238 protein-coding genes and 3 pseudogenes (1 of these 241 cut by a window edge) are annotated in these 224455 nt (G+C 58.6%); 121 read left to right on the top strand and 120 right to left on the bottom strand.

The window, feature by feature from the left end:
- The 3 genes from B9Q17_RS01650 to B9Q17_RS01640 form a co-directional block, all read right to left on the bottom strand.
- Positions 1–512, bottom strand: the beginning of a protein-coding gene (locus B9Q17_RS01650; protein WP_094623837.1) for a PhoX family protein. Its footprint begins 1516 nt before the window's first position; only the first 512 of its 2028 coding nucleotides appear in the window; its start codon is at positions 510–512; its stop codon lies off the left edge, out of view.
- Positions 513–718: 206 nt separating this feature from the next.
- Positions 719–1045: a hypothetical protein gene (locus B9Q17_RS01645; protein WP_058341392.1), complete on the bottom strand. Its 327-nt coding sequence runs from the start codon at positions 1043–1045 to the stop codon at positions 719–721.
- Between the two features lie 78 nt (positions 1046–1123).
- The gene (locus tag B9Q17_RS01640; protein WP_094623836.1) at positions 1124–1375 is read right to left on the bottom strand and encodes a hypothetical protein; all 252 of its coding nucleotides are present in this window, start codon (positions 1373–1375) and stop codon (positions 1124–1126) included.
- A 179-nt stretch (positions 1376–1554) separates the two neighbouring features.
- Between B9Q17_RS01640 and B9Q17_RS01635 the strand changes: the two genes are divergently transcribed.
- Positions 1555–2826 carry an alkane 1-monooxygenase gene (locus tag B9Q17_RS01635; RefSeq protein ID WP_167372997.1) on the top strand — a complete coding sequence of 424 codons (1272 nt, stop codon included), beginning with the start codon at positions 1555–1557 and terminating at the stop codon, positions 2824–2826.
- A gap of 227 nt (positions 2827–3053) precedes the next feature.
- Here the strand turns inward: B9Q17_RS01635 and B9Q17_RS01630 are convergent, their stop codons facing one another.
- Positions 3054–3833: a crotonase/enoyl-CoA hydratase family protein gene (locus B9Q17_RS01630; protein WP_094623835.1), complete on the bottom strand. Its 780-nt coding sequence runs from the start codon at positions 3831–3833 to the stop codon at positions 3054–3056.
- A 419-nt stretch (positions 3834–4252) separates the two neighbouring features.
- Positions 4253–6055, bottom strand: a complete 1803-nt coding sequence (locus B9Q17_RS01625; RefSeq protein WP_094623834.1) for an acyl-CoA dehydrogenase — start codon at positions 6053–6055, stop codon at positions 4253–4255.
- Positions 6056–6341: 286 nt separating this feature from the next.
- Here B9Q17_RS01625 and B9Q17_RS01620 point away from each other — a divergent pair, with 286 nt between their 5' ends.
- The 8 genes from B9Q17_RS01620 (at position 6342) to B9Q17_RS01585 (ending at position 15102) form a co-directional block, all read left to right on the top strand.
- Entirely contained in the window at positions 6342–7334 is a 993-nt protein-coding gene (locus B9Q17_RS01620) for a GlxA family transcriptional regulator (RefSeq protein ID WP_094623833.1), read from the top strand.
- 303 nt (positions 7335–7637) lie between these two features.
- Positions 7638–10439, top strand: coding sequence for a monovalent cation/H+ antiporter subunit A (locus B9Q17_RS01615; protein WP_094623832.1), 2802 nt, complete (start codon positions 7638–7640; stop codon positions 10437–10439).
- Positions 10439–10792 (top strand): Na+/H+ antiporter subunit C, encoded by a 354-nt coding sequence (locus B9Q17_RS01610; RefSeq protein ID WP_022987973.1) that lies wholly within the window; start codon positions 10439–10441, stop codon positions 10790–10792. The genes B9Q17_RS01615 and B9Q17_RS01610 overlap by 1 nt, the downstream gene beginning before the upstream one ends.
- The gene (locus tag B9Q17_RS01605; protein WP_094623831.1) at positions 10789–12306 is read left to right on the top strand and encodes a monovalent cation/H+ antiporter subunit D; all 1518 of its coding nucleotides are present in this window, start codon (positions 10789–10791) and stop codon (positions 12304–12306) included. Before B9Q17_RS01610 ends, B9Q17_RS01605 begins: the two co-directional genes overlap by 4 nt.
- The gene (locus B9Q17_RS01600) at positions 12306–12794 is read left to right on the top strand and encodes a Na+/H+ antiporter subunit E (protein WP_094623830.1); all 489 of its coding nucleotides are present in this window, start codon (positions 12306–12308) and stop codon (positions 12792–12794) included. The genes B9Q17_RS01605 and B9Q17_RS01600 overlap by 1 nt, the downstream gene beginning before the upstream one ends.
- Positions 12791–13060: a K+/H+ antiporter subunit F gene (locus B9Q17_RS01595; RefSeq protein WP_022987970.1), complete on the top strand. Its 270-nt coding sequence runs from the start codon at positions 12791–12793 to the stop codon at positions 13058–13060. Before B9Q17_RS01600 ends, B9Q17_RS01595 begins: the two co-directional genes overlap by 4 nt.
- Positions 13061–13074: 14 nt before the next feature.
- A complete protein-coding gene (locus tag B9Q17_RS01590) occupies positions 13075–13407 on the top strand; it encodes a Na+/H+ antiporter subunit G (RefSeq protein WP_022987969.1) in 333 nt (110 codons plus the stop codon).
- A gap of 48 nt (positions 13408–13455) precedes the next feature.
- Positions 13456–15102 (top strand): fatty acid--CoA ligase, encoded by a 1647-nt coding sequence (locus tag B9Q17_RS01585; protein WP_094623829.1) that lies wholly within the window; start codon positions 13456–13458, stop codon positions 15100–15102.
- A 62-nt stretch (positions 15103–15164) separates the two neighbouring features.
- Here the strand turns inward: B9Q17_RS01585 and B9Q17_RS01580 are convergent, their stop codons facing one another.
- From B9Q17_RS01580 to B9Q17_RS01555, 6 genes are all read right to left on the bottom strand, one after another.
- A complete protein-coding gene (locus tag B9Q17_RS01580; protein WP_094623828.1) occupies positions 15165–16418 on the bottom strand; it encodes a D-amino acid dehydrogenase in 1254 nt (417 codons plus the stop codon).
- 36 nt (positions 16419–16454) lie between these two features.
- Positions 16455–16814: a translation initiation factor Sui1 gene (locus B9Q17_RS01575; RefSeq protein ID WP_058341409.1), complete on the bottom strand. Its 360-nt coding sequence runs from the start codon at positions 16812–16814 to the stop codon at positions 16455–16457.
- A gap of 19 nt (positions 16815–16833) precedes the next feature.
- Entirely contained in the window at positions 16834–17361 is a 528-nt protein-coding gene (locus B9Q17_RS01570; RefSeq protein WP_022987965.1) for a DUF4136 domain-containing protein, read from the bottom strand.
- 75 nt (positions 17362–17436) lie between these two features.
- On the bottom strand, positions 17437–18042 hold the full coding sequence (locus B9Q17_RS01565; RefSeq protein WP_094623827.1) for a YigZ family protein: 606 nt from the start codon (positions 18040–18042) through the stop codon (positions 17437–17439).
- Positions 18039–19355 (bottom strand): sensor histidine kinase, encoded by a 1317-nt coding sequence (locus B9Q17_RS01560; protein ID WP_094623826.1) that lies wholly within the window; start codon positions 19353–19355, stop codon positions 18039–18041. The genes B9Q17_RS01565 and B9Q17_RS01560 overlap by 4 nt, the downstream gene beginning before the upstream one ends.
- Positions 19352–20041 carry a response regulator transcription factor gene (locus B9Q17_RS01555; protein WP_022987962.1) on the bottom strand — a complete coding sequence of 230 codons (690 nt, stop codon included), beginning with the start codon at positions 20039–20041 and terminating at the stop codon, positions 19352–19354. The genes B9Q17_RS01560 and B9Q17_RS01555 overlap by 4 nt, the downstream gene beginning before the upstream one ends.
- A gap of 165 nt (positions 20042–20206) precedes the next feature.
- On the opposite strand from B9Q17_RS01555, the gene B9Q17_RS01550 reads away from it, so the two are divergent.
- Complete coding sequence (locus B9Q17_RS01550; RefSeq protein ID WP_058341413.1) at positions 20207–20563, top strand: hypothetical protein; 357 nt, start codon at positions 20207–20209, stop codon at positions 20561–20563.
- Positions 20564–20621: 58 nt separating this feature from the next.
- Positions 20622–21785 (top strand): GNAT family N-acetyltransferase, encoded by a 1164-nt coding sequence (locus B9Q17_RS01545; protein WP_094623825.1) that lies wholly within the window; start codon positions 20622–20624, stop codon positions 21783–21785.
- 33 nt (positions 21786–21818) lie between these two features.
- On the opposite strand, the gene B9Q17_RS01540 is transcribed toward B9Q17_RS01545, so the two are convergent.
- From B9Q17_RS01540 to B9Q17_RS01525, 4 genes are all read right to left on the bottom strand, one after another.
- Positions 21819–22130 carry a branched-chain amino acid transport AzlD family protein gene (locus B9Q17_RS01540; protein ID WP_094623824.1) on the bottom strand — a complete coding sequence of 104 codons (312 nt, stop codon included), beginning with the start codon at positions 22128–22130 and terminating at the stop codon, positions 21819–21821.
- On the bottom strand, positions 22120–22857 hold the full coding sequence (locus B9Q17_RS01535; RefSeq protein ID WP_094623823.1) for an AzlC family ABC transporter permease: 738 nt from the start codon (positions 22855–22857) through the stop codon (positions 22120–22122). Before B9Q17_RS01535 ends, B9Q17_RS01540 begins: the two co-directional genes overlap by 11 nt.
- Positions 22857–23420 (bottom strand): DUF1415 domain-containing protein, encoded by a 564-nt coding sequence (locus B9Q17_RS01530; RefSeq protein ID WP_094623822.1) that lies wholly within the window; start codon positions 23418–23420, stop codon positions 22857–22859. Before B9Q17_RS01530 ends, B9Q17_RS01535 begins: the two co-directional genes overlap by 1 nt.
- A 179-nt stretch (positions 23421–23599) precedes the next feature.
- The gene (locus B9Q17_RS01525; protein ID WP_094623821.1) at positions 23600–25186 is read right to left on the bottom strand and encodes an ABC-F family ATPase; all 1587 of its coding nucleotides are present in this window, start codon (positions 25184–25186) and stop codon (positions 23600–23602) included.
- Between the two features lie 194 nt (positions 25187–25380).
- Between B9Q17_RS01525 and B9Q17_RS01520 the strand changes: the two genes are divergently transcribed.
- Complete coding sequence (locus B9Q17_RS01520; RefSeq protein ID WP_022987955.1) at positions 25381–25659, top strand: peptidylprolyl isomerase; 279 nt, start codon at positions 25381–25383, stop codon at positions 25657–25659.
- Positions 25660–25719: 60 nt separating this feature from the next.
- On the opposite strand, the gene B9Q17_RS01515 is transcribed toward B9Q17_RS01520, so the two are convergent.
- Positions 25720–26541 (bottom strand): DUF2059 domain-containing protein, encoded by an 822-nt coding sequence (locus B9Q17_RS01515; RefSeq protein ID WP_094623820.1) that lies wholly within the window; start codon positions 26539–26541, stop codon positions 25720–25722.
- 153 nt (positions 26542–26694) lie between these two features.
- On the opposite strand from B9Q17_RS01515, the gene B9Q17_RS01510 reads away from it, so the two are divergent.
- Positions 26695–27360: a transglycosylase SLT domain-containing protein gene (locus B9Q17_RS01510; protein ID WP_482805296.1), complete on the top strand. Its 666-nt coding sequence runs from the start codon at positions 26695–26697 to the stop codon at positions 27358–27360.
- Between the two features lie 2 nt (positions 27361–27362).
- On the opposite strand, the gene B9Q17_RS01505 is transcribed toward B9Q17_RS01510, so the two are convergent.
- Positions 27363–28262 carry a LysR family transcriptional regulator gene (locus B9Q17_RS01505; protein ID WP_094623818.1) on the bottom strand — a complete coding sequence of 300 codons (900 nt, stop codon included), beginning with the start codon at positions 28260–28262 and terminating at the stop codon, positions 27363–27365.
- A 118-nt stretch (positions 28263–28380) separates the two neighbouring features.
- Between B9Q17_RS01505 and B9Q17_RS01500 the strand changes: the two genes are divergently transcribed.
- Entirely contained in the window at positions 28381–28575 is a 195-nt protein-coding gene (locus B9Q17_RS01500) for a hypothetical protein (RefSeq protein WP_022987951.1), read from the top strand.
- A 70-nt stretch (positions 28576–28645) separates the two neighbouring features.
- Here the strand turns inward: B9Q17_RS01500 and B9Q17_RS18510 are convergent.
- From B9Q17_RS18510 to B9Q17_RS01490, 3 genes and pseudogenes are all read right to left on the bottom strand, one after another.
- Positions 28646–28943, bottom strand: a pseudogene (locus tag B9Q17_RS18510) (AMP-binding protein); the annotation flags it as partial.
- A 234-nt stretch (positions 28944–29177) separates the two neighbouring features.
- On the bottom strand, positions 29178–29309 hold the full coding sequence (locus tag B9Q17_RS18450) for a hypothetical protein (RefSeq protein ID WP_279627987.1): 132 nt from the start codon (positions 29307–29309) through the stop codon (positions 29178–29180).
- Positions 29310–29353: 44 nt separating this feature from the next.
- The gene (locus B9Q17_RS01490; RefSeq protein WP_094623817.1) at positions 29354–30130 is read right to left on the bottom strand and encodes a TSUP family transporter; all 777 of its coding nucleotides are present in this window, start codon (positions 30128–30130) and stop codon (positions 29354–29356) included.
- A gap of 74 nt (positions 30131–30204) precedes the next feature.
- On the opposite strand from B9Q17_RS01490, the gene B9Q17_RS01485 reads away from it, so the two are divergent.
- The 4 genes from B9Q17_RS01485 to B9Q17_RS01470 all read left to right on the top strand — a co-directional run bounded on the left by B9Q17_RS01485 (position 30205) and on the right by B9Q17_RS01470 (position 33251).
- Positions 30205–31887, top strand: a complete 1683-nt coding sequence (locus B9Q17_RS01485; protein ID WP_094623816.1) for a L,D-transpeptidase family protein — start codon at positions 30205–30207, stop codon at positions 31885–31887.
- Positions 31887–32339: a hypothetical protein gene (locus tag B9Q17_RS01480; RefSeq protein WP_022987946.1), complete on the top strand. Its 453-nt coding sequence runs from the start codon at positions 31887–31889 to the stop codon at positions 32337–32339. Before B9Q17_RS01485 ends, B9Q17_RS01480 begins: the two co-directional genes overlap by 1 nt.
- 13 nt (positions 32340–32352) lie before the next feature.
- Positions 32353–32973: a LysE family translocator gene (locus tag B9Q17_RS01475; protein WP_094623815.1), complete on the top strand. Its 621-nt coding sequence runs from the start codon at positions 32353–32355 to the stop codon at positions 32971–32973.
- 101 nt (positions 32974–33074) lie between these two features.
- Positions 33075–33251, top strand: coding sequence for a DUF1328 domain-containing protein (locus B9Q17_RS01470; RefSeq protein WP_022987944.1), 177 nt, complete (start codon positions 33075–33077; stop codon positions 33249–33251).
- Here the strand turns inward: B9Q17_RS01470 and B9Q17_RS01465 are convergent.
- On the bottom strand, positions 33248–34144 hold the full coding sequence (locus tag B9Q17_RS01465; RefSeq protein ID WP_094623814.1) for a DMT family transporter: 897 nt from the start codon (positions 34142–34144) through the stop codon (positions 33248–33250). The two genes, B9Q17_RS01470 and B9Q17_RS01465, sit on opposite strands and share 4 nt — an antisense overlap.
- A gap of 88 nt (positions 34145–34232) precedes the next feature.
- Positions 34233–34472 (bottom strand): TIGR02647 family protein, encoded by a 240-nt coding sequence (locus B9Q17_RS01460; RefSeq protein ID WP_022987942.1) that lies wholly within the window; start codon positions 34470–34472, stop codon positions 34233–34235.
- A gap of 196 nt (positions 34473–34668) precedes the next feature.
- Between B9Q17_RS01460 and B9Q17_RS01455 the strand changes: the two genes are divergently transcribed.
- From B9Q17_RS01455 to B9Q17_RS01445, 3 genes are read left to right on the top strand one after another with little or no spacing between them, the layout of a single operon-like run.
- The gene (locus B9Q17_RS01455; protein WP_094623813.1) at positions 34669–35382 is read left to right on the top strand and encodes a lytic transglycosylase domain-containing protein; all 714 of its coding nucleotides are present in this window, start codon (positions 34669–34671) and stop codon (positions 35380–35382) included.
- Positions 35382–36158: a spermidine synthase gene (locus B9Q17_RS01450; protein ID WP_094623812.1), complete on the top strand. Its 777-nt coding sequence runs from the start codon at positions 35382–35384 to the stop codon at positions 36156–36158. The genes B9Q17_RS01455 and B9Q17_RS01450 overlap by 1 nt, the downstream gene beginning before the upstream one ends.
- Positions 36155–36850 carry a pseudouridine synthase gene (locus tag B9Q17_RS01445; protein ID WP_094623811.1) on the top strand — a complete coding sequence of 232 codons (696 nt, stop codon included), beginning with the start codon at positions 36155–36157 and terminating at the stop codon, positions 36848–36850. Before B9Q17_RS01450 ends, B9Q17_RS01445 begins: the two co-directional genes overlap by 4 nt.
- Positions 36851–36868: 18 nt before the next feature.
- On the opposite strand, the gene efpL is transcribed toward B9Q17_RS01445, so the two are convergent.
- Positions 36869–37435, bottom strand: coding sequence for an elongation factor P-like protein EfpL (gene efpL, locus B9Q17_RS01440; protein WP_058341429.1), 567 nt, complete (start codon positions 37433–37435; stop codon positions 36869–36871).
- Positions 37436–37522: 87 nt separating this feature from the next.
- Complete coding sequence (locus tag B9Q17_RS01435) at positions 37523–38020, bottom strand: acyl-CoA thioesterase (RefSeq protein ID WP_094623810.1); 498 nt, start codon at positions 38018–38020, stop codon at positions 37523–37525.
- Between the two features lie 169 nt (positions 38021–38189).
- On the opposite strand from B9Q17_RS01435, the gene B9Q17_RS01430 reads away from it, so the two are divergent.
- Positions 38190–38411 (top strand): hypothetical protein, encoded by a 222-nt coding sequence (locus B9Q17_RS01430; protein WP_094623809.1) that lies wholly within the window; start codon positions 38190–38192, stop codon positions 38409–38411.
- Positions 38380–39087: a LemA family protein gene (locus B9Q17_RS01425; protein ID WP_094623808.1), complete on the top strand. Its 708-nt coding sequence runs from the start codon at positions 38380–38382 to the stop codon at positions 39085–39087. The genes B9Q17_RS01430 and B9Q17_RS01425 overlap by 32 nt, the downstream gene beginning before the upstream one ends.
- Positions 39088–39090: 3 nt before the next feature.
- Here B9Q17_RS01425 and B9Q17_RS01420 read toward each other — a convergent pair whose 3' ends face one another.
- The 5 genes from B9Q17_RS01420 to B9Q17_RS01405 all read right to left on the bottom strand — a co-directional run bounded on the left by B9Q17_RS01420 (position 39091) and on the right by B9Q17_RS01405 (position 44022).
- Positions 39091–39789 carry a crotonase/enoyl-CoA hydratase family protein gene (locus B9Q17_RS01420; protein WP_094623807.1) on the bottom strand — a complete coding sequence of 233 codons (699 nt, stop codon included), beginning with the start codon at positions 39787–39789 and terminating at the stop codon, positions 39091–39093.
- Between the two features lie 49 nt (positions 39790–39838).
- Entirely contained in the window at positions 39839–42397 is a 2559-nt protein-coding gene (locus tag B9Q17_RS01415; RefSeq protein ID WP_094623806.1) for a DUF2339 domain-containing protein, read from the bottom strand.
- Between the two features lie 27 nt (positions 42398–42424).
- Complete coding sequence (locus B9Q17_RS01410; RefSeq protein WP_022987933.1) at positions 42425–42796, bottom strand: hypothetical protein; 372 nt, start codon at positions 42794–42796, stop codon at positions 42425–42427.
- The gene (locus tag B9Q17_RS17980) at positions 42793–42936 is read right to left on the bottom strand and encodes a thioredoxin TrxC (protein WP_022987932.1); all 144 of its coding nucleotides are present in this window, start codon (positions 42934–42936) and stop codon (positions 42793–42795) included. Before B9Q17_RS17980 ends, B9Q17_RS01410 begins: the two co-directional genes overlap by 4 nt.
- Before the next feature lie 228 nt (positions 42937–43164).
- On the bottom strand, positions 43165–44022 hold the full coding sequence (locus B9Q17_RS01405; RefSeq protein ID WP_244177281.1) for a hypothetical protein: 858 nt from the start codon (positions 44020–44022) through the stop codon (positions 43165–43167).
- Between the two features lie 132 nt (positions 44023–44154).
- Here B9Q17_RS01405 and B9Q17_RS01400 point away from each other — a divergent pair, with 132 nt between their 5' ends.
- The 7 genes from B9Q17_RS01400 (at position 44155) to thpR (ending at position 49606) form a co-directional block, all read left to right on the top strand.
- Complete coding sequence (locus B9Q17_RS01400; RefSeq protein ID WP_094623804.1) at positions 44155–44814, top strand: DUF2238 domain-containing protein; 660 nt, start codon at positions 44155–44157, stop codon at positions 44812–44814.
- Between the two features lie 8 nt (positions 44815–44822).
- Positions 44823–45236 carry an alternative ribosome rescue aminoacyl-tRNA hydrolase ArfB gene (gene arfB, locus B9Q17_RS01395; protein ID WP_022987929.1) on the top strand — a complete coding sequence of 138 codons (414 nt, stop codon included), beginning with the start codon at positions 44823–44825 and terminating at the stop codon, positions 45234–45236.
- Positions 45237–45288: 52 nt separating this feature from the next.
- A complete protein-coding gene (locus tag B9Q17_RS01390; protein ID WP_094623963.1) occupies positions 45289–46134 on the top strand; it encodes a DUF72 domain-containing protein in 846 nt (281 codons plus the stop codon).
- Between the two features lie 209 nt (positions 46135–46343).
- A complete protein-coding gene (codB, locus tag B9Q17_RS01385) occupies positions 46344–47627 on the top strand; it encodes a cytosine permease (RefSeq protein WP_094623803.1) in 1284 nt (427 codons plus the stop codon).
- Positions 47628–47792 carry a hypothetical protein gene (locus tag B9Q17_RS17975; protein WP_154707604.1) on the top strand — a complete coding sequence of 55 codons (165 nt, stop codon included), beginning with the start codon at positions 47628–47630 and terminating at the stop codon, positions 47790–47792.
- Complete coding sequence (codA, locus tag B9Q17_RS01380) at positions 47789–49045, top strand: cytosine deaminase (protein ID WP_022987925.1); 1257 nt, start codon at positions 47789–47791, stop codon at positions 49043–49045. The genes B9Q17_RS17975 and codA overlap by 4 nt, the downstream gene beginning before the upstream one ends.
- A gap of 15 nt (positions 49046–49060) precedes the next feature.
- Positions 49061–49606: an RNA 2',3'-cyclic phosphodiesterase gene (gene thpR / locus B9Q17_RS01375; protein WP_094623802.1), complete on the top strand. Its 546-nt coding sequence runs from the start codon at positions 49061–49063 to the stop codon at positions 49604–49606.
- 4 nt (positions 49607–49610) lie between these two features.
- Here thpR and mtgA read toward each other — a convergent pair whose 3' ends face one another.
- From mtgA to B9Q17_RS01335, 9 genes are all read right to left on the bottom strand, one after another.
- Positions 49611–50306, bottom strand: a complete 696-nt coding sequence (gene mtgA / locus B9Q17_RS01370; protein WP_094623801.1) for a monofunctional biosynthetic peptidoglycan transglycosylase — start codon at positions 50304–50306, stop codon at positions 49611–49613.
- A gap of 94 nt (positions 50307–50400) precedes the next feature.
- Positions 50401–50850, bottom strand: coding sequence for an amidohydrolase family protein (locus B9Q17_RS18540; RefSeq protein ID WP_414673923.1), 450 nt, complete (start codon positions 50848–50850; stop codon positions 50401–50403).
- Entirely contained in the window at positions 50831–51529 is a 699-nt protein-coding gene (locus B9Q17_RS18535; RefSeq protein WP_228285711.1) for an amidohydrolase family protein, read from the bottom strand. The genes B9Q17_RS18540 and B9Q17_RS18535 overlap by 20 nt, the downstream gene beginning before the upstream one ends.
- Positions 51530–51546: 17 nt before the next feature.
- Positions 51547–53259, bottom strand: a complete 1713-nt coding sequence (locus B9Q17_RS01360) for a sensor domain-containing diguanylate cyclase (protein WP_094623800.1) — start codon at positions 53257–53259, stop codon at positions 51547–51549.
- 194 nt (positions 53260–53453) lie between these two features.
- A complete protein-coding gene (locus B9Q17_RS01355) occupies positions 53454–53885 on the bottom strand; it encodes a DUF3010 family protein (protein ID WP_094623799.1) in 432 nt (143 codons plus the stop codon).
- 24 nt (positions 53886–53909) lie between these two features.
- Complete coding sequence (locus B9Q17_RS01350) at positions 53910–54860, bottom strand: adenosine deaminase (protein WP_094623798.1); 951 nt, start codon at positions 54858–54860, stop codon at positions 53910–53912.
- 28 nt (positions 54861–54888) lie between these two features.
- Positions 54889–55269 carry a DUF2750 domain-containing protein gene (locus tag B9Q17_RS01345; RefSeq protein WP_094623797.1) on the bottom strand — a complete coding sequence of 127 codons (381 nt, stop codon included), beginning with the start codon at positions 55267–55269 and terminating at the stop codon, positions 54889–54891.
- Positions 55270–55364: 95 nt separating this feature from the next.
- Entirely contained in the window at positions 55365–55655 is a 291-nt protein-coding gene (locus tag B9Q17_RS01340; RefSeq protein WP_022987917.1) for a type VI secretion system PAAR protein, read from the bottom strand.
- A gap of 115 nt (positions 55656–55770) precedes the next feature.
- Positions 55771–56226, bottom strand: a complete 456-nt coding sequence (locus B9Q17_RS01335; protein ID WP_094623796.1) for a GatB/YqeY domain-containing protein — start codon at positions 56224–56226, stop codon at positions 55771–55773.
- A 337-nt stretch (positions 56227–56563) separates the two neighbouring features.
- On the opposite strand from B9Q17_RS01335, the gene B9Q17_RS01330 reads away from it, so the two are divergent.
- Both B9Q17_RS01330 and B9Q17_RS01325 read left to right on the top strand, forming a co-directional pair.
- Entirely contained in the window at positions 56564–57061 is a 498-nt protein-coding gene (locus B9Q17_RS01330; RefSeq protein ID WP_022987914.1) for a DUF2780 domain-containing protein, read from the top strand.
- A gap of 269 nt (positions 57062–57330) precedes the next feature.
- Complete coding sequence (locus B9Q17_RS01325; protein WP_022987913.1) at positions 57331–57537, top strand: cold-shock protein; 207 nt, start codon at positions 57331–57333, stop codon at positions 57535–57537.
- A gap of 107 nt (positions 57538–57644) precedes the next feature.
- Here B9Q17_RS01325 and B9Q17_RS18165 read toward each other — a convergent pair whose 3' ends face one another.
- The 3 genes from B9Q17_RS18165 to B9Q17_RS01315 form a co-directional block, all read right to left on the bottom strand.
- The gene (locus tag B9Q17_RS18165; RefSeq protein ID WP_022987912.1) at positions 57645–57806 is read right to left on the bottom strand and encodes a PFL_1563 family small protein; all 162 of its coding nucleotides are present in this window, start codon (positions 57804–57806) and stop codon (positions 57645–57647) included.
- Between the two features lie 173 nt (positions 57807–57979).
- On the bottom strand, positions 57980–58348 hold the full coding sequence (locus B9Q17_RS01320) for a barstar family protein (RefSeq protein WP_094623795.1): 369 nt from the start codon (positions 58346–58348) through the stop codon (positions 57980–57982).
- Positions 58341–58730, bottom strand: a complete 390-nt coding sequence (locus B9Q17_RS01315) for a guanyl-specific ribonuclease (protein ID WP_094623794.1) — start codon at positions 58728–58730, stop codon at positions 58341–58343. Before B9Q17_RS01315 ends, B9Q17_RS01320 begins: the two co-directional genes overlap by 8 nt.
- A 111-nt stretch (positions 58731–58841) precedes the next feature.
- Between B9Q17_RS01315 and B9Q17_RS01310 the strand changes: the two genes are divergently transcribed.
- Positions 58842–59444, top strand: a complete 603-nt coding sequence (locus B9Q17_RS01310; protein WP_094623793.1) for a DUF938 domain-containing protein — start codon at positions 58842–58844, stop codon at positions 59442–59444.
- Positions 59445–59447: 3 nt separating this feature from the next.
- On the opposite strand, the gene B9Q17_RS01305 is transcribed toward B9Q17_RS01310, so the two are convergent.
- Both B9Q17_RS01305 and radD read right to left on the bottom strand, forming a co-directional pair.
- Positions 59448–59840: a hypothetical protein gene (locus B9Q17_RS01305; protein WP_094623792.1), complete on the bottom strand. Its 393-nt coding sequence runs from the start codon at positions 59838–59840 to the stop codon at positions 59448–59450.
- 75 nt (positions 59841–59915) lie between these two features.
- Complete coding sequence (gene radD, locus B9Q17_RS01300; protein WP_094623791.1) at positions 59916–61679, bottom strand: DNA repair helicase RadD; 1764 nt, start codon at positions 61677–61679, stop codon at positions 59916–59918.
- Positions 61680–61856: 177 nt separating this feature from the next.
- Here radD and B9Q17_RS01295 point away from each other — a divergent pair, with 177 nt between their 5' ends.
- A complete protein-coding gene (locus tag B9Q17_RS01295; RefSeq protein ID WP_094623790.1) occupies positions 61857–62135 on the top strand; it encodes a YebG family protein in 279 nt (92 codons plus the stop codon).
- A 36-nt stretch (positions 62136–62171) separates the two neighbouring features.
- Here the strand turns inward: B9Q17_RS01295 and B9Q17_RS01290 are convergent, their stop codons facing one another.
- A complete protein-coding gene (locus B9Q17_RS01290; protein ID WP_094623789.1) occupies positions 62172–62654 on the bottom strand; it encodes an FKBP-type peptidyl-prolyl cis-trans isomerase in 483 nt (160 codons plus the stop codon).
- A 45-nt stretch (positions 62655–62699) separates the two neighbouring features.
- Positions 62700–63107 (bottom strand): glutaredoxin family protein, encoded by a 408-nt coding sequence (locus B9Q17_RS01285; RefSeq protein WP_094623788.1) that lies wholly within the window; start codon positions 63105–63107, stop codon positions 62700–62702.
- A gap of 434 nt (positions 63108–63541) precedes the next feature.
- Between B9Q17_RS01285 and B9Q17_RS01275 the strand changes: the two genes are divergently transcribed.
- A complete protein-coding gene (locus B9Q17_RS01275) occupies positions 63542–63802 on the top strand; it encodes a DUF938 domain-containing protein (protein ID WP_244177280.1) in 261 nt (86 codons plus the stop codon).
- A 48-nt stretch (positions 63803–63850) separates the two neighbouring features.
- Here the strand turns inward: B9Q17_RS01275 and B9Q17_RS01270 are convergent, their stop codons facing one another.
- Positions 63851–64189, bottom strand: a complete 339-nt coding sequence (locus tag B9Q17_RS01270; protein ID WP_244177279.1) for a thioredoxin family protein — start codon at positions 64187–64189, stop codon at positions 63851–63853.
- On the bottom strand, positions 64189–64821 hold the full coding sequence (locus tag B9Q17_RS01265; RefSeq protein WP_094623787.1) for a DUF1294 domain-containing protein: 633 nt from the start codon (positions 64819–64821) through the stop codon (positions 64189–64191). Before B9Q17_RS01265 ends, B9Q17_RS01270 begins: the two co-directional genes overlap by 1 nt.
- Before the next feature lie 114 nt (positions 64822–64935).
- Here B9Q17_RS01265 and B9Q17_RS01260 point away from each other — a divergent pair, with 114 nt between their 5' ends.
- The 4 genes and pseudogenes from B9Q17_RS01260 (at position 64936) to B9Q17_RS01245 (ending at position 66378) form a co-directional block, all read left to right on the top strand.
- Positions 64936–65280 (top strand): PBPRA1643 family SWIM/SEC-C metal-binding motif protein, encoded by a 345-nt coding sequence (locus tag B9Q17_RS01260; RefSeq protein WP_094623786.1) that lies wholly within the window; start codon positions 64936–64938, stop codon positions 65278–65280.
- 28 nt (positions 65281–65308) lie between these two features.
- Positions 65309–65548, top strand: a pseudogene (locus B9Q17_RS01255) (DUF3010 family protein); the annotation flags it as partial.
- 5 nt (positions 65549–65553) lie between these two features.
- Entirely contained in the window at positions 65554–65718 is a 165-nt protein-coding gene (locus B9Q17_RS01250; protein WP_244177278.1) for a hypothetical protein, read from the top strand.
- Between the two features lie 102 nt (positions 65719–65820).
- Positions 65821–66378, top strand: a complete 558-nt coding sequence (locus B9Q17_RS01245) for a nucleoside 2-deoxyribosyltransferase (protein WP_094623785.1) — start codon at positions 65821–65823, stop codon at positions 66376–66378.
- A 125-nt stretch (positions 66379–66503) separates the two neighbouring features.
- Here B9Q17_RS01245 and B9Q17_RS01240 read toward each other — a convergent pair whose 3' ends face one another.
- The gene (locus B9Q17_RS01240) at positions 66504–68879 is read right to left on the bottom strand and encodes a glycerophosphodiester phosphodiesterase family protein (protein WP_094623784.1); all 2376 of its coding nucleotides are present in this window, start codon (positions 68877–68879) and stop codon (positions 66504–66506) included.
- Between the two features lie 218 nt (positions 68880–69097).
- Between B9Q17_RS01240 and B9Q17_RS01235 the strand changes: the two genes are divergently transcribed.
- A complete protein-coding gene (locus B9Q17_RS01235; RefSeq protein WP_094623783.1) occupies positions 69098–70279 on the top strand; it encodes an AAA family ATPase in 1182 nt (393 codons plus the stop codon).
- Between the two features lie 110 nt (positions 70280–70389).
- Here the strand turns inward: B9Q17_RS01235 and B9Q17_RS01230 are convergent, their stop codons facing one another.
- The gene (locus B9Q17_RS01230; RefSeq protein WP_023011218.1) at positions 70390–70719 is read right to left on the bottom strand and encodes a YMGG-like glycine zipper-containing protein; all 330 of its coding nucleotides are present in this window, start codon (positions 70717–70719) and stop codon (positions 70390–70392) included.
- 336 nt (positions 70720–71055) lie between these two features.
- On the opposite strand from B9Q17_RS01230, the gene B9Q17_RS01225 reads away from it, so the two are divergent.
- A complete protein-coding gene (locus B9Q17_RS01225) occupies positions 71056–71616 on the top strand; it encodes an LOG family protein (protein ID WP_094623782.1) in 561 nt (186 codons plus the stop codon).
- 234 nt (positions 71617–71850) lie between these two features.
- Here the strand turns inward: B9Q17_RS01225 and B9Q17_RS01220 are convergent, their stop codons facing one another.
- Both B9Q17_RS01220 and trxC read right to left on the bottom strand, forming a co-directional pair.
- Positions 71851–72153: a hypothetical protein gene (locus B9Q17_RS01220; protein WP_094623781.1), complete on the bottom strand. Its 303-nt coding sequence runs from the start codon at positions 72151–72153 to the stop codon at positions 71851–71853.
- A gap of 27 nt (positions 72154–72180) precedes the next feature.
- On the bottom strand, positions 72181–72621 hold the full coding sequence (trxC, locus tag B9Q17_RS01215; protein ID WP_094623780.1) for a thioredoxin TrxC: 441 nt from the start codon (positions 72619–72621) through the stop codon (positions 72181–72183).
- 530 nt (positions 72622–73151) lie between these two features.
- Here trxC and B9Q17_RS01210 point away from each other — a divergent pair.
- A complete protein-coding gene (locus tag B9Q17_RS01210) occupies positions 73152–73934 on the top strand; it encodes a bestrophin family protein (RefSeq protein ID WP_208618748.1) in 783 nt (260 codons plus the stop codon).
- A gap of 11 nt (positions 73935–73945) precedes the next feature.
- On the opposite strand, the gene B9Q17_RS01205 is transcribed toward B9Q17_RS01210, so the two are convergent.
- Together B9Q17_RS01205 and B9Q17_RS17970 are read right to left on the bottom strand one after the other, a co-directional pair.
- On the bottom strand, positions 73946–74323 hold the full coding sequence (locus B9Q17_RS01205) for a thiol-disulfide oxidoreductase DCC family protein (protein ID WP_094623779.1): 378 nt from the start codon (positions 74321–74323) through the stop codon (positions 73946–73948).
- A gap of 206 nt (positions 74324–74529) precedes the next feature.
- On the bottom strand, positions 74530–74667 hold the full coding sequence (locus B9Q17_RS17970; protein WP_154707603.1) for a hypothetical protein: 138 nt from the start codon (positions 74665–74667) through the stop codon (positions 74530–74532).
- Positions 74668–75121: 454 nt separating this feature from the next.
- Here B9Q17_RS17970 and B9Q17_RS01200 point away from each other — a divergent pair, with 454 nt between their 5' ends.
- Genes B9Q17_RS01200 through B9Q17_RS01190 form a run of 3 tightly spaced genes read left to right on the top strand, consistent with a single transcriptional unit; the run spans position 75122 to position 80256 of the window.
- Positions 75122–78577 carry a hypothetical protein gene (locus B9Q17_RS01200; protein ID WP_094623778.1) on the top strand — a complete coding sequence of 1152 codons (3456 nt, stop codon included), beginning with the start codon at positions 75122–75124 and terminating at the stop codon, positions 78575–78577.
- The gene (locus B9Q17_RS01195) at positions 78558–79010 is read left to right on the top strand and encodes a response regulator (RefSeq protein ID WP_094623777.1); all 453 of its coding nucleotides are present in this window, start codon (positions 78558–78560) and stop codon (positions 79008–79010) included. Before B9Q17_RS01200 ends, B9Q17_RS01195 begins: the two co-directional genes overlap by 20 nt.
- Positions 79011–79014: 4 nt before the next feature.
- The gene (locus B9Q17_RS01190) at positions 79015–80256 is read left to right on the top strand and encodes a phosphorylase family protein (RefSeq protein ID WP_094623776.1); all 1242 of its coding nucleotides are present in this window, start codon (positions 79015–79017) and stop codon (positions 80254–80256) included.
- A 141-nt stretch (positions 80257–80397) separates the two neighbouring features.
- On the opposite strand, the gene B9Q17_RS01185 is transcribed toward B9Q17_RS01190, so the two are convergent.
- The 13 genes from B9Q17_RS01185 to urtA all read right to left on the bottom strand — a co-directional run bounded on the left by B9Q17_RS01185 (position 80398) and on the right by urtA (position 92206).
- On the bottom strand, positions 80398–80973 hold the full coding sequence (locus tag B9Q17_RS01185; RefSeq protein WP_094623775.1) for a HupE/UreJ family protein: 576 nt from the start codon (positions 80971–80973) through the stop codon (positions 80398–80400).
- Positions 80974–81146: 173 nt separating this feature from the next.
- Positions 81147–81785, bottom strand: coding sequence for an urease accessory protein UreG (gene ureG, locus B9Q17_RS01180; protein ID WP_094623774.1), 639 nt, complete (start codon positions 81783–81785; stop codon positions 81147–81149).
- 26 nt (positions 81786–81811) lie between these two features.
- Complete coding sequence (locus B9Q17_RS01175) at positions 81812–82540, bottom strand: urease accessory protein UreF (protein WP_094623773.1); 729 nt, start codon at positions 82538–82540, stop codon at positions 81812–81814.
- The gene (gene ureE / locus B9Q17_RS01170; protein ID WP_094623772.1) at positions 82512–83087 is read right to left on the bottom strand and encodes an urease accessory protein UreE; all 576 of its coding nucleotides are present in this window, start codon (positions 83085–83087) and stop codon (positions 82512–82514) included. The genes B9Q17_RS01175 and ureE overlap by 29 nt, the downstream gene beginning before the upstream one ends.
- Before the next feature lie 65 nt (positions 83088–83152).
- A complete protein-coding gene (gene ureC, locus B9Q17_RS01165) occupies positions 83153–84856 on the bottom strand; it encodes an urease subunit alpha (protein WP_094623771.1) in 1704 nt (567 codons plus the stop codon).
- Between the two features lie 148 nt (positions 84857–85004).
- Entirely contained in the window at positions 85005–85322 is a 318-nt protein-coding gene (locus B9Q17_RS01160) for an urease subunit beta (protein ID WP_094623770.1), read from the bottom strand.
- A 10-nt stretch (positions 85323–85332) separates the two neighbouring features.
- The gene (gene ureA / locus B9Q17_RS01155) at positions 85333–85635 is read right to left on the bottom strand and encodes an urease subunit gamma (protein WP_094623769.1); all 303 of its coding nucleotides are present in this window, start codon (positions 85633–85635) and stop codon (positions 85333–85335) included.
- 25 nt (positions 85636–85660) lie between these two features.
- A complete protein-coding gene (locus tag B9Q17_RS01150; RefSeq protein WP_094623768.1) occupies positions 85661–86557 on the bottom strand; it encodes an urease accessory protein UreD in 897 nt (298 codons plus the stop codon).
- A complete protein-coding gene (gene urtE / locus B9Q17_RS01145) occupies positions 86554–87252 on the bottom strand; it encodes an urea ABC transporter ATP-binding subunit UrtE (protein ID WP_094623767.1) in 699 nt (232 codons plus the stop codon). The genes B9Q17_RS01150 and urtE overlap by 4 nt, the downstream gene beginning before the upstream one ends.
- Complete coding sequence (gene urtD / locus B9Q17_RS01140) at positions 87252–88076, bottom strand: urea ABC transporter ATP-binding protein UrtD (protein WP_022989771.1); 825 nt, start codon at positions 88074–88076, stop codon at positions 87252–87254. Before urtD ends, urtE begins: the two co-directional genes overlap by 1 nt.
- A complete protein-coding gene (urtC, locus tag B9Q17_RS01135; RefSeq protein ID WP_094623766.1) occupies positions 88073–89206 on the bottom strand; it encodes an urea ABC transporter permease subunit UrtC in 1134 nt (377 codons plus the stop codon). The genes urtD and urtC overlap by 4 nt, the downstream gene beginning before the upstream one ends.
- 3 nt (positions 89207–89209) lie before the next feature.
- Positions 89210–90814: an urea ABC transporter permease subunit UrtB gene (gene urtB / locus B9Q17_RS01130; protein ID WP_094623765.1), complete on the bottom strand. Its 1605-nt coding sequence runs from the start codon at positions 90812–90814 to the stop codon at positions 89210–89212.
- Positions 90815–90892: 78 nt separating this feature from the next.
- Entirely contained in the window at positions 90893–92206 is a 1314-nt protein-coding gene (gene urtA, locus B9Q17_RS01125; protein WP_058341621.1) for an urea ABC transporter substrate-binding protein, read from the bottom strand.
- A gap of 618 nt (positions 92207–92824) precedes the next feature.
- Between urtA and B9Q17_RS01120 the strand changes: the two genes are divergently transcribed.
- Together B9Q17_RS01120 and B9Q17_RS01115 are read left to right on the top strand one after the other, a co-directional pair.
- Positions 92825–93097, top strand: a complete 273-nt coding sequence (locus B9Q17_RS01120) for a ComEA family DNA-binding protein (RefSeq protein WP_094623764.1) — start codon at positions 92825–92827, stop codon at positions 93095–93097.
- A 103-nt stretch (positions 93098–93200) separates the two neighbouring features.
- Complete coding sequence (locus tag B9Q17_RS01115) at positions 93201–94145, top strand: DMT family transporter (protein ID WP_094623763.1); 945 nt, start codon at positions 93201–93203, stop codon at positions 94143–94145.
- Positions 94146–94179: 34 nt separating this feature from the next.
- Here the strand turns inward: B9Q17_RS01115 and gloA are convergent, their stop codons facing one another.
- Positions 94180–94728, bottom strand: a complete 549-nt coding sequence (gloA, locus tag B9Q17_RS01110) for a lactoylglutathione lyase (protein ID WP_022989764.1) — start codon at positions 94726–94728, stop codon at positions 94180–94182.
- A 439-nt stretch (positions 94729–95167) separates the two neighbouring features.
- On the opposite strand from gloA, the gene B9Q17_RS01105 reads away from it, so the two are divergent.
- From B9Q17_RS01105 to B9Q17_RS01095, 3 genes are all read left to right on the top strand, one after another.
- Entirely contained in the window at positions 95168–96226 is a 1059-nt protein-coding gene (locus B9Q17_RS01105; RefSeq protein ID WP_094623762.1) for a lysylphosphatidylglycerol synthase transmembrane domain-containing protein, read from the top strand.
- Positions 96223–98442 carry a glycosyltransferase gene (locus B9Q17_RS01100; protein ID WP_094623761.1) on the top strand — a complete coding sequence of 740 codons (2220 nt, stop codon included), beginning with the start codon at positions 96223–96225 and terminating at the stop codon, positions 98440–98442. Before B9Q17_RS01105 ends, B9Q17_RS01100 begins: the two co-directional genes overlap by 4 nt.
- Before the next feature lie 97 nt (positions 98443–98539).
- Complete coding sequence (locus tag B9Q17_RS01095) at positions 98540–99487, top strand: YbgA family protein (protein WP_094623760.1); 948 nt, start codon at positions 98540–98542, stop codon at positions 99485–99487.
- A 68-nt stretch (positions 99488–99555) separates the two neighbouring features.
- Here B9Q17_RS01095 and B9Q17_RS01090 read toward each other — a convergent pair whose 3' ends face one another.
- The 8 genes from B9Q17_RS01090 to B9Q17_RS01055 form a co-directional block, all read right to left on the bottom strand.
- Positions 99556–100290, bottom strand: a complete 735-nt coding sequence (locus B9Q17_RS01090; protein ID WP_094623759.1) for a DUF481 domain-containing protein — start codon at positions 100288–100290, stop codon at positions 99556–99558.
- Between the two features lie 24 nt (positions 100291–100314).
- Positions 100315–101334 carry an oxygen-dependent tRNA uridine(34) hydroxylase TrhO gene (gene trhO / locus B9Q17_RS01085; RefSeq protein ID WP_094623758.1) on the bottom strand — a complete coding sequence of 340 codons (1020 nt, stop codon included), beginning with the start codon at positions 101332–101334 and terminating at the stop codon, positions 100315–100317.
- 290 nt (positions 101335–101624) lie between these two features.
- Positions 101625–102356: a DsbA family protein gene (locus B9Q17_RS01080; RefSeq protein WP_094623757.1), complete on the bottom strand. Its 732-nt coding sequence runs from the start codon at positions 102354–102356 to the stop codon at positions 101625–101627.
- 13 nt (positions 102357–102369) lie between these two features.
- Entirely contained in the window at positions 102370–102951 is a 582-nt protein-coding gene (locus B9Q17_RS01075; protein WP_094623756.1) for an acyl carrier protein phosphodiesterase, read from the bottom strand.
- 9 nt (positions 102952–102960) lie between these two features.
- Complete coding sequence (locus B9Q17_RS01070) at positions 102961–104394, bottom strand: DUF5666 domain-containing protein (protein ID WP_154707601.1); 1434 nt, start codon at positions 104392–104394, stop codon at positions 102961–102963.
- A 38-nt stretch (positions 104395–104432) separates the two neighbouring features.
- Complete coding sequence (locus B9Q17_RS01065) at positions 104433–104831, bottom strand: hypothetical protein (protein ID WP_094623754.1); 399 nt, start codon at positions 104829–104831, stop codon at positions 104433–104435.
- On the bottom strand, positions 104828–105685 hold the full coding sequence (locus tag B9Q17_RS01060) for a DUF6502 family protein (protein ID WP_094623753.1): 858 nt from the start codon (positions 105683–105685) through the stop codon (positions 104828–104830). Before B9Q17_RS01060 ends, B9Q17_RS01065 begins: the two co-directional genes overlap by 4 nt.
- 78 nt (positions 105686–105763) lie before the next feature.
- Positions 105764–107029 (bottom strand): DUF5666 domain-containing protein, encoded by a 1266-nt coding sequence (locus B9Q17_RS01055; RefSeq protein WP_244177276.1) that lies wholly within the window; start codon positions 107027–107029, stop codon positions 105764–105766.
- 200 nt (positions 107030–107229) lie between these two features.
- Here B9Q17_RS01055 and B9Q17_RS17960 point away from each other — a divergent pair, with 200 nt between their 5' ends.
- Positions 107230–107406 carry a DUF6435 family protein gene (locus B9Q17_RS17960; protein ID WP_022989751.1) on the top strand — a complete coding sequence of 59 codons (177 nt, stop codon included), beginning with the start codon at positions 107230–107232 and terminating at the stop codon, positions 107404–107406.
- A gap of 28 nt (positions 107407–107434) precedes the next feature.
- Here the strand turns inward: B9Q17_RS17960 and B9Q17_RS01050 are convergent, their stop codons facing one another.
- Together B9Q17_RS01050 and B9Q17_RS01045 are read right to left on the bottom strand one after the other, a co-directional pair.
- Positions 107435–107779: a chaperone modulator CbpM gene (locus B9Q17_RS01050; RefSeq protein WP_094623752.1), complete on the bottom strand. Its 345-nt coding sequence runs from the start codon at positions 107777–107779 to the stop codon at positions 107435–107437.
- An 11-nt stretch (positions 107780–107790) separates the two neighbouring features.
- Positions 107791–108765 (bottom strand): DnaJ C-terminal domain-containing protein, encoded by a 975-nt coding sequence (locus B9Q17_RS01045; RefSeq protein WP_094623961.1) that lies wholly within the window; start codon positions 108763–108765, stop codon positions 107791–107793.
- 253 nt (positions 108766–109018) lie between these two features.
- Here B9Q17_RS01045 and B9Q17_RS01040 point away from each other — a divergent pair, with 253 nt between their 5' ends.
- The 8 genes from B9Q17_RS01040 (at position 109019) to B9Q17_RS01005 (ending at position 117293) form a co-directional block, all read left to right on the top strand.
- Positions 109019–109792: an SGNH/GDSL hydrolase family protein gene (locus B9Q17_RS01040; protein WP_244177275.1), complete on the top strand. Its 774-nt coding sequence runs from the start codon at positions 109019–109021 to the stop codon at positions 109790–109792.
- Between the two features lie 68 nt (positions 109793–109860).
- Positions 109861–110883 carry a hypothetical protein gene (locus B9Q17_RS01035; protein WP_094623751.1) on the top strand — a complete coding sequence of 341 codons (1023 nt, stop codon included), beginning with the start codon at positions 109861–109863 and terminating at the stop codon, positions 110881–110883.
- Positions 110884–111027: 144 nt separating this feature from the next.
- A complete protein-coding gene (locus tag B9Q17_RS01030; protein WP_244177290.1) occupies positions 111028–112176 on the top strand; it encodes an MFS transporter in 1149 nt (382 codons plus the stop codon).
- Positions 112177–112281: 105 nt separating this feature from the next.
- Positions 112282–112968, top strand: a complete 687-nt coding sequence (locus B9Q17_RS01025; RefSeq protein WP_094623749.1) for a DUF3348 family protein — start codon at positions 112282–112284, stop codon at positions 112966–112968.
- Entirely contained in the window at positions 112965–115037 is a 2073-nt protein-coding gene (locus B9Q17_RS01020) for a DUF802 domain-containing protein (protein ID WP_094623748.1), read from the top strand. Before B9Q17_RS01025 ends, B9Q17_RS01020 begins: the two co-directional genes overlap by 4 nt.
- Entirely contained in the window at positions 115037–115693 is a 657-nt protein-coding gene (locus B9Q17_RS01015) for an OmpA family protein (RefSeq protein ID WP_094623747.1), read from the top strand. Before B9Q17_RS01020 ends, B9Q17_RS01015 begins: the two co-directional genes overlap by 1 nt.
- Complete coding sequence (locus tag B9Q17_RS01010) at positions 115690–116292, top strand: DUF2894 domain-containing protein (RefSeq protein WP_094623746.1); 603 nt, start codon at positions 115690–115692, stop codon at positions 116290–116292. The genes B9Q17_RS01015 and B9Q17_RS01010 overlap by 4 nt, the downstream gene beginning before the upstream one ends.
- 113 nt (positions 116293–116405) lie before the next feature.
- Complete coding sequence (locus tag B9Q17_RS01005; protein ID WP_094623745.1) at positions 116406–117293, top strand: alpha/beta fold hydrolase; 888 nt, start codon at positions 116406–116408, stop codon at positions 117291–117293.
- Between the two features lie 63 nt (positions 117294–117356).
- Here the strand turns inward: B9Q17_RS01005 and B9Q17_RS18325 are convergent, their stop codons facing one another.
- The 6 genes from B9Q17_RS18325 to tkt form a co-directional block, all read right to left on the bottom strand.
- Entirely contained in the window at positions 117357–117938 is a 582-nt protein-coding gene (locus tag B9Q17_RS18325) for a group II intron maturase-specific domain-containing protein (RefSeq protein WP_279627988.1), read from the bottom strand.
- Positions 117874–118623 carry a reverse transcriptase domain-containing protein gene (locus B9Q17_RS18320; protein ID WP_279627986.1) on the bottom strand — a complete coding sequence of 250 codons (750 nt, stop codon included), beginning with the start codon at positions 118621–118623 and terminating at the stop codon, positions 117874–117876. Before B9Q17_RS18320 ends, B9Q17_RS18325 begins: the two co-directional genes overlap by 65 nt.
- Before the next feature lie 785 nt (positions 118624–119408).
- A complete protein-coding gene (fba, locus tag B9Q17_RS00990; protein WP_058341641.1) occupies positions 119409–120473 on the bottom strand; it encodes a class II fructose-bisphosphate aldolase in 1065 nt (354 codons plus the stop codon).
- A 223-nt stretch (positions 120474–120696) separates the two neighbouring features.
- Positions 120697–121857 carry a phosphoglycerate kinase gene (locus B9Q17_RS00985; RefSeq protein ID WP_094623744.1) on the bottom strand — a complete coding sequence of 387 codons (1161 nt, stop codon included), beginning with the start codon at positions 121855–121857 and terminating at the stop codon, positions 120697–120699.
- A 93-nt stretch (positions 121858–121950) separates the two neighbouring features.
- Positions 121951–122979: a type I glyceraldehyde-3-phosphate dehydrogenase gene (locus B9Q17_RS00980; RefSeq protein ID WP_058341643.1), complete on the bottom strand. Its 1029-nt coding sequence runs from the start codon at positions 122977–122979 to the stop codon at positions 121951–121953.
- On the bottom strand, positions 122979–124979 hold the full coding sequence (gene tkt / locus B9Q17_RS00975; RefSeq protein ID WP_094623743.1) for a transketolase: 2001 nt from the start codon (positions 124977–124979) through the stop codon (positions 122979–122981). Before tkt ends, B9Q17_RS00980 begins: the two co-directional genes overlap by 1 nt.
- A 236-nt stretch (positions 124980–125215) precedes the next feature.
- Here tkt and B9Q17_RS00970 point away from each other — a divergent pair, with 236 nt between their 5' ends.
- From B9Q17_RS00970 to B9Q17_RS00940, 7 genes are all read left to right on the top strand, one after another.
- On the top strand, positions 125216–126217 hold the full coding sequence (locus B9Q17_RS00970) for a metalloregulator ArsR/SmtB family transcription factor (protein WP_094623742.1): 1002 nt from the start codon (positions 125216–125218) through the stop codon (positions 126215–126217).
- A gap of 96 nt (positions 126218–126313) precedes the next feature.
- The gene (gene metK / locus B9Q17_RS00965) at positions 126314–127504 is read left to right on the top strand and encodes a methionine adenosyltransferase (RefSeq protein ID WP_094623741.1); all 1191 of its coding nucleotides are present in this window, start codon (positions 126314–126316) and stop codon (positions 127502–127504) included.
- 214 nt (positions 127505–127718) lie between these two features.
- Complete coding sequence (gene ahcY / locus B9Q17_RS00960; RefSeq protein ID WP_058341646.1) at positions 127719–129101, top strand: adenosylhomocysteinase; 1383 nt, start codon at positions 127719–127721, stop codon at positions 129099–129101.
- Positions 129102–129113: 12 nt separating this feature from the next.
- Positions 129114–129983, top strand: a complete 870-nt coding sequence (gene metF / locus B9Q17_RS00955) for a methylenetetrahydrofolate reductase [NAD(P)H] (RefSeq protein WP_094623740.1) — start codon at positions 129114–129116, stop codon at positions 129981–129983.
- A 204-nt stretch (positions 129984–130187) separates the two neighbouring features.
- Positions 130188–130943, top strand: coding sequence for a transporter substrate-binding domain-containing protein (locus B9Q17_RS00950; protein ID WP_022989729.1), 756 nt, complete (start codon positions 130188–130190; stop codon positions 130941–130943).
- A gap of 71 nt (positions 130944–131014) precedes the next feature.
- Positions 131015–131686 carry an amino acid ABC transporter permease gene (locus B9Q17_RS00945; RefSeq protein ID WP_022989728.1) on the top strand — a complete coding sequence of 224 codons (672 nt, stop codon included), beginning with the start codon at positions 131015–131017 and terminating at the stop codon, positions 131684–131686.
- A gap of 13 nt (positions 131687–131699) precedes the next feature.
- Positions 131700–132446: an amino acid ABC transporter ATP-binding protein gene (locus B9Q17_RS00940; protein WP_094623739.1), complete on the top strand. Its 747-nt coding sequence runs from the start codon at positions 131700–131702 to the stop codon at positions 132444–132446.
- Positions 132447–132455: 9 nt separating this feature from the next.
- Here the strand turns inward: B9Q17_RS00940 and B9Q17_RS00935 are convergent, their stop codons facing one another.
- Entirely contained in the window at positions 132456–132944 is a 489-nt protein-coding gene (locus B9Q17_RS00935) for a DUF2505 domain-containing protein (protein ID WP_094623738.1), read from the bottom strand.
- Positions 132945–133138: 194 nt separating this feature from the next.
- On the opposite strand from B9Q17_RS00935, the gene B9Q17_RS00930 reads away from it, so the two are divergent.
- The 3 genes from B9Q17_RS00930 (at position 133139) to B9Q17_RS00920 (ending at position 136736) form a co-directional block, all read left to right on the top strand.
- Positions 133139–134488, top strand: coding sequence for an adenosylmethionine--8-amino-7-oxononanoate transaminase (locus B9Q17_RS00930; protein ID WP_094623737.1), 1350 nt, complete (start codon positions 133139–133141; stop codon positions 134486–134488).
- A 2-nt stretch (positions 134489–134490) separates the two neighbouring features.
- Positions 134491–135225, top strand: coding sequence for a 16S rRNA (uracil(1498)-N(3))-methyltransferase (locus tag B9Q17_RS00925; RefSeq protein WP_094623736.1), 735 nt, complete (start codon positions 134491–134493; stop codon positions 135223–135225).
- A gap of 281 nt (positions 135226–135506) precedes the next feature.
- Complete coding sequence (locus B9Q17_RS00920) at positions 135507–136736, top strand: DUF445 domain-containing protein (protein ID WP_058342412.1); 1230 nt, start codon at positions 135507–135509, stop codon at positions 136734–136736.
- Here B9Q17_RS00920 and B9Q17_RS00915 read toward each other — a convergent pair.
- Positions 136729–138027 carry a YihY/virulence factor BrkB family protein gene (locus tag B9Q17_RS00915; protein WP_094623735.1) on the bottom strand — a complete coding sequence of 433 codons (1299 nt, stop codon included), beginning with the start codon at positions 138025–138027 and terminating at the stop codon, positions 136729–136731. The genes B9Q17_RS00920 and B9Q17_RS00915 overlap by 8 nt on opposite strands.
- A 212-nt stretch (positions 138028–138239) precedes the next feature.
- Between B9Q17_RS00915 and B9Q17_RS00910 the strand changes: the two genes are divergently transcribed.
- Entirely contained in the window at positions 138240–139505 is a 1266-nt protein-coding gene (locus tag B9Q17_RS00910) for an OmpP1/FadL family transporter (RefSeq protein WP_094623734.1), read from the top strand.
- Here the strand turns inward: B9Q17_RS00910 and B9Q17_RS00905 are convergent.
- The gene (locus tag B9Q17_RS00905; protein WP_094623733.1) at positions 139496–140434 is read right to left on the bottom strand and encodes a D-2-hydroxyacid dehydrogenase; all 939 of its coding nucleotides are present in this window, start codon (positions 140432–140434) and stop codon (positions 139496–139498) included. The two genes, B9Q17_RS00910 and B9Q17_RS00905, sit on opposite strands and share 10 nt — an antisense overlap.
- 74 nt (positions 140435–140508) lie before the next feature.
- Here B9Q17_RS00905 and tmpT point away from each other — a divergent pair, with 74 nt between their 5' ends.
- The 4 genes from tmpT to B9Q17_RS00885 all read left to right on the top strand — a co-directional run bounded on the left by tmpT (position 140509) and on the right by B9Q17_RS00885 (position 146373).
- Positions 140509–141168: a thiopurine S-methyltransferase gene (tmpT, locus tag B9Q17_RS00900; protein WP_094623732.1), complete on the top strand. Its 660-nt coding sequence runs from the start codon at positions 140509–140511 to the stop codon at positions 141166–141168.
- Positions 141169–141572: 404 nt separating this feature from the next.
- Positions 141573–143495: a PrkA family serine protein kinase gene (locus B9Q17_RS00895; protein WP_022987887.1), complete on the top strand. Its 1923-nt coding sequence runs from the start codon at positions 141573–141575 to the stop codon at positions 143493–143495.
- Between the two features lie 20 nt (positions 143496–143515).
- A complete protein-coding gene (locus B9Q17_RS00890) occupies positions 143516–144811 on the top strand; it encodes a YeaH/YhbH family protein (RefSeq protein ID WP_094623731.1) in 1296 nt (431 codons plus the stop codon).
- On the top strand, positions 144808–146373 hold the full coding sequence (locus B9Q17_RS00885) for a SpoVR family protein (protein WP_094623730.1): 1566 nt from the start codon (positions 144808–144810) through the stop codon (positions 146371–146373). The genes B9Q17_RS00890 and B9Q17_RS00885 overlap by 4 nt, the downstream gene beginning before the upstream one ends.
- Here B9Q17_RS00885 and B9Q17_RS00880 read toward each other — a convergent pair.
- The 3 genes from B9Q17_RS00880 to B9Q17_RS00870 are packed head-to-tail and all read right to left on the bottom strand — an operon-like array spanning position 146370 to position 148758.
- Entirely contained in the window at positions 146370–147701 is a 1332-nt protein-coding gene (locus tag B9Q17_RS00880) for a sensor histidine kinase (protein WP_094623729.1), read from the bottom strand. The genes B9Q17_RS00885 and B9Q17_RS00880 overlap by 4 nt on opposite strands.
- Positions 147701–148372, bottom strand: a complete 672-nt coding sequence (locus B9Q17_RS00875) for a winged helix-turn-helix domain-containing protein (RefSeq protein ID WP_094623728.1) — start codon at positions 148370–148372, stop codon at positions 147701–147703. Before B9Q17_RS00875 ends, B9Q17_RS00880 begins: the two co-directional genes overlap by 1 nt.
- Complete coding sequence (locus B9Q17_RS00870; RefSeq protein WP_244177274.1) at positions 148369–148758, bottom strand: PepSY domain-containing protein; 390 nt, start codon at positions 148756–148758, stop codon at positions 148369–148371. Before B9Q17_RS00870 ends, B9Q17_RS00875 begins: the two co-directional genes overlap by 4 nt.
- 143 nt (positions 148759–148901) lie before the next feature.
- Between B9Q17_RS00870 and B9Q17_RS00865 the strand changes: the two genes are divergently transcribed.
- Positions 148902–149366, top strand: coding sequence for a PepSY domain-containing protein (locus B9Q17_RS00865; protein ID WP_094623727.1), 465 nt, complete (start codon positions 148902–148904; stop codon positions 149364–149366).
- A 164-nt stretch (positions 149367–149530) separates the two neighbouring features.
- Positions 149531–150976: a WS/DGAT/MGAT family O-acyltransferase gene (locus tag B9Q17_RS00860; RefSeq protein ID WP_058341660.1), complete on the top strand. Its 1446-nt coding sequence runs from the start codon at positions 149531–149533 to the stop codon at positions 150974–150976.
- Between the two features lie 18 nt (positions 150977–150994).
- Here the strand turns inward: B9Q17_RS00860 and B9Q17_RS00855 are convergent, their stop codons facing one another.
- Complete coding sequence (locus B9Q17_RS00855; protein WP_058341661.1) at positions 150995–151633, bottom strand: TetR family transcriptional regulator; 639 nt, start codon at positions 151631–151633, stop codon at positions 150995–150997.
- Positions 151634–151831: 198 nt separating this feature from the next.
- On the opposite strand from B9Q17_RS00855, the gene B9Q17_RS00850 reads away from it, so the two are divergent.
- Complete coding sequence (locus tag B9Q17_RS00850) at positions 151832–152938, top strand: ferredoxin reductase (protein WP_094623726.1); 1107 nt, start codon at positions 151832–151834, stop codon at positions 152936–152938.
- A 47-nt stretch (positions 152939–152985) separates the two neighbouring features.
- Complete coding sequence (locus B9Q17_RS00845) at positions 152986–154083, top strand: fatty acid desaturase family protein (RefSeq protein ID WP_022987877.1); 1098 nt, start codon at positions 152986–152988, stop codon at positions 154081–154083.
- On the opposite strand, the gene B9Q17_RS00840 is transcribed toward B9Q17_RS00845, so the two are convergent.
- Complete coding sequence (locus tag B9Q17_RS00840) at positions 154071–154508, bottom strand: RrF2 family transcriptional regulator (protein WP_094623725.1); 438 nt, start codon at positions 154506–154508, stop codon at positions 154071–154073. The two genes, B9Q17_RS00845 and B9Q17_RS00840, sit on opposite strands and share 13 nt — an antisense overlap.
- A 25-nt stretch (positions 154509–154533) precedes the next feature.
- On the bottom strand, positions 154534–154926 hold the full coding sequence (locus B9Q17_RS00835; RefSeq protein WP_094623724.1) for a YbaN family protein: 393 nt from the start codon (positions 154924–154926) through the stop codon (positions 154534–154536).
- Positions 154927–155122: 196 nt separating this feature from the next.
- Between B9Q17_RS00835 and moaA the strand changes: the two genes are divergently transcribed.
- The gene (gene moaA, locus B9Q17_RS00830) at positions 155123–156115 is read left to right on the top strand and encodes a GTP 3',8-cyclase MoaA (protein ID WP_058341664.1); all 993 of its coding nucleotides are present in this window, start codon (positions 155123–155125) and stop codon (positions 156113–156115) included.
- A 184-nt stretch (positions 156116–156299) separates the two neighbouring features.
- Here moaA and B9Q17_RS00825 read toward each other — a convergent pair whose 3' ends face one another.
- The 8 genes from B9Q17_RS00825 to B9Q17_RS00790 all read right to left on the bottom strand — a co-directional run bounded on the left by B9Q17_RS00825 (position 156300) and on the right by B9Q17_RS00790 (position 166395).
- Positions 156300–156932, bottom strand: a complete 633-nt coding sequence (locus B9Q17_RS00825; protein ID WP_094623723.1) for a nitrous oxide reductase accessory protein NosL — start codon at positions 156930–156932, stop codon at positions 156300–156302.
- A 23-nt stretch (positions 156933–156955) separates the two neighbouring features.
- Positions 156956–157786, bottom strand: a complete 831-nt coding sequence (locus B9Q17_RS00820; RefSeq protein ID WP_094623722.1) for an ABC transporter permease — start codon at positions 157784–157786, stop codon at positions 156956–156958.
- Complete coding sequence (locus tag B9Q17_RS00815) at positions 157783–158715, bottom strand: ABC transporter ATP-binding protein (RefSeq protein WP_094623721.1); 933 nt, start codon at positions 158713–158715, stop codon at positions 157783–157785. Before B9Q17_RS00815 ends, B9Q17_RS00820 begins: the two co-directional genes overlap by 4 nt.
- The gene (locus tag B9Q17_RS00810; protein ID WP_094623720.1) at positions 158712–159980 is read right to left on the bottom strand and encodes a nitrous oxide reductase family maturation protein NosD; all 1269 of its coding nucleotides are present in this window, start codon (positions 159978–159980) and stop codon (positions 158712–158714) included. Before B9Q17_RS00810 ends, B9Q17_RS00815 begins: the two co-directional genes overlap by 4 nt.
- Positions 159981–160046: 66 nt before the next feature.
- Complete coding sequence (gene nosZ / locus B9Q17_RS00805) at positions 160047–161942, bottom strand: TAT-dependent nitrous-oxide reductase (protein WP_094623719.1); 1896 nt, start codon at positions 161940–161942, stop codon at positions 160047–160049.
- A gap of 82 nt (positions 161943–162024) precedes the next feature.
- Positions 162025–164190, bottom strand: a complete 2166-nt coding sequence (gene nosR / locus B9Q17_RS00800; RefSeq protein ID WP_094623718.1) for a transcriptional regulator NosR — start codon at positions 164188–164190, stop codon at positions 162025–162027.
- Positions 164191–164274: 84 nt separating this feature from the next.
- Positions 164275–165024 carry a Crp/Fnr family transcriptional regulator gene (locus B9Q17_RS00795; protein ID WP_094623717.1) on the bottom strand — a complete coding sequence of 250 codons (750 nt, stop codon included), beginning with the start codon at positions 165022–165024 and terminating at the stop codon, positions 164275–164277.
- 117 nt (positions 165025–165141) lie between these two features.
- Positions 165142–166395: an MFS transporter gene (locus B9Q17_RS00790; protein WP_094623716.1), complete on the bottom strand. Its 1254-nt coding sequence runs from the start codon at positions 166393–166395 to the stop codon at positions 165142–165144.
- Between the two features lie 189 nt (positions 166396–166584).
- Here B9Q17_RS00790 and B9Q17_RS00785 point away from each other — a divergent pair, with 189 nt between their 5' ends.
- From B9Q17_RS00785 to ubiT, 3 genes are all read left to right on the top strand, one after another.
- On the top strand, positions 166585–168441 hold the full coding sequence (locus tag B9Q17_RS00785; RefSeq protein WP_094623715.1) for a histidine kinase: 1857 nt from the start codon (positions 166585–166587) through the stop codon (positions 168439–168441).
- Between the two features lie 29 nt (positions 168442–168470).
- On the top strand, positions 168471–169130 hold the full coding sequence (gene narL, locus B9Q17_RS00780) for a two-component system response regulator NarL (RefSeq protein WP_058341673.1): 660 nt from the start codon (positions 168471–168473) through the stop codon (positions 169128–169130).
- Positions 169131–169198: 68 nt separating this feature from the next.
- Positions 169199–169696 carry a ubiquinone anaerobic biosynthesis accessory factor UbiT gene (gene ubiT / locus B9Q17_RS00775; protein ID WP_094623714.1) on the top strand — a complete coding sequence of 166 codons (498 nt, stop codon included), beginning with the start codon at positions 169199–169201 and terminating at the stop codon, positions 169694–169696.
- Positions 169697–169702: 6 nt separating this feature from the next.
- Here the strand turns inward: ubiT and B9Q17_RS00770 are convergent, their stop codons facing one another.
- The 8 genes from B9Q17_RS00770 to hemN all read right to left on the bottom strand — a co-directional run bounded on the left by B9Q17_RS00770 (position 169703) and on the right by hemN (position 178460).
- Positions 169703–170881, bottom strand: a complete 1179-nt coding sequence (locus B9Q17_RS00770; protein WP_094623713.1) for an L-lactate dehydrogenase — start codon at positions 170879–170881, stop codon at positions 169703–169705.
- Positions 170882–170962: 81 nt separating this feature from the next.
- Positions 170963–171166 (bottom strand): YgaP family membrane protein, encoded by a 204-nt coding sequence (locus B9Q17_RS00765; RefSeq protein ID WP_094623712.1) that lies wholly within the window; start codon positions 171164–171166, stop codon positions 170963–170965.
- Positions 171167–171216: 50 nt separating this feature from the next.
- Positions 171217–172548: a ferredoxin reductase family protein gene (locus B9Q17_RS00760; protein ID WP_094623711.1), complete on the bottom strand. Its 1332-nt coding sequence runs from the start codon at positions 172546–172548 to the stop codon at positions 171217–171219.
- A gap of 389 nt (positions 172549–172937) precedes the next feature.
- A complete protein-coding gene (locus tag B9Q17_RS00755; RefSeq protein WP_094623710.1) occupies positions 172938–173831 on the bottom strand; it encodes a U32 family peptidase in 894 nt (297 codons plus the stop codon).
- A gap of 13 nt (positions 173832–173844) precedes the next feature.
- A complete protein-coding gene (gene ubiU / locus B9Q17_RS00750; RefSeq protein WP_058341700.1) occupies positions 173845–174840 on the bottom strand; it encodes a ubiquinone anaerobic biosynthesis protein UbiU in 996 nt (331 codons plus the stop codon).
- 76 nt (positions 174841–174916) lie between these two features.
- Complete coding sequence (locus tag B9Q17_RS18315) at positions 174917–175051, bottom strand: putative transporter small subunit (protein WP_213016947.1); 135 nt, start codon at positions 175049–175051, stop codon at positions 174917–174919.
- Complete coding sequence (locus tag B9Q17_RS00745) at positions 175048–176727, bottom strand: sodium:solute symporter family protein (RefSeq protein ID WP_094623709.1); 1680 nt, start codon at positions 176725–176727, stop codon at positions 175048–175050. Before B9Q17_RS00745 ends, B9Q17_RS18315 begins: the two co-directional genes overlap by 4 nt.
- 323 nt (positions 176728–177050) lie before the next feature.
- Positions 177051–178460, bottom strand: a complete 1410-nt coding sequence (hemN, locus tag B9Q17_RS00740; protein WP_094623708.1) for an oxygen-independent coproporphyrinogen III oxidase — start codon at positions 178458–178460, stop codon at positions 177051–177053.
- 177 nt (positions 178461–178637) lie between these two features.
- Between hemN and B9Q17_RS00735 the strand changes: the two genes are divergently transcribed.
- Together B9Q17_RS00735 and B9Q17_RS00730 are read left to right on the top strand one after the other, a co-directional pair.
- Positions 178638–180170, top strand: a complete 1533-nt coding sequence (locus B9Q17_RS00735; RefSeq protein ID WP_094623707.1) for a cryptochrome/photolyase family protein — start codon at positions 178638–178640, stop codon at positions 180168–180170.
- Between the two features lie 92 nt (positions 180171–180262).
- Positions 180263–181507 carry a substrate-binding periplasmic protein gene (locus tag B9Q17_RS00730; RefSeq protein ID WP_094623706.1) on the top strand — a complete coding sequence of 415 codons (1245 nt, stop codon included), beginning with the start codon at positions 180263–180265 and terminating at the stop codon, positions 181505–181507.
- Here the strand turns inward: B9Q17_RS00730 and B9Q17_RS00725 are convergent.
- Entirely contained in the window at positions 181504–183192 is a 1689-nt protein-coding gene (locus B9Q17_RS00725; protein WP_094623705.1) for an HAD family hydrolase, read from the bottom strand. The genes B9Q17_RS00730 and B9Q17_RS00725 overlap by 4 nt on opposite strands.
- 73 nt (positions 183193–183265) lie before the next feature.
- Here B9Q17_RS00725 and B9Q17_RS00720 point away from each other — a divergent pair, with 73 nt between their 5' ends.
- The 3 genes and pseudogenes from B9Q17_RS00720 (at position 183266) to B9Q17_RS00715 (ending at position 184324) form a co-directional block, all read left to right on the top strand.
- Positions 183266–183409, top strand: a complete 144-nt coding sequence (locus tag B9Q17_RS00720) for a DUF2256 domain-containing protein (RefSeq protein WP_081697541.1) — start codon at positions 183266–183268, stop codon at positions 183407–183409.
- Positions 183406–183477: pseudogene (locus B9Q17_RS18530) on the top strand (hypothetical protein); the annotation flags it as partial. The gene B9Q17_RS00720 and the pseudogene B9Q17_RS18530, both read left to right, overlap by 4 nt.
- 31 nt (positions 183478–183508) lie before the next feature.
- Positions 183509–184324, top strand: a complete 816-nt coding sequence (locus B9Q17_RS00715; protein WP_244177272.1) for an FAD-binding domain-containing protein — start codon at positions 183509–183511, stop codon at positions 184322–184324.
- A gap of 36 nt (positions 184325–184360) precedes the next feature.
- Here the strand turns inward: B9Q17_RS00715 and B9Q17_RS00710 are convergent, their stop codons facing one another.
- A complete protein-coding gene (locus B9Q17_RS00710) occupies positions 184361–184861 on the bottom strand; it encodes a DUF4175 domain-containing protein (RefSeq protein WP_244177271.1) in 501 nt (166 codons plus the stop codon).
- Between the two features lie 139 nt (positions 184862–185000).
- Here B9Q17_RS00710 and B9Q17_RS00705 point away from each other — a divergent pair, with 139 nt between their 5' ends.
- Positions 185001–185897, top strand: coding sequence for a cation efflux transmembrane domain-containing protein (locus B9Q17_RS00705; RefSeq protein WP_094623704.1), 897 nt, complete (start codon positions 185001–185003; stop codon positions 185895–185897).
- A 34-nt stretch (positions 185898–185931) separates the two neighbouring features.
- Positions 185932–186843 carry a cation diffusion facilitator family transporter gene (locus B9Q17_RS00700; protein WP_058341708.1) on the top strand — a complete coding sequence of 304 codons (912 nt, stop codon included), beginning with the start codon at positions 185932–185934 and terminating at the stop codon, positions 186841–186843.
- Between the two features lie 8 nt (positions 186844–186851).
- Here the strand turns inward: B9Q17_RS00700 and B9Q17_RS00695 are convergent, their stop codons facing one another.
- Positions 186852–187769, bottom strand: a complete 918-nt coding sequence (locus tag B9Q17_RS00695) for an AEC family transporter (RefSeq protein WP_094623703.1) — start codon at positions 187767–187769, stop codon at positions 186852–186854.
- 192 nt (positions 187770–187961) lie between these two features.
- Between B9Q17_RS00695 and B9Q17_RS00690 the strand changes: the two genes are divergently transcribed.
- From B9Q17_RS00690 to B9Q17_RS00665, 6 genes are all read left to right on the top strand, one after another.
- The gene (locus B9Q17_RS00690; protein WP_094623702.1) at positions 187962–188411 is read left to right on the top strand and encodes a c-type cytochrome; all 450 of its coding nucleotides are present in this window, start codon (positions 187962–187964) and stop codon (positions 188409–188411) included.
- Positions 188412–188421: 10 nt separating this feature from the next.
- Positions 188422–189837 carry a cbb3-type cytochrome c oxidase subunit I gene (locus B9Q17_RS00685; RefSeq protein WP_094623701.1) on the top strand — a complete coding sequence of 472 codons (1416 nt, stop codon included), beginning with the start codon at positions 188422–188424 and terminating at the stop codon, positions 189835–189837.
- Between the two features lie 61 nt (positions 189838–189898).
- A complete protein-coding gene (locus B9Q17_RS00680; protein ID WP_094623700.1) occupies positions 189899–190849 on the top strand; it encodes a 4Fe-4S binding protein in 951 nt (316 codons plus the stop codon).
- 14 nt (positions 190850–190863) lie between these two features.
- Positions 190864–192687 carry a nitric oxide reductase activation protein NorD gene (locus B9Q17_RS00675; protein ID WP_094623699.1) on the top strand — a complete coding sequence of 608 codons (1824 nt, stop codon included), beginning with the start codon at positions 190864–190866 and terminating at the stop codon, positions 192685–192687.
- A gap of 11 nt (positions 192688–192698) precedes the next feature.
- Entirely contained in the window at positions 192699–193274 is a 576-nt protein-coding gene (locus B9Q17_RS00670) for a cytochrome c oxidase subunit 3 (protein ID WP_058341714.1), read from the top strand.
- Between the two features lie 12 nt (positions 193275–193286).
- Positions 193287–193526, top strand: coding sequence for a cytochrome C oxidase subunit IV family protein (locus B9Q17_RS00665; protein WP_094623698.1), 240 nt, complete (start codon positions 193287–193289; stop codon positions 193524–193526).
- Between the two features lie 168 nt (positions 193527–193694).
- Here B9Q17_RS00665 and B9Q17_RS00660 read toward each other — a convergent pair whose 3' ends face one another.
- The 5 genes from B9Q17_RS00660 to B9Q17_RS00640 are packed head-to-tail and all read right to left on the bottom strand — an operon-like array spanning position 193695 to position 197149.
- Complete coding sequence (locus tag B9Q17_RS00660; protein ID WP_094623697.1) at positions 193695–194069, bottom strand: hypothetical protein; 375 nt, start codon at positions 194067–194069, stop codon at positions 193695–193697.
- Complete coding sequence (locus B9Q17_RS00655) at positions 194041–194823, bottom strand: CbbQ/NirQ/NorQ/GpvN family protein (protein ID WP_094623696.1); 783 nt, start codon at positions 194821–194823, stop codon at positions 194041–194043. Before B9Q17_RS00655 ends, B9Q17_RS00660 begins: the two co-directional genes overlap by 29 nt.
- A gap of 13 nt (positions 194824–194836) precedes the next feature.
- On the bottom strand, positions 194837–195562 hold the full coding sequence (locus B9Q17_RS00650) for a PhnD/SsuA/transferrin family substrate-binding protein (protein WP_094623695.1): 726 nt from the start codon (positions 195560–195562) through the stop codon (positions 194837–194839).
- Position 195563: 1 nt separating this feature from the next.
- Positions 195564–196766, bottom strand: coding sequence for a cytochrome D1 domain-containing protein (locus B9Q17_RS00645; protein ID WP_094623694.1), 1203 nt, complete (start codon positions 196764–196766; stop codon positions 195564–195566).
- Between the two features lie 14 nt (positions 196767–196780).
- Positions 196781–197149: a c-type cytochrome gene (locus B9Q17_RS00640; protein ID WP_094623693.1), complete on the bottom strand. Its 369-nt coding sequence runs from the start codon at positions 197147–197149 to the stop codon at positions 196781–196783.
- A gap of 224 nt (positions 197150–197373) precedes the next feature.
- Here B9Q17_RS00640 and B9Q17_RS00635 point away from each other — a divergent pair, with 224 nt between their 5' ends.
- From B9Q17_RS00635 to B9Q17_RS00595, 9 genes are all read left to right on the top strand, one after another.
- Positions 197374–199098, top strand: a complete 1725-nt coding sequence (locus B9Q17_RS00635) for a nitrite reductase (protein WP_094623692.1) — start codon at positions 197374–197376, stop codon at positions 199096–199098.
- A gap of 30 nt (positions 199099–199128) precedes the next feature.
- Complete coding sequence (locus tag B9Q17_RS00630; protein WP_094623691.1) at positions 199129–199593, top strand: Lrp/AsnC family transcriptional regulator; 465 nt, start codon at positions 199129–199131, stop codon at positions 199591–199593.
- Positions 199590–200135: a siroheme decarboxylase subunit beta gene (gene ahbB / locus B9Q17_RS00625; protein ID WP_082641071.1), complete on the top strand. Its 546-nt coding sequence runs from the start codon at positions 199590–199592 to the stop codon at positions 200133–200135. Before B9Q17_RS00630 ends, ahbB (B9Q17_RS00625) begins: the two co-directional genes overlap by 4 nt.
- Complete coding sequence (locus B9Q17_RS00620) at positions 200119–200619, top strand: Lrp/AsnC family transcriptional regulator (RefSeq protein ID WP_082641072.1); 501 nt, start codon at positions 200119–200121, stop codon at positions 200617–200619. The genes ahbB (B9Q17_RS00625) and B9Q17_RS00620 overlap by 17 nt, the downstream gene beginning before the upstream one ends.
- Positions 200594–201118 (top strand): siroheme decarboxylase subunit beta, encoded by a 525-nt coding sequence (gene ahbB, locus B9Q17_RS00615; RefSeq protein WP_094623690.1) that lies wholly within the window; start codon positions 200594–200596, stop codon positions 201116–201118. Before B9Q17_RS00620 ends, ahbB (B9Q17_RS00615) begins: the two co-directional genes overlap by 26 nt.
- A 133-nt stretch (positions 201119–201251) precedes the next feature.
- Positions 201252–202451, top strand: a complete 1200-nt coding sequence (gene nirJ, locus B9Q17_RS00610) for a heme d1 biosynthesis radical SAM protein NirJ (protein WP_094623689.1) — start codon at positions 201252–201254, stop codon at positions 202449–202451.
- 11 nt (positions 202452–202462) lie between these two features.
- On the top strand, positions 202463–203326 hold the full coding sequence (gene cobA / locus B9Q17_RS00605; protein ID WP_094623688.1) for a uroporphyrinogen-III C-methyltransferase: 864 nt from the start codon (positions 202463–202465) through the stop codon (positions 203324–203326).
- A 96-nt stretch (positions 203327–203422) separates the two neighbouring features.
- Positions 203423–204877: a cytochrome D1 domain-containing protein gene (locus B9Q17_RS00600; protein ID WP_208618744.1), complete on the top strand. Its 1455-nt coding sequence runs from the start codon at positions 203423–203425 to the stop codon at positions 204875–204877.
- Positions 204878–205170: 293 nt separating this feature from the next.
- Positions 205171–205884: a Crp/Fnr family transcriptional regulator gene (locus tag B9Q17_RS00595; protein WP_058341725.1), complete on the top strand. Its 714-nt coding sequence runs from the start codon at positions 205171–205173 to the stop codon at positions 205882–205884.
- 61 nt (positions 205885–205945) lie between these two features.
- On the opposite strand, the gene wrbA is transcribed toward B9Q17_RS00595, so the two are convergent.
- Positions 205946–206545 (bottom strand): NAD(P)H:quinone oxidoreductase, encoded by a 600-nt coding sequence (wrbA, locus tag B9Q17_RS00590; protein ID WP_058341726.1) that lies wholly within the window; start codon positions 206543–206545, stop codon positions 205946–205948.
- Positions 206546–206746: 201 nt separating this feature from the next.
- Between wrbA and trhA the strand changes: the two genes are divergently transcribed.
- From trhA to B9Q17_RS00570, 4 genes are all read left to right on the top strand, one after another.
- On the top strand, positions 206747–207412 hold the full coding sequence (trhA, locus tag B9Q17_RS00585; RefSeq protein ID WP_094623956.1) for a PAQR family membrane homeostasis protein TrhA: 666 nt from the start codon (positions 206747–206749) through the stop codon (positions 207410–207412).
- A 67-nt stretch (positions 207413–207479) separates the two neighbouring features.
- Entirely contained in the window at positions 207480–208613 is a 1134-nt protein-coding gene (locus B9Q17_RS00580; protein ID WP_244177270.1) for an NnrS family protein, read from the top strand.
- Positions 208606–209064, top strand: coding sequence for an EVE domain-containing protein (locus B9Q17_RS00575; protein ID WP_094623687.1), 459 nt, complete (start codon positions 208606–208608; stop codon positions 209062–209064). Before B9Q17_RS00580 ends, B9Q17_RS00575 begins: the two co-directional genes overlap by 8 nt.
- Before the next feature lie 76 nt (positions 209065–209140).
- Positions 209141–209962 (top strand): ion transporter, encoded by an 822-nt coding sequence (locus tag B9Q17_RS00570; protein WP_094623686.1) that lies wholly within the window; start codon positions 209141–209143, stop codon positions 209960–209962.
- 1 nt (position 209963) lies between these two features.
- Here the strand turns inward: B9Q17_RS00570 and B9Q17_RS00565 are convergent, their stop codons facing one another.
- Positions 209964–210332 (bottom strand): SirB2 family protein, encoded by a 369-nt coding sequence (locus B9Q17_RS00565; protein WP_094623685.1) that lies wholly within the window; start codon positions 210330–210332, stop codon positions 209964–209966.
- A 123-nt stretch (positions 210333–210455) separates the two neighbouring features.
- Here B9Q17_RS00565 and B9Q17_RS00560 point away from each other — a divergent pair, with 123 nt between their 5' ends.
- Entirely contained in the window at positions 210456–211640 is a 1185-nt protein-coding gene (locus B9Q17_RS00560) for an NnrS family protein (RefSeq protein WP_094623684.1), read from the top strand.
- Between the two features lie 5 nt (positions 211641–211645).
- On the opposite strand, the gene B9Q17_RS00555 is transcribed toward B9Q17_RS00560, so the two are convergent.
- Positions 211646–212161 carry an SRPBCC family protein gene (locus B9Q17_RS00555; RefSeq protein WP_094623683.1) on the bottom strand — a complete coding sequence of 172 codons (516 nt, stop codon included), beginning with the start codon at positions 212159–212161 and terminating at the stop codon, positions 211646–211648.
- 217 nt (positions 212162–212378) lie between these two features.
- On the opposite strand from B9Q17_RS00555, the gene fabA reads away from it, so the two are divergent.
- Positions 212379–212888 carry a bifunctional 3-hydroxydecanoyl-ACP dehydratase/trans-2-decenoyl-ACP isomerase gene (fabA, locus tag B9Q17_RS00550; protein ID WP_094623682.1) on the top strand — a complete coding sequence of 170 codons (510 nt, stop codon included), beginning with the start codon at positions 212379–212381 and terminating at the stop codon, positions 212886–212888.
- An 11-nt stretch (positions 212889–212899) separates the two neighbouring features.
- Positions 212900–214111, top strand: coding sequence for a beta-ketoacyl-ACP synthase I (gene fabB / locus B9Q17_RS00545; RefSeq protein ID WP_058341733.1), 1212 nt, complete (start codon positions 212900–212902; stop codon positions 214109–214111).
- Here fabB and B9Q17_RS00540 read toward each other — a convergent pair whose 3' ends face one another.
- A complete protein-coding gene (locus tag B9Q17_RS00540) occupies positions 214112–214468 on the bottom strand; it encodes a helix-turn-helix transcriptional regulator (RefSeq protein WP_022989295.1) in 357 nt (118 codons plus the stop codon).
- Positions 214469–214657: 189 nt separating this feature from the next.
- Between B9Q17_RS00540 and trhP the strand changes: the two genes are divergently transcribed.
- The 10 genes from trhP to B9Q17_RS00490 all read left to right on the top strand — a co-directional run bounded on the left by trhP (position 214658) and on the right by B9Q17_RS00490 (position 224413).
- Positions 214658–215974, top strand: coding sequence for a prephenate-dependent tRNA uridine(34) hydroxylase TrhP (gene trhP, locus B9Q17_RS00535; protein WP_094623681.1), 1317 nt, complete (start codon positions 214658–214660; stop codon positions 215972–215974).
- 197 nt (positions 215975–216171) lie between these two features.
- On the top strand, positions 216172–217620 hold the full coding sequence (gene sufB / locus B9Q17_RS00530) for a Fe-S cluster assembly protein SufB (RefSeq protein WP_058341736.1): 1449 nt from the start codon (positions 216172–216174) through the stop codon (positions 217618–217620).
- Between the two features lie 194 nt (positions 217621–217814).
- Entirely contained in the window at positions 217815–218576 is a 762-nt protein-coding gene (gene sufC, locus B9Q17_RS00525) for a Fe-S cluster assembly ATPase SufC (RefSeq protein ID WP_022989292.1), read from the top strand.
- A gap of 15 nt (positions 218577–218591) precedes the next feature.
- On the top strand, positions 218592–219875 hold the full coding sequence (gene sufD, locus B9Q17_RS00520) for a Fe-S cluster assembly protein SufD (RefSeq protein ID WP_094623680.1): 1284 nt from the start codon (positions 218592–218594) through the stop codon (positions 219873–219875).
- A 5-nt stretch (positions 219876–219880) separates the two neighbouring features.
- The gene (locus B9Q17_RS00515) at positions 219881–221134 is read left to right on the top strand and encodes an aminotransferase class V-fold PLP-dependent enzyme (protein ID WP_094623679.1); all 1254 of its coding nucleotides are present in this window, start codon (positions 219881–219883) and stop codon (positions 221132–221134) included.
- Between the two features lie 12 nt (positions 221135–221146).
- Positions 221147–221503 (top strand): HesB/IscA family protein, encoded by a 357-nt coding sequence (locus B9Q17_RS00510; RefSeq protein ID WP_094623678.1) that lies wholly within the window; start codon positions 221147–221149, stop codon positions 221501–221503.
- Positions 221504–221521: 18 nt separating this feature from the next.
- Positions 221522–222064: a putative Fe-S cluster assembly protein SufT gene (gene sufT / locus B9Q17_RS00505; RefSeq protein ID WP_022989288.1), complete on the top strand. Its 543-nt coding sequence runs from the start codon at positions 221522–221524 to the stop codon at positions 222062–222064.
- Positions 222061–222519, top strand: a complete 459-nt coding sequence (locus B9Q17_RS00500; RefSeq protein WP_094623677.1) for a SufE family protein — start codon at positions 222061–222063, stop codon at positions 222517–222519. The genes sufT and B9Q17_RS00500 overlap by 4 nt, the downstream gene beginning before the upstream one ends.
- Positions 222520–222543: 24 nt before the next feature.
- On the top strand, positions 222544–223662 hold the full coding sequence (locus B9Q17_RS00495; RefSeq protein ID WP_094623676.1) for a tRNA nucleotidyltransferase/poly(A) polymerase-related protein: 1119 nt from the start codon (positions 222544–222546) through the stop codon (positions 223660–223662).
- A 10-nt stretch (positions 223663–223672) separates the two neighbouring features.
- A complete protein-coding gene (locus B9Q17_RS00490; RefSeq protein ID WP_094623675.1) occupies positions 223673–224413 on the top strand; it encodes a pteridine reductase in 741 nt (246 codons plus the stop codon).
- Positions 224414–224455: the final 42 nt, after the last annotated feature.

Genomic DNA, 224455 nt, shown 5'->3' with positions numbered 1-224455 from the left:
ATGTACTCATGGTTCATAACCAGGAGACCTTCAGTGGAGCTGTTGCCGCCACTCTTCTGGTCAATCGGGAAGAAGTGCATGCCGTCATGGTGCATACCCACTTGCTCTTCCTGGTCTGCGCCGGAATTGGTGCCATCAGCGCGATAATCCGGGTACGACCCGGTAATCGGTGTGCCCCAGGGCAAGAATGTCTTTGATGAATAGCCTTCCGGAACAACTACCTGGTTATCCATTGACACCGGAACGGCCTGGAAACCCAGCGCTCTTTCGGTTGTACCTGGCGTTTGAGTGTTTCCTGACGCTGTCTCGTCGTCACTGTCGCTGTCACTCCCGCAGGCGACGAGTCCGAGCCCCATAACGCTGGCCAGAGCCGCTCCAACGGTCCCTTTCATCACCGCACGGCGCTGCATGCGCGCAGACAGCACCTGGTGAAAAGGCAGGTTCTCGGAATGGTTAACCACCGGCTCGTAGTTAGGGTCCAGATAATTCGGATCAATGTCGTGCTTGGCCATGTTCTGTCTCTCTCGAAATCGGAAGGAAAGGGCTTTAACGAGAGGCAAGTTTCAACCTGAAAGATGACAGAACAACAAACGTTCCGCGTCATTCTGGTTAAAGTTATTTTACAGCCAACCAAACCAGCCAAACTTTGTTGTCAGAACCAAAAAAGGGGCGCCAACCCAGCGCCCCTTTTCCGGAAGAAACAACACTCAGCCAGTGATCACTGAGTCATCTCATCATAACCTTCTTCCATGGCATCACCCGCTTCATCAGCGGCTTCGCCGACACTGTCCGCAGCGCTCTGGGCGCCATCGCTGACTTCATCCGCCGCGTTCTGGGCCCCTTCCTTGATTTCACCCCAGGCACCTTCGTCCTGACCTGTGGCTTCTTCATAGGATTCCTCGACGGAGTCAGCGGCGTCATCCATCATTTCACCGGCGTTCTCCCCGGCCTGCTCGAAATCGGCCCCTTCATCGCTTTCCGAACTGCAGGCAGCCAGGCCGAGTGTCATCAGTAGAGCCAGTGCGCTCAACGTGAGCTTGTTCATACCATATCCCTCTGTTGGTAAGTATTTACAACGCAAACAGCCTAGAGCGGTTCACCTGCACAGGCAATTACCGGGCGATTACCCTTTCGTTAGCCGCTGGCCGTCGATCATGATCACATGCTCAACACCAAGCACCTTGCCGGAGCCCAGTACCAGAAAATCATGGCCGGCCCGGCTCAGAACGTCCCGGATGTGCTCATGCACCAGGCAAACCTGCCCGTTGGTATCCTGGTAGATAATCTCGGCCAGCCGTCGCCCCTGGACATAGTCCACAAGCATTTCCCGAACCGGCAAAGACACAGTCTCTGGTGAGGGGGTTGCAGCACTCATATTCCATCATCCCTGTTGTTTTTGTTTTGCAGAAGTCTGGACCACAAATCCCGAATCCGCCAACCGGGGCCGAATTGTCATGTCGGGCCACCTTCCGATGACATTCGTCAAAATTGTTGTATTGCCCGATTGTCCGACATAAATTGAGGGCAACCAAGAACAAAACGGAGATCCCTGATATGAACGCCAAGGCCAATCAAGCAGTCGGGCAACAACCGGCAACTTCCACTCCCGCCTCCGGTGAAAAAGACTGGAAAGATCCCAAGCGTTACCTGTGGCTGCTGGGCCCCGCCCTGCCCGGTATCGGCCTGGCCGCTTTGACTGGTTACGCGCTGGCGCCCAGGAAACTGAAGGCGCTGGCTTGGACAGGACCGGCACTGGTGCACGGCATTATCCCGGCGCTGGACCGGGCAATCGGGGAAGACAAGAGCAACCCGCCGGAATCCGCCGTGCGGTCCCTGGAGCAGGACAAATACTACGACCGGATTGTAAAAGCCTTTATTCCTACCCAGTACGCCATGACGGTTATGGGAGCCTGGCTGGCCAGTCGCAAGAAAACCCCGGTCGAAGACAAGATCGGCCTGACCCTGACGGTGGGCGCAATCAACGGTGTGGGCATCAACACCGCCCACGAGCTGGGCCACAAATCCAACAAACTGAACAAGTTGATGGCCATGGCGGCACTGGCGCCGACCGGCTACACCCACTTCGTGGTTGAGCACAATTTTGGTCATCACAAGCGGGTTGCCACGCCGGAAGACCCGGCCAGCAGCCGGATGGGCGAGAGTTTCTGGAAGTTCCTGCCGCGCACGGTGTTTGGTGGCATGAAGTCCGCGGTGAAAATCGAGAAGGCGCGGCTTGAGCGCAAGGGCAAGAGCTTCTGGAGCCTGGACAATGAGTTGCTGCAGGGCTGGGCCATGAGCGCCGGGCTCTTTGGGGCGACTACTCTGGTCTGCGGCCCCAGGGCGGTGCCGTTCCTGGCGGCGCAGGCAGTGTATGGGGCAAGCTTGTTGGAGAGCGTGAATTACATTGAGCACTATGGCCTGCTGCGCCAGAAGGACAAGAACGGCAAGTATGAACGCACCCAGCCGGAGCACAGCTGGAACAGCAATCATGTGGTGACCAACCTGTTCCTGTATCAGTTACAGCGGCACTCTGACCATCACGCCCATCCAACCCGGAGTTATCAGGCCCTGAGGCATTTCGAGAAGGCGCCGCAGTTGCCGGGTGGCTATGCGTCGATGTTGTTGCCGGCTTATGTGCCGCGGTGGTGGTATGACGAGATGGATAAGCGGGTGATTGACCACTACGAGGGGGATCTGTCGAAGATCAACTGGGATCCGGATCGTAAGGACGAGCTGATGGCCAAATATGCGGATTATGCGGCGAACGTGGCGGCTGAGGCTGCGGCTCGGCGGGGTGAATCTGCTTCTGAGTCTGAGGCGGCCTGAGTACCGGGAGCTATGTTTCGGCCCTAGCCTTCGGGTTAGGTGCCGGCTGCGGGTTGGGGCCACCCTTCCGGGAGACGCCGTGAACCCATCCATGGGGGCTTGAGCGCAGCATCCCTGCTGCGCACACTCCCGGAAGGGTGGCCCCAACCCGCCGCTTACGCTTCCGTGGGATAGTCGTTGATTTGACGATTTGCTACGGAAGAGGTTTTGAGGAGCGGACAATCCCGCTACTTGCCTTTGAACACTGCTTCCCGCCTTTCCAGAAACGACTGAATACCTTCTTTTACATCTTCGCTGGCCATGACCGGACGCAGTTCCGGGAACAGGCGCTCCTTGGCCACTTCCTGGCCTTCGGACACGGCAATTTTGGACGACTTCAGGCTTCCCTGAACGCCTAACGGGGCCGCTTTGGCGATCTTTTCAGCGATTTCCATGGCTTTATTGAACTGCTCCCCGGGCTCCACCAGTTCCTGAATCAAGCCCCACTGATACGCCTGCTCGGCCGTCCATTCATCGCCAGTCAGCAGGTAGCGCTGGGCATTGCCCCAGCCGATTTCCCTTTGCAGACGGATGGTGGCGCCGCCGCAGGCGAAGATGCCGCGTTTGACTTCCAGCTGCGCGAAGCGGGTGCCTTTGGCGGCAACGCGGACGTCGGTGTTGAGCATCATTTCAACGCCACAGGTGAAGCAGATGCCCTGGGCGGCAAAGACTACCGGCTTGGTAAGTCCCTCGCCTGTGATATGGAACGGATCAAGTTCACCTTCGCCGGGTTCGATACCCTTACCGTTAGCGAATACGCCGGCCCAGTCGTCCAGTTGCAGGCCGCTGGTGAAGTGGTCACCTTCGGCGTACATGACGGCTACTCGCAGTTCGGGGTCGTTCTGGAGCTGGTAATAGGCTGCAGCGATTTCGTGGTACATGGCCCGGTTCATCGCGTTCATTTTTTCCGGACGGTTCAGGCCTATTTTCAGGATGTGGCCTTGTTTTTCTATGTTTACGAGTGACATTGGCGTTTTCCTCGACTTTGGGTACCTAGCCTGGGTGTTTTGGTGGCTGCGCGGTCAACGGGGAGGGCTTTTCAGGACACGCCCACGAGTACGTCCCTGTAGGCTCGTTTCGGGCCGTCCATGGCCCTCAACGGTCCTGAAAAGCCCTCCCCGTCGCCCGCGCGTCATACTTCTGCGATATACCAGGCCACAGATTCAGAAATAGAACTCAGGTTTTGCTGAAACTTGCATCTCTAGCCTGCGCCCCACCGTTGCTTGGGTGTGAGCGGCTGGGCGCCCTTTCAGGGACCGTCTGTGGCCATGGATGGCCACAGTCGAGCGCACAGGGAAGTGCTCGTAGCGTGTCCCTGAAAGGGCGTCCAGCCGCTCACACAACCCCCCAAAACGAGCAGGCTACGAACAGAACCAAGACTCCAGAGCTAGAACCAATCGGCCTTCATGTTCAAGCACGTATCATCCTGATTGCGAAGCAGCACCAGATCCTGGGCCACAGTAGGTAATTCCCAGTGGAAGAAGTACTGGGCGGCCTGCAGTTTGCCCTGGTAGAAGTTGCGTTCGCTGTCGCTGTTGGCAGAGGCCAGAGCGTTGGCTGCCGCATTAGCCTGCCGCAACCACATCCAGGAGACGATGATGTGGCCGAACAGGTGCAGGTAGCAGCTGGCGTTGGCCAGGGTTTTGTCTACCTCGCCACCCATCAGGGACTTGCCCAGGCTCTGGGTGACTTTCACGGCCTGCTGCAGTGTTTCACTCAGAGACAATGCCCATTGCTGGCAGCGGTCGGTGGTGGCCGCTTGCAGGTCTACCTGCATTTCCTGCATCAGCAGCTGCAGGCCGTGACTTTGGTCTTGCCAGATTTTGCGACCCAGCAGGTCCAGGGCCTGGATGCCGTTGGTGCCTTCGTGGATGGGGTTCAGGCGGTTGTCCCGCCAGCACTGTTCCACCGGGTATTCGCGGGTGTAGCCAGCGCCACCATAAACCTGGATCGCCAGGTCGTTGGCTTTTGGGCCAAACTCGGAAGGCCAGGCTTTGATCACCGGGGTGAGCAGGTCCAGCAGTTTGCCGGCTTCCATTCGCTTCTGTTCGTCCGGATGGGTGTGCTGGTCGTCCATCAGGCGGGCGCCATACAGGCACAGGGCCAGGCCGCCTTCGCTGTAGGCTTTCTGGGCCAGCAGCATGCGGCGCACATCGGCGTGGTCGATGATGGGCACTTGCGGGCTTTCGGGGTTCTTTTCGCTGGCTTTGCGGCCCTGCAGGCGGTCTTTGGCGTATTCCAGGCTGTGCATGTAGCCGCGGTAGCCGATCACCGCCGCGCCGAAACCGACGCCGATGCGGGCTTCGTTCATCATCTGGAACATGTATTTCAGGCCCTGATGGGGCTCGCCCACCAGGTAACCATGGCAAGGAGCATCGTCGCCGAAGCTGAGGGCGGTACTAGTGGTGCCGCGATAGCCGAGTTTGTGAATCAGACCGGCAAGGCTGACGCCGTTGCGTTCGCCCGGGTTGCCGTTTTCGTCCACATGGAATTTCGGGACGATAAACAGGGAGATGCCTTTCACGCCGGCCGGCGCGCCTTTGATCTTGGCCAGCACCATGTGAACGATGTTTTCGGTGATGCTCTGCTCGCCGCCGGAGATGTAGATTTTCGCGCCTTTGATCAGGTAGTGGCCGTCGTCGGTGGGCGTGGCGGAGGTGCGGATGTCCGCCAGGCTGGAGCCGGCGTGGGGCTCGGTGAGCGCCATGGTGCCGCTGTAGCGACCGCTGAGCATGTTGGGCAGGAATTTGGTTTTCTGTTCTTCGTTGCCGAACACACGGATGAGGTTGGCGGCGGCTGTGGTCAGGAACGGATAGCCTGCGGTGCCGGGGTTGGCGGCGGTGAAGAACCCGTTGCAGGCGGCCATGACAGATTCCGGCAGTTGCATGCCGCCGAGGTCGTAACCGTAGCGGCCGGCGAGGAATCCGGCTTCGGCGTAGGCGTCGAAGGCCTGCTTGACGTCCGGAAGCATTTCTACCTGGCCGTTGACGAATTTGGGTTCGTCTTTGTCTGCCGCGCTGTTGTGGTTGGCGAATTTTTCTTTCGCCATTTTGTCGGCGGTTTCGATGACGGCGTCAAAGGTGTCTTTGCTGTGTTCGCTGAAGCGCTCGCGCTGGGTGAGGGCTTCGGTGTCCATGACTTCGTAAAGCTGAAAGGCAAGGTCGCGGCGGTCGATCAGGGTGTCGGTCATTCTTGGTCTCCTGTTGATTGCCGTTAGCCTCTCACAACCACTACACTGGTTGGAATTGTCATTTTTGACTTATTCTTGGTTGAATCCGCCAACCTTTGTTCTGACAAGACGGCCACTGTCGTGGGTATTGCCTTCCGGGAGACGCCGTGAACCCGTCCGTGGGGGCTTGAGCGCAGCTTCCCTGCTGCGCACACTCCCGGAAGGCAATACCCACGCCAGCAGCCTGATTGGGCGATGGCCGTCGCGCCATTTCGGGCACTACAACAAGCCGTACAGGAGCCAGCTTTTGAAAACCGTCACTATCATTGGCTTCAACGGTGCGTTAGCCAGCGCTATCACAGGGATGATCGACCTGTTTCGCCTCGCCGGGGTGACCTGGGCACGTATTCACGGGGAGCAGCCTTCTGCACAGTTCAAAACCCGGCTGCTGACCGAGAACGGTGAGCCCTGCCAGTGCATCAATGGTGTGACAATTCTGGCTGACGGTTCCTGGCAGGATGTTGATGATCTGAGGGCGGATGACGTGCTGATTATTCCGACCATTGGCGCGCCCATTGATGAAATTCTGAAGACAAACAACCCTTTGATCCAGTGGCTTTCACAGTTTCAGGACGCAACTCCCGGCGATGTCCGCGTAGCAAGTAACTGCACCGGGGCGTTTTTACTGGCTGCCGCCGGGTTGCTGGACGGGCGGGAGGCGACGACACACTGGGGCTTCAGCAATCAGTTCCGGGAGCGGTTTCCAGCGGTGGATTTGCGGCCGGAGAAGCTGGTGACAGTTGACGGGCCGGTGGCTTGTGCCGGGGGAGGGATGGCCTGGTGGGACCTTGGGGTGTACCTAGTGGAGCGGCTTGCGGGGGCGCAGGTGGCCCGGGAGTTGGCGAAGGCGTTTGTGATTGATGCCGGGCGTACCAGCCAGGCGCCTTACAGTGTGTTGCAGGCCAGGCGGTATCATTCGGATTCGGTGGTGCTGGGGCTTCAGGATTGGCTGGAGGGGCATTTCCGGGAGGCGGTTTCTGTGGCGGATCTTGCCACGAGGGCCAGGTTGTCGGAGCGGTCGTTGCTGAGGCGGTTTCGGCAAGCGACCGGAGACACACCAACTACCTATCTTCAATTGCTGAGAATCGAGGAAGCCCGGCGGTTGCTGGAGAGTTCACAAGATGGCCTGGACGCGATTACCCGGACCGTGGGTTATGAGGATGTGAGCTCTTTCAGCCGGTTATTCCGTAAGCAAACCGGGCTTTCTCCGGGGGCCTATCGTTCGAAATTTGGCCGTTAAATCCTTTGGTTGACTTGACCTGACCGCCCCGGCACGTATTATCAACCGTCAAGTTTCACAGACGGAGCAACCATGACCGTAAGGTCCAGAGGCTGCACAAACATTCCAGGATTGCCCCTGACCGCTGACATCGTTCTGCAGCGGGGCCGCCTTCCCTATTTTCCGGATCCCCCCTTTTCTGCCTGATCAGCAAGTGAGCCTTAAACGGGCCGCTTTCGTGTGCACGCAGGCTTTCTGAACGCTACACTCAGACTGCTTCGTACTTCTTTCCCATGTAAAAAGAAAACCGATAACGAGGTTGCGATGTCGCTACCCCTGGTTGTATTTCTGCCCTTTCTGGTGGCTATTGCTGCGCCACTGTTTGCCCAGGGCGGGCGAACGGCGATTGCAATAGTCTCTTCCATACCGGCTATTATTGGCCTGGCTGCCCTGTTCCCCCACTGGGAAACGCTGGCTGGCGGCGGTGTAGTCCATAACTCATGGGAATGGCTGCCGGCGCTGGGCATTTCCTTCAGTTTCCGGCTCGACGGGCTGGCGCTTCTGTTTGCCTTGCTGATCCTGATCATCGGCCTCCTGATTATCCTGTATGCCCGCTATTACTTGAAAAAAGGCGAGAACATCGGAAAGTTCTACGCCCTGCTTCTGTGCTTCAAGGGCTCCATGCTGGGCATTGTTCTGTCCGGCAACCTGTTGCTGATGATGATTTTCTGGGAGCTGACCAGCCTGACCTCGTTCCTGCTGATCAGTTTCTGGACCCATAAACAGGATGCCCGCCGGGGCGCGCGGATGGCACTGGCGGTTACCGGCGGTGGTGGCCTGGCGCTGCTGGCCGGCATTCTGATCATCGGTAACATCGTGGGAAGTTTCGAGCTGGATGCCGTGCTGGCCGCTGGCGACCTCATCAAGAACCACGCCATGTACCCGGTGGCACTCACCCTGATTCTGCTGGGCGCGTTCACCAAGTCGGCCCAGTTCCCGTTCCACTTCTGGCTACCCCACGCGATGCAGGCACCCACGCCGGTTTCTGCGTACCTGCACTCGGCCACCATGGTGAAGGCCGGGGTGTTCCTGATGGCGCGCCTGTACCCGGCCCTGGCCGGCACCGAGCAATGGTTCTACATGGTGAGTTTCACCGGCATGGCTACGCTGCTGGTGGGCGCCTATGTGGCCATGTTCAAGCACGACCTGAAAGGCCTGCTGGCTCATTCCACTGTCAGTCACCTGGGCCTGATCACGCTGCTGTTCGGCATGGGTACCGAGCTGGCAGCAGTTGCTGCGGTGTTCCACGTGATCAACCACGCCACCTTCAAAGCCTCCCTGTTTATGGCGGCCGGCATTATTGACCACGAAACCGGCACCCGCGACATGCGGCGAATCAACGGTCTCTGGCGCTACATGCCCCATACCGCAACCCTGGCGATGGTGGCGGCGTCGTCCATGGCCGGAGTGCCACTGTTGAATGGCTTCCTGAGCAAGGAAATGTTCTTTGCGGAGTCCCTGCAGCTGAACCTGCCTGGTATCTGGGCCTGGATTCCGCCGATTGTGGCTACGCTGGCCGGTATTTTTGCGGTGGCCTACTCCGCCCGTTTCGTGCACGACGTGTTCTTTAATGGCAAACCGGTCAACCTGCCCATCTACCCGCCCCACGAACCACCCCGGTACATGAAGATTCCGGTGGAGATCCTGGTGTTTGCCTGTGTGATGGTGGGCGTATTCCCGGCTTACTCTGTGGGTCCGCTGCTTTACTCCGCTTCGGCCGCCACCCTGGGTGGCGAGGTTCCGGACTACCACCTGGCGGTCATGCACGGCTTCAACCTGCCCCTGATGATGAGCTTTGCCGCCTTTATCGGTGGCCTGATCATGTACTCCCAGCGCCAGAAGTTTTTCGATTTCCACGCCCGGTTCAAGGAAGTGGATGAAAAAGCGGTCTTTGAAGCCGTGGTCTCCCGCTTTGTGGAACTGGCTAACCGATTCACTGCACGCATCGAAAACGGCTCCTTGCAGCGCTATGCCGTGCTGCTGGTTGGCAGTGCGATTGTGGTGGCGATGGTCCCGCTCGCCACTATGGGCATCTTCGTAGGCGAGAACGGGCTGTCACCGGTGGACTGGCCCACTGCCATCGCCGCTGCGATTCTGATCTTCTGCGCCCTGGCCTCGGCATTCCTTCACCGGGGACGGTTTACCTCCCTGATGTTCCTGAGCGTGGTGGGGCTGCTGGTGGCCCTGGCCTTTGCCCGCTTCTCGGCACCGGACCTGGCCATGACCCAGCTGTCGGTCGAAGTGGTGACCATGGTGCTGCTGATGCTGGCGCTGTTCTACATGCCTTCGTGGACGCCGCTGGAAACCTCCGGCACTCACCGTGCACGGGACATTGTGCTGGCCCTGCTGGCCGGTGGTGGCATGACACTGGTGACGCTGGCCATGTTGACCCAGCCGTTTACCTCCATCAGCGAGTTCTTCCTGGAAAACAGCAAGACCGGTGGTGGTGGTACCAACGTGGTGAACGTGATCCTGGTGGACTTCCGGGGCTTCGATACCCTGGGTGAAATCACGGTATTGGCCATTGCCGCCCTTGGCATCTATGCCATGCTCAAGGACACGGCGCTCACACCGCCGCCGGGTGATGGTGAAGGCCATGCCTGGACCCGTGACGCCTACCCGCTGATGCTCAAGCAGATTGCCCGGCCGATGCTGCCACTGGCGCTGATGATTTCAGCCTACATCTTCCTGCGCGGGCATAACCTGCCGGGCGGTGGCTTTATTGCCGGCCTGATCACCTCGGTTGCCCTGATCCTCCAGTACATTGCCAGTGGCATGGTCTGGACCCAGGACCGCATCGGCATCAAGTATCACAACGTGATTGGCCTGGGCCTGATATTTGCCACCATCGCCGGTGCCGGCAGCTTTGTCTATGGCTACCCGTTCCTCACGACAACGTTTGACTACATCACCTGGCCGGTGGTGGGCAAGTTCGAGGTAGCCTCAGCCCTGGTATTTGACCTCGGCGTGTATCTGGCCGTGATTGGCGCGACCCTGCTGGCTCTGGTCAGCATCGGCCGGTTGTCCCCCCACTCTGCGATCAGAAGCCCCCGGGAGAATGTGTAATGGAGCTTGTTTTTGCACTGGTTATAGGCGCCCTGACGGCGTCTGGCGTTTACCTTTTGCTTCGGGCACGAACTTTCCCGGTGGTTGTGGGGCTTACGCTCCTGTCTTACGGGGTTAACCTGTTCCTGTTCGCCTCTGGCCGACTGGCCACGGGCCAGCAGCCGATTCTGGGCAGTTCGGCCAGTTATGCCGACCCCCTGCCCCAGGCCCTGGTGCTGACGGCCATTGTTATCGGCTTTGCCATGACCGCCTTTGTGGTGGTGTTGTCACTGAGAAACCTGGCTGACAACCAGGACGACCACGTGGATGGCAACCGCAAGCAGGATGAAGACAGCGAGGAGGCCAAGCAATGAACCATTGGCTGACCGCACCCGTCCTGATTCCGCTGCTGGGCGGCATACTGCAAACGTTTATGGGCTACGCCCCGATTGCGCTGCGCCGCACCCTGGCACTGGCCACCACCGTTCTGCTGGTGGCCACCAGCATGGTGCTCCTGACCATGGCCGACGATGGCAGCTACCGGGCCTACGCGTTCGGCAACTGGCAGCCACCCTTCGGCATTGTGCTGGTGCTGGACCGACTGGCAGCTTTCATGCTGGTGATGACTTCAGTGCTCGCCCTTCTGGCCCATATTTTCTCGCTGGGTGGTGCTGACGAAGGCAACCGGCAGTTCCACACCCTGTTCCTGTTCCAGTTGATGGGGCTGAACATTGCCTTCCTGACCGGCGACCTGTTCAACCTGTTTGTGGCCTTCGAGGTGCTGCTGATCGCCTCCTACGGACTGCTGATGCACGGTGGCGGCACGGTTCGCACGGTTCCGGGCCTGCATTACGTGGTGCTCAACCTGGTGGGCTCATCGCTGTTCCTGATCAGCGTAGGCATGATCTACAGCGTAACCGGCACACTGAACATGGCCGACCTGGCCGTGAAAGTGCCGCAGGTGACCGGTGAAAATGCCCTGCTGGTAAAAGCCGGTGGCATGATGCTGCTGGTGGTGTTTGCCCTGAAAGCGGCGGTGTTGCCCCTGTGCTTCTGGCTGCCGAAAGCCTACGCCAGCGCTACGGCTCCGGTCGCCGCGCTGTTCGCGATCATGACCAAGGTTGGCATTTACGCGATTATCCGGGTGTATTTCCTCGTTTTCGGCGACGATGCCGGCGAACTGGCCAACCTCGGCATGGACTGGCTGTTCCCGCTGGCGCTGATTACCCTCGCCATGGGTGTGATGGGTGCACTGGGTGCTGACAACCTGAAATCCCTAACCGCCTGGCAGGTTATTATTTCGGTGGGCACCTTGCTGGCACCGATTGCACTGGGCTCAGCGGAAAGCCTGTCTGCCGCCTTGTTCTATATGCTCAGCACCACCTGGATTGTTGCCGGCCTGTTCCTGGTGGCAGACCTGGTGGCCTCCCAGCGCGGCAGCGCCGGGGACCGGATTATTACCGCGCCGATGATGCGTCATCGCACCTTCCTGAGTGTTCTGTTCATGATCGGCGCCGTTGCCGCGGCTGGCCTTCCGCCATTCAGCGGCTTCTTCGGCAAGTTGCTGATCCTGATGTCGGTTGAGCCCGGCCCCCAGATGGCGTGGCTCTGGGGCACCATCCTGGTAGGCGGGTTCCTGACGCTGGTGGCTTACAGCCGTGCCGGCAGTATCGTGTTCTGGCGTACTGTTGACGGCCACGTTGAAACCGCCCGCCCGCTCAAAGGCACCACCGCCGTAGCGGCGGGCGCCATGATTGCGCTCACGGTGGTGATTGTGGCCATGGCAGGCCCGATCAACCGGTACACCGAAGACACTGCCGCCCAGATCCTGGATACATCGGCCTATATCGACATACTGCAGACCCCCATGGTCGGGGAGGATGACTGATGCTGGACAGACTTAGCTTTCCGCAGCCGTGGCTCAGCCTGATTCTGTTTCTGACCTGGCAATTCCTGAGTGATGGCATTTCCGGCGGCAGCCTGGTGCTGGGCCTGGTACTGGCCTGGGGTATCCCCCAGCTGACCCAGGGCTTCTGGCCAGAGCGGCCTGCCTTCATGAAATCCTGGCGCATGCCGGCTTACCTGCTGGTCGTGCTCTGGGACATCGTGATTGCCAGCTTCTCGGTCGCCAAGCTGATCCTGAGCCCACGCAAACCAGAACCGGTGTTCGTTTGCTACCCGCTGCAACTGGAGCATCCGCTGGCTATTTCCATTCTGGCCAGCACCATTTCACTGACCCCGGGCACCGTCAGTGCCGATATCAGCGATGATGAAAAGATGTTGCTGATCCACGCGCTGGACGCCCGAAGCGACGACGAAGTGATCGATGCCATCCACACGCGTTACGAGAAACCCCTGATGGAGATGTTCAAATGATCACCATCGCGCTGTACGCCAGCATTGCCATGGTTACCCTGGCCGCCCTGCTGAACGTCTACCGCCTGATACAGGGCCCGGATGCACCGGACCGTGTACTGGCACTGGATACCCTGTATATCAACGCCATTGCCCTGATCATTCTGCTGGGCATTACACTCGGCACCCGCATGTACCTGGAATCTGCCCTGCTGATCGCCGTAATGGGCTTTGTCAGCACAGTGGCCACCGCCAAGTACCTCAAGCGCGGCAGCGTGATTGAATAACCCGGAGGACAACCATGAGCCCGTTAGCTGAATACACCATCTCGGCGCTGCTGATCATCGGGGGGGCCTTCACCCTGATCGGCGCCATCGGCCTGGCCCGGTTACCGGATTTCTTTACCCGGTTGCACGGCCCTACCAAGGCCACCACACTGGGCGTGGGCGCCGTGATGCTCAGTTCCGTGGTTTACTTTTCGAGTACTGGCCAGGGCATCGGCATCTCTGAAATACTGATCACCGTATTCCTGTTCCTGACCGCCCCGGTCAGCGCCAACATGCTGGCCAAGGCGGCCATGCACATTGGTGTGAAAACCATGGATAACACCCGGGGTAAACCCTGGGATCAATAACAACGTAATACCCCGAACACCCATTACAACGACAAGAGGTATTCATAGATGGCACAGACACGGATTCTTAAACCTGCCGACAATGCCTACCAGTATCCGCTGCTGATCAAACGGTTGCTGATGTCCGGCCCGCGTTACAATCCGGACCAGGAAATCGTCTATGCCAACCGCAGCAAGTACACCTACAAGGATTTGGTTGACCGCATTCACCGGCTGGCCAACGCCCTGACCGATGCCGGCGTGAAGCCGGGCGACACCGTGGCGGTCATGGACTGGGATACCCCGCGCTACCTGGAATGCTTCTTTGCCATCCCGATGATCGGTGCCATCCTGCACACGGTAAACGTGCGGCTGTCGCCGGAGCAGATCGTGTATACCATGAACCACGCAGAAGACGATGTGGTGCTGGTGCATGATGACTTCATGCCGATCATCGAAAGCGTGAAAGATGAAATCAAAACCGTCAAAACCTGGATTCAGGTCACCGACGAAGCCAGCGCCAAGGCCACCTCTATCGACACGCTGGGCGAATATGAAGAGCTGCTGGCAAAGGCCGACAACCAGTTCGACTTCCCTGACTTTGACGAAAACAGCGTAGCCACTACGTTCTACACCACCGGCACCACCGGTAATCCCAAAGGCGTTTACTTCAGCCACCGCCAGCTGGTGCTCCACACCCTGGCCATGACCGGCAGCATTTCCGCCTATGATGAAATGCCCCTGCTGCGCTCGTCTTCCGTGTATATGCCGGTTACCCCCATGTTCCACGTTCACGCCTGGGGTGTGCCCTATGCTGCCACCATGCTGGGGGTCAAACAGGTTTATCCGGGCCGCTACGAGCCGGAGCTGCTGGTCGACCTGATCAAGACTCACCGGGTAAGCATGTCGCACTGCGTGCCAACCGTCATGCAGATGATGATGGCCACCGAGTCCATCAAAACTGCCGACCTCAGCAACTGGCACGTCCTCATTGGTGGCAGCGCACTGACCAAAGGCCTGTGCGACGCGGCGGCGAGGCTCGGCATTCACATGTACACCGGTTACGGCATGTCGGAAACCTGCCCGCTGCTGAGCACCACGCACCTGAAGCCGGAAGACCTGGACCTGCCGCTGGAACAGCAAACCGCCATCCGGGTGAAAACCGGTATCGCCGTGCCCATGGTCGAACTGGAAATTGTCGATCCGGATGGCAACCCGGTACCCCACGACGGCGAAGCCAAGGGCGAAGTGGTTACCCGTGCGCCCTGGCTGACCCAGAGCTACTTCAAGGAGCCTGAGAAGGGCGAAGACCTGTGGCAAGGTGGCTGGCTGCACACTGGCGACGTGGCCTCCATGGAGCCGGATAACACCCTGACCATCAAAGACCGCATCAAGGATGTGATCAAGACGGGTGGCGAGTGGCTATCCTCCCTGGACCTGGAAAACCTGATCAGCCAGCATCCGGCCGTTGCCGGTGCCGCCGTAGTGGGTGTACCGGATGAGAAATGGGGCGAACGGCCCTATGCCCTGGTTACCCTGAAACCCGGCGAGAACATCGGGCTGGAAGACATCCAGAAGCACCTGCAGCAGTTTGTGGACAGTGGCGACATCAACAAGTGGGCCATTCCCGGGCAGATCGACTTCGTGGAAGACATTCCGAAAACCAGCGTTGGCAAGATCAACAAGAAGCTGATCCGGGACCAGCTGACGGACTGATCCACCCACCCCAAAAAAGCCGGTGTCTGTTTTTCAGGCGCCGGCTTTTTTGTGGGTAAAAATCAGAGGCCGGTGAAGGTGAAGTCCAGCTCCGGAGTGCGGCCAGCCACGATATCGGCCAGGGCCGCGGCCGAGCCGCAGGAATGGGTCCAGCCCAGGGTTCCGTGGCCGGTGTTCAGGTAAAGGTTGTGGAAATGGCTTTTGCCAATATAGGGCACGTTGGAGGGCGTCGTTGGCCGCAAGCCTGTCCAGTACTCGGCCTGGTCCCAGTGTCCCGCCCCCGGCAAGATCTCGGCCGCCCTGCGCACGATCGCCCGGCAGCGGATGAAGTCCAGGTTCCGGGTGTAGCCGTTCAGCTCGGCCGTACCAGCCACCCGAATACGGTCACCCAGCCGGGAATACACCAGTTTGTACTCGTCATCGGTCAGGCTTACCTGGAATGCCGCGTCCGGATTTTTTACCGGCACGGTGATCGAATAGCCCTTGGCCGGATAAATATTCAGGAACAAACCCAGACGCCGGGCCAGCACTGCACTGAAACTCCCCAGGCAGAGTACGTAACTGTCGGCTCGCAGAACCTGGTGCCGGCCTTCAGTTAACGTCTGAACATCGAGTATCCGGTCCCCCGCCTTGTCGAACCCCAGCACCTCGGTGCCGTAGCGAAACTCCACGCCTGCTTCGGCGCAACGGCGGGCCAGGGCCTGGGTAAATTTCCGGGCATCGCCGCTTTCATCATCGGCGGTGTAGGTGGCACCGGCAATCCGCTGGCGAACATCTTTTAATGCCGGCTCCAGTTCCACCGCGCGGTCTGCGTCAATTACCTGCCGGTCACAGCCCAGCTCCCGCATAATTCGCGCCGGCTCCATGGCGGCATCAAATTCCTGCTGGCTGGTGTAAAAATGCAGAATGCCTTTCTCGAGATGGTCGTAGTCCAGATCCAACTCTTTACGCAGAGCCTGCAACTGGCTTCGGCTGTAGGTGCCCAGATTCACCATCTGGCGGATATTATGGGCCGCCCGGGCAGACGTACACTGAGTCAGAAAGGAAAGCCCCCAACGCCACTGGTAGGGATCCAGGCGGGGCCGGTAAAGCAGCGGGGCTTCGGGCTGGAACAGCCATTTCAGGATTTTCAGGGGCGCCGAGGGGTTAGCCCAGGGCTCGGCATGGCATACGGAAATCTGGCCACCATTGGCATAGCTGGTTTCAAGGCCGGCCTGCGCCTGGCGATCCACAACCGTTACCTGGTGCCCCTGCTGCTGCAGAAACCAGGCCGTTGTGATACCAACAACGCCCGCGCCCATGACCACTATGTGCATACCTGCCTCCCCTCAACTTCTGAATATGGTGAAGCGTCAGCCGCCGGCCTTTTTAACCGTCCACCCCTTTTGCTCAAGCAAGGGCACCAGAAGGTCCCGCTGGTCGCCCTGAATCTCCACCACGCCGTCTTTTACTGTACCACCTGTGCCACATTTGGCTTTTAGCACTTTGGCGTAGGCCTTGAGTTCTTTGTCGTTCAGGGGAATACCGGTAATCAGCGTTACACCCTTGCCCTTGCGACCCTTGGTTTCCCGGCTTACCCGCACCACGCCGTCACCGGCCGGTCGTTCCGGCTGACCACAGGTGCACTCGGCCACTGGCTGCCGGCACTCCGGGCACATGCGGCCCGTTTCAGTGGAAAATACCAGGCCGCCGTTTCTGTTCTTCATACCCATTGTTGATCCCGTGTACTGATCAGTTCAGGCCCGGAGGGTATTTGGAAAACATCTCGGAGACAACCTCGTCGATCAGCTTGCGCCGGGTTTCCGGAGACTGGTTTTCATTCAGGTAGCGACGACTGGCTGCGCGCCAGACCACTTCTTCGTTGCGCCGGTCGGCCAGCTCAACCACCAGCTTGCCTTCGGTGATTTCACGCACGGGAGGCGGTGCCGACAGGGCCCAGCCAAAGTTACCCCGGCCAAAGCCGAAACCCAGCCCGACGCCTACCTGCTCCAGGCGTTCTTCCGGAACAATCTGCCAGCTCACCAGCAAGTCGGCCTCGGTATCGGGCAGCTTTTTCATCGCCTTGCGGGTAAATTCACGCTCAATGGCATTACGAACCCGGCTGTCATCCAGCGAGGTAAAACCGGAATCCTGCTGGTTTGGCGCAAAGGCCCAGCTGGCGTAGTTACCGAACACGGTTGCCGAATTGTAGTCGGTCACGACATTGCTGGCACAACCGGCCAGAACCAGCGCCATTGCTGCTACGAACAGAATACGCATCGCTCTTCTCCCCTGTTTAATTGGCCGCTTGATGCAGTATACGCCGGCAAACGGTCAGCCGGATGCTGCTAACTTCTATGTGTCAAAACGGTAATCGAGTTTCTGGGCATCGCAGAAGGCGGCAAACTCCGCCTGCCGCACTTCCGGCACCGACACCCGGGCATTCACACGGGAACTGTAGGTAATGTCTTCAATGGTGCCTTCGTGGCCGTCGCACCAGTGCCGTAGCGGCTGTTCATCGGCAAAGCCAAGTTCCACATCCGCCAGCACCCGCGCCTGCTGCACGGTACGGCCAACTTCCGACAACACACTCTCGGCAGCGCCTGCGTAGGCGCGCACCAGGCCGCCGGCGCCCAGTTTGATACCACCAAAATAGCGGATCACGATCACCAGCACATCGCCCATATCCTTGTGCTGGATCACGTTCAGAATGGGCTTACCGGCGGTGCCCGAGGGTTCACCATCATCGTTCATGGCGGCTTCCGCTGCCGAGCCGGGGCGGCCTATCTGGTATCCCCAGCAAACGTGCCGGGCGTCCGGAAAGTCGGCATGGGCCCGGGCAACGTGCTCGCGCACCTCGTCCCGGCTGCTCACCGGGTACACGCGGGCAATGAAACGGCTTTTTTTCACTTCCGTTTCCCGCTCAAGGTATCCTGACGGGACCGGGTAATCTTTACTCATGATACTCTCTCAACCGGCAACCGGATGTTTACCTCAAGCCCACCCCCGGGCTGGTTCCGGGCGGTAATTGTTCCGCCATGGGCCGCTACGATGTCCCGGGCAATCGCAAGGCCAAGGCCCCAGCCTTTACCACCCCGAGACTTGTCCGCGCGAAAGAACGGCTCGAACAGGTGCTGCAGCAGTTCCTCCGGAGCGCCCGGGCCGTCATCGGCAATATCCACCTGAAGACTGCCATCGGGGGCCGACACTGACACCCGCACGGATTTACCCGAAGGCGTGTGGTCAAGGGCATTCTGCAGCACGTTATCAAACGCCCGCTGCAACAATCCGGCATCGCCCCGTACCGACACCGCACGGGAAGCGTCGGTAGCATCCAGCTGGCAGTCCACACCCCGTTGTGCGGCAAAGTCCGCGGCATCCTGCAGGACCCGGTTGATCAACTCCAGTGGCTGCACCGGTTCCCGCTCCATAGCGTCACCATTCTCCGACACCCGGTACAGCGTCAGAATCTGACCAGTCATGGTTTCCAGCCGCTCATTCTGGCGCAGGATACTGGCCATCATGGCGGGGTCTGCCCCGGTGTCACTGGCCAACTCTATGGCCACCCGTTGCCGGGCCAGGGGTGTTCTCAGGTCATGGGAAATATCACGCAGAAGATGGTTCTGGCGTTCCAGTAACTGGCACAGCCGGTCGGTCATGGCGTTGAAGGCGGTCGCCAGTTGCCCCACCTCGTCACGCCGCCGGGCAATACGCTGAGGCACCCGCAGCCGGGTATCGCCGGCGGCAATGGCCTGGGCGGTGCTCTCCATATGTTTCAGGGGCTTGGATACCAGCCGGGCAATCCACCAGCAGGCCAGGGAGATCAGGACAAACGCCAGTGCAAATTCCAGGAAACGGAACAACCTCGGGTCCAGCCAGCCGTCGCCACCCATCCGGGGCCAGGCAACCAGCTGGTAGCCTTCCTCCAGGTTAATCAGTGCCGGCTTGTTGGGGTACCAGCCCGACTGAATCCGCTCACGGATATTGCGCGGCAGCCCGCGATGCCCTTCTTCTTTCTCGATCAGCATCAGGTGCAGGTCAAGGCGCTCGCCCTCTGACCGCAGGAACCGCCACATTTCGCCGCGGTTTTCCCGATTGCGAAGGTTCAGGGCCTCCCGGGCGATCTCATGCAAGCCAACCTGCCGTTCAATGGCCTGCCGCTCCCGATCCAGCAGGTAACGGGTGGCGAGGTTACTGGCCACAACGGTAACGGCCATCGCCAGCCAGATCGAAATAAATATCCGCCAGAACAGCGGGAACATGAATGACTTCATTGTGCCGGTACCCGATAGCTGTAACCCAGCCCCCGCACAGTTTCAATGCGAGGCGGATCATCGTTCCCCAGCTTCTTGCGCAGGTTGCTGATGTGCATATCCAGGGTGCGGTCGTAAGCCTCCAGCCGGCGGCCCAGGGCCCACTGCATCAGGTCGGTTTTGCGCACCACACTGCCGGCATGGGCCAGCAACACCTGCAGCACTTCGTATTCGGTGGCAGTTAACTCCAGCGGAGCGTCATCCTGGTAAATACGCCGCTGCCCCGGTTCTACCCGCAAGTCACCATAGGTTCGGGTAGCATCCACATCGGTTTTCTGGTCCCAGGCAATACGGCGCAGCAACGCCTGCAGGCGGGCGACCAGTTCACGGGGGTTACAGGGTTTGGGGATGTAGTCGTCAGCACCCACTTCAAAGCCGACAATACGATCGGTTTCGTCTCCACGGGCGGTCAGCAGAATCACCGGCAAATGGGTTTCGGCTCTCAGTTCACGCAGCACATCCAGGCCATTGATATCCGGCAGCATGATGTCCAGAACCACAATGTCACAATCGTGGGCCAACGCCAGTGCCAGTCCGTCACGGCCGTTGGCGGCCTCGCGCACGCTGAAACCCTGGGTGGTCAGATACTGCGACAGCAGTTCCCTGAGTTCGTCATCGTCTTCAACCAGCAGTACCCGGTTCTGCATATCCGTTTCTCTCCTGTTGCCCGGCAACAGTCTAACACGGCGCCCGGGCACGGCTGACGGCCAGGCATTTGCCTTTACCGAACCTTTACACCAGCCTGACACCAACTGACGTTGCACCGGCGTACTATGATCACCACAGGAACACCAACCGATGAGGCAACAACCATGAAAGCAAAAACATCCTTACTGACCGCCGGCGTACTGATGGCCGCCATGTTCGCCGCCAGCCCCGCAGCTATGGCCCAGGATCAGGGCATGAAGAAGCAGGGTGGCAAATGGGACCAGAAAGAAATGTGCGAGAACTTCCGCGAAGGCAAAGGCAAGTTCAGCGCCGAGTACCGTGAAGAGCGCCAGGCCGAAATGCAGAAATACCGGGCTGAAATGGCCGACCGCCTGAAGCTGACTGACGAGCAGCGCGAGATCTGGGACGAGATCCACCAGGAGCGTCAGCAAAAGCAGCAGGAGCGTATGGGCAAGTGGCAGCAGAAGATGGAAAAGCGCTGCGGTAACGCCCAGAAGTGATCACAAGCCGGGTTCTGTCGTATGGTATAGGGAAAGTTAACAGAGCTTACCCAAAACCATGGCAGAACCCGCCTTACCTGACATCACCCTGACCACCTGCGCCAGCATCACGGACATTCCCCGTGACGACTGGCAACGGCTGGCCGGGCGCAGCAATCCTTTCCTGCGCTACGAATTCTTTCAGGCGCTGGAAGATTCCGGCTGTACCCGTACCGAAACCGGGTGGACACCCTGCCACCTGGTTTTTCGCGTGCAAGGCAAGATCTGCGGCCTGGCCCCGGCCTACCTGAAAAACCACTCCAGGGGCGAATACGTGTTCGACTGGAGCTGGGCCGAAGCCTACCAGCGTTACCAGCTGCCCTATTACCCGAAGCTGCTGATCGCCATTCCGTTTACCCCGTCACAGGGGCCAAGGTTATTGCTGGATGCTTCGTTACGGGCGCAACTTACGCCCGCCCTGCTCGATCAGTTACTGGGCAATCTGACCCAGCAGCTGGGCGCCCATTCCTGGCACCTGCTGTTTCCGGATGCGCCGGACCAGGCCCTGCTTGGCCACGACCGGGAACTGCACCGCACCGGCTGCCAGTTCCACTGGCACAACCGTGGTTACCAGAACTTTGAAGACTTTCTGGCGGCACTGACTTCCCGCAAGCGCAAATCCATCCGCAAGGAACGCCGGCAAGTGGCGGATCAGGAGATTACCTTTCACACCTTCCACGGCCGGGACATCTCCGACCAGGTGCTGTCGGCATTCTTTGTGTTCTACCAGGCCACATACCTGAAAAGAGGCCAGGCACCCTACCTGAACCAGGCCTTTTTCGAACTGCTGCGGGAACACCTGCCGGAGCACCTGCACATCATCATGGCCGTGCGCCATGGCGAGATGATTGCCGGCGCCTTGTTCCTGGCCGGTGAAACCACCCTCTACGGCCGCTACTGGGGCTGCCTGGAAGAGTATGATCATCTGCACTTTGAAACCTGCTACTACCAGGGCATCGAACTTGCCCTGGAGCTGGGGCTCCAGCACTTCGACGCCGGCGCCCAGGGCGAACACAAACTGGTGCGGGGCTTCGAACCGGTGATCACCCACTCCTGGCATGGCATTCTGCACCCGGGTTTCCGGGAGGCTATCGCTGATTTCTGTAGCGAGGAATCCGAACACGTGCAGGCCTATTTTGCCGAATCACAAACCCTGCTGCCCTACCGCAACGAACAACCCTGAGGTACCACGACTCTGAAACTGGGCTCGCGCGCTCTAACCCAGGTAACGCACCAGTGCCGCAGCAAGCAGGCCGACAGTAATTGACGGCAAAGGTTTTCGGGTAGCCAACATGGTTACCGCGGTGGCCACCAACGCAGCCAGGGCCCCGAGATCACCGTCTACCGCCATAGGCACAATGATGGCGATCAACACCGAGCTGGCCATGGTGTTGATAAAACTCTCGACCCGTGGATTGATGCGCACGAACGACATCAGGAACACACCGCCGAAGCGGGTGACCAGGGTAACCACTGTCATAATGGCAATCAGCGCCAGTACGCCGGCGGAGGTGGTTTCAATGGTCACTCGCCACCTCCTTGCCTGAACCTGCCTTGGGCTCCAGCCAGAACAACCCGATCAAGCCGCCAGCCAGCGCTCCGACCACCACATGCATGTTCGGCGGCAGCCATTTCCAGGCCGCCAGCGCACTGACCGCCGCCACCAGCCAGGCCACCAGAACCCGGGGTGATTTCCGGCCGCCCAATGCCATCGTCAGCAAGAAACATCCCAGCACCATATCCAGCCCGAATGCCTCCGGGTTCTGCATAAGGCCACCGAAATACACCCCCAGCGCGGTACCCAAAACCCACGCCAGCCATAGCACCAGACCGCCGCCCACAATCACCTCCAGATTGTGACGACCATTCTGGTAGTCCTGGGCGCAGGCCGCCCAGTTGGCATCCGTCAGCAGCAGCATCAGACCGTACCGTCGCCCGGGCGGCACCTGCTTCAACATCGGATACAGCGAAGCGCCCATCAACAGGTGGCGGGAGTTGATGGCAAACACCACCACCATCATCGGCAGCACAGACACCTCTGCGCCCCACAAATCCAGCGCACCAAACTGCGAAGCCCCGGCAAACACCGTGGCGCTCATCAGAATCGTTTCAAGCGGCGACAACCCCTCCTGGGTAGACGCCAGGCCGAAAGCTGCACCAAACGCCACCACAAACAACGAAATGGGCAGCAGCCGGAAAAACTCCGCCCGCACCCTGCTCGCCTGAAACTGGTAGGAATAGTGCCCGCCAGACATCAACCCTGACCCTCGCCCCTGCTATCAAAACAACCCGTCAGAATCGCCCGCATCTTCTCCGCACCGAGCTCATTCATCAGCGCAATATTGCGATCAGGAATCCCGTCCACATCCGGATAACCATCAATCGCCGCCTCCAGACTCGCTTCCCGCAGCAAGTGCAGCATAGGATACGGAGACCGGTTGGTGTAGTTCTCCGCAGCCCCCGGCTCGGTTTCAGCAAACTGGTAATCCGGGTGGAAACTGGCGATCTGGTAAACGCCCTCAAGCTCCAGATAGGCCAGCAACGCATCAGCCGCGTCCAGAAACTCGTTGTAGGCGTAGAAATCCTGCAGCACGTCCGGATGAATCAGCAACGTAGTTTCGATCTCCGGTTCGTCTTCCAGACGCTGCAATTCCGCGTGCAGGGCCTGCAGGAGGTCGTCTTCGTTTTTCGCCTCTGTCACCGTGAACCGAACCCGGTTCTTGACCAGCTCCCGCTTGGCGAAGGGGCACAGGTTGTAGCCAACGACTACATCTTCGACCCACTTGCGTGTGGCGTTAATAACCTGAGATTCATTCAAAATAGTTGCCTTTGCTTGTGTCTGAATACAGCTCCGAAGTCCGAGCGCGGGTGTGGGTTGGGCCTTCCAAAACTGTGCGGAGCCATGGATGGCGGAGCTCAAGCGTCACACGGACGTGCCGAACGAGCGTGTTTTGGAAGGCCCAACCCACACCCGTGCCGGCACCCCATGTTTAATACTTAAACGTAACCCTGGCTCCGAAGATAATCATCATAACTGCCACTGAAGTCGGTAATGCCATCAGCCTTCAACTCGATGATCCGCGTAGCCAACGAAGAAACAAACTCCCGGTCGTGGCTGACAAAAATCAGCGTCCCCGGATAATTCTCCAGCGCCAGGTTCAGCGCCTCGATGGACTCCATATCCAAGTGGTTGGTGGGCTCATCCATCAGCATCACATTCGGCTTCTGCAGAATCAGCTTACCAAACAGCATCCGCCCCTGCTCACCACCGGAAATCACCTTCACCGACTTACCGATATCATCCCCGGAAAACAGCATCCGCCCCAAAGTACCGCGCACCAGCTGCTCGCCACCGGTGGTCCACTGAGCCATCCAGTCGGTCAGGGTGTCGTCCCGGGCGAAATCGGCGGTGTGGTCCTGGGCGAAGTAGCCCACCTCTGCGCTGTCGGTCCATTTCACCTCGCCGGCATCCGGCTCGGAGGCACCGGCCAGGCACTGAAGCAAAGTGGTTTTACCGATACCGTTAGGGCCAATGATGGCCACACGCTCGCCGGCTTCGATCTGCAAATCCAGGTTCTTGAACAGCGGGCCTTCGTCGAAGCCCTTGGTCAGGCCTACCAGGGTGACCGCCTGGCGGTGCAGTTTCTTGCCCTGCTCGAAGCGGATAAACGGGCTCACCCGGCTTGACGGCTTCACCTCTTCCAGCTGGATCTTGTCGATCTGGCGGGCGCGGGAGGTGGCCTGCTTGGCCTTGGAAGCGTTGGCCGAGAAGCGGCTGACAAACTGCTGCAGTTCGGCAATCTGGGCCTTCTTCTTGGCGTTATCTGACAGCATGCGCTCGCGGGCCTGGGTGGCGGCGGTCATGTATTCGTCGTAGTTGCCCGGGAACAGGCGCAGCTCACCGTAGTCCAGGTCCGCCATGTGGGTACACACACTGTTCAGGAAGTGGCGGTCGTGGGAGATGATGATCATGGTACTGTTGCGGGCCACCAGGATATTTTCCAGCCAGCGGATGGTGTTGATATCCAGGTGGTTAGTGGGCTCGTCCAGCAGCAGTACGTCCGGGTCAGAGAACAGGGCCTGGGCCAGCAGCACGCGAAGTTTCCAGCCCGGGGCCAGGGCGCTCATGGGCCCTTCATGCTGCTCCAACGGAATATCCAGGCCCAGCAGCAGTTCGCCGGCGCGGGATTCGGCGGTGTAGCCGTCCATTTCGGCGAATTCCACTTCCAGGTCCGCCACGGCCATGCCGTCTTCTTCGCTCATTTCCGACAGGGAATAGATGCGGTCCCTTTCTTTCTTCACATTCCACAGTTCTTCGTGCCCCATGATCACGGTGTCCATCACCGTGCAATCCTCGTAGGCGAACTGATCCTGGCGCAGCTTACCCAGGCGGATGTTCGGCTCCAGCATGACCTGCCCGGCCGAGGGCTCCAGGTCGCCACCCAGAATCTTCATCAGGGTGGACTTGCCGCAGCCGTTGGCACCGATCAGACCGTAACGGTTGCCGTTGCCGAACTTGGCAGAAACATTTTCAAACAGGGGCTTGGCCCCGAACTGCATGGTGAGATTGGCGGTGGAGATCAAGAAAAGAACCTGCAAACGTAAGGGCCGGGACAACGCCGGCGAAGAGAAACCGCGCATTGTACAGGTTTGCAAGGCAGACTGTGAGACCGCAGAAACACCGACAAAAAGCGCTTGCCTCTGGCGCCCGGTGCGGGCAGCATTCGTGTCAGACGTTTCCGTCCATACACCCGTCATCCAACTACAGGATATTGATCATGGCACAAGCAACTGCACGCCACATTCTGGTAGACAGCGAAGCCAAGTGTGAAGAACTGAAAAAAGCGATCGAAGGTGGCCAGGATTTCGCGGAAGTCGCGAAGCAGCATTCATCCTGCCCGTCTGGCCGCAATGGCGGCGACCTGGGTTCTTTCGGCCCGGGCCAGATGGTGCCCGAGTTTGACAAGGCCGTGTTCAGCAGCGATCTGAACACCGTGATCGGCCCCATCAAGACCCAGTTTGGCTACCACCTGCTGGAAGTGACTTCCCGCAGCTAAGGTTTGCCGGCCGCCTGTGCATCGCGCAGGCGGCACTGTTCCGGTTAAAACGTAAACGCCCTACTCCCCGCCGAAGTTCCCAAACGCCGCCAGCCGGGCTCCGATGCTTTCAACCGGTTCGATGACGGCTTGCTGAACACTGTTTGTGACCACCCGGGTGAAACTCCTGCCCGCCTCGCTTTCAAGAAAATCCAGATACAGGTTCATTTCCTGGTTACTGATGTCGCGATAGGTGAACAGATAGCCATCGTAGACTTGCTGGCCCACCATGCCCCGCAAAGCCGGGCGCTGGCTTTCCAGCCGTTCGCGCATTTTTTCGTGGTGCACCGAATCCCGGCTCAGGGCCGCCATGGCGGTACCCAACCCGAGCTGAACGGCGATGGTGGTATCCACTGCACTCTCGGTGGCCCGTGACGCCGCATCGAAGCGATCAAACAGCTTTTCCCGGGCCGTACCCTGGTAGCGTTTGTTCAGCTCTTCCGCCCGGCTGCGAATCTCCGGCCAGGCTGCCGGTGCGGACGCGGCGATTTCCGCCTCGGCGATCTTGCCTGCCACCGGTGTCTGGTACCAGCCGTGCACCTCTTCCAGCTGCTCCGGTGTCAGGGCAGCTTCCAGGTTGGCGACAACCCTTTGCTCTATATCGGCTGCACGAAAACTGTTGCTGACCAGAAACCCGATGCTGTCTGCCACCATGGGCGGCACCTGGCCACTCTGTTTCAGGCCGTCCTGAATACCCCGGCTCATCATCTCCGGGTATTGGGCCACAATGTCATCTACCGGAGATGCTTCCAGAACCTCCCTGGCATCAGGCGCAGCCTGGGCCGTGCCCGCAAGCATAAAGCCGGTGATTAAAAGAGGTTTAACTAGGGAGTTCAGTCGCATTTCTCTATTATCCTGATGATCGAATCGCCCTGTTTATGACACGGCAACAGGCGCCCGGGCAAGCGTCCGTGGGGCTTCGGAGATGACAGTTTGGTAGGGATGAGTCGGAAAAAGACCAGAAAACCCCGAAAAAACCGCAACAAGCGTTTTAATGTGTGGCGCTCACGGGTGAGCTGGTATGGCCTGCCCCTGCTCGGCCTGGTCATCGGCATCTGGGCAACGCTGCGTTTCAGCCTGCTGGCGCCCGACCCGCCGTCCAACACGGACAACATCTGCGAGATCTTCCGCGAACATACCGTCTGGTATGACTACGCCCGGGCCTCACAGGAGAAATGGGGCACGCCTGTGGCTACCCAGCTGGCGTTTGTCTATTACGAATCATCCTTTCGCAGCCACGCCCGCCCTCCCCGCACCCGGCTCTGGGGGCTGATTCCGTGGAAACGACCCACCACCGCGCTGGGCTATGCCCAGGCCCTGGACCCGGCCTGGGGTGAATACCTGATTGCCACAGATGGCAGCTGGCGAACCGTTCGCACAGACATGGAATATGCGCTGGATTTCGTGGGCTGGTACAACCAGCTGAGCCACCGGCACCTGGGCATTGCCCTGACCGCGCCCGCGCAGCTGTATCTTGCCTACCACGAGGGCCGCGGCGGCTATGCCCGGCGATCCTTTGACCAGAAACCGGCCATCAAGTCCCTCGCGCAGAGGGTTCAGAACCGGGCCTTCCGGTACCACAACCAGCTGCAAACCTGCGAAGCCGAGTTCCAGTGCTGGCGGTGGTATCAGTTCTGGCCCTTCTGTTCCGCTGAACGTTGAGCTCAGAGAGTTGCGCTGAACTCGATGGCAGACTCCAGTGCCTGCAGGCGTTCGGCCAGAAACTCCATCGCAATCCGCACCCGGGCCATTTGCTGGGTGTCCTGGTTGACGTGCAACCAGAGGTCGACACTTTCACCGTCCAGGGGGTCTGACAGCCGGCGCAATTCCTTTGCCGGCTCACCAAGGTAGCAAGGCAGAACCGCCAACCCGGCGCCGGCCCTGGCCAGGGCAGCCATTGCCTGCAGGCTGTTGCAGCGAATGACCGAATTTACGTTCTTGAGATGCTTGCGGTACCACCGGCCCGTTGCCAGGTGGCTGAAAGACTCATCCGGAAGAATCCAGGTGCAGGCTTCCGGCTGGTTTTCGATGTCTATATCTCGATTGCGCCGGCAGTATTTCGCAGCGCCATAAACCGCCGAATCAATCGCGGCAATGCGCTCGCCCTCGAGGGTAGCCTGGGGTTTGTTTTCCGGGCGAAGCGTCAGGTCGGCTTCCCGGTGGCTCAGGTTGGCAACATCGTTGTCGGTGAGCACTTCCAGTTCGATGTCCGGATACTCCCGCACCAGTTCCGCCAGGATCGGGCTCAGCAGCTCGTTCATCATGGCGTCTTCGGCGGCAATCCGGACCTTGCCCACAGGCGCACCGTCCTGGCCCACCAGTTTGCGTTCGAGGTTTTCCATATCGGTTGCCAGCCTTTCCGCTTCCCGAAAGGCCATTTCCCCGACTGGTGTCAGCTGCAATCCGTCCCGGTTGCGCTCGAAAAACTGAACCCCCAGGGACTCTTCCATCTGGTCAAGTCGCCGTAAAACAGTGGTTTGGTGAACACCCAGCAATTCACCGGCTTTTGCGAAGGTTCCGGCTATTGCCAGAGCCCGTATATATCGAAGATAATCCCAGTCCATAGTTACTGCATATTTGCAACGTGAGTACGGAGTTTACCGTATTCAAACTGCAAATAAGAACCCCTAGAATTATTTGCAAGTTAACGATTCCAGCCACCCGATGAAGGAGGAAGGCGCCATGATTCAGAAGTACACCGCGAGCGTTCGCCCGCAGCCATCAAGCATCCTCCACAATGGAGTGGAGATGCGCCGCCAGTATACCCGCGCCGCGACAAAACAGGTGATGCAGTTTATCGGCCGCAAACTGCGCATTGCCAACCGCAAGGCAGTTGCCGCAGCTCAGGATATGCCCCAGGTACAGGGCGGCGTATAAGCCCGGCAGCCTGAATCAAAAAACCCCGGCATGGACTCCATGCCGGGGTTTTTGTTTGCCTCGAAGAACTTCAGAATTCCCGGATCACCTTGGCATTCCGGGCAAACCACTCGTCCATCTTGCGGTTGTAGAAATCTGCGATCCGCCCCCGACCCAGCTCATCACGGGCTTCTTCTGACAGCAGAACCATCAGGCAGGGTTGCGGCTGATTGGCACCGGCCACGCATTAAACCGGTTTTCAGGAAGCCGTCTTCGGTAATATCTTCCCGGGTTTTCTACTCATTCTTGAAGTAACCCACCATCTGCCCGGGACTTTTCACCTGAACCTCGCCGCCGTCGCCAATCCGGTGTTCAACGCCCGGGTTGGCCGGTACTGCCGGACGTGGTTGCCTGGTCGTTATCTGAACAATTTAGTTTGTGACATTTGTCAATCATGGTCTATAGTGAAAACGTCAGCGTATAAATAGCATTGCCAAGGGAGGTAGCTATGAACAAGCCGACACGTTCTGCCATGACCGCTCCAGCCTGGGGCCTGATCCTGCTCGGTTCCTGCGCATTTTTCTACACAGCCTACGCGGGAATGCTGGGTACCTGAAGCGCCCTCAGGGCCAGCCTTCCCTCGGTACCCTGGCCATGGCTTCCAGTACCCGGCCATCATGAATGCCCCGCCCGGCAATCTGTAACTTCACCATGGCGCGACGCAGGGCTGCAAAGTCGGGATCGGTCGCGTTCATCGCGTTACCCTCCCTGAATTAGATGCCTTCCTGACAGATTACGCCTAACGCCAGACAGAAACCATCCCGATGGTGCTGACCACCAGCAGCACTACACCCAGCACCCGGAAAAACAGCGAACCTTCGGCCTGGAGCATGCGGTCGTGCACATAGAGCCCGATCACATGCCCCACGGCCGCCGCCGGCAGCAGCCACAGATGATGGATCAGTTGCAGGTCGACACCCGCCCAGATAAATGCCGACAGCTTGATCAGTACCAGGATAAACCACAGGGCAAACAAGGTATCCCTGAGCTTCTCCTTGGGTAGGTGCTGCGCCGCCACCGCGATAATCAGCGGAGCACCAATCAGTGAGGTGCCACTGATGTAGCCCCCCAGCATCAGGAAAATGGTATCGACCGTCTTGCTGCCACTGCGGAACGGACGGTTGGCAATGTATGACAGTGAATACAGCGCAACAATCACGAAAATGATCGAGCTCATCACATAGCCCGGCAGGGTAATCAGCCCGAATACCCCGATCAGTTTGGGCACAATCATGATCGCCAGCAGGCGCCCCAGATAACGCCAGTCTACGGTGCCCGTGCCACCGGCCTGCCTGTCCTTCGCGCCTTTCCGGTTGTTGAGCCAGATGGTGAGGGAGGAGAACACCAGCAGGTGTATCGAAATCAACGGCAAAAACACCAAAGGTTCATCAAGAACCAGTAAAAGGAACGGCAGGGACAACACGGCACCACCGAAACCCAGCCCTGACCGGACAAACCCGCTCCAGACAAAGATCAATGCAATCAGGATATACTGGACTACAGTCAGGTCAGACATGGGTAAAAGCGGGCTCCGGCATGCAGGTTAGAACGGCTGGGCTAAAAGCTAATGATGACACGGAGGGGAGACAGATGCAGGATGCCAACCGTCGCAGATTCTGGCAGAGCTGTCTGTTGGGTTTGATGTTACTGGCGCTGGCCGAAAATTCCCACAGCGACGATAGTATTATCAACCGGGTCGAGGCCTTGCAGGCCGGTGAGCCGGTGGTGGTTCTTGGCGCTCACCTGCACTCCCGGGACGCGCTCGTGCAGTTCTATGAAGCCCGAAACTACGAACCGGCATGGCGCTCTTTCCCGGCACGGGAGGAACTGCTGCAAGCCATCCGCGAAGTCTCCAATGAAGGCCTGAACCCTGGCGACTACCATTACGACAGCCTGGCGGACTTTGCGTCGCAGCCGCTGGACCACAATGGTGAGGACCTGCAGGCTGATCTCGACCTGGTATTGTCTGACGCCTTCCTGCTGCTTGCCACACACCTGCATGATGGCAAGCTTGACCAGGAAACCCGCTCCGCCCGCTGGCAACCTTCCGAACAGCAAAGGAAAATGCATGAAGTACTGGCGGCCGCCATACTGGACCACAGCATCGACAAAACCCTGCAAGGCCTGAAACCGGAAGCGCCGGCCTACCGCAAACTGGTGGCGCTCCGCAAAGAAGTCTCTGACCTTTTAGGGCAGCCCTGGCCGGTGATCGACTCCGGCCCGGCCATCCGGCCCGGGGATACAGACTCCAGAATGATTGAGGTCCGTGAGCGGCTGAGGCTGCTCGGCGACCTGCCAGCCCGGGACAACGACAGCTCAGAAGCATTCGATACCGGCTTTGCCGACCAGCTGTACAGTGATGACCTGCTCGCCGTGATTCCAGCCTTCCAGGCCCGCCACGGACTGGATCCCGACGGCATCATCGGCCGTAAAACCCTGGCGGCCATCAACCAGATGCCCCTGGAACGGCTACAACAGATCGACGCCAACCTGGAGCGATGGCGCTGGCTGCCGGATTCTCTGGGCGATACCTACATCTTGGTAAACATTGCCGGTTATGAGCTGATCATGGTGGAAAACGGCCAGGAAACCATGCGCCAGCGGGTGATCGTCGGCCAGCCCTACCGGCAGACACCGGTGTTCAGCGACCGCATCCGCTACCTGGTCTTCAACCCCACCTGGACGGTTCCGCGCCGGCTGATGATCGAAGACCAGCTGCCAGTGATCCGCCGAGATCCCGGCTACCTGGACCGGCTCGGCTTCAAGGTATATCAAGGCTGGGGCGCCAACCGTGTCGAGATTGATCCCGCTACCATCGACTGGGATAGCCTGACCAAAAACAACTTCCCCTATCAACTGGTGCAGCAGCCCGGACCGCAGAACGCCGTCGGCCAGGTGAAATTCATGTTCCCGAACCAGTATGATGTGTACCTGCACGACACCCCGGGCCAATACCTGTTCAGCCGCATGGATCGTACCCTGAGTTCCGGCTGCATCCGGGTGGAGCGGCCGTTTGAGCTGGCGAATAAGTTGCTCGAGGGCAACAGCGACTGGGACCATCGGGCCATTCAGGAAGCCCTGCAATCGAGCGAGCCGATCAACGCCATCCTCCGGAACCCGGTGCCGGTTCACCTGCAGTACTGGACCGTCTGGGTTGATCGCGCCGGAACCTACCAGTTCCGGGAGGATATCTACGGGCGCGACCGCCAGTTACTGCAGGCCCTTCGTTCCGACTGGCAAGGCAACCTGCAACTGACACCAAGGAGCCATTGATGAAACGCGCAGCCGTCACACTGCTGCTAAGTGCGGCCCTGGCAGCTTGCCAGAGCCTTCCCGGGCCAAAAGGCGATATTGCCGATGACGCGGTATTGCTGAAGGCCCATCATTGCCTTGAAGAAAAAGTGGGCGACCAGAACCGCATCCACTTCGGCCCCTGCCTGAAGGTTATCAGCATCAACGACGAGCCCCCGCAAGTCAGTGATGACGGCTTTATTACCCTGCCCGTGCGGCAGGCCATGACCATCGGAACCTCCTGCGTGTACCGCCATGCCGATGGCACCCCGATACCCAGCACCGTGCAAACCCGGGATTTCCCGGTTGCCAGCAATACCTTTACCAATGGCGGCCAGCGCTGGTACCTTCACGCCCACAAACAGGCACGGCAGGTGATCGGTTGCGAGCCCACCCTGTCACGGTCTGTTTACCCCACCCGAAAAACCGACTGAACAGAGAAACCCCATGACCCTGACCACCTGGTTAGCTGTTGTAACCATCTGCGTGCTTGGCGCCATGTCGCCCGGCCCCTCCCTCGCCCTGGTGCTGAAACAGACCATGACCGGCGGGCGCCGGAATGGCGTTGTCGCGGCGCTGTCCCATGGTCTTGGCGTGGGCATCTACGCGTTTCTGAGCATTCTCGGCCTGGCGGCGGTGATTACCGCATCGCCAACAGCGTTCACCATTCTGCAATGGGCCGGGGCGCTGTACCTGGCATGGCTCGGGTTTAAAGGACTCACCGCCAAGGCTCAAAGCGACCAGGCCCTGCCCGAAGCTCCCAGCACCCGCAGCGCCGCCCGGGACGGCTTCTTGATTGCCTTCTTCAACCCCAAGATTGCGGTGTTTTTCCTGGCGCTGTTCAGCCAGGTGGTCGGGGTGGATACCAGCCTGATGGCGAAGTTTGGCTATGCAGCTACCGCACTGGTTATCGATACCGGCTGGTACCTGATTGTGGCCTGGCTGTTTTCCAACCCGAAGTGGCTGGATATGCTGAAGAAACGGGCGGTCTGGTTCGAGCGGGTGTTCGGAGCCATTCTGGTAGCGCTGGCGGGGCGACTGGTGGCCGGTATCGTAGCTGGCAAGTAGAACTCCTGCCAAACCATTACTCAACGGTAACTGCTTCTCAATTGCGCTTCCTGAAGGACTGTGCCACTTTTAAAGGGCACCCCTGAAACGGAGGATAGGAGATGCTCTACTGGGCTATAGTTTGTCTTGTTATTGCGATTATCGCGGGAGTCCTCGGGTTCGGAGGCATTGCGGGAACTGCGGCAGGATTTGCGAAGATACTGTTTTTCATCTTCCTTGTACTGTTGGTCGTGTCCCTGTTATTCAACATGCTTCGCGGTAAAGGCCCCAAGGTCTAGGTTTTCACCGGTCGTGGCCCTCCGGTCACAACGAGGGCCACCCCGGCTACTGCGACCACGCCGCCGGCTATCGCCATTGGCCCCAGCCGTTCGTCAAACAGAATGAAGGCTTCCAGCGCCGTCACCGGCGGCACCAGATAGAACAGACTCGCCACCTGGGAAGCAGCCCCTCTGCGAATCAGCCACATCAGAATCAGAATTGCACTTACCGACAACCCGAATACCAGCCAGCCCAGGGCAAGGCTGAACTGCAGTGACCACTGGATTTCGCGGGTTTCCAGAGTAAAAGCACCCAGGGCAAACAAGGCAGCGGCGGCGGTGTACTGGATCATGGTGCCGGAGATCAGGTCTACCCCGGTTCCGAAACGCTTCTGATAAACCGTTCCCAGCGAAATACCAACCAGGGACAGCCCCGCCCAAAGCAAGGTAACCGGTGAGAAACCCGCTCCGTTCGAGCCATCCCCGAGCTTCTCAGCCAGCACCAGGGCCACCCCCAACAATCCCATAACCAACCCTGACCACTGACGGCCCGCCACGGTTTCCCGAAGCAACAAGACCGCCGCCAGGGCCGTGACCAGGGGCTGCAAGCCAACGATCAACGATACCAGCCCAGAAGGCATGCCCTGGTCAATGGCATAGAACACGCCGCCCAAATAGGTTCCCTGCACCAGCAACCCGGTCACCGCCAGGTGCCCCGCTCCGCGCCAACCCGGCCAGCGTGATTTCATCACCAGCGCCAGAACGGTTAACGGTATGAGCGTCAACAGCATACGAATCAGCAGCAGGGTAAATGGCTCTGCATAAGGCAAGCCGTACTTGGCGCCAATAAAACCGGTGCTCCACAACCAGACGAACAGCGCGGGCACAAACAGGGAGTAGTAGATCGGTGGCATAGGTTTCGGCTGCCGCTACACGAATAACAAAGCACCCCACCCGACCGTTTTGGCCGGGTGCAGCGCTACTGTTTCAAACAGGTTGGTGTCAGGGCTCGGCAATCATCGCCTGGAGCTTCTGGGTAAGCTCAACCGCCTCGCACCCCATGGGGGTAAGGTAGCCTCCGTCCATCTGGCTGATCAGACCTTTGGCAAACAGCGTTTCAGCTGCCTTGACGGTCTCCGGCGCAGCGGAATGGGCATGAACCTTGATACCTTCCTGAGTGGAGGTTGAAGGGAACTGCAGCAGAAGGTTCAGTTCAGCAAGGTGCTTTGGCGAGAACGGCATGGAATACTCCCGTGTTGTCATATTCCTAGCAGTGTAGCCTACTGTCTGCACAAGAGCATCGCCGAGTTACCGAAAGTCTCTTGTGAACCCATCAACATTCCGTATCATCACGGCACTAAAATCCTACAATTACCGGTACATTCCCACAGCCAATCCCGGTAAATTCGTTGGTAGGCTGTTTATCCCCAGGCGAGCAATGCGTAACTATTTCCTGAACACACCGGCACGAGCCCTCATCACTGGCCTGTTCCTGGCGATGGCGTTGGTCAGCAGCGCCAAGGCCGACAGCATTCAGCGAATCGTCCATCCGGATGGCCGGGTGGAGTACACCAACGTGAAGAGTAAAGCGCAGCCCCGGGCCTCTACCAAAACCGAAACCGTCTATCGCTACACCGATGAACACGGCGTGGTGGCCTACAGCAGCCAGCGCCCGGGTAACGCCGAAGTGGAAGTTATCCGGTTCCATTGCTATGCCTGCGACCCCGGCTCCAAGGTGGACTGGCACAAGACCCCTCTGTTCCTGACACCCTACCGGGATGAAATCCTGACCGCCGCCCGGGAATACGATGTAGACCCGGCCCTGGTTCGGGCGGTCATCCATGCCGAATCGGCATTTAATCCCAAAGCGGTTTCTCCCGTGGGCGCACAGGGGCTGATGCAGTTGATGCCGGGCACGGCCGATGAGCTGGGCGTGAACGACCCGTTTGCCATACAGGACAACATTCGTGGCGGCGTCGATTACTTGGCCCAAATGCTCAAACGTTTCGGTGGCGATATCCGCCTGGCGACCGCCGCCTACAATGCCGGCCCGGGTGCTGTGGGCCGGTACAACGGCATTCCGCCCTATGCGGAAACCAAGGCCTATGTTGAGCGCGTTGGCATACTGCACCAGCGCTACGCCAAGAACTGATGGGCACCATTCTTAAAAGCCCGGAAATCAAGGGCGATATTGTCCATGTGGCTCGGGATAACTACGGCAACATCCTGGTGATTGACGACCGAAAACACCGAATCCTGAGCTTTGATTCGGTGTTCGAGCAAAGCAAGATTCTGCGCACGGCGCCCCAGGTTCCGGTACACGAATACAACCGCGCCATGCTTTTACCCCTCGCCTTCACCACTCCATCTAAAGTGACCGTCCTGGGGCTGGGTGGTGGCGCGCTGGCCCATGGCCTGTTCACCCTGCTGCCGGAAGCGTCCATCGAGGTTTATGAATTGCGCCGCAAGGTGGCAGACATTGCTAGGGAGTGGTTCTCCCTGCCCGAGTCTGACCGGCTTGATATCCACATTGCCGATGCCCGCGTGGCGGTGGATAACTTACCGGAAGCCAGTACCGATATGATCCTGACCGACCTGTACAGCTCAGACCGCATGAGCCCTGCCCAAAGCCAGCGCCAGTTCATCAAGGCCTGCAGTCGGGCGCTGTCGGCCCGGGGCTGGCTGGTGCTGAACTATCACCGTATGCCAGAACCGGATGGCAACCTGCTGCGGGAACTCCGGCGCCAGTTTCCCCTGTTACTGGTATTCAAAAGCAAAACCAACAACTGGGTGATCTACGGCCACAAGCAGGCCATTGACCCGCTGCCGGCAGAAAAAGCCCGGCTGAATACGCTGGAAGCGCGCCTGCCGATTGGCTGGCGCAAGCTGGTCAACAAACTCAGCCGACTTGCCCCACCCGCCGAATGAAGCTTGCCCGCATCGTCAGCAACCAGAACGGTATCAGCCGCCGCATGGCCAGTCAGTTACTGGCAGCCGGGCGCATATGGGTAGATGGTTCGGTCTGCCGGGACGGCAACGAAGACATCTCCCGATTCAGGGAAGTGAAGATCGACAAGGACATTATCCAGCAGGCCGAACCGGCCTATTACCTGATGCTGCACAAACCCGCCGGGTACCTGAGTGCCACCCGGGACGACCAGCACCCTACCGTTATGGAGTTGATTGAGCCGGAACTGCGTTCGCACCTGCACATTGGCGGGCGCCTGGACCGGGCCAGCACCGGGCTGCTGATTCTGAGCAATGACGGCACCTGGTCTCGCCGGCTGACAGAACCTGCCGTGAAGATTCCGAAAGTGTACCGGGTAACAACCGCTGAACCCATCAGCCCGGAGACCGCCCTGCGCTTTGCCGAAGGTATCTGGTTCGAGTACGAGCAACTGACAACGTCCCCTGCGCAGCTGGAACCGCTGAACGATCACGAGGCGAGGGTCACCATTTTTGAAGGGCGGTATCACCAGGTAAAGCGGATGTTCCACGCAGTAGGCAATCGGGTGACGTCACTGCACCGGGAAAGCATGGGAAGCCTGGTACTGGACCCGGAGCTTCCTGTTGGCGGGTATCGCCACCTGAGCGGCAGCGAGATCCGCTCCATCGGCTGACAGAGCGGATCAAACACATCAGGCGCGGCTGAGGAACTTGCGCTCTTCCACGTTCACCTTGATGCGGTCGCCGGTGGAGATGTGCTCTGGAACCTGAACAACCAGTCCGGTGGTCAGGTGAGCCGGCTTGGTACGCGCGGTGGCAGAACCACCCTTCACAGACGGGTCGGTTTCTTCGATGGTCAGTTCCACCGTAGGTGGCAGGTCAATGGCCACCGGCGTATCGCTGACCAGAATGGCCATCACACCCTGAGTGTCTTCAGTGATGAACAACAGCTCGTCTTCGATGGCGCTCTTGTTCAGCATGTACTGGGTGAAGTCTTCGTTATCCATGAACACGTACTCGTCGCCATCGGCGTAGGAAAACGTGACCGGACGACGCACCAGGTCCGCAAGGTTCAGCATGTCGGAGTCCTTGAAGGTCTCGTCCAGCTTCTGGTTGGTGACCACATCGTACATCCGCATGCGGTACAGGCTGCCGCCGGCACGGCCCTGGGGTACAGAGCGTTCAATGTCCTTAACGAAATACACCCGTCCTTCGTATTCAACGGCCTGGTTCTTTTTAATCTCGCTCGCTTTTGGCATAACACCTGATTCCGAAAAAGTTGATCTTGGTGGGCGCTGATATACCACGACTCGCGCCCGGAAGCGATAGTTGCTACCGCAGTAATCTTACCTGTTTGCCCGGGATAACTCCTCCCGGGTTTTCAATCGCCCTGCCCGACGGATTTCAGCGTTATCAAAGCGCCTTTGTTGCTCAGGGGTTTCCGGCATCGCCGCCGGCACATCCACCGGTTTCCCCTGCTCATCCAGCGCCACAAAAGTGAAAAACGCCGACAGGATATGGCGTGTTTCCCCGGTATAACTGTTTTCCGCCTCCACCTTGGCGCCGATTTCCATGGAAGACCCCCAGCTGCGATTCAGCGACAGGCTGAACAACAGGGTGTCGTTGCCCTTCGCCGGTGCCCGGAAGTGGATGGAGTCGACCGCTGCGGTTACACATACATGGGCAGAATGCCGCTCCGCCACTACCAGGGCCAGACGGTCACACTTGGCCATGATCATGCCACCGAATACCGTGTTATAGGCCTTCATATCGTTGGGGAATACTTTATACACATGCTTCTCGATGGCAGAAGCAGCAACAGGCTTGGCCGGTTTGTCAGTCATCTGGCTCATTTCCTTCTGGTTTACCCACAAAAACTGTGGATAACTTTGTTAGCAAGGTAAGGACACCTCGCGCCAGGCTACTGTGCGCCTGGGTTTGCGGGCCATGCAGGTAATTTGATCAGGTATACTGCACTTTTTTCCGGCCAACAACAAAAGGACGTTTATCCACATGGCACTGGCGAGTACTTCCGGGCGCATTATCACCACACTCATCGCCATTGCCTGCCTGGCCGGAAGCTGGCACCTGATGAATCAGGGGCTGGAACAAATGACCGAAACCCGCCAGATGCAGAGACTGCCAGCCACCCCGCTCGCTGCACTGTCAGACGGGCCCTACCTGATTGAAGCCACGGTAACCGATGCCCTTGGCGCCCGCCCTGCGCCCCGGTGATACTGCCTATGTGGTTGGGCATTTCAACCGTGAGCACCGTGTTCTTAACCGCGGCGCCCGCAGTTTTGTCAGCATTGCAGCCAGCCTTGGCCTGTTCCTGTTCACCGCCACCTCACTGCTCGCCGCCGATGGCCGGTTCAGCCCGGACAACCTGCTGCTGTCCGCCCTGATGGTGCCACTGGTGCTGTGTCTTTATCTGGGCGTGCTGCATTACAACGACATGGTGTTCCTGAAGAACCGGGTAAACCGGGCCAGGGCCAACATCGACACCATATTGCAACAACGCCATGACCTGTGGCCGATGCTGGAGAATACGGTAAAGGCCGCCATGGCCCATGAAAAACAACTGATGACCCACATTGCCTCACTACGGGCCGAGCCGCCGGCCAGCATGGAGTCCGCCGCGAATGTGGAGCGAACGCTTGCCCGTGAACAGGCCGCAACGCAGGTGCTCAAAGCCAGGATTGAAGATTATCCGGAGATGAAAAATCACGAAGTGGTTGGGCGCTTTATGGCGATCATGGCGGATACCGAGAGCTACCTGGCACTGCTGCGCAACAGCTACACCGACAGCGCCATGATCTACAACACCCGAATCCAGACCCTGCCGGATCTGCTGCTGGCCTGGCTGTTCCGGTTCCGCCCGGTCAGCCAGTTCAGCAAGGATGGAAGCTAACTATCAGCCCATCAGGTCAAAGTGAGCGAAGTCCTGCTCAATGCAGCGATCCAGCAGCGCCAGGTAATCGGCTTTCACTTTCAGCTTGGTCTGCTTGTGGGCCGTCATGTTCAGCTGTTTCATCTGGGTAGCCACGGCAAGCGCACGCTCCATCAGCTGTTCCGGGGCGACCGCCTCGTCCAGGAAGCCGGCCGCAATGGCGCCTTCCGGGTTAAAGATCTCGGCATTCACCACAGAACGGTAGAAGTACGGCGCAGGCATGCGATGGCGGGCAATCTCGATACCGGCGTGATGCATGGTCATGCCGATGGCCACTTCATTCAGGCCCAGCTTGAAGCTGCCTTCCACCCCAATCCGGTAATCCACAGACAGCAGGATAAACGCACCCTTGGCAATCGCGTGGCCGCTACAGGCCGCAATCACCGGCCGCGGGAAGGCAGACAAGCGGCGAGTCAGGGTTGAACCCACTTTCACCAGGGCCATGGCCTCTTTCGGGCCTTTCTGCATTTCTTTCAGGTCGTAGCCGCCGGAGAACATACCGGGCTGGCCGGTCAGGATCACAATGGCCTTTTCCTGCTCGGCCTGGTCAAGGGCGGCATTCAGCCCCTCAAAAACCTCGTGGCTCAGGGCATTGGCCTTGCCGTTGTTCAGGGTGATGGTGGCAATGCCATCATTCAGTTCGTAAGTTACGAGTTCTGTCACCTGGGTGTCCTCATCTACTGCATGTTATTTAAGTGAGTGTTTGTTAACTTTATAGCTTACGGCTTCTCCGGTAAACCCACGCCAGGCCCAGCAAGGCCAATCCGAGCCCCATAAAGGCAGCAACCCGCCAGAGCCCCTGCAAGCCAGACATATCCACCAGGAAAATTTTGGCAATCACCACGCCCAGCAGCGCCATGCCAACCTTGTGCAACATCAGGCTATGGTTTCGGGCAGACCATAGAATGGCCGCTACAGCATACAACATGCCCACCACCGAATAGGTGTAGAGCTCGCCCTCGCCCACACCGAACTGGAGGGGCATGGCACTGCCCTGCCAAATCTGCCGGATTTCCAGTGCTGTAAATAACAGGAACGCCGCACCGGCCACCGCAAGCGCCCAGTGCCGGGGTACCAGCTCCCTATAACGGCTGATTACCAATGCCAGCAGCACCGGTGCGCCATAGGCCAGTAACAGCAGGTTGAAGACGGGCGTTTCACCAATCACCCCGCTGGTCCACCACGGATTGTGAACCACAACCGCCACCAGATAACTTAACCCGGCCATGGCCAGCAAAATCCACGCAAACAGCCGATACAGCCAGACCAGGGTCTCGCTGGCCCGGGCGCGAATCACATAGACCACACTCACAGAGCCCCAGAGCAGCGTATTGATAGCTGCCTCGGTCAGGCTGTAGTCCCGAACAAAGATGTCACCGTCGTACAGCGCAAAACGCAGGGCCACCCCCATAAACAAAACAACCAGGTGCAACGACGCACCCTCCAGCCACGGGCGAATAGCACCGCTGCGCCCGGCCAGCCAGGTTGCCGCTACCGCAAAGCCGGCAGCACCGACGTAGGTCAGCAGCGTCCAGTGGCTGGCCGCCTGATAGTTGTCCAGCCAGGGATTAAAGGTCAGCCGAGCCACCACAACGGCCAGCACCAGTTTTAACAGCCAGTACAGCTCCGATGCCTGATACCGGCGGGCCAGCCACACCAGGCTGACAAACTGCGCTGCCAGCGCCAAGGTAAGCGAGGCTTCCTGCAGCCACATGACCACCGCCAGAGAGTAACTGGCGTGTGCTGCCAGCAGGGCCCAGACCAACCCGGCACGCCACTCACTGCGCTGCTCCAGCCGCCAGGCCAGAGCGCCATAAACACCACCAGCGAACAAGGAAACCAGGGCCCAGGCGCCAGACGCTTCGCCTGCCGGCACCAACAACAACCAACCCAGCAGCAACCAGATAACCGGTGCCAGCATCACCAGTGAGGCCCAGCGCCTGAGCTGCAATTGCTGTCGCCACTGCCAGAGCCCGGACATCAGGGTAATGACGGCGGCCAGCATCAAGTAAGTGAGGAATATTCCGTGCTGCTCTTCGGCGAGGGTAAGCCGCAAAATCGCCCCGGAGCCTTTTGCCGCAAACCCGAGCCAACCCGCAACCGTTACCAATACCGTCGCCCAGGGCAGATACCAGAGTACCCCGCGACCGGCGGGCGCCAGAATGGCCACCGGCAGCATAAACAGCCAGGCCAGAAACAGCGGCTCTGAAGCCGGTTGCTGGTAAATGGACACAGCCCAGGCTGCCAGCAGGGCAATCAATGCTTCACGACGACGCTCTCCGGAAAGACTGACGTCACCGAGCCACATGGAAAACAGCACAAACAACGCCGAAAGGTAGCCCGCAGTCGCCAGCATTGCGGCCGAGCCCATACCCGCCAATAACCACCATCCCAGAGCGCCCAGCAGCGTGCCATACCAGAGCCAGTCACGGTAAACGCGCCGCATCAACAACATGGAGCTTAGGGTAATCAGAAAGCTGTAGCTCAGCACGAACAGGACGCTGCCGCCTTCGCCACCCACCAGCAAAGGCACCACATAGGCGCCAAACAGCCCCATCACGGCCAGTAACGGGCCGTGCACCAAGGCCAGCGCCATGGTCGCCAGAGAGACGACTGCCAGCAGTATCAACCCGGTAACGGGGCCGATAAGCTCATAATGGCGGACACCCGCCAGCAAGGCTGCATAAAGGGTAATACTGCCACCACCGGCCAGAGCTGCGAACACCTGGTCGGTGCCCGTATGGCGCCGGCGCAGATATTCCGCACCGGCATGCAGTGCCAGGCCACTCAACAGAGCCAGCGCAAATTGCTGAACCGGGCCAATCAGGCCTGCGCTGATGGAATGGCTGACCATGAAAATTCCGGCCAGGCTTACACTCAGGCCACCCAGCCAAACCATCCAGTTTGCTTTCAGGGCGTTGATCAACCGGGTTTCAAGGGAAAGTTGCCGGGGTTGCGGCGGCGGTGTAGGAGTAGCCTGGGGAGGATTTTCTTCCGGAACAACCTGAGATTCTGCTTGTGCAGGATAAACGGGCGCAGCCGCAGGCGCCTGCTCGGGTGCCAGGTCTGCCGTTGCTTGCGCAAATTCTCCGAAAGCATTCCCGCTCTTGAGGGCGGCAAGCTCCTGCCTAAGAGTTGCGACTTCACGGCTCAGCGCTTCAACACGGGAGGCTTGCCGGTCACGCTGGCGAAACGCCAGAAAGCCCAGCAGCGAACCGACCGGCACCAGCAGGGCAGCGCCGGCCACAAGGATAATGAAAATGAATTCCAAACGACGATTCCTTGTCTACTGAAAAAATCAGGGCTGAACCCGGCCCGACTCCGGCACCAGGCAATTCATCATGGTAATCGAAACATCCCGGAAAACTGCTTCTGATGTCACGTTGTCCGGAAAGTTATCGTAAATCGCCCTTCGGCAGGTGGAGGTACGGGACTCCGCCCGCTCCACGCAGTCATCAAACCGTTCTCCGCTACCCCCGGTTGCCTGGGCGCAGACTTCCGGAATCTGTGTAACAGCCCAGTCCACCACGTCACTGCGCTTGGCCGGGCTGGCAGCCAGGTTGGTGTACCTGGCCGGGTCCTCAGGGGCTGGCTCGTCCTGCATCTGATCCCACAGCACATACAGCAACGCACCAGCCACCAGTACAACCGTTACGGCAGGAAACCTCATCCCGCCTGCCCTTGCAGCCACTGGCTGATCTGGGCTTCACTCATGGCACCGCAGTTGCCACCGGCGGCAAGTTTATCAACAGGCACCCGGTTTGCCTTATGGCAGTGGGGACACACCACAAGTTTGGTTTCGACGGACATACGCATTCCTCTTGTCAGATTCTTCCGTGAGAATCTGGGTTACCCGGGGGAAAATCAAGCGGCCTTGCCACAAATGTTACGCACATAATCTGTGGATAACTTTGTTAACAGGCTAAGGATACCCCGGCTACAACCGCTAACGGCGGGGGCCGGGGTAATGTGACTGTAAAATGACCGGTGTTACTGGATGGTGTACTGAATAATCACGGATGACAGCCTAAAAGGTTCCTACTCTTCCTTCAGCTGTTGCATAAACCGCTCTATTTCCGATTCTATTTCGGCCAGGCGCTGCTGCCACTCGGCTTTGTAGGCGGCAAATTCCTCTCCTAATTCACCCAGCTGTAACTGGGTCTTTGCGGCCACAACGGTGCTTTCGGCCAATGCCTGAAGGTCCGCCTCTTCCAGTTTTTGCTGCTGCGCTTCAAGCTGGGTAACGGCCTCATTCAGGGTGCGCCGGTCTTTCGAAGAGGCCGAAGGATTGGCTTTCAGCGCCTCTCGCAATGACTGGGACCAGGCTTCCATTTGTTGCCCCAGCTGCTCACCATACTCTTCTGCCAGGCCCGAGAATTCATTGCTCATCTGTGCGGCCTGCTGCTGAAGCTCCTGCCCCATCAGCTGAAGTTCCTGTGCCAGCTCATCGGATTGCTGTGCCCAGCGGGCTTTAAGATCCTCGCCCAGCTTTTCCAGCTGGCCAACCAGGCTGCCCCACACCGGGCCATCTTCCAGGGCGTCGCCGGTGCGGTAGTAGTCCACCAGCCATTCATCCCCCTGGCGCACCAGGTAGGTGACCGTTTCAACCGCTTCATCACGCCCCTCCAGCCCGCTCAGGGTGGTGGTTACCCGGGCAACCTGCTCATCAATAACAACGCGGCCCCAGGCCACTTGCACGTTCTTCCAGTTCTCGCCAAAACTGTCGAACGCAGCCTCGTCGACCAGCGTGGAGTAGTCGCTGGCGTCACCGGCATCGCCTTCAACAACCGCCTGCCAGAAGACTTCAGAAACTTCCTGCGGAGATTCCGGCCCGGAGCAGCCCGCCAGCAAGGCAACACTGGCCGCCAGCAATGTCATCAGAAATGTCTTCAACATGGTAAAACGTCTCTTGCTTCAGGTTATGCCCGTTATCCTACACCAATCGGAGCCGTGGCAACCGTCACGGGGAGCCTGGAAACCGGCGTGATGTGATAGGGTAAGCGTAACGAAATCAGGAACCTCTTGTGCATGCGCATTCGAATTACCCACCAGAGAATCACCATTGTCCTGCAACTGATACTCCTGGCCGAGGCGGTGTTTGCTGTAATCGGCCAGCGCTGGTTCACTGCCTTCCTGACCAGCATGATCATTGCCATTACCTTTTTCCCGGTTTTGTTTGAGCGGCGTTTCCGCATTCACATTCCACCGGGACTGCAGCTGGCGGCCATCGGCTTTGTGTTCGCGTCCCTGTTTCTGGGCGAAATTCGCGACTACTACACCCGCTTCTGGTGGTGGGACATGGCCCTGCACACCACTTCGGGCTTCCTGCTTGGCATCCTCGGTTTTTTGCTGGTGCATATCATGAACGAAACCGAGAAGCTCCAGATGCACCTGAAGCCGGGCTTTGTTGCCCTCTTTGCCTTCATGTTTGCCCTGGGCATTGGGGCCCTGTGGGAGGTCTTCGAATTCACCATGGATTCATTATTCGGAATGAACATGCAAAAACCCATGCTGGGGGATCCATCCGGGCTGACCGATACCATGTGGGACCTGATTGTGGATGCCATTGGTGCCCTGATCATTTCGACCCTGGGCTGGCATTACCTGAAGAATCCGGACGAGGCCTCGTTCCTGGAGCGGTGGATTGATGCCTTTATCGAACGTAACCCCCGCTTTTTCCGGCGCTGAGGAAGCCCATGCTGAAAATCTCCAACGCCGTTGAACTGGCAGACTGGGAAATTGAGATCACCCAGATACGCGCCCAGGGCGCGGGCGGGCAGAACGTCAACAAGGTTGCCTCTGCCGTTCACCTCCGGTTCGATATCCAGAACTCCAGCCTGCCGCCGTTCTACAAGGAGCGGCTGATGGCGTTGTCTGACCAGCGAATCAGCAAAGACGGCATCATCGTGATCAAAGCGCAGTCCTTCCGCACCCTGGAGCTGAACAAGGACGATGCCCTTCAGCGCCTGAAAGAGCTGATTCAGGAAGCGGTAAAGCAACAGAAAGCCCGCCGCCCCACCAAGCCAACCAAGGGCTCTCAACGTCGGCGTGTGGACAGCAAAACCAAAAAAGGCAAAACCAAGGCGCTCAGGGGAAAAGTGCAGCTTTGATATCCCCGGCGCCTGAGTGATCAATTTATCCACAGCAGAGCAGCGAAAAAAGATGGCACTGCCCTACTACCTCGGTTGTCCCCAGTGGCAAGATCCAAACTGGAACAACCAGCTGCCACCCGGCGGCACTCCCCTGGCGCGCTATGCCCGGGTGTTCAACACCGTTGAGGGCAACACCACCTTCTACGCCAGCCCCAGCCGGGACCAGTGCCTGCAATGGCGGCAGCAGGTACCGGACAGCTTCCGCTTCCTGTTCAAACTGCCCCGAGCCATCACCCACGAACGCTTTCTCACCGGCGTGGGCGATGAGCTGGATACTTTTCTATCGCTGATTGAGCCGCTAAACGACGTGCTGGGCCCCATGTTGCTGCAGCTACCCGCCGGCTTTGGCCCTCAGCGGCTAGACCAGCTCTGGCATTTCCTGGATACCGCACCCGAGTTTCTTCACTGGACTGTAGAAGTCCGCCACCCGGCATTTTTCGCCAAGGGTGAAGAGGAACGGACATTGAACCAGGGTTTGCGGGCCCGAAAGCTGGCAAGGGTGGTTCTTGATAGCCGGGCGTTGTTCTCGGCAACGCCCGACTGTGAATCAACCATCGATGCCCAGCGCAAGAAGCCCCGCGTTCCGGTGCACATCCTGCCCAGCGACGCGGCGCCGGTGATTCGCTACATTGGCCACCCCGACCTGGAAACCAACCGAACCTTTCTTGCGCCCTGGGTAGATCGCGTGGCTGCCTGGATTGAGGCTGGCATTCAGCCCTATGTATTCATGCACATGCCCGACAACGGCCATGCGGTGGAGCTGGCTGCGTTGTGGACCGAATTGCTGCGGGAGAAGATTCCAGAACTGGAAGCACTGCCGGTAGAGCTGACTACGCCGCAGATCGGGTTGTTCTAGAATTCAACCCTGCACCAATTTGGATAGGGCTCGGTGATCCCGCACCAATTCCATGCATAAACCGCAGTCCCGGGGCTCCGCAACCCAAGAAATTGTGCAATATGCACAATGAGTACCCGGAGCCTGCAGGCTTTTACCTGCCCGAATCCAGAAATGGCATGAAGGTTGCGAACGCTTGTCGTGATGACTAACGATACGGAGAAATCACCATGACTACTCAGGCGACCCCGCAAGAGCAGGACTACCCCCTAAGCCCGGTGCCCATGGATCAACGCAAAAGCGTCTGGTCCATGGGGCTGGTACTGCTGGGCTTCACCTTTTTCACCGCTACCATGTGGGCCGGCGGCACCGTTGGTGTGGCCTTTGATTTTTCCACCATGCTGATGGTACTCGCAGCAGGTAACCTGCTACTGGGAATCTATGCCGCTGTACTGGGCTACATTGCAGCCAGGAGTGGTCTCAACACCGCCCTTATGAGCCGCTTCACCTTTGGAGAAATGGGCAGCAAGCTGTCGGATATCATCCTTGGCTTCACCCAGATTGGCTGGTACGCCTGGGGCACCGCCACCATGGCCATACTGTTAGTGAAACTGACCGGCATGCCGGAGAGCCTGACCACCCCGCTGATGGTCCTGTTCGGGTTCGGTTTCTGCGTCACGGCCTTTATCGGCTATCGCGGCCTTGAGTGGCTGTCCCGGGTGGCCGTGCCCGCCATGATTATTCTGGTAGCCGTCAGCATGACCATGGCCACCTCGGATGCCGGCGGGCTGGCCGGTTTACTGGCGATCACTCCATCCAGTGAGATGACGGTTGCGGCGGCTATTACCCTGGTGTTCGGCACCTTTGTCAGTGGCGGTACACAGGCCACCAACTGGACCCGCTTCGCCAAATCCGGAAAGACTGCCGTCATCGCCACGCTACTGGCGTTTTTCCTGGGCAACGGCCTGATGACCCTGATCGGCGCCTTCGGTGCCCTGGTTTATCAACAGGCCGACATTGTCGATATCATGGTCGCGCAGGGGCTGGCAACACTGGGCATTCTGATGCTGTTCCTGAACCTCTGGACCACCCAGGACAACACCGTCTATAACTTTGCTGTCGCAGGCTGCAACCTGGTCCGTACCCGCCGCCGCAAACTGGTCACCATTGTCGGGGCCGGCATCGGCACCGTCCTGGCGGTCATGGGCATGTACCAGTGGCTGATTCCATTTCTTGTCCTGCTGGGCACCTTTATCCCGCCCATCGGCGGCGTGATCATGGCCAGCTACTTTGTCGGCTATAAACGCCAGTACCCGAACCTGGCCACAACAACACTGCCCGCGTTCAACACACCCGGCCTTGCCGCTTACGCGATTGGCTCCGCAGCAGCCTACACCTCGCCCTGGATTGCGCCGATTGTCGGTGTGTTGGTGGCCGCATTCAGCTACAGCGTGGTGCTAGTGGTTTCCCAGGCGGTGCTGGAACGCCGGGCCATGGTGATGGGAACCGCATAAATGGCCCAACAGTGCATCGATGTACCCAAACTCCCGGGGCTGAGCACACAAACCGATGGCCTGGCCAGTGACGCCGACAGCTCAGACAATTTCAAATCACTGCTCATCGCCCACCTGCTGTTTAACCCTGAATCGCAGGTGCGCCAACACCAGGAGATAAAATGACCGAACAACTGAACGCAATCATAAACGCCCGCCTTCCGCGCAAGGATGGACTGTACAAACTCACCATTGCCGGCGGGCGCTTCACCAACATTCTCCCGATGCCAGGGCCCGCCGCCGCTGGGGACAACGAACTGGATGCCGCCGGCAACCTGGTTACGCCGGCCTTTGTCGAACCCCACATCCACCTGGATGCTGCCATGACCGCCGGTGAACCCCGCTGGAACCAGAGCGGCACTCTGTTTGAAGGCATTGAGTGCTGGGCCGAGCGCAAAGCCATGCTGTCCCATGAAGATGTGATCAAACGGGCCACCGAAACCCTTAAGCTGTTTGCCACCCACGGTATCCAGTACGTGCGCACCCATGTGGATGTAACCGACCCAAGCCTGACGGCCCTCAAGGCCATGCTGGAAGTGCGAGAACAGACCGCCGGATTGGTCGACCTACAGATCGTGGCTTTTCCACAGGAAGGCATCCTGTCCTTCAAGAATGGCCGAGAGCTGATGGAAGAGGCGGTGCGCCTGGGTGCCGATGTGGTAGGCGGCATCCCCCACTTCGAGTTCACCCGGGATTACGGCGCCGAGTCTGTGCGCTGGCTGATGGAGCTGGCCCACAAGAACGACCGGCTGGTGGATGTCCATTGCGATGAAATTGACGACCCGGAATCCCGGTTCCTGGAAGTGCTTGCCGCTGAAGCCCTACGCCTGGATTATGGATCCCGGGTAACCGCCAGCCACACCTGTGCCATGGGCTCTTACAACGATGCCTACTGCAGCCGGCTGTTCCGCTTGCTGAAAAAATCCGGCCTTCGGTTCCTATCCATGCCCACCGAAAGCCTGCACCTGCAAGGCCGTTTCGATGGCTACCCTAAGCGCCGCGGCCTGACCCGCGTACCGGAACTACTGGACGCCGGCCTGAAAGTCGCCTTCGGCCAGGACTCCATTCGCGACCCCTGGTATCCCATCGGCAATGGCAACATGCTGCGCACCCTGGACGTCGGCCTGCACGCCTGCCATATGTTGGGCATGAGCCAGATCGAAAAATCGCTGGAGCTCATCACCGATAACGGCGCCGCCGCGCTGGACCTTCAGGACTACGGCATTGAAGAAGGACTACCGGCCCGGTGTATCGTGCAGCAGGGACAAACCCCCTATGAAGTTTTGATGGGACAGCAACCCGTGCTGGCGTCTGTCCGGGACGGGAAATTGCTGATCAAGAGGGATATGATGAAATATGAAACTGACTTGAGCCTTTGAAGGCGGAAACGCGTTATGCCAAGGCTGTTTTTCGGACTGGAGATACCCGAGGCCGTCAAGGCGAGCCTCCTGCAGATGAAAACACAGGTAGCCGGGGCTCGCTGGCAAAGCCGTGGACAACTGCACCTGACCCTGGCATTCCTCGGCCAGGTCGAAGAGCCGCAGGTGGCTCTGGCCTGCGACCTGGCAAGAGGCGTTACCCGTGCCCCCTTTGAACTCAATGTGCAGGGACTGGGTTGCTTCGGTTCCCCGGAGAGCCCGAAAATTCTCTGGGCTGGAGTATCGCCGGAAGACCAACTTCGGGAGTTCCAACAAAACCTCGCAAACCGACTCACCAACAACGGGTTTACGCTAAAAAACCCAAGCTTCAAACCTCACATAACAATCAGTCGATTCCGCCCACCGACCGGTTCGGTGGCGTCACTGCTTGAGAGCCACAGGAACACCTCATTCGGCACCATGCCGGTTAAGGACTTCGTTCTGTTCGAAAGCACACCCGGTGCAGGTGGCTCGGTGTATACGGTACTTGAGCGGTTTGTATTGCCGACCCATACCGATTGACGCATTACAGCTGTTCAAGATATTTGAGCCCGGAGAGCTGGTTCATCTGCTGCTGAATCCAGGCCACCCGTTCCTGCACATAGGCTGTGGGTGCCGTTACGCTCAACACCTTTGGATTGGGTAGCACGGCGGCCAAACGAGCAGCCTGGGTCTGGGATAATTGGCGGGCAGGTTTGCCGAAGTAGATCTGGCTGGCGGCCTCTACTCCGTAGATTCCGGGCCCGAATTCCGCAATATTCAGGTAAACCTCCAGCACCCGCTCCTTTGGCCACAGGCCATCAATCCCCAGTGCCAGCACGGCTTCAAGCGCCTTGCGAACAAAGCTGCGACCATTCCAGAGAAACAGGTTCTTGGCGGTTTGCTGGGTAATGGTGCTGGCGCCCCGCAAGCCCTCTCCGGCCTTGTACTCGGATACTGCCTTGCGGATGGCCTCGAAATCCACCCCCGCATGATAGGGGAAGCGCTGGTCTTCACTGGCTACCACGGCCAGCGGCATCCAGGGTGAAATCTCCGCCATGAGCACCCATTCCTGCCGAAGCGGCTCTGGCGCAGTGCCAAGTTGATAAGCCAGCATAAAGGCGGAGGTAGGCGGGTTCACAAACCGGAACAAAAGGATGGTCAGAAAAACCATGGCCACAACAGCCCCGAATGCCATGGCTAGAAGGCGCAGGGATTTACGAATGAAAGACCTTTTGGCCATAGCCGGAACCTGTCGTACTCGGTTGAACATGTTTCAAACAGACATTACATGTTAGCCGACACGACAGGCCTTGGCGGTTACGATATGGAAAGCCTTAACGCGCAGGAATAAACCGGCCGTAGCCCATTTCCCGGCCGAACTCCGGCACCAGTTGCTCGTCGTCCACCGCCAGTTTGCCGTTGATCAGCACAGTTTTCACAATGCCCGGGTTACGGTTAACCAGCCGCTGCAAGCCAAAGTTCTCCATCTCGCCCCAGTGCACCTGTTCCAGGTTCTGGTCAAACCCTGACGGGTCGAACACCACCACATCGGCCCTGTCCCCTTCCCGGATTTTGCCTGCGTCGATACCAAACCAGTCGGCCTGGTCGCCGGTCAGGCGATGTACCGCCTGCTCCATGGTCATGATCGGGGAACCTTCCTCGATGGATTCCTGCACCAGCTTCAGCATGCGCAGAGGCAGGTTGTAGAACGCCATATTGCGGATGTGCGCACCGGCGTCGCTGAACTCTTCAAAGAACACCACATCAATACCGTCTGCATACACAGTGAATGGCGTAGGTACTGGGCAGGCTTTTCGACCATTCCCGGTCGCCGTCCACCTTGTCCCATTTCAGGCACATGGTCGAAAGCCCGAGAAAGCCTTCATCCAGCGCTTCTTTCAGCAACCGCTCCATGGTTTGCATTTCTTCCTCGCTGGGCTGAACCGCCAAGTCCGTCGCCCGGCTCAGCCCCATCACCCCCACCCGCAAATCACTATGGCCCAGAAAGCTGACCACATTCGTGCCCAGAGGCACCTGCTTGATGTGCTCCACCCATTGTTTAGGGGTAGACCAGGTTTTATGGGCCTTCAGAATGGGTAGTACCCGCTCCCGGGGAACGGTTTCTACGCGGGTGAAGATGTCCGATGCGTCCTCGTAATCACTGCAGATCATGCTCAATGAGCAGCTGCCCACCAGCACGGTGGTCACGCCATGGCGAACAGATTCCGACAGGCTCGGGCTGACCAGCAATTCGGCATCGTAATGGGTATGGGTGTCCAGAAAACCGGGGGTTACCCACTTGCCGGTGGCATCAATTACGCGCTCGGCTTCGGCATGAGGAATAGGGGCAGCAGTAACCTTGGCGATATGGCCCCCTTTGATTGCCAGGTTACGAATGGCAGAAGGCGCTCCAGTGCCGTCGAAATAGCGGCCGCCTTCAATAATGAAATCGTACCGGTCCATAGTCACTTTCCTATTTTTTATGTTGTTATTGTCAGGGCATCGGACTGATAGCAACAGACCCGATTTCTACCTTGCTCCTTAGCCTTGTAAAGTGCTTTATCTGCTCGATCTACGGCGCATTCGACCGATTCCACCAGCGCATTTACTTCCGCAATTCCCAAACTTACGGTGACCTGAATCACCTCACCACCTTCAACGACGACGGTCTCGCCCGCAACTGCTTCACGTATCCTCTCAGCGCAACGTCGAGCTTCCGCGAGGTCGGCATCAGGTAGAAGAAGCACAAATTCCTCACCACCAAAACGCGCCACCAGATCACGGGACCGACTGTGCTTCTTAAAAATAGCCGAAATCTTCGTCAGCACCTGATCCCCTATACTGTGACCATGAGTATCGTTAACGGCTTTGAAGAAGTCGACATCGACAGCAATCACCGACAACGGCTCCCCAGTCGACTTTGCTTTCTCTAGCAGATACCCCGCTTCGGCCATGAAGTAGCGGCGATTATAGAGTCGCGTCAACGGGTCAGTAGCTGCCTGCTTCTTCAGTTCATCTTGCCTGGATCGAACATCCTCCAAAATCTTTATCCGGTACGAAATAATAAACGCCAGCGTGAGCGCCTCCAGCACAATGCCTATACCAACGCCATGACTGCTGATATAACCCGGTTCAATCAACCCCTTGTAGTAAAGCACCGCAAAGCCGTTGAAAACCACGAAGAACGTGTGGCCAACGAGAAAGAATTTCACCAACGGATGGCCTTTGCGAAACAGTGAAATACTGACCGAGAAAGTTACCACCATCATCAATGCTGCCAGACTGCTGGCGGGCTTCAACGCTGCCGAAATATCAAAAATCCCATAGGCAAAGGTAACAGCCAGCAACGCCAACATAACCTGCAGGAAACGGTGCTCCGTAGGGTAGTGCTGCCGGGTCTCGAATATGGCCATCATAAATAGCAGCAGAAAAACCGGCATGGTGATCAGCGACAGATTCAATATGAAGACTGAATCGCCGTATGCGGAGAAGGATTTGGCAATCAAGCCGTACGATAAGGCGATCCACACCAACCCCGAGATAAGGTACAGCGAATAGAGAATGTTCTCTTTCTTGCTGGTAGCGAAGTACAAAAGGCCGTTATAAAACACCAGAGCAATCATCATTCCGACCAACAGGGCAATATCCAGATGACCGCCTACCAGAGCCCGACGGGAATGCTCGTCATCGAATATCTCCAGAGAAAACCACTGGTGTGAATAGACATGACTACGAACATAGAGCACCGTGGTTTCTCCTGACGGCACTCGAAAAGGGTAAACAACGGTACCCTGATACATCAGGGGAGCATCGGAGGCATTGTTGAGGTCTATCGAGGCGCGGTCAATCAGTGTATGCGAGCGCTCTTCATAGATATCAATAGCACGCACATGATACGCCTTGGGGAGGTGCAGGAAGAGCTCACGCTCCTGCTCTGCGGCGTTGAATACCGCAACCCGGTACCAGGTTACCGTCGCCTTTGTTCCTAATGTGGTTGTACTGGTTGTTGGCTGGAAGGGTTGTTGGCGCACCGACGAAAAGTCCAGCGACCGGGAGTCATCCGTAAAGTACTCTACGGTGAAATCCGTCAAACGTACCTCGGCCTGGGCAATGTCCAACGTTGGCATTGCATGCACGACAATGCTCACCATCCATAGAACCAGGAAATACAAAGCAGCACGGAACGATACCATCGGTGGAGTCCTTATGCCCACGGAAAGCCGGAAGTGTAGCCGCCATACTCACAAAATGGAAAGTCGCTACCCATAATGCTGCTATCCATAAAGCGGCTGAATGTCTCGAGCCGCTTTAGCGTTGCCCTTTGCCGGGCTTGGGTGGGTAGTTTTGCCACGCCACCTCCAGAGACTACTTTCCGAATGATTGCCGGCTACTTGGTCATATGCCCGACATAGGCGGCGACAAAGGCGGTTTCCTGAAAGGCCTTCAAGCCGGTTTCAGCAAACGGAACGGGTAACGGGGTCGATGCCAGTGTGGATTTAATCAGGGAAGACGGCAGCAACCGGACTTCCGGCTCGTTTCCGGCCATCAGTTGAATCGTCGCCTCCAGCTTGAAGCTGATGGCCCCGCCGGCGAACTTGCCCTTGGGCATCCGCTCCTTGATCGCCACACACCCAACCTCGTGTTCAGCCATCAGGGCTGCGAAGTCAGCCTGAAACTGTTTCAGGTCTTCCCGGGTATGGTTCTTGCGCAGTGACAGCTTACGAACCTTGCACTCCGGCAGGCTGAATTGCCCGCGGTCGAGATTCAGCAAACACACCACCGCATCGCTGCCGGTCAGTTCAACGCCACATACAATCATTTTAGTTTCCTTAACCTGTCGCTGTTAAACCAGCCGGGCATTCATGCTGTTGAGGGCGAGCCGCCGGGCCTGGTCTTCCGTCATGCCCAGGCTGTCCCGCAGCGCGGTGAAGTTCTCCAGCACATAGCCACCGAAATACGCCGGGTCATCCGAGTTCACGGTCACATTCAAACCGCGTTCCAGCAGTTCAAGAATGTTGTGCTGCGCCATATCCGGAAACACGCACAACTTGATATTAGACAGCGGGCAAACCGTTAACGGAACCTGCTCGTCCGCCAGCCTGTCGAGCAAGGCGGGATCTTCGGCCGCACGAACACCGTGGTCAATCCGGTTGACCTTGAGCAGGTCCAGAGCCTGCCAGATATACTCCGGCGGCCCTTCCTCGCCGGCATGGGCAACCGCCAGAAAGCCCTCGGCCCGGGCCTTGGCAAACACCCGCTCGAACTTGCTGGGCGGATGCCCCTTCTCGGAGCTGTCCAGCCCTACGGCAAAGAACTGATCCCGAAACGGCATGGCCTGCTGCAAGGTCTGAAAGGCTTCCTCTTCCGACAGATGGCGAAGAAAGCTCAGAATCAGCCCGCCGGTTATTCCCAGCTGTGCACGGCCGTCACGCAGTGCGGTGCTGATGCCTGTGATGGCGGCTTCGAATGGAATACCACGTTCGGTATGGGTTTGGGGATCAAAGAAAGGCTCAACGTGCACCACGCCCTGGGCATGGCATTTCTGCAGATAGGCCCAGGTAAGGTCATAGAAATCCTGCTCCGTGCGCAGAACGTTCGCACCCTGATAATACAGGTCCAGGAATTCCTGAAGGTTGTTGAAAGAATAAGCCTGCCGCAGTGCCTCTACATCGGCCCACGGCAGTTCAATATTGTTGCGCCGGGCAAGTGCAAACATCAGTTCCGGTTCAAGGGCACCCTCAAGGTGCAGGTGCAGCTCTGCTTTCGGCAAGGCTGTGAGCCAGGCATCATTCATAGTGATCTCCGGGGATTCAGGGAGGTAATCAGAACGCCATGAGTTCTTGCAGGTCCCGCTTGAGCTCATCCGGGGAGGTAATCCACAGCTCGCCCTGCCCACCGGGGAAGACGCCCACGTCCAGGCCATCGCGACTCAGGCCGGCTACCCACTTCCGGAAGAAATCCGGCAAAGAAACCGTTTTGGGAGAGAGATCGCCGGAGTCTTTGGCGTAGTCAGCAGCAAATTCTGAACCGGGCCAGACCGGCAGGTAAGCAACGCCATCTTCGTCGGAAACAATTTTCAGAAACTGGTTATCAGCATTGACCAGAATCCAGATTTCCCGCTCTTCAACAACGGCATCCAGGAAGTAATCGTATCGCTCCTCGCCGTCCATCTCGAGAATCTGCGCCAAGGGGTTATCGCTCATGAAGGCTCCATAAAATAACGCCACCGCCTGAAACGGCGGTGCTAAAACCGAAGCCTATCATGAATTCTGCCGAGGCAGCTCTGCTTACCCGGGAGTTAACTCCCGATCACCACACTACCGCTGCCGATGGTTACACCACCGCAAGACACGGCGCTGCCGGTAACGGCTGCAGGGATGCCATTAATCAGCACAGTAGCAGAACCCGCCGCTACGGCGCGGGGATGAGGCGGATGCTTGGGCTTGGAGTGCGGTGCCAGGGGATCGCCCACACGGGCGACAGGCTTACCATCAACCAGAACATCGGGGGAACCGGCAATCACCGGGGTGGGCGGGAACCCTTCATGGTCTGTGCCCAGATCGCCCAACAAAACCACATTCTTACTCATTCCTTTGCTCCTTCAATCCGTGACGGAGAGTGTCCATAATTTTCTGACCTCACGGGTACCGTTGCAGTACCCATGAAGCAGCAATGCTAAACACAAATGCGGCAATAACCAAGCCTTAACCGGCCAGCGCAGCCCGCACCATCTTGCTTAACTGTCCCATATCCACCCGGCCGGTTACCTGGGGGCGCAACTCGTTCATTACATTGCCCATGTCCTGCATGCCTTTGGCACCGGTCGAGCCAATGGCTGCACGAATCAAACCTTCAAGCTCTTCTTCGCTGAGCGCGGCGGGCATGAACTCTTCAATAATGGCCATTTCTGCCCGTTCTTTGTCCGCCAGCTCACCACGACCCGCTTCCTCATACTGGCTGGCCGCATCACGGCGCTGCTTGAGCATTTTATCCAGCACTTTCAGCACGTCGTCGTCGCCAAGCTCACGGCGCTCATCAATCTCGATCTGCTTCACCGCCGCCTGGGCCATGCGCAGGGTAACAAGCCGGTCCTTCTCCTTGTTGCGCATGGCATCTTTTACGGCGTTGCCAAGCTGTTCTTTGAGAGATGATTCCGCCATGGTGAGCTCCTGTTCTGTCAGTTGTGGAAGGCGCACATAATATCAAAGAACCGGCGACATACCGCGTATCGAACACTTCCCGGCTGCTTTGATTGGTGGTATTGGTTTCAACCTTCATCCTGAGAAATGGAAGAGTGCCCGGTGCCCCCAGAAGTGCTGGCGACAGCTGGCCGACGACGTTTTAGCATGCTTGCTGCATTCGTGATATAGGCAGAAGCAGAAATCAGGATGCGGACAAAAACGGGGCTGTCTCGGTTTCCCGAACTTTTATTAAGTTGTAGTCGCCCCCATATTCGTTAGGATCATGCTATTTCCCACCCACCATCAGGACACCCTAATGAGCGCAATTCTCAAACAGTTTCTTCTTGTTTCAAGCATCTACCTGCTGGCCCCAGCCGCTAGCGCCTTCAGCCTGAACGATGCTCTCGCCACCGGCACACAAGCACTTTCGTCCACAACGGAAGTCACTGGCGAAGCCCAGCAGTTGGTGGGCCAGCTCCAGAATGACCTTGGTGTTACCAAGACCCAGGCCGTTGGCGGCACCGGAGCCCTGTTGCAGCTTGCACAGAATCAGCTGGGTACAGACGCCATGAGCAGTCTGACCAGCGAAGCTTCCGGCCTGTCCAGCCTGCTGGGCGGCGGTGGCGGGCTGGGTGAAAGCCTACTGTCCAACGTGACTTCTATGGACGGTGTTCAGACCGCATTCTCGGCCCTTGGCATGGACGCAGGCATGATCCAGCAGTTTGTGCCGATTGTGATGGGATTCCTGGGTAACCAGGGGGTGGGCTCGTCGTTGCTGGGACAGCTGCAAAGCTTATGGGCACCAGCGCCGTAAGCTGAGTTCTGCCGGGGGTGCTCTGAACACCCCCGGATATAAGTATTTTCCCGTTTTCGAAAACTTTCCTATCTAATGCCCATTAATTAGCGTACTGTCTCCCTTGTTGGAAAGATTTAGCAAAGCATTTCACGAATCAGACCTTTTGTGTTGCAAAACCTCTTGTCCTGTTTTTGATCCTGCCAGTTTTTTATTTCCCGCATACCGCTGACCAAGGGTCACAACGATCTATCGGTAGCAACTTATTGATTAAAATCAGGATAATTATTATGTCTACTATTAAAGGCAACGTTAAGTTCTTCAACGAAGCAAAAGGTTTTGGCTTTATTACTCGTGAAGGCGGTGCAGACGTATTCGTTCACTACAGCTCTATTCAGGGTGGCGGATTCAAGACTCTGGCCGAAGGCCAGGAAGTTGAATTCACAGTGACCGACGGCCAGAAAGGCCCGCAGGCAGAGAACGTTATTGGTCTGTAATTAACAGATAATATACGTAATGAAAAAAGGCAGCCGAGGCTGCCTTTTTTATTGATCCTGCCCGGAAAACAGTAACATTACGGCTTGCTCGGGTTATTGCCGGATCATCAATTGCTCTTCAGGTTAATCTGCTTCGGGCCAGCAGTGGTCAGCTGCCCACTCTTACCTTTTCCAACATGTTCAACACGCCCACCAGACTTCAAAAAGGCCGCTGTCTGCGCCTCAATCTCGGCGGAAGTCAAAGTCGATTTTACGGCTTTCTTGCTCATTATATTATCCATGTTAAGTCTTGGCATATTCGCCGGGTTCACTAACGCAGTATAACTGAATCAGGAAATAATTGCTGAGAGAACAGATAATGCATGCTTCCTATTCTCTTTAGCAGGTATCTCCAGTTGCCGCTTTATCACTTGGCACGCACCACAATACGCGCCTAAACACATCAAACAGGCTTCGAGCCCACCTGTACTATAACCCTCAGCTGCACCCCCAAAGGCTCGGCGTAAGCGCAGAGATCTTTCATCAGCTGACCCCAAACTTCCAGGTCAGTCTCATCCACTTCGGATTTGTCATCAATCGAAAATAGCCAAAGCACAGGGCCTTCCAGTTGATCGACCTGATCAAGCAGCAGGTCATAGGCCGCATCCCAGTTATTGCCGAAATAGTCCGGAAAATTAAAGGACTCTTTGAGCCTGTTCAGCACAATCTTCTTATTCAGCTTGCCGTCCTTATCCAGCGGAATAGCCCGTGGATCCAGTTGATCACTGTGCTGCCAGGTGATGACAGAGGACTTATCATTCTGCTTACTCATCTCTATGCCCCTGGATACGGGTGAACGTACCGTAGTGGTCTTCCGTGTAGTAGAACACTTCCGGTGGATTCCCACCCGTTACCACTCGGCGCGGCCCCCGATGCGATAGCCCCGGCGTATCCACCGTGTATTCCCGGTAGTACCCTTTAGGCTTGGACGGCAAGAGTCGTTCACGGTTTTCAAAGGTGATGCCATCACGCGTGTAAGGATAAGGCCCATTCTGCCGAATCCGCTCAAGCGTGTTATAAAGCTCCTGCTCCTGCGCGGAAAGACCGGGTTCGCTGGATTGCTCCGGGGCTCCCGGCAAGAAATCAAAGTTGCCGCCCTGCAGCTGGAACAGGCCGAAGACCACAAACGCCAGGGCAATCAGAATCTTTTTCATGGACTTGCTCTTTTTGAAAACGGATTCGGGCTTACATGCCGCGATTTATAACGATGTAGATCATACCAATGAAAAATAGCAGATCGGCACCCGGAAAGGAGGCATAACTCGATGGCCACTAACCTGCCCTACTCCCAGGCTTGTGAGAACAACAAAACACCCATCCTCGAGAAGCTCCGCAAGATCTTTAATGCGCCGGGGAAAGTACTGGAGGTGGGCACAGGCACCGGACAGCACGCGGTGCATTTCGCGACGGCGATGCCTCACCTGCAGTGGCAACCGACCGATCATCCGGACGCTGTGGACAGTTGTCGCGCCCGCCTTGAGCAAGCCGCGCTGCCCAACATCCTGCCGGTGATTGAACTGGACGTAGGTGCGGCTCCCTGGCCCGTCGAAACCTTCACCTGGGCGTTTTCCGCAAACACGGCCCACATCATGGCGTGGACTGAAGTCGAACAGATGTTTCGCGGTATTGGCGAGCGCCTGCCCGAGGGCGGCGCCTTTTGCCTGTATGGGCCTTTTAACAATCAGGGCCGGTATACCAGTGAAAGCAACCGACAGTTTGATCAATACCTGAAAGCCCGTTCGCCCCACATGGGCATCCGGGACCTGGAAGATCTGAGGGCCCTTGCGGAATCGGTGGGTCTCACTCTGGCGGAGAACCATGCCATGCCTGCAAACAACCAATTGCTGGTGTTCAGGCGACTATCTTGAGTGTCAGTTGCGTTCCTTCAAGACCCCGTAAATGCTGCGAACAGCGGGATCCTCTGGCGCGCCAGATTCAATTACATCTTCCAGAAGTTCCAGAACCCGCTTTTCATCATTACTTCGGAAACTCGGCCAGAACACATAGGGCACAACATCCGGATTCCGGATATAGAAAAGTGCGGCTTCTTCCGGCTTGGCAGTATCGCCCCGAAGGCCTACGGTGAACCGCTGCCCCTCGCTGTCCACAAGAATAACGACCAGCGACTTTTCGGACTCCACTTCCCTAACTTCACCAACGGTGACCGGAGCCTCAAGGCCAGGTACGGAAGTGATGTAATACTGAACACCGACAAACCCCAGAAGGACAACTAACAGCACCGCCAGGGCGATTGATTTCATCATGGGCACAGCCTGAAAAGGTCGACTTGGATCTCATTGGATCTCTGAGAGATTTAAACGCAGGCCAGTATAACCGCCTCACGCCTCATTCGCTTTCCGATACTGCCCCTGATAATCAAACACCCGCTCCTGTACCTGCCAGTAGTGCTTGTGCTTGCGGGCAATCACGAAATCAGGCGATGGTAACAAGACCTGACTCTCAAACACTTCATCCATACTGCCGAACGTTTTCGGAGCCTGGCCATTGGCAACCCTTCTGCCAAAAAGTTTGTTGAACACGGTACGCTGGGCCGGCTTTGTGAAGTCGAATGACTCCTTCAACTCTTCCCCATCTTCGCCATGGTAAGTGAGCCGCAGCCTGGAATCTTCAGCACTTAATGAAATCCCGGCGCAACGAATCACCATGGCATCCTTGAGTCTCAGGGCATCCCGTAGCTGATCATCCGGATCGATAATGGCCTGCTGGCAGTGCCCACAGTTACGGGCGGCAATATCATTCTCACCGCCGCAATGGGGGCACTCCTTGAAGCGGAAACGGTAATCGCACTGCTGGGCGCGCGCTCCATCACCCTCCGCAGGCTCCAGCAGCCCCTGACAACGGCGGCCGTAATGCTCGATCACACTGCCCTCGCTGTCGGTTTTGCCCCAGAAGATGTTGGCAAAGCCACAGCCGGGGCAGAACACCTGCACTGGCTCACTGTCGGGATCGGGTTTTGGCTCCCCCACTTCCGGATGATGCAGGTTTACATGGTTACCGGCGTAATCAATCACCAGGCAATCCTGCTTGCCTTCGTCCAGGCGAAGACCGCGACCCACCATCTGCTGGTACAGGCTGACCGACTGGGTTGGCCGAAGAATGGCGATCAAATCCACATGGGGCGCATCAAAGCCGGTGGTGAGCACAGAGACGTTTACCAGGTACTTCAACTGTCGCAGTTTGAAGCGCTGGATCAGCAGATCACGATCTTTCAGGTCGGTCGCCCCGGTCACCAGGGCGGTTTCGTGCTCCGGCAGATAGCCGGTGATCTCCCGCGCATGCTCCACCGTCGCCGCAAAAATCATCACGCCCTTGCGCTCAGCGGCCATTTCCACCACCTGTTCGATGATGGCGCGGGTCACCCGTTTGTGCTTGCTCAACAGCTGGTTGACGTCCTTCTCGGCATACTCGCCAAAGCGGTCCTGCGTGAGGGCGGAGAAATCGTATTGCGCCACCGCCGCGTTCACCAGCTCGGGCTTTGTCAGATAGCCCCTATTAATCATATAGCTTAACGGCAGCTCGTAAATGCAATGCTGGAAGGGCTTGGCCTGATCTTCACCAGAGCCACGAACAAAGCCCCGGTAGTGATAACGATAAATCCAGCCCATGGCCAGGCGATAGGGCGTGGCGGTAAGCCCCAGCACTTTCAGGGAGTCGTTCTGCTGCCGCAGCAGCTCGATGATGCGTTGATACTGGCTGGTTTCCTCACCGCTGACCCGATGGCACTCATCGATAATGACCAGCGAATATTCATCCCGGAACTGCTCCAGGTTCGCCGCGACCGACTGCACACTGGCAAAAGTCACCTGATGCCGGTTTTCCTTGCGCTTCAGCCCGGCCGAGAAAATGCCGCCCGTTAAACCATAGCTCTCATACTTGGCGTGATTCTGTTCCACCAGTTCCTTTACGTGGGTCAGCACCAGAATCTTTCGCCGGGCAAGCCGGGCCAGCTCGGCAATGACCAGACTCTTTCCGGCGCCGGTGGGCAACACAATGACCGCAGACTCATCCGATCTGCGGAAGTGGTCAAGCGTGGCGTCGACGGCTTCCTGTTGGTAGGGGCGGAGTTTGAAAGGCAAGGTCATGGTCGAGCATCAGATCGTTTGGAGGTGGGCAAGGCAAACATAGTAACAAAACCGCTGGCTGTTACCCGCGCACGGGCATCGATGCAGAATACTGTATAAATATACAGAACTTATGTTAAGCTGCCCACTTATCAAGGGTCTTACCAACCATCATTACCCCGGAGGCGATGGCATACCATGGGCGTAAAAGCACTTTATTATTCCGAGAGGGACGGACTGGACATGGCACTGAAAAACCCGGACAAAATGCTGTTTTCGTCCAAAGCTGAAGCCGATGCCCGGGACAAAATCCTCGAACTTTCCGAAGAGGTCGCCGCCTTCCTGCAACGCAAGGTCAGCGGGCTGTCAGAGGAACTGGCCGAACAATGCGCACTGGCCATTGCGGAAGAAAAAGAACTGTTCAGCCGGGCACTGAAAAAGCCGGAACTATTGAACGAAGCCGCCGCAGCCGAGTAAAACCCGACCCGGCGTTTCCATGGCCAACGGCCTTAGTTAATGATGATGACCGCCCGGGCCATGAACATGGCCGTGGGCGATTTCTTCGGCCTCGGCCGCTCGCACCTCGATAATCTCGATATCAAAGGTCAGCGTCTTACCAGCCATCGGATGATTGGTGTCGACATCGGCGAACTTGAGCCCGACCTTGGCAACCACCACATGGCGACGGCCATGCTCTGTTTGCACCTGGGCAACCATGCCCGGTTTCCAGCGCTTTGCACCTATCAGATGCTTGACCGGTACGCGCTGAATGGCGTCTGGCCTGCGAGCGCCATAGGCCTTGTCCGGTGACACCGTTACACTGAAGGTATCGCCTGCCTCGCGGCCTTCCAGAGCCTCTTCCAGCCCCCGGATAATACCGCCGTGGCCATGCAGGTAGGCGTTCGGCTCTCCGCCACGGGAATTTTCAACTTCATTGCCCCGCTCATCTCTCACGATGTAGTGAAACAGGACCACTTGATTCTTTTCGATTGGCATAGCGTTCTCTGCAATGATTAAAGGCACTCATTAAATGACCTGAACTCAGGCCCGGCTTTCAACACCCGGCTCGAATCGCTCCTGCAGCCAGGCCTTGATGTCATCGGATTCGTAAAGCCACTGCTCACTGCCATCCTCCTGACAAATCTTCAGGCAAGGCACTTTGACCTGACCACCGCCAGCCTCCAGCGCGGCACGATGCTGCGGGTCGTGCTGGGCGTCGCGGGTTTCAATGTTCAGCCCCAGCCGGGCGATTTCCTTACGCACCTTGATGCAGAAAGGGCAAGCTTTGAACTGGTACAGGGCAAGGTTCTTGCTGGCCTCGTCAACGCTGGCTTGCTGTTCAGCACTGCGAGTTACGCCCTTGGGTGTGCTGAGCTTTTCGCTGAGCAGCATGAACGGCGTCAGGACAAGACGCAGGGCGCGGAAAAAATAACGAATAATGATTCTCATGGGTAACACTCAGATTCCGGATTAAAGGTAACCTACCGGGTGCCGGCACTTTGGCTTGATTTGCGAACTATAAATTCGGGGAAGAGGATACCATTTCCCCGGTTGACCCGGTAATGCCCACTGAGTAGAACGAAAGTTTCCCAGGATGACTGTTTCTCTGGCATTGCCGGGGCAGCCCCTTATCCTGCCAAGTAAACCGGGACTGCCAACTACGTTACACACAAAAGCTGTGGATAACTTTGTTGGGAACCTCGGGTTAACCACCTCTAAGCCTTGAGCAGCAAGGGTTCGCGGAAACTGGTTCAAAAATGGGCAATGCGGGGATGCTACATGAACGTGAGGGACGCCTTTCACTTCGTCTCTCCCGGAAAATACGCTCACCTCAGCTGGCTGTCCTTACTGCCCCGCCGATTAACCCCCCGAGACGTCGACTGTTGCTTTTCAAGCGCAGACTGACAGGCAAAGACGGTGCGTTCTGCCTGTACGGGCCGTTCAAGCATAAGGGCGGTTACACCAGCGAGAGCAACAAGGCGTTTGATCAGTCGCTGAAATCCCAAGCACCCCACATGGGCATCCGAGATATTGAAGCCCTGTCTGAGCTGGCCAAGGCCGTTGGCCTGCAACTCCAGGACGATGTTGCAATGCCCGCCAATAACGAGCTTCTGGTGTTTGTTCGGGGCATCTGCGAGCCGTAGCCAATCCGCACAGCGAGATTTGGGTCCTGCCACGAGTACAGAGAGGGCTCAGCACTCGATCAAAAGCCCATACGGCCGTTCCAGGGCTGCCCGCACCTCGCCGATTGAAAACACCCGGGCGAATTCCGCAAATCGCCGCCCCTCAAACCATAACTGCACTACTGGCAGCGAGAAAATACCCTGAGCCGCACACAGCGCACCGGCTGTTGCCTGGCAATCAATGTAGGCAGTAACCAGCTTCGGGAATTTTTCACTGGAAAGGCGCTCCAGTTGGGGTTTGATAGCCTGGCAGACGCCACAACTTGCCCCTCCATACAGCAGCAACACCACAGGGTTGGACTGCAGCAATGTTGAGAGCTCGTCGTCCGAGCAGACGTTTTGCATCATCAAAACCTTAGAAGCATGAACGGCCTGATCTCCAGGGCCTGCCTGACGAACTCGGCGCCCGGCCACAGTAACAACCAGCAAAGCACTGCGAGATTGAGGACGACATTGAACCAGAAAGACACCTGGTACGAGGTCTTTCTGGTTTTATGGCGAAAGAATTGCTGGCCCACCAGTGCCCCCGGCCAGCCGCACAGGAGTTCAAACAGATGCAACCGCCCCTCGGGGACACGCCTCCTGCCGCTCTCAGCTGCCCCCTTATCGACGGCATACATCAAGAAGGTCGCTACACTCATTACGCCATAGGCCGCCGGCAACAGCACTGACACATAACCCTGAACATACAACACAGAAACCGCCCCTGCGACTGCAGCGGCAATCAACAGAGCAAACCAAACGCCCGTGGCGACCGCTGCGCTGTGTCTCGCCACGCCAGCGTACTGGAAACTGGACGCCCTCAGCCGCCCCTTCTCATCTTTTGTCTGTGCGTAGACCACCTTGCGGCTGGCCGAGGGCCTGCCCCGGCCCTGATAGGCGCTGATGTGGGCAAACAGACGCTCGCCACCGTTCTCTGGCGTGATAAAACCGAAACCCTTGGCGTCGTTCCATGAGGTGAGTAAGCCTTTTTGATTCACGTGGTGCTTCCTTGATTAGTCTTTTCCGGTTTTCCCTATATCACTGTTTCATCAAGCGTGCTAAAAGATTGCGCCCGGCCGTCGCCTGGGTATTCTCTCCTTCAGGATATCAGCATGTCAGATAAATTTTTCTACAAAGGTCGGCAAGACGCCCGCCAGCATCACACTGCTTATGGCGGTTTTCAGACCAACGCCAGCCAAAAGAGCGGCAGCAAGAAGTACCCGCTAACGCTGGTGGTTACCAGTGAAGCGCGCAAGAAAGAAGTTGAGGCTCAAGTGGCTGCGGCGAAACTTCACGCGACGATCTCCGTTGATACCCGCGAGGGCGCCGTTGAATCCGTCAACGAGCTCACGGCTATCCTGAACAAAACGGGAACGGTCACCACAGCAAAATCCCCCTCCCGCAACGACGCCTGCACTTGCGGTAGTGGACTCAAATTCAAGAAATGCTGCGGCTGAGAATAACCGGGGCTTAGGGGGCATTATTATGATTGTATGCGGAGTAGAACTGACCGGCAGCGATGCGGTGGTGTGTATGCTGAATATGGACCGTGGCCAATTCAACCTGCCCGACTGCAAAGTACGCAAACTCTCGCTACCCAAAAACCACAGCCGGGACGACCTGAAAACGTTTCAGGCCACCTTTGCGGCGCTGATGGCCGAGAGCGGCGTGGCCACGGTTGCCATCAAGGAGCGGATGCAAAAAGGCAAGTTTGCCGGTGGCGCCTGGACATGATCCTGAACCAGTTTGTTCCGCAGGAAAGGGCTGCTCGCCACTGGATGCACCAGAACCCCGACGCTGTTGAAACCTGGCTGGAAGGCGTGACGCATCGCGACGGGAGCCCAGCCGATGCCAACGCCATCGCGCAATCCATGAAATTGACCGTGAATAACTGAGTGTTGCAGTAAGACGACAAAAGCCCCCTGCTGGGGGCTTTTGTGTTCATAGTGACTCGCAAGTAAACTCGTTCGTTAACCGAAATGAGAGCCAAAGTTCACATGGCAAAACCCAAACGCATCTACCTGGCCGGCCCGGAAGTGTTTTTCCCACACGAAGAACACAACGCCATCGTCGCCGAGAAAAAGCGCCTGCTGCGCGAAGCCGGCTGTGAAGGCATAGACCCACTGGACACCGCCCTGACGTTTTCCGAACGCGACGCCAAACCCACGCGCGGCCACCGAATCTACCAGGCCAACCGCGAACTGATGGACAGTTGCGACGCCATCATTGCCAACCTCACCCCCTTCCGCGGCATCAGTGCGGACCCGGGCACGGTGTTCGAAGTCGGCTACATGATCGGCCAGGGCAAACCTGCGTTCGGGTTCACGATGGACCGCCGGCATTACCGTGAACGCGCGGGCGCAGCCGATCGGGATGAGCTGGGCCACAGCATTGAAGACTTCGAGATGAGCGACAACCTGATGATTGAGGGAGGCATCAGAGAGTCCGGTGGCCAGCTACTGGTTGCAGAACAGCCAGGCGAACACCGGTTTTTCTCGGCTGAATTGTTCCGCCGTTGTGTTCAGGCGCTGATAGGCCATAGGCACTCCAGATAATGGTCACTGTCGAGCGCCGAGTTCTGCCCGAGTAATCTGATATATTGCCGAACTCACGGACTCCAGAAACGCTGAAAACTCAGACGCGTTAAGGCCGGGCCAAATGTCTGGCCCGGCCTTTTCCATCAGTTGATGGTTACCTGCTGGCGAGCTCCTACCAGGTAGTAACTACCACCTTCGGTGAGGGTGTACTCATACAGAGGAACAACAACTGCACTGCCCGGGGCTTCAAACACCACCGAACCGCTCGTGTTCGCATAAGAAACCGTGCTTTCCAGAACCAGGAAGTCGGAAGCAGCCGCTGTCATGTTGTTACCAACCTGAGTTGTGACTGTGAGATCCGCCAACAGGGCAGAATTTGCCGCAACTACCAGATCAGATTTAACCGGCTCAACCGTAACCGGATAGTCACTGAACCACTGGGCATAGTCCGTCGTCAGCCCGTGCGTGCCGGCCAGATAGTATTTTTCTGCGTCAGCCAGATTACGGAACGTCCACGGCCAGAAAGTGGTGCCGCGATGTTTTGCTGCTTCCATCACTTCCGGAGCGAGGCTACCGTAGGACGGATTGAACGTGGACGAATACTGCTGAGTGGCGTTGAGAATCGTCCGCAGGTTCTTTTCCATATTGCTGTCTGAGCTGAAGCCTGTCAGGAAACCGCCAGACACACCGGGCATGACTTCCTGCAACTTAAGCAGTTGGTCAGAGTTGAAGGAAATAACAATCACCTGATCGTGAACACCATGGCGTTCAATGGCCGCTTTCAGGTGCTCAACGATTTCAGGCTTGCCGCTCTTGATCTCAACAAAGTGAACCGCACGCTTACCTTTCAATGCCGTAAAGAACTCATCCATGGTTGGCACAGAGTGGCCACCATCAACAGTAAGGGCCTTGAGCTCTGCCAGCGATTTCTCTTCAACTGCACCGGTGCCATCGGTGGTGCGATCGACAGTGCCGTCGTGCATCACCACAACCTGGTTATCGGTGGTCAGATAGATGTCCGACTCAACGGCGTCTGCACCCAGCTCAACCGCTTTCAGAGCGCCCGCAACGGTATTCTCGCTCACTTGGGAAGGAACGCCACGGTGGCCAACAACCAGCGGTTTTCTCAACAGAGTGTTCTCCGGCAACGCGGTGAAGAACGCAAGCGCCTGGTCCGGGTCCGTCGTCAGAAGGCCATTAACACCCGCCGTCAGAGCATCAACCGTTTGTACGTATTCCGGTTGCTCCAGCTGCCCCCAGACGGAGATCAGGCGGTTCTGGATATACTGGACAGACGTTTTGTCCAGCAAGCTTTCCGGCAGAATCGCAATCTTGGCTTTTGACTGATTGGTAGTCTGTACAATGCGCAATAAATCAGCCGGTCCAGCCACCAGGTTCGCATGAGTAAAATCCACGGCAGCCCGAACAAACGGCATTTTTTCCCGCGCGTCTTTCAGCAACTCCTGGTTGTCTGACACCAGTGTCAGGTCGAAGAACTGATGACGTTCAACCACGGGCTTCAGAGCGTCAACGGCAGCCTGGCTGGTTACATACAACATCGGCATAGCGGTGAACTCACCGGCATCCAGCATTTGGTCCAGGTACCCCAGGCTTCCACCATTCTGTCCAGACAACATCAACTGGTCATCCAGCTTAAGGAAAACTGAATTTGCGGGCGACGCCGTCAGATCGCCGGCGACCGGTGAAAGGTTGGTGATGCTCGGAGCCATAGACGCACCGGTCTCCGGCTCAGCCACACTCACCATCGGAGGTAATGGCGGCAACGCCTTCAGCTGTTCCGTAACGGTAACGCCCTCAACCCGCAACAGGCTGCCCGCCGCCTGAAAGCCAACACCGCCCTGTGAGAAATCGCTGTCTAGCACAGAGTCTTGAAGCAGGGTGCCGTTGAGGTACTGTTGAACGCGATCCCCGTGAACCACTATGGTTGCAGTATAAAGCTTGGCAGGGTCAATCACTTCCGAGAACCCGGCCTTGTCAACAATGCTCCACTGGCCGGTGTTTCGGAACGCATGCTCCGTCCCGTTGGCGGCCGTCGCGTTCTGGCGAATGGCCATTTGGTAGTAGGGTTCTACTCCCAGACCGGTCCGATATTGCATGCCGACCCAACGAGAAGTAGTGTTCGCCTCTGCAATGGTGAAAGACACTTCAATACGATAGTTTCCCTGGTCCTGCAGGAACTCGGGCAAACGCAAGGCCACCGGCGTGTAATTGTTACCGCGGCCATCAACGAACAAGCTTCCCTCTTTTGTGTAGAAAAGCTCTTCCGCGCCATCCATCACCATCCAGCCTTCAGGGAGCTTACCCTCAGCGATGGCTTCGAAGTCTTCATCCAGAAGAACGTTGGGTTCGGGCTCGGGCTCAGGATCTGGATCTGGATCCGGTTCAGGATTCGTTACTGGCGGTATTTTATTATCATCACTGCTGTCAGAATCGTCGCTACACCCTGCCATCCCGGTAATGGCCACAAGCATTAACGCTAGAAGGATTACCCTGCTCATCAAGCACTCTCCATATCGGCTTCGAAATGAGCAGGCAGAATAAGCCGCGAAGATGACCCAGCCGTTTCAGAAATAAAACACTCGACTGGCAGCTCGAAACCAACCCACAAACTCCCTTGCAGCCTCCTGGATCTCGTTGATCAACCAAACCCAAAACGTCGGGTCGGATAATGATATGCTCCTCCAACCTTCTTCAAGAAACAGGTTCGGCCCGGATCATGATCAAAGCCTTTGCCGTTTCCAACTATCGCAGCCTCAGAGACGTGGTCGCGCCGCTGGCGGGCCTGAACGTTGTTACCGGTCCAAACGGCTGTGGCAAATCAAACCTCTATAAATCGTTGCGCCTGCTGGCGGAAACGGCAAAAGGCAACCTGATCTCCTCCCTGGCGGAAGAGGGCGGCCTGGACTACACCTTCTGGGCAGGGCCTGGCCAGTTCTCAAAGGAGATGCGGGACGGCTCAGCGCCCGTTCAGGGGACCGCCGGGAACACCCCATCCCGCCTACGGCTGGGGTTTGCCGGCGAAGAATTCGGCTACGCGATTTCTCTTGGGATTCCGGCCTCTACGGGGTTTGCAGGTTATCAGGAACCCAGCATGTTCCAGCTCGACCCTGAAATAAAACGCGAATGTATCTGGGTGGGTGATGTCTGCCGCCCAAGCAGTTGTCTGATTGATCGCGTCGGGCCGGTTGTCAAAGTACGTTCAGGGCGGAAATGGGAGGTCTACGACACCCGGCTAAACACCTATGAGAGCATTCTGAGCGAGATCAGTGATCCTGTGGCTATACCTGAAGTCCATGCCGTCCGGCAGGTCATCAGGCAGTGGCGCTTTTACGATCAGTTCCGCACCGATCAACACTCCAGCATCCGCACCCCGCAAATCGGGACCCGCACCCCGGTGCTGGACCACAATGGCCATAACCTGGTTGCAGCCCTGCGTACCATTCACGAAATCGGCGACCGGGAGGGCCTGCACAGCGCTATTGAAGATGCCTTTCCCGGAGCGAGGCTCGGGTTCAGCACAGACGCAGGTAACCGTTTCGTCTTGGAATTTGAGCAGGCCGGCCTGCTCCGCCCCCTGAATCAGGCCGAGCTTTCTGATGGCACCCTTCGCTACCTGCTATTGGTTGCCGCGCTGCTCACACCCCGCCCGCCATCACTACTGGTGCTGAACGAACCAGAAACAAGCCTGCATCCCGACTTGCTTCCGGCCCTCGGCCGACTGATCATTCGCGCCTCGCGGGAAACCCAGGTGTGGGTCGTTTCCCATGCCCCTCGACTGGTAGCCGCTCTGGAAGCAGACGACGATTGCCATTCCATCGCACTGAACAAAGAGCTGGGTGAAACCCGCATTCTTGGCCAGGGGCTTCTGGACGCGCCCCCCTGGAACTGGATGGATTGACTATTCAGCAGTCACCAGGCTCCGGACATCACGTCCTGCAGGTTACACATCAATTCCTCCAGCGGTGATATCCACAACGCGCCCTCTACGCCCGGAAACACACAAGCGTCTCAGCAGTTACCCTTTTTCGCCTGGCCTGGTGGGCAGAAATGGCCACGAGACTTCCGGTAAGACCTGCGATCATCGTCATACCGACGGCGATCATAATCATAATCGCGATCGTGTTCCCTTTGGTCCCGGGTGGTCACGGCCGTTCCCGCTGCCGCACCGACAGCACCGCCAAGAATCGCACCATCTCTGCCACCCACCTCGTTGCCGATGGCGGCCCCCAGTGCGCCGCCAATACCTCCACCCAGCGCGGCGTCGGCGGTATCACCCGCAACGGCACCCAACGAGGTGGCACTCAGAGACAGAAAAACGAGCAGTGATTTCATATTCATGATGTAAATCCCATGGTTCAGGTGGTCTGACTTGTCCTGTATCGCCGGTGGGAGAGCCTGTTCTCAGCGCCCCACCAGGCACCTGTCAGTTTTGAACCATTCGAGAATAACAGAATCACACGAGACACCACCTCTTACATTTTATTTATACTTCAACAGGTTACGAAGCCTTAACAACTGGCTTCCGGGTTCGGATGTAGGGTCAACGGCTAGACTGGGCAGACCGGAGGCGGCATTCTATTGTGCTCCGGCACCCAAAGACGCCCGGACCAACCACAACAGAGTGAAGAACTCACTCAACCCTCTGAACCGAATCAATGGAGCCTCGTAAGACCCATGAAAATTGCCGTATTTTGTGGTTCAAGCATCGGTGAAAACCCGGAATTCGCCCAGGCAACCCGTGCTCTGGGGCACTACCTGGCAACGAACGGAGTGGATCTGGTGTACGGCGGCGGCAACGTCGGCCTGATGGGCGTGGTCGCAGACGCCTTTCTGGAAAAGGGCGCCCAAGTGTACGGCGTGATTCCCGAGTACCTGAAAGATCGGGAGCTGGCCCATCAGGGCCTCACCGAGCTGAAAATTGTTGCTGATATGCACGAACGAAAAGCCGCCATGGCCCGAATGGCCGATGCCTTTGTGGCCCTGCCCGGCGGCGTCGGTACCCTGGAAGAAATCTTCGAAGCCTGGACCTGGGCTCAACTCGGCTATCACGCAAAACCCTGCGCCTTTTACAACGTCAATGGTTTCTACGATAAATTGTGCGAGATGATCTCGAACATGACCGATTCCGGCTTCCTGAAACCGCACCATGCCGAGATGATTATCCACACGGATAACGAAGCGCAACTGCTCTCGGCCATCCAGTCCTACCAAGCGCCCAAACTGAAGTGGAGCTGAACCGGCGGGCCGAACCAAGCCCCGGAAGACCGGTACGACCGTCGGCCTGATTCCTGACCGGCTTTATCACGAACTTTACTCACAAAACCTGTGGATAACTGTGTTGGAAACCTCGGATTAAGCGCCCGGAAGCCCCGCAGCAAAAGGGCTCGGGAAAGTTGCTGCTAAAACGGGCAATCTCGTGACCATCCACCTGCCATAGCGTTCTTCGATCATCAATTCAATTGATTCAGCCTAGGGCACAAGAGGGTAAGCCGCCCTCACCTGCCCCATCGCAATCCTGGCATCTTCCGGTTTCAAACCCTGCTTTCGCAACTGCGGCATCACCATCGCGCCCACAGCCTTACACCGAGATTGATCAATGCCGTACTTTTGGAACACATCGGCAATGGCCTGTGGTTGGACATCCGGATTGGCTTTCAGCAGGTTGCCGATGTCGATGGCACAGGCCTGCTCTTCAGGGGCAGTGTTCTGTTTACTACGCCAGATCAGGACAGCCACGATGGCGACGAAAACACCGATAATCAGAAACTTCATACTAAGGCACCTTTGTCCCGATTTTTCCTAGCGAATACCCTGCGATTGCAGCCACTGACTGATCTGGGCCTGATTCATGGCGCCACTCTGGCGCGCCACCTCCCGGCCGTTCTGGAACAGAATCAGGGTCGGTATGCTGCGAATCGCAAACTGACCGGCCGGCCCGGGGGCTTGTTCCGTATTCAGCTTGGCAAAGCGCACTTTCCCGCGCCAGGCCTTCGCGGCCTGCTCGAACTGGGGCGCCATCATTTTGCACGGGCCACACCAGCTGGCCCAGAAATCCACTAACACGGGCAGATCGCTACGCCCGGTATGGGTAGCAAAGTTCTGCTCCGTTAGCTCCAGAACCTGATCCGGCCAAAGCGGTTGTTTGCAGGCGCCACAATTGCCGCCGGAGGACAACTTGTCGGCCGGTACGCGATTCACTTTGTAGCAATGGGGACATACCAGGTGTCGAACGTCAGTCATGATGAACAGGCCTCTGATTGGCTGATGGTAGAAATAATCAGGGCAGGAGAAGAGAAATCAAGCGGCACGAAAAATCGCATCTCACGAACACGCATCAACCGCTTTCCGCTACTATCAAAGTAAGTCGGTGTCAGAGGCTCAAGCGCCATGGGACTGTCGATAAAACAGTCGGAATTTACAGCCCCGGCGCCAGGCGGTCTCAATGTGTTTCGGTTTTCCGAAGTTTATTTATAGGAATGCGCCCCAAACTACTAGGTTGCATTTCAAATAAACCATCAGAGGGAATCTTGATGACACAGATTATCGAACAGTTTCTCGAAGTTTCGAGCACTTACCTGCTATCAACCTGCGACAGTGACTGCTGCCACCAATCCGCCGCCTGATCTGGCTGCCCCTGAAACCACAGGGTAATGCCAGGCAACGGCCAGAGTGCTGCCCCCCTCGCTTAAAAAAGCTTACCCCCTTGTGTAACGAGTGGGTTCTCCGTAAAAAGGCATAGGAATCACAGCGGCCAACCCTCAGGCAAGGCCATCATCAACCCCAGGAGTGTTAACCGTGATTGTTCGCGAGCGCCCCGGCCCACTCCGGCTATCGCCCTGTCCATCTTTTTAAGCGTGCGCAACACCGCCACCTACGACCGCTGGTGGGAAGCCAGAAAACACTGGGGGCATATGGTGTACGAATTTCGCAGCCTGGCGCGGACTGGCACCATTTACCTGAGCCCGGAGCGACGCCGGGAACTTCTGACCCGATGCCTCGCTCACGCCCACCTGCTGCGCGGCCAGTTGCGGGGAGAAGATGTACGGTCTGACCTGCCTGGGTCACTGGCACCCGAACTCATTGACCAGGCCCTGAGCACACGCAACCCCGCCGCCTTCATGCTGCACCGGGCCGGAGACGTACTCGCCGAAGCCCACAAGGCGGGCGATCTGGATTCTGTAGCAACCGCGGCCTTAGACCAGCACCTTCATGGCCTCGCAGGCATTCAGGCGGCCTCGGAACGCATTGCCCTCACCCCGTTGCCCTTTGCCTACACCCTGCTGGCTCACCGCACGGCGTATGTGTTCTGCTACCTGCTCCCGTTCGGGCTGGTAGGCGTCGCAGGCTGGTTTACGCCGGTGTTCACCGCCATCGTGGCCTACACGTTTTTCGGGCTGGATCGCCTGTCTGAACAGCTGGAGTTTCCCTTTGGCAGACACACCAACGACCTGCCGCTGGATGCCATCTGCCGCATTCATGAAATCAGTGTTGCCGAAGCCCTGGGCGACCCGGCGCCCGAACCGCTGCAGCCGGTCAAATACCAGTTGCAGTAAGGGCCCGGCAGTTACAACGGCCTGCGCCCGGTTCTCTCCAGCCGCTCGCTCACCCATTTGTGATACAGCTTCGCCAGCGCTGGCCGAATTACCGGCAAACCAATCAGCCAGGCAAGCGGTTTCAGCAGCCAGACCCGCGACATCAACAGGATATAGGCATCCAGTTCCCGGTGGATGTTGCCCTGGCCATCTTCCACATGGAGCTCCTGAAGCGCGGCTTTCGGGTCTATACCACGTTCCTCCAACTCCTCATCACGGCCGGTGATATCCACCCACTCCACCGATTCGCCGGTCCTGCCCGCGAGTCGTTCATAGAGCCTGCGATCCTTGACACAGCTCGGGCAGGCGCCATCGTAGAACACGCGAAGCTGATCGCCTGGTGCCGTCATCGCTATCCCCCCTGTTTACATCGCATTCATCTGACTACACGATAAAGCACTGCGTGGCTCCCGTTAACCCTTCGGATCTCAGGCATAACCCTCGAGAGGCTGTACCATCGCCCTGAAATTCCAGGCACGTTTCGATCATTGCTTAGCTCGCATGCTTTTCGTTCGTGAGTCTCAGATAGCTCATTGCTAATGGATGACGCCGCTATTCAGCCAGCAAACATCAGCACCACACCAAGCCCGTAGAGCACCAGGAATTCGGTCCAGAGACGGCTCAATGATGGCAAGCTGCTCTCGCTCTCCGGCTCGTCCTGCCGGGTATCGCTGGTAACGGAGGGGTACCACATAGGGTTGTCGCCGGCACTCTGTATGAGCCGGGTGCCATAGAAGTAGAAGCCCAGCAGTATCGGGGTAAGTCCATCAAGTCACCGATGATCCTTCAGCCTAGGCCGGTGGCGTTGACGGTTAGGTTAGATGCGTCATGTGAGATTATTGACCGGGTATGGACAAGCAAAGACCCAGAATGACTTCCTTCGTATGCTTTAGGAATAGTTCTCACCGATGTTAAAAACCTAAAAATAAATCTGTCTCAGATCTCTCCGATTTTTCATCTCCAAGTCAGACCGTTCAGCGCAGAAACGAGTTGAAAATAGTCGAGTCTGCGTTCACGATTGCTAGGAAAACAGCACTGGCAGAGTGGCTTTTCGCTCGAAAAACCCTTCTGTAACGTGCTAAGACTGACTAAAACCGGGGCACACTTCAGTGCTTCCGTTTTCTAATTGGGCGTCGAACGGATGCAGTATGCCAAAAAGCAAAAAATCAAAAAGACAACGACAAAGCGCTTCAAAGCACTCCAGAAACGTCACGCAGAGCTTCCAAAGACTGGTTCATCGGGCAAAATCAATTCGCAGCGGTTTGTCCCAAGCCCGAGCATTCACTGCCGCAGAAAACTACCCAACCGTAATTGACCTAGTCAAGAAGGACCGCGTTTTACGTCATGCTCTATCGGTAACAAATTTTCCGAAGTCTGTCGCGGACTATCAAGACCATGCTCGCTTAGAAACAGTCTCGCCAGAGGGAGAACTCATATGGACGGGCACAATACTATGCTCCCACCTAGAGAAACTTGAACGGTTCTACCAACTAAAGCAAAGCTTTCACTCGCATTTCATATTTGGCCAGCTAGAGCATGCTCAAAAAGAATTAGATAAAGTTGAAGCTGAGTTCGGGATCTCACTTTGGCTAATAGGAAAACGAATACAAGTCCTGCAACTTCTCGGTGGCCTAAAAGAACAAAAGGACTATTTGGAGAGTCTCATATCAATCAAGGAGCTAAGCCAACCAATTGCATTCTTAGCATACTGGATAAGTTTGCGATCAGAAGAAAATATCTCTTTCTCAACTCTCGAAAATGATCTTTCTGATCTATTGGCAGGCGGCGAAATCGCTGATTTTATACGCTATACGTTACTGCCTTATGATTTAACAAAAATAACTCGGCCAGAGATACCCCTGTCTTGGTGCGAACCATACGCCATCATTGACAGATACGAAGCATTTGTATCAGTACTCCAAGTACAAATTTCGAAAGAAAAAGTCATTCACAACAAAGCTCTATCAAACATAATCGAAAAATTATCATCTACTGGCGATGCTCGCTTACGACGAATAGCCTACATATTTGGTTCAGGCAGCATACCACAAGACGAAACCGACACACGTATTTACGATCTATATACGGAAGGAAAATACCTTAAAGTAATTTATGATGAAAAAATTAACTTAGAGCTAATTGCACGGTCTTGGGCCCTTTTAAACGCGTGCCCAACAAAACCCTCCAAAAGCTCCTTGCTAAACGTAATAATTTACGAAATGTTTCAAATAATTACGTTAACCAAGGAGGCTTCGAGCAGTAAACAGAAACTAAAAAAACTTTCGCTCTTCATTTTCGACCATGAATTTTCTTTCCAAATTCAAGGCTTCCTCGAGCGATCTCACGACCATATATTCATCGAACAGTATACTGAAGTCGACAACATCGTCGCATTGAATACAGAACTCGGAGACCCCTGGTGCAGCTCGGTTATCGCAACTTCTTTTTCAAAAAATGAGCTAGAAAAAGAACTTCGCCAAATCAACCCTAATTCGTCTTCGCTGATTTTACGTCATTCTCTAATTACAGACCCTCAGCACAACCAAAATCCATTAGATACACTAGACATGCCAGAGTATAGGAAGAACTTATACTCCGCGCACTCTGAAATTTTGCACAATAGGCATCAAAACGCAATCGCATTGTACAAAGAGGCTGGGCGTTCAGAAATTCCCTTTGTAGTAGAAACATCACGGCGATATCTATTCAACGCATTTTTTTCCGCTGGCCTTGTCAAGCAATCTGCCGATCTAGCCGTTCGGCAAATAATAGAAAAACCCTCTACCGCAGACACCTACCCTTTGTCTGAATTATGCAAACAGTGCCTCAATCAAGAGGATCTACTAAGTGATCCGGTATTAGCCGTATTGCTGTTCATTTCAACACGGGAAGGTTATTCAAAATTCGAAAAACACATTTCAGATGTATATGAAAACGTGCTAGATGCAAACAATACTACTAAGCCATCTGAAATCCAAGAGCCGGAGTCCAAAGAAAAGCAAGAAGTATTCATCTTCTTTTTGAGAAATGTCTGCACTCCTCGAATAATGGATGACACAACACACTTTGACTCCGTTGATGAAATAGAGTCCGAAAGAATAGCCGTATGTCAAAAGCTACTTTCCATAGATATTCTAAATTCGAAAACTTATCTAAATGAAATACGGAACCTTACCAGAGACAGAAACGTAGCAACGCTTCTTTCCAAGATCCAGATTAGCAAAATATTCGTTGATGAGCCCGGAATTCGAATGGTAATCGAACCATCGTTACGAGATTACCTTAAAAGATATCAAGAACTATTAAAATCACCGAATCTTGCTTATCAGGCAGAGAAGCTGTCTAAATGGATCGGAGACAGGTTGAATGATAGAGGACACCCAGAATTTAGAAATGTAAAACTTCCTGCTTCAGAACGAGAAAGCCTTTTTTCTGCAATGCTTCTGGACGTAGCATCAGAGTTTGCTTTCAATCCAGCCTATGGTCTTGACACCCATGTAAGTACTTCTATTAGGCACGGTTCATTTGAAGGACATCTGCGCGGTCCTTTCGCTTTGGAGGGGCTTCTGTGCAGTTCTGAGGATGGCGAATGGACAATACCCAGGCGCTGGCAAGCCTTCTTTGCTTCCGTATCAGCTTCGCAGCAAGCTCATATTCGAAAATGCCTAATACGCTTTACACAAAAGTTCGACGAAGTAATACGGGTTTATCTTCAACGCAAGCTTCATATTAATGTTACTGGCAACGAGCAGGGGCTTTTTAGCTTTGACGCATCTGAAGAGCAACTAAAAAAATTGGAGCATTCTATCTCCGAGGAAACAAAACCTGAGGAATTAATAGACCTGTTTTTGTCCCATTGCTGGGATCTTACTACTCAGTCACTTGACAGTATACGCGCGGACATAAAATCTGTAGCGGCAAAGAATATCAATAATGCGCTGGACAACTTAATAAAGAATATAGAATCCAAAATTTCACACCAAGATGCAGCGCCTTTAATTGACGCAACCGCACGAGCTAGGACTGCCTTTGATTCGGCAGTAGAAGATGTGGTTGAGTGGTTTCAGAAGCCAACTGATCTTTCTAGGGATCCGTTTGAATTTGAAACAGCGATACATGTGGCGCTTCAACAAGTCCAAAACTGTTATGTTACCCATAACGTAAAGCCAAAACTTTATCTCGAAACTAGCAAAACAAAGTTTCAAGGTATTTATCTTGACGGCCTGTGTGAAATATTATTCATTCTGCTCCAAAACTGCGTTATTCATAGCGGATATACAAATGACACACCGCTTATAGAGATTAACGCTAATTTCAATAATGGAACGCTCCTTATTGAATGTTCTAACAGCCTTTCCCAAGACGTTGATTTAGAGGAAAGGAAGAAAGCTGCAAATCGGGCAATGGAAAACTATAAAGCGGACTCGGCGTTGAGGATGGCAAGAAAAGAGGGCGGATCCGGTCTTTCAAAAATTTGGAGGATCTGTGAATTTAACCTGAAAATCAGTCACTCAATAGACCTTTCCGTCCACGACTCAGGCAACTTCGAAACTAAGCTTACACTAGAAATGATGGGCGAACGAGATGAAAATCTACATCATTGAGGACAACCTCGTAAAAGTTGAAAAGATAAAATCTTTTTTAAACGATGAAATGCCTACTTCCTCCAAAGTTTCATTTTATTATAGTTTTAATTCAGGCCTAAAGGCGATCAAGGAAGCGCCTCCAGATCTTATTCTACTGGACATGACACTTCCCACCTTTGATCGAAGACCTAACGTACGAGAGGGCCGATCTAGACCGTTAGGAGGGTATGACATAATGAGGAAAATGAAGCTTTTTAATATAAATTCCAAAGTAATTGTTATAACCCAGCTGGAATCCTTTGGCGAGGGTAGTGAAAAAGTCGGTTTTGAAGAACTTACCGATCAGTGCTGGGAGGAGTTTCCGGATTTTTTTCTTGGAAGTGTCTATTTTGATCAGAGCGGTTCAGCTTGGACGGCTAATCTTCGGCATATTTTGAGGTCTTCGGTTTAAGCTTATGATTAAGGTCCTGATAATTGATGATGAACATGAAAAACGACGAACAATCACTACCGCGGTCATGCCGGAAAACTATACGGACTCTGTGGAAGTACAACACGCTTCTGACGCTCTCTCAGCCAAGAAGTTAATAAAATCAACTAGGTACGACTTGATCATATTAGATATAAACCTTCCTAAAAGGCCAGAATCATCGGTATCACAAGATGGTGGGTTAGAAGTCCTAAGCTATATCAAAAATAATCACTCGGCTAATGCTCCGGCTTATCTAGTAGGTCTGACAGCTTACGAAGTTTCAGAATCCTTAGCTGAGGAAGAGTTTTCCTCTCCACTCTGGAAACTGGTGAGATTTTCATACCAGGACACGAAGTGGCGTGAGTCCTTAGAGAACGCCGTTTTATACCTTTTGGAGCAGAAGAAGCCTCCTTTTTTTAATGACGGTCACAACTATCATATTGATCTTGCAATTATTACTGGGCTAGAGGAGGAGCTTGATAAGATCTTAGCGCTTCCCGGACAGTGGCAGCAGATTCATGTGCCTTACGACGCCACTCCGTACTTTCATGGCACTTTCCAACAAGGGGGTAAGAAGCTGAGCGTAATTGCGGCATCGGCTCCCCAAATGGGAATGCCGTCCTCCGCTGTTCTTACATCAAAGTTGATTCATAATTTTAGACCGAAAACCGTGTGTATGGCGGGTATATGCGCCGGTGTTAGAGATAAATCTGAGCTCGGTGATATCCTGATCGCAGACCCGTGCTTTGACTGGGGGTCTGGGAAGTGGTCGTTCGACAAGGATCAGAATCGCGTTCGATTTAAGCCCGCTCAGTATCAATTTCGTTTAGATGAAACTTTGCGTGCTAACGCAAAAGAGCTATCAAGGGATAAGAACCTGATTGAAGATATCTATAACAAATATACCGGGAACAAACCAGAAACCCCACCGAGTGTATTAATAGACGCTATGGCGAGTGGGGCGTCCGTATTACAGGCTAAGGAGCTAGTCGATGACGTAAGAGGCTTACATAAAAATTTAGTGGGTATAGAAATGGAATCGTATGCTGTCTTCACAGCAGCGCAGCTCGCCGCTGAACCTAGACCGCGGTGCATTTCGATAAAAGCTGTTTGCGATTTCGGCGACGAAGATAAAGCAGATGATTTTCATGATTATGCAGCCTATGCAAGCTCCGCATTCATTTATCACCTAGCGCTTCGCTTCTTTATCGGTGAAGATCTATAGCAAACAGAGATAGACTTTTTCAAACCCAGCAACCTCAATACGCGCTTGGGCGTAGTCATTGGGAAAGAATGGATAACAAGAAAGCCGGCCGGTTTCCCGGGAGGCTTTCTTCTCTGCTTTTCGAGAGCTTCAAAGTGCGTATTAGGCAGCTGCGAGGTATCCCCCCGCAACCGCCACCACGCCCCCAATCCCCCGACTAAACCGGCTATCCGCCTTCATCATCAAAATACCCAGCCCACGCCCAACCAGCGTGATGGCCAGCGTGGCGATTGAGAAGCCTGCCAGGTAGGCCGCCAGCGTGGCGCCCTCGGGCATTTCCGCACCATGGGCGAAGCCATGAAACAGCATGAACGCGCCAACCAGAGTGCCACCCACAGCCGTCGACAGTTTGGCCAGGGTGGCGATGAGGATACCGGCGACCAGCACGGAGAAGGTAATCCCTGTTTCCACGCCCGGCAGGCTCAGGCCGCCCCAGGCCAGGGCGGCGCCGAATACCATGCCGCCGATCACGAAGGCGGGGGTGGCGTTTTTCATGAGTTTGCTCTGGCGCACGCTCCAGAAGCCGATGGCGGCCATAGCCAGCAAGTGATCCAGGCCTAGCATGGGGTGCAGCAGGCCGCTGGTGAAGCCGCCTTCGGTGTGGCCGGGGTGGGCCATGGCGGTGGCGGAGGCGGTCAGCAGCGCGGCGGCACTGAGCAATTTCGTTACGAGTTTCATATCAATTCTCCCAATTCGTGTATGCGGTATCTCGAAATTCACTGTGTTGCACGAGCCTTAGGTTCTGGTGTGGTGAAGGGCTAGGCGCCCCGGAGCGCAGGAAGCGGGACATACCTACTGGTAGGACCGCTTTTGAGCACCGGAGTAACGACGCCATTCGCCTCACCAGAGCCTCAGGCGGTCTCAGCAGTCTTGTGTGGGCGTCGCTCCGGCAGCATGCCCCGCTCCAGAATGAAGCTGATGATGGTGTCCAGCCCTACCCCGTCGTACAGGTTGGTGAACACGAAGGGGCGTTCGCCGCGCATTTTTTTGCTGTCCCGCTCCATTACGTCCAGGGAGGCGTGTACCTGTTCGGCAATGTCGATCTTGTTGATGATCAGCAGGTCGGATTTGGTGATGCCGGGGCCACCTTTGCGGGGGATCTTGTCGCCGGCGGACACGTCGATCACGTACAGGGTGAGGTCGCTCAGCTCCGGACTGAAGGTGGCGGATAGGTTGTCGCCGCCGGATTCCACCAGCACCAACTCCAGATCCGGATGGCGGCGCTGGAGGTCGTCAATGGCCGCCAGGTTCATAGAGGCATCCTCGCGAATGGCCGTGTGCGGGCAACCGCCAGTTTCCACGCCCAGGATGCGGTCTGCGGCCAGGGCTTCGTGGCGCAGCAGGAAGTCGGCGTCTTCCCGGGTGTAGATGTCGTTGGTGACCACGGCGATGTCGTAGTGGTCCCGCAGGGCGGTGCATAGCTGGCGTAGCAATGCGGTTTTACCAGACCCGACCGGGCCGCCGACGCCTACTCTCAGACAATGTGTCATGGCTGTATCTCCTTGATGTTTTTTATTCAGCTTCTGAAAAGCCGTGAATACTGGGTTTCATGCAGGGCACTGCCGAGCGCGAGGCCCGGCAGGATGGGCCCGAGTTCGTGGTCTTGCCGTGCCAGCGCCTGGTCGGTGGCAATCACCAGGGCCGGGCGCAGTTGTTCGATAATCCGTTGGGCGGCGGTGTGGCCCAGGGGCAAGGCTTTGCAGGCCACCGCCAGCTGGTTTTCCAGCCAGGCCCAGGCAAAGCCCAGCAGGGTTTGCCGCACCGGCACCCGGCGCATCTGGGCGGCCCAGGCAAACAGGGTGATGTAGCCTGGCTCGGCCGGAATCAGGGTTCTCTCCGGCAGCAGGTTGAGGTTGCCCAGCAGGGTTTTAAGGGCACCGCCCAGGCGGGTGTCTTCGTCGCTCAGTTCGGCGGTTTCCCGGGTGGCGTGCAGCCACTGGTTCCAGTGCGCGATGCTGGCGCCGTCGTCGTTCGCCCAGGCGGTTTGCAGCCGGGCCAGTAATGGCAGTTCACACCGGCTCAGGCCGTCTTCCAGTACGCCTTCAATCCACCGGGCCAGTTCCGCTTCGTTGTTCACCCAACCCAGCTCAAAGGCACTTTCCAGGCCCTGGGACCAGGCAAAGGCGCCGATGGGCAAAGCCGGGCTGACCAGCTGCATCAGCCCCAGCAAAGCCAGGTCGCCGCCGGGTTCGCCCTCACCCGCCATGGCTGCGGGCTCAGTGGGTGTGTTTGTGGCCGTGAGCATGGGTATGTCCAGCAGCGTGAGTGTGGTCATGGCTTTTACCGTGCAAGTGCTCATGAGAGTCCGCGTGGGAATGGCCATGGCTATGACCGTGCGAATGGCCCTGGCCGGCCTGGTTGTAGGCTCCGGGTTCCGGGTCGAAGGTGGCGGTGTGGTGCACTACGGTGGCGCCCAGGCGTTCGGCCAGCCCTTCCAATACGTGATCGGGCGGAAAGCGCACGAAGGCGCCCTGCTCGTCTTCACCGATCGCCAGGGTGACGTGGCGGTTGCCCAGGTGGTAACACAAGCGGGCCAACGGCAGGCCGGTTTCTACGCGGGCGGTGACCACACGCTCCTCGGCAGCGCGAATGCGGATGATCTCGCCGGATTTCGCTTCCAGCAGGTCGCCATCTCTCAGCACCGGGCCTCGGTCCAGAAACAGGCCCACGTCCAGGTTGGTTTCGGTGGTGGCCCGCAGGCGGCCGCGAATGCGCAGCTCGTAGGGCAGCACCAGGTTGTCGTGGATTTCGCTGGCGTCTACGTGGGTGATGCGTTTTATCAGTTCCAACATCTGTTCGTTCCTCTCACAGCAGCCTTGAGCTGTCTTGCTTAAAAAGCAGCCTTGAGCTGTCTTGATTAAAAAAGGTGGTAGCGCTGGGCCAGGGGCAGTTCGGTCGCTGGCTCGCAGGTGAGCAATTCGCCATCGGCGTGCACTTCGTAGGTTTGCGGGTCTACGGTCAGGTGCGGGCAGGCGTCGTTCAGTTTCATGTCTTGCTTGCGCACGCTCCGCACGCCTTTGCAGGCGGAGAGCGGGCTGTCCAGCCCCAGTTCTTTGCCAATATTGGCGTCCAGCGCAGCCTGGCTGACAAAACTCAGGCGCGTGGCACTGGCGGCTTTGCCGAAAGCGCCAAACATGGGGCGATAGTGCACCGGCTGCGGCGTGGGGATGGAGGCATTCGGGTCGCCCATGGGGGCGGCGGCAATCATCCCGCCCTTGAGGATGCAGGCCGGCTTCACGCCGAAAAAGGCCGGGCTCCACAACACCAGGTCGGCCAGCTTGCCCACTTCCACCGAGCCCACCTCATGGGCGATGCCGTGGGTGATGGCAGAGTTGATGGTGTACTTGGCGATGTAGCGTTTGGCGCGGAAGTTATCGGCGCCGCGTTCCTGGTCTTCCGGCAGCAGGCCGCGCTGCACTTTCATCTTGTGGGCGGTTTGCCAGGTGCGGCAGATCACCTCGCCCACCCGGCCCATGGCCTGGGAATCCGAGGAGATCATGGAGATCACGCCCATATCGTGCAGGATGTCTTCCGCCGCGATGGTTTCCCGGCGGATGCGGGAATCGGCGAAGGCCACGTCTTCCGGAATGTTCGGGTCCAGGTGGTGGCACACCATCAGCATATCCAGGTGTTCGTCGATGGTGTTCACGGTGTAGGGCCGGGTCGGGTTGGTGGACGACGGCAGTACGTAGTCCTTTGAGCAGGCGGTAATGATGTCCGGGGCGTGGCCGCCGCCGGCGCCTTCGGTGTGGAAGGTGTGAATGCAGCGGCCTTTGAAGGCGGCCAGAGTGTCTTCCACAAAGCCGGATTCGTTCAGGGTGTCGGTGTGGATGGCCACCTGGATGTCGTACTGGTCGGCCACGGTCAGGCAGTTGTCGATGCTGACCGGGGTGGTGCCCCAGTCTTCGTGCAGTTTGAGGCCGATCACGCCGGCTTTTACCTGCAGCTCCAGCGCTTCCGGCAGGCTGGCGTTGCCTTTGCCCAGGAAGCCGATGTTCATGGGCAGGCTGTCCACGGCCTGCAGCATCTTGCCGATGTGCCAGGGGCCCGGAGTACAGGTGGTGGCGTTGGTGCCAGTGGCCGGGCCGGTGCCGCCGCCGAGCATGGTGGTCACGCCGCTCATCAGGGCTTCTTCTACCTGCTGGGGGCAGATGAAGTGGATGTGGGGGTCGATGCCGCCAGCGGTGAGGATTTTGCCTTCGCCGGCGATGATTTCGGTGCCGGGGCCGATGACGATGGTGACGTCTGGCTGGGTGTCCGGGTTGCCGGCTTTGCCGATGGCGGCGATGCGGCCTTTCTGGATGCCCACGTCGGCTTTGACGATGCCCCACCAGTCGAGGATGAGGGCGTTGGTGATGACGGTGTCCATCACTTCGTGGTCGCAGCGCTGGCTCTGGCCCATGCCGTCGCGGATGACTTTGCCGCCGCCGAATTTTACTTCGTCGCCGTAGTGGGTGTGGTCTTCTTCCACTTCAATCCACAACTCGGTGTCGCCCAGGCGGACGCGATCCCCTACGGTGGGGCCGTACATGTCGGCGTAGGCTTGTCTGCTGATTTTCATCTTATTCCTCGTTGTAACCTTTGTGCCCGGCCCGGCGGGGGTTGCCCTTCCGGGAAACGCTCCTTACGGCACATCCATGTGGCGCTTGTTCTCCGGCATCCATGCCTCCGCACATTCCCGGAAGGGCAACCCCCGCCGGACCTCAGACTTAGTTCGTGGAGTCCAAACGCCCCATTACTTCACCCCGGAAGCCATAAATTTCTCGCTTTCCTGCAAACGGAATCAGCGTCACAGACCGGGTCTGGCCGGGTTCAAAGCGAATGGCGGTGCCGGCGGCCACGTCCAGGCGGTAGCCGCGGGCCTTGGCGCGATCGAAGTCCAGGGCGGGGTTGGCTTCGGCGAAGTGGTAGTGGGAGCCGATCTGCACCGGGCGGTCGCCGGTGTTGGCCACGTCCAGCTGGATGCGTTCGCGGCCGGCGCAGAGTTCGATGTCGCCGTCTTTGAGTTGGTATTCACCGGGGGTCATGGCGCGTTCCTCAAACAATCGGGTTGTGGACGGTGACCAGTTTGGTGCCGTCCGGGAAGGTGGCTTCCACCTGGACTTCGTGCACCATGTCGGCGACGCCGTCCATCACGTCTTCGCGGGTGAGGATTTCGGTGCCGGCGCTCATCAGTTCAGCCACGGAGCGGCCGTCGCGGGCGCCTTCCATGATTTCGGCGCTGATCAGGGCCACCGCTTCGGGGTAGTTCAGTTTCAGGCCTTTGGCTTTGCGGCGTTCGGCCAGCAGGGCGGCGGTGAACAGCAGCAGCTTGTCTTTGTCTCTGGGGGTGAGTTCCATGGATGACTCCGTTGTCTCTTATGCGTCAGGTAAGCCAGATTCTGGGTGTGTGGGCCGGTACGCCGGCGAGCAGAGGGCGCAGCAGGTGCCAGGCCTGTTCACACAGGGCCCAGGCTTCGTTGCGTTCGGTGCCCAGGTAGCGCAGGAGCAGCACGCCCCGGCGCCGGGTCACGGCCCAGCGGTTGTGGTCTGGTAACTGTGCTCTCAGCACGTCGATGGCGGCGGCTTCGTCGTCCAGCCCGACCGCCCAGAGCGTGGCCTGCACAGTGGCGCCACCCTGGCCCCAGGGGCCGTTGAACCGGCGGTGTTTCGGGTTCAGCAGCTGGCGCTCCAGCCACAGCGGCTGGCCGTTCAGGCTTAAATGGAAACGCTGTTCCAGTTCGCCGGTGGCAAACGGCAGGTCGCTGGCCGGGCGGCCCAGCGCGAGCACTTCCCAGCCCAGGGTTCGGGCGCCGGTTTCCAGTTCAATGGTGGTGGTTTGCAAACCACGGGAGCCGTCGAAGGCGATGGTTTCCTGGGGCAGGTATTCCAGGATCGCGTCTTTGGCTACCAGCAACCGGGTGTGCTGGCCCCAGGCCACGCCATGGCTGTCGGCCTTGTACAGTTTCGCCGCGGCCGGGGTGGTCAGAAGCGCGTGGCCACCTTCGGCCACAGAGGCTTCGATGCGCAGTTCGTCGCCGCTCACCAGGCCACCCGGGGGATGCAGCAGGTACACATGGCAGCAGCCGGTTTTGCCCTCCGGGTAGAAGGGGCGCTGCACCCGCAGCGGGCCGTGGTGGCGCCGGCGCACCAGCCGGGTTACCGGCGCAGGTTCGCTCTCGGCGCGTGCTTCGAACCCCAGTTCCAGGGCCGCCGCCCAGCGCCGTTCCGTGTCGAAACGGTGGCCGGAGGCGTGGCGGTCGATGGCTTGGTAGGCGGTCATACGGTCAGGTGCTGTTTGATGAGTTCATCGGTCAGCCCGGTAATATCGCCTTCCGCCACACGCCGGCCCCGGTCGAGGATGGCGAAGCGGTCGGCGTATTTGCGGGCAAACGGCAGTTTCTGCTCCACCAGCAGCACAGTCAGGCCGTCTTCTTCAATCAACCGACGAATCACCTCGCCAATCTGGGCCACGATGTTGGGCTGGATGCCCTCCCCCGGCTCGTCGAGGATCAGCAGCCTCGGCTCAATCACCAGCGCCCGGCCAATGGCCAGCTGTTGCTGCTGGCCGCCGGAGAGGTCGCCGCCGCGGCGGTGTTTCATTTCTTTCAGCACCGGGAAGAGTTCGTAGATGCGCTCGGGGATTTGCTTACTGCCATCGGCCCGCACCGCCAGGCCGGTGCGCAGGTTTTCCTCCACGGTAAGCAGTGGGAAAATCTGCCGGCCCTGGGGCACGTAGCCGATGCCCAGGCGGGAGCGGTCCTCGATTTTCTTTTTGGTAAGTTCCACATCCTGGGCAAACTCGATGGCACCGCTTTTCACGGTTTCCTCGCCCATGATGCATTTCATCAGAGTGGTCTTGCCTACGCCGTTGCGGCCCATCACGCAGGTACACTGGCCCTGGGGCACGTCCAGCTCCAGATCCCAGAGAGTGTGGCTTTCGCCGTAGAACTGGTTGAGCTTTTCAATCTTGAGCATCAGGCCTCCTCCCCGAGATACACCTTGATCACGTCCGGGTCGTTGGAGACCTGGTCCATGGTGCCTTCGGCCAGCACACTGCCCTGGTGCAGTACCGTGACTTTGCGGGCGATGGAGCGCACGAAGCCCATGTCGTGCTCTACCACCACCACGGACTGTTTGCCCGCGAGACTGGTGAGCAACTCGGCGGTGCGTTCCATTTCCTGTTCGGTCATGCCGGCCACGGGTTCATCCACCAGCAGCAGCCGGGGTTTCTGCATCAGCAGCATGCCGATCTCCAGCCACTGTTTCTGGCCGTGGGAGAGGATGCCGGCGGGCTTGTCGCGCAGCGCCTGCAAACCGATCATTTCCAGGATTTCGTCAATCCGGTCCCGGTATTCCGCGGTCATGATGGCGGTCAGGGTGGGCAGGATGCGTTTGTCGGCGGCCATGGCCAGTTCGAGGTTTTCGAATACGGTCAGGGCCTCAAACACGGTGGGCTTCTGGAACTTGCGACCAATGCCCAGGGTGGCAATGTCCGGCTCGTTCATGCGCAGCAGGTTGTGGCGGCTGCCGAACCACACCGAGCCGGTATCGGGCCGGGTTTTACCGGTGATGATGTCCATCATGGTGGTTTTGCCCGCCCCGTTGGGACCGATGATGCAACGCAGTTCGCCGTCGTCGATGGTGAGGTTGAGGTTGTTGATGGCCTTGAAGCCATCGAAACTCACACTCACGCCTTCCATGTACAGGATCGGCCCGTGGCGCACGTCGACCGGCGACGCCACGGGGGTGAGAAAATCGAACACCTGGTCCCGGTTAGTGAGTTGTTCAAAGATGCTCATGCGGTGGCCTCCTGAGCGCCGGGTTGGTCATCGTCCTTCTGGCGGCGTTTCTGTAGCAGGCCAGCAATGCCCTTCGGCAGGAACACAGTCACCAGCACGAACAGCGCACCCAGGGCAAACAGCCAGGCGTCCGGCATGATGCCCGTGAACACGGTCTTGGCGTAGTTCACCAGCAAGGCGCCGATCACCGCCCCGTACAGGGTGGCGCGGCCACCCAGGGCCACCCACACCACGATTTCAATAGAGAACAGCGGCGAGAATTCGCTGGGGTTGATGATGCCCACCTGTGGCACATACAACGCGCCGGCCACACCCGCCAGCATGGCGGAGACCACGAACACAAACAGCTGCACCCGCTCCACCCGGTAACCCAGGAACCGGGTACGGGCTTCGGCATCGCGGCAGGCCACGCTGACCCGGCCCAGCTTGCTGGTCACAATGGCACGGCACACGACATAGCCCACCGCCAGCGCGATGCCGGTCGCCAGGAAAAGGCCAAGCCGGGTGGCGTCGCTGCGCAGGTTGAAGCCGAGGATGTCTTTGAAATCGGTCAGGCCATTGTTGCCACCGAAGCCCATCTCGTTGCGGAAGAACGCCAGCATCAACGCAAAGGTGAGTGCCTGGGTGATGATGGAGAGGTACACGCCGGTTACCCGGGAGCGGAAGGCCAGGAAGCCGAACACCAGCGCCAGCAGGCCCGGGGCCAGCAGCACCATGATGAAGGCGAACCAGGCCATATCGAACCCTTGCCAGTACCAGGGCAGCTCCTGCCAGTTCAGGAACACCATGAAGTCCGGCAACACAGGATCGCCATACACGCCGCGATCACCGATCTGGCGCATCAGGTACATGCCCATGGCGTAGCCGCCGAGGGCAAAGAAGGCGCCGTGGCCCAGACTGAGAATGCCCAGATAACCCCACACCAGGTCCACCGCCACCGCCAGCAGGGCGTAGCACAGGTACTTACCCAAAAGGGTAACGGTGTAAGCACTTACATGCAGGGCACTGTCTTCCGGCATATACAGATGCAGGAAGGTAACCACCACCAGGGCGGCGAACAGCACACCAAGGAAAACTTGGGTGGAACGCTCCTGGAAGGGCCGGAGCAGCCAGGTTTGTGATGTCGCCATAACTCAGCCCTCCGCCGCCCGGCCTTTCTGCGGGAATAGCCCGCGTGGCCGCTTTTGAATGAACAGAATGATCAGCACCAGCACCATGATTTTGGCGAGGACCGCACCAGCCCAGGGTTCCAGCAGCTGGTTGATGGTGCCCAGGGAAAGCCCGGCAATGAGGGTGCCCCAGAGATTGCCCACACCACCGAACACCACCACCATGAACGAGTCGATGATGTAGTTCTGGCCCAGGTTGGGGCCAACGTTGGTGATCTGCGACAGGGCCACGCCCGCCAGCCCGGCCACACCGGAGCCCAGGGCGAAGGTCATAATGTCCACTTTGGTGGCTTTAATGCCCATGGAGCGGGCCATGGCCCGGTTCTGGGTAACAGCACGGACTTCCAGACCCAGGCGTGTCTTGCGCATGATCAGCATCAGCCCGGCGAATACCACCAGGGCAAAGCCAATCACGTACAGGCGGTTCAGGGTGAGCGACAACGCCTCGTTCACCATGATCGAGCCGCTCATCCACTCGGGCGTGACCACGCTGCGGTTGAGCGGAGAAATCACCGTACGCACCAGTTGTTGCAGAATCAGGCTGATGCCAAAGGTGGCCAGCAGGGTTTCCAGCGGGCGGCCCTTCAGGTACTGGATAACGCTGCGCTCAATGGCGATGCCCGCCAGCGCCGCCACCAGGAATCCGGCCGGAATCGACAGGATCAGGGCCAGGCCAGGCTGGCCCGGGAACAGTTGCTGCATGCCCCAGGTGGTGTAGGCACCGAGCATGATCAGCTCGCCATGGGCCATGTTGATCACGCCCATCACACCAAAGGTGATGGCGAGGCCAATGGCGGCCAGTACCAGTACCGAGCCGAGGGACAGGCCAAAATACAGGGTTTCGGCAGCGCGGTTGAGTTTCAGTTTCTGCTCAATGCTGGCCAGGGCTTTCTCGGCCGCAGCCGCCAGCGCAGGGTCATCGCTGTTAACGGCATTATTCAGGGCGGCACGCACGGTCGGGTTCAGGCTGCCGGCCAAAGTGGCTACCGCCTCAACATCGCCCTGCTCCACCTGGTAAATGGCCAGGGCATTGGTGAGCATGTCACGCACCTGGCCGTTGTCTTCCACCTGCAAACGGGCCTGCAGCTGGGTGGCCAGCGCTTCATTCACGTCGCCCAGCAGATTGCGCGCGGCATCAAGGCGTTGGCCTGGGTCGGCCACGGTCAGGTCGATAACCGAGAGGATGCCCTCGATGTCGGCCCGCAGGGCGTTGTTCACGCGCAGGCTTTGCAGATCACGGCGCGACATTTCACCCAGGTCTTCGCCGGTCAGGGCGTCGGCGATCTGCCAGTTACGGCCCCGGTTGTTAACCACAATCACCAGGGCACCGGTGTCTTCAATCATCGCGAGTTTGCCGTCGCGAACGGCTTCCAGCCAGCCCCGGGCGCGTTCGTCGCCGGTTTCGGAGAGGGCTTTGAGTAAGTCGGTTTTTTCAGCTTGCCCGGCTTCTACGAGCCGTTTCAGCAGCGCTTCGGGCGCATTCGTCTGCGCCTGGGCATTCGCCAGTGTGGCCCCTAGGGCCAGACAGACAGCCAATACCATCCTGGCGAGCAATCGGTGAATGCTCATGATTCATTCCTGTTGGCTTGGGAATTCGGGAGCGGTGCCGGGCAGGCTCTGACCTGCCCGACGGTGCCCGGTTGGAGCTTAGTTGGAGGCCACGTCAGCCGAGCCACCACCGCACTTGCCGGTGACCACGTTGAAGTTGCCGCAGCGCAGAGGCGCCCGCCAGTCACTGATCAGGTCCTTGGAACCTGGCAGGAAGTCAGACCAGGCATCGCCAGCCACGGTAGACGGGGTTTCCCAGACCACGGAGAACTGGCCGTTGTCCTGGATCTCGCCAATCAGCACCGGCTTGGTGATGTGATGGTTCGGCATCATGGTGGCGTATCCGCCGGTAAGGTTCGGTACGCTCACACCGATGATGGCGTCTTTCACTTCATCCACGTCGGCGGTGCCGGCTTTCTTCACCGCTTCAACGTACATGTTGAAACCGATGTAGTGGGCTTCCATCGGGTCGTTGGTGACGGCGGCATCGTCGCCCTTGTAGGCAACCCAGGCGTCGATGAAGTCGTAGTTGGCGTCGTTATCCACGCTCATGAAGTAGTTCCAGGCAGCCAGGTGGCCAACCAGCGGAGCGGTGTCGATGCCGGAGAGTTCCTGTTCACCCACGGAGAACGCAACCACGGGAATGTCGGTGGCGGAAATGCCCTGGTTGCCCAGTTCACGGTAGAAGGGCACGTTGGCGTCGCCGTTGATGGTGGAGACCACGGCGGTCTTCTTGCCGGCGCTGCCGAATTTCTTGATGTCAGACACGATGGTCTGCCAGTCAGAGTGGCCGAAAGGCGTGTAGTTGATCATGATGTCGCCGGCGGCCACACCTTTGTCTTTCAGGTAGGTTTCCAGAATCTTGTTGGTGGTGCGTGGGTAAACGTAGTCGGTGCCCGCCAGCACCCAGCGCTCAACACCCAGATCGTTCATCAGGTAATCAACCGCTGGAATCGCCTGCTGGTTGGGCGCCGCACCGGTGTAGAACACGTTTTCAGATGATTCCTCACCCTCGTACTGAACCGGGTAGAACAACAGGCCGTTCAGCTCCTCAACCACTGGCAATACGGATTTACGGGACACCGAGGTCCAGTTACCGAAGATCACGTCGACCTTTTCTTTCTCCAGCAGCTCACGGGCTTTCTCCGCGAACAGCGGCCAGTTGGAAGCGGGGTCAACCACCACCGGCTCCAGCTGGCGGCCAAGTACGCCACCGGCGGCGTTCTGCTTTTCAATCAGCATCAGCATGGTGTCTTTCAGCGCGGTTTCACTGATGGCCATGGTGCCGGACAGGGAATGGAGAATACCCACCTTGATGGGGTCTTCGGCGGCAAACGCGGTATTGATGGAACCGAAAGAGACAGACAGCGCCAATGCAGAGAGGCCCAGTTTCACGTGTTTTTTGATGCTCATGTTGTGCGTCCTTTTCGTTGGGTTATGAGTCGTCAACGCCTGAACCCCATAGCATCAGCTGTTCCAACACCACAGAAAATACTTTAAAAACATCATGTTATATATTGTTCATCGCGCATTTCGTAATCGCGCCACAAGATAGCGCACTAACCTTTGCTTCAATTTAGTGCACTGGGCAACCAAGCGCGCTGTTTGTGTGCACGACGCTCGCAGCACCCAAACCATGAACCCAAATTCACCGAAATACTCACAACAATGTAAGACATCTCGCACACACCAACGAGCCGATGTCCGGTATTTCCCCCACTCATGTTCAGTAAAATGGCGGTTGTCAGGGATGATAAGCCAGCACGGACGTTGGCTCAGGGATGGAAACTCCACGGATTCAGGAGTTGCCCGAAGGACAGGGCTGCAAGGATGAATGCAAGGACGAAGTGCTCAGGATGATGCGCGCCTGACGGATCAGGCAGGGGTCAGCCACGGAATGTCGGGACTACACGGATCGTAGTCCCATTCCGTGCACTCAGGCTCCAACACCTACCTACCGCCCTACCAGCAACCACTCGCTGTCATACCTGACTGTTCATAACAACATTATCGACACTCAGGAGTTCTCCGATGAAACACAACACCCTTCTGGCAACCCTCGTTTTGCTGTTCAGCCTGGCCACCGGCTTTGCCTACGCCAACGAAGCTGAAACCATCAATATCAATACAGCCGATGTAGCTACCCTGGCCTCGCTGAACGGTATTGGCGAAGCCAAGGCACAGGCGATCATCACTTACCGCGAAGAAAACGGCCCGTTTTCCGCCACCGAAGAGCTTGCCAAGGTGAAAGGTATTGGTGCCCGTACGGTTGAGAAGAATGCCGAGCGGCTCGCCGTAGAGTAAGACCCTGTCGGGCAGCCCCGGCTGCCCTTCCCTGCCCCTCTGGCGCAGCCATGCTGCCGCTGCTACCCTTGCCGGCCAACCCACACCAATCCGGCAGATTCAGATGATTCAAGGCGCCCTTTTGATTGCCCTGGCCGCGCTGCTCTGGGCCACCACAGGCATTGTTGCCAAGTTTCTGTTTACCGGCACAGAGCTTGAGGCCATCACCCTCGGTTTTCTTCGGCTGGTGGTTGCCCTGCCCTTCTTCTGGCTGCTGATGCGCCGGGAGCAGAAGCAACTGGTTGCCACCCACCCCGGCCAGCAGGTTGCCGGCAGCTCGCTCCGTTCGCTGGACCTGAAAGCCTTTCTGCCATTGGCCGCTCTTGGCCTGTTCCAGGCGTTTTACCAGGGCAGCTACCTGCTGGCCGTCGACCTGACCGGCGCTGGCATTGCCACCCTGATTTCCCTGTGCCTGCCGCCCGTCCTGGTGGCCATTCTGGCCGCGCCGCTGCTCGGGGAAAAACCGAACCTGCTGACGGTCATCGCAGCACTCGCCGCCATTGCCGGCACCGGCATGCTGGTGGTCAGCGATATGGATACCGCCGGTTCACTGCGCCTTGCAGGTATTCTGATGGCGTTGCTGGCTGCCGCCGTCTATACCGGCTTCACACTGACCAGCCGCTACAACTCTGCCGGCACACCGGTATTCACAACAGCGTTTATCTGCTTTGCCACGGCAGCGTTACTGCTGTTGCCGGTGGTTGCATTCAGTGGAGGTTTTGAAGGGCTGGACACTCTCGGGCTGAAGCACTGGCTGATGATTGTCTACATCGGCGTGGTGCCCACCTGCATCGGCTATGTGAGCTTTTTTAGCGGTATGAAAACCACACCAGCAACCTTGTCCAGCATTATCGTAACGCTGGAGCCGCTGTTTGTGGCGCTGCTGGCCTGGGTGATTCTGGGGGAAGTGTTGGGGCCTGTCGGTATTGCCGGAGCACTGATTCTGACCATTGCGGTGATCGTGGCCTCCCGCTATGGCAAATCCCCGGATACCAGTGCCGAGCACTGATACCGGGGCTACCGCTGGTTAACCCGCGCAGAGATCAGCTGTCTTTGCGCTGTTTTTCCAGCATGTTCGGCTGCAGGATTTCAATCCAGTAGCCGTCCGGGTCTTTGATAAAGGCCAGGCCTTTCATCTTGCCGTCGTCCGGCTTCTTCACAAACTCCACACCCAGTTTTTCGAAACGCTCGCACGCGGCGTAAACATCCGGCACTGCAACACCGATGTGGCCAAAGCCCTGGGGCTGGTCGTTGCCATTGTGGTAAGCGAAGTCTGCATCGTCTTCGGTACCCCAGTTGTGGGTGAGTTCCAGCATGGCTTCGCGCCCGAAGGTGTAGGTTGTGCGATGGGCATCGTCTGCCGGTACAGATTGGGCCTGTTTGTCATCCAGATAGCCGAGGAAGTAGAGCGTGAACTTCATTTCCGGGAAATCCAGTTTACGCACCAGCCGCATCCCCATTACCCGGGTGTAGAAGTCCAGGGAGCGCTCAGGCTCTTTGATGCGCATCATGGTCTGGTTGAACACATAACCTTCGGTTTCCGGTACCGGAGCGTCGTAAAGACCGGGCGCCTGCTCGAAATGCTTGGGCATCGTGGTTTCCCCTTTGGTTTAGAGGGTGATTTTAAGAATTCAACTCCTATCACTGCGTGCGGCTGGCGCCGATTTCAAGGTCATAGACCGCTCCCATGCGACCAGCCGGTTTGTGAAACAGCGCACAGATACCCGCGCCCTCCCCGCCTTGAAAGTACACCTGCACAACAAATAACCGCCCGCCTTGCAAAAGGCACCAGCGCGGGCTCCGGCAAAGACGGGCTGTCCATTCACGATGTCGAGTTCCGGGCGGACATTGATATGCCGGTTTTCAAGATTGGCGGCACCAGTATCGGTACGGTGCAGTTTACCGATTTTGCCATTGCCGACACCACCATGATGGTTTACGGACACTGACAGAGCCTCGCGTGGCACCGTTCACTGGACAATGCCCACGCCGGTCAGGGTAAACTGCCTGCCCTGATACGGCGGGCGAGCAATGGCAAGCGAGACTGACGGCGATTACCAGAAACGGACCTCCTGGCGCAGGCTGACGCTGTTCAGCCTGGTCTTCCTGCTGATGACCGGCGCAGGCCTCTATGCCGTATACGACCGCTTTGCCGGCCGCAGTTTCGAGTTTGATAACCGCCTGCTCTCCCCCACCTTATTGATCCCGGCCGCGGCCCTGTTACTGGTGTATTACTTGGCCGATGGCCTGCGCCTGCACTACACCCTTCGGGCGCTCGGCCACCGGCTGCCCTTGCGCAAAGTATTCCGGCTGGTGTTTATCAACCTGTTTTTCTCCAACGTCACGCCCATGGCCACGGGTGGTGGCTTTGCCCAGATCTGGTACCTGACCCGCCACGGCGTGCCGGTTGCCCGCGCCACTGCCGCCACCACGATTCGCACGGTACTGGCGGTGATCTTCATTTTCTCCCTGACACCGGTCTTTCTGCTCACGCTGGATGTACTCGATGGCGGGGTCTTATCGTCTGGTGTCGGCACGGCCCTGGCCGTGTTCGTAACCCTGTATCTGGGATTTTTTGCGGTGCTGCTGCTCCGCACCCGCTGGCTGATTGCCCCTCTGAGCGCCCTGATTGCCGGGCTTCGCAAGGCCCACCTGATCAACGCCAGCCGCCACGACCGGTGGCAGTTCAAACTGCGCCGGGAAATGCTCCGGTTTGCCCAGTGCTTCAGCGATTACCTGCAAGGTAACCCCCGCGACATCCTGCTCTCGGTGGGCTTTACCGCGCTGTTCCTGCTCAGCCTGTTCAGCTTTCCGGCGCTGCTGATCCATGGTCTGGGCTATGAGGTGAATTACCTGGTCACTCTGGGGCTGCTGGTGGTGACAACCTTCATCATGTACTTCTCACCCACCCCGGGCGCTTCCGGCATTTCCGAAGGGGTGTTCGGCAGTTTCTTCCGGGATATCCTATCGGGTAACCACCTGGTGCTGGTCACCATTGCCTGGCGCTTTCTGACGATCTACCTGGGTATGCTGATCGGCCTGCTGGTGATGCAAAGGGAACTGATCAAAAGCCACCGGAGCGAGTCATGACCCGACGAAACCCGCTGAAACTCCTGTTTTACCTGTGCCTGGTAATTGTCGTGGCCTTGATCGGCTACAAGGTGTACCTGAATTTCTTCAAGCAGGATTTCGAAGCCCTGCACAGCGGGCAGGTGGAGAGAATCCACCAGCGCACACCACCCGGCGAAGGTATCCGCTTTGCAGTAGTCGGCAACATCAACAATTCGGTCGGCATTTTCGAGCGGCGCTTTATTCCGGAACTGAACCAGGCCGGGCTGGATTTCCTGGTTTCCGCCGGCAACGCGGTCAGCGGCGGTGGCGAAGACAAATACCGGGCGCTGTACGGCACCCTGAGCCACCTGGAGATTCCCTACTTACTTACCTTCGGGGCCCACGAATACGAGGACTTCGGCAGCTTCCGGTTCTACGACCACTTCGGGCCACATTTCTACAGCATCCGTACCGGCAATACCCGGCTGATTTTTCTCGACAGCACCGGCAAAACCCCCTGGCGCTGGCAAATACGCTGGCTGAGGGACCTGCTGGCCCACGACACCAGTAACGCCCAGATCCTGTTTGTTGGCCATCCGCTGTTGAAACCGCAAACCCCGATCCTGTTTGACGGAGAAGAAGACTACTTGCAACCGGAAGCCTTTCGCCAGGCGTTGATGCAGCTGGTGAAGGAGCAGGATATCGACCTGGTGCTTTCCGCCAACCTGTCCCTGTATGACGAACAGGAGATTGACGGCACTCCGTACATCACGACCGGCGGCGCCGGAGGCCTGGTACTCAACACAGAAGAGAGCTTCTACCACTACGTTGACGTGTCCGTCTCGCCGAACGGCGAGGTGCAACACCAGATGAAGCGCCTAGAGGTGGGCCAGCACCCCCTCTGGAAACGGCTGGAAGGTTTCTGGTTCTTTATCTACTCCCTGTTCTATACCGGCTTTTTGAACTTCATCCTGATTGTGTCCGTGTTTGTGGCCATCACCATCAAGCTGTACCAGGTGATCTTCATCGGCAAAGACTACTATCCGGACTACGACCTGGACCCTACGCCCTGGCTGGAGAAACCGTTACGGGTGGCCATGTTTACCAACAACTACCTGCCGTTCATTGGCGGTGTGCCGATTTCCATCGAACGATTGCGCAACGGGCTGGAGCAGCTGGGCGACAGCATCCTGGTTGTTGCCCCAAAATACCGCGACCAGTCCGACCAGGAAGATGCGGTGGTTCGCGTGCCCTCGCTGCTGGCCATGGGCGAGAAACGGGAGTTCCGGCTGGCCAATATCTTCCTGGCCCGCATTCGCAAACAGGTTCGGGCGTTCCGGCCTGATGTGATTCACCTGCATCATCCGTTCTGGCTCGGCAGCCTGGGGCTGTTTATGGCCCGCCAGCTCGGCGTTCCGGCCATCTACACCTACCACACCCGGCTGGAGCACTATGCCCACTTCGTGCCCCTGCCCGGCATGCTGTTCCGCAACCTGATTTCCCACGCGTTGATCAAGCGTTTTGCTAACCGCTGCGACGGGGTGATTGTGCCCACCTACTCCACCGAGGAATACCTGCGCATGATCGGAGTAACCACGCCCACCTTTGTGCAGCCCACCGGCATCGAGTACCAGCGCTTTCAGTCGGTAGAAAAAGCCGACGTTGACGCCCTGCGCAATAAACTGGGGCTGACCAACGAAAAGGTTTTCATCAGCGTGGCGCGGTTGTCTAACGAGAAAAACATCGATTTCATGATTGAAGCCATCGACCGGCTGAGGAAAGAAACCAGCGTACCGTTCCGCTTCCTGATGATCGGCGACGGTCACCAGCGGGACCGCCTTCAGAAAAAAATTGAAAGCCTGGGCCTGGCAAGCCATTTCACCCTGGCAGGTGCGGTGCAACCGGAGGAGATGGCGCTCTGGTATAACCTGGGGGATGCCTTTCTGTTCGCCTCCAAATCCGAAACCCAGGGCATGGTCATCCTGGAGGCCATGTCTGCCGGCTTGCCGGTGGTGGCTGTTCGCGCCAGTGGCATTGAAGACGTGGTGCGCGACGGCCTGAACGGCTACAAGACACCGGAAAACCAGGCTCGCTGGCTCGAGAAGGCCCGGCAACTGCTGGAAGATGACGCACTGCGTGCAGAACTCTCCGACAAGGCCCGCAGCTTTGCCGCAGACTACTCCATCGAACAGTTTGCCCGGGATGTCCGTGGCATTTACGCCACCAGCCTGGCGGCCAGGCAAAAGCGACACTGACCTGCCCACCCCGGTGTTGGGCGCAGCCGCCTGATCGGTTTACACTGAAAGTACGTAAGCGGTATCAGCAACGTCACTTTCAAGACTGGAGAAGCCTGTGAGCGGTATACCTGTTGGCATCAGCACCTGCCTGCTCGGCAAGGAAGTTCGCCACGATGGCGGCCATAAACATTCCCGATACTGCACCCAGGTGCTGTCTAAGCATTTCGAGTTCTGTTCTATCTGCCCGGAGCTGGAAGTGGGCCTTGGCGTGCCCCGCCCGGCCATTCACCTGCGCGAGCACGAAGACGGGCTGCACCTGATTGAAAGCAAAGGCACCAAAGACCACACACAACCCATGCAGGACTTCATCCAGCAGGTTTTGCCCTCCCTGGAGAATCTGCGCGGCTATATCCTGATGGCGAAATCCCCCAGCTGCGGCATGGAGCGCATCAAGATCCATAACGCCGAGGGCGCCTTCATGCATCGCGATGGTCGGGGCATGTTCGCGGATGCCCTGATGAAAGCCTACCCGCTGATGCCGGTGGAAGAAGAGGGCCGCCTGCACGACGACATGCTGCGGGAAAACTTTATCGAGCGTGTGTTCGCCTACGACGACTGGATGCAGAACGTGGCCGGCGACCAGCTCACCAAGCAGTCACTGCTGGAGTTCCACCAGCGCCACAAGTTCACCCTGCTGGCACATTCTGAAAAGATCTACCGCCAGTTGGGGCCGATGCTGGCCGATTTGAAATCCGAGCCGCTGGCGCAGATTGCCGAGCGCTATATTCACGGCTTTATGGAAGCCATGACCCAGAAAGTGAGCCGGGGCTCCCACGTGAATGCCATGCAGCATTTGCTGGGCTACCTGAAAGACGGTATGTCCGCCGAAGAGAAAACGGTGCTGCTGGAGCAGATTGAAGCCTACCGGCGCGGCGAGATCCCGCTGGTGGTGCCGATGACGCTGCTGCGCCTGGCCCAGCGCAAGGAGCCGGTGGACTACCTGCACACCCAGAAATACCTGACCCCCTACCCGGACGAGCTGGGGCTGCGAAACAACGTATAACCGGTTTCCGCAAACAAAAACGGGGCAGATGGTTGAACCTCCTGTCCCGTTTTTTTAACCGACGCTGCTCAGAAACCGTAGAGCAAAGACAGCGACGTTTCGGTGTCGGTCTTGTCTGAACCTTCCGGCGCATCCGACACATGCTTCACCCGGAACGCCACTTTCATGGACAGGCTGTTCACGATGGTGCTCTGCAAGGAGGTCTCAGACTGGGTGATGGTGTTGTTGTCATCCAGGCCGATTTCCGTGCTCAGTTTCTGCCGGAACAGGGAGGTTTCAGACAAACCGTAATCGAACTGGCCTGCCAGCCGCGCGATGGCTTCTTCTTCCACGTCACGACCGGTGTCCACGTCCACCTGCTCGAGCTTGTTGTAGCGATAACCGGCGCCGGCAGACAGGTCCAGGAAGGAACGGTCGCCAGACTGCCACACCCGGTTGCCATAACCGGTGGTCAGGGTGGATTCAAAGTCGTAGCCGGAGAAACGGTCATCTTCCCAGGACCCGCGAACAAACCAGTACTGCTGGTCGTCGAACTTGTGGTCGGCTTCCAGTGCAGCCTTGTATTCCTCGGCAGTGGTTTCGTCTTCCGCCTCGGTGTACTTGGAACTGAAATCGCCGCTGTTACGCCAGGTGCCGGTTTCGTGAATCAGCCCCAGCCGGCCGTTCACCTTGGTTTCCTCGCTGTTACCGGAGGTCACCAACACACCCAGTTCGGCTTCGCCTTTCCAGTTTCCGCTTTCCTGGGCATGAACCATCGGGGCCAGTGCCATACAGGCGACTACCAGCGGTTTCCTGATCAACATAGTTTCTCCTTGGTTGAGTTTTCTTTAATTCGACGCAGACTTACGTGCGTTTTCCCCCTCCAGACTTCTGCGGGCCTGTTGCTCCCACTCGGCCTTCTTTCGGGCCTTGCGCTCGGCAATAATGCGGGCCGCTTCGCCACCCACGTGGGCTTCGCCACGTTCCTCGGCCAGACGCATCTGGCGCTCGCGCTCCTTGAACCGGGCTTTCTGCTCCTCGGTCAGCGAGTCGATGCACTGGTGGCAGCTCACACCCTGCTCATATTCCGGGCGCTGTTTATCGTCTTCGGTAATGGGCCGGCGACAGGCGTGGCACTGGTCGTAGTCACCACGCTCCAGGTTATGGTTGACGGTAACCCGGTCGTCGAATACAAAACACTCGCCCTGCCACAGGCTCTGCTCCTGAGGCACCTCTTCCAGGTACTTCAGAATGCCGCCCTTGAGGTGATACACCTCGTCAAACCCCTGTTCTTTCAGGTAAGCGGTGGACTTTTCGCAACGAATGCCGCCGGTACAGAACATGGCGACTTTCTTGTGTTTTTGCGGGTCCAGATTCTGTTTCACATACTCGGGAAATTCCCGGAAGGTGTCAGTGGCCGGATTGACGGCGTTTTTGAAGGTACCAATCTCCACTTCATACTGGTTACGGGTGTCGACCAGCAGCACTTCCGGGTCTGAAATCAGGTCGTTCCATTCTTTGGGGTCTACGTAGGTACCCACGACGCGTTTCGGGTCGATACCTTGCACGCCCATGGTGACGATTTCTTTCTTGAGTTTGACCTTGGTGCGTTTGAACGGCTGGAATTCCACGAAGGATTCTTTGTAATCCACGCCTTCAAAGCGTTGGTCGCTGCCGAGCCAGGCTTTGACGGCGTCGATGCCGTCACGGCTGCCGGCGATGGTGCCGTTGATGCCTTCACGGGCCAGCAGCAGGGTGCCGTGGACGTCTTTTTCCAGCATGAGGTTCAGCAGGGGCTGGCGTAGGTCTTTGTAATCATTCAATACTGCGAACTTGTACAGTGCGCAGACAACGATGTTGTTGCTCATGGTTTTCTCCTGCGGGCCGGATCGTAAATCCGGAGCATGGTTTGTGGTGTTCACGGAAGGGGGCAGAGTTTAACCAACCTGAGTTTGGACGCAAGTAGGTGCTAGCCGTGGAAGGTGCCATGGATGCCGCCCTGACTGGGGGATGTCTTTCCAAAATACGCTGTGAATACGTCCTTGTACGCTCGGCTCCGCCATCCATGGCTCCGCACGATTTTGGAAAGACATCCCCCACCCAGGGCTAACTCTTCGCCTAGCCGCCGCAACGCATGCTGCGTTACCAGGCGAGAGCTTTAGTCTGCCGTTTTATTCAATTCACGCTCTACGACCGCAGACAACTGCCCCCAACCCGGGCGGGTCAGCTGGACGTTGTCCACCATCACTGTCGGAGTGCTGGAAACACGCATTTGAACGGCAACCTGCAGGCTCTGTTCTACCGCTTCTTTGTGCAGTTCGGTTTCCATGCAGCGGCGGAAGCGGCGTTCTTCGAGGTCCATGCCGTTGGCGTAGCGGGTGAAGGTGGCTATCGGGTCGTTGGAGCCGCTCCATTCGCCCTGGGCGTCGTAGAGTTTGTCGTGCATGGCCCAGTATTGGCTCTGGTCACCGGCGCAGCGGGCGGCCTGGGCGGCGGGCATGGCGTTCTGGTGTTGGCGCAGGGGGAGGTCGAAGTAGACGAAGCGGACTTTGCCGGTTTCGACGTATTCCTGCTTCAAACGCTGGCTGGCTTCGGCGAAGCGGGCGCAGGCCGGGCACTGGTAGTCGGCAAATTCACGCACGACAACTCTGGCGTTTTCGGGGCCAACGGAGGTGCCGTACTGGTCAAGGAAGGCCGGGAAAGGTTCGGCGTTCGCGGCGGCCACCGGCAGTTCGTCGGAGGTCGGGGCCGGCGGGGTTGTGAGGAAGTACAGGGCGGCGGCCACAGCCACAACAACCACCAATGCACCTGCAATCAGCAGGGGCTTTTTGTTGTTTTTCCTGGCTGGCGAGGGGGCGCCGGTTTGTTTGCGTCGTTTGGCTTCACCCATCAGGGGCTCCTTGTTATACGTTCGGAAACTGGCGGGCGAAGGTTTGGAGTTCCGGGAAGAACGTCAGGAAATTCGCCTCGAGTTCCGGCTCATTGTCCCGAATTTCGTCAATTATTCCAGTGAATTGGTTGGGGAAGCGGATGCGGCCGGCAACCCGGTCCAGGGCGAAGCCTATGTTGTCGAGGTCCTGGTAGGCGCCAAACCAGTCGTGCTCCACCATACGGCGGGTGACTTTGACCATGGCAGGCGGCATGACCTGTTCGTGGCGTTGCAGCTCTTGATAGACCGTCTGCACAAACTCCCCACTCTCGCAGTCAGCAAACCGGCACCAGTGCCGCAACAGGAAGTGGTCGTAGAGAATGTCCAGAGCCACGCCGGCAAAGCGGCGACGTTCTTTGGAGAACAGCTGCTTGCTGGCGAGGACTTCCGGATGTTTGTCGGTGAATACATCAACGGCCAGGTGGTGGCGAACGCCTTCCAGTACCGGGGGTGGCAAGGCCGCCCAGTCCACACCCCGGGAGAAATCCCCGAGGATGCTGCCCACACGTGCCTCGGGGGAGTCTGGGGCGAGGAAGGTGTGGGCGAGGTGGTTCATGCTTGGGCCTTAGTCATCATCGTCTTCTGCGCATTCCAGCTCATCAACAACGTAGCCGGTGCTGCCGCCCTCCAAATATTCTACCTCGACAATATCGCAGTCCGGGACGGGCTGGGTGTTATTCAGCACCAAGCCCAACACCTTTATAGAGCCTGAGCCAGTGTAAGTTCTATCAATCCTGCCGGTAAGCTCATAATCTGGGCTGCTATCGCTTTCTACCTCCACCGTGAGCGCTTCCAGGAAGACGTTTCCATCATTGCCGGTGCGCTCTATACCCTCCACTTCAGCCGAAACACCCGGAGAAATGGAGGATAAGCCATCATCGAACTCAATCACGGTGGAATTTGTCAAAACAACGATAACACCGCCGATATCCCAACTGTCAGGCAGACGGCCCGCTTTTATAACAGAAGCCTCAACCTCCGCATTCCCTTCAAACAGCTCAACCTCTTCCGCCACTATAGTGCCATCACGGAAGTCACCCTCCACTCTGACGAGCATATTGTCCGTCAGCTGGTCTCGATCAAGATCGTCAAATTCTGTGTCTGACGTGATCGAGACGGCAACGCCGTTAACGAAGAAGCTTGTTGCACGAGGCGTGTAATCAGAAACCGTACCGGTAATTTCAATATCCTCGCCCTCTTGCCCCTCGTAACGGCGATCATCGGCCGGGCGAATGGTCCTTGCGGTTATGATTGCACCGTCATACTCACCTTCAACTTCAATACGCTGGCCAGCCTGCCCTATCGCATCAGCAGTCAAACCATCAGCGAAAACGCTGTCGCCAGGAACGATGATTCTTTGTGTCCCGATCAGCAGGTCGCCAGAATCGTAACGCCCAAGGCCCTCCAGCTCGACCAGGTTCTCGGGCAAAGTGTCCAGCTCACCGATATAGCTCGCCCGATAACTATTCCCGGATGGCCATGCACTGATTCGAACCCGCTTGCCTTCGAGAGCGCTTGCATCTGCAAACTCGTTATCCAGCCGGATAACGGTGCGTCGGTCGAACGAAATAGTCTGGCCCAGAACGGAGAAGGTACCTGCCTCCGGCGATCCGGAGGAGTCGACTGTCGTTACCGAGACATTAGCCGCGGTACCACGGAAAGTGTCATCGTATTCGAGGGATTCGGCTGTACCCGTGCCGTCCGGGCTCCATTCCCCCGCAACACGAAGAATCATGCCTTTTTCAAGATCATCTTCGCTGGACAGGCCGTCGTTATTTTCAACACGCCGATTCAGAATGTTGCTGGTCTCAAACTTCACCCCATTCACAAACACACTACCAAACCCGGAAACCGGCCCAACACTGGAGCCGGTGCCGCGAATGCCGCCGTCGGCTATACCGATACCGCCGCCTCCACCACCGCCACAGGCGCTGAAAATGCCGAAAGCCACAGGGGCGATTGCCAGTGAAAGGCGTTTACGGAGTTGGTCAGACGTCATTGTGCTCTCCCGCCAGCCATCCGGGCCGGCCATGGTTATCAGGTATCGTTGAAGCGGCGGCGTGGAATGCCGTTGCTTAACAGGTCTTCAGGCTCAGCCAGTACCGATTCCGGTTCAGGCTGCCCCGCAGGAGCATAGGCGCTGCGTCTTAACAGAACATGACCGCTTTCCAGGGCCTCGACAATGCCCTTGCGCAGGAGTTCGTTCAGCACAACGGCAGACACCAGGTCGGGGTTGGCGCACCGCACCAGGTCGGTGAAGGCGTCATCCCCTTCGGCCAGGGCCAGCAGTATTCTGGGCTGGTGCTGCTCATCCAGGAAGTCGCCGGTTCCCAACCAGCAACGGATCACCTGCCGGGCTCCGGGTGACAGCAAGGTGGTCACCAGCCCGGTCGGCTGCCATCGGGCAGGCTCCACCGTTGTGATCTTCGGGCTCATGAGCGTTTATCTCCGCTGGTGTCCGGTTGTATCGGTTCTTCGAAATAGAAAATGCCAACGCCGGTACGCACTTTCCTGGCGCCTTCACCCTGGCTTCCAGATCCTTGCCGGTCATGGGGCCCCAGCCAGTCGTCCAGTTGTTCCAACAACGCCTGGGACCGTTCTGCCGAAATCTCCCGCCACCGCTCAATCACATCTGCCGGGATGTTGTCGTAGGTCAGGGTCCGCTGGAACAGCGGCGGCTTCCCGGCCGAACGGCTGATCAGGTTGTGATCGATGGTGGCTACAAGATCAGATACGTCTTCACCGAAGATTTGGAGCATATCCTCACTGTCACCGGCCGGTACGTAGGCTCGTTGTTTTAGCTGGAGCCTGCCGGAGTCCGGCTCTACCACAGCCACGCCCACCCGCATCAGCTCATCCAGCACAGCACGCGGCGTCATGTCGCCGCTGTACTTGCGTACCAGTTCGGTGAAGCTGCCGGCACCTTCAAAATCCAGCATGGCGGGCTGCTTGTCGTCAGCCTGATAAGCCGGATCGTGCACCCAGCCAGACACCACACGGGATGCCCGGTTGGCGTTAGACCGGGATTCCCGTGCAGGGTTCTGGCCAGCCAGGATTTCCCGCTGGCGTTTGACTTCCTTGCGGGTAAGGCCGGTCATAACCGCTGCCCGGGAATCCGTAGGTTTACGCCGGCCATCACTGAAATCTTCCAGTGCCGCTTCCACATAGGCGCGTTTGACCAGTTCGGAGAATTCGCCGAAAGGCACACCATTGCGCAACAGCAAACGGGCCAGGGGCCGCAAAATGCGGAACAGTGCTTTGTGGAGGGGGTTGGCATTGGCATCAGTCATGTTTGGGATTGTATTCCCATAGCGATTGTAAAAGCCAGAACGGGCCGCCAGCGCTGCGGCCCGTTTCGGGGTTACCGGTCAGTCGTCATCACCGTCATCGTCATCGTCGTCCTCGTCTTCACGCTCGATGGTGAAGGCTTCCAGGTATCCGTCCCGGCGGCGACCCTCCACTTCTACATAGTCACCGACCATGAAGGCGTTGATATCGTCTACCCGGCTACGGCGGCCATCGTCATCGTCGTCATCATCAATCAGGGTGCTGGCCGTGAGTTGAACCCGAACGCCACTGACAATCAGCACTTCACTGGCCAGGTCGACCTGCTCGATCCGGCCTTCCACTTCGTCATCGCCTTCCCTTCCTTCAATTTCCTCGGCCAGCAAGACACCGTTGCGGAAGTCGCCCTCTACCTTCACGAATACACCGTCCTGCAGGCTGCCGGCGCTGATGTCATCAAAATCAGTGTCGCTGTCGATCTGCACCAGCACACCGTTGATGCGGAAGGTTCGGGTACTGCTGTCGTAGTCGTAGAGATCACCGGAGATTTCGACGTCATCGTCGTCATCAAACAGGTCGTCTTCGTCGTCAATTTCTTTGGCCATCAGGATGCCATCCTGCAGATAGCCTTCCACCTCGACCGCCGTGCCGTCGCTCAGGTCATCCAGGTCAAAGTCGTCATCGCCACTGGCCAACTCGTAATTGACGGAGAAACCGTTAATGGTGAAGGTTCGGGCTATGGCATCCAGGTTTTGTACCACGCCTTCCAGCTCAACCTCATTGTCATCGTCGAAAGCCAGTCCGCTAACCCTGGCGCCCACGTAACTGGCCCGGAAGCTGCCATCGTCCAGCCGCCAGCCGCTCACCCGCACCCGGTAACTCGCTGGGCTGGCCGCCAGTTGCTCCGGGGTTGCGCCACGGAAGACGGTTTCATTGGTCAGGCCAATCAACTGGCCCAGCATTTCAAGCTGGCCGGTATTGGCCGAGCCGTCCCAGCTTGCCGCTGTCAGCGGGCCACGCAGAGTGTCGTCATAGGAAATGTCATCGGCCCGGCCTTCACCCCGGTCGTCCCAGCTGCCCCTCACTTTCAGGATCATGCCCTTGTCCAGCTGGTCTTCCCGCTCGAGCCCGTCATCGCTGTCCACCCTGCCATTGGTGGTAAAGCGAGTGCCGTTCACATATACACTGCCAAAGCCGGTAACCGCACCCACACTGGTGCCCTGGCTGCCGGCGCTGGTGTCAGCGGAACCGGAAGAGCCGGAGCCACCACCGCCACAGGCCGCCAGACCACCCACCAAAGCTCCGGCCATCACCAACTTGATCGCTTTCGAAAGTCCGTTACGTTTCATGTTCCATCTCCAGGCTGATTTCACTCAATCCGGCGCATTCTCACTAGGCGCCCATTCGTTTGGGATATTTTTCCCAATTCTTTAAATGGGAAAATAATCCCAAATTTTTAGATTGTCCAGTTTTTGTTCATGAAATTTTTTTGAACCTGACCGGGCAACGAACGTATACAGCAGAAGAAACACAAACCTGGAGACTGGTTATGCTGGGGTTCTTGAAAAGCGATCCGAAGAAGAAACTGCAAAAGGCCTATGAGGAAAAGCTGGCCAAGGCTCTGCACGCGCAACGCAACGGCGATCTACGCAGCCACGGCACCTTGATGGAGGAAGCTGAAAAGATCTACGCGGAAATTCAGAAGCTGGAAAAAGCCGGGGGCTGACAGCAACGCTCAGCCCCCGGCCGGTTGGTTATTCGCTCATTAGCTGGCGAATCCGCTGATTGAGCCGGTTGACCTCCCGGCGCATATCCTGCACTTCGTCCAGAAGCTCCAGCGACATTGCCAGCCCTGGCAGGTTGAGTTTCAGGTCGCGCTGCAGGCGACGGGCTTTCTGGAGGCGGCTCAGTGCGGCCACATCGAACTGCCACTGGCGGATCTCCGGCCCTTCCTCCAGCGGAGTAATAACGCCGTAGTTCACCAGCTTGATCACAAACTCGGCATGGCAGTCTCCCCGTTCGCAGATCTCGCGCAGGGTAAAGGTGGTGCCATCTGCATCGGTGACCTCCACGGTCAGAATCCGGTCTTTACTCGTCATGTTCGCCTCCCTCACACGTGCAGCTTGCTGCGCGGATCAAACCCTTTCTCCAGCTCAGCCAGCTTCTCGTAGAGTTTCTCGGCTTCCGCCGTGTGCTGCTCGGGCATGGCCACTTGCAATACCACAATCTGGTCCCCGGGATGCTTGCCCGGGAACCCCTTGCCCTTAAGCCGGAGCTTGCGCCCGCTGGTGGAGCCCTTGGGTACTTTCACATTTACCTTTCCGCTGACCGTCGGCACCGTCACCGTAGCGCCAAGTGCCGCCTCCCAGGGTGCAACCGGTACCGTCACCAGTACATCCCGACCCTCGATGGAGAAATGGGGATGAGGTGCCAGTTCAATCTCAATGAACAGATCGCCCGGCTCGCCACCGCCTACACCGGGCGCGCCCTGGCCTTTCAGGCGAATGTGCTGGCCTTCACGCATACCAGCGGGAATCTTGACCTTCAGGGTTTTCTGCCGGGGCACCATCCGGCCATGACTGTCGATCTCCTGCACGGTAAACGACACCTGCTTTTCACAGCCGTTAAAGGCCTCTTCCAGGAACAGGGCCAGGCGGGCGTGAACGTCTTCCCCGCGCATTTTCGCGCTCTGGCGGAAACCACCGCCACCGAAGTCTGCGCCCGAAAACCCGCCATGCCGGCCGCCGCCAAAAATCTCCTCGAAAAACTCGCTGAACTGCCGGGCATCGGCTTCGGTATATCCGCCGCCACCAAAGCCGGACGCACTCTGCCAGCCCGGTGGCGGCTGGAAGGAGCCATCGGCCCGGGCGCCGTATTTGCGCAGCTGGTCGTACTCGGCCCGCTTTTCCGGGTCTTTGAGTACTTCGTAGGCCTCGCCCACGTCCTTGAACTTGTCGCTGGCGTTCTCTTCCTTGCTGACATCCGGATGATATTTGCGCGCCAGCTTGCGGTAGGCCTTCTTGATGTCCTCGGGCGTAGCCGACTCGCTCACCCCCAGAACGGCGTAATAGTCTTTGAAGTCCATGTAACCCCTCGCATCTGACCAAAACGTGATCTCTGACTCCTTATATTTGTCGCTGCCGAGGAAATTACAAGCTGCTTCCTTGCAGCCTTGCTGCAGATCAAACACTGAGACCGGGTTCACACCCTTTATCCCGTGGCCGAATCTGACAACCTTTCACCCCTGTTTGCGGTCGAGAAATTCCGGAGCCTGGTCAATAGTTAAGGGGCAGTATTTGTAGACGAATGGTCTGTCTCTTACACACGGAGCTCTAACAATGATAAATAAAGCACGCCGCTGGTCCCTCTCGGCCTTTACCAGCAAATCCCTGAAACCCGCACTGGCACTCAGTGCCGCGCTGTTGTTTTCCGGTTGCAGCGAACTCGGCTACCTGCTGAGCAACGACAAAGTGACCGATGCCGACAACGACCAGGTAGTCTTTGTGGGCGATTCCATCTTTGCCCTGTCTGGCGAAATCCAGAACCAGCTGGAAGCCAGGGCCGGTGAAACCTTCCGCCGCTACACAGTTTCCGGTGCGGAGCTGTCAGGCGAGCTGATTGCCCCGTCTATTCCCCAGCAGTTCCGGGATGCGGTTGCTGATAACCCGGACATCGAAACCGTGGTGGGCGACGCCGGCGGCAATGACATCCTGATTCCGGCCATCGCCCTGAACTCCAATAACTGCAAAACACCCTGGTGGCGCTTCGGCCGGCTGAGCAAACAGTGTCGGGATTTCATCGATGATATCTACGTAGATGCTGTCGACTTTCTGAACGAGATGGCCGCAGCCGACGTCCGGAATGGCATCCTGACCGGCTACTACTACACCAAGAACGGCCTTTTCCGTTTGGATGACATGAAAGAAGCCGTGGACTACGGCAACGCCACCCTGGCCCGGGCCTGTGAGAACTCCGTGCTGGACTGTACCTTTGTGGACCCCCGCTGGGTGATCAACGACCGCGACATCATCTTTGATGGTATCCACCCGGCGGATAGTGGATCGAAAAAGATCGCTGATCTGATCTGGCCGAAACTGCAACCGCTCCTCTGAAGCCCCAGCGTCCCGGCCGGAAAGCGGCCGGGACCACATTCTGCAATACCACTGGCAGGACAGCTGCAATGAAACCACTCAATTCCGTATTGGCGCTCGGTGCCCTGGCCTTAGTGATTGCGGGCGGTTTTCATTACTGGCCCGAGTCATCAAAGCCGGCGGCTATGCAAACGCCCAATGGTTCCATCCCCTCGCGTGCGGCAGCGACGTCCGCCGCCGAGCTAACCCAAAGCGGCGACCAACGCGTTGTTGAACTGGCCGTTAAGTACCTGGAACTGTACGGCGACACCATCACCGAGCCGGCCACCCAGGCACGTCTGTATAACGAACGCCGAAACCTGTTGGCGCGTTATCCGGATTCCGGTAACGAGCTTTTCCAGTCCGCCATCACCACCGCTTTTCCTGAACTGGCCGACAGCATTTTCGCGTTAATGACCAAGCTGGACCGCTACAACCGTTGGCTCGACAATCACGAGCTTCGTTTGCAGGGGCTGCCGGACATGGAACGCTACGCTGAACTCTGGCAGCAACGCGAAGCGATTTTCGGCCCGCTGGCAAGCCAGATCTGGGCCGAGGAACAAAACCCGGTGGAAGCGAAATCGGACCAGTTCCAGCAAACTCTGGCGCGGCTGGACCAGGCCAACCAGATGCCACTGACCGAACTGGCTCACCAACTTCAGACCACTGCCGACGAACTCTATGGTGCCGATCTGGCCCGGCAACTGGCGGGTTCCGGCGCGACCGGCCACGCCCTGTTTGCCATGGACAGCGTTCAACAGCAGCTCGCCAGCCTGCCAGCAGACAAGCGCCAGCAAACCATCAACGCTCTGCGCCGCCAGATAGGCTACTCCGAAGAAACCGTTCGCCAGTTGGCCGAGGAAGACCAGCGCCGGGAGGAAAAATGGCAGAAAGGCAAAGCCTACATGGCCGAAAGGCGCGCTTTGGAGAAACGCCTCAACGGCGACCAACTGGAGGCCGCGTTAACGGATCTTCGCCAGGAACATTTCGGGTTTTCTGCTCCGACCATCGAACGGGAAGAGGAAGAGGGCTTTTTCAGGTTTGAGCGCGAACGCCGCTACGGCTTGAATTAGCAAGCTAACGTCCATCCTCATAATCGCTTATAGCCGTTAGCACACCCAACCCTGACAATGGCGGGCTTTCTCTTCCCTGATTGGATCAAGGAGATCATATTGAGCGCCGCCAACCACAATTCCGAGTCCGGCCTTCCAACCTGGATGATCGTCTTTGCGCTGGCGATGGGCGGCTTTGGTATCGGTACCGGTGAATTCGCCATCATGGGGTTGATGCCCAATGTCGCCCAGGATCTCGGCGTTTCTGAACCACAGGTAGGTCATCTTATCTCCACCTATGCGCTGGGCGTGGTAGTCGGCGCACCCATTCTGGCCATTCTCGGTGCGCAACTGTTCCGGCGGCAGCTGCTCATTCTTCTGATGTCCTTCTACGCGCTGGGCAACCTGGCCAGTGCCCTGGCCAGCAATTACGAATCCCTGCTGGTTTTCCGGTTTATCGCCGGACTGCCCCATGGCGCCTACTTCGGTGTTGCCGCACTTGTGGCAGCTTCACTGGTGCCGGTACACAAGCGGGCCAAGGCGGTGAGCCAGATCATGATGGGGCTGACACTTGCACTACTGATCGGCAACCCCCTGGCCACGGTGATGGGGCAATCCATGGACTGGCGCTATGCCTTTGGTTTTGTTGGCCTGGTGTCGTTACTAACCGTGGTGCTGATTACGCTGTTCCTGCCCAAAAACCCCCAGGAACAAAGGCACAGCCCGTTAAGCGAAGTCCGCGCCTTTAACAAACCACAAATCTGGTTTGCGCTGGCCATTGGTGCCATCGGCTTCGCAGGCATGTTCGCGGTGTTCAGTTACCTTGCCCCGACACTGCTGGAAGTCACCCGAGTGGATGCGGTCTGGATTCCCGTGGCCCTGGTGGTGTTCGGGATGGGCGGTTTTGTGGGCAACCTGCTTGGTGGCTGGCTGTTTGACCGTCTGCAATTCCGGGCCGTTGGCGTGATCCTGGTGTTCAGCGCCATGATTCTGAGCGTCTTTCCGTCTGCCACAGGCTCATTGCCCGTGTTACTCGTAGTCTGCTTCCTGACCGCATTAATGGTAGCCCTGGGCCCGGCTCTGCAAACCCACCTGATGGACGTGGCAACCGGCGCCCAGACTCTGGCCGCTGCCTCCCATCACGCCGCGTTCAATCTCGCCAACGCCCTCGGCCCATGGCTGGGCGGGCTGGCCATTACCGCCGGCTTCGGCTGGCAGTCCACTGGCTACGTAGGGGCTGCCACCGCCGTGGCCGGGCTGATGATTTTCCTGGTTGCCTGGCGCCGGCCTGAGCCGGTGCCAGAGGCCAGCTAGGCGCTCATTTCTCACGCTACAGTCATTATCATTCACTCCGCTTAGCCAGTAGAATAGCGAGCTTTGAACGTTACCTGCGCGGAAACCGGAGTGAAACCCCAGCCAATGCCCTCGCAACCTCTGGCAAATACTGGCCTCAGAGCCAGGCTATTGCGCCAACTGGATGATTCAGCGACAACGCTGAACGGCACCCAGTTGCCCTGCTTCGCAGAGCGCCTGAGCCGGCTGTTTGGCCTGGGCGACACCATGACTCTGGATGCGGCCATTGGTTATCGGGCGAAACAGCCAGGCACGCCTCAGGGCGCCACGGTAGAGCGGTTAACCGAGGAGCTGGCGACAATACGCAGGGCACTGGTTCAGCGTATTCGCGGGTTTGGCGCCGATCTGGAGTTTGACGGTGAACCCGAGCTTGAAGCCGCTCTCAATGCCTGGCTGGCGCTGCAACGCAAAGTGGCGGCCAACAGCCGTCAGTTGCGGGACAAGGTTCGAAAATCGATGAAAGATCAGGGCCCGAAGCTGGCCCACCTGGCCGAATTGGACGCCGTGTTTGATCAAACAATGGCCGGGTATACCGCACAGTGTTTTTCCCATATTCCCAAGGTTCTTGAACAACGATTCGAGCACCGATCGACCACCCCGGAGCAAAGCCCCACCCCGGCCACAACGGCCGACTGGTTCCACCGCTACTGCGAGGAAGCGCAGTCTTTGTTACTCGCTGAACTGGATGTTCGGCTGGAACCGGTTCTGGGTTTGCTGGAGGCTTGCCACAAAGAGGTTAACAACACCCCATGAGTAAACTGTTCTTTACCCTGGCGTTTGCCATCGGCCTGGCCGTGGTAGCCTGGATTGGTGCCGGATTTGTCGGTTCCGACCTGCTGGCGCTGGCGTTTACCGGCCTGATTGGCGCCGTTTACTGTCTCGGCTTTGGCGAACTGGTGAATTTCCGCCGACAAACCCGCGAACTGAACGCACAGGTTCATCAGTTACCTGAAAGCCAGGAGCAGGTTAACCACTGGCTTGGCACACTGCCCGCCCCGATGCAGTTCCCGGTGCAACGGCGAATCGAGGGCCATGCCGCCGCATTACCCGGCCCGCAACTGACACCCTACCTGACCGGCCTGCTGGTGATGCTCGGCCTACTGGGCACCTTTGCGGGCATGATTGTGACCCTGGGCGGCGCCGCCTCGGCGCTGGATAACAGTACCGAACTGAGCGCTATTCGCAGCGCACTGGCCGCACCGATTGCCGGTTTGAGTCTCGCCTTCGGCACCTCCATTGCCGGCGTGGCCGCCTCCGCCATGCTGGGGCTGGCCTCCACCCTGAGCCGCCGGGACCGGTTGCAGGCTTCCCGCGCACTGGATAGTGCTCTGCGCGACAAGCTGCATCATCTATCCGCAGATCATCAACGCCACCAGGCGTTCCAGGCACTGGAAAGCCAGGCCAAAGCCCTGCCCGAAATGGCCTCGGCCATGGAACGCATGACGGCGCGCATGGAGCAACTTGGCCAGCAACTGGAACAGTCCCTGACTCACAACCAGCAGGAATTCCACAGCACGGTCGGCCACCACTACCAGACCCTGGCCAACTCCGTGGCCGACTCCCTGAAAACGGCATTGGATAACACTGCAAAGCAAGCGTCAGAGCGGATTGAGCCCATTATTGTCCAGGCCCTGGAGCAGCTTCAGAAGGATGCTCACGGCCTGCAACAAAGCTGGGCAGATAATGCCCGTGAACAACTCACCGAATTGATCTCCGGGTTTCAGACAGTTACCACAGAGGCGGGCGAACGCTGGCAGCAGAACCTGACTGCACAGCAGGCCCAGAACCAGGAGACGCTAGCGGCCCTCTCAAAGCAGAACGAACAAAGTCAAAGCCAGTTGCAGGAACAGCTCCACACCTGGCTTGGCACCATCAACGACCAGCACCAAACCTGGCTCAAGGAACAGCAGCAACAACTGGTACAGAGCTGTGAACGCCTGAACAACGCCGGAGCTGAGGTGTCGCAACACTGGCAGGCCGGTCTGGCCCGACAGCAGGCTCAAAGTGACGACATGCTGGCAGCATTAAATGAGGCGCTGACTCAATACCAAAGCCATTTCCAGACCAGCAGCACCGGGTTGATTGAGCAGCAACAGGCCGGGCTGGCGGAACTGGTCAGCACCGTTGCCGCTCAGCTCGATCAGCTTCGGGAACAGGAAAGCGAGCGAGCCCGGGCTGCAAACGAGCGAATGGAACAACTGGAAGCCACAGCAGCCCGCCACCTGAGCGAGCTGGGCACTGCACTGGAAGCGCCCATGACCCGCCTGATTGAGACGGCCTCGGAAACACCGAAGGCCGCCGCCGAGGTGATCCGACAGCTGCAGTCGGAAATCGCCCGCAACAGCGAGCGGGAAAACGAGCTGCTGGAGGAACGCCAGCGACTGGTTCAGGAACTGGACACTCTGCTGGAGAACCAGCGCAGCACCGCTGACAGTCAGCGGGAGGCGGTGGATACCCTGATCACCGGCGCCGGCGAAACCCTGACCGGCATCAGCGAACGCTTCAACACCCTGATCCAGGAACAGAGCCAGCAACTGGGCAAACTGGGCGACGACATTACCGGCAGTAGCCAGGAAGTCGGCGCCCTGAGCGATGCCTTCGTGCAGGCCATTGAGCTGTTCAGCCAGTCCAACCAGCAGGTCATCGCCAGCCTGTCGGATATCCAGAAAGCGCTGGATAACGCCGGCACCCGCCACGATGAGCAACTGGCCTACTACGTGGCCCAGGCACGGGAAGTGATTGACCTGAGCGTCAGCGCCCAGAAAGACGTCATCGATGCCGCCGCAGCACTGCGCCGGGCCGAACCCAGCGAGGCGGGCTGATGGAACAGCTGGAAGGCGGCGAACAGCAATCGGCACCGGTCTGGGCCATCTTCTCGGACCTGATGGCCGCGCTGGTGGGAATCCTGGCGCTGATTCTGGTGTGGGTAATCGGCATTCAGCTGGAGCTGAGTCAGTCCCTGGCCCAGGAAATCGAAAAGCGGGAAGCGGAAGAGCAGCGCAGGATCGCCCTGGAACAGGCGCTGGAAGACCCGCTCACCAAGGGACTGGTCACCTTCCGGGATGGCCGCATAGGCATCAGCGGCAACGTGCTGTTCGAGCTAAACTCGGACCAACTTCAGGCCGAAGGCGAGGAGGTTCTGGAATCATTGATTTCACCTCTGCAAACCTATCTGACCCAGCACGATGAGCTGCTGATGGTGAGCGGCTTTACCGACGACCTGCCCATGCACCCGGGCAACCGTTACCAGGATAACTGGGGCCTATCGGCCCAGCGGGCACTTACCGTTACCCGCTCGCTAACAGAACTGGGGCTGCCCAACGACCGGGTGTTCGCCGCCGCCTTCGGCCCGCACCATCCGGCGGTACCCAATGTGGATGCCGAGTCGCGAGCCCAGAACCGGCGGGTGGAGATCAGTACCGTGCCCCGGGCGCCTTCGGCGGCCGCGGAAGCCGAAAGGGAGTCGGGCGACCGATGACTACGAAAACATCCCTGCTCGACCCGCTCAGGCAATCCGGTGTCGATCGGCTGGACCCGGTGCGCTTTCGCTATCTGGAATCCTTCGAACGGCGATTGCGCGCAAAGGGCCTTCAACACGGTGAACACTGGCTGAAGCTTCAGCAGGCCGTTTCTGATTACCAGGCAAGGCAGGGTATGGCGGATGTGGCAGAGCAGGTCACAACACCTGCGGGCGACCAGAGACCGTCGCAACTTACCCGCCTGCTGGATGCACTGAACCAATCGACGGAAGTGCCGGCACAGGCCCCTCGCTCGGCACTTGAGCAGCGGATTTTCGGAGTCGAAGAGGAGCTTACCGGAGCCGCCCCCGTCAAGGATTCACCCAGGCCGCTGAAAGCCCTGGCCCGGGTCAAAACCGGCCAGGATACCCAGGCACTCCAACAGCGCATCCGCCAGGCCATCGAAAGCACGCCCGAAGAGGCCGGCCCCATGAACGCACACCGGCTGGTCAGCCGGGCGCTGGCCGAGATGCAGAAACTCTCGCCCGAGTACACTCTCCGCTTTGCCCGTTATATCGACACCTCGCTGGCACTGGAAAAGTCCTCCCGGAAAAGCTGACATCCCACACAATCGGATACATTCTGGCCCGATTCGCCCCGGGGATGGCCTCTTTCGCTGTCTGAAACCCGGCATCGGGTTGCTACGCTGGATTCTTTATCAGGAAATCCAGCATGCAGAATGTCCTTCGAATCCGGAACGGGGCCGTTGGCCTCAATGTTGTTACCCGGGGCCGGGAAGAGAATGAGCCGGTCATCCTGGTTCATGGCTACCCGGACAATCACCGGGTCTGGAACCCCGTGGCCGAACGGCTCGCCAGGTCCTTCTATGTCATCACCTACGATGTGCGCGGGGCCGGCGAATCGGACATTCCGGGAGATACCTCGGATTACCGCATGGCGGCACTCGCCTCGGACCTGGCCTGCGTGGCAGACCAGGTGATCCCGGACAGGCCATTCCATCTTATTGGACACGATTGGGGCTCTATCCAGAGCTGGGAATCTGTCACCCAGGGCCGCCTGCAGGTTCGCATCAAAACCTTCACCAGTATCTCCGGCCCCTCGCTGGATCACGCGGCATACTGGGCGCGCAGCAAGCTGACCAGCCGATCACTCGCCGACAAGGTGAAAGCATTTCGCCAGCTGGCAAGCTCCTGGTACATCGGCATGTTCCACCTGCCCCTTCTGGCACCGGCCGCCTGGCGTTTCGGGCTGGATTCCGTTTGGCCGGATTATCTTCGCAAGCAGGGGGTTCCGCTGGAGGCGCCCAACCCTTTCCAGAAGCAAGACGGACAATTCGGAGTCAACCTGTACCGGGCAAACTTCCGCGGCAAACTGCTGTTTCCGGAACCACGGTATGCCTGCTGTCCGGTGCAACTACTGGTTCCGCTCCAGGATGCCTACGTGGGCGAGCAGTTGTTTGACGATCTGGGCAAGTGGGTGCCGGACCTGACCCGCCATAACATTGATGCCGGGCACTGGGTGATTCTCAGCCACCCGGAAAAAGTGGCTCAGCTGATTGCAGACTTTGCTCAAAGAGGGCTAAAACAGCGAGTAGGGTGAGGCGTTACCGCCTCATCCCTCTCACAGAACCGTACATACGGGCCACGTATACGGCTCATGCCATTAATTTACCCCGAACTCGGGGACAGTGATGCCGGTTTTGACCTTCGCAAGATCCATCAACTTCAGGTCATTGTGCAGGTAGGTGTTGGGCAGGGCCAGACTGGCCAGTGGAGATGCTGCATTGCGCCAGCTTTGCATCCGGATGTGCCGGAACGGGGGCTGGTAGCCCAGCTGTTTCAGCCTCCGATGCAGCCGGCCCGGCTTTTTCCACTGCTTGAGCTGGATGCAGCGCAGGCGCCGCCTTAGCCAACTCATCACCTGCTTTAACACCCGCGCGCAGTTCGCCACCCGGAAGTAGCTGACAAAGCCCCGCAACACCGGATTCAGCTCACGTATAATGGCCGCGAGTCCGATGCCCCGGTTTCGCTTTGTCAGTGATTTCAGCTTCTGCTTAAGCCTGACCACCTTCTTTCCCTGTATGCGGGTGTACTTGCTATGTATCACCACGCCCAGAAACTTAACCCCTTCATCACTATGGGCGATGTGGGTTTTGGTGGTATTGACCGTCAGCTTCAACTCATTTTCCAGATAGCGCCGGGCAACCCGTAACGCATTCTCCGCGCCCGCTCGTGAGCCGCACAGGATCAGGATGTCGTCCGCGTAGGTGACCCCGGGCTTTCATGAACTGGTCGAAGGCGTCCAGATAGACGTTCGCAATCAGCGGGCTGATCACGCCGCCCTGCGGGCTTCCCAGCTCCGTTTCTTCAAGGTGGTACCCCACCATCACGCCGCTTTCCAGGAACTGGCGCAGCAGTGACAGGACACTGCCGTCCGTGATCCGTTGGCGGAACTGGCGGATGATCAGGTCATGGTTGAGCGTGTCGAAGCATTTCGACAGGTCCATGTCCACAACCCAGTCACGCCGGTATCGGCGGATAAACAACTCCGCCTTGCCGATGGCGTGGTGACCACTGCGTCCCGGACGATACCCGTAACTCGACGGGTGGAAATCCGGCTCGAAGATCGGTTCGATAATACGGCGCAGCGCCTGTTGCACAACCCGGTCCCGAACCGTCGGAATGCCCAGCAGACGCTCACCGCCGTCATCCTTGGCGATGGCTACGCGCCTGACTGGTTGCGCCCGATAGCGCTTTTCCTTCAGCTCGAGCAACAGGCACGACAGCTCCACCTCCAGATTCGCCTCAAACGCACTCAGGCTCTGCCCATCGATTCCGGCCGCGCCCTTGTTGCGTTTGATGTGCCTGAAGGCTTCATACAGGCGCTGTTTTGACAGCAATTGCCCGTACAGACTGTAGTATTTCCTCATGCCTGCTCATCTCTGTGGTGACGGCTTCGAGGATCGGTCTGGCTGCCGGTCTGTTTCAGGCGATCCGTCCGGGTACTAGCGCTCTGGCAATCTGCCGCCACGGTATCGCTCTACTCCCTTGTTCGGAGAACACCAGAGCCACTGCGTTCCCGCAGCACCCCGATGCACTTCCCTGCCCCGTCGGGCAGCTTGTGAACGCAGCGTCCACCTGTTCGCTCGTCGTCCGTCACTCTCGTTAATGACTTCCGCCCTTCGCATCCGACCAGAGCTTTTGACCCTGACCGGTCCGCTGAACCTCCGCCAGCGGTCATTCCGGTTTTGTCCTCCACGCTGTTACCAGGCTTCTCAGGCCGGAACTTCCTCACTACTACGGCTTCATCTGCCACCTCGCACCGACTGCGGCCTCGGCTTTCACCTTGCGCCACAGCCTCCGGCATCGCCGGATTCGGTGTCAGGCTTCCCCGGTTACTGCACCGGCTCCCTGTTAACGATGCCACCCTCAAGCACAGCCCAGGTCTGACTGAGTATCGGGCGTCGCGCTATTTTGCACGCTAACCCACCTGGGCTGCCGAAGCAGGTTCACTTGCGTTGTGTACCGTTAACTTCCTATGGCTTCCTTCAGACCCCACCGTTGGCCAGTGACGCCCTTGCCAGTCGGATTGTCTTCCCCTCAGTCGGGGTGACGCCATCTTCTTTCAGGTGGCCGGGTTTGCCGGCTTCGCCGGGCAAACAAAAAAGCCCCGACCACCAGGGCCAGGGCTTTCAGGTAAACGAGGCGGAAAGCCTTATTTAACCTTCGGGTCCAGCTCGCCAGCGGCGTAACGCTCGAACATCTGCTCGAGGTTAACCGGCTTGATCTTGCTGGCCTGGCCGGCACAACCGAAGGCTTCGTAGCGCGCTACGCAGATATCGGTCATGGCAACCATGGTGGCCTTGAGGAATTTGCGTGGGTCGAATTCGGCCGGGTTCTGGGCCATGAAGCGACGAACCGCACCGGTTGAGGCCAGGCGCAGGTCGGTGTCGATGTTGACCTTGCGCACGCCGTGCTTGATACCTTCCACGATTTCTTCCACCGGGACACCGTAGGTTTCCGGAATCTCGCCACCGAATTCGTTGATGACCTTCAGCCACTCCTGGGGAACGGAGCTGGAGCCGTGCATCACCAGGTGGGTGTCTGGAATGCGTTTGTGGATGGCTTTGATTTGCTCGATGGCCAGGATGTCACCTGTCGGCGGACGGGTGAACTTGTAGGCGCCGTGGCTGGTGCCGATGGCGATGGCCAGTGCGTCTACGTGAGTTTTCTTGACGAAGTCTGCGGCTTCTTCCGGGTCGGTCAGCATCTGGTCATGGTCCAGGGTGCCTTCGGCGCCGATGCCATCTTCTTCACCGGCCTGGCCGGTTTCCAGGGAGCCCAGGCAGCCCAGCTCGCCTTCTACGGACACGCCACAGGCGTGGGCCATTTCAACGGTGCGACGGGTAACGTCGACGTTGTATTCGTAGCTGGTCGGGGTTTTGCCGTCTTCACCCAGGGAGCCGTCCATCATCACGGAGCTGAAGCCGAGCTGGATGGAGCGCTGGCACACGGCCGGGCTGGTGCCGTGGTCCTGGTGCATAACCACCGGGATGTGTGGCCATTCTTCGATGGCGGCCAGGATCAGGTGGCGCAGGAAGGGGGCACCGGCGTATTTGCGGGCACCGGCGGAGGCCTGGACAATGACCGGGGAGTCGGTTTTGTCGGCGGCTTCCATGATGGCGCGCATTTGTTCGAGGTTGTTTACGTTAAAGGCTGGCACACCGTAACCATGCTCGGCGGCGTGGTCCAGAAGTTGCCGCAGCGAAATCAGGGCCATGGGTTGTCTCCTTCGTTGACTTTTTGAGGTTTGAATTCTGTTCGTTTTCAGACTTGGGAGTCTGCTGCGGAGGGTGGGGTAAGTCATTCGCGGAACCGCTACGAGCACATCCTTGTGCGCTTCTCTCCGGCCATCCATGGCCTTCGAAATTCCGCGAATGACTTACCCCACCCTCCTTGCGATTCTGGCCCTGTGCGGGCTTCTCTCAGAATCGCTTTATTGATTACGCTCCGCGCTCTTCCAGTACGGCTACTGCCGGCAGGGTTTTGCCTTCCACGAATTCTAGGAACGCGCCGCCGCCGGTGGAGATGTAGGAGATCTTGTCAGCTATGCCGTATTTGTCAACGGCAGCCACGGTGTCGCCGCCGCCGGCGAGGGAGAAAGCGTCGCTTTCGGCGATGGCTTCGGCCAACGCTTTGGTGCCGTTGCCGAACTGGTCGAATTCGAACACGCCGACCGGGCCGTTCCACAGGATGGTTTTGGCGTTCTTGAGCAGGCTCGCGAACTGGCCGGCGGTTTCCGGGCCTACGTCGAGGATCATGTCGTCGGCGTTGACGTCGGAGATGTTTTTCACTGTGGCGGTGGCGGTTTCGGCGAATTCGCTGGCGACGACTACATCAACCGGCAATGGGATTTCTACGCGGCTGGCGATGTCTTTGGCGGTGTCGACCAGGTCGTGTTCGCACAGTGACTTGCCTACCGGGTGGCCAGCGGCGGCCAGGAAGGTATTGGCGATGCCGCCGCCGACGATGATCTGGTCACACACTTTTTCCAGGGCGTTGAGGACGTCCAGTTTGGTGGAGACTTTGGAGCCGCCGACGATTGCAACCACGGGCTTGGCCGGGTTGTCGAGGGCCTTGCCGAGGGCGTCGAGTTCGGCTGCCAGCAGCGGGCCGGCGCAGGCTTCGGGGGCGAACTTCGCCACTCCGTGGGTGGAGGCCTGGGCGCGGTGGGCGGTGCCGAAGGCGTCCATCACGTAGACATCGCACAGGGCCGCGTATTGCTTGGCGAGGTCTTCGTTGTCTTTCTTTTCGCCTTTGTTGAAGCGAACGTTTTCGAACAGTACGACTTCGCCGTCGGCCACTTCAACGCCGTCAAGATAATCCTTGATCAGGCGCACTTCCTGGCCCAGCAGGGTGCTCAGGTGCTCGGCTACGGGCTTCATGGAGGAGGCTTCGTCGTACACGCCTTCTTCCGGACGGCCCAGGTGGGACATCAGCATGACTTTGGCGCCGGCGTCTTTGGCGGCCTTGATGGTCGGCAGCGAGGCGCGGATGCGGGCGTCGCTGGATACTTTGCCGTCTTTGACCGGTACGTTCAGGTCTTCACGAATCAGAACCCGCTTGCCGGCGAGGTTCAGGTCAGTCATTTTTTTGATGGCCATAATCAGGTTCCGTAGTTATGGGTTCAAAGGTGCAAATGTTTAAGCTTTTGGGTGGGGTCTGACCCCGTTCGGGGTCAGACCCCTTTGTATCCGTCAGGTTCTGGTTAGCCAGACCTTACTGACATCCAGCATCCGGTTAGCAAAGCCCCATTCGTTATCGAACCAGCACAGCACTTTCACCATGGTGCCGCCGGTCACCCGGGTCTGGCCGCCGTCTACCACGCCGGAGTGGGCGTCGTGGTTGAAGTCGGAGCTGGCCAGGAGTTCGTCGGTGTAGCCGAGAATGCCTTTTAGCGATCCGTTAGCGGCGTTTTTCAGCAGCAGGTTTACTGCCGCAACATCGGTCGCTTCACGTACGTTCACCACCATGTCTATAGCAGACACATTCAGCGTTGGCACGCGCATGGCTACCGAGCTGAAGCGGCCTTCCATATGGGGCAGCAAGCGTTCGATGCCGCGCGCCAGGCCGGTGTCTACCGGCACAATATTGTGCAACGCACTGCGGGTGCGGCGCAGGTCCTGGTGGTGGTAGGCGTCGATCACCGGCTGGTCGTTCATGGCGGCATGGATGGTGGTGGTGCTGCCCTGCTCTACGCCGAAGGCGTCGTCCAGCACCTTGATCACCGGTACCAGGCAGTTGGTGGTGCAGGAACCTGCAGCCACAATGACATCCTGCGGGTTAAGGTCGCCATCGTTGATACCATAGACCACGGTGCGGTCAACACTCGGCTCTCCCGGCTGGGAGAACAGCAGGCGCTGGGCACCCGCTGCGATGTGCTTTTCCGCTGTTGTCCGGTCCGAGTAGGCGCCGGAACATTCCAGCACCAAGTCTACGTCCAGCAGACGCCAGGGCAGTTCCGCCGGGTCCGGGTGACGCAGTACTCGAATGCGGTCGCCGTTCACTACCAGGTTGTCGCCATCCACCGCCACCTCACCGTGAAACCGACCGTGGGTGGAGTCGTACTTGGTCAGGTGGGCAATGGTGTCGATATCCGACAACTCGTTGATCGCGACCACCTGCAGATGGTCGCGATAGCCGTTTTCATACAGGGCCCGCAACACGCACTGGCCGATACGGCCGTACCCGTTGATGGCGATGCGAAACGGCGTCGAGTTGGTCATCAGGCGTCCAGCAGTTCGTCAGCCACTTCCTGGATGTTGTCGACGGTGAAGCCGAATTCCTTGAACAGCTCGCCAGCGGGCGCAGATTCACCGAAGGTGGTCATACCCACAACGCGGCCGTCCAGGCCCACGTACTTGTACCAGTAGTCGGCAATGCCGGCTTCGATGGCGATACGGTTGGTGACTTCCAGCGGCAGTACCTGTTGCTTGTACTCGGCGCTCTGGGCGTCGAACACGTCGGTGGACGGCATGGAAACCACACGCACGGCCTTGCCCTGCTCGCGCAGCTTGGCGGCAGTGTCCTGGGCCAGTCCCACTTCAGAGCCGGTGGCGATCAGGATCAGTTCCGGGGTGCCTTCGCTGTCAGACAGCACGTAGCCACCCTTGGCGACGTTGGCCAGTTGTTCGGCATCACGCTGCTGGTGCGGCAGGTTCTGACGGGAGAACACCATGGCGGTGGGGCCGTCATTGCGCTCCAGGGCGGCTTTCCAGGCTACCGCAGATTCCACGGCATCAGCCGGGCGCCACATGCTCATGTTCGGCGTGGTACGCAGGCTGGCCATCTGCTCGATGGGCTGGTGGGTGGGGCCGTCTTCGCCCAGACCGATGGAGTCGTGGGTGAACACATAGATGGAACGCTGCTTCATCAGTGCGGCCATGCGCACTGCGTTACGGCAGTATTCCATGAAGATCAGGAAGGTTGCGCCGTAAGGAACAAAGCCGCCGTGCAGGGCGATGCCGTTCATGATCGCAGCCATACCGAACTCACGAACGCCGTAATAAATGTAGTTACCGGAAGCGTCTTCCTTGCTCACACCTTTACAGCCAGACCAGATGGTCAGGTTGGAACCGGCCAGGTCGGCAGAGCCACCCATCAGTTCCGGCAGCAGCGGGCCGTAGGCGTTCAGGGTGTTCTGGGATGCCTTACGGGAGGCGATGGTGTCGCCCTTGTCCTGGCACTCCTGGATGTAGGCCTGGGCCTTTTCGGAGAAGTCTGCCGGCAGCTCACCCGCCATGCGGCGTTTGAACTCGGCCGCCAGTTCCGGCTCGGCCTTTTCGTAGGCGGCGAATTTCTCTTCCCACGCTTTCTCGGCGGCGGCGCCTTTTTCCCTGGCGTCCCAGGCGGCGTAGATGTCAGACGGAACCTCGAACGGGCCATGCTGCCAGCCCAGGGCTTCGCGAGTCAGGGCGATTTCATCGTCACCCAGCGGGGCACCGTGGCAATCTTCCTTACCCTGCTTGTTGGGGGAACCAAAGCCGATGATGGTCTTGCAGCAGATCAGTGTCGGCTGCTCGGTGTTGGCCCGGGCCTGTTCAACAGCCGCGCGGATGTCGTCGGCATCGTGGCCGTCAACGTCCGGAATTACCTGCCAGCCGTAGGACTCAAAACGCTGCGGAGTATTGTCGGTAAACCAGCCTTCCACTTCGCCGTCGATGGAAATGCCGTTGTCGTCATAGAAGAACACCAGCTTGCCAAGGCCCAGGGTACCGGCCAGGGACGCCACTTCGTGGGAGATGCCTTCCATCAGGCAGCCGTCGCCCAGGAACGCATAGGTGTAGTGGTCCACAATGTCGTGGCCCGGGCGGTTGAACTGCGCCGCCAGGGATTTCTCGGCCAGCGCGAAACCAACGGCGTTGGCAATGCCTTGCCCCAGCGGGCCGGTAGTGGTTTCAATGCCCGGTGTGTAGCCGTATTCCGGGTGCCCCGGAGTCTTGGAGTGCAGCTGCCGGAAGTTCTTGATGTCGTCAATGCTAACGTCGTACCCGCTCAGGTGCAGCAGGGAGTACTGCAGCATGGAGCCATGGCCGTTAGACAGCACGAAACGGTCACGGTTGGCCCATTGCGGGTTGGCCGGGTTGTGGCTCAAGTAATCGTTCCACAGTACCTCGGCGATATCCGCCATACCCATGGGCGCACCCGGGTGGCCGGACTTGGCTTTCTGAACCGCATCCATGCTCAGCGCGCGAATGGCGTTGGCGAGATCTTTACGGGACGGCATTGACAATTCTCCAGTGTTTTTCAGGAAAAGACTTCAAGCTGCAAAAACTGCTCAAAAAGAAGGCACGTATTTTCGCCGATTACTGTGTGCCGGGGCAAATCCATATGTAGTGGTTTTCCGATGGCGCCGGTACAAAATCACCAAAGCGACTGATTTCACAAACGCTACAAATCTATATCAAAAAATTTTGATATGGCTATTGATCGATCAATCGAACCCCCCTACACTTGCGAACCATGACCTCACTCAATGCACATGCGAACGAATTGTCCTCGGTGGACACCCTGGTACCGATCTTCAAGGCGAGCGGCGACCCCTTGCGCCTTGAGATCCTGCGGGTGCTGCGCCGCGACACCTTCGGTGTGCTGGAGCTGAGCCAGATGTTTGATATGCGCCAGTCCGGCATGAGCCACCACCTGAAGGTGATGCACAAAGCCGGGTTGCTGGAGCCCCAGCGGGAAGGTAATGCCATTTTCTACCGCCGCCCCCTGAACCTGGACAGCGACAAGCTGGCAGACCAGGCCATCCGGCAGATTTTCGAGACCGTAGACCGGGTACCCTTGCCTCCGCAGCTGGAAGACAAAATCGAGGCCATCCGCGAGCAGCGGGCGGAACAGTCCCAGGCCTTCTTCTCCCGGCATTCGGAGCAGTTCCGGGAGCAGCAGGAACTGATCGCCGCCTTTGACCTGTATGCGGAGCCCACCGCCGAGCTGATCCGCAAGCGGGCAGCACGGCAGGACTGGCGCAGCGTGCTGGAAATCGGCCCCGGTGAAGGCGGCTTCCTGCCGGTGCTGTCACAACTGTTCGATCATGTGGTGGGGCTGGATAACAGCAAGGACATGCTCGCCAAGGCCACCCGCACCTGCATTGAGGAACGGCTGAACAACGTCGACCTTATTGAAGGTGTCACCGATACGGTACTGGCCCGGGGCGATGCCTTTGACCTGATTGTCGCCAACATGGTGCTGCACCACGTACCCAGCCCGGCGGACATCTTCCTGGACGCCGCAGCCCTGATGAACAGCGGTGGCTGTTTTATCGTCAGCGACCTGTGCAGCCACGACCAGGACTGGGCCAAGGAGAACTGCGGCGACCTGTGGCTGGGCTTCGAGCCGGAAGAACTCACCGCCTGGGCGGCCGATGCCGGCCTGACAGCGGGCGAGCAACTGTTTATCGGCCTGCGGAACGGCTTCCAGGTGCAGGTACGGGAATTCTGGAAAACGTCTGGAACGGCCTGAAGCCCGCGCAGACACTGGAACATCAAAAAACTTTGATATTGACGTACGTAGAATTACGTACACCGATTTTGAAAACGCTCACAGAGGAGCACCACTATGTCTGACTACAACATCTTCACCTCCGAGTCGGTCTCTGAAGGCCATCCGGACAAACTGGCCGACCAGATCTCCGACGCGGTACTGGACGCCATCCTGACCGACGACCCGCACGCTCGCGTAGCATGCGAAACCATGGTGAAAACCGGTGTGGCCATCGTTGGCGGTGAAATCACCACCAGCGCATGGGTCGACCTGGAAGACCTGGTGCGTGGCGTGATCAAAGACATCGGCTACACCTCCTCGGATGTGGGCTACGACGGCGACACCTGTGGCGTAATCAACATCATCGGCAAGCAGTCCGTGGATATCGCCCAGGGCGTTGACCGCCAGAAGCCGGAAGACCAGGGCGCGGGCGACCAGGGCCTGATGTTCGGCTACGCCAGCAACGAAACCGACGTGCTGATGCCGGCTCCGATCACCTTCTCGCACCGTCTGGTGCAGCGCCAGGCCGAAGCCCGCAAGAGCGGCCTGCTGCCGTGGCTGCGCCCGGACGCCAAGAGCCAGGTAACCTGCCGCTACGAAAACGGCAAGGTCGTGGGCATCGACGCAGTGGTTCTGTCTACCCAGCACGACCCGGACGTGACCCAGGAAGACCTGAAAGAAGCGGTGATGGAGCTGATCGTCAAGCACACCCTGCCGGCCGAACTGCTGCACAAAGACACCGAGTTCCACATCAACCCGACCGGCAAGTTCGTAATCGGCGGCCCGGTTGGCGACTGTGGCCTGACCGGCCGTAAGATCATCGTAGACACCTACGGCGGCATGGCCCGTCACGGTGGCGGCGCATTCTCCGGTAAAGATCCGTCCAAGGTTGACCGCTCAGCTGCCTACGCCGGCCGCTACGTAGCCAAGAACATCGTGGCCGCAGGCCTGGCGGAGAAGTGCGAGATTCAGGTGTCCTACGCCATCGGTGTAGCTCAGCCGACCTCTATTTCCCTGAACACCTTCGGCACCGGCAAGATCAGCGACGACAAGATCATCGACCTGGTACGCGCGCACTTCGACCTGCGCCCATATGCGATCACCAACATGCTGGACCTGCTGCACCCGATGTACCGCGCCACAGCAGCCTACGGCCACTTCGGCCGTGATCCGTACGAGATGACCGCCGGCGGCAAGACCTTCACCGCGTTCCCGTGGGAGAAGACCGACCGGGCGGCAGCCCTGAAAGACGCTGCGGGCATCTAAAAGACTTTTTGGCCACGGAATCCACGGAAGGACACGGAAAAAGATAAAGAAGAAATGATTTGCCACGAAATCCACTAAAGAACACGAAAAAAGACTGATCACTAAAAAAGCAGTTGTTTTTACTTTCGTGTCCTTTGGTGGATTTAGTGGCAAAAAAATCTTTTCCTTCCGTGGATTCCGTGGCTAACCATTTCAAACATGACAGGAGCACCACATGAGCACTCCGAACAACTTCGAAGATTACAAAGTCCGCGATATCGAACTCGCCGACTGGGGCCGTAAGGAAATCAAGATCGCCGAAGGCGAAATGCCCGCCCTGATGAAGCTGCGCGAGAAATACAAAGCCGAGCAGCCACTGAAAGGCGCCAACATCATGGGCTGCATCCACATGACCATCCAGACTGCCGTGTTGATTGAAACACTGGTCGAGCTGGGCGCTGATGTGCGCTGGTCTTCGTGCAACATCTTCTCCACACAGGACCAGGCTGCTGCCGCCATCGCAGCCCAGGGCATTCCCGTATTCGCGTGGAAGGGTGAAACCGACGAAGAATACGAATGGTGCCTGCACAAAACCGTGGGCGCAGACGTAGACGGCTGGGAGCCGAACATGATCCTGGACGACGGCGGCGACCTGACCGAGCTGCTGCACAAGGAATACCCGCAGGTGATTGCCAAGTGCCACGGTGTGACTGAAGAAACCACCACCGGCGTGCACCGTCTGCAGGAAATGCTGCGTGACGGCACCCTGAAGATCCCGGCCATCAACGTTAACGACTCGGTCACCAAGTCCAAGAACGACAACAAGTACGGCTGCCGCCACAGCCTGAACGACGCTATCAAGCGCGCCACCGACCACCTGCTGTCCGGCAAGAAAGCGCTGGTGATCGGTTACGGCGATGTGGGCAAGGGTTCTGCGCTGTCCCTGCGCCAGGAAGGCATGATCGTCAAAGTCACCGAAGCCGACCCGATCTGCGCCATGCAGGCTTGCATGGACGGTTTTGAAGTGGTGTCTCCATACATCGACGGCATCAACACCGGCACCGAGCAAGGCATCAACACCGACCTGCTGGGCACCACTGACCTGCTGGTAACCACCACTGGTAACGTCAACGTGTGTGACGCGAACATGCTGAAAGCCCTGAAGAACGGCGCCGTGGTGTGCAACATCGGCCACTTCGATAATGAAATCGATACCGCCTACATGCGCAAGAACTGGGAGTGGGACGAGGTCAAGCCGCAGGTACACGTGATTTACCGCGACAAGGCCAGCAACGACCACCTGATCCTGTTGTCCGAAGGCCGCCTGGTGAACCTGGGCAACGCCACCGGTCACCCGTCCCGCATCATGGACGGCTCGTTCGCCAACCAGGTGCTGGCGCAGATGTACCTGTTCGAGCGCAAGTTTGCAGACCTGCCGGAAGAGTCCAAGGCCAAGGGCGTTTACGTCCAGGTTCTGCCCAAGCAGCTGGACGAAGAAGTGGCCCGCGCCATGGTGGAAGGCTTTGGTGGCGTGATCACCAAGATGACTCCGGACCAGGCGAAATACATCGGCGTACCGGTCGAAGGCCCGTACAAGCCGGAAAGCTACAGGTACTAAGCGGAAACGATCATGGAATCCCAGAAGCAATTCAAACGCCGCTTCAGCTTCGAGTTTTTCCCGCCCAAGACCGATCAGGGCAAGGAGAAGCTGCAGGCGGTACGCAACCAGCTGGCCGAGGTAAACCCGGACTTTTTCTCGGTCACCTTCGGAGCCGGCGGTTCCACCCGGGACCGCACTATCGAAACGGTGCTGAACCTGCACAAGCAGGGTATTTCCACAGCACCGCACCTGTCCTGCGTGGGGGGTACCCGCGCAGAGATCGGCGAGCTGCTGGACGTGTATAAAGAGAACGGCATCAACCGGATCGTCGCCCTGCGCGGCGACCTGCCCTCGGGCATGGGCGCCTCCGGTGAGCTGCGTTACGCCAACGAGCTGGTGGAATTCATCCGGGAGCACAGCGGGGATCACTTCAACCTGGAAGTGGCCGCCTACCCGGAATTTCACCCCCAGGCCCGCAATGCCGAGGAAGACCTGAAGAACTTCGCACGAAAAGTACAGGCCGGTGCCAACAGCGCCATCACCCAGTACTTCTTCAATGCCGACAGCTACTTCTATTTCATCGACCGTCTGGAGAAGATGGGCATCACCATTCCGGTGGTGCCGGGCATCATGCCCATCGTCAACTTCTCCAGCCTGGTGCGGTTCTCCGACATGTGCGGCGCGGAAATCCCCCGCTGGATCCGCAAGCAGCTCGAAGCCTACGGCGACGACAGCGACAGCATCCGCAAGTTTGGTGAAGACGTGATCACCGAAATGTGCGAAAAGCTTCTGAAAGCCGGGGCTCCGGGGTTGCACTTCTACACCCTGAACCAGGCCGAACCCAGCATTTCCATCTGGAAGAATCTGGGAATCAGCGACCGCGAAAAGATTGCTTTCTGAGGCATTCTTCAAAGCAGTACAAAGAGGGGCTTCGGCCCCTCTTTCGTTTTCTAACCACCTGATTTCCTGCAAATCCTTTCAAGATGGGCTAACCTGTATCTGATGCATCCCCATCAATGTTCCCTGTGCAATACCGAACAAACCGGTCATAGCGCAGCCTGCCTTACCGGGCAGACGGAACCACAATAAGAGAAAGGAGCAAGCATGAGTACAACATGGCTGAAAACCCTGGGCGCTGGCCTGGCACTGTCTGTCGCCGCCACGTCGGTAAGCGCAGAGACCCTGCGCGTAGTCACCGACCCCAGCTTCGTCCCGTTTGAAATGATGGATCAGGAAACCGGCGAAATGATCGGTTTCGACATGGAAATCATCGCCGAAGTCGCCGAACGTGCGGGCTTTGATTACGACCTAAACACCATGGATTTCAACGGCATCATCCCGGCCCTGCAAACCGGTAACGTCGACATTGCCATTGCCGGCATCACCATTACCGATGAGCGTAAGCAAATCGTCGATTTCTCCGACCCTTACTACGATTCCGGCCTGCGTATCCTGGTTCGCGAAGACGATGGCACCCAGGAAATGTCTGACCTGGAAGGCAAGAAAGTCGGCACCAAGATTGGTAGCACCAGCTACGACTTCCTCACCAAGAACCTGGACGATAACGACGGCGTAACCCCCTACCCCGGCAGCTCCGACATGTATATGGCGCTGATGTCCGGCGCGGTAGATGCGGTTTTCTACGACGCCCCGAACGTAGGCTACTTCGCCAGCACCCGCGGCGCAGGCAAGGTGAAAACCGTAGGCCCGCTGTATGAAGGCCAGCAGTACGGTATCGCCCTGAAAAAAGGTAGCGAATGGGTTGGCCCGGTGAACGAGGCCCTGGCAGAAATCAAGGAAGACGGCACCTACAAAACCATTTACGAAAAATGGTTCGGCCCGATGCCTGAAGACAAGTAAACCTCCACTTGACCCGCCCGGGGCACACAATGCCCCGGGCGCCTCCTCCCAACCCAACGGAGAAACACACCGTGGAATTCCAGTTTCAGTTTGACTGGCAAGCGGCCATTGATTCCATTCCCTACCTGGCCAAGGGCATTCCCTACACCCTGATGATTTCCTTCGGTGGCCTGGCCATCGGTTTTGTACTCGGCATCGTTTTTGGCCTGCTCAGCATCAACAAAAAATGGTTCCTGCGCTGGCCGGCAACTGCCTATATCGAAATTTTTCGCGGCACCCCCATCCTGGTGCAGGTGCTGTTTATCTTCTACGGCCTGCCGGACCTGGTCGGCGGCCCCATCGACCCGCTGACAGCCGGTATTGCCGCGATCGCCCTGAACTCCGGAGCCTATATATCCGAAGTGGTGCGCGGTGGCGTGCAGTCTATCGACAAAGGCCAGAGCGAAGCCGGCCTGTCACTGGGGCTGTCCCGTACCCAGACCTTCTGGTCGATTATCTGGCCCCAGGCCTTCCGGCGCATGATCCCGCCGCTCGGAAACCAGGCTATCGTAAGCATCAAGGACACCTCGCTGTTCTCGGTGATCGGCGTGGGCGAACTGGTCCGCCAGGGCCAGGTGTATATCGCCAACACCTTTACCGCCTTCGAGGTTTACTTCGTAGTGGCCCTTATGTACCTGGCCATAACCTTGTCCCTGTCCCTGATTCTGCGGCTGCTTGAACGCCGCGGCGTTGCGTCTGTCTGAAGGAGCCCGGGTAATGACTCAGATCGTAAAGATGAAGGGCATGAACAAGTACTTCGGCAAACTGCATGTCCTGAAAGATATAGACCTGACCGTAGAACAGGGCGAAGTCGTGGTGATCATCGGGGCCAGTGGCTCCGGTAAATCTACCCTGATCCGCTGCGTTAACGGCCTGGAAGAATTTGAATCCGGCACACTGGAAGTGGATGGCCAGAAACTGGCGCCGAAAGGCGGCAACCAGCAGGCCCTTGCCGAAATCCGCAAGGAAGTCGGCATGGTGTTCCAGCAGTTCAACCTGTTCCCGCACCTGACGGTAAGAAAGAACATCATGCTGGCGCCCATGAAGGTAAAAAACACCTCCCAGGTAGTCGCCAACGCTACCGCCGAGCGACTGTTGGAACGTGTAGGCATTGGCAGCCAGGCCGACAAATACCCCAACCAGCTATCCGGCGGCCAGCAGCAGCGGGTCGCCATTGCCCGGGCCCTGGCCATGGAACCCCGGCTGATGCTGTTCGATGAACCCACCTCGGCACTGGATCCGGAAATGATCGGTGAAGTGCTGGACGTGATGCGGGAGCTGGCCAAAGAGGGTATGACCATGATGGTCGTCACCCACGAAATGGGCTTCGCCCGGGAAGTGGCAGACCGGGTGATCTACATCCATGAAGGCCAGATTGTTGAAGAAGGCCGGCCTGAAGATGTGTTCGACAACCCTCAGAACGAGCGCACCCAGGCGTTCCTGTCCCGGGTGCTGGCGCACTGAACCGGCGGGTCAAAGCAGCTGGCGGATGACTTCATACTCCCGTTCAATCTTGGCGTGGGAGTCATCCGCCAGAAATCTCGCCACTTTCTTGCCCAACAACGGCACATCGCAACGAACCGACAGATTCACATAATTGATGCAGCGGTTACCGTTACCCTGAAGCCGCATTTCGCCCTTGATCTTCGCCGGCACACCGTCGATTTTCACCCGAAACTCGCAGTGCCACTCATCGTCGTCTTTACGGAACCAGTGTTCCTCCTGCCGCACGCGATTCCACTCCCGGTGAAAGCCTGAGAGCACTCCCGGCACGGGCGCAGAAGCCATCATTTCACGCTCGATCACCAACTTGCCGGACACATCGTCTTTGCGCAGCTCGGCCAGCTGTACATTGCAGGACCCGATTTTCTCGTTCTTTTCGATAATGTGGCTTTCGCTGAAAAAACGCTCGAGCACATGATCCACACCAGCCTCATAGGGGTGTTTCAGATTCAGCTCCATATTCGACTCCTGTTATTTTTATTCCATTGTTGCCGCAGGCTGGTGCACCAACATTGGCCGGTCTGGCGCCGGGCTATGGCAAGCCGGTCATCCGACTGGTTCACAGTAAGGAGCTGTTAAGGCTGCTGACAGCCAAGTATCATGTCGCATCCGGATATTTATTCACCGCCTCCGCAGCCTGACAGGAGACAACCATGCGCAATGCCGACCTGGTCGCACGGGACCTTAAATCCGTGTGGCACCCCTGTACCCAGATGAAAGACCACGAAACCCTGCCGCTGATTCCCATCAAGCGGGGCGAAGGCGTATGGCTGGAAGATTTCGAGAGCAATCGCTACATCGATGCGGTCAGCTCCTGGTGGGTAAACCTGTTCGGCCACGCCAACCCGCGCATCAACTCCGCTATCCAGGAACAGATCGGCCAGCTGGAGCATGTCATCCTGGCGGGCTTCAGCCACGAACCGGTAGTGAACTTGTCCGAGCGGTTGATTGAGGTTACGCCGGAGGGGCTGAACAAATGCTTCTACGCAGACAACGGCTCGTCTGCCATCGAAGCGGCCCTGAAGATGAGCTATCACTACTGGAAAAACCAGGGCCATCCGGGCAAGAAGAACTTCGTTAACCTCAGCAACAGCTACCACGGAGAAACCCTGGGCGCGCTGGCGCTGGGTGATGTTGCCCTTTACAAAGACACCTACCAGCCGCTGCTGATGGAAGTACTGACGGCGCCCTCGCCGGATGCCTACAACAAAGAGCTGGGCGAAACCGATGAAGACTACGCCCTGCGCCAGTTCGAGGCCATGGACAAGCTGCTGGCCGAACGGCACCACGAAATCTGTGCCGTGGTAGTGGAGCCCCTGATCCAGTGCGCCGGCGGCATGCGCATGCACCACCCGGTTTACCACACCAAACTGCGCGAAGCCTGCGACCGCTATGGCGTACACCTGATTGCCGACGAAATCGCCGTGGGCTTTGGTCGCACCGGCACCCTGTTCGCCTGCGAACAGTCCGGCATCACCCCGGATTTCATGTGCCTGTCCAAGGGTCTGACCGCCGGTTACCTGCCGTTGTCCGTAGTGCTCACCACCGACACCGTCTACAACGCCTTCTACGACGACTACGAAACCCTGCGTGCGTTCCTGCACAGCCACAGCTACACCGGCAACCCTATCGGCTGCGCCGTCGCCCTGGCCACCCTGGACATCTTCCGGGACGAAAACGTCATCGAAAACAACCGCCAGCTGTCCCGCTGCATGGCCGAATCCGTCGCCCACCTGGCCGACCACCCCAACGTGGGTGACATCCGCCAGCACGGCATGACCCTGGCCATCGAAATGGTCAAAGACAAAGCCAGCAAAACCCCGTTCCCCTGGCAGGAACGCCGTGGCATCAAGGTGTACCAGCATGCCCTCACCCGCCAGTCCCTGCTGCGCCCGCTGGGCAACGTGGTGTACTTCATGCCGCCTTACGTGATCACCGAAGACCAGATCCGACACCTGGCCCAGGTAGCCACCGAAGGCATCGAAATCGCAGTTAAGGGCTGACCATGCGCATTCCCAGAATCTACACCGACAGCCCCCTGCACACCGGCAGCCCGTGTCAACTCGACGACAATGCCGCCAACCACGTAGGCCGGGTACTGCGCATGCAGCCCGGCCAGCAGCTCCGTTTGTTCAACGGCGACGGTAACGACTACACCGCCACCATCACCGAAGCCGGCAAAAAGAACGTCACCGTCACCATCGAAAGCACCGAGGCCAACGCCACCGAATCGCCCCTGACCATCGTCCTGGGCCAGACCCTGTCCAAGGGCGACCGCATGGACTACGCGGTGCAGAAAGCCGTGGAAATGGGCGTAACCACCGTCGCCCCCCTCACCACCGAACGCTCCGACGTAAAACTCAAAGGCGACCGGGAAGAAAAACGCCTGCGCCACTGGCAACAAGTCGCCATCAGCGCCGCCGAACAATGCGGCCGCGCAAAAGTCCCGAACATCCTGCCGGTGATGACCGTAGCGGAATGGCTGCAATACAGCCAAACCTGCGACCTGCGCCTGGTGCTGCACCACCGCACCGAACACTCCCTGAACACACTGGAAAAACCCGCCAGCGTCGCCCTGATGATCGGCCCCGAAGGCGGCCTGAGCGCCGACGAGATTGCCCTGGCAGAACAAAACGGCTTCCTCCCCGTCGCCCTCGGCCCCCGAGTTCTGCGCACCGAAACAGCGCCGGTGGCGGCCATGGCACTGTGCCAGTGGTTGTGGGGAGATATTGGCGGTTAACCCCGAATGGCCTTCTGTAACGTGATGCAGTGGCGGTTCAGTCATTGACAGATTCCGCTGTCACCAACATGATCCGTGTCTGACAATTGCAGCAAGACGCTCTGCCCATGATGGGCGGCAGTGCGAGAGGGGTTTTCCAGAAATTTGCGGAGCCATGGATGGCGGAGCAGAAGCGCCACATGGATGTGCCGCAAGGAGCGTTTTCTGGAAAACCCCTCTCGCACTGCCGCTTGCACCCAGGACAGAACCAACCGAATCAGAACAAAACCAGCGAGTACCGGATGACCAGCCTACTTACCAACCCGGAATTCTGGCAATACCTAAGCATCCCAGTGATCGCAGCCCTCATCGGCTGGAGCACCAACTGGCTCGCCATCAAAATGACCTTCTACCCCCTGGAGTTCATCGGCAAACCACCCCTGCTCGGCTGGCAAGGCATCATCCCCTCCAAGGCCCGGAAAATGGCCGCCATCAGCGTAGATGCCACCATCTCCAAAATCGGCACCGTACAGGAAATCTTCGAACAGATTGACCCCAAGGTACTGGCCGCCCACATCATCTACACCGTCGACCCCAGGGTGGAAGAATATGTCGACGAACTCATGCTCAAAGAGTACCCCACCTTCTGGGAAAACCTGCCCGCCTCCGCCCGCAAAATGGTCTACGACCGGGTGCGCAAATCCACCCCGCAACTGGTCGACAACCTGGTAGAAGACGTATCCGACAACATCGAAGACCTGCTCGACATCAAAGGCATGGTCATCGAACGGCTCGCCAGCGACAAACAGCTGCTCAACCGCATTTTCCTGGAGTGTGGCGACGTAGAATTCCGCTTTATCATCAACTCCGGCATGTACTTCGGCTTTCTGTTCGGCCTTATACAAATGGCAGTCTGGTACCTCTATCCCGCTATCTGGGTGCTGCCACTGTTCGGCCTGCTGGTGGGTTGGGCCACCAACTGGATTGCCCTGAACGTCATCTTCCGGCCCCTGAGGGAACACAAGGTCGGGCCCCTGAAAATCCAGGGCCTGTTCCTGAAGCGCCAGCCGGAAGTGGCCGAGTCGTTCTGCCATATCGTGACCCACGAAATCCTCACCGTTGGCAACATCATCAACGCCATCATGGAAGGTCCGAAAGGCGACCGTGCCCGCAACATGGTGAAGAAACACATCAAGCCGCTGGTGGACGAAACTGCCGGTATGGGCAAGGCCCTCACCCAGATGGCGTTCGGCCCGACCGGCTTTGCCACCCTGAAGAACCAGGTAGGCGAAAAGGCTATCGAAATCTCCCAGACCTCCTTCAACAACCCGGTGTTCGAGAAAGACCGGGCCCGGGCCGTGGAGTCGATCATGGTAGAGCGCATGATTGCGCTGTCGTCAGAAGAGTTTCAGGACCTGCTGCGGCCCTGTTTCCAGGAGGACGAGATCAAGCTCATCCTGGTAGGTGCCTTCCTTGGCTTTGCCGCCGGCGTGTGCCAGCTGGTGTTCGTATTCGGCGAAGCGCTTATCTGAGCAGCTCCGAAAAACTGACATCTTCACGGCCGGACGAAAGCTCCAGCAACCGCTCCGGCATGGATTGCACCGGCAAGCGCTCCACAACCCGGTCTTCATCCCGGCGCACCGCCTGCAGCACGTTACCCACGGTGATCAAGTCCAGCGCCCGCCCGGGCACCAGCTGATCACCGTTGCGCCCGGCCAGGCTCAGCAGGCCGGCGCGAATCAGCTTGTCACTGATATTCCGGGTAATTTCCCCCGGCACATGCATCTGGTATTCCAGTGATTCCTGTTGCGGCGCCGGCTCACCCCGGCTGAACGGCCGGGCCACCATCCACATCAAGGCCAGTGCCACCCGCTCTTGCAGCTCCGGTGCCAGCTGCACTTCACGGCGCTTCGCCACCGAGCCCGGGTTCTGCATGTAGTACGACAAACTGGCACCGAGCAGCAGGATCATCCAGTTCAGGTAAATCCAGATCAGCAGGATAATCCCCACCGCAAAGCCGGAGTAGATGGCCGCATACTTGGTAGAACCCGCCACAAAGGACGCGAAAATCATACCCGCCGCCTGCCAGGACACACCGGCAATCAGGCCCGCCAGGAAGGCGTAGCGAAATTTCACCCGGGTGTTGGGGATAAAGATATAAACAAAGGTGAACGCCGCCACCACCAGGAAGAACGGGGTAAAGCGGCTGATTGCCACAAACAGCGAACCGAACGGCTCAACCGCCATCAGGGTCTGCATCATGTCGGACGAAAACACCGTGGCAGTAGCGCCAATAGCCGACACCATCAGCAAGGGGCCCACCATAATCACGCTCAGGTAGTTGCTGAAGCGCTGGGCCATGGAGCGCATTTCCGGCACCCGCCAGATCATGTTGAAGGAGCGCTCCACCTTCTGCACCAGCGAGATCACCGTGTACACCAGCAAGCCGAGGCCCACGGAACCCAAAACCCCCACCTTGATGTTATCCACAAAGCCAAGGATCCGTTCCGCCATCTCGATCCCCTGAGGGCCCATGGGCTGGAAGAACTGGTAAAGGAAGGGCTCCATCTTCTGGTGCACCCCCAGCGCCTTGAGCACGGAAAAGCTCAGGGCCAGCAAAGGCACAATACTCAGCAGCGTGGTGTACACCAGGCTCATGGCGTGCAGGGTGAGCTGGCCACTGAGTACATCCCGGATCAGCGCGTACAGCGAACGCCCGGTTTTGTACAGCCAGGTCCAGGGCCACTTCTGGGGCGGATTGGGGTTGGCAAGAATCCAGTCTTCAGCGGCCTGTAGCCGGTCTTTCAATTGAATGGAAGCCACGCAAGTTCCTGTTTGTCAGTCTTTTCTACAGCTTATCAGCCAAGGGGCAGTAAACAAGCCAAATCACCCATCAATCAAGCAACGGGATGCAACCCCATGGCATGCAAAAACAATATAACCATATCAAGTTTTGTTACTTCCACTTATAACCGGATTAGCGTAGAACGACGCTCCCAAAGAACTGATTCATTTATAACCACAGGGTTTGATCAATGCGCTTGTCCCGGATTCTTGCCACCACCGCCCTTATTGCCGCAGCACCGTCTGCCGCACTGGCCACCAACGGCTACTTCAGCCACGGCTACGGTACCAAGAACGCCGGAATGGCAGGCGCAGGAACCGCGCTGGCCCAGGACAGCATTGCCGCAGCCACCAACCCGGCTGGTATGGCGTTTGTGGGCAGCCGCGTGGACGGCGGGCTGGAGGTGTTTTCTCCGCGTAGGCGTTATGGCGTAGAAGGTGGCGCTCCGAATATTCCCGGCAAAACCTTCTACCTGGCCCCCGGAACCGTGCAAAGCGAAAACGACGCCTTCCTGATTCCTCATTTCGGTTATAACCGGGCCCTGGGCAACGGCCACAGCCTTGGCCTGTCGGTCTTTGCCAACGGTGGTATGAACACAGAGTACAGCGGCGAGAATGGCGGCACCTTTGGTGCAGGCAAAACCGGCGTCAACCTAGAGCAGTTCTTTATTGCACCTACCTGGTCCTGGGAATTCACCGACGGCCAGGCACTGGGCATTTCACCTCTGATTGCCTACCAGCGCTTTGAAGCCAAAGGCCTAAAGGCATTTGGCGACCTGGAATTATCCTCAAACCCGAATGCCCTGACCAACAACGGCACCGACGAAGCCTGGGGCTACGGCCTGCAGATCGGCTGGCAGGGTAAATTGACGGATACCCTCCGGGCCGGCCTGAGCTGGCGCACCATCCTGGAAATGGAAGAGTTCAACAAATACGAAGGCCTGTTTGCCGAACAGGGCGGCTTCGACATTCCCCAGATGTTCAACGCCGGCATCGCCTGGTCCGGACTTGAAAACCACTGGCTGCTGCTGGATGTTCAGCACATCCGCTACAGCGAGATCAACAGCATTGGCAACCCGATGATGCCGAACCTGAAGCAGGCTGGTCTGGGTGATGACCAGGGTGCAGGCTTCGGCTGGGACGACATGACCATCGTCAAACTCGGCTGGCAGTGGCAGCAAAGCAACGAACAAACCTGGCGTGCCGGTGTCAGTTACGGCGAGCAGCCTATTCCGGACGAAGAAGTGCTGTTCAATATCCTGGCGCCGGGCGTCCAGGAATGGCACTTCACCGGCGGCTTCACCCACCGGTTCAGCGAAGCTCTGGAAGTCTCGGGCATGGCGTTCTACTCACCGCGCAAAACCGTCCGTGGCGAAAACCCCATGGGCCCCGGCCAGCACATCGAGCTGAGCATGAGCCAGGTGGGTGCGTCCTTCAGCGTCGGCTATCAGTTCTGAACCGACGCCAGGTTCCTTGCAGTAATCCCCACAATCCGCTGACGGGCCTCACGGCTGGCCCAGGCGGAGTGGGGCGTCACAACCAGGTTGGGAATATCCTCCGCCAGCAGCGGGTTGCCGTTCCGGGGCGGCTCTTCAGTCAGCACGTCAAAGCCGGCACCGGCAATCTCGCCGCTTCTTAACGCGTCCGCCAGCGCCTCCTCGTTTACCAGGCCGCCACGGCTGGTATTGATCAGCAAGGCCGTTGGCTTCATCAGGCGCAATTCCCGCTCACCAATCATATTCCGCGTTTCATCCGTCAGCAGGCAGTGCAGCGACAACACATCCGCCTGCGCCAGCAGCTCATCCAGCGCAATGCGCGGGTAACCATCCACCTCCCCCGGCGCCTGCCCCGGTCGGCAGCCCAGCACAATGTTCATACCAAAGGCCTTCGCCCGTTCGGCCACACCCTGCCCCAGATCGCCATAACCGACAATTCCCAGAGTCTTGCCTTCCAGCTCCATAATCGGATGATCCATCAGGCAGAACATATCGCTCTTGCCCCAGGTGCCATTACGGGCATCCCGGTTGTAATCCAGCAGCCGCGTGGCCAGCGCCAGAATCAGCGCCATGGTGTGCTGGGCCACCGTGGAACGGCCGTAGTTGGTCACATTCATCACCTGAATGCCGTGTTCCTTTGCTGCCGGCAGATCAATGTTATTCAGCCCCGTAGCCACCACCGCAATGGTTTTAAGCTCCGGACAGGCCTCGAAATGCTCCCGGCCCAGCACCACCTTGTTCACCAGTACCGTATCAAAACCCCGAATCCGCTCCAGCACCTGCTCCGGCGACGTCCGCTCAAAACAGGTCAAACCGCCGGTCACCTGCTCAATCGGCGCCAGGTCCACATCGCTGCCCAGGGTAGTGCTATCCAGAAAGACTGCTTTCATACTTTTCTCCCGACTCAAGAACAGCACAGATTAAGGTAGACTGGGTAAAACGAGCAAATTCAGGGAGACCCACCATGGAACACGAATTCTGGCACGAGCGCTGGGAAAAGAGCCAAATCGGCTTCCACGAAGGCACCGTCAACCAGTATCTGCATGACCACTGGCCGGAACTGGCCGGTAAAGGTATAGACGCCGTCTTCGTTCCCCTGTGCGGCAAAGCCCACGACATGTGGTGGCTCCACGACCGCGGCCACCCCGTCATCGGCGTGGAACTCAGCGACATCGCCTGCAAAGACTTCTTCGAAGAAGCCCGCGAAAAAGCCATGGTCCACCCCGGCGAACCCTTCACCACCTTCAAACACGACGACCTGCAACTCTGGTGCGGCGACTTCTTCCAACTCGTCCCGGAAGACCTAAAACACATCCGCCTGGTCTACGACCGCGCAGCCCTCATCGCCCTGCCCCCGGAAATGCGCAAAGGCTACGTAGACCACCTCACCGCCATCATCCCCGACGGCACCAGAATCCTGCTGATCACCCTCGACTACGACAGCAACGAAATGAAAGGCCCTCCCTTCAACGTCAGCGACGAAGAAGTCTTCAAACTCTACGGCGAAGACTACGAAATCAACCACGTACTAAAACGTGACATGGCCCACGACAACCCCTTCGCCAAAAGAAGAGGCCTGAGAAACGGCGCCGCAGAAAGCGTCTTCACCCTCAAAAAGAAATAAGCTTTTACCACCCATAAAACAGGGAAGCCCCAAAAGGCGGCCCCACCGGGCCCCGCTCGACGTATACCGGGGCCGGATTTTTTGGGGCAAATCTGGATGTCTGAGCGCAGCGAGTTGCAGTTTGCCCCAAAAAATCCGGCCCCGGTGTACGTCAGCCCCCCAAGCCCCAGGGTTGAAACCCGCCATACCACAATTTAATGAACCGAACATGACCCCCACCTGTCCAACCCCGCAACTGTGAACTAAGCTCAAAACAAGCAGGCCGGAACGCACCGGACAACGTATACCTGCCAGAACCAACCCATTTAATTCAGCGCCAGACACACCGCCCGGAACGGCGGCGAAACAAAAACGGGGACATTGCGTGACGCTATAACAGACAAGAGAAAAGCGAGGGGCCATCTATGACCATTCTGCAGCACTTCAAAGACCGGTATGCCCAGACTCAGGAGGAAGAGTATTCCCTTGAGGAATACCTGGCAATCTGCAAACAGGACCCGACAGCATACGCCACCGCAGCCGAGCGGATGCTGATCGCCATCGGCGAACCCGAACTCATCGATACCTCCCGTGACTCTCGACTGTCACGCATCTTCTCCAACAAAGTCATCAAGCGATACCCGGAATTCGATGAGTTTTACGGCATGGAAGAAGCCGTGGAAAACATCGTGTCCTTCTTCCGCCACGCCGCCCAGGGCCTGGAGGAAAAGAAACAGATCCTGTACCTGCTCGGCCCCGTTGGCGGCGGCAAATCCTCCCTGGCCGAGAAACTCAAAGCCCTGATGCAGAAAGTACCCTTCTACGCCATCAAGGGTTCGCCGGTGAACGAAAGCCCGCTGGGCCTGTTTGACCCGGCCGAGGATGGCCCGATCCTGGAAGAAGAGTACGGCATCCCCGGCCGCTACCTGAAGAACATCATGTCGCCCTGGGCAGTCAAACGCCTGCACGAATTCGGCGGCGACATCAGCCAGTTCCGGGTGGTCAAACGCTATCCCTCGGTGCTCGACCAGATTGCCGTTTCCAAAACCGAGCCCGGCGACGACAACAACCAGGACATCTCCGCCCTGGTGGGCAAGGTCAACATCCGCATGCTGGAAGACTTCTCCCAGGACGACCCGGACGCCTACAGCTTCAGCGGCGGCCTGTGCAAGGCCAATCAGGGGTTGATGGAGTTTGTGGAAATGTTCAAGGCGCCGATCAAGGTGCTGCATCCGTTACTGACCGCCACCCAGGAAGGCAACTACAACACCACCGAAGGTATGGGCTCGGTGCCGTTTGACGGCGTTATCCTGGCCCACTCCAACGAATCCGAGTGGCAGACCTTCCGCAACAACAAGCACAACGAAGCATTCCTGGACCGGGTGTACATCGTCAAGGTGCCCTACTGTGTGCGGGTAAGCGAAGAGATCGAGATCTACCGCAAGCTGCTGAAGAACAGCTCCCTGGCAGGTGCGCCCTGCGCCCCGGACACGCTGGACATGCTCGCGCAGTTCTCCGTGCTGTCCCGCATCAAGGAGCCGGAAAACTCCAGCATCTTCTCCAAGATGAAGGTGTACGACGGCCAGAGCATCAAAGACACCGACCCCAAAGCCAAGTCCATCCAAGAGTACCGGGATGCGGCCGGGGTGATGGAAGGCATGGATGGCTTGTCTACCCGTTTCGCGTTCAAGATCCTGTCCAAGGTCTTCAACTTCGACACCACCGAAGTGGCAGCCAACCCGGTGCACCTGCTGTACGTACTGGAAAAACAGATCGAGCAGGAACAGTACCCGCCGGAGATTCAGGAAAAGTACCTGCGCTTCATCAAGGAATACCTGGCGCCCCACTACGTGCAGTTTATCGGCAAGGAAATCCAGACCGCCTACCTGGAAAGCTACAGCGAATACGGGCAGAACCTGTTCGACCGCTACGTGACCTATGCCGACCTGTGGATTCAGGACCAGGAATTCCGGGACCCGGAAACCGGCGAAATCCTGGACCGGGCCTCCATCAACGACGAACTGGAGAAGATCGAGAAACCGGCCGGCATTTCCAACCCGAAGGATTTCCGCAACGAAGTGGTCAACTTTGTCCTGCGGGCCCGGGCCAACAACCAGGGCCAGAACCCGAGCTGGCTCAGCTACGAGAAGCTGCGCAGCGTGATCGAGAAGAAGATGTTCTCGAACACCGAAGACCTGCTGCCGGTGATTTCCTTCAATCCGAAAGCTAGCCAGGAAGACCAGAAGAAGCACAAACAGTTTGTGGAACGCATGGTCGAACGTGGGTACACCGAGAAACAGGTCCGCTTGCTCGCCGAGTGGTATCTGCGTGTACGTAAGTCCCATTAACGGCCAGCGGGAGCAGACCCATGGGTATGACCCACATTGTCGACCGGCGCCTGAACGGCAAGAACAAGAGCGCAGTGAACCGGGAACGGTTCCTGCGCCGGTACCGGCACCACATCAAGAAAGCGGTGTCGGATGCCGTTCAGAAGCGCTCCATTACCGATATCGAGCGGGGCGAGAAAGTCAGCATTCCGACCCGCGACATTGAAGAACCTATCTTCCACCATGGCCAGGGCGGCCGACAGGAAGTAGTGCACCCCGGAAACCAGGAATGGGTAGCTGGAGACACCATCCCCAAACCCGACGGCGGAGGTGGGCAAGGCCAGGGCCAGGGCAAAGCCAGCCCCGATGGCGAAGGCATGGACGAGTTCGCTTTTCAGATCACCCAGGAAGAGTTTCTCGACTTCCTGTTTGACGATCTGGAGCTGCCCAACCTGGTCCGCAAAAAGCTCAAGGACACCGAAGCGTTCAGTTACGTGCGCTCCGGCTTCACCACCCAGGGCGTCCCCGCCAAACTGGATGTGGTGCGTTCGTTAAGGGGGGCCCATGCCCGACGCCTGGGCCTGGGCGGCGCCCGCAAGAAGAAAATCCGGGGTCTAGAAGCCCAGCTGGCCGCGCTAAAATCGGCTCCTGAGGAACTGGATCCGGCCTTCAGCCACGCTGACCAGATCAACGTACTTGAGGAGGAGATCGCCCGCCTGAAAGCCAACGTGCGGCGCATTCCGTTTATTGATGAAATCGACCTGCGCTACCGGCAGCACGTGAAGCAGCCCAAACCGGCCACCAGTGCGGTGATGTTCTGCCTGATGGACGTGTCCGGCTCGATGACCCAGATGCACAAGGACATCGCCAAGCGCTTCTTTATCCTGCTGTATCTGTTCCTGAAGAAGAACTACAAGAAAATCGATGTGGTGTTTATCCGGCACCACACCAGCGCCAAAGAGGTCGATGAAGAAGAGTTCTTCTACAGCCGGGAAACCGGCGGCACCATTGTCTCCAGCGCCCTGAAACTGATGCACCGGATCATTGACGCCCGCTACTCCCCGGCGGAATGGAACATCTACGCCGCCCAGGCCTCAGACGGCGACAACTGGAACGACGACTCCCCGGTGTGCAGCAAACTGCTCTCGGAGCGTATTCTGCCGCTGGTGCAGTACTACTCCTACATCGAGATCACCCCCCAGGACCACCAGATGCTCTGGTATGAGTACGAGAAAATCCTGGCGCAGTTCCCGCAAAGTTTTGCCATGCAGCAGATTGCAGACCCTGCTGACATTTATCCGGTATTCCGACAGTTGTTCGAGAGGAAAGCGGCATGAGCAGCCTGATTGATCGCCCGAACGCACCGGAGAGCGAACAACCCGAGGCAGGAACACCTATTTCCACCGGCTCGGAGTGGACCTTTGAGCTGATCCAGAAGTACGACGAAGAAATTGCCCAATGCGCCGCCGAGTTCGGTCTGGACACCTACCCGAACCAGATTGAAGTGATTACCGCCGAGCAGATGATGGACGCCTACAGCTCTGTGGGCATGCCGGTGGGTTATCACCACTGGTCGTTCGGCAAGCAGTTTCTGCAAACCTCCAAGGGCTACCAGCGGGGCCAGATGGGCCTGGCCTACGAGATTGTGATCAACTCCAACCCCTGCATCGCCTACCTGATGGAGGAGAACACCCTGCCCATGCAGGCACTAGTGATTGCCCACGCCAGTTACGGCCACAACTCCTTCTTCAAGGGCAACTACCTGTTCCGCACCTGGACCGATGCCAGTGCCATCATCGATTACCTGGTGTTCGCCCGCAACTATGTGTCGGAGTGTGAGGAGCGCTACGGCGTGGATGCCGTGGAAGAAATTCTCGACTCCTGCCATGCCCTGATGAACTACGGCGTTGACCGCTACAAGCGCCCGGCCCCGATTTCAGCCGCAGAGGAAGCCCGCCGGCAGAAGGAGCGGGAAGAATACGAGCAGCGGCGCATCAACGATCTGTGGCGAACCATACCGAAAGCCTACGAGGATGAAGACACCGTTCACCGCCGGCCCCGTTACCCGGCAGAGCCCCAGGAGAACCTGCTGTACTTCATCGAGAAGAACGCGCCACTGCTGGAGACCTGGCAGCGGGAGCTGGTGCGCATCGTGCGCAAGCTGGCCCAGTACTTTTATCCCCAGCGCCAGACCCAGGTGATGAACGAGGGTTGGGCTACCTTCTGGCATTACACCCTGCTGCACCGGATGTATGAGAAAGGCCTGGTCACCGACGGCTTTATGCTGGAATTCCTGCAAAGCCACACGGCGGTGGTGTACCAGCCGCCGTTCAACAGCCCCTGGTATTCCGGCATCAATCCTTACACCCTGGGCTTTTCCATTTTCACCGACCTGCGGCGGATCTGCGAGAACCCCACCGATGAAGACCGCGAATGGTTCCCGGACATCGCCGGCAAAGACTGGCTGGAAACCGTGCATTTCGCCATGCGTAACTTCAAGGACGAGAGTTTTATCCAGCAGTTCCTGTCGCCCAAGGTGATGCGCGATCTCAAACTCTTCGCGATCGAAAACGACGACCAGGAAGACCACTACACCGTCACCGCCATTCACGACGACCCGGGCTACCGGGTTCTCCGGGAAAAGCTGGCCCGCCAGTACAACCTCAGTTACCGGGAACCGAACATACAGGTGTGGAATGTGGATGTGCGCGGCGACCGCTCACTAACCCTGCATCACATCCCGGTGGACCGGGTGCCGCTGGGGCAGGAAACCGACGAAGTACTCCGGCACGTGCACCGGTTGTGGGGGTTTGATGTACACCTGGAAAGCGTGGATGAGGGCAGAATCGTAGCGGCGCATCACTGCCCTCCCCGTAACGACGACGCCGCCGACGACTAAACCGGGAAACTGGCCTTGGCCCGCAACCCGCCCAGTGGCGAGGGGCCAAGGTTCAGGCTGCCGCCGTAGAGCTCCACCAGCTCCTTCACAATCGCCAGGCCAAGGCCGGAGCCGGAGCGGCTTTCATCCAGCCGGGCGCCCCGGGTAAGGGCCTGTTCAATGTCGTCGGCCGACAAGCCCGGACCATCGTCCTCGATCACCAGTTCCAATCCTTCCACACCAAGCCGGGCAGAGAAACTTACCCGTTTTTCGGCCCAGTTGATGGCATTTTCCAGAAGGTTACCGGCAATTTCCTGGAGATCCTGCTGTTCAAAGCGGACCATGCCGGAACCGTTGATATGCGGATCAAGAACCAGCCCCCGACGCCCGGCGAGTGTATCCAGGGCGGACAGTACCGGCTCCAGCGCTTCAGCCAGGTCCACACCGGCCAATGCCGCCGGCCCGGCGGCGGAAGCCCTGGCCAGGTGATGGCGCACGGCGTCGTCAATGCGGGCCAGCTCGGTACGGAACGCGGTTCTTTGCTCATCCGGCAATTTGTCACTCAGGGTGGTCAGCACCGATACCGGCGTTTTCAGCGCATGGGCCAGGTTACCGGCGGCGGTGCGGCCCCGGTCAATCAGCACCTGGTCGCGCTGAAGCACCTGGTTCATGGCATCCGCCAGCTTTGCCAGTTCATCCGGCAGGTCCGTAGTCAGGGAACGGGCCCGGCCCGCTTCCATGGCGCGCAGATCCTGCTCAAGCCGCCGTAATGGAGCCAGCCCCCAGCGAATCTGAAGGCCTATCATCAATAACAGCAAGACCCCCAGGGTGGTCAGCGATATCGACAGCAACCGGTTAAACCGCGACACCTGGGTATCCACTTCCGACAGGTCAGCCGCAACAGACACCGACAACCAGCCATCAAAGGCCGGTAACTGAACATCCCGCTCTACCAGGCGGAGCCTCTGCTCCCGCGGCCCCGGAACGTCCACCCAGTCCGGCCCGCGGCCACTGACCTGGGGCAAGCGCTGATCCCACAACGAACGGGAAGTGATAACCTGGCCGCTGTTATCGTTTACCTGCCAGTACCATCCGGAGTACGCCCGCTCAAAGCGGGGATCACCCAGCTGCGAACCCGGGGTCAGTTCACCGGTTTGCGGGTCGAATTCGATGCCGGCAATCACTACGTTCAGGAAGGACAGCAGACGCTCGTCGAAGGACTGGCTCACGGTCTGCCGGACATTCCAGGCCAGCAGGGCACCCGCCAGGGGTAAGATAACCAGCACCAGAACCAGCGCGGACACCAGCATTCGAACCGCCACAGGCCAACGGCGCAGGCGCGTGAGCATCAGGCCGGTTCCCCGCCACCACGCATCCGGTAACCCTGCCCGCGTACGGTTTCGATGACATCGGCACCGAGTTTGCGCCGTAACCGGCTCACCTGCACATCGATCACATTGGAATCCGGCTCCTGGTCGCCGTCATAGACATGCTCGGACAACTCGGTTCGGGAAACAATTCTGGGTGCCGCATGGATCAGGCGCGACAACAGCCGGAACTCCTGGGCTGTCAGAGACACCGGCATGCCGGAACGGGTAACCTGCCCTGCGTGGGTATCAAGCGCTATGTCGCCCACGGTAATCACCGGGTGGGCATGGCCATGGGCCCGGCGCACAAGGGCCCGCAGGCGGAACAGGATTTCGGCGGTTTCAAAGGGTTTGGTGACATAGTCATCGGCACCGGCGGAAAAACCGGCCGCTTTGTCAGACCACCGTTCCCGGGCGGTCAGAATCAATACCGGCAAATCAATGCCCCGTGCCCGCCAGCCGGCCAACCACTGGCTACCGTTACCATCGGGCAAGCCGAGATCGAGCACCACCGCATCGTAGCGCTCGGTACTCACCAGGAAATCTGCGCTGCGGCCGTCCCCGGCCACTTCCACCAGCAACCCGGCTTCGCGCAGGGCACCAGCCAGGCCTTGTGCCAGTGCGGTATCGTCTTCAACCAGGAGAATCTTCATCGTCGCTCCATGCCCCGGATATTCCGACCCTCAACCTCCAGAACCTCGCCAGTCCGGGCGTTCACCTCAAACTCCACCACCTGCCCCTGGGGGCCCAGCAGTTCGATCTCATAAATAATCTCGCCGTCGTCTTTCTCGATATCCACATCAATCACATCCCCGACCCAGTCCCGGGCCAGGCTGTCGAGAATCTCGCTCAGGGGTTTGATGCGGCCGGCTTCCACCTCATGGTGCAGGCGACGCCAGTCATCGTCGGCGCAGGCGACCTGCGCAAAGGGCAGGGCACCCGCGACAAGCAGCGCCAGCAGGAACGCCCGAACCACCCGGCGGGAAAACCGGTCTGCGGGCAATAAGGGTGGAGAAAAACGGTCTTTGTCCATGCTCATTATGGTGACAAAAGTCAGATGAACGAATCATGAATGAGCCTATCACGATGCTGAAAGCCCTGCCCCGTTAATCTGGCCCCAGGCTGGTAGCCAACAGGGCAGAACCGGCAGGTTTCAAAACACAGAGAAACAAGGAGCACACCATGAAAAAGACCCTTACCATCGTATTGATCAGCGGCCTTATCGCAGCCCCCGCAGCCTTTGCCAAGGGCAGCTTTGAAGACGCCGAACGCATGCTGCAGGTTGGCAGTGACTACGGCATCACCAACTTCCAGAGCATCGAGTTTGACGACGACCGGGCCGATGACATCGAGATCGAGGGCTGGATGGGCCAGGACTGGTTTGTGGAACTGGACCTGAACGGTAACGGTGACATCGAGCGGGAACAGCGCCGCAAGCCCAAAGGCGAGTCGTATGGCCTGACCGCGCAGGAAGTCCAGGTCTTTCTGGATGCCGCCCGCGGGCAGGGCATGGAAACCATCGAAGAGCTGAAAATCAAGCGTAACGGCGACATCGAGGTAGAAGGCAACGATGACAGCGGCCGGGAGCTGGAAGTGGACTTCCGTACCGGCAGCCTGGACCCCGTGAAGGTCGAGCGGGACAACTAAACCGAACCTTGAAAGCGCCTCTAGCCACCCTGCTCACCGGCCAGATAGCAGGGTGGCTGGACAATCGTCTTACCACCTCGGTTTTTGATCGTTTGCGGGCCGCTTAGCCAGTATACTTGCAGGCAACAACCATAAATTGAACGACTGGCGGAGAACACAACGGAATGAAACGGCTCGCAACACTGGACGCCTCCTGGCTGGCTGTGGAATCTGAAGACACCCCGATGCACGTGGGCACCCTGCAGATTTTTTCATTGCCGGAAGGCGCACCGGAAACCTTCCTGCGGGACATGGTTGCCCGCATGAAAGATGCCGGTGATGTAGCACCACCCTGGGGTTACAAGCTGGCCTGGTCGGGTTTTCTCGGACGACTGCTTGCCCCGGCCTGGAAGGTCGACAAGGATATCGACCTCGACTACCACGTACGCCACTCTGCCCTGCCCCGTCCGGGCGGCGAACGGGAACTGGGTATCCTGGTGTCGCGCCTGCATTCCAATCCGCTGGATTTCTCCCGCCCCCTGTGGGAATGCCACGTAATTGAAGGGCTGGAGAACAACCGCTTTGCCCTGTACACCAAGATGCACCATTCCATGATTGACGGCATCAGCGGCGTGCGGCTGATGCAACGGGTGCTGACCACCGATCCGGACCGGGTCAATATGCCGCCGCCCTGGACCGTGCGCCCTGAGCGGCGCCGTGGCAGCAAAACCGACCCGGAGGCGAGCGTGCCTGCAGCTGTTTCCCAGGCCATGGATGCCCTGAAACTGCAGGCCGACATGGCGCCACGCCTGTGGCAGGCCGGCAACCGCCTGGTGCATTCGGTTCGCCACCCGGAAGATGGCCTGACCGCACCGTTTACCGGCCCGGTCTCTATCCTGAACCACCGGGTTACCGGCCAGCGTCGCTTTGCCACCCAACATTACCAGCTGGACCGCCTGAAAGCCCTGGCCCAGGCGTCCGGCGGCTCCCTGAACGATATTGTGCTGTACCTGTGCGGCACCGCACTGCGCCGGTTCCTGCTGGAGCAGGACAGTGTGCCCGCCATCCCCCTGACCGCGGGCATTCCCGTCAATATCCGCCCGGCGGATGACGAAGGAACCGGTACCCAGATCAGCTTCATGATTGCCTCCCTGGCCACTAACGAGGCCGACCCGCTGAACCGCTTGCAGCAGATCAAGGCTTCTACCCGCCGGGCCAAGGAACACTTGCAAAAGCTGCCCAAGAGCGCATTGACCCAGTACACCATGCTGCTGATGTCACCCTATATTCTGCAGCTGATGTCGGGGCTGGGCGGCCGCATGCGGCCGGTGTTCAACGTAACCATCTCGAACGTGCCGGGGCCGGAAAAAACCCTGTACTACGAGGGTGCAAAGCTCGAAGCCATGTTCCCGGTCTCGTTGATTGCCCACGGCGGCGCCCTCAACATCACCTGCCTGAGCTATGCCGGCTCACTGAACTTCGGGTACACCGGTTGCCGGGACACCCTGCCGAGCATGCAGAAGCTGGCGGTGTACACCGGTGAGGCACTGGATGAACTGGAAAGCCTGGTGCTGCCGCCCAGGCCGAAGAAGCCGCGGTCAACGGCAAAGAAGAAAAAGCCTGAGGCCTGATTAAAACCTGAGGCCCGATTAAAGTGCGGTGCCGGATTCACTCTGCCAGTGTCCGGCACCCACGAAGATCATCTGCAGGAAGCGGGACGTGCGCTTGCGTACCTGGCCAACCTGGTAGTCATCATCCGCAGCGATACTGAGCAGGTCCGTCAGGCTGAAGGCAACGGTACGAACCACCAGGTCACAGGTCATATCCAGGTCGGCATCGCTCAGATGCTGCATCAGCCGAAGCCGGCGCAGATCGTTGGCAAGCTCACTGGCAAAGAACCGCATTTCACTGCGAATCCCTTCCTGAACCGCCCGGCTTTCACCCGCCAGCCCCTGGGCCATAAACATGAAGAAACTGCGATTGGCCTGGGCATGGGCTACGAATATACCCACGGACTCCTCGATCAGCTTGTCTGCCTGCAATACATTCCCCCTGGCCTCACGCATCATCCGGCGTAACACCAGCCCCAGCTCGTCCACCAGCTGCAGGCCCAGGTCGTCCATGCTCCGGAAGTGGCGATAAAATGATGTAGGCACCACCCCCGCCTGACGAGTCACCTCCCGGATACCCAGGCTGGCAAAATGCCGCCCCTTACCCACCAGCTCCAGGGCTGCACTCATCAGTTTTTCCCGGGTTTCTCCCGGCCTGCGCCGTTGTTTGTCTGCCATCTTTTACCCGTACCGCGTTTATCAGGTTCACAAGTGTACACATTAGACCGTAGAAAAACCCTTCCAGCTTGTCATTTCGAGCCAACACTCCGGGCAGGTAATTGTTGAAAGTCAAACTTGTGTGTACAGTCGTACACATTAGTGAACACTTGTACACATAGACCCGTACAAGGCACCCGACAAACACGGAGAACGAACATGCTGGCACGACTGACACAAACCAAGGCATTGCACTGGCTTGGCCGGCAATTACTGAACCGGGACGACCCCGCTGCCTGGCTGGACCCCCTCGCGGGCGCCATTAATCCGATGTGGGTACAGGAGTACACACCTGCCCGGGTAGAACGCATTATGGCCGAAACCGCCGACACCAAAACCTTCGTACTCAAGCCCGCCAGCCGGTGGACCGGCTTCGACGCCGGGCAGCATGTGAACATCTGTACCGAGATCGACGGTATTCGGCGCACCCGCACCTTCAGCCTGTCCAGCTCACCGGAGCTATGGCACAAACAGGGCCTGATTACCCTGACCATTAAACGCCTGCCGGGCGGCCTGGTGACCAACTGGCTGCACGACTCCCTGAGCGAAGGCGATATCCTCGGCCTGGCCGATGCCTTCGGGGAGTTCCTGGTTCCGCAGCCCGCCAAACCCGTGCTGTTTATCGCCGGCGGCAGCGGCATTACCCCGGTTCTCAGCCAGCTGGAAACCATGGCCGCCAGCCACTACCCGGCGCCGGTTACCCTGCTGTATTTCGTGCGTACCGGTAACGACATTATTGGCCGGGAAAAACTGGAGGCCATCGCCGCCCGTTATCCCGGGCTGAACCTGAACATCATTGCCACCCATGAAGGCAAGGAACCCCGCTTCCTCTGCGATGCAGACCTGGAAGCGATTGACGGGCTGAAGGAACGCGAAGCCTACCTGTGCGGCCCGAAAGGCCTGATGGACCTTGCGACGGAATTGCTGCAGCAGCGTGGCCTGGCAGAATCGCAGATGCACAGCACGTTTTTTGCGCCCCCTGCCCCGGCCGCCCTGGATAACGACCAGCTGGGTGGTGAGGTCAGCTTTACCCGCAGCAGCGTGAATGTGGGCTCCGAAGGCGATGCCAACCTGCTGGAAATTGCCGAAGCCGCAGGCCTCAAGCCCCGTTACGGCTGCCGCATGGGCATCTGCCACCAGTGCAGCTGCCGCAAGACCAGCGGCACCGTGGTTAACCGTTTGACCGGCAAGGTATCCGGCCCCGGCGAAGAAAGCGTCCAGCTTTGTGTTTCCGTGCCCCGCGGGCCGGTTCAGATAGACGTATAACCCAAAATTTTTGCGTTGCGGCCGGAGAGCCGCAAGGAGAAAGCACCATGAAAAAGCTTAGCGAAGAACAACTGAACGGCCTCCAGCAAGACCTGGATGCCATCCGCGATGAAGTGCTGGCCGACCTGGGCGAGCGGGATGCCACCTACATCCGCAAGATCATCCGCCTGCACCGCACCCTGGAAGTGGGTGGCCGGGTGATGATGCCTTTCGGTTTCATCCCGCCGGTCTTTGTAGCGGCCACTGCCAGCCTGGGTATCGCCAAGATCCTGGAAAACATGGAAATCGGCCATAACGTGATGCACGGCCAGTACGACTGGATGAACGACCCGGCCCTGAACTCCCAGACCTACGAATGGGACACCGTTTGCACCAGCGAATCCTGGCGCCAGACCCACAACTACGAGCACCACACCTACACCAACATCATCGGCAAGGACCGGGATTACGGCTATGCCGTGCTGCGCCTGAGCGATGATGTTAAATGGCACCCGGGGCACCTGCTGCAGTTCGTGAACTACATCCTGCTGACGGTACTGTTCCAGTGGGGTGTGGGCGTGCATGAGCTGGAGAGCGAGAAAATTCGCCGGGGTGAGTTACGCTGGCGCGACAAGTTACCCTTCCTGAAAGACTTCGCCCGCAAGGGTGGCCGCCAGGCCTTCAAGGATTACGTTTTCTTCCCGCTGCTGACCCTGCCGGTTGCGCCGGTTGTGCTGGCCGGTAACGTGGGCGCCAACCTGATCCGGAACATCTGGGCCTCCACGGTGATTTTCTGCGGGCACTTCACCCAGGATGCGGAAACCTTTACCGAGGAAGAGTGCGAGGGCGAGAGCAAGGGCCACTGGTACCTGCGTCAGCTAAGCGGCTCATCCAACTTTACCGGCGGCAAGTGGCTGCATGTGCTGAGCGGTCATCTGAGTTACCAGGTGGAACACCACGTATTCCCGGACCTGCCAGCCCACCGTTACCCGGAGATTTCCGCGAAGGTACAGGAAGTGTGCAAGAAGTATGACATTCCGTATAACACCGGCAGCTTTGCCAAACAGTACGGCACCGTGCTGAGCCGGATAGCCCGTTTCTCCCTGCCGGATGCGGTCAGAACCCGCCTGGAACAGCGGGGAAGTGGCCAGCTTCAGGCAATCTGAAGCAGGCGAACCAACTGTGGCCGGTGCTGATCGCGGATCACATCGGCCAGGGTGTATTTATCGAGCACATCCAGGAACGCATTCAAGGCTTCGCTGAACATGTGCTTGAGGCCGCACACCGGGGTAATCTTGCAGGCATTGTTGGAGGACAGACATTCCACAATACTCAGATCCTGCTCGGTTTCCCGCACCAGGATTCCCACATTGATTTCGTCCGGGGACCTGTGCAGGCGCATGCCGCCTTTCTTGCCGCGTACAGTCTCTATGTAGCCTTTCTTGTTCAGCTGGTGCACCACCTTCATCAGGTGGTTCTTGGAAATTTCGTAGCTGTCGGCGATTTCCTGGATAGTCGCCAGCCGGTCACCCTGTTCGGCCAGATAGATCAGAACCCGGAGTGAATAGTCTGTGTAACGGGTGATATGCATTTAATGCTCCAAGGGGCCGTGCGGTTCAGCAGGACGGCCGGCTTATCAAGTAAGCGGCGATTGCCGAAAGACACAGGCCGGAAATTGTCAGTACCAGCAGGGGCGAGCCGAGCGCCAGCAGCATAGTCCAGCTCAGAACCATCATTCCCAGGGCCAGCAGTTTCGCTTTCAGGGGGATGGCTCGCCGTTCCCGCCACTGTTCAATGGCAGGGCCAAACGCCGGGTGCTGCTCCAGCCACAGGGCAAACGCCGGCGACCCTTTGCTGGCAAAAAAGGCGGCCAGCAACACAAAGGGCGTGGTCGGAAGCAAAGGCAACACTACGCCAGCTAACCCGAGCAATGCCGAGATATACGCAAGAATCCGGAAACCGGTTTTGTTTGGCTGTGCGGCCATCATGCGGGCCTCGTGACCGTTCATACCTGTATCCATTCTACCGTGATTAAGGAATAGGGTCTTGCTTTCAGTTTAGCGCCTATAACCTGCATAAAAAATACCCATTAATGGTTGTACGGTGGTAGCGGTGTTTATCCTTACCCAGGTCTCGGAATCTGTCTCAGGCTTTGCCATACTGCATCTATACTCATAACCATGTGTTGCAACAGGAATCCCCCAGATGCCCGCAAACCAACTGACAGACCGCTTCGGCCGCACGGTGAACTATGTTCGCCTGTCGGTGACGGATCGCTGTGACTTCCGTTGTGTTTACTGTATGGCTGAAGAGATGGTGTTTCTGCCCCGCAGCCAGATTCTCTCGCTGGAAGAGATTGCCCGGGTGGCCCGTAACTTTGTGGATCTTGGCACCGAGAAGATCCGCCTGACCGGGGGTGAGCCCCTGGTTCGCAAGGGTGTCCTGGACCTGGTCAGGGAAATCGGCAGTTATGGCCTGCGGGACTTCGCGATGACCACCAACGGCAGCCAGTTACCGGAGATGGCGGATGAGCTGCGCCGGGGTGGGCTGCACCGCCTTAATATCAGCCTGGATTCACTGGATGCTGACAAGTTTCACCGTATAACCCGCACCGGCAAATTGAGCCAGGTGCTTGATGGCATTGAAGCCGCCCGGGAGGCGGGCTTTCGGGGTATCAAGCTGAATACGGTGGTGATGAAGGGCCGGAACGACGTGGAAGTGCCGGAACTGATCGAGTTCGCCCGGAAGAAGCAGCTGGATATCACGTTTATCGAGGAGATGCCGCTGGGGGAAATTTCCGAGCACGACCGTGGGCTGGCCCTGTGTACCAGTGCCGAGGTGCGGGACATTATCCGCCAGCGCCATGAGCTGATTCCCGCTACCGAGGATTCCGGCGGGCCTGCGCGCTATTACCGGATGCCGGACAGTCCGGTTCGGGTGGGTTTTATTTCTCCGCATTCCCATAATTTCTGCGACACCTGTAACCGGGTTCGGGTTACGGTGGAGGGGCGGCTTTTGCTGTGCCTGGGGAATGAGCATTCGATGGATTTGCGGGAGGTTCTGCGGGAGTTCCCCGGGGATGATGAGAAGCTTCGGCAGGCGATTATTTCGGCGATGGATTTGAAGCCGGAGCGGCATCACTTTTCTTCGGAGGGGGAGGTGCAGATTCTTCGGTTTATGAATATGACCGGCGGCTAGTTCGGAGTGGGAGCAGGTAAGAAACCTTCTCCCAAAAACCGCTCCTTGCGGCACTTCCCTGTGGCGCTTCTGCTCCGCCATCCATGGCTCCGCAAATTTTTGTGAGAAGGTTTCTTACCTGCTCTGCCGGCTTCCCTGCCAGATTCCAAAAGCATTTATCCGCGTAGTTAATCAGCGCCTTCGCTTAGTGCTCCATATTGTGACCGCTGTGGTCTTCTTCCATGTTGTCGTCGCCAGCCATTCCGGCTTCTTCAGCCATGTCCATATCGTGTCCATCATGCATACCTTCCATGCCACCCATGTCGTGCATGGTCATGCCGGCGTTGAGGTGGTCCATAGTGATATCTGCGAAGGCAAAGACTTCTCCGCCGTGCTCTGAGGCAAAGTCAGCCGCTTCGGTCTCGGTGGCGAAGGAGGCCAGGGTCGGGCCCATGGCGCCGGTGCGTTCGGAGCCGACGACGTAGAAGGCTCCACGGGCGTCGATCAGTTGGGTGTCGTCCGGGTGTTCCCAGTCGGTCTGGGCCATGTTGTGGACGTACAGGGTGTGATCGCGGTTTTCGTTTTCCGGCTGCAGGAACCAGGCGAACATGTCTTTGGTGGAGCAGAATTTGCGGGTGTGCTGTTCGCGCTCGGTGAAGGCCTGGCCTTTGGGGCCCGGGAAGTTGGTGATGACCATGCCGCATACGTGGCATTCGTCGCCGGATTCGAAATGGACAGGGTCGGGCTTGGCGACGACTTCCTGTTCACCGCCGGAGCAACCGGCGAGGATGACGGCAGCCAGGGCGGCGAGGAGCCATTTGCTGAAGTGGGTTGTCATGGGTCAGTGCTCTCCGGTAAGGGTCAGATTCTTCGGTTTTTGAACAGTAACAGGGCGCCGCCCAGGGGAACGGCACACCACACCAGCAGGCCGAGCCACAGGCCGCCGGCGCCGATGGGCAGGTCGGAGCCCAGGCTGAGGACACCGCTCAGCTGGCTGCTGTCGCCAAAGGCGACGATGTTGAGCAACCGGTAGATGTCGGTGGGGTTGAGCATCAGCAGCCAGGGCAGTAACTCGGGGTTGAGTTTGCCTTCGCTGGCCACCAGGACGCCCAGCAGCATCAGGTCAAAGATCAGGACAAAGAAGAACCAGATGGCCAGGGCCATGCCGGCGGCGACGGGCTTTTCGCTGACCCGCACGCTGACCAGGTACGCCAGGGCGATGAAGCCCCAGCCCAGCAGGATGGTAGAGCCGATGAAGCGCCCCATGGCCACGGCCAGGGCGCCGATGCCGACGTCTTCTACCAGGAGGGCAATGGCAATGCCCGCTACGCCAAAGCCGATCAGGGTGGCGAGGGCGAGGGTCAGGCCATGGCCCATGAATTTGCCCAGCAGCAGCTGGCTTTTGCTCAGCGGGTAGGTCATCAGCAGCAACAGGGTGCCGCCCTCTTCTTCACCGACGATGGCATCGTAGGCCAGCAGCAGGGCGATCAGGGGAATCAGGAAGATACCCAAGCTGGCCAGGCTGGCGATGGTGGCGGGGGTGGAGGCGTAGCCTACCTGCCCGGAAGCGGCCGCGCCGAACCAGGCAATACCCAGTGCCAGGGTGGCGAAGACCACAGAGATTGCTACCAGCCAGCGGTTGCGCAGGCTGTCGCTCAGTTCTTTTCGGGCGATGGTCCAGATTGCGTTCATTGGCTGCCTCCACGATGTGCCAGGCCGCCGGAGCCGATGAAGTGCACGTAGATGTCTTCAAGGCTGGGCTGGTGAATGCCCAGGTCGGCTACTTCGCCGGAGTTCATCAGGGTCTGGATCAGGGGCATTTTTTCCAGGGGTCTCACGTCTACCTGCAGTCGTCCGTTATCGGTTTTCATCATCAGGCCGGTGCTCTCCCCTGCCTGTTCGATCACTTTTTCGAGCGCCGCCAGGCTGTTGCTGGGCAACAGGCTCAGGGTAACCGGCATGTTGGCTTGCTGCCTCAGGGATGGCAGGTCGCCGGCGGCTTTCAGGGCGCCTTCGGTCAGAATGGCGGCGCGGTCGATGTAAGGTTCAACACCCGGCAGTACGTGGGAGCACAGTACGATGCCTGTGCCTTCGTCGCGCAGGTCACGCAACAACCGGTACAGGTCTGCGGTGGCCACCGGGTCGAGGCCGACGGTGGGTTCGTCCAGCATCAGCAGTTTGGGCTTGCCGAGCAGGGCCTGGGCCAGGCCCAGGCGCTGGCGCATGCCTTTGGAATAGGTTTTGGTGCGGGCGTCCATGGCGTCACCAAGGCCCACCTGTTTCAGCAGTTCCGGCACCTGGCGCAGAGGCGCACCTTTCAGGCGGGCGAAGTGGCTGAGAATTTCCCGGCCGGTCAGCTGCGGGTAGAACATCACGTTCTCCGGCAGGTAGCCGATATGCTGGGTCACGTTCGGGTCGCCAGCCTCGCCATCGAGGACTGACACATTGCCTTCGGTAGGCTTCATCAATCCCAGGATCAGTTTGATCGAGGTGGTCTTGCCAGCCCCGTTGTGGCCGAACAGGCCGAGGATTTCTCCCGGTTCCAGCCGCAGGTCAACACCGTGCAGCACCGTCGCCTTGTCGTAACGGTGGCTGACGTTCTCAAGTCGAAAACAGTTCATCGGATCTCCGATTCCAGGTACTCGGGAATTCGCATCAGCGGATGGGGGTCACTCACACCGGCAGATTTCACTACCGGGAAGGCATCCTGCACCCAGCGCAGGGTGTCGACCGCAGGGCTGAACATCAGCACCTTGGCTTCCGGGTATTTCCACAGCAGCCGGTCCACGTTGTCGTTGGGCTCATAGGGTACATCGCCCAGGCCGTCCTGGTTGCGGTCCCAGCCCAGGTAGTCACTCCAGAAATTGCCTTTGCCTTCTTTGGCCCAGGACTGGGTGCGGGTGGCCACATACTTGACCTGGCGCTCGTTGTTCACGAAGGCGTTGTTGAAAACTTCGTTGTCTTCCGAGCCGGCGGTCAGGTGAATGCCGATGTTGCTGTCGGCAAACAGGTTGCCTTCGAAGGTGTTATACAGGGAGTTATAGATAAACACGGCCTTGCCTTCGCCCCCGGTAATCATCACGTCACCGGTCTGCCCTTCAGACACGCCCTTCACCACGTTGCCCCGCAATGTGGAGTTGGTGATGAAGTTCATCAGGATTCCGTAGTTCTGGTCGTCTTCCGAGCGGTTGTTGATGACGGTCAGGCGCTTGCTCTGCATCAGGGCATAGCCGGTGCGGGTGCCTCGGGTAAGGTTGCCTTCCAGCAGGTTGTTCATGGAATACATGTAGTGGATGCCATACCGCAGATCCGTCATCACATTGTTGAGGATCTTGTTGTTATTGGCGGTTTCGATGTAGATGGCATCACGGGTCTGGCTGATGTCGTTGTCTTCAATCAGCGCCCCGGTGGTATTGAACAGGTGGATACCGTTGCCCCGGTCCTGGGACCGCAGGCTGATATCGCCTCGAATTCGGTTGTTGCGCACCGTCACATCCGGTGTCGCATCCAGCCAGATGCCGAAAGCCGGCCCCTGCAGCTGGTTGTTCTCGATGGTGGATCCCCTGGCTTCCCGGGCGACAAAAATGCCCGCGTCCAGTTCGTTCAGGTCCTTGCCCCAGTTGCGCACCGTGCAGCCGGATAAAGTGACGTTCTCGGCCAGGATATGCACAGCGTTGCCCTTGCCCCCGCCATCAATCACAGTGTCTGGCGCGCAGGACACAGTAACACCCGGCACCCTGACAGCCAGTGGCGAAAGTGTTTCGGGAGGAAGTTCGATGGCCGAACCCGGTTCCAGGTTATCAAGCTGCTGTTGCAGGTTCGCATGAGCGGCAAGCGATAAAAGAGCGACTGACAGGGCCACCCCATAACGCAGAATCTGGTACATCAAATGTTCTCGGAAAAAGGTGAAGGCAGGAGCCCCGAAACCGGGACTCCTTGCCAGGAGCAGTGATCAGGCCTTTTCGACCAGCATACGACCGCCCATTTCCATGTGCAGCGCATGGCAGAACCAGTTGCAGTAGTACCAGTACACACCGGGCTTGCCGGCCGTAAAGGTAACAGACGATGTCTGCTGCGGGCTGATTTCCATGCTTACACCGTGGTTAACCATACAGAAGCCGTGGGTTACGTCTTCGATGGTATCCAGGTTGGTTACGGTCACCGTCACTTCGTCACCTTCTTTCACCTTGAACTCGGTCATACCGAACTGCGGCGCTACAGAGGTCATGTAAACACGAACCTTGTTGCCGTCGCGGATAACCTTGTTGTCGGCTTCCAGGGTGATGCCGTCTTTCTTGGCACGCTCCACGGTCGGGGCGAAGAAGGCATCGTCACGTTCCCAGATCTTCTTGGTCTTGATCTGGTCACGACGCACCAGGATGCAGTCGTGCGGCTCGGCAAAGGTCGGGCCGTCGTGTACCAGCTTCATTTCCTCACCGGAAATGTCGATCAGCTGGTCGTTCTCCGGGTGCAGCGGGCCAACCGGCAGGAAGCGGTCCTTGGAGAACTTGGACAGTACCACCAGCCACTTGCCGTCGGCATCGCGGGACTCGGTCAGAGACGCGTGGTTGTGGCCCGGCTGGTAGTGAACATCCAGCTTCTGGCGGATGTAGTTCACCTCTTCGCCATTGTAGTGCTTGATGGCATCGGCAATGTTCCACTTACATACCTGGCTGTCGATAAACAGCGTGGTATAGGCGTTGCCACGACCGTCAAAGGTGGTGTGCAGGGGCCCGAGGCCGAGCTCGGGTTCTGCCACAATAGTATCCCGCAGCTCGATCTTGTCATCGAACAGGTCGTCCAGCTTGTCGATCTGGATGACCGAGGCGGTCGGAGACAACTTGCCGTTGGCGATGAAGTACTTGCCATCCGGAGAGGTGTTCAGACCGTGCGGGTTCTTCGGTACCGGGATGTAACGGGTAACGTCGGACTTGCCGCGGCCGTCTACAACCGGAACCTTGGAGTCGCCGATGGTCTTGAAGTTACCGGCCTTGATGGCGGCTTCAATACGCTCGACGTTGAACACAACGACCCAGTCGCGGTCGTTACGCATGGTGCCGGCCAGGTCGTTGGCTTTCTCGGAGTTGTAGCAGGTAGAGGCTGCGTACTTACCGGTGTAGTCGGCATCGGTGTTATCCAGGTTGCCGTCTACGATGACCTGCCAGGCTACTTCCATGGTGTCCGCGTCGATCGCGTTGAACATGGTGTAGCTGTTTTCCAGGCTGTATTCGCTGCCGTCGTTCGGCTGCGGAATGACAAACTCGGCGTTGCAGAAGACATACTTGGTGCGCGGCACTTTCTGCAGACGCAGACCGTGAATGGCCTGGACGTTCGGAATATGGGTAATCTTGTCCGTCTTCATGATGTCCAGACGGATACGGGCTACACGGGTGTTGGCCTTGTCGTTGATGAACAGGTACTTGCCATCATAACGGCCATCTTCCATGGAGATGTGCGGGTGGTGGCAGTCGCCGTTCAGGTACTGCTGGTCGCCGCCGAGAATTTCTTTACTCTCGTTGGTGATACCCCAGCCAGTAGCCGGGTCCACGTTGAATACCGGAATCCGCATCAGTTCGCGCATGGACGGCACGCCCAGAACACGTACTTCACCCTGGTGGCCACCACTCCAGAAACCGTAGTATTCGTCCAGTTCGCCGGGCTCGACGTGAATCTTGTTCTTGGCTTCCTTGGCGGCAGCGGCGAACGATTCACGGGTCATGATGGATGAACCAAGACCGGTTGCGCCGGCTACGCCTGCGATTGCGGCTGCACCCATGAAGCGACGACGGCTCAGACCACCTTCCGGTGCCTCCGGCGTATCCTTGGTCAGATCATCTCTTTTTTTCATAGCATCCAACTCCGTTATTGGTTATGGCGGTTATTGCTTCTCATGGCTTTCCGGGGCCTTATGTTTGGCTCCTCGGGACTACTCAGCTCACCTGTACCACCGGGATTTCTTCCGGGCGGCCGGGTGCGTTCTGACCACGGCGCTTGCCACGGCGCTTAACAATCAGTGGCGGGCACTTGTGGTCATCGAAATAGGTCATCTGGCAATCCAGGCAGTAGTGGCATTCCATGTAGTTGATGGTGCCATCCGGGTGGATCGCCTGTACTTCACACTCGTGGTCACACAGGCGGCAAGGGTTACCACACTCCTTGCGACGCTTGAGCCAGTCGAACACACGCAGCTTGGTGGGCAGCGCCAGCGCGGCACCCAGCGGGCACAGATAGCGGCAGTACACCTTACGGGTGAAGATATTCACCACCAGCAGCAGCAAGGCGTAGGTCACAAACGGCCAGCTACGGTCGAAATGCAGGGTGATAGCGGTTTTGAACGGCTCCACCTCGGCCATCTGCTCAGCGGTGGCCATGGACTCCAGGGACACACCGAACAGCACCAGCAGGATGATGTACTTGATCGCCCACAGCCGCTCGTGCCACACGAAAGGCACGGTGTACTGGGGCACTTTCAGTTTGCGGGCAATTTCGTTGATCAGCTCCTGCAGGGCGCCGAACGGGCACAGCCAGCCGCAGTACACCGCACGGCCCCAGAGCAGCACGATGCCGGCAACCACAGACCAGAGAATGAACAGCATCGGGTCGATCAGGAAGGTTTCCCAGGTAAAGCCGCTGATCAAACTGTTCACGAAGGTCAGCACGTTCACGATAGACAGCTGCCCCAACGCGTACCAACCGATGAAGAACAGGGTGTAAACCAGGAAGCCGTGACGGATCCAGCGCATCATCTTCGGCTTCTGTACCAGCCAGTCCTGGAAGAACAGGATGAACAGCAGCACCAGAATACCGGCACCCAGCACCATCAGCTGGAACTCTTTCTGGTACCACACCTGCACCCACAGAGGTTGTTCTTCCAGCCATTCCTCTTCGGTCAGAACCGGCTCGGCACGGGTGTAATACTGATCCGGCAGCTGGTACTCCAGCGGGAATACCGCGAATTCGCTGTCCAGCGGGCCGGTCTGGCGCTTGACCGTCAGCTCCAGGGACCAGGGAGTACCCGGGTCAAACTTGTACTGCTGCCGGGCAATAAAAATGGCCATCTCGGAAAAGTCAGGCATGCCCTCGGCATAGACATCGCTGAGGCGGTAAAAGTCGAGGTCCCGGAAGTTGAAGGTGTCACCAAACTGGCGAATCTGAACCCGGTCAAAGATACCGCCACGAACGTAGCCGGAACCTTTGAAGGAGTATTCGCCATTGGCCATCACCGCGATAGCGTGCTCACCCTCTTCCAGCTCGGACATCAGCCACTGGTACTGGCTCTCGCCCAGCAGGTTGCGGCCGATGGTGGGGGCATTCAGGTAGGTGACGTACAGGTCGATCAGCGCGTCGTCCCGCTCATCCGGAGCGGCAGCTTCCACACCTTCAGCGGGGCCGCCGATAAAGGCGTCGTCCACGGTACCGCGGGTCAGCAGCAGGCGGCGAACGGAGCCGTCACCGGTCAATTCGTCCCAGGTCTTGTCCTGGAACGATTCGGTGTCTACTTCCGCTACCGGCGGGCGCTTGCTGCCTGCATTCACTTCGATCAGGCCCAGTTCGCCACCTACGCGGTGGGCGGTGCGCATGATCACTTCGTTGATCACCATCACGGTCACCGTGGCACCGGACAGGCCATCTACCGCCACACGGCGCTCGGATGACTTGCCACCTACCGTTACCCGCTGGTCTGCTTTCAGCCCGGCGTACTGGTCGGTGAAGTCATGCATTTTTTGCTCGGGAATACCGATCAGCAGGATCGGCTCGTCGTGGTGGATAACCTTGGAGCCTTTGATCACCCCTTCGGTATCCAGCACCACCATGGCGTTCAGGGGCTTGCCGGAATAGGCCGGAGTCTGGACAAAATCGATCGTCTGGTAGGCATAGCCCACCAGCTCTTCCCCGGCATAAAGTTCCTGTACGGCCCGGTTACCCTCAACCGGGCTGAAATCAGTCACCTCGGGAATGGCTCTCTCGATCACCTGGCGCCCGGCCAGGGGGTCATAGTCAGAGAGGGGTTGGGCGGAAACGGTGCTGGCCAGAAACAACAGCAAGAAAGACAAAGCAATCCGGGTGACAGCAATCACAAAGAATTCCCCAAACATGTTTGAATGACTACAAGGGTGGACGAGATTCCTGATAAATCAAATACCTCTATGGGTATAGAGGCCCGAAGGCCTCAACCGGAATCAGAGACTGAGATCCATCAACCGCTGGGGGTCGGCGATGAACAGGCGGCTGCGATTAACCCGCACCAGCCCGCTGGACTTCAGGTCGGCCAGAATCCGTGAGAAGGTTTCCGGCTGCATGGCAAGGCGGGAGGCTACCAGGCACTTGGGCAACGGCAATTCCACTTCGCCGCCGTTGCGAGTTCCCTCCGGCAGCAGATCGATCAGATAGCGCACCAGGCGGTCACGGGCGCTCTGTACCGTCATGATTTCCAGGTCATGGAACCGGGTTACCGCACGCTGGGCATAGTGGCGCAGCGCAGCCTGTGCGTATTCCGGGTGCTGGGTGAGCAAATCCTGATAGGCCTTCACCGGGATCATCAGCACTTCGCTGGATTTCAGCGCTTCGGCATAGCAGGCGTACTTGGGCGGGTCTGCATAGATCATCACCTCGGCAAAGCAGTCACCGGGCGCAAGGCTGTCCAGGGTGCGATCGATGCCGGAGGAGTCCAGGCGGTACAGCCGCAGCCGGCCGGAGATGACAAAGAAAAAGTGGTGAGCCGGCATATCCTGGCGATACAGCAGCTGGTGATGGCCCAAGCGAAGCCGGCGGGACTGCTGGATCAGCCCGTCGAGATCTTCGTCTCGCAGAGTGCGGAACAAGGTATGGTTACGGAGCGCATCAAGGCCGTCCTGTTCGCTCAGGGTCTGGTTTACGGCTACCAGTACGGGCTTGGAGTATCGGTTGTCTGCAACTTGCATCATGGCCATCGTGTATCCCCTGCGCATTTTCATGCATACAAAATCATTGTTTAATACTAGAGGGTAGACACGCCGAATTCCCTCCCCCGATGGGGGTATCCGGGCAATTACCACCTGACATTTGATCTAACTCAAATATTGATAAACACGATGACGGGTGCCTACCGCAAACATCAGCAGGCAAAGCCCTAAAAGACCGAACAACAGCATGAAAACCGCCGTGCGGATGCCCAGCCACTGGTTGATGGCACCAAAGGCCACGGGCAGCAGGAAAGCCACGGAGCAAGCGCTCACCAGCAACAGGCCGGCAAACAGCGAGGCCTCGGCCCGGTTGGCCAGTATGACCTCCCGCTGCAAACTGCCCATAGCGCAGCCCAGGGCCACGCCAAGCAGGATGACCAGCCCCCGTTCCAGGATGACCGGCAACGCGAAGTTGACCACGATATCCCCTTCCACCCCGCGGATGTGCAGGGTCATGGGCGGGTAGGACAACACAAACAGGGCAACCAGGCTGGCAATCAGTGCCAGGGCGGTCACCGGGGTGCTGCCCAGCCGGTCAGACAGCGCACCGCCGGCAATCTGGGCCAGCGCGCCGGGAATAACAAACCACTGGGCCATGCGGGCACCTGCCCCCAGCTGCAAGCCGAACTGGGCAGAGAGAAAGTCCGGCAACCAGAGGGCAAGGGCAAAAAAACTGCCGGCCACCACGCCGAAATACAGGCACAGCGGGAGCGAGCGCCCGTTACGCAACAGCTCGGATACTGGCCGGCCCGTGGAACGAGCACCCTCCCCGGCGCCGTACTGGCGTGCGTCCGTGAGTAGTAGCACCAACGCAATCACCAGCAGCAGCACGGTCAGGTAGGCAAGGGGCACCCCCTGCCAGGAGTATGCTTCGTGGAACAGCGGAACCAGGTAATAGTTGAAGGCCGCACCGGTAACCCCGGCGCCAAAAATTCCGAGAACCATCCCCAGTCTTTGCCGACAATGGCTGGTCACATAATGCAGGCCGGCACTGTAAAAACCGCCCGCCAGCCCAAGGCCCGCGGCCACAATCAGATGTGCGGGGTAACTGTTGGCCACCAGCAGAAGCGCCATACACAATGCCAGGCCGGTAAGGCAAAACAGCATGACCGCCCGGGCACCGAAACGCCTCGCACACAGGCCCGCCGGAATGGCCAGCAGGGCGCTGACCGCCATCGGCGCCGCCAGCAGCACTCCGAACTGGACACTGGACAGCGCCAGCTGGGCCTTCACATGCACGCCCGCCACCGCAAACAGCGTCCAGCAGCCGGCAGCCACTACGAAGCCTGCCAGTGCCAACGGCAATACCACCGCCAGCGAGGCCAGTTCTTCGTCGTCCTGTTCCGGAAGCGCGTGCATTTATTCACCCTGCAAAAAAACCAATTCTCAGTCTCGGCTTTTACGTAGCGCAAGGTCAAAAGCTATGATGGGTTACCAACTATCGGGGTAATTGACTATCCTCAAAGAGGTATCCCGAGTAGCGGCTTTCAGCCATAATCCGCCCGAAGCTGCCTTTTATATGACCATTATCCGGAACACCTGCTACGAATGACTTCCAGAAGCCCGCTGGTAAACCGACTGGCCGTTGCGATCGGCGCTATTGTCCTGACGGCTATCGTCAGCATGGCCACTACCCTCGGCATTTCCAGCAGCATCGAGGGCAACGCGACCGCCATTAACCAGGCCGGCGCCCTGCGCATGGCAGCATTCCAGCTTGCAGCCCGCTCCGCCACTACAGACCTGACCAACGGCGATGCCAGTATCGAAGCCCAGACAGCCAGGTACCAGACCCGACTGGAAACCTCCGCCATTGTGCGCTCCATACCACGCAGCACCGACCACCCGCTGGCTCTGCAGTACCAGAAGGTCAAGCAGTTGTGGCTGACCCGGCTGAAGCCGGACATCGAGCAGCATGAGGCCGGCACACCGCTGACCCCCGCTATCGTGGCGTCCATCGAGCAGTACACCAGCGAAGTCGACCTGCTGGTTTCCATGCTGGAGCAACGCACGGAAGCCCGTATCGACCTGCTGCTGCTGATCCAGATCATCAGCATGATTTTTTCCATCCTGATTGTGATGGCACTGTTCCTGGACCTAAAAAACCGGGTACTCCGCCCGCTGCGCAAACTGATCCACATTGCCACTGCCGTGGGTGAGCAGGACTTTTCCCACAAGGCCAACCTGAAAGGCAACGACGAACTGGCCCGGTTGGGCCAGGCCTTTGACCAGATGACCAGCGAACTGGCTCTGACCTACTACGAGCTGGAAAACCGGGTACAACGGAAAACCGAAGAACTGGAAATCAGCCACTCCGCCCTGCAGGCCATGCACGTTGCCAGCCGCGGCCTGTTCGCCAACCACGACCTGTGCAGCGGTGCCATTCCAATCCTGCAGGAGCTGGAGCGGCTTCTGGGCATCGGCCCTATCCGCCTGTACCTGCATGAAAAAGGCTCACCAGAACCCATCGAGGCGGTAACCACCGCCACCAGCAAGCGCCCGTTCTACTGCCGGGACCACCACTGCAACGCGTGCCTGGTCACACCCGAGGTGTACGACGACCTGCCACTGGAAGGCAACGACGGCCGTCGCCTGTTGCTGCCCATCCGCACCCCGGGCCAGTTGCTGGGCACGCTGGAAGTCTGGTATCCCGCTGACAAGGGCTTGCCGGATATGTCACGCCGACTGCTGGAAACCATGACCGACCAGCTGGCCACGGCCATATTCCTGGAACGCCAGATTACCGAAGAGCAGCAACAAACCCTGGCCGAGGAGCGCACCGTCATCGCCCGGGAACTGCACGATTCCCTGGCCCAGTCCCTGTCCTACCTGAAAATGCAGGTAACACGGCTGCGCCGGCTCAATATCAGTGGTGACCAGGAAAAACTGCACAGCGAGATCCTGGACGAACTCAGCACCGGCCTGAACAGTGCCTACCGCCAGTTGCGGGAGCTACTGGCCACCTTCCGCCTGAAACTGGATACACCGGACCTGGCCAGTGCCCTGAGCAAAACCATCGATGAGTTCTCTGAACGGCTGGGCCGGCCGGTGGCACTGGAGTACAACCTGCCGCCCCAGACCCTGTCACCCAACGAAGAGATCCACACCCTGCAGATTATCCGGGAAGGCCTGGCCAATGCCGTCAAGCATGCCGATGCCACCGACATTGCTGTAGAGGTCGTATTTGAATCTCCCAGAGTCTGTGCCCGTATAAGGGATAACGGCAAAGGCCTGCCCGGCGGCGGACAACCCGTGAACCACTACGGCATGGTGATCATGCAGGACCGGGCCAGGACTCTGGGCGGAACCGTAGAAGTGAAAAACCGGGAGGAAGGCGGCGTGGAAGTTGAGTTAACATTCGTTCCCAAAAGCCGGAACCTGATTGCCGTGCAGTCATCAACCGCCTGAACCGACAAATGCCTTAAACGAGAAAGAATATGTCTGAAACACCCGCAAGTATCCTGCTGATAGACGATCATCCCTTGCTGCGCCAGGGCATCAAGCAATTGATCAGCATGGAACAGGATATGGAAGTTGTCGGCGAAGCCAGCAACGCCGCCGACGGCATCCGGATGGCGACCGAGATAGAGCCCGACCTGATCCTGATGGACCTGAACATGCCGGAGATGGACGGCATTGAAGCCCTGAAAAGGCTCAGGGCCCAGAACATCAGCTCCCGCATTATCATGTTCACCGTTTCAGACCAGGAAGACGACGTGGTTGCCGCCCTGCGCGCCGGCGCTGATGGCTATCTGCTCAAGGACATGGAACCGGACGACATGATCGCCCAGCTGCACCAGGCAGCCGTTGGCAAAATGGTGATCAGCGACCGGCTGACCACCCTGCTGGCCGAAGCCCTGCGCTCCAACAAGCCGCAACAGGCCTCGCGCCCGGATTTCGACAGCCTGACCCCACGCGAAAAGGACATCCTGAAACTGATCGCCGAAGGCCTGTCCAACAAGATGATCGGCCGCAAACTCGACATCAGCGACGGCACAGTGAAAGTCCACGTAAAACACCTGCTCAAGAAACTGAGCCTGCGCTCCCGGGTAGAGGTTGCCGTGTGGGCTGTGGAAGAAGGCCTGCACAAGGGCTGAGTTATATCAAATCACCCCCGGGTTTTTTGCTTTACTCTGGGCGGGTTTCTGACCGCCCGGAGTAAACCATGGCCTTTTCGCTACCCCCCATTGCTGCCCTGCACAGCCCCTTGATGGATCAATCCCTGGCAGTGCTGAAAGAGTTCCTGCCCTCGCCGGCACCGGCTCTGGGCACCATTGAACGGTCAATCCCCATGCCTTTCAAACAGCTGGTCGCGGAAGCTCCGCTTAACCGGCTGTTTGCCGAGGCCATGGCCGAGGGGGAATTTGATGACTTCGAGGGCCGGCGAATCCGGCTGGAAGTAAACGGCGGCCACCCCGGGATAACCTTCGGTTTCTGGGCCGGGCGTTTGCGCATTGTCGACGGCCCGGGCGAAGCCACCATCCGTGGCTCCCTGGCCGCTTTCAAAACCCTGGCCGAACGTAAACAGGATCCGGACCAGCTGTTTTTCCAGCGCCGCCTGGTGATTGAAGGCGACACCGAACTGGGGCTGGCCCTGAAAAACCTGCTGGACAGCCTGGAATGGGATTTCAGCCCACGGAAACTGCTCTTCACCAAGTCCTGAACAAGCTCAGGCGTGGCTAAGCGCCTGCAGCTCGTCCAGCGACAAAAGGTCTGACCGGGACAACTGATCAAGCGCCGTTTTGCCCATCAACGAAAGTGTCAGCTCGGTTTCATACCGGATATTGGTCAGCAGGTTTTCAACAGCCGCCTGACCACCGGCGGCCAGGGCATAGCCCCAGGGGCGCCCTATCAGGCATCCATTCGCACCGAGGCACAGAGCCCGAACCAGGTCCTGCCCGGTCTGGACACCACCATCCACCAGCACCTGGCATTCCCCGGCCACTGCATCCACCATGGCGGGCAAGGCGCTCAGTGAAGCCGGCGCGCCGTCCAGCTGACGACCACCATGATTTGATACCACAATGGCGTCGGCCCCGACCGCCACCGCCGAGCGGGCGTCCTCCGGCTCCATCACGCCCTTGATCACCAGCTTGCCCGGCCAGTTTTCCCGCACCCAATCCAGGTCTTTCCAGGTAACCGATGGATCAAACTGACTTTCGACCCAGGCCTTGAAGTCCTCAGGCTTCCGCCCAGAGGGCACCACACTGGCCAGGTTTCCGAAGGTCAGCGGCTTGCCGCCAAGAGCAACACGGGATAGCCAGCGCGGATGGCCCAGCAGGTCCGCTGCCTTGCGCAGCTTGCCAACGGCAGACAGGCCTCCGTTCATACCGTTATGGACATCCCGGTATCTCAGCCCCAAGCGGGCCAGGTCGACGGTAAACACCAGCACCCGATAACCGGCCTGCCAGGCCCGGCGCAGCAGGTCTGCGGAGAAGTTTCGGTCCTTCAGGACATAAAGCTGGAACCAGCGGTCTGTCTCCGGCGCAGCCTCGGCCACTTCCTCAACAGAACAGATAGAGACCGTGCTCAGGCAGAAAGGTATTCCTGACTGGCCCGCAGCCCGGGCTGCCTGGGTCTCGCCCCGGGTTGCCAGCATACCGGCCAGGCCCATGGGCGCCAGGCCCAGCGGCAATGACACCGGCTGGCCCAGTAATGTGGAGGAGGTATCCACTGCCGAGACATCCTGCATGACCCGCTGCCGGAAATGCCATTGGCCAAAGGCCTCACGGTTTGCGCGCTGGGTGGATTCAGAAAAGGCGCCGCCATCCAGGTAATCGAACAGCATGCGGGGTAAACGGCGCCTTGCAAGCAGCCGGTAATCATCAACGGAGGCCGGAGCCAGCATGGAAAACTCCTGTTTTTATTGTGTTTGCTACGGAATTCTCTATAACCGCGTTCGCGAGCGCAAGCCTGCCGAAACAACCAGTCAGTTAATCGGTTTTTCCTCCTTCAACCCCATTTTCTTGAGGATCATCATAGCCGGGCACCACTTGGTGAACGAGGACTGAATCAGGTTCAAGGCAATAAAGCCGGTGAACAGCAGCCAGTAGGGGCTTACGTAGTGGGCAAGCAGGATGGAAATCAGGGTGAACACGCCTGCCATCAGGCGGAGTCCTTCGTTGATTGTCATGGCAAACCTCCTGAAGAAACTGGAATTACAGTTATACACCCGGGTGCCGGTCAGCGCATATCAAAAAACTCCCGGTGCATCCGCCGGGCCGGCATACCCCATTTCCGGAACTGGTTGAACAGCGTATTGGCCAGCCCCACCGGGCCGCAGTACCACAGGCTGGCATTCTGCCAGTCGGGTACCGCATCCCGGATTTCCTCCGGCGTCAGCCGGCCTTCGGTGCGGCTGCATCGAATGACCAGGTTAACGCCCGCGGCTTCCGCATCTGCCCGCAACTTTGCGAGGGCCTCCCCGCTGACATCCGCAGTAGGATGGAACAGATAGACAGTGCGGCTGTCAGGACGGCCCGCCAGGCGACCCATCCGGGCAATAAAGGGAGTAATACCGATGCCCGCCCCTACCCAGATCTGGGTGCGGCAATCATCTTCAAAATCAAAGCCGCCATAGGGCCCCTCCAACGTAACAGGCATACCCTCGCCGATCCGGCGGCTGGCCCGGCGGGTGTGGTCCCCCAGTTCCTTGACCACAAACTTCAGGCACCGGGTTTCCGGGTTCCAGTCTGATGCAATGGTGTAAGGGTGCGGGCCTTCCGCAGCATCCGACGTGATAAAGGCAAACTGCCCGGGGTTATGGCCAGACCACCCCTGCGTTACCTTCACCAGAAATTCGAACACTTTCAGGTCCGGATAGCGGGTGACCGAAACCACCTCCCCCGGTACCTTCCGAACCTTGCCCGGCCAGCCCACCAGCAGCAAAACGGCTGCAACACTGCCAGCCACAACAGCGGCCTGAGTCAGCCAGCCAATGGGTGCTGCCCAGTAATCAAACTCCATCAGGATAAAGCTGTGCCAGGCCAGGGGCAGGAACACCACCGCCAGCAATTTGTGGGTTTTACGGAACAGGTGATAGGGAAAAGCCTTCACCAGCGCCAGCACAATCAGCACGGCAGCCGCATAGAAGGCCCATTCACCCAAAGTTTCTGCCAGCCCCCGCTGGCCGCGGAACCAGGCTTCAAGGCCGGTGAGTTGCTGCCCGGCCCCCTTGCCGGCCGGCTTTTCCAGCCAGCCCCAGCCCACCATCCACTTGGTGCCCTGCGCCCACCACCAATGCAGCGTGGCCAGCACCAGCGAACCAATGCCCAGCCATTTGTGCAGGCGGTACACCTTGTCCAGGCCACCAACCCAACGTTCCAGAACCCGCAGCCGCAACGCCAGCACCAGGGCCCCCGCCATCATGACCACCGCCAGGATGCCGGAATACTGCACAAACACCGACCGGAACGGGAAATAAGCAAACGGGCTCACCCAAAGGCTATCGGCTGCGAACCAGACAGCACTGACGACTGCAACCAGCCCCCAGAAAAACAACGGAATACGCGACATGGCAATTTCCTCTGCGTCGCCATCAACTAATAGCAAACTACGCTTACCACCGCTCGTAATGCTTGAGGTAAATCAAACCGGGTGATCTTTACACCACTTTTACCTACACCCTACTGCAGCTCGGCATCGAACAGGGTTGCATAGCCGCCAGTATCGATACCTAAGCGGCGGCGGTGTTGTATCTGGGGCTATTCAGGGGCTGGCGGTTCAGGCCATGGCGGTAATTCCACTGGTGATCTCGGTGGTGTTCGGCTTGCTGTGGTGTCCACCGTGCTGATCCTGGTGGCCTTGCCAGCGCTCTACGCCATTCTTGAGGATCTGGGCTGGGCCCGGAATAACGGGTCCTGACGCAAAAGGCCGGGTTCAATGCCCCGGCCTTTTGCTAGTGCTCAGGCACCCACCAGGTCCATCCCCGGCTTGCCATACCAATACCCGTTGCAGGGTGGTGCCTCTACCAGCTGCAGCGGGTCCGCGGCCGGCACTTCACCCCGGCGTACCTGGTCAAAGCGTTTGACCACCTCGTCCATGCCCTGGTGCTCCGGGCTCAGGCGCACGGTGCTCACCCCCATGCGCTCCATATCCGGCAGCTCCCGCATCAGGTCATAGCGGGAGCCGGAGAGTGTGGAGATGCCGTTAATGCGGAACAACTCCTGGCTTTCCCGGGAGCGCAGTTCCATGCCATCCGGATGCTCCAGGCAACGGAACTCGCAATTGTCCTTGGGCAGGTTGTAATGGCGGGCGGTAAAGCAGCGGGACGACCAGGCCAGCGGCAGGAAACCCCAGGAGAACACTTCGGCAGGCAGGTCCAGTCCTTCAGCCTTCAGCTCGCTGATTAACTGCTCCAGGGTTTCCTTGCCCAGTTCCACCGGCAGGTTCCAGCCCTGCAGGCCCTGCCTGGCCAGGATCTTCAGGGTGGCCACGTTGTAGATGTTCATGGACGGGCCGGTGATAAACGGAATCTTGTTGCGGACAGCCACCTGCAGGGCACTCTGGTCGTTCGCTTCCACCAGAAACTCGTCCTGTTCACAAAACCGGCGCAGACGGCGCAGGTCCGCTTCCGATTCGATCAGTGTAAGGGTGGAGAGCACCACATTCTTACCGCAGGCTTTCAGGTCCCGGGCCAGGTCCAACCAGTCATCGGGCTTCAGTTCCCGGCGACGGGAGCACACCACCTCGCCCAGATAGATGGTGTCGACCGGCCATTCCGCGGCGTTGGCATAGAAATCAAACACGCTTTGCTTGGACCAGAACCAGAGGATCGGGCCCAGGGATAGCTTCATCATGATGGATACAACCTTATTTCCACTTGCGATGGTAGGCGCCGATGGTGGTCAGGCCACCTTCGGAAAGGCCAGACAGGGTGTTACGCCAGGCATCCTCTACCGTGAACATGCCCGGGTGCGCCGCCAGCCCGTCCAGCGCCTGGCGCCAGGTGCGTGCCACGTCGGCAATGTAGGCGGGGCTGCGTTGCCGGCCTTCGATTTTCACCGCGCTGATGCCCAGTTCCTGCAGCTCCGGCAGGATATCCATGGTGTTCAGGCTGACCGGTTCTTCAATGGCGTGGTACACACTGCCTTCCACTTCAAAGCGGCCTTTGCACAGCGTGGGATAACCTGCGTTTTCACCGGGGCCGTAGCGGTCGATCAGCACATCGTTCAGGCGCGACTCCAGCCCCTGCGGGGTTTCCTGCCAGCGCACGGCCTTGGCCGGAGAGCAGGCACCACGGGTGTTCGGGGATTCATCGGTGAGGTAGGACGACAGATAACAACGGCCTTCCGCCATGATGCACAGGCTGCCAAAGGCAAACACTTCCAGTTCAACAGGGCTGTGTTTGGCGACACCCCGTACCTGGTCCAGCGACAATACGCGGGGTAATACGGCGCGGCGGATATCGAAGTTGTCTTTGTAGAACGAGAGGGCCTCGTGGCTGGTGGCCGAGCCCTGTACCGACAGGTGGCGGGGGATGTGCGGGTATTTGTTGGCGGCGTAGTCCAGCAGGCCCATATCGGCCAGGATGATGGCATCCACGCCGATGGATGCAGCCCGGTCTACCGCGCCTTTCCAGTGTTCCCAGCCGTCTGGCTGCGGATAGGTGTTGATGGCGCAGAACACCCGGCTGCCTTTGGAATGGGCGTATTCGATGCCCTCCCCGGCGCGCTTCTCGTTGAAATTCAGGCCGGCAAACTGGCGGGCGTTGGTGCTGTCGCGGAAACCGAAGTAAACCGCATCGGCACCATTGTCCACAGCGGTTTTCAGGGCCGGCAGGCTACCGGCAGGGCAGACAAGTTCCATTACACTCCTCCACGTGGTGAAGGAGCTAACCTACTGCCCCGGGCCTGCCGGCGCATTGACCATTGTCAGACCGGGGTCAGATCAGGTCATCATCGTTGTTGCGGGCCTGGCGGACATCCCGGGCTACCGCGCCGCAGATCACACCCAGCACCACCAGGGTGATGGCCGGCCACACCAGGATATAAGCACCGTAAACCAGTTCGTTTGTCATTTCGCACCCTCCGGAATCAGGCCGGCAGTGCCTTCACTGTCGGCGTCGTCATAGTCACCAACCCGTTTCTTGATCAGGTCGAAGTCAAAGCGTTCTTCCTTGCTGAGCAGGGTCATGGCGGTACACACCACGGCACTGGCACCGTAGGCCGTCAGTGAGGCTACCAACACCATGTAGTCCCTCAGGAACCCGGTGGCGAACATCAGCATGGCCACCAGTGTTATGGCACCGGCAACCAGTCCTGCCGCGCGGCCAAAGAAACCGAACACCATCATGCCGATCACCACGGCTCCGCCGACAGACGCCAGGATCTCGAAGGCCAGCACGGTCATACCGGTCATTTCCAGCAGCTCAAAGCGGGCAATACAGAACAGCGCCATGGCCACCACCACCGACCAGGTGAAGGCGGAATTGGTGACCCTGTCCCAGTAGCAACTGACGATCACCGGGAACACGATGGCACCCCAGAGTGCGCCGACGAACACCAGCATCACCAGGATATCCAGCGAGAAGCTGGCAAAGATCAGCCCCGCCACGGTAGCCACAATCATGGTGATGCGGCCAACCAGCATCATCACTTTCGGGTTTGGGTTGTCCTTGGCGATATTCTTGCCGTAGACATCCGCCATCATGATGGTAGACAGCGCGGACAGGTCAGAATCCGCGGTGGACGACAGCGAGCCGATCACCAGGATAAAGAACAGGGCCACGAAGAACGGCGACAGGTAGGTAGACACCATCTGCGGAATCAGGTTATTCATCTTGCCGTCGATGGGCTCTACACCAACCGACAGCGCCATCAGGCCAATCATGCCCAGGCCGATCACAATGGCACCGTAACCGATGGTGGCGGTCACGAAGGTAGACTTGATGTTCTTCTCGCGCACCGCAAACAGGCGCTGGGAAATGGTCTGGTTACCAATGGCATAGGCCAGGACCGCCACAAAGAAAGGTGCGCCCTGGTTCATGATGGCTTCCACCGAGAACAGGTTGGCCTGCTCGTCGGTCATCTTGCTCAGGCCTTCCACCATGACGCTGGGGCCGCCTGCAGAGTAGAGAACCGCAGGGATAATAATGATGGCAATCGCCATCAGCGCCACCAGCTGGGCAAAGTCGGTAAACACCGAGGCCCGGAAACCGGACGTCAGCGTGTAGGCCAACACGCCCACACCGGCCACAATCACACCGGTTTCGAACGACAACGGCGACAGCACCGACACCAGCGCACCGGCGGCCGTGAAGTTGACCATCAGGCTGATAATGCTGCCCAGCACGTTGGACCCGGCCAGGATCAGCTGGCTGGAAGAACCATGACGGGCGTGGATAAGCTCACCCAGGGTATGGCCATTGGGGGCCAGCTTGCGGAACCGGCGGCCGAAGGGGTAGATGAACAGGATCATCAGCGCGCCCCAGAGGCCATAATGGATCGGCCCGGATACCCCGTAGGTGTAGCCAGAGGTGGCTGCCGCGTAGAAAGACGCAGCCCAGATCCAGGTGGCGGTCATACTGGCCGCGCCCATACCGAAACCGACATGGTGGCCGGCTACCATAAAGCCGGAGGTATCTTCTTTTTCCTTGCGAATCAGCAAGGTCAGCAGGTAGGTACCGCCGTAGAAGGCGGCAAGCAGTAACAATACGGTGATTGTCGAAAATTGGGTAAATCCGTTCTCGTTCAAATCTCAACCTCTGTTCAAAACGACAGAAACCCACCGGCCGTCTGCAACGCACAGGTTGCTCGCCAGGGTGGAGCCATTCGTCTGGAAAGTCCGCACACGCGGAGGTGTTGCAGCGGGGCAACGAAAGGTGGGCAGGGGCGCCCGGAGGTCAGACTTGCTAAGGGAAGCTCAGATGGGCCAGCAGGCCACGAAAGTCTTTAGATGTCATGGTATTTTCTGTCCTCTTCACCACAAATAGAAACAGCCCGGAGGAGGGAGCGCCAAACCATACGCATTTGGCACCCCCTAGTCCAGTCTTTAGAGGACATAATATTAGTGTACGATCAGATAATCCGTGAGAACCGCTGGCTGGCGCCCTCTTTACGGTACAGATCGAAAATCTGGCAAATGGCCCGGATCAGCAGCCGCCCGGCGGGCTGAACCTGCAGCACGGAACCGGAATCCGCAATCAGCTCGTCCTGGATCATCGGCTTCAGGCGGCTCATTTCATCCGCGAAGTAGCGGTCGAAATCTTCGTTCCACTTATCGGCGAACTGCTTGCGATCGAGCCGGAACTGGCAGATCAGCTGACCGATCACCCAGCGGCGGATGCGGTCGTCGCGGGTCAGGCCTACGCCACGGATGATGGCCAGCTGGCCGGCATCGATGGACGCTTCCCACGACGGCAGGTCGTGGTTGTTCTGGAAGTAGGCATCGTCGGTCTGGCCGATAGCAGACACACCCAGAGACACCAGGTCGCAATCGGAGTGGGTGGTGTAACCCTGGAAGTTCCGGTGCAGGCGGCCTTCGCGCTGGGCCACCGCCAGGCTGTCGTCCGGCTTGGCGAAGTGGTCCATACCGATGTATTCGTAGCCGGCGTCCAGCAAACGGTTGATGGTGTTGTGCAGAATGGTCAGCTTCTGCTGGGGACTCGGCAGGGTATCCGCCTGGATGCGGGTCTGCGGGTAGAACCGGTCCGGCAGATGCGCGTAGCTGAACACCGAGAGCCGGTCCGGAGACATCTCGATCACCGATTCCAGAGTTTCGGCAAAGCTTTCCGGGGTCTGGTGCGGCAGGCCGTAGATCAGGTCCAGATTGATCGAGCGGAAGCCGATACGGCGGGCTTCGTTCAGCACTGCTTCGGTCATCTCCCGGGGCTGGATGCGGTTCACCGCTTTCTGCACTTCCGGGTTCACATCCTGCACGCCCAGGCTGATGCGGTTGAAGCCCAGTTCCCACAGGGTCGACAGGGTATCTTCGTCCACTTCACGGGGGTCGATTTCCACGCTGTAGTCCCGCTCATCGCCAGACTGCAGGTTAAACAACTCACCGTAACCAGCCATCAGGTGCTGCATCACATCCCGGGGCAGGAAGGTGGGTGTGCCACCGCCCCAGTGCAGCTGCTGGACGGGCCGGTCGGCACCGAACAGTTTTGACTGAATGGCCGCCTCTTTCAGTACCCGCTCCACGTAGGGCATGGCCTTGTCGCGCTTCTTGGTAATCACCTTGTTGCAGGCGCAGTAGTAGCACAGGTGCGCACAGAACGGCAGGTGGGTGTAGAGCGAGATTGGCCCGCCGGAGGCCTTGCTGCGGCCTGCCGCTTTAACCATGTCTTCAATGGAATAGTTCGGGGTGAACTCCACCGCCGTGGGGTAAGACGTGTAGCGTGGGCCGCTCAGGTCATAGCGGCGGATAAGCGCCTCGTCCCAGATAAAAGCGGGCAGGTTATTTGCTGCAGCAGTATCAGAAGCCATAGTAAAACTCTAACGTCGAATAGGATTGGCAAGCCGGAAAGCGCGGATTATGCCTGACCGGCGACAGTCACTGTTTGATGCGAATCAGCTGAGTGTACCAGCTTAACCAATGAACCACCCTTGCGCCCATGGCGTATTCTGCCTACCTCTAAAGGATAAACTCAGCCGGAGCCCGACATGGCCAATCTCATCCTGATTCTGGGCGATCAGCTCAGCCCCCGACTCACCGCCCTGGATGGCGCAGACAAGGAAAACGACCTGATCGTGATGGCCGAAGTCCACAGCGAAGCCAGCTACACCAACCACCACAAGAAGAAGCTGGCATTCATATTCAGCGCCATGCGGCACTTTGCGCAGGAGCTGGAACGCGAAGGCTGGCGGGTGCATTACCAGCACTACCACCCGGACAACCCGGCTCAATCTCTTGAACAGGTGATAGCGGAGCTGGCCCGGGAACACCGACCGGAGCGCGTGATCACCACGGAGTGCGGTGAGTGGCGTTTACACAACCAGGTCAGCCAGTGGCATAAAACCCTGGGCCTGAATGTCGAAATCCGCCCGGATACCCGCTTCGTGTGCGCCATTGACGAGTTCGCCCGCTGGGCCAAGGGCAAGAAACAGCTGCGCATGGAGTTCTTCTACCGGGAGATGCGCAAGAAAACCGGCCTGCTGATGACGCCAGATGGCCAACCCGAAGGTGGCCACTGGAACTTCGACGCCGATAACCGCAAGAAATGGACCGGCAAACCTCCTGCCCCGGCTCCGTTCCGGGAGGAACCGGATGCCATCACCACTGACGTAATCGAACTGGTGAACGAGCACTTTTCGGAACATTTCGGCACCACAGACGACTTCCACTACGCCGTCACCGCCGAACAGGCCCGCCAGGCCCTTGGCCACTTTGTCGACTTTGCCCTGCCCTGCTTCGGCGACTACCAGGATGCCATGTCAGACAACGAAGACTGGCTGTTCCACTCCATTCTGTCGCCCTACCTGAATACCGGGCTGCTGGAGCCGACGGAGGTTTGCGAGGAAGCGGTACGAGCCTGGCACGCCGGCCGGGCGCCACTGAACGCCGTGGAAGGCTTTGTCCGCCAGGTCATCGGCTGGCGGGAATTCGTGCGGGGCATCTACTGGCTGCTGATGCCCGCCTACGCCGAGGAAAACCGCCTGGGCAATACCCGGGAGCTACCCTGGTTCTACTGGACCGGCGATACAAAGATGCGCTGCATGCACAAAGCCATCGACGCCACTGCCCGTAACGCCTATGCCCACCACATTCAGAGGCTGATGGTGACCGGCAACTTTGCCCTGCTGGCCGGGGTGAAACCGGAAGCCATCTGCGACTGGTACCTGGCGGTGTATATCGACGCCTTCGACTGGGTGGAACTGCCCAACACCCTGGGCATGGTGATGCACGCCGATGGCGGCTACCTGGGCTCCAAGCCATACGCCGCCAGCGGCAAGTACATCCAGCGCATGTCTGACCACTGCCAGAACTGCCACTACCGGGTGCAGGACGCCACCGGCGATAAGGCCTGCCCGTTCAACAGCCTGTACTGGCACTTTATCGACCGGCACCGGCAGGATTTTGCCAACAATCCGCGCATGACCATGATGTACCGGAACTGGGACAAACAAGCCCCGGAACGCCGGCAAGCGATTCTGGCCCGGGCCGACGAGCTGTTAAAGGACATCGAAAACCTGTGAACCGGGGCCCCGCTGCCAGCAGAAATATTGGGCAATCACTGCTATGCTTCTGGCACTTTTCACAAATTGGTCACAGGGATGCTCGCCAAACTATGCAGATTCGGTCTCTGACAATCGGATTGTTTCTGGCTGTGGCTGCCGCCCAGGCGGCAGCGGACCATCGGGTTTACACCCTCTATACCTTTCATTCCCCGCCCTACCAATACGCCAATGAGACACCGAATGGCCCGGAGGTTGCCGGGGAAACCGCAGACACCATACGCTGCGCCATGGAGCAGGCCGGAGCCCATACCCAGATCAGACTGGTCCCCCAGAACCGCGCCCTGTATTCGCTGAAGCGCAACCTGGTAGACGGCTACTTTGCAGTCGACCGCTCACCGGAGCTGGACCAGAGCGCCTGGGCAAGCCACCCGGTTGCACTGGAGAAATGGCACTGGTTCTACACCGGCGAGCAACCGGTACCCGAAAACGCCCGCATTGGCGTGGTGGGTGGCAGCAATGAAGAACTCTGGCTGAGGCAGCAAGGGCTCGAAGCCTTTGTTGCTGTGGGCAGCGCCAGCCAGTTGCCGGCATTGCTGAAACGAAAACGCATCGACCTGGCCCTGCTGGACGAGCGAGTGATGTCCGGGCTGCGGGAAAACCAGCCGGAGCTGCATCAGGGTATTCAGCACACCTTTCTGCGCTACGCCCCGTTACACCTGTACCTGAACCCGCAATTTGTCACCCGGCACCCGGATTTCATGAATCGGTTCAATCTGAGCCTGCCCGCCTGCATGGGCACCCAGACACAGTTATCCGGCGAGGAACACCAGCAGGTAACCAGGATAGCCGGAGAACTGGCCCGCAGCCTGGCAGGCGAGGTAGACCTGCAAAGAGCCCTGCACCAGGGCAGCCACTACAACACCGTTACCGACATCCTCACCCAGGACACCGTCTGGCAGGCACTGGCCCCGGCCAGCATGACACCCCTGGCCCGCCAGATCCTGGAACTTCCAGCCTCCCGGGCCCTGGCAAACTGGCAGTCGAAGCAAACCCCTCTGGTTACCGAGATTCTGTTGATCGACAGCCAGGGTGCCCTATCAGCCATGAGCCAACTGTCCTCCGATTACTGGCAGGGGGATGAAGCAAAGTTCCAGGACCTGGTTGAAGAAACCAGCCAGGGCTTAACCCGCAAGCAAGACTTCTGGGTATCCCCGATTCGCTACGATGCATCCACCAGCCGGTTCCAGGTGATCGTCAGCTTTCCCCTGCCGCTGGACGAGCCGAACAACGGCGTAGAGGGCGTATTGTCCATCGGGCTTGCCATCGAAGAAGCCCTGAAAGGCGCCAGCGATTAAGGCGGGCCTACCTCACAGGCCAGCACCAGCGCCCAGAACTCCGAGAAATCATTCACCACCACATCCGGTTTATCCGGATGTTTGTGGGTGCCCGGAAAAATCCGGTTCAGCCATGGCAAGTCCCACTGGGCACCGTTAAAGAATACCGCCGTCATCCCTGCCCGCTTGGCCGCAATCACATCCGTGGTGGAGTCTCCCACGTACCAGACGCTGGGGTCCGGCGGGTAATCCAGCTTCTGTACCGCCAGCAACAGCTGGTCCGGGTGCGGCTTGCGCAATGGGGTGTCGTCTCCGCATACATCCACCTCAAACAGGTGGGTCCAGCCGGTGTCTTCCACCGCTGCCAGTTCGTGTTCGAAGAACTCCCGGTCCCGGTTGGTAATCACCCCCACCTGTATCCCCAGCCGGTGCAATCCCTCCAGCACATCCCTTACACGGGGTTCGAACGCTTTCACCGTGCCGTAGTGGTTGCGGTAATGATGGTTGAAGGCCTTGTGGGCAAGCTGTTTGGCGTCCTGGTCGTCGCCGAACAGCACTTCAAAAATATCCGTGCGGGAGATTTTCCGGTCTGCCTTCACTTTCGGGTGTAGCTTGGCAAATTCCCGCACGTAAGCCACCAGCCGCGCATCTTCCGGGGTCTTGCTGTCTTCCGGCGCTACCATCCGGTCCATCAGTCCCAACTTGTGGAAGTCCGGCAACATGTCGTCCACGGCGTGGTACATGGCATCGAGGGTATCCACCAGCGTGGCATGCCAGTCGAACAGGATCACCGCCGGGCGAATCAGTTTCACCACCGCCGGGTGCCAGTCCGGCTCGATCCGGGGCTCCGGTCGCTCCGGTGCCGGGAAAGGCTTCGGGCGCACTTCTGCCGGGCTGGCGCTGAACGCATCTGGTTGCTCCCGCTCCAGCAGCGCCATCAGGTCCATCAGGCCTTCAAAGCTGTCCAGAACGGCGGCCGGTGCATCGCGCCTGGTGAACCAGCTGTCGATACGTTCCGGCTCCCAGCAAGCGCCGTTGTAGAACACGCCAGACACCCCCGCATGGTGGGCGGTGAGCATATCCACGTAGCTGTCGCCGATGTACCAGGCCTTCTGGTCTGCCGGCAGCTCCAGTTGCTCGAGCACCTTCAGGATCACTTGCGGGTCCGGCTTGTATTCGGTGACATCGTCGGCACACACGGTGGCATCAAACAGGTTGCGCCAACGGCCTTCGTCCACTATATCCAGCTCTTTGTCCAGGAACTCCCGGTTACGGTTGGTGGACACCGCCAGCTTGATGCCCATGGCCTTGAGGGCTGACAAGTACTCGTAGGCACCGGGCTGGAACGGCCTAACCTGGCCAAAATACTTTCGATAGGCGTTGTTGTAGGCCTTGTGCGCCTGCAACTTGGCCGCCTTGTTGGGGCCGAAGATGGCGTTGAAGATATCCGTGCGGGACACCCGGCGCTCCGCCAGAATGCGCGGGTGCAAGCGGCGAAAGATGCGGATGTAGCGTACCAGCCGGGCGTCGTCTTCGGTGCGGCACTGGTCTTCCGGTAAGAGCTGCTCTACCAAACCCAGCTCTTCAAGCTGGGGCAGCATCTCCTCCATGGCACTGAACATGGCATCGTGGGTGTCCACCAGAGTGCCGTGCCAGTCGAAGATCAGGACCGATGGGGGCTGCAGTCCTTCGTTCAGTTTGGTCATAAGAAAACCTTTGCCGTTTCAGTCACGTATATCCATCAAAACCCATACCCTCAGTAAAAACCAAAAACCCCGGATGCACAAAAAACCACACCTGCCCGAAAAAACCTGCCCGGTCTGCCAGCGCCCCTTCACCTGGCGCAAGAAGTGGGCAAAAGACTGGGACAATGTTCGCTATTGCAGCGAACGCTGCCGCCGCGCCCGGAGCACGCAGCCATGACCACAGTGGTCTGGTTCAAGCGGGATCTACGCACCCGCGATCACGCCCCGCTGGTGGCTGCCGCGACTCTGGCTGAACCGGTGATTCCGTTGTACGTCATTGAAGACGAATACTGGCAGCAGCCAGACACCAGCGGCCGGCAATCATCGGAATACCCTGCCCCGGAAACAGAAAAGCCTGACCAGCTTCCGCTCCCGCCTGCACTGGCATTGCCACTTCATCCAGAAACTTGAAGACGAGCCGGAGCTGGAGTTCCGCGCCATGCACCGGGAACTGGAGGGCATGAAAACCGGGCCGAACGATTCCGAACGGCTGCAGCGCTGGCAGCAAGGGCAGACTGGTTGGCCTTTGGTGGATGCCTGCATGCGCAGCCTGCAGCACACCGGCTGGCTCAACTTCCGGATGCGGGCAATGCTGATGGCCGTGGCCAGCTATCAACTCTGGCTGCACTGGCGTGACCCGGCCCTGCACCTGGCACGACTGTTCACCGATTTCGAGCCGGGCATTCACTATTCCCAGGCCCAGATGCAATCCGGCCTGACCGGCATCAATGCCCTGCGAATCTACAATCCGGTGCTGCAAAGCCAGAAGCTGGACCCGAACGGCGAATTTATCCGGCGCTGGATTCCCGAGCTGGCCGGGGTACCCCGGGAAATGATCCATACCCCCTGGTTGATGACGCCCACCCAGAAAGCGAAGTTCGGCGGCAACACCTACATTGCCCCGGTGTGCGACCATGAACAGGCGGCCCGGGCAGCGCGCAAGGCGGTGGGCGACTTCCGGAAACAACACATAAGCCGGGAAGAGACTGGCCGGGTACTGGATCGCCACGGCAGCCGCAAGGGGCCGCATCAAACACGGCCGAAAGCGGCAGCCAAGCAGACACAGGACAACCAGCTGTCTTTATTTGATTAAATCACTCAACGGAAAAACAACAAACTCCAAGTTTGTTTACCGCCCTCTCTGGCTCTGCGCCTGGTGCTCCAGCATTTGCTCCATCATCAGTTGCATATGCTCCATACGCTGCTCCATCATTTCCAGGCGCTGTTCCGGATCCATACCGGCACCGCCGGAACGGGGGCCCATACCACCGGCCTGGCCTTTGGGCTGGTTACCCATGCCCTGACCACCATCCGACGGCCCCTGGCGCTGTCCCATCATGCCCGGGCCTGCGCCTCCACGCATCAACTGCATGTGCTGCTGCATGGACTCCATGTGCTGCTCGCGGATACGCTGGCGCTCGGCGTCGGACTTGGCGTTGCGCATTTCCTGCATCATCTCCTGCATCTGAGACATGTTCTGATGCATTTGCTGCATCTGTTCCTGGTTCATCATGCCCCCCTGATTCATCATGCCTCCACGGGGCATTTGTCCAGAGTTGCCCTGGGCAAAAACCAGCAAGGGGGCTGAAACCAGAACGGAGCATGCGACTATTCGCGTAAACCTGTTCATGAGATCCTCCTCTTCATCATTATTGATGAGCATCTCTTACAGTTAAGACCATGATCCTTCTTTGCGCAAACTGTCTTGACCCTGCAGTAACTAACAGGTTTTCTAATAGGATGACCCGATTCATGAACCGGAGCTATGAATGAGCACTTCCTGCAACAACTGCTGCAGCAACAGTAAACCTGCAGCAGGCGAAACGGCCCGGAGCGATATCAATGACGCGTCCGGCGATTGGCTGAGCACCTACCGGATCCCCAGGATGGATTGCCCCTCCGAAGAGCGGATGATTCGCATGGCGCTGGGCGGTTTCAGCGCCGTTCAGGTCCTGTCGTTCGATTTGCCGGGCCGCACCCTTGAGGTACTGCATAACGGAGAGGCCTCGCCAATTACCGACAAGCTCTCCACCCTGGGGCTCGGAGCGGAGCTCCGGGATACCCGCAAGGCCAGTACGGAAACCATTCAGGCAGCTGCCGATTCCGGGGCAAGCCAGCAACAGGAAGCCGGCACGCTTTGGATCCTGCTGGCCATCAACGGCCTGATGTTTGTTTTTGAGATGGTAATGGGCCTGATTGCTCAATCTGCGGGCCTGATTGCCGACTCGCTGGACATGTTTGCAGATGCCGCAGTCTATGGCCTGGCGCTTTACGCCGTGGGCCATGGCGTGAAGATGCAGGTGCGGGCAGCCCATGTTGCCGGCATTTTGCAGCTTATCCTGGCGCTCGGGGTGTTGCTTGAGGTGGGCCGGCGGTTTGTCTTCGGCAGCGAGCCGGAGTCCACGCTGATGATGGCTATCGCGGTAGTCGCCCTGATCGCCAACACCGCCTGCCTGCTGCTGATTTCCCGGCATCGTGAAGGTGGCGCCCACATGAAGGCCAGCTACATCTTCTCCGCCAACGATGTGATCATCAACCTGGGCATCATTGTTGCCGGCGCCCTGGTGGCCTGGACTGGCTCCAATTATCCGGACCTGGTCATCGGCACCATTGTCGGCTTCATTGTACTGAGCGGAGCCCGGCGCATCCTGGCACTGAAGGGCTAAGCCGCCGCCAGAACATTCCCCAAACGAGGAAACCATGCACAGCCACGACCATAGCCACGGCCACGATCACAGCCACCAGTTCGGCACCCACAACCGCGCCTTTGCCATTGCGGTGATCCTGAACACCCTGTTTGTAGTGATTGAAGCGGTGTACGGCGTGCTGTCCGGCTCCCTGGCGCTGATTGCCGATGCCGGGCACAACCTGAGTGATGTGATGGGCCTGCTCCTGGCCTGGGCCGCAAGCTGGCTTGCCAGCAAAGCGGCCACCACCAGCAAAACCTATGGCCTGAAGAAAACCACCATCCTGGCAGCCTTGTTCAATGCCCTGATTCTGATTGCCGCGGTGGGCGGTATCACCTGGGAAGCCCTCCAGCGGCTCGGCAATCCGGGAGAAATCGCGGGCCTTGTGGTGGTTGTGGTGGCCGGCATCGGCGTGGTGATCAACGGCATCACCATGATGCTGTTCATGAAAGGCCAGAAGGGTGACCTGAACATTCGCGGGGCCTTCCTGCATATGGCCGCCGATACTGCGGTATCGGTCGGGGTGGTGATTTCAGGCACGATACTGATGTTCACCGACCAGGCCTGGATCGACCCGGTGATCAGCCTGGTTATTGCCGTTGTGATCTTCCTGGGTACCTGGCAGTTGCTGAAAGAATCCATCAACCTGGCGCTGGATGCCGTTCCCAGGGGAATCGACCCGGCTGCCGTGCGCGAGCACCTGGAGCACCTGCCCGGCGTGCAGTCTGCCCATCACCTGCATATCTGGGCCCTGAGCACCACCGAGAATGCCCTGACGGTGCACCTGGTCAAGCCGGACCCGGAAGGCGATGACGAAGCCATCCACCAGGCCTCGGCCATGCTGGCGGCCGAGTTCAACATCCATCACACCACCATTCAATGGGAGCGGGGCGGCGCCCCTTGCCCGAACGGGACAACCCACTAACGGATGCCCTAGAACGCCAGTGAGATCATCACCGGGATAAACGCCAGTGCAAACAGCGTCGTCAGCATTACCGTGCCCGCGGCTTGCCTGGGCGAAGTGTCCAGCAGGGTAGCAATCACCACCGTGTTGGCCGCGATCGGTGTAATGGAAATCAGGAACATGGCCTGGTGCACAGCCGGCTCGTAGACGCCCAGAATCGTGGAATCGACCCACCAGAACAGGATCGCCACCAGCGGCCAGACCACAAACTTGCCGAAAAACGCCAGCGCCGTGAACCGGACGTTACCCGCAAGCCCCCGGAAGCTGGTAATGCTCATGCCGATAATCATCATGCCCAGAATGCTGTAGGCGCCGCGCAGGTTGTCGAACAGCGGCACGAAGATGTCCGGAATACCCACCCCCGCCAGGTTCAGGGCCACGGCCGCCAGGAAAGCGTACACCGAAGGCAGTTTGAGCACCCGCCAGAGCGCATCCTGGATACTGTATCGGCCCCGGGCCGCCAGGTAGAAGCCCACCGAGTTCTCGAACAGCGTGGTGCCCAACATGCACACGATATAGAGCCCCAGCCCTTCTTCTCCGAACAGCAGCAGCGCCACCGGCACCCCGAAGTACCCGGTATTACCGGAACCCACGCACAGGGGGATGATGTTGGCACTGCCATCGGTCAGGACTTTTCTCGCCAGCTTCAGCTGAACAATGCCCAGTACCGAGGAAATTCCGAAAACCAGGAACGGCAACAGGATGACTTCCGGCGACAGCGGCGCCGCCATAACACCGGAAAACACCACAGACGGCGTGACGATGTACAGCATGATGCCGGCAATATGCCGGCCGCTGGCTTCCAGGTAACGGCCGGCAATCCAGCCCAGCCCAACCGTGACGTAGAGCGGGATCAGCTTGAAGAAAAGGGCAAACGCAGCGGCCATCGACACTCCATATGGACAGATTGTTTACAGACAGGACGGCGGCGCAGTCTATCACCTACCCATCTGGAGGTAACTCCCCGGCGCAATAGAGAAACACCGGGCATTCTTTGATAATCATCAACAGCATTAGGAATGCATCTTTATATCCTAGTGGGGCAGTCAGGTATTTGAAACAACCAAGGAGAGAGACCAATGGCCGAGCGCTTTACCAAAAGCATGGCCAGGAACATATATCTGGGGGGGAGTGCATTCTTCGTCCTGTTGTTCCTGGCCCTGACTTTTGACACTCAGCTGCGAGCTATGCCCGAGCGGGATAACCGCGACCAACTGACCGAGCAGGTAGTCAGGGGCAAACACCTGTGGGAGAACAACAACTGTGTTGGCTGTCACTCCCTCATGGGCGAAGGTGCTTACTTCGCTCCGGAACTGGCTAACGTATTCGACCGCCGTGGCGGTGGTGATACCGAGGTCTTCAAGTCCTACATGAAAGCCTGGATGAACGCCATGCCCACCAATATCCCGGGCCGGCGCCAGATGCCTAACTTCAATCTGAGCGATTCCGAGATCGAAGACCTGGCCGCCTTCCTGGAGTGGACATCCAAGATCGACGACAACGGTTGGCCACCCAACATCGAAGGGTAAGGGAGCAGACATGAAATACGAATCTCAAAGGGTAGCAATGCCCTACTTCATCTTTGCCCTGATTCTGTTTGCCGGCCAGATTGTGTTCGGCCTGATTCTGGGTCTCCAATACGTTGTGGGCGATTTCCTGTTTCCGGAAATTCCCTTCAACGTTGCGCGGATGGTTCACACCAACCTGCTGATTGTCTGGCTGCTGTTCGGCTTTATGGGCGCAACCTACTACATGGTTCCGGAAGAAGCTCAAACTGAATTGCACAGCCCGCTGCTGGCGTGGATTCTGTTCTGGGTGTTCGCTGTAGCCGGCACCCTGACCATTCTGGGCTACCTGTTCGTAGACTACGCCACCCTGGCGGAGGTCACCATGAACAAGCTGCTGCCCACCATGGGGCGGGAGTTCCTTGAACAACCGACGATAACCAAGATCGGTATCGCCGTGGTTGTGGTAGCGTTCCTGTTCAACATTGCCATGACTGCCCTGAAAGGTCGCAAGACCGTGGTCAACATCGTACTGATCACCGGCCTGGTTGGCCTGGCGGTACTGTGGCTGTTCTCCTTCTACAACCCCAGCAACCTGGCTACCGACAAGTACTTCTGGTGGTTTGTCGTGCACCTGTGGGTAGAAGGCGTGTGGGAACTGATCATGGGCGCTATCCTGGCCTATGTGCTGATCAAGCTCACCGGTGTGGACCGCGAAGTGATCGAGAAGTGGCTGTACGTGATCATCGCCATGGCACTGATTACCGGCATCATCGGTACCGGGCACCACTTCTTCTGGATTGGGCCGCCTGAGTACTGGCTGTGGCTGGGTTCTGTGTTCTCTGCACTGGAACCGCTGCCGTTCTTCATGATGGTGGTATTCGCCTTCAACATGATCAACCGTCGCCGCCGCAACCACCCCAACAAGGCCGCCATGCTGTGGGCCATGGGTACTACCGTGATGGCGTTCCTAGGTGCTGGCGTGTGGGGCTTCCTGCATACCCTGGCTCCGGTGAACTTCTACACCCACGGCAGCCAGATTACAGCGGCCCACGGCCACATGGCGTTCTACGGCGCCTACGTAATGATCGTGCTGACCATCATTTCCTACGCAGTGCCGATCATGCGTGGCCGTCCTTACGGCAACAGCAACACGGCGCAGATTGTGGAAATGTGGGGCTTCTGGCTGATGACCATCTCCATGGTGTTCATCACCCTGTTCCTGACCGGTGCCGGCGTACTGCAGGTTTGGCTGCAGCGCATTCCGGAAAGCGGTGAGGCCATGTCGTTCATGGCAGGCCAGGATCAGATTGCCCTGTTCTACTGGATGCGATTCGTAGCCGGTGCCTTCTTCATGGCCGGCCTGGTGGTTTACCTCGGCAGCTTCTTCATCAAAGGTCAGGCCAGCCCTGCCGAAGAAGTCCGTGGTCCCGCCACTGAAGATGCCTGATAAGGCATAACCGCCGGGGCCTCCGGGCCCCGGCACATTTCCGAAATTCTGGACAAGCCCTGTGCATGCGCAAACCGTCAACCCGAAAGACACCCTTCAGCAGAAGCGCCTGATTACCCGCAGCGCCTTCTTCCTGCTGTTCCTGCTTGCGCCTGTTCTCAATATTTTCCGTTACGACCTGACCGAAACCCGCTTCGTCCTGCTGGGCTTCCCCCTGTCGTTTAACCTGAACCTGGACTGGGTTGCCCACAGCACCCCGGCCGAAGTAGCGGGCCAGATACTGTTCTGGTTCATTCTGCCCATCCTGGTGCTGGTGCCACTGGTACTCTGGATTGCCTTCAAATGGGGCCGCCTGTATTGCGGCTGGCTGTGCCCGCACTTTTCCGTTGTAGAAACCATCAACGACCTGATGACCCGCGTTACCGGTCGCCCTACCCTGTGGGAAGCGCTGAAAAAAGGCAGCACCGGCAAGGCCATCCACTGGGCCGGCCTGACCCTGGTGTGCGCACTGATCGGTTTTTCCTGGGCCCTGGCGCTGCTGTCTTACCTGCTGCCGCCTATCCCTCTGTATACCGACCTGGTCACCGGCCAGCTCAGCCTGTACCCGGGCATTTTCCTGGCGGTAGCCACCGCGGTGTTTACCTTCGATTTTCTGTTCGCCCGGCACCTGTTCTGCAAATACGGCTGCGCCGTAGGCCTGGTGCAGAGCATCGCCTGGATGACCAACGGCAAGGGCCGGGTAGTGACCTTCGACACCAAGCGGGCCGCCGCCTGCCGGGATTGCACCAAGGCCTGCGACGAAGCCTGCCCCATGCGCCTGCCCACCCGCAGCCACAAGCGGGCAAAATTCAGCTGTACCCAGTGCCTGCAGTGCGTCAGCGCCTGCCGCGAGGTGCAGAAAGACAACCCTGAAGGCTCCCTGCTGACCTGGGAGCCCGGCGAACCTGGCAAGCAGACGGTGCTGATTCCCGTGCGCCAGGTGGAATCTACCCCGCGCCAGACACGGGCCTGATACGAGGACACGAAATGGAAGAGTGGGTCGGACTTAAATGGCACGACTACGTAACCCGCCAGGCCATGGGCGAGTTCCCCGAGTACGCTGTGCACCTGAAAGACGAAGCCCGCACGCTGGGCGTGCTGTTCCGCGCCATGGGCGGCGATCCCGCCCTGAGCCTGGTGACGGCTGAACCCCGGCACTTCCAGATTCGCCGGAAGTTCCTGCAGAAGCTGGCCGGTACCCATCGCAAGTTCGAACTGGCCTGGCGGGACGAAGAAAGCCTGCGCCTGCCAGACCGCCTGGCGCTGTTTCCCTCCCGCAAGGTGAACCGGGAGCTGTACCTGTGGCTTGCCGCCCTGGCCTCTCTGGGCGAGATCAACCACCACAGCTGGCTCAAAGGTAACCAGGCCATGGTGCAGCAGCTACTTGAGCGCTGGCCCGGCCTTGAGCCCATGTACCAGCGGCTGGTGAAACACACCCTGCGCTGGCGCCCGGAACCAGAAAGCCTGAGGGGCAGCGAAGCCGAACGCGAGGCGGCCATTCGCCAGGCCCTGATCCACCCGGGCAGCGTAGACGACCTGCCAGATGCCCTGACCGACCCCTGGCCGGTGGTGCTCTGGCTGTATCCGGTACTGGGCCGCGGAAAACTCAAAGGTCAGATCATTGGCGACGACAACACCATGTCGAAATCCGGCGGCCTGGCCAAAAAACGGAAACGCCGCCGCGCCGAGCGGGTGGATGCCTTCGACAAAGATCAGGGGCTGATGCTGTTCCGGCTGGAAAGCCTGTTTTCCTGGTCTGAATTCATTCCCATCGACCGCGCCGGCGACGACAGCGAAGAGGAAGACGCCGACGCCGTGGCCGACGACATGGACATGATCTCCGTGTCCCAGGACCGCCGCGAAGCGTCTTCCGCCATCAAGTTTGACCTGGACCTGCCCTCGGAAGAAAACGACGACCTGCACCTGGGGCCGGGCATTCACCTGCCGGAATGGGACTGGCGCCGGCAGGACTACCGGGAAAAATTCTGCTGCCTGCAGCCCCTGCTGAGCAAAGACGCTGTGCCCTCGCCCTTGCCCGAGCACCTGAACCGCTCTGCCCAGACCCTGCGCCGCCAGTTCAGCGCCCTGAAGCCCCTGCGCCAGTGGGAGCGCCGGCAACTGGAAGGCGAAGAGCTGGACCTGGACGCCTGCCTGGAACGCATGGTGCAGCACAAACGCGGCATCGGCGAGGTAGACCAGAAACTCTTCCGCCAGTGCAAACAGAACCAGCGGGACCTGGCGTGCCTGGTGCTGACCGACATTTCCCTCTCTACCGACACCTACATCAACAACCACCAGCGGGTGATCGACATTGCCCGGGACGGCCTGCAACTGCTGAGCGAAGCACTCACCGCCAGCCGCGATCCGTTTGCACTGTTTGCCTTCTCGTCACGGCGACGGGACCACATCCGCTTCCACCACATCAAGAGCTTTGAAGAGCAATACAACGACACCACACGGGGCCGGATACAGGCCCTGGAGCCGGGCTACTACACCCGCATGGGCGCGGCCATCCGCCAGTCCATCAAACTGCTGCAGGCCCGCCCGGAACACCAGAAAATCCTGCTGCTGCTGACCGACGGCAAACCCAACGACCTGGACCTGTACGAAGGCCGCTATGGCGTGGAAGACACCCGCATGGCCGTGCAGGAGGCCCACAAAGCCGGGCTGACCCCGTTCTGCGTGACCATCGACGAAGAAGCCAACGAATACCTACCCTACGTATTCGGCAGCAGCAACTTCGTGGTCATCAAAGACCCGACCCAGCTGCCCGGCCAGCTACCCAAGCTGTACATGAACCTGACCCGTTAACGGAGACTGTAATGGCTGATGTTCAAGCCGCCCGCGGGCGGCACCTGCCCGGCGACATCGCCGTGTGGTTTTTCATCTTTGCCGAACTGGCCGTGTTCGCCATCCTGTTCATCGGCTACGGCGTAGCCCGAAGTATGGACCCGGCCACCTTCTCCGCTGGAAAGGCGGCCCTACATCCCTGGACTGGCCTGGTCAACACCATCGGCCTGATCACCGCCAGCTACCTGGTCGCACTGTCCGTCCATCGCCTGCGCGACCGCAAAACCGGCACGGCTGCCCTGCTCTGGGCCGCCATCGCCGCGTCGTCCATCTACACCTTCGGCAAGCTCTACGAATACGCCGACCTCTACGCCAACGGCTACAACCTGGGCACCGACACCTTCTTCATGTTCTATTTCTTCCTCACCTTCTTCCACTTCATGCACGTGGTACTTGGCCAGATCATCCTTGTGGTACTGGCAGTAAAGGTGAAAAAAGGCGACTACAACGGCGACGACATGAACGGCATGGAATCCGGCGCCTCCTACTGGCACATGGTCGACCTGGTGTGGCTGGTGCTGTTCCCGATGCTCTACGTTCTGGCCTGAGGAGACTTTCTGATGCTAGCGGTTTATATCGCCCTGATGATCTGCACCATGGCTCCTGTTGTGGCCATGCAGGCTGGCGCCGACATGTCGGTTCTGGTGTGGTTGGTATTTGGACTGGTGATCGTAAAAGCAGTCCTGCTGGTCGACCACTTCATGGAAATGAAACACGCTCCCTGGGGCTGGAGAATGGCGGCTCAGGGCTGGGCTGTTGTGGTGGTTTCAGTTCTGGCTGGTATTCATCTGACAGGTTAGTTACCACCGCCGCGGAATCCCGTAAGAAGGATCGAACGGCAGGGTCGGGTAGGGCCTTCCAAAAATTTGTGGAGCCATGGATGGCGGAACAGAAGCGCCACATGGATGTGCCGCAAGGAGCGGTTTTTGGAAGGCCCTACCCGACCCTGCCCAGCACCGAACCCGAACTTACAGCAGCCGCCGCGGAAAAGCAGGCGGCTTGTTGCCGATTGCCTGAGCCAGGGAAATCATGCCCCAAAGCACAAACGATGTGTGCAGTACGACGGCCCAGACGATTGCGTAGGTCCAGAACAACCCGGTGTTGCCGTAGATGAGCCAGCAAACGGCAACGCCGCCGCTGATCAGCACAGCGCCCAGTATCGACATATAAACCGCCGCCTTGCTGTGGGCCCGCCGTAAAGCGTGGGCATCGCCGGATTTCATGGCAATCGCCAGCAAAACGATGAAGCCGATAACCGGCAACGCCAGCAGGTTCAGCAAGTACCAGATAACCGGGGCAATCGCCCCGGGAGATTCACTCTTCGGACTGCCCGAATACGGCATACACCACCTCCATCAGTGCGTTAACAGTAACCGCATCATCCGATAGCGGTTCGATCATCCCGGCCCGGCAGGCTTCGATGTGGGGCATACCGGATGCGATCAGATAGGCCGTATGGATCAACAACCGCGTCGATGCTGCCTCCTCCAGATCGTGATCTTTCAGTTTACGCAACGACGTGGCCAGCCCCACCAACTGCTTTGCAAGACCCGTATCACAGCCGGATTCCTGCTGAACAATGGTCTGCTCCACATCCGGCGTCGGGTAATCGAAGCTCATGGATACAAACCGCTGCCGAGTACTGGGCTTCATGCCTTTCAGCAAGCTCTGGTAACCCGGGTTGTAAGACACCACCAGCATAAAGCCCGGAGCGGCTTTCAGCAGTTCGCCGGTGCGTTCGATGGGCAGTTCCCGGCGGTCATCCGCCAGCGGGTGCAGTACCACGGTGGTGTCTTTCCGTGCTTCCACTACTTCATCAAGGTAGCAGATTCCGCCTTCCCGTACCGCCCGGGTCAGGGGGCCGTCTTGCCAGTAGGTGCCGTCGGGGCCGATCAGGTGGCGGCCAACCAGGTCAGAGGCGGTAAGGTCGTCGTGGCAGGCCACGGTGTATACCGGGCGACCGAGTTTTTCCGCCATGTAGCGGACAAAGCGGGTTTTACCACAGCCGGTGGGGCCTTTGATCAGTACCGGCAGGCCGTTGTCTGCAGCGGCGGTGAACAGCTCTACTTCGTTGCCGGCGGGTTGGTAGAAGGTCATGTACAGGTTCCTTTTATTGCAGGGAATCGGGTGGGGCAAAGCCGTGCACCCATTCCGGGAAAAGATTGAATATCTGGCGATCGTCGCTGCGTTTCAGTTCAAGCAGTGCTTTCAGGCACGGCTGCAATCCGGGGTTCGTGGTGTCGGTGCCGGCATACCAGCCAGCACCTGAAACGGGTTCTCCCTGCCAGGTAATGGCCAGACCCTGGGATTCCAGGAAAGGCGTGACCAGCCCGAGTTCCGAGACCGCCGCATGGGTGTTGTTGTGCAGCAACAATCCCAGGGCAGAGCTGAAATCACCGGCTTCGTAACGCTGGCCCCGTTTCGGCGTTACGCCCTCGGCAGCCAGGGCCTTCAGTGCAAGCCGCCCGGAGAGCGGGTCGGTTCCTGCTACCAGGGATACGTCCCGCCCTTCCAGCTCCCCCAGTGTTCTCACACCGGCGGTTTTCCGGGTTACCCAGACCGGAACCGGATCCTTGCCATCGGCGTTGACGGCCCGGAGCTTGAGCCTGTCTGCCAGGCCATCCTGCCGGTACACCAGGTCACCGTCACCGGCTTGATTGAACACCAGTTCTGCCGTGCAGTTCTGTGTGTCGAGATAACGCTGCAGCCGGTAACTGGCGACGGTGACAGACCTGGCTTCAGTGTGTACTTCAAGCCGCACCGGTCCGGAAAACTGGCCGGCGCTGACGGCACTGGTGCAAAGCACGAACAGCCAACCGCCGGCGGTAACCCTCACGTCACAAGCCCAGCTGATGTGCCCGGTTGGTGAAGAAGATGCCCGACGGCTTTTGCGCCGGCAGGGTAGCGACTTCTTCCAGTGTGCGGGTGTTGTAGATGGTCACCCGGTCGCTGTCCCGGGAAGATACCCACACTTCCTCACCGCGAGGGGTGAATTCCATGTGCAACACGGACTTGCCCGGCTCCAGGGTACGGATGATTTCCCGGGTGCGGGAATCAATCACCTGAACCACGTCGTTCTTCGGGTGCGCAAAGCTGACCCAGATCTGGCGGTTGTCCGGGCTGGCCATGACAAACACCGGCTGGCCCTGTACCGGAATGCGCTGCACCATGCTCCAGTCTTCCATATCGGCGACCAGTACCTCGTGGCGACCGACTGCCGGCACAAACGCGTAGGCATCGGCGATGGCCCAGCCTTCCAGGTGCGGCATCTTGTAGACCGGCAAGCGCTGCTCGCCCTTACCGTAATCCGGCAGGATGGTCTGCGCGCCATGCTCCGGCTCCCACAGATCCATCATCGACAAGCCGTCTTCCCCGAACAGGCCGGCAATATAGAAGCGGCCGTCGGGTGTGATCAGGGCGTCGTAGGGTTCTTTGCCGGCCTCATGGCGGGTCACACCCGGCGGATTGCTGTGCATATCCACGGTCCAGATTTCACCGGCCTCGAACAGGCTGAAGACAAACTGGTTGCCCGGGGCGTCTACCAGGCCCACGGTCTTGGACTGATCCTGCTCACCCTCGGCATTGGTGTAGAACGCGGGAATTTCCACCACGGTATCCAGGGTTTCACTGTCGAAAATATTTACCCCGCCGGGCTCGTAGTTGGACACCGCCACGTAACGGCCATCCTGGGAGATGGCTCCGCCAATGCTGTTACCGGACTGGATAACGCGATCAGTCACCGTGCGAGTGAGCAGGTCGACCTTGGTGAGCCCACCGTCACGGCCAAACACGTAGCCGTAGCGGGCATCCCGCGAGTACACCACGGAGGCGTGGGACAAATCGCCCAGGCCTTCTACCCGGCCCAGGATTTCATATTCGGAGTGATCAACCACCAATACCGAGCCGGTTGCCCGCTCGATGATCAGGCCCAGGTCACCCGTGCCGCGCAGTTCAACCGGCTCCGGCGCAGACAAGCTCTGGCAGCCGGCAGTCAGGGTAGCGGCGATGGTCAGTGCAATCGGTGCAAACAGACGTTTCATCGTGGGTCCTTCAGTTATCGGCTTCGAGGGGAATCGGATTCGGGAGCAATCAAGGCGCCGGATTTGAGCTGCTGGCTGATCCAGGCAATTTGCTGGTCGGTCAGCAAGGCTTTCCAGGGCGGCATGGCTGTGCCCGGCACGCCTTCCCGGATGATGGCGGAAATCGCAGCTTCCGGCAGGGCTTCAATGTCTGCTGGCCGCAGGGGTGGTCCCAACCCGCCTTTGAGTTTCAGACCGTGGCAGGAGCCACAATCCTGGATGACGAAGTTCTTCAGCTCGGCCTCGCTTTCGGGCGCGCCGGCCAGGGCCTGAACGGAGGTGATCGCCAGCGCCGTCGCCAGTACCAATGAGTGCCAGGAGCAGGCCTGACCGGTCGTTTTCATTGCGGGTCTCCGGGAAGCTTCAGCACATGCTGCAATTCCAGTATTTCCATGGCATTGATATTGATTAAATTCTCCTGCGGTATCCAGTGATCTTTGGTTATACGCCATCTACCCATGGGGAGGTACTCTCTTGATTACCTGTATTTATCTGACATATATCAATGTCTGAGAAGCCCAACAAGAGAACCCTAGGACGTACTCTTGAATCCCAAGGAGAGAACCTGATGAGAGTAACCGATATGATGATCAAGCCACTGGCCTTCGCGGTGGCCATTACGTCCATGGGCGTGATGACTGCGCAGGCTGCCCCCAAGAATGGCGATGACGCAACCATGGCATACGAAGGCACCCCCAGTGCCGTTGATGCCGGTTCCGCACGAGTCGTCCGCACCCCCGGCGCCCCTGACCTGACCGACGCCGAGTTCGAACAGGCCAAGGAAATCTACTTCCAGCGCTGCGCCGGCTGTCACGGTGTACTGCGTAAAGGCGCCACCGGTAAGCCGCTGACCCCGGATATTACCCAGGAGCGTGGCATCGACTACCTGAAGGCCTTTATCAGCTACGGCTCCCCGGCCGGTATGCCGAACTGGCTGACCTCTGGTGACTTCGACGAAGAAACCGTGGAACTGATGGCCAAGTACATCATGCACGAGCCGCCACAGCCTCCCGAGTTCAGCCTGGCTGACATGAAGAACACCTGGGAAGTGCTTGTTGCTCCGGAAGACCGTCCGAAGAAACAGATGAACGACCTGGACCTGGAAAACATCTTCAGCGTTACCCTGCGTGACGCCGGTAAGATTGCCCTGATTGACGGCGATTCCAAGGAAGTCGTGAAGATCATCGAAACCGGCTACGCGGTGCACATCTCCCGGATGTCTGCCTCTGGCCGTTACGTGATGGTTATCGGCCGTGACGCCCTGATCAACATGATCGACCTGTGGATGGAAGAGCCGCAAACCGTAGCCAAGATCAAGGTTGGTATGGAAGCGCGTTCTGTCGAGACCTCCAAGTACAAAGGCTGGGAAGACAAGTACGCCATTGCCGGCACCTACTGGCCGCCCCAGTTCGTGATCATGGACGGCGACACCCTGGAGCCGAAGAAAATCGTGAGCACCCGTGGCATGACCGTGAGCAACCAGGAATACCATCCTGAGCCGCGTGTTGCCGCCATTGTGGCGTCCCACGCGCATCCGGAGTTCATCGTCAACGTCAAAGAGACCGGCAAGATCCTGCTGGCCAACTACGAAGACCTGGACAACATGAACATCACCACCATCGATGCGGCTGAGTACCTGCACGATGGTGGCTGGGATGCCAGCATGCGTTACTTCCTGACCGCCGCCAACAACTCCAACAAGATTGCTGTTGTTGATGCCCAGGACCGTAACCTGGAAGCCATGGTTGAAGTTGGCAAAATCCCGCACCCGGGCCGTGGTGCCAACTTTGTAGACCCCGAGCATGGTCCTGTGTGGGCAACCTCTCACCTGGGTGACCAAACCATCCAGATGATCGGTACCGACCCGGAAGGTCATCCGGACAAGGCCTGGAAAGTGGTTCGCACGGTTGATGGCCAGGGTGGCGGTTCACTGTTCGTGAAGACCCATCCGAAGTCCACCAACCTGTGGGTAGACACCGCCCTGAACCCGGCTGAAGCTGTGAGCCAGAGCATTGCCGTCTTCGACATCAACAACTTTGATGCCGGCTACGAAGTGCTGCCGATTGCCGAGTGGGCTGACCTGGGCGAAGGCCCCAAGCGTGTGGTCCAGCCGGAATACAACAAAGCGGGTGACGAAGTCTGGTTCTCTGTGTGGAACACTTCAGACAAGAATTCCGCCATTGTTGTGGTTGACGACAAGACACGTGAGCTGAAGAAGGTCATCAAGGGCGACTACATGGTTACCCCGACCGGTAAGTTCAACACTTACAACACCCAGCACGACGTGTACTGATCCGGCCCCTGGCCCGGAGGAGATAACCTGATGAGACTGGACACCGTCGACCAACAACTGATCAACCACTACCAGCGCAACCTGCCGGTATGTGAGCGCCCTTACCGCGAGATGGCCGACACACTGGGCATTTCCGAGGACGAAGTGATCAGCCGGCTGGCGGTGCTCCAGCAACAACAGGTACTCAGCCGGGTTGGCCCGGTGTTTGAACACAGCCAGGCGGGCGCAAGCCTGCTGGCTGCCGTGGCGGCGCCGGTCGAGCAGATCGACCTGGTGGCCGCACGGATCAACAGCGCTCCCGGCGTAAACCATAATTACGCGCGGGAGCACCTATACAATCTCTGGTTCGTGATGACCGCCCCGGATGAAGACACCCTGGATGAGCGGCTGGACGAGCTGGAACATCAACTGAAGTTGCCCATACTCCGGCTGCCCATGGTTGAGGGTTACCATATTGACCTGGGCTTCGACATCGACTGGGACGCACTACCATGAACCACCCAGCGCCACACCCGGACCGCCACAACGGCAGCTATCTGTTTGATACCGAGGCCTTCAGTGCCTGGGGCCTGCTGAGGCTCCGCCAGAAACTGGAAGAAGGCCTGCCATTAACACCCCGCCCGTACCTGGCGCTGGCCGAACAAACCGGCCTGACCGAGCAACAGGTTATGGACGCCGTCCGCCACTGGCAGGATCAGGGCCTGATCAAGCGTTCCGGCCTGATCGTGAAGCACCGCACCCTGGGTTACAGGGCCAACGCCATGGTGGTGTGGGATGTGCCCGACGAGCAGGTGAGCGAACTTGGCCGCGCACTGGCTGCCGTACCCTTTGTAACCCTGTGCTACCAGCGCCCCCGCAGACTGCCCGACTGGCCCTACAACCTGTTCTGCATGATTCACGGCGTTAACCGGGAGCGGGTACTGGGCCAGCTGGACCAGATGATTGCCAGCCACCACCTTGAACAGATTCCCCACGCAGTTCTGTTCAGCAACAAAGCCTATCTTCAACGGGGAGGACGCTATGTCAGTAACAGCTGAGCCAGCTGCCCGCCGGGAGTCACCAGACGTAGCCCCTGCCTTTACCGATACTGAAAAAGCCATCATCAACCGCCTGCAATACGGCCTGCCGCTGACCCCGAGCCCGTACCGGGACGTTGCCGAAGAACTGGGCATCAGCGAGCAGACCTTGCTGGATACCCTGAAAGCCCTGCTGGCCAATCGCACCCTGACCCGTTTCGGCCCCATGTTCCACGCCGGTGAAATGGGAGGCGGCCTGACCCTGGCCGCCATGCGCATTCCCGAGCAGGACTTTGACCGGGTAACCGAACAGGTAAACAGCTTTGCAGAGGTGGCCCACAATTACCGCCGGGAACACGAACTGAACATGTGGTTTGTCCTGGCCACAGAAACCCCGGAAGGCATTGCCGAAACCATCGGGCGCATTGAAGCGCTGACCGGCTACCCGGTGTACAACATGCCCAAGGAGCAGGAGTTTCATGTCAACCTCCACTTTGAAGTCTGAGCAGGCCCGGTTCACCGACCAGGACCGGGAACTGATCCTCGCCACCCAGGAAGGCCTGCCACTGGTATCCGATCCCTGGGGCGAACTGGGCCGTCAGCTCGGCATGCCGGCAGACGAAGTGCTGTCACGCTTTCAACACATGCAGGAAACCGGCGTTATCCGCCGCGTGGCTGCCGTACCCGACCACTACAAGCTGGGCTATCGCTACAACGGCATGACCGTGTGGGATGTCTCTGACGACGCCATCAGCACCATGGGCCAGCAAGTTGGTGACCTGCCGTTCGTCAGCCACTGCTACCGTCGCCCCCGGCACCTGCCCTACTGGAGCTTCAACCTGTTTGCCATGGTGCACGGCACCAGTCGTGAAGAGGTGGAGCACAAGGCCGCACAGATTCGTGAACTGCTGGGCGACACCTGCTCCGGCCACACCATCCTGTACAGCTCTGCCATCCTCAAAAAAACCGGATTGCGGCTGAGAAAACAGGCAGATAAGCCATAGGGACTACCCCTCGAAGTACTCCATCAAAGGTATGGATACCCAGCGCCCACGGGGGGATAGTACAAGGGCAGAGAGCCGGTAAAGGCCAGCCCGGAGAGGCAACCAGGCCACTCCCGATGAGAGAGAGAATTTTATGTTTCGCATGACCCGCTACATCAAAACCCTGATGAACCCGACACCCGTCCGCCCGGTGCCCAAGCCCAGTGGCCCGGTGGTGATCTGGAACCTCATCCGCCGCTGTAACCTGACCTGCAAACACTGCTACTCGATCTCTGCCGATATCGACTTCAAGGGCGAGCTGAGCACTGAAGAAGTCTACACCGTGATGGACGACCTCAAAGCCTACGGAGTGCCGGTACTGATCCTGTCTGGCGGTGAGCCGCTGATGCGCCCGGACATTTACGAGATTTCCCACCGGGCCAAGGAAATGGGCTTTTACGTTGGCCTGTCTACCAACGGCACCCTGATCACCGAAGAAAACATCGACAAGATTGCCGCGGTTGGCTACGACTACGTGGGTATCAGCATTGACGGCCTGGAGGCCACCCACGACGAATTCCGCCAGAAAAAAGGCGCCTTCCGGGAATCCATGCACGCCGTGGCCCTGTGCAAACAGGCCGGCATCAAGGTGGGCCTGCGCTTCACCCTGACCCAGGACAACTACCCGGAACTGCCGGCCATGCTGGAGATGCTGGACGAGCACCAGATCGACAAGTTCTACCTGTCGCACCTGAACTACTCCGGCCGCGGCGGCCGCAACAAGAAGCGCGACGCCTGGTACGACATGACCCGCGACGCCATGAACCTGCTGTTCAACCACTGCCACGACGAACTCAAGCGCGGCATCGAGCGGGAATACGTCACCGGTAACAACGACGCCGACGGCCCCTTCCTGATCGAGTGGGCCAAGGAACACTACCCGGACCAGGCAGATGCCCTCACCCAGCGGCTGACCAACTGGGGCGGTAACTCCTCCGGCGTGAACATTTCCAACATCGACAACCTGGGCGTGGTACACCCGGACACCTTCTGGTGGGATCACAACCTGGGCAACGTGCGGCAGACCCCGTTCTCGAAGATATGGTCTGAAACCACCGACCCGCTGATGCAGGGCTTCCGCCAGCATCCGCGCCCGGTGAAAGGCCGCTGCGCGGACTGCAAATACCTGAACATCTGTAACGGCAACACCCGGGTGCGGGCCTACAACGTGTCTGGCGACTTCTGGGAAGAAGACCCCGGCTGCTACCTCACCAACGAGGAAATCGGCGTGGTGGAAAGCACACCGCGCAGAGTGGCCGCCGCCGCTATCGAAATCCCGGTCAACAACCTGTAAGGACGCACGCCATGACAACTAACCAAAGCAAGAAGTGCCTGGTGGAGTTCCAGCTGGCGGAGCAACCCTTACGGCCGGGCGAAGTGGCCATCGTGGGCGCAGGCCCCGGCGACCCGGGCCTGCTGACCCTACGGGCCCTGATGCTGATCCAGCAGGCCGATGCCATTGTCTACGACCGCCTGGTATCGCCACAGATTATGGAACTGGTGAACCCCAGGGCCGAGCGCATTCACGTGGGCAAGGCCAGCGGTTGCCACTATGTGCCCCAGGATGAGACCAACGAACTGCTGGTGAAACTGGCCGTACAACAACGCCGGGTTGTGCGCCTGAAAGGCGGCGATCCGTACATCTTCGGCCGTGGCGGTGAAGAAGCCGAATTCCTGGTAGAGAACGACATCGACTTCCAGGTGGTGCCGGGGATTACCTCCGCCGCCGGTTGCTCTGCCTACTGCGGCATCCCCCTGACGCACCGGGACTACTCCCAGAGCGTGACCTTCGTAACCGGCCACCGCAAGGGCGACCAGGCCCTGGAGCTGAACTGGCAGGTGCTGGCCGCGCCAGGTCAAACCCGGGTATTCTACATGGGCCTGCACAACGCCCCGACCATCGTCGAGCAGCTGACCGCCCATGGCCTGTCCGAGAATTGCCCGGTGGCACTCGTGGAACGCGGTACCACACCGCTGCAGCACATGACTGTCACCACCCTGAAAGACCTGGTCGACACCATTGAACGGGAAGATTTCCAGCCGCCCACACTGATCATTGTGGGTGAAGTGGTGCAACTGGCCGACACCCTGGCCCGCCCGGCGCAGGCTGGCTGGAACAGTGCCTTGTCCGGCCCGGCTGCTGCCACCGCCGGCCGCCGGCCGGCCTGAACCGAAACCTGACTGACCAACCGGGAGCTGTTGCAGGTGAACCTGACCCAAGCCCGAACAAAGATTATCTCCACCCTGTTACTGGCCGGCAGCGTGATGGCCACCCCTTTGCTGGCCAGTGAATCCGGCGAAACCGGAACAGACACCCTGTACCTGCAGCAATGCGCCGCCTGCCACGGCCCCGACCGCCTTGGCGGTATGGGCCCCGCCCTGCTGCCGGAAAACCTCGGGCGACTGAAGAAAGCCGAGGCCGAAAAGGTCATCCGCGAAGGCCGCCCAGCCACCCAGATGGCGGGCTACAAAGACATCCTGAACGACCAGCAGATCGCCGCCCTGACCGACTTCATCTATCAGCCTCCGAGTCACGAACTGAAGTGGGGCGAGGCCGAAATCCGCAACAGCCAGGAAGTCAGCCACGCCGCTGGCTCCCTGCCGGATGAACCGGCGTTCGAAGCGGACATGATGAACCTGTTCCTGGTGGTAGAAATCGGCGACCACCACGTCACCCTGCTGGATGGCGACAAGATGGAGCCCATCCACCGGTTCCCCAGCCGCTTTGCCCTGCACGGCGGCCCCAAGTACAGCCCGGACGGCCGCTACGTGTACTTCGGCTCCCGGGATGGCTGGATTACCAAGTACGACATCTACAACCTGAAGGTGGTGGCTGAGGTTCGCGCCGGCATCAACATGCGTAACATTGCCGTGTCTGCCGATGGCAACTACGTGCTGGCCGCCAACTACCTGCCCCACTCCATGGTGCTGTTCGACGCCGCCAACCTGGAAATGCTTGATTTCATCCCGGTTGAGAACGATGCCGGCGAAAGCTCCCGGGTGAGCGCCGTGTATACCGCACCACCCAGAAGCAGCTTCATCGCGGCATTGAAAGACATCCCCGAAGCCTGGGAAATCACCGTCGAGAATCAGAAAGCAAAACTGCGCCGGATGACCACCGACACCCTGCTGGACGACTTCTTCTTCGACCCGGGCTATCAGCACCTGATCGGCGCAGCCCGCGATGGCAAGCACGGCGTGGTGATCGACCTGGATACCGGCAAAACCACCGCAGAACTGCCGCTGCCCGGCATGCCCCATCTGGGCTCCGGCATTACCTGGGAATACGAAGGCCGCCGGGTGATGGCTACCCCGCACTTCCGGGCCGGTGCCATTTCCATCATCGACATGGACACCTGGGAAGTGATCAAGACCCTGGAAACCGAGGGCCCGGGGTTCTTTATGCGCAGCCACGAGAATTCCCGCTACGCTTGGGCAGACGTGTTTTTCGGCCCCAACGCCGACAAGGTGCACATCATCGACAAGCAGACCCTGGAGATCGTCAAGACCCTGCAGCCTGAGCCGGGTAAGGTAGCCGCCCATGTGGAGTTTGATCGCCACGGCGAGAAGCTGCTGCTGAGCATCTGGGACGACGACGGTGCGATCATTGTTTACGACGCGGATACGCTGGAAGAGGAAAAGCGCATTCCGATGAACAAGCCTTCCGGTAAGTACAACGTCTGGAACAAGATCAATTACGAGGAAGGGACCAGTCACTGAACTGCCTTGCCTCTTTGCCCCGCACCGACAACAAGTAGCCTGCAGCATTGGAGCAGGCGCAGCTTGTGGGGGGATGCCTCCTGAAACACGCTCCTTGCGGCACATCCCTGTGTCGCTTGGACTCCGCCATCCATGGCTCCGCACAGTTTCAGGAGGCATCCCCCCACAAGCCGCCCTCCGGCACCGAGTAATCGTTATCGACTAAGTCAAATATCTTTAATCATTTAAGTCATTTCAGATGTTTGTTTTTTTGGTAGCATAATTGACCTACGCCAATGCAGCGAAGGTTTGTTATGAACAGCAGTTTCCGACCACCGATGGCATCCGCACCCTGCCTGCTGGGTGAAGACCACCCGGACATTATTCACCACGACGCGGCACCCGCCGAAGTTGCCCTGCTGAACGGCCTGAGCCGCGCCTTTGGCATTTGCCTGAACGAAAAGCAGAACAGCCCGGAAGCCCGGTTTCTGAGCGATATCGCTCGCCTGTTCCATCAGCGCAGAATAGACGCAGAAACACCCCTGGAAAAACACGACCGGCCGTGGGCTAACGTGTACCTGATCCAGTATGGCGTTCTGCGCCTGTTTCGGGAATCATCTGCTGGCAAGGTCGCGATTCATCATTTCTTTACCGAAGGCGACCTGATCTGGCCGGTATTCGGGCGCAGCAGAACGGTGCGTAATACCCTGTGCCTGACCAGCGTGCTGCCGGCCACAGTCTGGGTGGCGGATTTCAGCGCGTTCCGTTCGGCGATCCAGAACCATGGCGACGGGCTTTGGCATAAGTTCGCACTGGTGCTGACCGAGGAGATTGCGGAGCTGACCAGCATGCGGGAATACCGCAAACACACCATGCCGGCCAAGGAGCGCTACCAACTGCTGCTCGATGAGTACCCGGAACTGGTCAAGCGGGTGCCGGACAATCAGCTGGCCTCCTGGCTGGGTGTGGTGCCCGCCACTTATTCACGGTTAAAGGCTGCCAGTACGAAAGCCGGCAGGCGGGCATAAAAAAGGCGGCGGACTTTTCAGCCCGCCGCCCAAACCTGAGTCAACGCTTGCTACTTCGAAATCAGCCGTGCAGCTTCACTGCCAGTTCTGCAACATGCTTGCCCTGGAAGCGGGCAATGGCCAATTCTTTCTCACTGGGCTGGCGGGAACCGTCACCGCCGGCGATGGTCGAGGCGCCGTAAGGCGTGCCGCCATTCACTTCAGAGATATCAAAGAACTCCGGAATTCCATAGCCCAGAGGTACCAGCACCATGCCGTGATGGGCCAGGGTGGTCCAGAATGAGGTAATGGTCTGCTCCTGACCGCCGCCTGTTCCGGTTGAAGTGAACACGCTACCCACTTTCCCGTGCAGCTTGCCCTCAGCCCACAGGCCACCGGTCTGGTCGAGGAAAGTACGCATCTGGCCCGCCATGTTGCCAAACCGTGTGGGCGTACCAAAGATAATCGCATCGTAGTCTGCCAGTTCAGCCGGGCTGGCTACCGGAGCATCTTGCTCGGCCTTGCCACCAGCGCTCAGGAACGCCTGGTCGGCCATGGTTTCCGGCACTCGCTTGACCACTACATCGGCACCCTCAACGCCCTTGGCGCCTTCGGCAATGGTGTTTGCCATGGTTTCGATATGGCCGTACATGGAATAGTAAAGAACAAGAACTTTTGCCATCGGAACAATCCCCTTGGTTGTTTCAAACTTGGTGCCAGCGTAACTGTCCGACGCAAAAGACGAAAACGGAAGATTTCCGGCAGATCGTTCAGTTTTTCTGAACATGGTCACAGGATGGTCATGGCAAACAGTTGCGTACACATGTACGCTGAACTGTATTATACTTTTAGCGAACACAGGCCAGCGCGGATGACAGCAAGCATGAACCACCCAGACGATTCGTTGCCATCTATTCACCTGCGGGTAGAAGAGTGGATCAACAGCGCAACCCACGGCCTTGGCGCCATTCTGAGTGTTATCGGAACCATTGCCCTGATTGCCGGTGCAAGCCAGATGGGAGACACCTGGAAGATTGTCAGCTTCAGCGTATTCGGTGCGTCACTGATCCTGCTGTACATGGCCTCTGCGCTGTACCACGGTGCTCGCCGCCCGGAGCTGAAATCCCTTTTCAAGACACTGGACCACTGTGCCATTTTCCTGCTGATCGCCGGCACCTACACACCTTTCCTGCTGGTGAATATGCGCGGCACCACCGGATGGACGCTGTTTGCGGTGATCTGGTCGCTGGCCCTGACCGGTGTGGTACTGAAAGTCATCTTCAAGAACCGCTTCAAGCTGGCGCGGGTGGGCATCTACGTTGCCATGGGCTGGCTGATTACCTTTGCCTCGTCTGACCTGGTCGCCAGCCTCAGCGAAACCGCGCTGCACCTGACCATTGCCGGCGGCATTGTGTATACCGCCGGCGTGGCGTTCTACCTGGCGGATCGCATTCCCTACATGCATGCGGTCTGGCATCTGTTCGTGATCGGCGGCAGCGCCTGCCATTTCAGCGCCATCTATTTTGGTGTGCTGCCCTACACGGTATAAACTCCGGTTCTGGCCCCGGTAACCTGCGGCGCCTTCCAACCAGAACCCATACCGAGGTCTGTTCAACGTGGCTGGCAAGCCCCTGCACGCATTCTGGCTGTTCTTTCCCGCTGCCGCCTTATGGGCTGCCCTGGTTGTTCCCCTGTCCCTGTTCGCCGTATTGTCTGGCACCGGCTGGCCGCCGGGGCTGATTGGCGCAGGCCATGGCCACGAACTGGTTTTCGGCTTTGCCCTGGCATTGATTGCCGGCTACACCCTTGGCCCCCAGCCCTGGCGGATACTCGGGCCCCTGTTCGGGCTCTGGCTTGCGGCCCGTGTCAGCTGGCTGCTGGCACCGGACTGGCTGGTTAGCCAGCTGTTAAGCCCGGCCTTTGCGCTGTTGCTGGCACGGTACGTGGTGCCCCGTTTCCAGGCCGCCAAGAAGTGGCGCAACAAGGTCGCCGGCCCGCTAATCCTGGTGCTCTGCCTGATGGCCCTGGCCTACTTCCTGGTGCGCGCCGGCCTTCCCTTCCCTGATACCCGAATTCTTCTGCACACCGCCATCATCGGCCTGCTGTTGCTGATGACGTTTATGGGCGGGCGCATCATCGCGCCGGCGGTGGCCGGCACCCTGGAGAAGAAAGGCATACCGCTGGAAGCCCGGGTTCAGCCGTTAATTGAAGGTTGGTTACTGGCGATTCTGCCCCTCGCCATGGTGTGCATTCTGTTTACCGCTACGGAAATACTGGCTGGCCTGCTGTTGCTGGCCGCGAGCCTGCTGATTATCGTTCGGGTGGCCCGCTGGAAGCTCTGGCACTGTACCGACCGCCCGGACCTGCTGGTGCTGGCCATCGGTTATCTCTGGCTGGCCGCCGGGGCAGCGGTTACCGGCGTGCACCTGGCTACCGGCCACGCCCTGCTGCCTGCCCTGCACCTGATTGCGGTTGGGGCACTGGGCACCCTGTCTTGCAGTGTGATGTTGCGCCTGGCCTGGCAGCGGGCCTGCCGGCGCTTCCCGCCTGCATGGCAGGTTCTGGTTATTGCCGTTCTGATTGCCCTCGCCGGCGTAGGCCGATACCTGGCAGGCCCGTTGCCTTTCAGCCAGCCCGGCTTGCTCTGGCTGGCGGCCGGCGCCTGGAGCCTGGCCTATCTAGGCCTGCTCGCTCAACTACTGCACCTGTACTCCGCGTTCACCCAGAAAGGAAAGGCCAACAATGGCTAAATGGCTGGTAAAGACCGAACCTTCCGAATGCAGTATTGATGACTTTGCCCGCGCCCCCGGCACAGCGATTCCCTGGGACGGCGTACGCAATTACCAGGCCCGGAACTTTCTGCGGGAAATGACCGAAGGGGATGAAGTGTTCATCTACCACTCCAGCTGCAAACACATCGGCATTGCTGGTATCGTGAGGGTTACCCGCAGCGCCTATCCGGACCCGAAGCAGTTTGACGCCAGCTCGCCCTACCATGACCCGAAAAGTACTCCGGACAATCCCCGCTGGCAGGCTGTAGACATGCAGTTTGTTCGCAAGCTGCCAAAACTGATCAGCCTGGATCGCCTGAAGAACCTCACGGGGCTTGAGCAGTTGCCGCTGGTGCGCAAGGGTAACCGGCTCTCTGTGATGCCGGTGAGCGAGGACGAATGGCAGCTGATTGTTCAGCTGGTGGATTAAACCGCCGTCACAGAGCTACCACCCGCTGCTCCGGATGATTAGAATTGCCGCGCCAACCTAATCCGGAGCCTGAACGATGTCTGTGGACATAACTCCCACGAGTAGTTTTGATCAACTGAAGCGCATTGAATCGAGCAAGGTGTTTCAGGGCGTTGTGATTGCCATCATCATTCTCTCGGCCCTGACCATCGGCGCAAAAACCTACGAACTCCCGCCGCTGGTTGAACAGACCCTGACCGTTCTGGACAACGCCATCACGCTGTTCTTCCTGGTGGAAATCCTGTTTCGCTTCGCCGCCTGCCCGGTCAAGCGCCGGTTCCTGATGGACGGCTGGAACCTGTTCGACACCCTGGTAGTGATCGGCAGCCTGATCCCGCTGGACAACTCCGAGGCGGTGCTTCTGGGCCGTTTGCTGCGGGTCTTCCGGGTGCTGCGACTGGTGTCCGTAGTGCCGGAACTGCGCTTTCTGATCAATTCCCTGCTCAAAGCCATTCCGCGCATGGGCTACATCGCCCTGCTGATGTTCATCATCTTTTACATCTATGCCGCCATGGGCTCAATGTTCTTTGCCAGTGTGGACGAAGAACTCTGGGGCGATGTGGCCATCTCGATGCTCACCCTGTTCCGGGTCGCCACCTTCGAGGACTGGACCGACGTGATGTACGCCACCATGGAAGCCTATCCCCTGAGCTGGATCTACTACCTGACGTTTATCTTCCTGACCGCCTTTGTATTCCTGAACATGATGATCGGGGCGATTCTGGAGGTGATGAGCGAGGAACAGAACGCCAAGCAGGCCCAGAAAGCCCACGACGAACGGGATGAAATTGCCCGTCAGCTCCAGGCTGTCCAGGAACAGCTGAAGGAACTGACGAAGCAGGTCAGCGAGAAACGCTGATTCAGAACGGTTTGGCCATGGCCAGGTGGAAGATGGCGCTGACCTGGACCAGGGCAAGTACGGCACCGGTGATGCGGGCCGGCTTGCCCAGCGTGGCTTTCAGGGCAAACACACCAGCAATAATGTAGCCAAACAGCAGTACGATCTTGGCAATCAGCCAGCCCGGCATGGCCGAGGCATAACCCGCCACAAACAGCAGGGAAATCGCCGCCACCAGCAAAATGGTGTCATTGATGTGGGGAATGAACCGCAGCGGTGTCTGGCGCCAGCCCGGCCGGCCTACCGCATCCAGCAGCAACCGCAGCGCAAAGAGCGTGATAGTAAGGTAGGCTGTGGTCATGTGCAGGTGCTTCAGGATCGTGTACGACATGGAAGTTCCTTCGGTTACAAGAGATTTGCGGCCATTGTACGCAAACTACCCCCAAGCAGGTATGGTTAATACAGGCACGCAGATTTAACATATACCTGAAATATATGTATTTGGGAGATCTCCATGCAGGCCATACCCACCTCCGCTGACCAGGCACCCGCCAGCGTCAGCCAGTTATTTTCCTATCCGTTCCGGATTTTCTTCCTGTCCATGACGGTACTGACCCTTGTGGCCATACCGGTCTGGGTTCTGGAAGTAACCGGCGTTCTGCAGTTACCACTGGCCATGCCTGCCCTGTTCTGGCACCAGCATGAAATGCTGTTCGGTTTTTTGTCGGCGGCCATTGCCGGCTTTCTGCTGACCGCCGTCTGTGTATGGACGCAAACAGAACGCACCCACGGCCTTCCCCTGGCGCTGCTCTGGGGCGTCTGGCTGGCCGGTCGCCTGCTGCTAGCCCTGGGTGGAAACCTGCCCGACTGGATAGTTCAGGGCGTTAACCTGGCTTTTCTGCCACTGGTGATGATTGATGCCGGATGGCGAGTATGGCATGCGCGCCAGAAGCGCCAGGCCATGATTATGGTCGTGCTAGGCCTGCTGTGGCTGATGCAGATCGGTTTCGTTACCCGGCTGGATATGTCCTTTAGCTACGGCGCGCTGATTATGGCCCTGGCGCTGATCAGCATCATCGGCGGCCGCATCACGCCGGCCTTCACTGCCGGTTGGCTGCGCCAGCGCGGTGGCAACGCCGAGGCGGTGAAAATGATTCCGGGGCTGGACATGGCCGCCCTGTTTTCGATGATCCTGCTGATGGCATCCCTGGTAACCGGCTGGAAAACCCTGGCGGCCGTAATCGCCGTGGTTGCCGCCGCGCTGATGCTGGTTCGCCTGTATAACTGGAAAGGCTGGCTGGCGCGCTCCGAGCCACTGCTGTGGATACTGCACCTGTCTATTCTCTGGGTACCGGTCGCGCTGTTGCTGCTGGCAGGCTCGCTGGTTGCAGACTGGCCCTCCAACGCCTGGAGCCACGCAGCAGGCGCAGGTGCTGTCGGTTGCCTGATCCTGGGCGTGATTGCCCGGGTATCCCTTGGCCATACCGGCCGGCCGCTGAAGCTTCCGAAGGGAATGGTGCTGGCGTTCGTCGCCATTCAGCTGGCGGCGGTTATCCGGGTGCTCACCGCATTGAGCATCATCCCGTGGCACCCGGGCATTGGCACCAGCACCCTGTTATGGATGATCGCCTACGGACTGTTCCTGGTGCGCTATGCCGGGGTACTGGCACGGCCCAGGGCAGACGGTCGGGAAGGCTGAGCGGCTCAGGCCGCCAGCTTCTCCTTGAGGCACTTTTCAAAGTAACTGCGGGCGGCACGGAAGCGGCCTGCAGGAAAGTGAATACTGATCCCCTCCAGCGCTGCCATCAGCATTTCCAGGTGTGCATCCCAGCCGGCACAGGCAATCGGCACCAGGTGATCGTCTGGTAGCAACAGGGTCAGCGACAACCGGGTGCCATCGCCTTCCGGCACCAGTTCCCACCGCAACGGCCGCTCCGGATCATCGCCGGCACTCCAGGAATACACCAGCAAGCGGTGCGGCTCACAGGCCGATATCCGACAATCAATGGGCGTGCCACTGTTACCGAAATCCAGCTGAACCCGGCCACCGGTGCGGGCGTCCAGCGTACCCGGCGCCAGCCAGCTGGCCAGGTGTACAGAATCCGTCAGCATCTTCCAGACCAGCTCCGGCGAATGATCCGTCACCCGCTCCAGCCGGGCCGTTACGCGCCCGTCCTGCAGTGCCAGGGAGCCTGTGATCACCTCGTGTTCTGCGGACATAACACCTCCTTCCGAACCGCCAACCGCACAGATTTGAATAGTCCGACACGGTAGCAAGGGCCGCGCCCGGGTACCTTGATGAGCATCAACGCCAGGAGCAGGGTTTCAGGCACAAAAACGGGGTGTTTGCGGCAATCATCCACTAAAGGTCAATAGCCGTTTCTGAATCAGGCGCTAAAGTATCAGTACATCATTTTGCAATAGAGATACTGGCAACATGTACCCTGATCACTTTGACAAAGAAGACCTGATCCGCTGTGGCCATGGCGAATTATTCCCTGGCGCCATGCGCCTGCCCATCGACGAAATGCTGATGGTCGACCGCATTACCCACGTGGGCGCCGATGACGGCCTTTACGGTAAGGGCAGTCTGGTGGCAGAACTGGACATCAACCCGGACCTCTGGTTCTTCAAGGTTCACTTCGAAAGCGATCCGGTAATGCCGGGCTGTCTGGGCCTCGACGCCATGTGGCAGCTGGTCGGTTTCTTCCTGGCCTGGAGCGGTGGCGAAGGCAAGGGCCGGGCACTGGGTGCCGGCGAAGTGAAATTCTTTGGTCAGGTTCTGCCTGACAACAAAAAGGTAACCTATTACCTGGATATCAAGCGGCTCATCCGCCGCAAGCTGACCATGGCCATTGCGGATGCCCGCATGGAAGTGGACGGGCGGGAAATCTATACCGCCAAGGACCTTCGGGTTGGCCTGTTCACCTCTACAGATGACTTTTAGGAGTTAGAACGATGCGTCGCGTAGTTATTACCGGCATGGGGATTGTCTCCAGCCTTGGCAACAACCAGAAAGAAGTCGCCCAGTCCCTTCGTGAATCCCGCTCAGGCATTGCCTTCAGCGAGGAAGCCCGGGACAACGGCTTGCGCAGCCACGTAGCAGGCAAGATCGACCTGAACCTGTCCGAGCTGATCGACCGTAAGATCTGGCGCTTTATGAGCCCGGCAGCAGGCTACTGCTACCTGGCAGCAAAAGAAGCCATCGAGCAGGCAGGCCTGACCGACGAGCAGCTGCGTGCCAACACCACGGGCGCCGTATTCGGCACCGGTGGCGCGTCCACCGTGGAACTGCTGGATGCGATCGACACCCATCGCGACAAAGGCATTCGCCGGGTAGGCCCTTACCGGGTTCCCCGCACCATGGGCAGCGCCATCAACGCGTCCATCACCACGGCGTTCGGTATTACCGGCATCAACTACGGCATTACCTCTGCCTGCGCGACCAGTGCCCACTGTATCGGCCACGCGGCTGACCAGATCGCGCTGGGCCGCCAGGATGTGATGCTGGCCGGCGGTGGCGAAGACATCCACTGGACCCTGAGCCTGATGTTCGATGCCATGGGCGCACTGTCCACCAAGTACAACGACACGCCGGAACAGGCCTCGCGCACCTACGATGCAGACCGTGACGGTTTCGTGATCTCCGGTGGTGGCGGCACGCTGGTACTGGAATCACTGGAACACGCGGAAGCCCGCGGTGCCACCATCCTGGCCGAACTGGTCGGCTTCGGTGCCACATCTGACGGCGCCGACATGGTTGCCCCGAGCGGTGAAGGCGCCATTCGCTGCATGAAACAGGCCATGGCCAACATCGACGGCGAAATCAGCTACATCAACACCCACGGCACCAGCACCCCGGCTGGCGACGTAACCGAGCTGAAAGCCCTGAAGGAAACCTTCGGTGACAAGATTCCACCGCTGAGTTCCACCAAGCCCCTGTGCGGCCACGCCCTGGGTGCCGCCGGCGTGCATGAGGCAATCTACAGCCTGATCATGCAACGGGAAGGCTTTATTGCCCCGTCTGCCAACATCCAGAACCTGGATGAAGGTGCCGAAGGCTACCCCATCGTTCGTGAACGCATGGACAACCAGAACATGGACCTGGTGATGAGCAACAGCTTCGGCTTCGGCGGCACCAACGCCACCCTGATTTTCAAGAAGGTGTGATCAGGACAGCCTGAGTGAGCGGTATTCAGCCGGCGGAGTGCCCATCCAGCGCTTGAACGCCCGGCTGAATGCACTCAGCTCCGAGAAACCAAGCTGTTCGGCGATTTCTACCAGCGGCTTGGTTTTATCCTTCATGTAAGTCAGTGCCTGCTCTCGGCGCACTTGCTCCAACAAGGCTGCAAACGTCAGTCCCTCTTCGCGCAACTTTTTGTGCAGGGTGTAGCGGCTCATATTCAACTGCCCGGCCACCGTTTCAACACCTACCTTTCCCCGTTCCAACTGAACCCGGATCAGCTTACTCACCCGAATGCTCAGGGAACGCTTTGAATTTTCAGGCCTTACAGGCTCTGATGCCATACTGGTTCCTCCTGCCATTTCATGCTGGCCCAATCTGCAAACGCCATCAGCGTACACATGTTAGCCGAAACCGATCAATAAGACCTTTGAGCGAGATCAATGGCACAGCCACCCGTTTATGGAAAACTGCACCCTTTCCATAATAGCCCACCTGCAGCCATCGACTTCCTGAAAAAACCCGGAGACACCATGACTTTCCCGGAACTGCTCGCTCCCGCCGGCACCCCCGAACACCTGGAAACCGCCTTTGCCTACGGTGCCGATGCCGTTTACGCCGGCCAGCCAAGGTACTCCCTGAGAGTAAGGAACAACAGTTTCAAAGACGTTGCAGCCCTGGGCGCAGGTATTGAAAGGGCCCACGAACTGGGTAAACAGTTCTACCTGGTCTCCAACATTGCGCCCCACAACGACAAGGTGCGCAGTTACCTGAGAGACCTTGCCCCGGTGCTGGAGCAAAAGCCGGATGCCCTGATCATGTCGGACCCCGGGCTGATCATGCTGGTACGGGAAAACTGGCCGGACCAGCCCATCCACCTGTCGGTGCAGGCCAACGCCGTAAACTGGGCCACCGTGGAATTCTGGCGCCGCCAAGGCATCAACCGGGTGATCCTGTCCCGGGAACTGGCCCTGAATGAAATCCGCGAGATCCGTGAGAAAGTGCCGGAAATGGAACTGGAAGTGTTCGTGCACGGCGCCCTGTGCATGGCCTACTCCGGCCGCTGCCTGCTGTCTGGCTACATGAACCACCGGGACGCCAACCAGGGCGCCTGCACCAACGCCTGCCGCTGGAACTACAAGCCGGTGCAGCACAGCCATGACCAGACCGGCGACCTGATTGCCACCTCTGCCGACAGCGTGGAAACCTTCGAACCCAAAGAAATCCTGCTGGAAGAGCCCAACCGCCCCGGAGGCTTCATTCCCGCCTACGAGGACGAACACGGCACCTACATCATGAACTCCAAGGACCTGCGTGCCATCCAGCACGTGGCGGAACTGGTGAACATGGGCGTGCACTCCCTGAAAATCGAAGGTCGCACCAAGAGCACCTACTACGTGGCCCGCACCACCCAGGTGTACCGCAAGGCCATCGACGATGCCCTCGCCGGAAAGCCCTTCGACATGCATATGATGGATGAACTGGAAGCGCTATCTAACCGGGGCTACACCGAAGGCTTCCTGCGTCGCCACGTACCCCAGGAATACCAGACCTACGAACAGGGCTCCTCGTACCTCGGCACCCAGCAGGTGGTCGGCACCATCAGCGACGCCGATGACCGCTGGCTCACCATCGACGTGAAGAACAAGTTCGCACCGGGCGACCAGCTTGAACTGATCACCCCGGCCGGCAACCTTCAGTTCCGTGCCAATGCCATGGAAAACCGCAATGGCGAAGCCATGGAATACGCACCGGGCAGCGGCCACTTTGTGCGCATTCCCAAGCCGGAAGGCCTGCCTGAATCCCTGCAATTCAGCTACCTGACCCGCATCCTGCCTGCCCGCGACTGACCTGCCATCTTCGGTCGGCCCTTAGTGCCCTAAGGGCCGATTAAGGTATAATCCCTGATCGACCGATTTAATACCTGACTAAATTACTCTGGTATTGTATAATCACTCGCCAGAAACATCGGGAAACCGGGCCAACAGAGCCCTGCCCCGCCACTCAGGCACCAAGCCCCAGATGAGAGAATTACGGAGCGACGATCATGGCGACCACCGATAAAGAGGTGAAAGAGCTGATCAAACGGGAATACGAACACGGATTCGTGACCGAGATTGAATCCGACACCTTCGAGCCCGGCCTCAACGAAGACGTAATCCGCCGCCTGTCCGAGATCAAGCAGGAGCCGGAGTTCATGCTGGAATGGCGCCTGAAGGCCTACCGTCGCTGGCTGGAAATGGACGAGCCGGAGTGGGCCCACGTAGACTTCCCGAAGGTGGACTACGACGCCATCTCTTACTACTCCGCGCCCAAGAAAAAAGAAGACATGCCCCAGAGCCTGGACGACGTTGATCCGGAGCTGCTGCGGACCTATGAAAAACTGGGCATCCCCCTGCACGAACGGGCCAAGCTGGCCGGTGTAGCGGTTGATGCGGTCTTCGATTCCGTTTCGGTAGCCACCACCTTCAAGGAACCGCTGGAAAAAGCCGGCGTGATCTTCTGCCCCATTTCCGAGGCAGTACAGAAGTATCCGGAACTGGTGAAGAAATACCTGGGCAGCGTAGTCCCGGCCGGCGACAACTACTTCGCCGCCCTGAACTCCGCCGTATTCTCCGATGGCTCCTTCGTTTACATCCCGAAGGGCGTTCGCTGCCCCATGGAGCTGTCTACCTACTTCCGGATTAACGCCGCCAACACCGGCCAGTTCGAACGTACCCTGATCATCGCCGAAGAAGGCAGCTACGTGAGCTACCTGGAAGGCTGCACCGCCCCCATGCGGGACGAAAACCAGCTGCACGCAGCGGTGGTAGAACTGGTCGCCCTGGACGACGCCCAGATCAAATACTCCACCGTACAGAACTGGTATCCGGGCGACGAAAACGGCAAAGGCGGCATCTACAACTTCGTCACCAAGCGCGGCGCCTGCATCGGCAAAAACTCCAAGATCTCCTGGACCCAGGTAGAAACCGGCTCCGCCATCACCTGGAAATACCCGAGCTGCGTACTGCGCGGTGAGAACAGCGTAGGCGAGTTCTACTCCGTCGCCCTCACCCACAACTACCAGCAGGCCGACACCGGCACCAAGATGATCCACCTGGGCAAGAACACCCGGAGCACCATCATCTCCAAGGGCATCTCCGCCGGTCGCAGCTCCAACGCCTACCGTGGCCTGGTGAAATTCGGCCCGGGTGCAGAAGGTGCGCGTAACTTTACCCAGTGCGACTCGCTGCTGATCGGCGACCGCTGCGGCGCCCACACCTTCCCGTATATCGAAAGCAAGAACAAATCGGCCATCGTGGAACACGAAGCCACCACCTCCAAGGTCAGCGACGAGCAGATGTTCCTGTGCCGTCAGCGTGGTATCGACCCGGAGCAGGCGGTGTCCATGATCGTAAACGGTTTCTGTAAGGAAGTGTTCAAGGAGTTGCCGATGGAGTTCGCCGTGGAAGCCGGCAAGCTTCTGGAAGTCAGCCTTGAAGGCTCCGTTGGTTAACAGGACGGCATACACACAAGTATCACGGAAGCCGTCAGGGTGTCCCTTCCGGGATCGTCAAAATCAGGGATGATTTTGTCGAGCGTACAGGGACGTATTCACAGCGTATCCCGGAAGGGACACCCTGATGGCTGACTCCCCCATACTTGGGGCAGGAAAAGAATTCAGACGGTTAAAAAGAGAGAAGCGTACAAATGCTGAGCATCAAAAACCTGCACGCCTCCGTTGAGGGCAAAGAAATCCTCAAAGGCATCAACCTGGAGATCAAAGCCGGGGAAGTTCACGCCATCATGGGCCCGAACGGTTCCGGTAAGAGTACCCTGTCACAGGTTCTGGCAGGCAACGACGCATTTGAAGTCACCAGCGGCGAAGTCACCCTCAACGGCGACAACCTGCTGGACCTGGAAACCGAAGAACGCGCCCGGGAAGGCATCTTCCTGGCATTCCAGTACCCGGTGGAAATCCCCGGCGTAAGCAACCTGCAGTTCCTGCGCACCGCCGTAAATGCCATGCGCAAGCACCGGGGCGAAGAAGAAATGAACGCTGCCGAGTTCATGAAGCTGGCGAAGGAAGTCTCCAAGCAGGTAGACCTGGACCCGGCCTTCCTCAAGCGCGGCGTCAACGAAGGTTTCTCCGGTGGCGAGAAAAAGCGTAACGAAATCATGCAGGCCCTGCTGCTGCAGCCGAAACTGGCCATTCTGGATGAAACCGACTCCGGCCTCGACATCGACGCCCTGCAAGTCGTATCCAACGGCGTCAACGCCCTGCGCGCCGAAGACCGCGCCATCCTGATGGTGACCCACTACCAGCGCCTGCTGAACCACATCGTGCCGGATTACGTGCACGTACTGGCCGGCGGCAGAATCGTCAAATCCGGCGGCCGCGAACTGGCCCTGGAACTGGAAGAAAAAGGTTACGGCTGGTTGGGCATCAAAGACGAAGACACCAGCAACTGATCAGGAGGCCGCGGAATGAAATCTGTACCTATGCTTTCCGGCGCTTTCCTGCAGCCGGCCGGGCAATCCCTGCCGGACCCTTTGCTGGCAGTGCGTAACGAGCGGGCTGCAGCACTGGCAGACATGCCCATGCCGACCCGGAAAACCGAAAACTGGAAATACTCCAGCAAGTACCTGAAGCTGACCGAAGACATGGCCGCCACGCTGCCGGCTACCGAAAAGGCCAGCAGCCTGGACGTACCCGGTTACCGGATTGTGCTCAACAACGGTGCAATCAACCGCGCCGACAGCCAGTACCCGGACCAGGGCGGCATCACCGTTCAGCACTTCAGCGACCTGGATGCGGACGACGCCAGCTCCCTGGCGCAGAAACTGGGCAGCACCCTCGATGCAGAGCAAACCCAGTTTGCCCAGATCAACAGCGCCCGCTTTGAAGACGGCCTGCTGATCCGCCTGGCCGCTAACACCGTGCTGGACAAGCCACTGTTTATTCTACATGAAACCGCGGCCACCCAGAACGGCTCTGCCTTCCCGCGCATTTTTGTCGAGGCCGGCACCAACAGCGAGATGACGCTGGTGGAAGCCTATGTTTCCGAAGGCGATTCTGCGGCCCTGGTTGATACCGTTACCGAATTCCAGCTGGCTGATGGCGCCAACATCACCAGCATTCGCCTGACAATGGAAGGCGAAACTGTGCAGCACATTGGCGCTACCGGCGTACTGCAACAGCGCAACTCCCGCTTCGAGAGCCACTGCGTAGGCTTCGGCGGCCCGCTGCGCCGGCACGACCTGCAAGTTCGCCTGGAAGGCGAAGGCGCGGAAACCAAGCTCAATGGCGTGGTGGTTACCCAGGGTAAACAGCACTACGACAACCACACCTCCATTGACCACGTAGCCGCCCACTGCAACAGCGAAGAGACCTACCGCAACATTGCTGCGGACCAGTCCCACGCGGTGTTTAATGGCCGGATTCATATCCACCAGGACGCCCAGAAGTCCAACGCGGATATGAACAACAAGAACCTGCTGCTCTCCAACGGTGCCGAGATCGACACCAAGCCGGAGCTGGAAATCTACGCGGATGACGTCAAGTGCGCCCACGGAGCTACCATTGGCCAGCTGGATGAAACTTCCGTGTTCTACCTGGTTTCCCGAGGCATCGGTCGCCGGCAGGCCAACGTATTGCTGACCATGGCATTCATCAACGAGCTGGTCGAGCAGATTCCGGTAGAAGCCGTGCGCGACACCGCCCAGGCGCGGTTGAATGACTTCTTCGATCAAACCTTTCAGGAGGCCTGAGCGGCATGACCGATCTGTCTGTGGCAACCAACACCACCTCGCCGGCGTTTGATGTGGAAAGCATCCGCCGCGACTTCCCGATCCTGGCACAGGAAATCAACGGGAAGCCCCTGGTGTATCTGGACAACGGCGCCTCGGCCCAGAAGCCCGTCGCCGTGCTGGATGCCATGGACCGTTACTATCGGGAAATGCACTCCAACGTGCACCGGGGTGCCCACACCCTGGGCGACCGGGCCACGACCGCCTTTGAAGGTGCCCGGGAAGTGGTGCGCCACTTCCTGAACGCCCCCAGCACCAAAGAGGTTATCTGGACCCGCGGCACCACAGAAGCCATCAACCTCGTGGCCAACGGCCTGGCCCCGCGCCTGAAAGCCGGCGACGAAATCCTGGTCAGCCATATGGAGCACCACGCCAACATCGTGCCCTGGCAGATGGTGGCCGAGCGTACCGGCGCCCGGGTAATTCCTGTACAGGTAACCCCTGAAGGCGAGCTGGACCTGGAATCTTTCAACAGCCTGCTGAATGAACGCACCCGGGTACTGGCCCTCACCCACGTATCCAACGTGCTGGGAACGGTAAACCCGATCGCGCCACTGATCGAGCAGGCGAAGAAACAGGGCGTGATCACCCTGATCGACGGTGCCCAGGCCGTGCCCCACTTCAAGCCGGATGTGCAGGCACTGGGCTGCGATTTCTACGTGTTCTCTTCCCACAAACTGTTTGGCCCCACCGGTATTGGTGTGCTGTATGGCCGCGCTGAACTGCTGGAAGAGATGCCTCCGTACCAGGGTGGCGGCGAGATGATCGAGCGAGTGTCGTTTGAACGTACCACCTGGAACGTGCTGCCCTACAAATTTGAAGCCGGCACACCTGCCATCGCCGAAGCGGTTGGCCTGGCGGCAGCCATCAACTACCTGGACAGCCTGGACCGCAAGGCCATGGAAGCCGCCGAAAACGCCCTGCTGGCCCGCGCCAACGCACTGGTAGAAACGGTACCCGGCATGGAAATCATCGGCACCGCGAAACAGAAAGTGCCGGTGATGTCGTTCAAGATCGCCGGCCTGCACCCCAGCGACATCGGCACCCTGCTGGACCAGCAAGGCATTGCCATCCGCACCGGCCATCATTGCGCCATGCCGCTGATGGATTTCTACGGAGTACCCGGTACAGCCCGGGCTTCATTTGCGTTCTACAATACGCTGGAAGAGGTCGAGAAATTATTCACCGGCCTGCAGAAGATCCAGCGCCTGTTTGCCTGAGGAGGTGGAAACATGACAGCCGAAGTCTTCACCCCGAACACCGTGAACGTGACCATGACCCCAACGGCGGTCAAACACGTTCGCAAACAACTGGACAAGAAACCGGAAGCCAAGGGCATTCGCCTGGCCATCAAAAAGAGTGGCTGCTCCGGCTTCAAATACGAAACCCAGTGGGTAGAGACCCCCGAATCCGACGACCGCATTTTTACCATCGACGGCGTGGATGTGTACGTAAAGCAGGAACACCTGCCCCTGGTAAACGGCATTGAAATCGACTTTGTCACCGAAGGCGTGAACTCCCTGTTCCGCTTCCGCAACCCCAACGCCACGGCGGAATGCGGGTGCGGCGAGAGTTTTACGGTGGCTTGAATAGAGGTCTTACTGAGCATGCAAGAACGGGAAGTCGTACTGACAAAGCGCGAAGTGGAAGCCCGGCTGGTGCCTTCCGGTACGGAAATCATGATTCCGTCGGATACCTTCGTGACCATCACCCAGTCCCTCGGTGGCACCTTTACCGTGGCGGTGAACGGCAACCTGGCCCGGATTGAAGGCCACGACGCCGATGCCTTGGGCAAACAGCCCCTGGAAAGCAGCTTCGAGACCCCGGAAGACGGCACGGTTAACGAAAACCAGGTGTGGGAAGCCCTTCGCAACTGCTACGATCCGGAAATTCCGGTGAACGTGGTGGACCTGGGCCTGATCTACGACTGCCAGATCCAGAACGGCACCGAAGACGGCAACCACGTGTACATCAAGATGACCCTCACCGCGGCTGGCTGCGGCATGGGGCCGGTCATCACCAACGATGTACAAACCAAGGTAGAGCATGTGCCCAACGTGGACAAAGTGACCGTAGACCTCACCTTTGATCCGCCCTGGAACAACGATATGCTCACCGACGAAGCCAAGCTTGAACTGGGAATGCTATGACCGCCAGCAAGGAACAATTTCTCGAGAACCCTCTCGGTACCAAGACCACCCTGGAAGACGTTCTGGACGCCTTCGAATTCCTGGATGACTGGGAAGAACGCTACGCCTACATCGTGGACCTGGGCAAACAGCTGCCGGCGTTTCCGGATGAGGCCCGCATCGAAGAGAACTACGTGCACGGCTGCCAGAGCCAGGTCTGGCTGATCCACCATTACGATGAAGACAGTGGCAAACTGTTCCTGCTGATCGACTCCGACGCCATCATCGTACGTGGCCTGGCCGCCATCATCCTGGTGGCCCTGAACGGCAAGACACCCCGCGACCTGCTCGCTACCGATATCGACGAGCTGTTCGAACAACTCAACCTGTTCCGCCACATCTCTCCCACCCGAGGTAACGGCCTGCGTGCCATGGTTGGCAAGATCCGTGATATTGCAGCCACAGAAGCAGTCTGAGCCGGCTTAAACACAGGGTTTCCCATGCAAACCTATCTGGTAGGCGGCGCCGTTCGTGACCAACTGTTGGGCCTGAAGGTCAAAGACCGGGACTGGGTGGTGGTTGGCGCCACACCGGAGCAGATGAAGGCGCGGGGCTTCAAGCAGGTAGGTGCCGACTTCCCGGTGTTCCTGCACCCGAAAACCGGCGAGGAATATGCCCTGGCCCGCACTGAGCGCAAACAGGGCCGCGGCTACCACGGTTTTTCCGTGTACAGCGCGCCGGACGTTACCCTGGAGGAAGACCTCAAGCGCCGGGACCTGACCATCAACGCCATGGCGCAGGCTGAAGACGGCCAGCTGGTGGACCCGTTCGACGGCCATGCCGATCTTGAGCACAAAACCCTGCGCCATGTGTCCGAAGCCTTTGCCGAAGACCCCCTGCGTATTCTGCGCACCGCCCGCTTTGCCGCCCGCCTGCATCCGCTGGGCTTCAGCATCTGTCCTGAAACCATGACCCTAATGCGCCAGATGATTACCGATGGCGAACTGGAACATCTGGTGCCGGAACGGGTATGGCAGGAAATCCAGCGGGCACTGCACGAAAACGCACCCACCGTATTTTTCGAAGTACTCCGTGAACTCGGAGCTTTGGGGGTGCTGATTCCGGAGCTGGAGGATGCAACCGTGTTCCGGGCCGGCGTTAAGGCACTGGCGTGCATTCACCACCAGCAGGGCAACACCGCCCAGCGCTTCGCCGCCCTCCTGGGCGCCGTGCCTGAAGAGCTGGCCATTACCCGGGCAAAGTCCATGAAAAGCCCTAATGATTGCCGGGATATGAGCCGGCTGGTATGCCGGTTTATGGCCGAACTGTCCCGACATCCTGCAGACAGCCTTTCTGCGGAAGATACCCTGGAGCTGCTGGATGCCGCAGACCTGTGGCGCCGCAGCGAGCGTTTCGATGCCCTGCTTGACACATTGGCCTGCACGCTCCCGGAGGCGCAACAGAGCCTTCTGGAGCAGCTGCACGCCGCTGCAGGAGAAGCTACCGGTGTAAATCCGCAGGACTTGCTAAAACAGGGCTTCATGGGCAAAGAGCTCGGCGAAGCAATCCGGAATGAGCGGCTGGCACGTATCACCCGGGTACTGAATCCATCATCCTGAGGACGTCGTTATGGCCGCTCCCGTTGCTCTGATCACCGGTGCTGCCCACCGCCTGGGCGCCCACACTGCCGAAACCCTCCATGGCCGGGGCTGGAATGTGGTCATCCATTACCGGAGCCGGCAGGAACAGGCCCGGCAACTGATCGACAAACTGAACCGGGAACGGGCAGACTCCGCCACCTCGGTGCAGGCGGACCTGACCAATCCCGAAGACCTCGCCCGTCTGGCAAAAACCGCCTGCAACCACTGGCAGCGGCTGGACGGACTGGTGAACAACGCGTCGGTGTTCTACCCCAACCCCACGGAAAACGCCACGGAGGACGACTGGCAGGGGATTATGGGCGCCAACCTGAAAGCCCCCTTCTTCCTGCTCCAGCACTGCCTGCCGGCCCTGAAGAAAAGCTCTGGTGCGGTGGTCAACCTGATCGACATCTACAGCGAGAAGCCCCTCAAAGACCACCCGCTGTACTGCGCCAGTAAGGCCGGCCTCGCCGCCCTCACCCGCTCCTGGGCCAAGGACCTAGCGCCGGCTATCCGGGTAAACGGCGTATCGCCCGGCGCGATCCTGTGGCCGGAGGGCGACGCCGAAATCGACCCGAATTATCAAAAAGCCATTCTGGACAAGACCCCACTCGCCCGCACCGGCAACCCGACGGATATCGCCGGCGCCATCACCTGGCTGATGTGTGATGCCCCCTTCGTAACCGGCCAGATTATCAGCGTTGACGGTGGCCGTAGCCTGAACATGTAAACCGCCCACAGCCACTACCCGACCATGGTGGCTTTGGCGCCC

The organism is Marinobacter vinifirmus (assembly GCF_002258215.1).
GTDB classification, from domain to species: domain Bacteria; phylum Pseudomonadota; class Gammaproteobacteria; order Pseudomonadales; family Oleiphilaceae; genus Marinobacter; species Marinobacter vinifirmus.
The sequence above is the reverse complement of the archived record's forward strand: the minus strand, read 5'-3'. Positions and strand labels throughout refer to the sequence as shown.

Excerpts from the sequence above, each read along its gene's own strand:
- B9Q17_RS01645 (WP_058341392.1), bottom strand. The coding sequence starts at position 1,045 with ATGAACAAGCTCACGTTGAGCGCACTGGCTCTACTGATGACACTCGGC.
- B9Q17_RS01640 (WP_094623836.1), bottom strand. The coding sequence starts at position 1,375 with ATGAGTGCTGCAACCCCCTCACCAGAGACTGTGTCTTTGCCGGTTCGG.
- B9Q17_RS01635 (WP_167372997.1), top strand. The coding sequence starts at position 1,555 with ATGAACGCCAAGGCCAATCAAGCAGTCGGGCAACAACCGGCAACTTCC.
- B9Q17_RS01630 (WP_094623835.1), bottom strand. The coding sequence starts at position 3,833 with ATGTCACTCGTAAACATAGAAAAACAAGGCCACATCCTGAAAATAGGC.
- B9Q17_RS01625 (WP_094623834.1), bottom strand. The coding sequence starts at position 6,055 with ATGACCGACACCCTGATCGACCGCCGCGACCTTGCCTTTCAGCTTTAC.
- B9Q17_RS01615 (WP_094623832.1), top strand. The coding sequence starts at position 7,638 with ATGTCGCTACCCCTGGTTGTATTTCTGCCCTTTCTGGTGGCTATTGCT.
- B9Q17_RS01610 (WP_022987973.1), top strand. The coding sequence starts at position 10,439 with ATGGAGCTTGTTTTTGCACTGGTTATAGGCGCCCTGACGGCGTCTGGC.
- B9Q17_RS01605 (WP_094623831.1), top strand. The coding sequence starts at position 10,789 with ATGAACCATTGGCTGACCGCACCCGTCCTGATTCCGCTGCTGGGCGGC.
- B9Q17_RS01600 (WP_094623830.1), top strand. The coding sequence starts at position 12,306 with ATGCTGGACAGACTTAGCTTTCCGCAGCCGTGGCTCAGCCTGATTCTG.
- B9Q17_RS01595 (WP_022987970.1), top strand. The coding sequence starts at position 12,791 with ATGATCACCATCGCGCTGTACGCCAGCATTGCCATGGTTACCCTGGCC.
- B9Q17_RS01590 (WP_022987969.1), top strand. The coding sequence starts at position 13,075 with ATGAGCCCGTTAGCTGAATACACCATCTCGGCGCTGCTGATCATCGGG.
- B9Q17_RS01585 (WP_094623829.1), top strand. The coding sequence starts at position 13,456 with ATGGCACAGACACGGATTCTTAAACCTGCCGACAATGCCTACCAGTAT.
- B9Q17_RS01580 (WP_094623828.1), bottom strand. The coding sequence starts at position 16,418 with ATGCACATAGTGGTCATGGGCGCGGGCGTTGTTGGTATCACAACGGCC.
- B9Q17_RS01575 (WP_058341409.1), bottom strand. The coding sequence starts at position 16,814 with ATGGGTATGAAGAACAGAAACGGCGGCCTGGTATTTTCCACTGAAACG.
- B9Q17_RS01570 (WP_022987965.1), bottom strand. The coding sequence starts at position 17,361 with ATGCGTATTCTGTTCGTAGCAGCAATGGCGCTGGTTCTGGCCGGTTGT.
- B9Q17_RS01565 (WP_094623827.1), bottom strand. The coding sequence starts at position 18,042 with ATGAGTAAAGATTACCCGGTCCCGTCAGGATACCTTGAGCGGGAAACG.
- B9Q17_RS01560 (WP_094623826.1), bottom strand. The coding sequence starts at position 19,355 with ATGAAGTCATTCATGTTCCCGCTGTTCTGGCGGATATTTATTTCGATC.
- B9Q17_RS01555 (WP_022987962.1), bottom strand. The coding sequence starts at position 20,041 with ATGCAGAACCGGGTACTGCTGGTTGAAGACGATGACGAACTCAGGGAA.
- B9Q17_RS01550 (WP_058341413.1), top strand. The coding sequence starts at position 20,207 with ATGAAAGCAAAAACATCCTTACTGACCGCCGGCGTACTGATGGCCGCC.
- B9Q17_RS01545 (WP_094623825.1), top strand. The coding sequence starts at position 20,622 with ATGGCAGAACCCGCCTTACCTGACATCACCCTGACCACCTGCGCCAGC.
- B9Q17_RS01535 (WP_094623823.1), bottom strand. The coding sequence starts at position 22,857 with ATGTCTGGCGGGCACTATTCCTACCAGTTTCAGGCGAGCAGGGTGCGG.
- B9Q17_RS01520 (WP_022987955.1), top strand. The coding sequence starts at position 25,381 with ATGGCACAAGCAACTGCACGCCACATTCTGGTAGACAGCGAAGCCAAG.
- B9Q17_RS01515 (WP_094623820.1), bottom strand. The coding sequence starts at position 26,541 with ATGCGACTGAACTCCCTAGTTAAACCTCTTTTAATCACCGGCTTTATG.
- B9Q17_RS01505 (WP_094623818.1), bottom strand. The coding sequence starts at position 28,262 with ATGGACTGGGATTATCTTCGATATATACGGGCTCTGGCAATAGCCGGA.
- B9Q17_RS01500 (WP_022987951.1), top strand. The coding sequence starts at position 28,381 with ATGATTCAGAAGTACACCGCGAGCGTTCGCCCGCAGCCATCAAGCATC.
- B9Q17_RS18450 (WP_279627987.1), bottom strand. The coding sequence starts at position 29,309 with ATGAACGCGACCGATCCCGACTTTGCAGCCCTGCGTCGCGCCATGGTG.
- B9Q17_RS01490 (WP_094623817.1), bottom strand. The coding sequence starts at position 30,130 with ATGTCTGACCTGACTGTAGTCCAGTATATCCTGATTGCATTGATCTTT.
- B9Q17_RS01485 (WP_094623816.1), top strand. The coding sequence starts at position 30,205 with ATGCAGGATGCCAACCGTCGCAGATTCTGGCAGAGCTGTCTGTTGGGT.
- B9Q17_RS01480 (WP_022987946.1), top strand. The coding sequence starts at position 31,887 with ATGAAACGCGCAGCCGTCACACTGCTGCTAAGTGCGGCCCTGGCAGCT.
- B9Q17_RS01475 (WP_094623815.1), top strand. The coding sequence starts at position 32,353 with ATGACCCTGACCACCTGGTTAGCTGTTGTAACCATCTGCGTGCTTGGC.
- B9Q17_RS01470 (WP_022987944.1), top strand. The coding sequence starts at position 33,075 with ATGCTCTACTGGGCTATAGTTTGTCTTGTTATTGCGATTATCGCGGGA.
- B9Q17_RS01465 (WP_094623814.1), bottom strand. The coding sequence starts at position 34,144 with ATGCCACCGATCTACTACTCCCTGTTTGTGCCCGCGCTGTTCGTCTGG.
- B9Q17_RS01460 (WP_022987942.1), bottom strand. The coding sequence starts at position 34,472 with ATGCCGTTCTCGCCAAAGCACCTTGCTGAACTGAACCTTCTGCTGCAG.
- B9Q17_RS01455 (WP_094623813.1), top strand. The coding sequence starts at position 34,669 with ATGCGTAACTATTTCCTGAACACACCGGCACGAGCCCTCATCACTGGC.
- B9Q17_RS01450 (WP_094623812.1), top strand. The coding sequence starts at position 35,382 with ATGGGCACCATTCTTAAAAGCCCGGAAATCAAGGGCGATATTGTCCAT.
- B9Q17_RS01445 (WP_094623811.1), top strand. The coding sequence starts at position 36,155 with ATGAAGCTTGCCCGCATCGTCAGCAACCAGAACGGTATCAGCCGCCGC.
- efpL (WP_058341429.1), bottom strand. The coding sequence starts at position 37,435 with ATGCCAAAAGCGAGCGAGATTAAAAAGAACCAGGCCGTTGAATACGAA.
- B9Q17_RS01435 (WP_094623810.1), bottom strand. The coding sequence starts at position 38,020 with ATGACTGACAAACCGGCCAAGCCTGTTGCTGCTTCTGCCATCGAGAAG.
- B9Q17_RS01430 (WP_094623809.1), top strand. The coding sequence starts at position 38,190 with ATGGCACTGGCGAGTACTTCCGGGCGCATTATCACCACACTCATCGCC.
- B9Q17_RS01425 (WP_094623808.1), top strand. The coding sequence starts at position 38,380 with ATGCCCTTGGCGCCCGCCCTGCGCCCCGGTGATACTGCCTATGTGGTT.
- B9Q17_RS01410 (WP_022987933.1), bottom strand. The coding sequence starts at position 42,796 with ATGAGGTTTCCTGCCGTAACGGTTGTACTGGTGGCTGGTGCGTTGCTG.
- B9Q17_RS17980 (WP_022987932.1), bottom strand. The coding sequence starts at position 42,936 with ATGTCCGTCGAAACCAAACTTGTGGTGTGTCCCCACTGCCATAAGGCA.
- B9Q17_RS01405 (WP_244177281.1), bottom strand. The coding sequence starts at position 44,022 with ATGTTGAAGACATTTCTGATGACATTGCTGGCGGCCAGTGTTGCCTTG.
- B9Q17_RS01400 (WP_094623804.1), top strand. The coding sequence starts at position 44,155 with ATGCGCATTCGAATTACCCACCAGAGAATCACCATTGTCCTGCAACTG.
- arfB (WP_022987929.1), top strand. The coding sequence starts at position 44,823 with ATGCTGAAAATCTCCAACGCCGTTGAACTGGCAGACTGGGAAATTGAG.
- B9Q17_RS01390 (WP_094623963.1), top strand. The coding sequence starts at position 45,289 with ATGGCACTGCCCTACTACCTCGGTTGTCCCCAGTGGCAAGATCCAAAC.
- codB (WP_094623803.1), top strand. The coding sequence starts at position 46,344 with ATGACTACTCAGGCGACCCCGCAAGAGCAGGACTACCCCCTAAGCCCG.
- B9Q17_RS17975 (WP_154707604.1), top strand. The coding sequence starts at position 47,628 with ATGGCCCAACAGTGCATCGATGTACCCAAACTCCCGGGGCTGAGCACA.
- codA (WP_022987925.1), top strand. The coding sequence starts at position 47,789 with ATGACCGAACAACTGAACGCAATCATAAACGCCCGCCTTCCGCGCAAG.
- thpR (WP_094623802.1), top strand. The coding sequence starts at position 49,061 with ATGCCAAGGCTGTTTTTCGGACTGGAGATACCCGAGGCCGTCAAGGCG.
- mtgA (WP_094623801.1), bottom strand. The coding sequence starts at position 50,306 with ATGGCCAAAAGGTCTTTCATTCGTAAATCCCTGCGCCTTCTAGCCATG.
- B9Q17_RS18535 (WP_228285711.1), bottom strand. The coding sequence starts at position 51,529 with ATGGACCGGTACGATTTCATTATTGAAGGCGGCCGCTATTTCGACGGC.
- B9Q17_RS01360 (WP_094623800.1), bottom strand. The coding sequence starts at position 53,259 with ATGGTATCGTTCCGTGCTGCTTTGTATTTCCTGGTTCTATGGATGGTG.
- B9Q17_RS01355 (WP_094623799.1), bottom strand. The coding sequence starts at position 53,885 with ATGATTGTATGTGGCGTTGAACTGACCGGCAGCGATGCGGTGGTGTGT.
- B9Q17_RS01350 (WP_094623798.1), bottom strand. The coding sequence starts at position 54,860 with ATGAATGATGCCTGGCTCACAGCCTTGCCGAAAGCAGAGCTGCACCTG.
- B9Q17_RS01345 (WP_094623797.1), bottom strand. The coding sequence starts at position 55,269 with ATGAGCGATAACCCCTTGGCGCAGATTCTCGAGATGGACGGCGAGGAG.
- B9Q17_RS01340 (WP_022987917.1), bottom strand. The coding sequence starts at position 55,655 with ATGAGTAAGAATGTGGTTTTGTTGGGCGATCTGGGCACAGACCATGAA.
- B9Q17_RS01335 (WP_094623796.1), bottom strand. The coding sequence starts at position 56,226 with ATGGCGGAATCATCTCTCAAAGAACAGCTTGGCAACGCCGTAAAAGAT.
- B9Q17_RS01330 (WP_022987914.1), top strand. The coding sequence starts at position 56,564 with ATGAGCGCAATTCTCAAACAGTTTCTTCTTGTTTCAAGCATCTACCTG.
- B9Q17_RS01325 (WP_022987913.1), top strand. The coding sequence starts at position 57,331 with ATGTCTACTATTAAAGGCAACGTTAAGTTCTTCAACGAAGCAAAAGGT.
- B9Q17_RS18165 (WP_022987912.1), bottom strand. The coding sequence starts at position 57,806 with ATGAGCAAGAAAGCCGTAAAATCGACTTTGACTTCCGCCGAGATTGAG.
- B9Q17_RS01320 (WP_094623795.1), bottom strand. The coding sequence starts at position 58,348 with ATGAGTAAGCAGAATGATAAGTCCTCTGTCATCACCTGGCAGCACAGT.
- B9Q17_RS01315 (WP_094623794.1), bottom strand. The coding sequence starts at position 58,730 with ATGAAAAAGATTCTGATTGCCCTGGCGTTTGTGGTCTTCGGCCTGTTC.
- B9Q17_RS01310 (WP_094623793.1), top strand. The coding sequence starts at position 58,842 with ATGGCCACTAACCTGCCCTACTCCCAGGCTTGTGAGAACAACAAAACA.
- B9Q17_RS01305 (WP_094623792.1), bottom strand. The coding sequence starts at position 59,840 with ATGATGAAATCAATCGCCCTGGCGGTGCTGTTAGTTGTCCTTCTGGGG.
- radD (WP_094623791.1), bottom strand. The coding sequence starts at position 61,679 with ATGACCTTGCCTTTCAAACTCCGCCCCTACCAACAGGAAGCCGTCGAC.
- B9Q17_RS01295 (WP_094623790.1), top strand. The coding sequence starts at position 61,857 with ATGGGCGTAAAAGCACTTTATTATTCCGAGAGGGACGGACTGGACATG.
- B9Q17_RS01290 (WP_094623789.1), bottom strand. The coding sequence starts at position 62,654 with ATGCCAATCGAAAAGAATCAAGTGGTCCTGTTTCACTACATCGTGAGA.
- B9Q17_RS01285 (WP_094623788.1), bottom strand. The coding sequence starts at position 63,107 with ATGAGAATCATTATTCGTTATTTTTTCCGCGCCCTGCGTCTTGTCCTG.
- B9Q17_RS01270 (WP_244177279.1), bottom strand. The coding sequence starts at position 64,189 with ATGATGCAAAACGTCTGCTCGGACGACGAGCTCTCAACATTGCTGCAG.
- B9Q17_RS01260 (WP_094623786.1), top strand. The coding sequence starts at position 64,936 with ATGTCAGATAAATTTTTCTACAAAGGTCGGCAAGACGCCCGCCAGCAT.
- B9Q17_RS01250 (WP_244177278.1), top strand. The coding sequence starts at position 65,554 with ATGATCCTGAACCAGTTTGTTCCGCAGGAAAGGGCTGCTCGCCACTGG.
- B9Q17_RS01245 (WP_094623785.1), top strand. The coding sequence starts at position 65,821 with ATGGCAAAACCCAAACGCATCTACCTGGCCGGCCCGGAAGTGTTTTTC.
- B9Q17_RS01240 (WP_094623784.1), bottom strand. The coding sequence starts at position 68,879 with ATGAGCAGGGTAATCCTTCTAGCGTTAATGCTTGTGGCCATTACCGGG.
- B9Q17_RS01235 (WP_094623783.1), top strand. The coding sequence starts at position 69,098 with ATGATCAAAGCCTTTGCCGTTTCCAACTATCGCAGCCTCAGAGACGTG.
- B9Q17_RS01230 (WP_023011218.1), bottom strand. The coding sequence starts at position 70,719 with ATGAATATGAAATCACTGCTCGTTTTTCTGTCTCTGAGTGCCACCTCG.
- B9Q17_RS01225 (WP_094623782.1), top strand. The coding sequence starts at position 71,056 with ATGAAAATTGCCGTATTTTGTGGTTCAAGCATCGGTGAAAACCCGGAA.
- B9Q17_RS01220 (WP_094623781.1), bottom strand. The coding sequence starts at position 72,153 with ATGAAGTTTCTGATTATCGGTGTTTTCGTCGCCATCGTGGCTGTCCTG.
- trxC (WP_094623780.1), bottom strand. The coding sequence starts at position 72,621 with ATGACTGACGTTCGACACCTGGTATGTCCCCATTGCTACAAAGTGAAT.
- B9Q17_RS01205 (WP_094623779.1), bottom strand. The coding sequence starts at position 74,323 with ATGACGGCACCAGGCGATCAGCTTCGCGTGTTCTACGATGGCGCCTGC.
- B9Q17_RS17970 (WP_154707603.1), bottom strand. The coding sequence starts at position 74,667 with ATGTGGTACCCCTCCGTTACCAGCGATACCCGGCAGGACGAGCCGGAG.
- B9Q17_RS01200 (WP_094623778.1), top strand. The coding sequence starts at position 75,122 with ATGCCAAAAAGCAAAAAATCAAAAAGACAACGACAAAGCGCTTCAAAG.
- B9Q17_RS01195 (WP_094623777.1), top strand. The coding sequence starts at position 78,558 with ATGAAAATCTACATCATTGAGGACAACCTCGTAAAAGTTGAAAAGATA.
- B9Q17_RS01190 (WP_094623776.1), top strand. The coding sequence starts at position 79,015 with ATGATTAAGGTCCTGATAATTGATGATGAACATGAAAAACGACGAACA.
- B9Q17_RS01185 (WP_094623775.1), bottom strand. The coding sequence starts at position 80,973 with ATGAAACTCGTAACGAAATTGCTCAGTGCCGCCGCGCTGCTGACCGCC.
- ureG (WP_094623774.1), bottom strand. The coding sequence starts at position 81,785 with ATGACACATTGTCTGAGAGTAGGCGTCGGCGGCCCGGTCGGGTCTGGT.
- B9Q17_RS01175 (WP_094623773.1), bottom strand. The coding sequence starts at position 82,540 with ATGCTCACGGCCACAAACACACCCACTGAGCCCGCAGCCATGGCGGGT.
- ureE (WP_094623772.1), bottom strand. The coding sequence starts at position 83,087 with ATGTTGGAACTGATAAAACGCATCACCCACGTAGACGCCAGCGAAATC.
- ureC (WP_094623771.1), bottom strand. The coding sequence starts at position 84,856 with ATGAAAATCAGCAGACAAGCCTACGCCGACATGTACGGCCCCACCGTA.
- B9Q17_RS01160 (WP_094623770.1), bottom strand. The coding sequence starts at position 85,322 with ATGACCCCCGGTGAATACCAACTCAAAGACGGCGACATCGAACTCTGC.
- ureA (WP_094623769.1), bottom strand. The coding sequence starts at position 85,635 with ATGGAACTCACCCCCAGAGACAAAGACAAGCTGCTGCTGTTCACCGCC.
- B9Q17_RS01150 (WP_094623768.1), bottom strand. The coding sequence starts at position 86,557 with ATGACCGCCTACCAAGCCATCGACCGCCACGCCTCCGGCCACCGTTTC.
- urtE (WP_094623767.1), bottom strand. The coding sequence starts at position 87,252 with ATGCTCAAGATTGAAAAGCTCAACCAGTTCTACGGCGAAAGCCACACT.
- urtD (WP_022989771.1), bottom strand. The coding sequence starts at position 88,076 with ATGAGCATCTTTGAACAACTCACTAACCGGGACCAGGTGTTCGATTTT.
- urtC (WP_094623766.1), bottom strand. The coding sequence starts at position 89,206 with ATGGCGACATCACAAACCTGGCTGCTCCGGCCCTTCCAGGAGCGTTCC.
- urtB (WP_094623765.1), bottom strand. The coding sequence starts at position 90,814 with ATGAGCATTCACCGATTGCTCGCCAGGATGGTATTGGCTGTCTGTCTG.
- urtA (WP_058341621.1), bottom strand. The coding sequence starts at position 92,206 with ATGAGCATCAAAAAACACGTGAAACTGGGCCTCTCTGCATTGGCGCTG.
- B9Q17_RS01120 (WP_094623764.1), top strand. The coding sequence starts at position 92,825 with ATGAAACACAACACCCTTCTGGCAACCCTCGTTTTGCTGTTCAGCCTG.
- B9Q17_RS01115 (WP_094623763.1), top strand. The coding sequence starts at position 93,201 with ATGATTCAAGGCGCCCTTTTGATTGCCCTGGCCGCGCTGCTCTGGGCC.
- gloA (WP_022989764.1), bottom strand. The coding sequence starts at position 94,728 with ATGCCCAAGCATTTCGAGCAGGCGCCCGGTCTTTACGACGCTCCGGTA.
- B9Q17_RS01105 (WP_094623762.1), top strand. The coding sequence starts at position 95,168 with ATGGCAAGCGAGACTGACGGCGATTACCAGAAACGGACCTCCTGGCGC.
- B9Q17_RS01100 (WP_094623761.1), top strand. The coding sequence starts at position 96,223 with ATGACCCGACGAAACCCGCTGAAACTCCTGTTTTACCTGTGCCTGGTA.
- B9Q17_RS01090 (WP_094623759.1), bottom strand. The coding sequence starts at position 100,290 with ATGTTGATCAGGAAACCGCTGGTAGTCGCCTGTATGGCACTGGCCCCG.
- trhO (WP_094623758.1), bottom strand. The coding sequence starts at position 101,334 with ATGAGCAACAACATCGTTGTCTGCGCACTGTACAAGTTCGCAGTATTG.
- B9Q17_RS01080 (WP_094623757.1), bottom strand. The coding sequence starts at position 102,356 with ATGGGTGAAGCCAAACGACGCAAACAAACCGGCGCCCCCTCGCCAGCC.
- B9Q17_RS01075 (WP_094623756.1), bottom strand. The coding sequence starts at position 102,951 with ATGAACCACCTCGCCCACACCTTCCTCGCCCCAGACTCCCCCGAGGCA.
- B9Q17_RS01070 (WP_154707601.1), bottom strand. The coding sequence starts at position 104,394 with ATGACGTCTGACCAACTCCGTAAACGCCTTTCACTGGCAATCGCCCCT.
- B9Q17_RS01065 (WP_094623754.1), bottom strand. The coding sequence starts at position 104,831 with ATGAGCCCGAAGATCACAACGGTGGAGCCTGCCCGATGGCAGCCGACC.
- B9Q17_RS01060 (WP_094623753.1), bottom strand. The coding sequence starts at position 105,685 with ATGACTGATGCCAATGCCAACCCCCTCCACAAAGCACTGTTCCGCATT.
- B9Q17_RS01055 (WP_244177276.1), bottom strand. The coding sequence starts at position 107,029 with ATGAAACGTAACGGACTTTCGAAAGCGATCAAGTTGGTGATGGCCGGA.
- B9Q17_RS17960 (WP_022989751.1), top strand. The coding sequence starts at position 107,230 with ATGCTGGGGTTCTTGAAAAGCGATCCGAAGAAGAAACTGCAAAAGGCC.
- B9Q17_RS01050 (WP_094623752.1), bottom strand. The coding sequence starts at position 107,779 with ATGACGAGTAAAGACCGGATTCTGACCGTGGAGGTCACCGATGCAGAT.
- B9Q17_RS01045 (WP_094623961.1), bottom strand. The coding sequence starts at position 108,765 with ATGGACTTCAAAGACTATTACGCCGTTCTGGGGGTGAGCGAGTCGGCT.
- B9Q17_RS01040 (WP_244177275.1), top strand. The coding sequence starts at position 109,019 with ATGATAAATAAAGCACGCCGCTGGTCCCTCTCGGCCTTTACCAGCAAA.
- B9Q17_RS01035 (WP_094623751.1), top strand. The coding sequence starts at position 109,861 with ATGAAACCACTCAATTCCGTATTGGCGCTCGGTGCCCTGGCCTTAGTG.
- B9Q17_RS01030 (WP_244177290.1), top strand. The coding sequence starts at position 111,028 with ATGATCGTCTTTGCGCTGGCGATGGGCGGCTTTGGTATCGGTACCGGT.
- B9Q17_RS01025 (WP_094623749.1), top strand. The coding sequence starts at position 112,282 with ATGCCCTCGCAACCTCTGGCAAATACTGGCCTCAGAGCCAGGCTATTG.
- B9Q17_RS01020 (WP_094623748.1), top strand. The coding sequence starts at position 112,965 with ATGAGTAAACTGTTCTTTACCCTGGCGTTTGCCATCGGCCTGGCCGTG.
- B9Q17_RS01015 (WP_094623747.1), top strand. The coding sequence starts at position 115,037 with ATGGAACAGCTGGAAGGCGGCGAACAGCAATCGGCACCGGTCTGGGCC.
- B9Q17_RS01010 (WP_094623746.1), top strand. The coding sequence starts at position 115,690 with ATGACTACGAAAACATCCCTGCTCGACCCGCTCAGGCAATCCGGTGTC.
- B9Q17_RS01005 (WP_094623745.1), top strand. The coding sequence starts at position 116,406 with ATGCAGAATGTCCTTCGAATCCGGAACGGGGCCGTTGGCCTCAATGTT.
- B9Q17_RS18320 (WP_279627986.1), bottom strand. The coding sequence starts at position 118,623 with ATGAGGAAATACTACAGTCTGTACGGGCAATTGCTGTCAAAACAGCGC.
- fba (WP_058341641.1), bottom strand. The coding sequence starts at position 120,473 with ATGGCCCTGATTTCGCTGCGGCAACTTCTGGACCACGCCGCCGAGCAT.
- B9Q17_RS00985 (WP_094623744.1), bottom strand. The coding sequence starts at position 121,857 with ATGGCCATCAAAAAAATGACTGACCTGAACCTCGCCGGCAAGCGGGTT.
- B9Q17_RS00980 (WP_058341643.1), bottom strand. The coding sequence starts at position 122,979 with ATGACCAACTCGACGCCGTTTCGCATCGCCATCAACGGGTACGGCCGT.
- tkt (WP_094623743.1), bottom strand. The coding sequence starts at position 124,979 with ATGCCGTCCCGTAAAGATCTCGCCAACGCCATTCGCGCGCTGAGCATG.
- B9Q17_RS00970 (WP_094623742.1), top strand. The coding sequence starts at position 125,216 with ATGACCTCACTCAATGCACATGCGAACGAATTGTCCTCGGTGGACACC.
- metK (WP_094623741.1), top strand. The coding sequence starts at position 126,314 with ATGTCTGACTACAACATCTTCACCTCCGAGTCGGTCTCTGAAGGCCAT.
- ahcY (WP_058341646.1), top strand. The coding sequence starts at position 127,719 with ATGAGCACTCCGAACAACTTCGAAGATTACAAAGTCCGCGATATCGAA.
- metF (WP_094623740.1), top strand. The coding sequence starts at position 129,114 with ATGGAATCCCAGAAGCAATTCAAACGCCGCTTCAGCTTCGAGTTTTTC.
- B9Q17_RS00950 (WP_022989729.1), top strand. The coding sequence starts at position 130,188 with ATGAGTACAACATGGCTGAAAACCCTGGGCGCTGGCCTGGCACTGTCT.
- B9Q17_RS00940 (WP_094623739.1), top strand. The coding sequence starts at position 131,700 with ATGACTCAGATCGTAAAGATGAAGGGCATGAACAAGTACTTCGGCAAA.
- B9Q17_RS00935 (WP_094623738.1), bottom strand. The coding sequence starts at position 132,944 with ATGGAGCTGAATCTGAAACACCCCTATGAGGCTGGTGTGGATCATGTG.
- B9Q17_RS00930 (WP_094623737.1), top strand. The coding sequence starts at position 133,139 with ATGCGCAATGCCGACCTGGTCGCACGGGACCTTAAATCCGTGTGGCAC.
- B9Q17_RS00925 (WP_094623736.1), top strand. The coding sequence starts at position 134,491 with ATGCGCATTCCCAGAATCTACACCGACAGCCCCCTGCACACCGGCAGC.
- B9Q17_RS00920 (WP_058342412.1), top strand. The coding sequence starts at position 135,507 with ATGACCAGCCTACTTACCAACCCGGAATTCTGGCAATACCTAAGCATC.
- B9Q17_RS00910 (WP_094623734.1), top strand. The coding sequence starts at position 138,240 with ATGCGCTTGTCCCGGATTCTTGCCACCACCGCCCTTATTGCCGCAGCA.
- B9Q17_RS00905 (WP_094623733.1), bottom strand. The coding sequence starts at position 140,434 with ATGAAAGCAGTCTTTCTGGATAGCACTACCCTGGGCAGCGATGTGGAC.
- tmpT (WP_094623732.1), top strand. The coding sequence starts at position 140,509 with ATGGAACACGAATTCTGGCACGAGCGCTGGGAAAAGAGCCAAATCGGC.
- B9Q17_RS00895 (WP_022987887.1), top strand. The coding sequence starts at position 141,573 with ATGACCATTCTGCAGCACTTCAAAGACCGGTATGCCCAGACTCAGGAG.
- B9Q17_RS00890 (WP_094623731.1), top strand. The coding sequence starts at position 143,516 with ATGGGTATGACCCACATTGTCGACCGGCGCCTGAACGGCAAGAACAAG.
- B9Q17_RS00885 (WP_094623730.1), top strand. The coding sequence starts at position 144,808 with ATGAGCAGCCTGATTGATCGCCCGAACGCACCGGAGAGCGAACAACCC.
- B9Q17_RS00880 (WP_094623729.1), bottom strand. The coding sequence starts at position 147,701 with ATGCTCACGCGCCTGCGCCGTTGGCCTGTGGCGGTTCGAATGCTGGTG.
- B9Q17_RS00875 (WP_094623728.1), bottom strand. The coding sequence starts at position 148,372 with ATGAAGATTCTCCTGGTTGAAGACGATACCGCACTGGCACAAGGCCTG.
- B9Q17_RS00870 (WP_244177274.1), bottom strand. The coding sequence starts at position 148,758 with ATGAGCATGGACAAAGACCGTTTTTCTCCACCCTTATTGCCCGCAGAC.
- B9Q17_RS00865 (WP_094623727.1), top strand. The coding sequence starts at position 148,902 with ATGAAAAAGACCCTTACCATCGTATTGATCAGCGGCCTTATCGCAGCC.
- B9Q17_RS00860 (WP_058341660.1), top strand. The coding sequence starts at position 149,531 with ATGAAACGGCTCGCAACACTGGACGCCTCCTGGCTGGCTGTGGAATCT.
- B9Q17_RS00855 (WP_058341661.1), bottom strand. The coding sequence starts at position 151,633 with ATGGCAGACAAACAACGGCGCAGGCCGGGAGAAACCCGGGAAAAACTG.
- B9Q17_RS00850 (WP_094623726.1), top strand. The coding sequence starts at position 151,832 with ATGCTGGCACGACTGACACAAACCAAGGCATTGCACTGGCTTGGCCGG.
- B9Q17_RS00845 (WP_022987877.1), top strand. The coding sequence starts at position 152,986 with ATGAAAAAGCTTAGCGAAGAACAACTGAACGGCCTCCAGCAAGACCTG.
- B9Q17_RS00840 (WP_094623725.1), bottom strand. The coding sequence starts at position 154,508 with ATGCATATCACCCGTTACACAGACTATTCACTCCGGGTTCTGATCTAT.
- B9Q17_RS00835 (WP_094623724.1), bottom strand. The coding sequence starts at position 154,926 with ATGAACGGTCACGAGGCCCGCATGATGGCCGCACAGCCAAACAAAACC.
- moaA (WP_058341664.1), top strand. The coding sequence starts at position 155,123 with ATGCCCGCAAACCAACTGACAGACCGCTTCGGCCGCACGGTGAACTAT.
- B9Q17_RS00825 (WP_094623723.1), bottom strand. The coding sequence starts at position 156,932 with ATGACAACCCACTTCAGCAAATGGCTCCTCGCCGCCCTGGCTGCCGTC.
- B9Q17_RS00820 (WP_094623722.1), bottom strand. The coding sequence starts at position 157,786 with ATGAACGCAATCTGGACCATCGCCCGAAAAGAACTGAGCGACAGCCTG.
- B9Q17_RS00815 (WP_094623721.1), bottom strand. The coding sequence starts at position 158,715 with ATGAACTGTTTTCGACTTGAGAACGTCAGCCACCGTTACGACAAGGCG.
- B9Q17_RS00810 (WP_094623720.1), bottom strand. The coding sequence starts at position 159,980 with ATGTACCAGATTCTGCGTTATGGGGTGGCCCTGTCAGTCGCTCTTTTA.
- nosZ (WP_094623719.1), bottom strand. The coding sequence starts at position 161,942 with ATGAAAAAAAGAGATGATCTGACCAAGGATACGCCGGAGGCACCGGAA.
- nosR (WP_094623718.1), bottom strand. The coding sequence starts at position 164,190 with ATGTTTGGGGAATTCTTTGTGATTGCTGTCACCCGGATTGCTTTGTCT.
- B9Q17_RS00795 (WP_094623717.1), bottom strand. The coding sequence starts at position 165,024 with ATGGCCATGATGCAAGTTGCAGACAACCGATACTCCAAGCCCGTACTG.
- B9Q17_RS00790 (WP_094623716.1), bottom strand. The coding sequence starts at position 166,395 with ATGCACGCGCTTCCGGAACAGGACGACGAAGAACTGGCCTCGCTGGCG.
- B9Q17_RS00785 (WP_094623715.1), top strand. The coding sequence starts at position 166,585 with ATGACTTCCAGAAGCCCGCTGGTAAACCGACTGGCCGTTGCGATCGGC.
- narL (WP_058341673.1), top strand. The coding sequence starts at position 168,471 with ATGTCTGAAACACCCGCAAGTATCCTGCTGATAGACGATCATCCCTTG.
- ubiT (WP_094623714.1), top strand. The coding sequence starts at position 169,199 with ATGGCCTTTTCGCTACCCCCCATTGCTGCCCTGCACAGCCCCTTGATG.
- B9Q17_RS00770 (WP_094623713.1), bottom strand. The coding sequence starts at position 170,881 with ATGCTGGCTCCGGCCTCCGTTGATGATTACCGGCTGCTTGCAAGGCGC.
- B9Q17_RS00765 (WP_094623712.1), bottom strand. The coding sequence starts at position 171,166 with ATGACAATCAACGAAGGACTCCGCCTGATGGCAGGCGTGTTCACCCTG.
- B9Q17_RS00760 (WP_094623711.1), bottom strand. The coding sequence starts at position 172,548 with ATGTCGCGTATTCCGTTGTTTTTCTGGGGGCTGGTTGCAGTCGTCAGT.
- B9Q17_RS00755 (WP_094623710.1), bottom strand. The coding sequence starts at position 173,831 with ATGATGAAGCTATCCCTGGGCCCGATCCTCTGGTTCTGGTCCAAGCAA.
- ubiU (WP_058341700.1), bottom strand. The coding sequence starts at position 174,840 with ATGGAACTTGTCTGCCCTGCCGGTAGCCTGCCGGCCCTGAAAACCGCT.
- B9Q17_RS18315 (WP_213016947.1), bottom strand. The coding sequence starts at position 175,051 with ATGACAAACGAACTGGTTTACGGTGCTTATATCCTGGTGTGGCCGGCC.
- hemN (WP_094623708.1), bottom strand. The coding sequence starts at position 178,460 with ATGGCTTCTGATACTGCTGCAGCAAATAACCTGCCCGCTTTTATCTGG.
- B9Q17_RS00735 (WP_094623707.1), top strand. The coding sequence starts at position 178,638 with ATGGCCAATCTCATCCTGATTCTGGGCGATCAGCTCAGCCCCCGACTC.
- B9Q17_RS00730 (WP_094623706.1), top strand. The coding sequence starts at position 180,263 with ATGCAGATTCGGTCTCTGACAATCGGATTGTTTCTGGCTGTGGCTGCC.
- B9Q17_RS00725 (WP_094623705.1), bottom strand. The coding sequence starts at position 183,192 with ATGACCAAACTGAACGAAGGACTGCAGCCCCCATCGGTCCTGATCTTC.
- B9Q17_RS00720 (WP_081697541.1), top strand. The coding sequence starts at position 183,266 with ATGCACAAAAAACCACACCTGCCCGAAAAAACCTGCCCGGTCTGCCAG.
- B9Q17_RS00710 (WP_244177271.1), bottom strand. The coding sequence starts at position 184,861 with ATGAACAGGTTTACGCGAATAGTCGCATGCTCCGTTCTGGTTTCAGCC.
- B9Q17_RS00705 (WP_094623704.1), top strand. The coding sequence starts at position 185,001 with ATGAGCACTTCCTGCAACAACTGCTGCAGCAACAGTAAACCTGCAGCA.
- B9Q17_RS00700 (WP_058341708.1), top strand. The coding sequence starts at position 185,932 with ATGCACAGCCACGACCATAGCCACGGCCACGATCACAGCCACCAGTTC.
- B9Q17_RS00695 (WP_094623703.1), bottom strand. The coding sequence starts at position 187,769 with ATGGCCGCTGCGTTTGCCCTTTTCTTCAAGCTGATCCCGCTCTACGTC.
- B9Q17_RS00690 (WP_094623702.1), top strand. The coding sequence starts at position 187,962 with ATGGCCGAGCGCTTTACCAAAAGCATGGCCAGGAACATATATCTGGGG.
- B9Q17_RS00685 (WP_094623701.1), top strand. The coding sequence starts at position 188,422 with ATGAAATACGAATCTCAAAGGGTAGCAATGCCCTACTTCATCTTTGCC.
- B9Q17_RS00675 (WP_094623699.1), top strand. The coding sequence starts at position 190,864 with ATGGAAGAGTGGGTCGGACTTAAATGGCACGACTACGTAACCCGCCAG.
- B9Q17_RS00670 (WP_058341714.1), top strand. The coding sequence starts at position 192,699 with ATGGCTGATGTTCAAGCCGCCCGCGGGCGGCACCTGCCCGGCGACATC.
- B9Q17_RS00665 (WP_094623698.1), top strand. The coding sequence starts at position 193,287 with ATGCTAGCGGTTTATATCGCCCTGATGATCTGCACCATGGCTCCTGTT.
- B9Q17_RS00660 (WP_094623697.1), bottom strand. The coding sequence starts at position 194,069 with ATGCCGTATTCGGGCAGTCCGAAGAGTGAATCTCCCGGGGCGATTGCC.
- B9Q17_RS00655 (WP_094623696.1), bottom strand. The coding sequence starts at position 194,823 with ATGACCTTCTACCAACCCGCCGGCAACGAAGTAGAGCTGTTCACCGCC.
- B9Q17_RS00645 (WP_094623694.1), bottom strand. The coding sequence starts at position 196,766 with ATGAAACGTCTGTTTGCACCGATTGCACTGACCATCGCCGCTACCCTG.
- B9Q17_RS00640 (WP_094623693.1), bottom strand. The coding sequence starts at position 197,149 with ATGAAAACGACCGGTCAGGCCTGCTCCTGGCACTCATTGGTACTGGCG.
- B9Q17_RS00635 (WP_094623692.1), top strand. The coding sequence starts at position 197,374 with ATGAGAGTAACCGATATGATGATCAAGCCACTGGCCTTCGCGGTGGCC.
- B9Q17_RS00630 (WP_094623691.1), top strand. The coding sequence starts at position 199,129 with ATGAGACTGGACACCGTCGACCAACAACTGATCAACCACTACCAGCGC.
- ahbB (WP_082641071.1), top strand. The coding sequence starts at position 199,590 with ATGAACCACCCAGCGCCACACCCGGACCGCCACAACGGCAGCTATCTG.
- B9Q17_RS00620 (WP_082641072.1), top strand. The coding sequence starts at position 200,119 with ATGTCAGTAACAGCTGAGCCAGCTGCCCGCCGGGAGTCACCAGACGTA.
- ahbB (WP_094623690.1), top strand. The coding sequence starts at position 200,594 with ATGTCAACCTCCACTTTGAAGTCTGAGCAGGCCCGGTTCACCGACCAG.
- nirJ (WP_094623689.1), top strand. The coding sequence starts at position 201,252 with ATGTTTCGCATGACCCGCTACATCAAAACCCTGATGAACCCGACACCC.
- cobA (WP_094623688.1), top strand. The coding sequence starts at position 202,463 with ATGACAACTAACCAAAGCAAGAAGTGCCTGGTGGAGTTCCAGCTGGCG.
- B9Q17_RS00600 (WP_208618744.1), top strand. The coding sequence starts at position 203,423 with ATGGCCACCCCTTTGCTGGCCAGTGAATCCGGCGAAACCGGAACAGAC.
- B9Q17_RS00595 (WP_058341725.1), top strand. The coding sequence starts at position 205,171 with ATGAACAGCAGTTTCCGACCACCGATGGCATCCGCACCCTGCCTGCTG.
- wrbA (WP_058341726.1), bottom strand. The coding sequence starts at position 206,545 with ATGGCAAAAGTTCTTGTTCTTTACTATTCCATGTACGGCCATATCGAA.
- trhA (WP_094623956.1), top strand. The coding sequence starts at position 206,747 with ATGAACCACCCAGACGATTCGTTGCCATCTATTCACCTGCGGGTAGAA.
- B9Q17_RS00575 (WP_094623687.1), top strand. The coding sequence starts at position 208,606 with ATGGCTAAATGGCTGGTAAAGACCGAACCTTCCGAATGCAGTATTGAT.
- B9Q17_RS00570 (WP_094623686.1), top strand. The coding sequence starts at position 209,141 with ATGTCTGTGGACATAACTCCCACGAGTAGTTTTGATCAACTGAAGCGC.
- B9Q17_RS00565 (WP_094623685.1), bottom strand. The coding sequence starts at position 210,332 with ATGTCGTACACGATCCTGAAGCACCTGCACATGACCACAGCCTACCTT.
- B9Q17_RS00560 (WP_094623684.1), top strand. The coding sequence starts at position 210,456 with ATGCAGGCCATACCCACCTCCGCTGACCAGGCACCCGCCAGCGTCAGC.
- B9Q17_RS00555 (WP_094623683.1), bottom strand. The coding sequence starts at position 212,161 with ATGTCCGCAGAACACGAGGTGATCACAGGCTCCCTGGCACTGCAGGAC.
- fabA (WP_094623682.1), top strand. The coding sequence starts at position 212,379 with ATGTACCCTGATCACTTTGACAAAGAAGACCTGATCCGCTGTGGCCAT.
- fabB (WP_058341733.1), top strand. The coding sequence starts at position 212,900 with ATGCGTCGCGTAGTTATTACCGGCATGGGGATTGTCTCCAGCCTTGGC.
- B9Q17_RS00540 (WP_022989295.1), bottom strand. The coding sequence starts at position 214,468 with ATGGCATCAGAGCCTGTAAGGCCTGAAAATTCAAAGCGTTCCCTGAGC.
- trhP (WP_094623681.1), top strand. The coding sequence starts at position 214,658 with ATGACTTTCCCGGAACTGCTCGCTCCCGCCGGCACCCCCGAACACCTG.
- sufB (WP_058341736.1), top strand. The coding sequence starts at position 216,172 with ATGGCGACCACCGATAAAGAGGTGAAAGAGCTGATCAAACGGGAATAC.
- sufC (WP_022989292.1), top strand. The coding sequence starts at position 217,815 with ATGCTGAGCATCAAAAACCTGCACGCCTCCGTTGAGGGCAAAGAAATC.
- sufD (WP_094623680.1), top strand. The coding sequence starts at position 218,592 with ATGAAATCTGTACCTATGCTTTCCGGCGCTTTCCTGCAGCCGGCCGGG.
- B9Q17_RS00515 (WP_094623679.1), top strand. The coding sequence starts at position 219,881 with ATGACCGATCTGTCTGTGGCAACCAACACCACCTCGCCGGCGTTTGAT.
- B9Q17_RS00510 (WP_094623678.1), top strand. The coding sequence starts at position 221,147 with ATGACAGCCGAAGTCTTCACCCCGAACACCGTGAACGTGACCATGACC.
- sufT (WP_022989288.1), top strand. The coding sequence starts at position 221,522 with ATGCAAGAACGGGAAGTCGTACTGACAAAGCGCGAAGTGGAAGCCCGG.
- B9Q17_RS00500 (WP_094623677.1), top strand. The coding sequence starts at position 222,061 with ATGACCGCCAGCAAGGAACAATTTCTCGAGAACCCTCTCGGTACCAAG.
- B9Q17_RS00495 (WP_094623676.1), top strand. The coding sequence starts at position 222,544 with ATGCAAACCTATCTGGTAGGCGGCGCCGTTCGTGACCAACTGTTGGGC.
- B9Q17_RS00490 (WP_094623675.1), top strand. The coding sequence starts at position 223,673 with ATGGCCGCTCCCGTTGCTCTGATCACCGGTGCTGCCCACCGCCTGGGC.